Source organism: Akkermansia muciniphila ATCC BAA-835 (assembly GCF_000020225.1).
In the GTDB taxonomy this organism is placed as follows: domain Bacteria; phylum Verrucomicrobiota; class Verrucomicrobiia; order Verrucomicrobiales; family Akkermansiaceae; genus Akkermansia; species Akkermansia muciniphila.
In genome coordinates this window covers 459,254-687,516 of the sequence record NC_010655.1, presented here as the reverse complement: position 1 = coordinate 687,516, position 228,263 = coordinate 459,254, and the positions used below count along the sequence as shown (strand labels likewise).

The 228,263-nt window shown below is 56.1% G+C and carries 201 protein-coding genes and 1 tRNA gene (2 of these 202 running past the window's edge); 95 read left to right on the top strand and 107 right to left on the bottom strand.

Going from position 1 to position 228,263, the window contains the following annotated elements:
* Window positions 1-2,628: the end of an autotransporter domain-containing protein gene (locus AMUC_RS03195; protein ID WP_012419636.1), read on the top strand. 4,281 nt of this gene lie to the left of the window's left edge; only the last 2,628 of its 6,909 coding nucleotides appear in the window; its start codon lies beyond the left edge, outside the window; it ends in the stop codon at window positions 2,626-2,628.
* Window positions 2,629-2,767: 139 nt separating this feature from the next.
* Here AMUC_RS03195 and AMUC_RS03190 read toward each other — a convergent pair whose 3' ends face one another.
* Window positions 2,768-3,337, bottom strand: a complete 570-nt coding sequence (locus tag AMUC_RS03190) for a YdeI/OmpD-associated family protein (protein WP_012419635.1) — start codon at window positions 3,335-3,337, stop codon at window positions 2,768-2,770.
* Window positions 3,338-3,572: 235 nt separating this feature from the next.
* On the opposite strand from AMUC_RS03190, the gene AMUC_RS03185 reads away from it, so the two are divergent.
* Window positions 3,573-4,307: a L,D-transpeptidase family protein gene (locus tag AMUC_RS03185; RefSeq protein WP_012419634.1), complete on the top strand. Its 735-nt coding sequence runs from the start codon at window positions 3,573-3,575 to the stop codon at window positions 4,305-4,307.
* Between the two features lie 94 nt (window positions 4,308-4,401).
* On the opposite strand, the gene AMUC_RS03180 is transcribed toward AMUC_RS03185, so the two are convergent.
* Window positions 4,402-5,283, bottom strand: a complete 882-nt coding sequence (locus AMUC_RS03180; RefSeq protein WP_012419633.1) for a diaminopimelate dehydrogenase — start codon at window positions 5,281-5,283, stop codon at window positions 4,402-4,404.
* A gap of 201 nt (window positions 5,284-5,484) precedes the next feature.
* Here AMUC_RS03180 and AMUC_RS12320 point away from each other — a divergent pair, with 201 nt between their 5' ends.
* On the top strand, window positions 5,485-5,628 hold the full coding sequence (locus tag AMUC_RS12320) for a hypothetical protein (RefSeq protein ID WP_012419632.1): 144 nt from the start codon (window positions 5,485-5,487) through the stop codon (window positions 5,626-5,628).
* Window positions 5,629-5,897: 269 nt separating this feature from the next.
* On the opposite strand, the gene AMUC_RS12315 is transcribed toward AMUC_RS12320, so the two are convergent.
* From AMUC_RS12315 to AMUC_RS03140, 7 genes are all read right to left on the bottom strand, one after another.
* Entirely contained in the window at window positions 5,898-6,044 is a 147-nt protein-coding gene (locus AMUC_RS12315) for a hypothetical protein (protein ID WP_012419631.1), read from the bottom strand.
* Window positions 6,045-6,582: 538 nt separating this feature from the next.
* Window positions 6,583-8,085, bottom strand: coding sequence for a flotillin family protein (locus AMUC_RS03170; protein WP_012419630.1), 1,503 nt, complete (start codon window positions 8,083-8,085; stop codon window positions 6,583-6,585).
* A gap of 33 nt (window positions 8,086-8,118) precedes the next feature.
* Window positions 8,119-8,652 carry a hypothetical protein gene (locus AMUC_RS03165; RefSeq protein WP_012419629.1) on the bottom strand — a complete coding sequence of 178 codons (534 nt, stop codon included), beginning with the start codon at window positions 8,650-8,652 and terminating at the stop codon, window positions 8,119-8,121.
* A 126-nt stretch (window positions 8,653-8,778) separates the two neighbouring features.
* Window positions 8,779-13,209 carry a M16 family metallopeptidase gene (locus AMUC_RS03160; protein ID WP_162610392.1) on the bottom strand — a complete coding sequence of 1,477 codons (4,431 nt, stop codon included), beginning with the start codon at window positions 13,207-13,209 and terminating at the stop codon, window positions 8,779-8,781.
* 107 nt (window positions 13,210-13,316) lie between these two features.
* Complete coding sequence (gene lpxK, locus AMUC_RS03155) at window positions 13,317-14,522, bottom strand: tetraacyldisaccharide 4'-kinase (RefSeq protein WP_012419627.1); 1,206 nt, start codon at window positions 14,520-14,522, stop codon at window positions 13,317-13,319.
* A 31-nt stretch (window positions 14,523-14,553) separates the two neighbouring features.
* On the bottom strand, window positions 14,554-15,387 hold the full coding sequence (locus tag AMUC_RS12500) for a zinc ribbon domain-containing protein (protein WP_042447652.1): 834 nt from the start codon (window positions 15,385-15,387) through the stop codon (window positions 14,554-14,556).
* Between the two features lie 461 nt (window positions 15,388-15,848).
* Window positions 15,849-16,907 carry a ribonuclease D gene (locus AMUC_RS03140; RefSeq protein ID WP_012419625.1) on the bottom strand — a complete coding sequence of 353 codons (1,059 nt, stop codon included), beginning with the start codon at window positions 16,905-16,907 and terminating at the stop codon, window positions 15,849-15,851.
* 71 nt (window positions 16,908-16,978) lie between these two features.
* On the opposite strand from AMUC_RS03140, the gene AMUC_RS03135 reads away from it, so the two are divergent.
* Window positions 16,979-17,362, top strand: a complete 384-nt coding sequence (locus tag AMUC_RS03135; RefSeq protein WP_233420566.1) for a hypothetical protein — start codon at window positions 16,979-16,981, stop codon at window positions 17,360-17,362.
* A gap of 12 nt (window positions 17,363-17,374) precedes the next feature.
* On the opposite strand, the gene mazG is transcribed toward AMUC_RS03135, so the two are convergent.
* Window positions 17,375-18,184 (bottom strand): nucleoside triphosphate pyrophosphohydrolase, encoded by an 810-nt coding sequence (gene mazG, locus AMUC_RS03130; RefSeq protein WP_012419623.1) that lies wholly within the window; start codon window positions 18,182-18,184, stop codon window positions 17,375-17,377.
* A gap of 85 nt (window positions 18,185-18,269) precedes the next feature.
* Between mazG and AMUC_RS03125 the strand changes: the two genes are divergently transcribed.
* The 4 genes from AMUC_RS03125 (at window position 18,270) to AMUC_RS03110 (ending at window position 19,985) form a co-directional block, all read left to right on the top strand.
* Complete coding sequence (locus tag AMUC_RS03125) at window positions 18,270-18,572, top strand: hypothetical protein (RefSeq protein WP_012419622.1); 303 nt, start codon at window positions 18,270-18,272, stop codon at window positions 18,570-18,572.
* Between the two features lie 31 nt (window positions 18,573-18,603).
* Window positions 18,604-19,353, top strand: a complete 750-nt coding sequence (locus AMUC_RS03120) for a ComFC family protein (RefSeq protein WP_012419621.1) — start codon at window positions 18,604-18,606, stop codon at window positions 19,351-19,353.
* Between the two features lie 48 nt (window positions 19,354-19,401).
* Window positions 19,402-19,824: an acyl-CoA thioesterase gene (locus AMUC_RS03115; RefSeq protein WP_123038939.1), complete on the top strand. Its 423-nt coding sequence runs from the start codon at window positions 19,402-19,404 to the stop codon at window positions 19,822-19,824.
* 85 nt (window positions 19,825-19,909) lie between these two features.
* Window positions 19,910-19,985: transfer RNA gene (locus tag AMUC_RS03110), tRNA-Lys, on the top strand.
* Between the two features lie 242 nt (window positions 19,986-20,227).
* Here the strand turns inward: AMUC_RS03110 and AMUC_RS03105 are convergent.
* From AMUC_RS03105 to AMUC_RS03065, 9 genes are all read right to left on the bottom strand, one after another.
* A complete protein-coding gene (locus AMUC_RS03105; protein ID WP_012419619.1) occupies window positions 20,228-21,118 on the bottom strand; it encodes a hypothetical protein in 891 nt (296 codons plus the stop codon).
* A gap of 581 nt (window positions 21,119-21,699) precedes the next feature.
* Entirely contained in the window at window positions 21,700-23,328 is a 1,629-nt protein-coding gene (locus AMUC_RS11815) for an arylsulfatase (RefSeq protein ID WP_012419617.1), read from the bottom strand.
* 159 nt (window positions 23,329-23,487) lie between these two features.
* Window positions 23,488-24,099 (bottom strand): hypothetical protein, encoded by a 612-nt coding sequence (locus AMUC_RS03090; protein ID WP_012419616.1) that lies wholly within the window; start codon window positions 24,097-24,099, stop codon window positions 23,488-23,490.
* 130 nt (window positions 24,100-24,229) lie between these two features.
* Window positions 24,230-24,913 carry a type II secretion system protein gene (locus tag AMUC_RS03085; protein WP_012419615.1) on the bottom strand — a complete coding sequence of 228 codons (684 nt, stop codon included), beginning with the start codon at window positions 24,911-24,913 and terminating at the stop codon, window positions 24,230-24,232.
* A 147-nt stretch (window positions 24,914-25,060) separates the two neighbouring features.
* On the bottom strand, window positions 25,061-25,825 hold the full coding sequence (tpiA, locus tag AMUC_RS03080; RefSeq protein ID WP_012419614.1) for a triose-phosphate isomerase: 765 nt from the start codon (window positions 25,823-25,825) through the stop codon (window positions 25,061-25,063).
* A 52-nt stretch (window positions 25,826-25,877) separates the two neighbouring features.
* Window positions 25,878-27,116 carry an RsmB/NOP family class I SAM-dependent RNA methyltransferase gene (locus AMUC_RS11810; RefSeq protein WP_012419613.1) on the bottom strand — a complete coding sequence of 413 codons (1,239 nt, stop codon included), beginning with the start codon at window positions 27,114-27,116 and terminating at the stop codon, window positions 25,878-25,880.
* Between the two features lie 86 nt (window positions 27,117-27,202).
* Window positions 27,203-27,583: a sulfatase/phosphatase domain-containing protein gene (locus tag AMUC_RS11805; RefSeq protein WP_325058579.1), complete on the bottom strand. Its 381-nt coding sequence runs from the start codon at window positions 27,581-27,583 to the stop codon at window positions 27,203-27,205.
* Window positions 27,584-27,606: 23 nt separating this feature from the next.
* On the bottom strand, window positions 27,607-28,659 hold the full coding sequence (locus tag AMUC_RS03070) for a sulfatase-like hydrolase/transferase (protein WP_052294429.1): 1,053 nt from the start codon (window positions 28,657-28,659) through the stop codon (window positions 27,607-27,609).
* 101 nt (window positions 28,660-28,760) lie between these two features.
* Complete coding sequence (locus tag AMUC_RS03065) at window positions 28,761-30,053, bottom strand: argininosuccinate synthase (protein WP_012419612.1); 1,293 nt, start codon at window positions 30,051-30,053, stop codon at window positions 28,761-28,763.
* 935 nt (window positions 30,054-30,988) lie between these two features.
* Between AMUC_RS03065 and rpsN the strand changes: the two genes are divergently transcribed.
* The 5 genes from rpsN to AMUC_RS03030 all read left to right on the top strand — a co-directional run bounded on the left by rpsN (window position 30,989) and on the right by AMUC_RS03030 (window position 34,090).
* The gene (gene rpsN, locus AMUC_RS03050) at window positions 30,989-31,258 is read left to right on the top strand and encodes a 30S ribosomal protein S14 (RefSeq protein WP_012419610.1); all 270 of its coding nucleotides are present in this window, start codon (window positions 30,989-30,991) and stop codon (window positions 31,256-31,258) included.
* 72 nt (window positions 31,259-31,330) lie between these two features.
* On the top strand, window positions 31,331-31,591 hold the full coding sequence (locus AMUC_RS03045; protein ID WP_012419609.1) for an FmdB family zinc ribbon protein: 261 nt from the start codon (window positions 31,331-31,333) through the stop codon (window positions 31,589-31,591).
* Window positions 31,592-31,649: 58 nt separating this feature from the next.
* A complete protein-coding gene (locus tag AMUC_RS03040; protein WP_031930337.1) occupies window positions 31,650-33,062 on the top strand; it encodes a hemolysin family protein in 1,413 nt (470 codons plus the stop codon).
* 28 nt (window positions 33,063-33,090) lie between these two features.
* Window positions 33,091-33,711: a ribonuclease HII gene (locus tag AMUC_RS03035; RefSeq protein WP_042448689.1), complete on the top strand. Its 621-nt coding sequence runs from the start codon at window positions 33,091-33,093 to the stop codon at window positions 33,709-33,711.
* Window positions 33,712-33,733: 22 nt separating this feature from the next.
* Window positions 33,734-34,090: a YraN family protein gene (locus tag AMUC_RS03030; RefSeq protein ID WP_012419606.1), complete on the top strand. Its 357-nt coding sequence runs from the start codon at window positions 33,734-33,736 to the stop codon at window positions 34,088-34,090.
* 152 nt (window positions 34,091-34,242) lie between these two features.
* Here the strand turns inward: AMUC_RS03030 and AMUC_RS03025 are convergent, their stop codons facing one another.
* Together AMUC_RS03025 and AMUC_RS03020 are read right to left on the bottom strand one after the other, a co-directional pair.
* The gene (locus AMUC_RS03025; RefSeq protein WP_012419605.1) at window positions 34,243-35,028 is read right to left on the bottom strand and encodes a beta/alpha barrel domain-containing protein; all 786 of its coding nucleotides are present in this window, start codon (window positions 35,026-35,028) and stop codon (window positions 34,243-34,245) included.
* 3 nt (window positions 35,029-35,031) lie between these two features.
* A complete protein-coding gene (locus tag AMUC_RS03020) occupies window positions 35,032-36,006 on the bottom strand; it encodes a uracil-DNA glycosylase (protein ID WP_012419604.1) in 975 nt (324 codons plus the stop codon).
* A gap of 902 nt (window positions 36,007-36,908) precedes the next feature.
* Here AMUC_RS03020 and AMUC_RS11800 point away from each other — a divergent pair.
* The 8 genes from AMUC_RS11800 to mul1B all read left to right on the top strand — a co-directional run bounded on the left by AMUC_RS11800 (window position 36,909) and on the right by mul1B (window position 45,697).
* Window positions 36,909-37,580, top strand: coding sequence for a 3D domain-containing protein (locus AMUC_RS11800; protein ID WP_012419603.1), 672 nt, complete (start codon window positions 36,909-36,911; stop codon window positions 37,578-37,580).
* Window positions 37,581-37,667: 87 nt separating this feature from the next.
* Entirely contained in the window at window positions 37,668-38,306 is a 639-nt protein-coding gene (locus AMUC_RS03000; protein WP_012419602.1) for an endonuclease III domain-containing protein, read from the top strand.
* A gap of 92 nt (window positions 38,307-38,398) precedes the next feature.
* A complete protein-coding gene (locus AMUC_RS02995; RefSeq protein WP_012419601.1) occupies window positions 38,399-39,190 on the top strand; it encodes a MotA/TolQ/ExbB proton channel family protein in 792 nt (263 codons plus the stop codon).
* A gap of 78 nt (window positions 39,191-39,268) precedes the next feature.
* Window positions 39,269-39,775 carry an ExbD/TolR family protein gene (locus tag AMUC_RS02990; protein WP_012419600.1) on the top strand — a complete coding sequence of 169 codons (507 nt, stop codon included), beginning with the start codon at window positions 39,269-39,271 and terminating at the stop codon, window positions 39,773-39,775.
* 11 nt (window positions 39,776-39,786) lie between these two features.
* Complete coding sequence (locus AMUC_RS02985) at window positions 39,787-40,245, top strand: ExbD/TolR family protein (RefSeq protein WP_012419599.1); 459 nt, start codon at window positions 39,787-39,789, stop codon at window positions 40,243-40,245.
* A gap of 178 nt (window positions 40,246-40,423) precedes the next feature.
* Window positions 40,424-41,044, top strand: coding sequence for a hypothetical protein (locus tag AMUC_RS12495; RefSeq protein WP_012419598.1), 621 nt, complete (start codon window positions 40,424-40,426; stop codon window positions 41,042-41,044).
* A 349-nt stretch (window positions 41,045-41,393) separates the two neighbouring features.
* On the top strand, window positions 41,394-44,627 hold the full coding sequence (gene mul1A, locus AMUC_RS02975; protein WP_012419597.1) for a mucin utilization putative transporter subunit Mul1A: 3,234 nt from the start codon (window positions 41,394-41,396) through the stop codon (window positions 44,625-44,627).
* Between the two features lie 26 nt (window positions 44,628-44,653).
* The gene (gene mul1B, locus AMUC_RS02970; protein ID WP_143245906.1) at window positions 44,654-45,697 is read left to right on the top strand and encodes a mucin utilization putative transporter subunit Mul1B; all 1,044 of its coding nucleotides are present in this window, start codon (window positions 44,654-44,656) and stop codon (window positions 45,695-45,697) included.
* Between the two features lie 473 nt (window positions 45,698-46,170).
* On the opposite strand, the gene AMUC_RS02965 is transcribed toward mul1B, so the two are convergent.
* The 3 genes from AMUC_RS02965 to AMUC_RS02955 form a co-directional block, all read right to left on the bottom strand.
* The gene (locus AMUC_RS02965) at window positions 46,171-47,292 is read right to left on the bottom strand and encodes a hypothetical protein (protein ID WP_012419595.1); all 1,122 of its coding nucleotides are present in this window, start codon (window positions 47,290-47,292) and stop codon (window positions 46,171-46,173) included.
* Window positions 47,293-47,356: 64 nt separating this feature from the next.
* Window positions 47,357-48,952, bottom strand: coding sequence for an Rne/Rng family ribonuclease (locus AMUC_RS02960; protein WP_022198556.1), 1,596 nt, complete (start codon window positions 48,950-48,952; stop codon window positions 47,357-47,359).
* Between the two features lie 196 nt (window positions 48,953-49,148).
* Complete coding sequence (locus tag AMUC_RS02955; protein ID WP_012419593.1) at window positions 49,149-50,180, bottom strand: rod shape-determining protein; 1,032 nt, start codon at window positions 50,178-50,180, stop codon at window positions 49,149-49,151.
* 270 nt (window positions 50,181-50,450) lie between these two features.
* Between AMUC_RS02955 and AMUC_RS02950 the strand changes: the two genes are divergently transcribed.
* Window positions 50,451-53,192 (top strand): glycoside hydrolase family 2 protein, encoded by a 2,742-nt coding sequence (locus AMUC_RS02950; protein ID WP_012419592.1) that lies wholly within the window; start codon window positions 50,451-50,453, stop codon window positions 53,190-53,192.
* Between the two features lie 13 nt (window positions 53,193-53,205).
* A complete protein-coding gene (locus tag AMUC_RS02945; RefSeq protein WP_012419591.1) occupies window positions 53,206-53,679 on the top strand; it encodes a MauE/DoxX family redox-associated membrane protein in 474 nt (157 codons plus the stop codon).
* Between the two features lie 292 nt (window positions 53,680-53,971).
* On the opposite strand, the gene AMUC_RS02940 is transcribed toward AMUC_RS02945, so the two are convergent.
* The 6 genes from AMUC_RS02940 to purC form a co-directional block, all read right to left on the bottom strand.
* On the bottom strand, window positions 53,972-55,051 hold the full coding sequence (locus AMUC_RS02940) for a M42 family metallopeptidase (RefSeq protein ID WP_012419590.1): 1,080 nt from the start codon (window positions 55,049-55,051) through the stop codon (window positions 53,972-53,974).
* Window positions 55,052-55,178: 127 nt separating this feature from the next.
* Window positions 55,179-55,958, bottom strand: coding sequence for a hypothetical protein (locus AMUC_RS02935; protein ID WP_012419589.1), 780 nt, complete (start codon window positions 55,956-55,958; stop codon window positions 55,179-55,181).
* A gap of 40 nt (window positions 55,959-55,998) precedes the next feature.
* Window positions 55,999-56,706, bottom strand: a complete 708-nt coding sequence (locus tag AMUC_RS02930) for a phosphoribosylformylglycinamidine synthase subunit PurQ (protein ID WP_012419588.1) — start codon at window positions 56,704-56,706, stop codon at window positions 55,999-56,001.
* Between the two features lie 48 nt (window positions 56,707-56,754).
* Window positions 56,755-59,157, bottom strand: a complete 2,403-nt coding sequence (gene purL, locus AMUC_RS02925) for a phosphoribosylformylglycinamidine synthase subunit PurL (protein ID WP_012419587.1) — start codon at window positions 59,155-59,157, stop codon at window positions 56,755-56,757.
* Between the two features lie 21 nt (window positions 59,158-59,178).
* Window positions 59,179-59,634: a hypothetical protein gene (locus AMUC_RS02920; protein ID WP_143245905.1), complete on the bottom strand. Its 456-nt coding sequence runs from the start codon at window positions 59,632-59,634 to the stop codon at window positions 59,179-59,181.
* A 65-nt stretch (window positions 59,635-59,699) separates the two neighbouring features.
* The gene (gene purC / locus AMUC_RS02915) at window positions 59,700-60,410 is read right to left on the bottom strand and encodes a phosphoribosylaminoimidazolesuccinocarboxamide synthase (protein ID WP_012419585.1); all 711 of its coding nucleotides are present in this window, start codon (window positions 60,408-60,410) and stop codon (window positions 59,700-59,702) included.
* A gap of 243 nt (window positions 60,411-60,653) precedes the next feature.
* Here purC and AMUC_RS02910 point away from each other — a divergent pair, with 243 nt between their 5' ends.
* Window positions 60,654-62,501 (top strand): GreA/GreB family elongation factor, encoded by a 1,848-nt coding sequence (locus AMUC_RS02910; protein ID WP_012419584.1) that lies wholly within the window; start codon window positions 60,654-60,656, stop codon window positions 62,499-62,501.
* Between the two features lie 491 nt (window positions 62,502-62,992).
* Here the strand turns inward: AMUC_RS02910 and tkt are convergent, their stop codons facing one another.
* Window positions 62,993-64,996 carry a transketolase gene (tkt, locus tag AMUC_RS02905; RefSeq protein WP_042447629.1) on the bottom strand — a complete coding sequence of 668 codons (2,004 nt, stop codon included), beginning with the start codon at window positions 64,994-64,996 and terminating at the stop codon, window positions 62,993-62,995.
* 439 nt (window positions 64,997-65,435) lie between these two features.
* Here tkt and proB point away from each other — a divergent pair, with 439 nt between their 5' ends.
* Both proB and AMUC_RS02890 read left to right on the top strand, forming a co-directional pair.
* The gene (proB, locus tag AMUC_RS02895) at window positions 65,436-66,221 is read left to right on the top strand and encodes a glutamate 5-kinase (RefSeq protein WP_012419582.1); all 786 of its coding nucleotides are present in this window, start codon (window positions 65,436-65,438) and stop codon (window positions 66,219-66,221) included.
* Window positions 66,205-67,488 carry a glutamate-5-semialdehyde dehydrogenase gene (locus AMUC_RS02890; protein ID WP_233420565.1) on the top strand — a complete coding sequence of 428 codons (1,284 nt, stop codon included), beginning with the start codon at window positions 66,205-66,207 and terminating at the stop codon, window positions 67,486-67,488. Before proB ends, AMUC_RS02890 begins: the two co-directional genes overlap by 17 nt.
* A gap of 209 nt (window positions 67,489-67,697) precedes the next feature.
* Here the strand turns inward: AMUC_RS02890 and cysE are convergent, their stop codons facing one another.
* From cysE to AMUC_RS02850, 8 genes are all read right to left on the bottom strand, one after another.
* Window positions 67,698-68,525, bottom strand: coding sequence for a serine O-acetyltransferase (cysE, locus tag AMUC_RS02885; RefSeq protein WP_042447624.1), 828 nt, complete (start codon window positions 68,523-68,525; stop codon window positions 67,698-67,700).
* Window positions 68,526-68,636: 111 nt separating this feature from the next.
* Window positions 68,637-69,101, bottom strand: a complete 465-nt coding sequence (locus AMUC_RS02880; RefSeq protein WP_012419579.1) for a DoxX family protein — start codon at window positions 69,099-69,101, stop codon at window positions 68,637-68,639.
* A 125-nt stretch (window positions 69,102-69,226) separates the two neighbouring features.
* On the bottom strand, window positions 69,227-70,405 hold the full coding sequence (locus tag AMUC_RS02875; RefSeq protein WP_012419578.1) for a prenyltransferase/squalene oxidase repeat-containing protein: 1,179 nt from the start codon (window positions 70,403-70,405) through the stop codon (window positions 69,227-69,229).
* A gap of 6 nt (window positions 70,406-70,411) precedes the next feature.
* Window positions 70,412-71,197: a YdjY domain-containing protein gene (locus tag AMUC_RS02870; RefSeq protein ID WP_012419577.1), complete on the bottom strand. Its 786-nt coding sequence runs from the start codon at window positions 71,195-71,197 to the stop codon at window positions 70,412-70,414.
* Between the two features lie 114 nt (window positions 71,198-71,311).
* A complete protein-coding gene (locus AMUC_RS02865) occupies window positions 71,312-72,283 on the bottom strand; it encodes a KpsF/GutQ family sugar-phosphate isomerase (RefSeq protein WP_012419576.1) in 972 nt (323 codons plus the stop codon).
* 36 nt (window positions 72,284-72,319) lie between these two features.
* On the bottom strand, window positions 72,320-73,099 hold the full coding sequence (locus tag AMUC_RS02860; protein ID WP_012419575.1) for a HesA/MoeB/ThiF family protein: 780 nt from the start codon (window positions 73,097-73,099) through the stop codon (window positions 72,320-72,322).
* 14 nt (window positions 73,100-73,113) lie between these two features.
* Entirely contained in the window at window positions 73,114-73,662 is a 549-nt protein-coding gene (locus tag AMUC_RS02855) for an HdeD family acid-resistance protein (RefSeq protein ID WP_012419574.1), read from the bottom strand.
* A 48-nt stretch (window positions 73,663-73,710) separates the two neighbouring features.
* Window positions 73,711-74,643 carry a hypothetical protein gene (locus AMUC_RS02850; protein ID WP_012419573.1) on the bottom strand — a complete coding sequence of 311 codons (933 nt, stop codon included), beginning with the start codon at window positions 74,641-74,643 and terminating at the stop codon, window positions 73,711-73,713.
* Window positions 74,644-74,708: 65 nt separating this feature from the next.
* Here AMUC_RS02850 and AMUC_RS02845 point away from each other — a divergent pair, with 65 nt between their 5' ends.
* Window positions 74,709-75,584, top strand: a complete 876-nt coding sequence (locus tag AMUC_RS02845; RefSeq protein ID WP_012419572.1) for an alpha/beta hydrolase — start codon at window positions 74,709-74,711, stop codon at window positions 75,582-75,584.
* A 58-nt stretch (window positions 75,585-75,642) separates the two neighbouring features.
* Here the strand turns inward: AMUC_RS02845 and AMUC_RS02840 are convergent, their stop codons facing one another.
* From AMUC_RS02840 to AMUC_RS12305, 3 genes are all read right to left on the bottom strand, one after another.
* Window positions 75,643-76,503, bottom strand: a complete 861-nt coding sequence (locus AMUC_RS02840) for a hypothetical protein (protein ID WP_143245903.1) — start codon at window positions 76,501-76,503, stop codon at window positions 75,643-75,645.
* Window positions 76,504-76,602: 99 nt separating this feature from the next.
* Window positions 76,603-78,630, bottom strand: a complete 2,028-nt coding sequence (locus tag AMUC_RS02835; protein WP_012419570.1) for a Sip1-related alpha-galactosidase — start codon at window positions 78,628-78,630, stop codon at window positions 76,603-76,605.
* 247 nt (window positions 78,631-78,877) lie between these two features.
* Window positions 78,878-79,990, bottom strand: coding sequence for a hypothetical protein (locus AMUC_RS12305; protein WP_012419569.1), 1,113 nt, complete (start codon window positions 79,988-79,990; stop codon window positions 78,878-78,880).
* 130 nt (window positions 79,991-80,120) lie between these two features.
* On the opposite strand from AMUC_RS12305, the gene AMUC_RS12490 reads away from it, so the two are divergent.
* From AMUC_RS12490 to AMUC_RS02765, 12 genes are all read left to right on the top strand, one after another.
* A complete protein-coding gene (locus AMUC_RS12490) occupies window positions 80,121-80,750 on the top strand; it encodes a L,D-transpeptidase (RefSeq protein WP_012419568.1) in 630 nt (209 codons plus the stop codon).
* Window positions 80,751-80,809: 59 nt separating this feature from the next.
* Entirely contained in the window at window positions 80,810-83,278 is a 2,469-nt protein-coding gene (locus AMUC_RS02815) for a penicillin-binding transpeptidase domain-containing protein (protein WP_012419567.1), read from the top strand.
* Window positions 83,279-83,570: 292 nt separating this feature from the next.
* The gene (locus AMUC_RS02810; protein WP_012419566.1) at window positions 83,571-85,772 is read left to right on the top strand and encodes a hypothetical protein; all 2,202 of its coding nucleotides are present in this window, start codon (window positions 83,571-83,573) and stop codon (window positions 85,770-85,772) included.
* A gap of 265 nt (window positions 85,773-86,037) precedes the next feature.
* Window positions 86,038-86,976 carry a F0F1 ATP synthase subunit A gene (locus tag AMUC_RS02805; protein WP_012419565.1) on the top strand — a complete coding sequence of 313 codons (939 nt, stop codon included), beginning with the start codon at window positions 86,038-86,040 and terminating at the stop codon, window positions 86,974-86,976.
* A gap of 82 nt (window positions 86,977-87,058) precedes the next feature.
* Window positions 87,059-87,280, top strand: a complete 222-nt coding sequence (locus tag AMUC_RS02800) for an ATPase (protein WP_031930305.1) — start codon at window positions 87,059-87,061, stop codon at window positions 87,278-87,280.
* A 102-nt stretch (window positions 87,281-87,382) separates the two neighbouring features.
* Window positions 87,383-87,910: a F0F1 ATP synthase subunit B gene (locus AMUC_RS02795; protein WP_012419563.1), complete on the top strand. Its 528-nt coding sequence runs from the start codon at window positions 87,383-87,385 to the stop codon at window positions 87,908-87,910.
* A gap of 7 nt (window positions 87,911-87,917) precedes the next feature.
* Window positions 87,918-88,325, top strand: coding sequence for a F0F1 ATP synthase subunit delta (locus AMUC_RS02790; RefSeq protein WP_012419562.1), 408 nt, complete (start codon window positions 87,918-87,920; stop codon window positions 88,323-88,325).
* A gap of 16 nt (window positions 88,326-88,341) precedes the next feature.
* Complete coding sequence (gene atpA / locus AMUC_RS02785) at window positions 88,342-89,874, top strand: F0F1 ATP synthase subunit alpha (protein WP_012419561.1); 1,533 nt, start codon at window positions 88,342-88,344, stop codon at window positions 89,872-89,874.
* 21 nt (window positions 89,875-89,895) lie between these two features.
* On the top strand, window positions 89,896-90,768 hold the full coding sequence (gene atpG, locus AMUC_RS02780) for an ATP synthase F1 subunit gamma (protein ID WP_012419560.1): 873 nt from the start codon (window positions 89,896-89,898) through the stop codon (window positions 90,766-90,768).
* Between the two features lie 77 nt (window positions 90,769-90,845).
* Window positions 90,846-92,264 carry a F0F1 ATP synthase subunit beta gene (atpD, locus tag AMUC_RS02775; protein ID WP_031930301.1) on the top strand — a complete coding sequence of 473 codons (1,419 nt, stop codon included), beginning with the start codon at window positions 90,846-90,848 and terminating at the stop codon, window positions 92,262-92,264.
* Window positions 92,265-92,287: 23 nt separating this feature from the next.
* On the top strand, window positions 92,288-92,710 hold the full coding sequence (gene atpC / locus AMUC_RS02770) for an ATP synthase F1 subunit epsilon (protein WP_012419558.1): 423 nt from the start codon (window positions 92,288-92,290) through the stop codon (window positions 92,708-92,710).
* A complete protein-coding gene (locus AMUC_RS02765; RefSeq protein ID WP_012419557.1) occupies window positions 92,707-93,270 on the top strand; it encodes a DUF5069 domain-containing protein in 564 nt (187 codons plus the stop codon). Before atpC ends, AMUC_RS02765 begins: the two co-directional genes overlap by 4 nt.
* 82 nt (window positions 93,271-93,352) lie before the next feature.
* On the opposite strand, the gene AMUC_RS11790 is transcribed toward AMUC_RS02765, so the two are convergent.
* A complete protein-coding gene (locus AMUC_RS11790; protein ID WP_051729282.1) occupies window positions 93,353-94,051 on the bottom strand; it encodes a SprT-like domain-containing protein in 699 nt (232 codons plus the stop codon).
* On the opposite strand from AMUC_RS11790, the gene AMUC_RS02755 reads away from it, so the two are divergent.
* From AMUC_RS02755 to AMUC_RS02725, 7 genes are all read left to right on the top strand, one after another.
* A complete protein-coding gene (locus AMUC_RS02755; RefSeq protein WP_012419555.1) occupies window positions 94,042-95,163 on the top strand; it encodes an acyltransferase family protein in 1,122 nt (373 codons plus the stop codon). The genes AMUC_RS11790 and AMUC_RS02755 overlap by 10 nt on opposite strands.
* 121 nt (window positions 95,164-95,284) lie before the next feature.
* Window positions 95,285-96,424 (top strand): dTDP-4-amino-4,6-dideoxygalactose transaminase, encoded by a 1,140-nt coding sequence (rffA, locus tag AMUC_RS02750; protein WP_012419554.1) that lies wholly within the window; start codon window positions 95,285-95,287, stop codon window positions 96,422-96,424.
* Window positions 96,421-96,921 (top strand): GNAT family N-acetyltransferase, encoded by a 501-nt coding sequence (locus AMUC_RS02745; protein WP_012419553.1) that lies wholly within the window; start codon window positions 96,421-96,423, stop codon window positions 96,919-96,921. The genes rffA and AMUC_RS02745 overlap by 4 nt, the downstream gene beginning before the upstream one ends.
* Entirely contained in the window at window positions 96,918-97,856 is a 939-nt protein-coding gene (locus AMUC_RS02740; protein WP_012419552.1) for a glycosyltransferase family 2 protein, read from the top strand. Before AMUC_RS02745 ends, AMUC_RS02740 begins: the two co-directional genes overlap by 4 nt.
* A 26-nt stretch (window positions 97,857-97,882) precedes the next feature.
* Window positions 97,883-98,221, top strand: coding sequence for a hypothetical protein (locus AMUC_RS02735; RefSeq protein ID WP_012419551.1), 339 nt, complete (start codon window positions 97,883-97,885; stop codon window positions 98,219-98,221).
* The gene (locus AMUC_RS02730) at window positions 98,214-98,558 is read left to right on the top strand and encodes a DMT family transporter (protein WP_012419550.1); all 345 of its coding nucleotides are present in this window, start codon (window positions 98,214-98,216) and stop codon (window positions 98,556-98,558) included. The genes AMUC_RS02735 and AMUC_RS02730 overlap by 8 nt, the downstream gene beginning before the upstream one ends.
* A 128-nt stretch (window positions 98,559-98,686) precedes the next feature.
* Entirely contained in the window at window positions 98,687-100,483 is a 1,797-nt protein-coding gene (locus tag AMUC_RS02725) for a hypothetical protein (RefSeq protein ID WP_012419549.1), read from the top strand.
* 67 nt (window positions 100,484-100,550) lie between these two features.
* Here AMUC_RS02725 and AMUC_RS02720 read toward each other — a convergent pair whose 3' ends face one another.
* The 5 genes from AMUC_RS02720 to AMUC_RS02700 form a co-directional block, all read right to left on the bottom strand.
* Complete coding sequence (locus AMUC_RS02720) at window positions 100,551-101,624, bottom strand: hypothetical protein (protein WP_042447611.1); 1,074 nt, start codon at window positions 101,622-101,624, stop codon at window positions 100,551-100,553.
* A gap of 87 nt (window positions 101,625-101,711) precedes the next feature.
* Window positions 101,712-102,287: a YdeI/OmpD-associated family protein gene (locus AMUC_RS02715; RefSeq protein WP_012419547.1), complete on the bottom strand. Its 576-nt coding sequence runs from the start codon at window positions 102,285-102,287 to the stop codon at window positions 101,712-101,714.
* Window positions 102,288-102,700: 413 nt separating this feature from the next.
* A complete protein-coding gene (gene bioA / locus AMUC_RS02710) occupies window positions 102,701-104,050 on the bottom strand; it encodes an adenosylmethionine--8-amino-7-oxononanoate transaminase (RefSeq protein ID WP_012419546.1) in 1,350 nt (449 codons plus the stop codon).
* 28 nt (window positions 104,051-104,078) lie between these two features.
* A complete protein-coding gene (gene bioB / locus AMUC_RS02705) occupies window positions 104,079-105,044 on the bottom strand; it encodes a biotin synthase BioB (RefSeq protein ID WP_012419545.1) in 966 nt (321 codons plus the stop codon).
* Window positions 105,045-105,128: 84 nt separating this feature from the next.
* Window positions 105,129-106,631: an arylsulfatase gene (locus tag AMUC_RS02700; protein WP_012419544.1), complete on the bottom strand. Its 1,503-nt coding sequence runs from the start codon at window positions 106,629-106,631 to the stop codon at window positions 105,129-105,131.
* An 824-nt stretch (window positions 106,632-107,455) separates the two neighbouring features.
* Here AMUC_RS02700 and AMUC_RS02690 point away from each other — a divergent pair.
* Window positions 107,456-109,714, top strand: a complete 2,259-nt coding sequence (locus tag AMUC_RS02690; protein ID WP_012419543.1) for a YfhO family protein — start codon at window positions 107,456-107,458, stop codon at window positions 109,712-109,714.
* A 41-nt stretch (window positions 109,715-109,755) separates the two neighbouring features.
* Here AMUC_RS02690 and AMUC_RS02685 read toward each other — a convergent pair whose 3' ends face one another.
* The 6 genes from AMUC_RS02685 to rplU all read right to left on the bottom strand — a co-directional run bounded on the left by AMUC_RS02685 (window position 109,756) and on the right by rplU (window position 114,458).
* Window positions 109,756-111,009: a SufB/SufD family protein gene (locus tag AMUC_RS02685; protein ID WP_012419542.1), complete on the bottom strand. Its 1,254-nt coding sequence runs from the start codon at window positions 111,007-111,009 to the stop codon at window positions 109,756-109,758.
* A gap of 11 nt (window positions 111,010-111,020) precedes the next feature.
* The gene (sufB, locus tag AMUC_RS02680; RefSeq protein WP_012419541.1) at window positions 111,021-112,457 is read right to left on the bottom strand and encodes a Fe-S cluster assembly protein SufB; all 1,437 of its coding nucleotides are present in this window, start codon (window positions 112,455-112,457) and stop codon (window positions 111,021-111,023) included.
* Between the two features lie 23 nt (window positions 112,458-112,480).
* Window positions 112,481-113,239 (bottom strand): Fe-S cluster assembly ATPase SufC, encoded by a 759-nt coding sequence (gene sufC / locus AMUC_RS02675; RefSeq protein WP_012419540.1) that lies wholly within the window; start codon window positions 113,237-113,239, stop codon window positions 112,481-112,483.
* Window positions 113,240-113,254: 15 nt separating this feature from the next.
* Window positions 113,255-113,695, bottom strand: coding sequence for a Fur family transcriptional regulator (locus tag AMUC_RS02670; protein WP_012419539.1), 441 nt, complete (start codon window positions 113,693-113,695; stop codon window positions 113,255-113,257).
* A 155-nt stretch (window positions 113,696-113,850) separates the two neighbouring features.
* Complete coding sequence (gene rpmA, locus AMUC_RS02665) at window positions 113,851-114,114, bottom strand: 50S ribosomal protein L27 (protein WP_012419538.1); 264 nt, start codon at window positions 114,112-114,114, stop codon at window positions 113,851-113,853.
* Between the two features lie 26 nt (window positions 114,115-114,140).
* Complete coding sequence (rplU, locus tag AMUC_RS02660; protein WP_012419537.1) at window positions 114,141-114,458, bottom strand: 50S ribosomal protein L21; 318 nt, start codon at window positions 114,456-114,458, stop codon at window positions 114,141-114,143.
* An 88-nt stretch (window positions 114,459-114,546) separates the two neighbouring features.
* Between rplU and tsaE the strand changes: the two genes are divergently transcribed.
* The gene (tsaE, locus tag AMUC_RS02655) at window positions 114,547-114,996 is read left to right on the top strand and encodes a tRNA (adenosine(37)-N6)-threonylcarbamoyltransferase complex ATPase subunit type 1 TsaE (protein ID WP_012419536.1); all 450 of its coding nucleotides are present in this window, start codon (window positions 114,547-114,549) and stop codon (window positions 114,994-114,996) included.
* 8 nt (window positions 114,997-115,004) lie between these two features.
* On the opposite strand, the gene AMUC_RS02650 is transcribed toward tsaE, so the two are convergent.
* On the bottom strand, window positions 115,005-115,823 hold the full coding sequence (locus AMUC_RS02650; protein ID WP_012419535.1) for an alpha/beta hydrolase: 819 nt from the start codon (window positions 115,821-115,823) through the stop codon (window positions 115,005-115,007).
* Complete coding sequence (locus AMUC_RS02645) at window positions 115,820-116,287, bottom strand: hypothetical protein (protein WP_012419534.1); 468 nt, start codon at window positions 116,285-116,287, stop codon at window positions 115,820-115,822. The genes AMUC_RS02650 and AMUC_RS02645 overlap by 4 nt, the downstream gene beginning before the upstream one ends.
* 162 nt (window positions 116,288-116,449) lie before the next feature.
* On the opposite strand from AMUC_RS02645, the gene AMUC_RS02640 reads away from it, so the two are divergent.
* From AMUC_RS02640 to AMUC_RS02625, 3 genes are all read left to right on the top strand, one after another.
* Window positions 116,450-118,696, top strand: coding sequence for an NPCBM/NEW2 domain-containing protein (locus AMUC_RS02640; RefSeq protein ID WP_157738230.1), 2,247 nt, complete (start codon window positions 116,450-116,452; stop codon window positions 118,694-118,696).
* A gap of 204 nt (window positions 118,697-118,900) precedes the next feature.
* Window positions 118,901-120,361, top strand: coding sequence for a hypothetical protein (locus tag AMUC_RS02630; RefSeq protein WP_012419532.1), 1,461 nt, complete (start codon window positions 118,901-118,903; stop codon window positions 120,359-120,361).
* A 51-nt stretch (window positions 120,362-120,412) separates the two neighbouring features.
* Window positions 120,413-121,339: a polyphosphate kinase 2 family protein gene (locus AMUC_RS02625; RefSeq protein ID WP_012419531.1), complete on the top strand. Its 927-nt coding sequence runs from the start codon at window positions 120,413-120,415 to the stop codon at window positions 121,337-121,339.
* Between the two features lie 104 nt (window positions 121,340-121,443).
* On the opposite strand, the gene AMUC_RS02620 is transcribed toward AMUC_RS02625, so the two are convergent.
* Window positions 121,444-121,887 carry a hypothetical protein gene (locus AMUC_RS02620; protein WP_128252097.1) on the bottom strand — a complete coding sequence of 148 codons (444 nt, stop codon included), beginning with the start codon at window positions 121,885-121,887 and terminating at the stop codon, window positions 121,444-121,446.
* Window positions 121,888-121,960: 73 nt separating this feature from the next.
* Here AMUC_RS02620 and AMUC_RS02615 point away from each other — a divergent pair, with 73 nt between their 5' ends.
* Genes AMUC_RS02615 through AMUC_RS02605 form a run of 3 tightly spaced genes read left to right on the top strand, consistent with a single transcriptional unit; the run spans window position 121,961 to window position 124,622 of the window.
* Window positions 121,961-122,722, top strand: coding sequence for a hypothetical protein (locus AMUC_RS02615; protein WP_042447604.1), 762 nt, complete (start codon window positions 121,961-121,963; stop codon window positions 122,720-122,722).
* A 36-nt stretch (window positions 122,723-122,758) separates the two neighbouring features.
* Window positions 122,759-123,334 carry an RsmD family RNA methyltransferase gene (locus AMUC_RS02610; RefSeq protein ID WP_012419528.1) on the top strand — a complete coding sequence of 192 codons (576 nt, stop codon included), beginning with the start codon at window positions 122,759-122,761 and terminating at the stop codon, window positions 123,332-123,334.
* A gap of 1 nt (window position 123,335) precedes the next feature.
* Window positions 123,336-124,622, top strand: a complete 1,287-nt coding sequence (locus tag AMUC_RS02605; RefSeq protein ID WP_012419527.1) for a 3-deoxy-D-manno-octulosonic acid transferase — start codon at window positions 123,336-123,338, stop codon at window positions 124,620-124,622.
* Here AMUC_RS02605 and AMUC_RS02600 read toward each other — a convergent pair.
* The 3 genes from AMUC_RS02600 to AMUC_RS02590 form a co-directional block, all read right to left on the bottom strand.
* Complete coding sequence (locus AMUC_RS02600) at window positions 124,606-125,577, bottom strand: retropepsin-like aspartic protease (protein WP_012419526.1); 972 nt, start codon at window positions 125,575-125,577, stop codon at window positions 124,606-124,608. The two genes, AMUC_RS02605 and AMUC_RS02600, sit on opposite strands and share 17 nt — an antisense overlap.
* Before the next feature lie 53 nt (window positions 125,578-125,630).
* On the bottom strand, window positions 125,631-126,752 hold the full coding sequence (gene rsgA / locus AMUC_RS02595; RefSeq protein ID WP_012419525.1) for a ribosome small subunit-dependent GTPase A: 1,122 nt from the start codon (window positions 126,750-126,752) through the stop codon (window positions 125,631-125,633).
* 81 nt (window positions 126,753-126,833) lie between these two features.
* On the bottom strand, window positions 126,834-127,508 hold the full coding sequence (locus AMUC_RS02590; RefSeq protein ID WP_123038940.1) for a phosphopantothenoylcysteine decarboxylase domain-containing protein: 675 nt from the start codon (window positions 127,506-127,508) through the stop codon (window positions 126,834-126,836).
* 70 nt (window positions 127,509-127,578) lie between these two features.
* Here AMUC_RS02590 and AMUC_RS02585 point away from each other — a divergent pair, with 70 nt between their 5' ends.
* Together AMUC_RS02585 and AMUC_RS02580 are read left to right on the top strand one after the other, a co-directional pair.
* Window positions 127,579-128,769, top strand: coding sequence for a cysteine desulfurase family protein (locus AMUC_RS02585; RefSeq protein WP_052294426.1), 1,191 nt, complete (start codon window positions 127,579-127,581; stop codon window positions 128,767-128,769).
* A 223-nt stretch (window positions 128,770-128,992) separates the two neighbouring features.
* Window positions 128,993-129,436, top strand: a complete 444-nt coding sequence (locus tag AMUC_RS02580; protein WP_012419522.1) for a GNAT family N-acetyltransferase — start codon at window positions 128,993-128,995, stop codon at window positions 129,434-129,436.
* Between the two features lie 59 nt (window positions 129,437-129,495).
* Here the strand turns inward: AMUC_RS02580 and AMUC_RS02575 are convergent, their stop codons facing one another.
* The 16 genes from AMUC_RS02575 to AMUC_RS02500 all read right to left on the bottom strand — a co-directional run bounded on the left by AMUC_RS02575 (window position 129,496) and on the right by AMUC_RS02500 (window position 146,489).
* Window positions 129,496-130,245, bottom strand: a complete 750-nt coding sequence (locus AMUC_RS02575) for a DeoR/GlpR family DNA-binding transcription regulator (RefSeq protein WP_012419521.1) — start codon at window positions 130,243-130,245, stop codon at window positions 129,496-129,498.
* 215 nt (window positions 130,246-130,460) lie between these two features.
* Window positions 130,461-131,804, bottom strand: coding sequence for a PPK2 family polyphosphate kinase (locus tag AMUC_RS12295; protein ID WP_012419520.1), 1,344 nt, complete (start codon window positions 131,802-131,804; stop codon window positions 130,461-130,463).
* Between the two features lie 18 nt (window positions 131,805-131,822).
* Complete coding sequence (locus AMUC_RS02565) at window positions 131,823-134,477, bottom strand: tetratricopeptide repeat protein (RefSeq protein ID WP_012419519.1); 2,655 nt, start codon at window positions 134,475-134,477, stop codon at window positions 131,823-131,825.
* A 7-nt stretch (window positions 134,478-134,484) separates the two neighbouring features.
* On the bottom strand, window positions 134,485-135,474 hold the full coding sequence (locus AMUC_RS02560) for a M23 family metallopeptidase (protein WP_157738228.1): 990 nt from the start codon (window positions 135,472-135,474) through the stop codon (window positions 134,485-134,487).
* 75 nt (window positions 135,475-135,549) lie between these two features.
* On the bottom strand, window positions 135,550-136,125 hold the full coding sequence (locus AMUC_RS02555; RefSeq protein ID WP_042447602.1) for a hypothetical protein: 576 nt from the start codon (window positions 136,123-136,125) through the stop codon (window positions 135,550-135,552).
* 73 nt (window positions 136,126-136,198) lie between these two features.
* The gene (locus AMUC_RS02550) at window positions 136,199-136,738 is read right to left on the bottom strand and encodes a flavoprotein (RefSeq protein ID WP_012419516.1); all 540 of its coding nucleotides are present in this window, start codon (window positions 136,736-136,738) and stop codon (window positions 136,199-136,201) included.
* 13 nt (window positions 136,739-136,751) lie between these two features.
* Window positions 136,752-137,120: a hypothetical protein gene (locus AMUC_RS02545; protein ID WP_012419515.1), complete on the bottom strand. Its 369-nt coding sequence runs from the start codon at window positions 137,118-137,120 to the stop codon at window positions 136,752-136,754.
* Between the two features lie 111 nt (window positions 137,121-137,231).
* On the bottom strand, window positions 137,232-138,107 hold the full coding sequence (locus AMUC_RS02540; protein ID WP_012419514.1) for a PDZ domain-containing protein: 876 nt from the start codon (window positions 138,105-138,107) through the stop codon (window positions 137,232-137,234).
* A gap of 6 nt (window positions 138,108-138,113) precedes the next feature.
* Entirely contained in the window at window positions 138,114-138,635 is a 522-nt protein-coding gene (locus AMUC_RS02535) for a hypothetical protein (protein WP_012419513.1), read from the bottom strand.
* Between the two features lie 107 nt (window positions 138,636-138,742).
* Window positions 138,743-139,342: an RNA polymerase sigma factor gene (locus tag AMUC_RS02530; RefSeq protein WP_012419512.1), complete on the bottom strand. Its 600-nt coding sequence runs from the start codon at window positions 139,340-139,342 to the stop codon at window positions 138,743-138,745.
* A 33-nt stretch (window positions 139,343-139,375) separates the two neighbouring features.
* A complete protein-coding gene (locus AMUC_RS02525; protein ID WP_012419511.1) occupies window positions 139,376-141,295 on the bottom strand; it encodes an amidophosphoribosyltransferase in 1,920 nt (639 codons plus the stop codon).
* A gap of 63 nt (window positions 141,296-141,358) precedes the next feature.
* Complete coding sequence (gene purM, locus AMUC_RS02520) at window positions 141,359-142,360, bottom strand: phosphoribosylformylglycinamidine cyclo-ligase (RefSeq protein WP_012419510.1); 1,002 nt, start codon at window positions 142,358-142,360, stop codon at window positions 141,359-141,361.
* Window positions 142,361-142,463: 103 nt separating this feature from the next.
* Window positions 142,464-142,925 (bottom strand): DoxX family protein, encoded by a 462-nt coding sequence (locus AMUC_RS02515; RefSeq protein ID WP_012419509.1) that lies wholly within the window; start codon window positions 142,923-142,925, stop codon window positions 142,464-142,466.
* 239 nt (window positions 142,926-143,164) lie between these two features.
* Window positions 143,165-144,142, bottom strand: coding sequence for a GDSL-type esterase/lipase family protein (locus AMUC_RS02510; protein ID WP_012419508.1), 978 nt, complete (start codon window positions 144,140-144,142; stop codon window positions 143,165-143,167).
* Window positions 144,143-144,163: 21 nt separating this feature from the next.
* Window positions 144,164-145,702, bottom strand: a complete 1,539-nt coding sequence (locus tag AMUC_RS02505; protein ID WP_012419507.1) for a sialate O-acetylesterase — start codon at window positions 145,700-145,702, stop codon at window positions 144,164-144,166.
* Between the two features lie 10 nt (window positions 145,703-145,712).
* Window positions 145,713-146,489 (bottom strand): VC0807 family protein, encoded by a 777-nt coding sequence (locus AMUC_RS02500; protein ID WP_143245901.1) that lies wholly within the window; start codon window positions 146,487-146,489, stop codon window positions 145,713-145,715.
* Window positions 146,490-146,708: 219 nt separating this feature from the next.
* Here AMUC_RS02500 and AMUC_RS02495 point away from each other — a divergent pair, with 219 nt between their 5' ends.
* The 3 genes from AMUC_RS02495 to AMUC_RS11785 all read left to right on the top strand — a co-directional run bounded on the left by AMUC_RS02495 (window position 146,709) and on the right by AMUC_RS11785 (window position 151,742).
* Entirely contained in the window at window positions 146,709-148,523 is a 1,815-nt protein-coding gene (locus tag AMUC_RS02495) for a DEAD/DEAH box helicase (protein ID WP_012419505.1), read from the top strand.
* Between the two features lie 418 nt (window positions 148,524-148,941).
* Window positions 148,942-151,101: a sulfatase-like hydrolase/transferase gene (locus AMUC_RS02485; protein WP_012419504.1), complete on the top strand. Its 2,160-nt coding sequence runs from the start codon at window positions 148,942-148,944 to the stop codon at window positions 151,099-151,101.
* 8 nt (window positions 151,102-151,109) lie between these two features.
* Window positions 151,110-151,742, top strand: coding sequence for a DUF805 domain-containing protein (locus AMUC_RS11785; protein WP_012419503.1), 633 nt, complete (start codon window positions 151,110-151,112; stop codon window positions 151,740-151,742).
* A gap of 31 nt (window positions 151,743-151,773) precedes the next feature.
* Here AMUC_RS11785 and AMUC_RS02475 read toward each other — a convergent pair whose 3' ends face one another.
* Window positions 151,774-152,739: an acyltransferase family protein gene (locus tag AMUC_RS02475; protein ID WP_157738226.1), complete on the bottom strand. Its 966-nt coding sequence runs from the start codon at window positions 152,737-152,739 to the stop codon at window positions 151,774-151,776.
* Between AMUC_RS02475 and AMUC_RS12485 the strand changes: the two genes are divergently transcribed.
* Window positions 152,725-153,006 carry a hypothetical protein gene (locus AMUC_RS12485; RefSeq protein ID WP_157738224.1) on the top strand — a complete coding sequence of 94 codons (282 nt, stop codon included), beginning with the start codon at window positions 152,725-152,727 and terminating at the stop codon, window positions 153,004-153,006. The genes AMUC_RS02475 and AMUC_RS12485 overlap by 15 nt on opposite strands.
* An 88-nt stretch (window positions 153,007-153,094) precedes the next feature.
* Here AMUC_RS12485 and gcvP read toward each other — a convergent pair whose 3' ends face one another.
* From gcvP to AMUC_RS02435, 8 genes are all read right to left on the bottom strand, one after another.
* Complete coding sequence (gene gcvP, locus AMUC_RS02470) at window positions 153,095-155,941, bottom strand: aminomethyl-transferring glycine dehydrogenase (protein ID WP_012419501.1); 2,847 nt, start codon at window positions 155,939-155,941, stop codon at window positions 153,095-153,097.
* A gap of 95 nt (window positions 155,942-156,036) precedes the next feature.
* Complete coding sequence (gcvH, locus tag AMUC_RS02465; RefSeq protein WP_012419500.1) at window positions 156,037-156,417, bottom strand: glycine cleavage system protein GcvH; 381 nt, start codon at window positions 156,415-156,417, stop codon at window positions 156,037-156,039.
* A 70-nt stretch (window positions 156,418-156,487) separates the two neighbouring features.
* Window positions 156,488-157,573, bottom strand: coding sequence for a glycine cleavage system aminomethyltransferase GcvT (gene gcvT, locus AMUC_RS02460; RefSeq protein WP_012419499.1), 1,086 nt, complete (start codon window positions 157,571-157,573; stop codon window positions 156,488-156,490).
* A 75-nt stretch (window positions 157,574-157,648) separates the two neighbouring features.
* The gene (gene ychF, locus AMUC_RS02455; protein ID WP_012419498.1) at window positions 157,649-158,770 is read right to left on the bottom strand and encodes a redox-regulated ATPase YchF; all 1,122 of its coding nucleotides are present in this window, start codon (window positions 158,768-158,770) and stop codon (window positions 157,649-157,651) included.
* A 58-nt stretch (window positions 158,771-158,828) separates the two neighbouring features.
* Window positions 158,829-159,752, bottom strand: coding sequence for a D-alanyl-D-alanine carboxypeptidase family protein (locus tag AMUC_RS02450; protein WP_012419497.1), 924 nt, complete (start codon window positions 159,750-159,752; stop codon window positions 158,829-158,831).
* Between the two features lie 560 nt (window positions 159,753-160,312).
* Entirely contained in the window at window positions 160,313-161,440 is a 1,128-nt protein-coding gene (gene dprA / locus AMUC_RS02445; protein ID WP_012419496.1) for a DNA-processing protein DprA, read from the bottom strand.
* Window positions 161,437-162,549 (bottom strand): glycosyltransferase family 4 protein, encoded by a 1,113-nt coding sequence (locus AMUC_RS02440; RefSeq protein ID WP_012419495.1) that lies wholly within the window; start codon window positions 162,547-162,549, stop codon window positions 161,437-161,439. Before AMUC_RS02440 ends, dprA begins: the two co-directional genes overlap by 4 nt.
* Window positions 162,546-163,469, bottom strand: a complete 924-nt coding sequence (locus AMUC_RS02435) for a mitochondrial fission ELM1 family protein (protein WP_012419494.1) — start codon at window positions 163,467-163,469, stop codon at window positions 162,546-162,548. Before AMUC_RS02435 ends, AMUC_RS02440 begins: the two co-directional genes overlap by 4 nt.
* 147 nt (window positions 163,470-163,616) lie before the next feature.
* Here AMUC_RS02435 and queG point away from each other — a divergent pair, with 147 nt between their 5' ends.
* From queG to AMUC_RS02395, 8 genes are all read left to right on the top strand, one after another.
* On the top strand, window positions 163,617-164,633 hold the full coding sequence (queG, locus tag AMUC_RS02430; protein ID WP_204223447.1) for a tRNA epoxyqueuosine(34) reductase QueG: 1,017 nt from the start codon (window positions 163,617-163,619) through the stop codon (window positions 164,631-164,633).
* A gap of 118 nt (window positions 164,634-164,751) precedes the next feature.
* Entirely contained in the window at window positions 164,752-165,129 is a 378-nt protein-coding gene (rpsM, locus tag AMUC_RS02425; RefSeq protein ID WP_012419492.1) for a 30S ribosomal protein S13, read from the top strand.
* Between the two features lie 33 nt (window positions 165,130-165,162).
* Window positions 165,163-165,714 (top strand): 30S ribosomal protein S11, encoded by a 552-nt coding sequence (rpsK, locus tag AMUC_RS02420; RefSeq protein ID WP_012419491.1) that lies wholly within the window; start codon window positions 165,163-165,165, stop codon window positions 165,712-165,714.
* A gap of 35 nt (window positions 165,715-165,749) precedes the next feature.
* The gene (rpsD, locus tag AMUC_RS02415) at window positions 165,750-166,361 is read left to right on the top strand and encodes a 30S ribosomal protein S4 (RefSeq protein ID WP_012419490.1); all 612 of its coding nucleotides are present in this window, start codon (window positions 165,750-165,752) and stop codon (window positions 166,359-166,361) included.
* A 130-nt stretch (window positions 166,362-166,491) separates the two neighbouring features.
* Window positions 166,492-167,259 (top strand): HAD family hydrolase, encoded by a 768-nt coding sequence (locus AMUC_RS02410; RefSeq protein WP_012419489.1) that lies wholly within the window; start codon window positions 166,492-166,494, stop codon window positions 167,257-167,259.
* Between the two features lie 125 nt (window positions 167,260-167,384).
* Window positions 167,385-168,269 carry a hypothetical protein gene (locus AMUC_RS02405; protein WP_012419488.1) on the top strand — a complete coding sequence of 295 codons (885 nt, stop codon included), beginning with the start codon at window positions 167,385-167,387 and terminating at the stop codon, window positions 168,267-168,269.
* Window positions 168,270-168,411: 142 nt separating this feature from the next.
* Window positions 168,412-169,332: a hypothetical protein gene (locus AMUC_RS02400; RefSeq protein WP_012419487.1), complete on the top strand. Its 921-nt coding sequence runs from the start codon at window positions 168,412-168,414 to the stop codon at window positions 169,330-169,332.
* Between the two features lie 122 nt (window positions 169,333-169,454).
* The gene (locus AMUC_RS02395; protein WP_012419486.1) at window positions 169,455-170,282 is read left to right on the top strand and encodes a hypothetical protein; all 828 of its coding nucleotides are present in this window, start codon (window positions 169,455-169,457) and stop codon (window positions 170,280-170,282) included.
* Here the strand turns inward: AMUC_RS02395 and AMUC_RS02390 are convergent.
* Both AMUC_RS02390 and pyk read right to left on the bottom strand, forming a co-directional pair.
* The gene (locus tag AMUC_RS02390) at window positions 170,270-170,785 is read right to left on the bottom strand and encodes a GNAT family N-acetyltransferase (RefSeq protein WP_012419485.1); all 516 of its coding nucleotides are present in this window, start codon (window positions 170,783-170,785) and stop codon (window positions 170,270-170,272) included. The genes AMUC_RS02395 and AMUC_RS02390 overlap by 13 nt on opposite strands.
* A complete protein-coding gene (gene pyk, locus AMUC_RS02385) occupies window positions 170,785-172,206 on the bottom strand; it encodes a pyruvate kinase (RefSeq protein ID WP_012419484.1) in 1,422 nt (473 codons plus the stop codon). Before pyk ends, AMUC_RS02390 begins: the two co-directional genes overlap by 1 nt.
* A 112-nt stretch (window positions 172,207-172,318) precedes the next feature.
* Here pyk and AMUC_RS02380 point away from each other — a divergent pair, with 112 nt between their 5' ends.
* Window positions 172,319-173,563, top strand: coding sequence for a competence/damage-inducible protein A (locus AMUC_RS02380; protein ID WP_012419483.1), 1,245 nt, complete (start codon window positions 172,319-172,321; stop codon window positions 173,561-173,563).
* Here the strand turns inward: AMUC_RS02380 and AMUC_RS02375 are convergent.
* The 9 genes from AMUC_RS02375 to AMUC_RS02335 form a co-directional block, all read right to left on the bottom strand.
* Window positions 173,553-174,173 (bottom strand): methyltransferase family protein, encoded by a 621-nt coding sequence (locus tag AMUC_RS02375; protein ID WP_012419482.1) that lies wholly within the window; start codon window positions 174,171-174,173, stop codon window positions 173,553-173,555. The genes AMUC_RS02380 and AMUC_RS02375 overlap by 11 nt on opposite strands.
* A 152-nt stretch (window positions 174,174-174,325) precedes the next feature.
* Window positions 174,326-175,153, bottom strand: a complete 828-nt coding sequence (locus AMUC_RS02370; RefSeq protein WP_012419481.1) for a PEP-CTERM sorting domain-containing protein — start codon at window positions 175,151-175,153, stop codon at window positions 174,326-174,328.
* A gap of 392 nt (window positions 175,154-175,545) precedes the next feature.
* Window positions 175,546-177,000: a replicative DNA helicase gene (gene dnaB / locus AMUC_RS02365; protein WP_012419480.1), complete on the bottom strand. Its 1,455-nt coding sequence runs from the start codon at window positions 176,998-177,000 to the stop codon at window positions 175,546-175,548.
* Window positions 177,001-177,100: 100 nt separating this feature from the next.
* Window positions 177,101-178,180: a dual-specificity RNA methyltransferase RlmN gene (rlmN, locus tag AMUC_RS02360; protein WP_012419479.1), complete on the bottom strand. Its 1,080-nt coding sequence runs from the start codon at window positions 178,178-178,180 to the stop codon at window positions 177,101-177,103.
* A gap of 18 nt (window positions 178,181-178,198) precedes the next feature.
* Window positions 178,199-179,047, bottom strand: a complete 849-nt coding sequence (gene ftsY / locus AMUC_RS02355) for a signal recognition particle-docking protein FtsY (protein WP_012419478.1) — start codon at window positions 179,045-179,047, stop codon at window positions 178,199-178,201.
* A 14-nt stretch (window positions 179,048-179,061) separates the two neighbouring features.
* A complete protein-coding gene (nusB, locus tag AMUC_RS11780; protein ID WP_167525134.1) occupies window positions 179,062-180,039 on the bottom strand; it encodes a transcription antitermination factor NusB in 978 nt (325 codons plus the stop codon).
* Window positions 179,975-180,463, bottom strand: a complete 489-nt coding sequence (gene ribH, locus AMUC_RS02345; protein WP_012419476.1) for a 6,7-dimethyl-8-ribityllumazine synthase — start codon at window positions 180,461-180,463, stop codon at window positions 179,975-179,977. The genes nusB and ribH overlap by 65 nt, the downstream gene beginning before the upstream one ends.
* Window positions 180,464-180,482: 19 nt before the next feature.
* The gene (locus AMUC_RS02340; protein ID WP_012419475.1) at window positions 180,483-181,685 is read right to left on the bottom strand and encodes a bifunctional 3,4-dihydroxy-2-butanone-4-phosphate synthase/GTP cyclohydrolase II; all 1,203 of its coding nucleotides are present in this window, start codon (window positions 181,683-181,685) and stop codon (window positions 180,483-180,485) included.
* A 19-nt stretch (window positions 181,686-181,704) separates the two neighbouring features.
* On the bottom strand, window positions 181,705-183,384 hold the full coding sequence (locus AMUC_RS02335) for a glutamine--tRNA ligase/YqeY domain fusion protein (RefSeq protein WP_012419474.1): 1,680 nt from the start codon (window positions 183,382-183,384) through the stop codon (window positions 181,705-181,707).
* Window positions 183,385-183,903: 519 nt separating this feature from the next.
* Here AMUC_RS02335 and AMUC_RS02330 point away from each other — a divergent pair.
* Window positions 183,904-185,421, top strand: a complete 1,518-nt coding sequence (locus AMUC_RS02330) for a HEAT repeat domain-containing protein (protein ID WP_012419473.1) — start codon at window positions 183,904-183,906, stop codon at window positions 185,419-185,421.
* A 334-nt stretch (window positions 185,422-185,755) separates the two neighbouring features.
* A complete protein-coding gene (locus tag AMUC_RS02320; protein ID WP_012419472.1) occupies window positions 185,756-187,717 on the top strand; it encodes an MFS transporter in 1,962 nt (653 codons plus the stop codon).
* A gap of 218 nt (window positions 187,718-187,935) precedes the next feature.
* On the opposite strand, the gene AMUC_RS02310 is transcribed toward AMUC_RS02320, so the two are convergent.
* The 3 genes from AMUC_RS02310 to rpsU all read right to left on the bottom strand — a co-directional run bounded on the left by AMUC_RS02310 (window position 187,936) and on the right by rpsU (window position 190,663).
* Window positions 187,936-188,994 (bottom strand): ankyrin repeat domain-containing protein, encoded by a 1,059-nt coding sequence (locus tag AMUC_RS02310; protein ID WP_012419471.1) that lies wholly within the window; start codon window positions 188,992-188,994, stop codon window positions 187,936-187,938.
* A gap of 52 nt (window positions 188,995-189,046) precedes the next feature.
* A complete protein-coding gene (gene hemL / locus AMUC_RS02305; protein ID WP_012419470.1) occupies window positions 189,047-190,327 on the bottom strand; it encodes a glutamate-1-semialdehyde 2,1-aminomutase in 1,281 nt (426 codons plus the stop codon).
* 84 nt (window positions 190,328-190,411) lie between these two features.
* The gene (gene rpsU / locus AMUC_RS02300) at window positions 190,412-190,663 is read right to left on the bottom strand and encodes a 30S ribosomal protein S21 (protein ID WP_012419469.1); all 252 of its coding nucleotides are present in this window, start codon (window positions 190,661-190,663) and stop codon (window positions 190,412-190,414) included.
* A 228-nt stretch (window positions 190,664-190,891) separates the two neighbouring features.
* On the opposite strand from rpsU, the gene AMUC_RS02290 reads away from it, so the two are divergent.
* The 4 genes from AMUC_RS02290 to AMUC_RS13005 all read left to right on the top strand — a co-directional run bounded on the left by AMUC_RS02290 (window position 190,892) and on the right by AMUC_RS13005 (window position 193,678).
* Window positions 190,892-192,382, top strand: coding sequence for a PfkB family carbohydrate kinase (locus AMUC_RS02290; protein WP_012419468.1), 1,491 nt, complete (start codon window positions 190,892-190,894; stop codon window positions 192,380-192,382).
* Window positions 192,379-192,948 (top strand): D-sedoheptulose 7-phosphate isomerase, encoded by a 570-nt coding sequence (gene gmhA / locus AMUC_RS02285; RefSeq protein WP_012419467.1) that lies wholly within the window; start codon window positions 192,379-192,381, stop codon window positions 192,946-192,948. The genes AMUC_RS02290 and gmhA overlap by 4 nt, the downstream gene beginning before the upstream one ends.
* A complete protein-coding gene (locus AMUC_RS02280) occupies window positions 192,938-193,444 on the top strand; it encodes a D-glycero-alpha-D-manno-heptose-1,7-bisphosphate 7-phosphatase (protein ID WP_012419466.1) in 507 nt (168 codons plus the stop codon). The genes gmhA and AMUC_RS02280 overlap by 11 nt, the downstream gene beginning before the upstream one ends.
* A gap of 102 nt (window positions 193,445-193,546) precedes the next feature.
* Entirely contained in the window at window positions 193,547-193,678 is a 132-nt protein-coding gene (locus AMUC_RS13005; RefSeq protein ID WP_012419465.1) for a hypothetical protein, read from the top strand.
* Window positions 193,679-193,961: 283 nt separating this feature from the next.
* Here the strand turns inward: AMUC_RS13005 and AMUC_RS02270 are convergent, their stop codons facing one another.
* Window positions 193,962-195,404: a hypothetical protein gene (locus AMUC_RS02270; RefSeq protein ID WP_012419464.1), complete on the bottom strand. Its 1,443-nt coding sequence runs from the start codon at window positions 195,402-195,404 to the stop codon at window positions 193,962-193,964.
* A 697-nt stretch (window positions 195,405-196,101) separates the two neighbouring features.
* Complete coding sequence (locus AMUC_RS02265) at window positions 196,102-196,761, bottom strand: hypothetical protein (protein ID WP_012419463.1); 660 nt, start codon at window positions 196,759-196,761, stop codon at window positions 196,102-196,104.
* A 228-nt stretch (window positions 196,762-196,989) separates the two neighbouring features.
* Between AMUC_RS02265 and AMUC_RS02260 the strand changes: the two genes are divergently transcribed.
* From AMUC_RS02260 to AMUC_RS02250, 3 genes are read left to right on the top strand one after another with little or no spacing between them, the layout of a single operon-like run.
* Window positions 196,990-198,036, top strand: coding sequence for an ABC transporter substrate-binding protein (locus AMUC_RS02260; RefSeq protein ID WP_012419462.1), 1,047 nt, complete (start codon window positions 196,990-196,992; stop codon window positions 198,034-198,036).
* Entirely contained in the window at window positions 198,033-198,821 is a 789-nt protein-coding gene (locus AMUC_RS02255) for an ABC transporter ATP-binding protein (RefSeq protein WP_012419461.1), read from the top strand. Before AMUC_RS02260 ends, AMUC_RS02255 begins: the two co-directional genes overlap by 4 nt.
* Window positions 198,818-199,609, top strand: a complete 792-nt coding sequence (locus tag AMUC_RS02250; protein ID WP_012419460.1) for an ABC transporter permease — start codon at window positions 198,818-198,820, stop codon at window positions 199,607-199,609. Before AMUC_RS02255 ends, AMUC_RS02250 begins: the two co-directional genes overlap by 4 nt.
* A 60-nt stretch (window positions 199,610-199,669) precedes the next feature.
* Here the strand turns inward: AMUC_RS02250 and lpxD are convergent, their stop codons facing one another.
* Window positions 199,670-200,707, bottom strand: a complete 1,038-nt coding sequence (gene lpxD / locus AMUC_RS02245; protein ID WP_012419459.1) for a UDP-3-O-(3-hydroxymyristoyl)glucosamine N-acyltransferase — start codon at window positions 200,705-200,707, stop codon at window positions 199,670-199,672.
* A gap of 39 nt (window positions 200,708-200,746) precedes the next feature.
* Window positions 200,747-201,343, bottom strand: a complete 597-nt coding sequence (locus AMUC_RS02240; protein WP_022198432.1) for an OmpH/Skp family outer membrane protein — start codon at window positions 201,341-201,343, stop codon at window positions 200,747-200,749.
* Window positions 201,344-201,492: 149 nt separating this feature from the next.
* On the opposite strand from AMUC_RS02240, the gene panC reads away from it, so the two are divergent.
* Both panC and AMUC_RS02230 read left to right on the top strand, forming a co-directional pair.
* Window positions 201,493-202,338: a pantoate--beta-alanine ligase gene (panC, locus tag AMUC_RS02235; RefSeq protein ID WP_012419457.1), complete on the top strand. Its 846-nt coding sequence runs from the start codon at window positions 201,493-201,495 to the stop codon at window positions 202,336-202,338.
* 29 nt (window positions 202,339-202,367) lie between these two features.
* Entirely contained in the window at window positions 202,368-203,021 is a 654-nt protein-coding gene (locus tag AMUC_RS02230; protein ID WP_012419456.1) for an ABC transporter ATP-binding protein, read from the top strand.
* Between the two features lie 418 nt (window positions 203,022-203,439).
* On the opposite strand, the gene AMUC_RS02220 is transcribed toward AMUC_RS02230, so the two are convergent.
* Window positions 203,440-204,036: a hypothetical protein gene (locus AMUC_RS02220; RefSeq protein ID WP_012419455.1), complete on the bottom strand. Its 597-nt coding sequence runs from the start codon at window positions 204,034-204,036 to the stop codon at window positions 203,440-203,442.
* 206 nt (window positions 204,037-204,242) lie between these two features.
* Between AMUC_RS02220 and cdaA the strand changes: the two genes are divergently transcribed.
* From cdaA to AMUC_RS02205, 4 genes are all read left to right on the top strand, one after another.
* Window positions 204,243-205,034 carry a diadenylate cyclase CdaA gene (cdaA, locus tag AMUC_RS02215; protein ID WP_042447583.1) on the top strand — a complete coding sequence of 264 codons (792 nt, stop codon included), beginning with the start codon at window positions 204,243-204,245 and terminating at the stop codon, window positions 205,032-205,034.
* A complete protein-coding gene (locus tag AMUC_RS12480) occupies window positions 205,012-205,164 on the top strand; it encodes a hypothetical protein (RefSeq protein ID WP_012419453.1) in 153 nt (50 codons plus the stop codon). Before cdaA ends, AMUC_RS12480 begins: the two co-directional genes overlap by 23 nt.
* A gap of 12 nt (window positions 205,165-205,176) precedes the next feature.
* Entirely contained in the window at window positions 205,177-205,818 is a 642-nt protein-coding gene (gene bioD, locus AMUC_RS02210) for a dethiobiotin synthase (RefSeq protein WP_012419452.1), read from the top strand.
* Between the two features lie 194 nt (window positions 205,819-206,012).
* On the top strand, window positions 206,013-208,181 hold the full coding sequence (locus AMUC_RS02205; RefSeq protein ID WP_012419451.1) for a family 20 glycosylhydrolase: 2,169 nt from the start codon (window positions 206,013-206,015) through the stop codon (window positions 208,179-208,181).
* 12 nt (window positions 208,182-208,193) lie between these two features.
* On the opposite strand, the gene AMUC_RS02200 is transcribed toward AMUC_RS02205, so the two are convergent.
* The gene (locus AMUC_RS02200) at window positions 208,194-209,573 is read right to left on the bottom strand and encodes an alkaline phosphatase family protein (RefSeq protein WP_042448657.1); all 1,380 of its coding nucleotides are present in this window, start codon (window positions 209,571-209,573) and stop codon (window positions 208,194-208,196) included.
* Between the two features lie 53 nt (window positions 209,574-209,626).
* On the opposite strand from AMUC_RS02200, the gene rph reads away from it, so the two are divergent.
* Both rph and AMUC_RS02190 read left to right on the top strand, forming a co-directional pair.
* The gene (gene rph, locus AMUC_RS02195; protein WP_012419449.1) at window positions 209,627-210,439 is read left to right on the top strand and encodes a ribonuclease PH; all 813 of its coding nucleotides are present in this window, start codon (window positions 209,627-209,629) and stop codon (window positions 210,437-210,439) included.
* A 192-nt stretch (window positions 210,440-210,631) separates the two neighbouring features.
* Window positions 210,632-211,390 carry a type II secretion system protein gene (locus AMUC_RS02190; protein WP_012419448.1) on the top strand — a complete coding sequence of 253 codons (759 nt, stop codon included), beginning with the start codon at window positions 210,632-210,634 and terminating at the stop codon, window positions 211,388-211,390.
* Window positions 211,391-211,978: 588 nt separating this feature from the next.
* Here the strand turns inward: AMUC_RS02190 and AMUC_RS02180 are convergent.
* Window positions 211,979-214,057 (bottom strand): alpha-L-fucosidase, encoded by a 2,079-nt coding sequence (locus AMUC_RS02180; RefSeq protein ID WP_165476995.1) that lies wholly within the window; start codon window positions 214,055-214,057, stop codon window positions 211,979-211,981.
* A gap of 188 nt (window positions 214,058-214,245) precedes the next feature.
* Between AMUC_RS02180 and AMUC_RS02175 the strand changes: the two genes are divergently transcribed.
* Both AMUC_RS02175 and nadD read left to right on the top strand, forming a co-directional pair.
* On the top strand, window positions 214,246-214,923 hold the full coding sequence (locus AMUC_RS02175) for a M23 family metallopeptidase (RefSeq protein WP_012419445.1): 678 nt from the start codon (window positions 214,246-214,248) through the stop codon (window positions 214,921-214,923).
* 10 nt (window positions 214,924-214,933) lie between these two features.
* Window positions 214,934-215,515, top strand: a complete 582-nt coding sequence (gene nadD / locus AMUC_RS02170; protein ID WP_012419444.1) for a nicotinate (nicotinamide) nucleotide adenylyltransferase — start codon at window positions 214,934-214,936, stop codon at window positions 215,513-215,515.
* Between the two features lie 14 nt (window positions 215,516-215,529).
* Here nadD and truA read toward each other — a convergent pair whose 3' ends face one another.
* Window positions 215,530-216,327, bottom strand: a complete 798-nt coding sequence (gene truA, locus AMUC_RS02165; protein ID WP_012419443.1) for a tRNA pseudouridine(38-40) synthase TruA — start codon at window positions 216,325-216,327, stop codon at window positions 215,530-215,532.
* Between the two features lie 114 nt (window positions 216,328-216,441).
* Between truA and AMUC_RS02160 the strand changes: the two genes are divergently transcribed.
* From AMUC_RS02160 to AMUC_RS02130, 7 genes are all read left to right on the top strand, one after another.
* Complete coding sequence (locus AMUC_RS02160; protein WP_128804712.1) at window positions 216,442-217,740, top strand: hypothetical protein; 1,299 nt, start codon at window positions 216,442-216,444, stop codon at window positions 217,738-217,740.
* Window positions 217,740-222,923, top strand: coding sequence for a hypothetical protein (locus tag AMUC_RS02155; RefSeq protein ID WP_012419441.1), 5,184 nt, complete (start codon window positions 217,740-217,742; stop codon window positions 222,921-222,923). The genes AMUC_RS02160 and AMUC_RS02155 overlap by 1 nt, the downstream gene beginning before the upstream one ends.
* Entirely contained in the window at window positions 222,910-224,541 is a 1,632-nt protein-coding gene (locus AMUC_RS02150) for a hypothetical protein (protein ID WP_012419440.1), read from the top strand. Before AMUC_RS02155 ends, AMUC_RS02150 begins: the two co-directional genes overlap by 14 nt.
* Before the next feature lie 116 nt (window positions 224,542-224,657).
* On the top strand, window positions 224,658-225,521 hold the full coding sequence (locus AMUC_RS11775; protein ID WP_157738220.1) for a L,D-transpeptidase family protein: 864 nt from the start codon (window positions 224,658-224,660) through the stop codon (window positions 225,519-225,521).
* Window positions 225,499-226,140 (top strand): sugar O-acetyltransferase, encoded by a 642-nt coding sequence (locus tag AMUC_RS02140; protein ID WP_012419438.1) that lies wholly within the window; start codon window positions 225,499-225,501, stop codon window positions 226,138-226,140. Before AMUC_RS11775 ends, AMUC_RS02140 begins: the two co-directional genes overlap by 23 nt.
* A 101-nt stretch (window positions 226,141-226,241) precedes the next feature.
* Complete coding sequence (rpsO, locus tag AMUC_RS02135) at window positions 226,242-226,496, top strand: 30S ribosomal protein S15 (RefSeq protein ID WP_012419437.1); 255 nt, start codon at window positions 226,242-226,244, stop codon at window positions 226,494-226,496.
* Between the two features lie 882 nt (window positions 226,497-227,378).
* Window positions 227,379-228,263, top strand: partial view of a polyribonucleotide nucleotidyltransferase gene (locus AMUC_RS02130; protein WP_012419436.1) — the 5' end (the start) only. It continues 1,260 nt past the right edge of the window; only the first 885 of its 2,145 coding nucleotides appear in the window; it begins with the start codon at window positions 227,379-227,381; the stop codon falls past the right edge of the window.

Sequence of the window (228,263 nt, the reverse complement as noted above, 5' to 3'; positions counted from 1 at the left end):
GCACAGGATCTTGAAACGCTTAAGAGCCACATGACGGCTAACCCGCTTTTTGCTGCGCTGGGCTTCGGCATCGTGGGCGTCAACGGAGGCAGCATCGTCCTCTCCGGTGATACGGACCTGGTTTACGTGTCTTCCGTGGATGGTACGGGCAGCGCGGACAATCCGGTCACGGACCAGTCTCTCAATTTCTACCAGGCCGTCATTGTGGACCAGGACCTTTATGTCCAGTCGGACGGCTCCATGGTGATCAAAAACCTGACCGCACCGGGAACTGGCCCGGGCCAGACGGGCACGGGCAACCTGATTGTCACCAATACGGCGGAGGATAAGGGAAGCATCGAACTTCAAAACAACCTCTTCCATGAAGGCATGGGAGTGGATACCTCTTTTGCCGGGGACATCAGCGGCCTGAACGGTGCTGCGGCCAACACGGACCTCGTCAAAACGGGAGCGAACAAACTCACCCTGTCCGGGAATGTGACGCTGGCCGGGGATATCATTGCGGAAGAAGGAACGCTTCAGCTTAACGGCACGGCTGACGTGGAAGCTCTGCATCTTAATTCCGCGGATGCGGACTCCCCTGCGGTGATTGGAGTAGGAGGCCGCGCGACGGCCCGGACGCTGGCAGGCGGCGACAACGGCGGAAAGCTGGATATCGCTTCTTCCGGAACATTGACGCTGACAGGCGCTACCGACGGCCTTTCCCATACGGAAATTGCCGGAACCGGTACGCTGGCTATTGCGGAAGGCGCCTCTTTGGGGCTGGCTGCGGACAGTACGCTTTCCGGCGTGGTGCTGGATCTGGGCGGTTCCCTGAGCCTGGAGGCAGACGGCTCTGCCGGCGGACTGAACGGCTCCGGTTCCTTGGAACTGAATGGGCAGACTCTGCAAATTCAGGCGGCTTCCGGCCAGACGCATACATATGAAGGAACGCTGGGAGAAGGAACGCTGGATGTTTCCGGAGCGGGAACGCAGGTTTTGCGCAGCTCCGGCGCGGATACCGGTCTGACAATCAGCGGAGGGAATCTGGTTCTCCAGGGCAAGGCGGATGTGGACGGAGCCCGTCTCAGTTACGGCAATCTGGTCAACAGCGGCAACCTGACCATCCAGGCCAGCGACAACTCCCTGACGGCGGTCAATACCACTCTGAGCGTAGAGAACGCTTCCTTCAGCAGCGGATCCGCCACCACCTTCACCTTGAATACTGATGCCGACATGACCGCCAGCTTCATTGAGGTCTCCGGCGACGTTGTCATTGAAGATGGCGCCTCTTTCCATGTCACCTCAATCCCGGATGTCAATATCACCTGGAAATCGGGCAATCCGATGGAACTTACGCTGATGGAACTCACCGGCAACGGAACGATTGACCTGGGAGAAAATACGCTGACGGTCGGAGGCCTTTTCCTCACCTATTACAAGAATGCCCATCTGGTGCAGGAAGGAGATAAGGTGGTTCTGAAAGCGGAAGAACAGACGGACAATATCTATGCCGGCGTAGCGGACACGGCCAATTCCATGGCGGGCGCCAATCTGCTTTGGGATGCTGCCAGGCATGGTTCCATAGACCAGGCCGTCACGGATTTCCTGGGCGCCCTCAATAACGATATGCTCAATAATCCTTCCGCCGCCAGGCGTTCCCTGGCAGCAATGGCTGGGAGCACGGTCAACGCGCTTGGGACGGCGCAGAGGGACGCCCTGCGCGACCAGATGGGCTGGATCAGGAACCGGACCACCCTCATGGGCGTCAACCCGGCCTACGTCAACGACGACCTCCCCCGCTTCCACATGTGGATGGAAGGCACGGGCTCCTACGCCAAACTGGACACCCGCGGGGATGAAAGCGGCTACCAGCTCACCACCTGGGGAGGTACGGTAGGCGTGGACGCGGACCTCAGCGACCGCCTCACAGTGGGAGCGGCCTTCACGGCCAGCTACGGCGACCTGACGGCCGGCGCGGCGGACAGCGCCGACGGGCACCTGGACAGCTACTACGCCAGCCTCTTCGGCCGCTACCAGGACAGGCGCTGGGCGCACACGCTCATCCTGACGGGAGGGTGGAACGACGCGAAACTCAACCGTACGGTCAACTACGGGGAAGGAAGCTACGGGACGCAGGGAAGCACCAGCGGGTGGGGCTTTGGAGCGATGTATGAACTCACCTACGACGTATACCTCAACGAAAACCGCAGCAGCGTGCTGCAGCCGCTGTTCAACGCCTCGGTGGTGACGACGCGGATGGACGGCTATGAGGAAACGGGTGCGGGCAACGCGGGCCTGAACGTCGGCAGGCAGGACTGGACGACGGGGACGCTGGCGCTGGGCGGCCGGTGGATGGGCCTGGTGGGCAGCAACATCTTCGGACGAGAAGCGCTGGCGGAAATCCGAGTAAACGCGGCGCAGGACCTGGGAGACCGGAGAGGGGAAACGAACGTCTCTCTGCTGGGCAACCCCGGCTTCGCGCAAAGCGTGAGGGGGGCGAAAGTGGGAACGACGGCGCTGCAGCTGGGAGCCGGACTGAGCGTGCCGGTGGGAACGAAGGGAACCATCTACGTGAACGGGAACGCGGACATCCGTGACGGGTCCAGCGCGCTGAACGGAAGCATCGGCTACCGCCACGACTTCTAACAAGAAAGAAAACACAAGGAGAGGCCCCCCACCCCCGAAAGGCCTTCCTCCTGACCCTCCAGAGCCGTTCCGGAACAACTCCAGAGCGGCCTGGTAACGTCAGGGCTCGTCCGGCAGGGAAATGGCGGGAGCTTGGCGTCTACTTTTCCAGCAGCCGTCCTCCGTCGTGCCATTCTCCGTACATCCTGTTTTCACGGGTATTCTCCAGAAATTTTTCCAGGCGCTTGCGGAACAGTTCCGGCTGGTTTTTTTTAATTTGAATGGTATCCAGGCGCACATGGCGGTATAGCCGGGGAAACGCCAGAAAATTGGCGTAAATAAGCGGATCCTGTTGAAGGAGCTGTAAAATATATGGGTCAATACGGAACGCTTCCGGATTCATTTCCGGCAGACATTTTTCGCCGTGGGGCGTCATTAGTCCCAGCCTGGCCAGGCGGCGGACGCGTTCCTTGTTCAGTTCGGACCATTTACTCTTTCTGGATCGGGGAGTGAGACGCTGGGCCAGGAAACCGGAGGCCGTCTTCTTGCGGGTGCTGTCAATCCATCCGAAGCACAGGGCTTCCTCCACGGCATCCAGGTAAAGGAGGGCATGTGGGGAAGGTTTCCTCGTTGTGAGAACCCAGCAGCAGGAGGAAGTGAGGTGGTTGTTTTCCAGCCATATTCTTAATTCCTTCCGTGTAGTGATGGGAAGAAGGTTGCTTATTTCCATGGCGTTTATAGGTCGGTCTTCCGCTGATGTTCTGAGGGCCGATAATACTTCTCCGGAGCCTGCATTTCCAGCACAGACATGGCTTCTAACCGGGGACAGCTTCGGGAAGGGCGCCTTTCTCAGGAACCGCTTTTCTTTCCGTCTTCTTTTTCCGCCGTTTTTTCCTTTTCCTTCTTCGGAGAGAAACGGCCGGTTTTCTGCTTGTCAAAACAAAAGCCGCCATTATAGATGATTTATGAAGAAGAATGTAGTCTTGTCCTTGCTGGGGCTGGTTCTGCTGGTTTCCGCCGTAGCGGTTTTCAATATGGCATGTGCAGAAAAATCCTCCAACCGTGCGGATATCGCGCGGAAACGGGTAACGCCCGTGCTGAATTCCTTTCTGGAGCCGTGCGGCGCCAGGGTGGGAAGTCCTGTGTTTTTACGGGCCGTAAAGGAAGACTCCGTCCTGGAACTGTGGGTGAAACCGGACAAATCGGAATGCTACATGCTTGCCAAGCGCTATCCGATTGCCGCATGGTCCGGAAAACTGGGCCCCAAGGAGAAGGAAGGGGACAGGCAAACACCGGAAGGTTTTTATGAAGTGGAACCGTCCGGGCTTAATCCCCGGAGCAATTACCATTTGTCTTTCAACATCGGGTATCCGAATGCCTATGACCGTTCCCTGAACCGGACGGGAAGCTTCATCATGGTGCATGGACGGGATGTTTCCATCGGCTGTCTGGCGATGACCGATTCCGGAATTGAGGAGATTTATACCATGGTGGAACAAGCTCTGGTTCATGGGCAAAAAAACGTTCCCGTGCAGATTTATCCCTTCGTGCCCACTCCGGCGCGTTTGTCAGAGGAAAAGGATTCTCCCCACGCCGCCTTTTGGGCGGACATGGCCCGAGCGTGGGACTGGACGGAACGGACCCGTACTCCGGCCCGGGTGAAGGCCGTCAATGGCAGGCTGGTCGTTGTGGAGCAATAAAAATCCTCCGGTCCTCAACCGGAGGATAAAGGAAGGCCCGCGGAACAGGGGCGGCAGGAGCGCCCCTGGTACCGTGTGTCCGGAATGCTCCGGGTTAGACCAGCTGGGCAATCAATTCTTCGCGGTCGCCCGGCAGAAAATCCATCGGGGCAATTTCCGGCAGCGTATAGCAGCCTGCGGCCAGTTTCATGCTGGCGCGGGCGGAAGCCACCATGACCTGGGCGGTCAGGGCCGGATTGTTGATGCGCATTTCAAACGTGAACATCTGGTTCTGCGTGGAGCCGGAAACGCCCTTGCGTTCCATCAGCACGCCGTGGCCCATGTCTTTCAGCACGTCGATGTCGGGCACCTGCAGCACGCGGGTGTCGTCATGGCTGAAATAGGAATCTGATTTAATGGCGAATTCCACGTCGGAGAATTTGGCTCCTTCTTTCAGCACCACATAAACCATGCGGCGGTGTACGCCGGAACCCGTGGGGATGGTGAGGGAAAGAGCGTCCGCCACTCCTTCCTTGGAACGCGCCACGACGCTGTGGCCCATGCTCATGCCGGGGCCGAAGTTGGTGTACGTGATGCCTTTGGGAGCCATGGCCAGCATCAGGGTACGGATGACGGAGTCCGTTCCGGGATCCCAGCCGGCGGAAATGATGGAGACGGCGTCATGCTTGATTGCCTGGGCTCCCAGGGAACGGCGCAGGGCCACGATGTCCCCGTGAATATCGAAGCTGTCAACTGTGTTGATGCCGCGGGCGAGCAGGGGCAGAGCCGTTTCTTCCACGCTGCGGGTGGGGGTGCAGAGCAGGGCCGCGTCCACATGGCCCAGTTCCTCCACGTCGCTTACGGTCTTGATGCCGTGTACAGCTTCGCTGCCGGGGCGGCGCACGATACCTGCCAGTTCCATATCGGGAGCGGCGCGCAAGGCGTCCACAGCGTATTTCCCGATGTTGCCGTATCCTACGATGGCTACTTTAATCATCTTGGTAGTAAATAGTAATGGTTCCTAATGGGGCGGAATGTCCACCCGGCATTTTTTTCCTTTGGCGCATGTTTTTTAAGTGTTTTGGGAACGCATGGCAAGAACGGAGAATGACAGGGGGCTTCGTGGCATGATTGCCGGTTCTTTGAACGGGGGGCGGAGGAATAGAGTCTGATTACTCGGAACTCTTCCAATAAAACGATGAAAAGCAAATTGATTATTCTGAGTATCGCCACCCTTCTGGGGTGCGTTTCCTGCAATACGATAGGCGGGGTGGGCAAGGATGTGGAAGCGGTCGGCAGCGACATTAATTCCGCCGCCCGTTCCACCAGCCGGGCCATGTAAAAAGGTCATGTAGAGACCTTGGACGAAAGCCGCTTCATCCACCCGGATGAAGCGGCTTTCTGGTAAAAAATGTGCTGCCGCCCGCATGTCCTGATTTACAGATGGCCGCAAAGGTTTGGCGTGTTCCATGCAGGATGGAGCCGGACCTTGCCAATTCGTTGGGAATCCCATGGGGATGACTGCCATTCAGGGCAGAATGGCAGGAAGCAAAGTACTGCCTCTTTTCCATTAAAAGAGGACTCGAAGCAGCGTCCGGCGCTTCCCGGGCCTTACTGCATGGACTTGCTGGTGGCCTGGGAGGCGCTGTCAATCTTGCTTCCCATGGCTTCTACGTCTTTTCCTATTCCGCTGATCGTATTGCAGGAGGAGAGAGCGAGGGCTGCGGCGAGCGTCAAAAGGGCGGATTTGATATTCATTAGTCGAAGAGAGGTTGAAAGCCGTATCCTAACCTGCTTCCGGTTTCTTGTCAATGAACCTGCAAGCAGTAATTTGTTATAGCTTTTTGTTATATTATGCCATAGAATAATTGTATTATCGAATAATAACGCTATTTGCCATAAGAAGTCTGCATTTCATTACAGATTGAAAAATATCATGAAAACATCAGTTGCAGGATAATAAATCAACATGGCGTTTACCGCCCTCCTGGGGAGGGCATGCTTGTCTTGCCGCTTTCGATATTACCGGGAATAAAGCAGAAAGCGCCGATATTTTTCTGTTCATCCGGGCAGGTGGAAGGACACAGTACTTGCCGGCCTTTGCCTATTAGCCTTGAAGGCAGGCATTCTGCTTTTCCCTTTATGGTTCAAGAGCCGTTTCCCTGTTGACGGGGAACGGATTTTGCCATTGCAGCATGCGCCCTGCGTCAATATGGACAATGCTGTCCAGATCTGCCCTGTCTATCCGGGGGGGGGGGGGGAGGCGGTTGCCGTCAGGAAGGCGGGGATGAAGGGGCTAACTCGGGTTGACGGCGGTTGCGGTATCTGCCGCCGGGGCATCGGCTGCGGGAGCAGGGGAGGAAGCTGCGGTTTTCCCTTCCATGGGTTTGCCCAGAAAAGCGGGCAATTCCAGCCCTACGCTTTTGCCGAGTTCATGAAGGGGCAGCGTATCCTTTACCAGATTCTGGACGAATCCTCCCACAGAGGAGTTCCCTCCATTGCCCATGACGACTACCTTGTCGAATTTCAACCCCTTAATGGCGCCGGACTGGAGCTCCACAATCTTGGTAAGCTGTTCCGTCACCAGCAGGTTGGAAGCGGCCTCGGAAGAACCTGCCGCCTGGACGATCTGCTGAAAACCGCGGGCCTTGCCTTCCAGCACGGCTTCAATCGCGGCCGCTTCACCGCGTCCCACCATTTCCATGCCTTCCCCTTCCGCCTTTTTCTTCAGGAGGGTAGCCTGGGCTTCGCCTTCCGCCAGTTGGCGGATGGCTTCCGCTTCCGCCCTGCGCTGGATGAGCAGAGCCTGCGCCTTGCCTTCCTGTTCCAGTTTGAGTACTTCCGCCGTGGCCTGGGCCTGCACTTCGCGCTGGCTCTTTTCAATGCGGGCCGTTACCAGGATGTTGGCTTCCTGCGTGGCGCGTTCGCGTTCCGCGCGCTTCAATTCCGCTTCTTTTTCCGCCTGGTAGGCTTCTTCCAGGGTTTTAGCCTCCTGCACCTTCTGGGCCACTTCCGCCAGCTTTTTGGCCTCCGCCTGCTTCACTTGCAGCTTGGCGGCGGATTCCGCAATTTTAATCTGGGCTTCGTTCTGGCCCTCAATGGCGATGGCGCGGGCGTTCGCCACCTGGATGGTCTGGTCCTTTTCCGCTTCCGCTTTGCCGATTTCCCCGCGGCGCGTTTCTTCCGCCACCTTGATGGTGGCGTCATTGATGGCGCGCGCAGCGGCTTCCTTGCCCAGGGCGTTGATGTAGCCGGAAGCGTCCTGGATGTCCGTGATATTGGCGTTGATGAGATGGAGGCCCACTTTGTGCAGTTCCACGTCCACGCCTTCCGTGATGCCCTTGATGAGTTTTTCGCGGTCGGAATTGATTTCCTCAATGGTCATGGAGGCAATCACCACGCGCATCTGCCCCATGATGATTTCCGCGGCCAGGTTGCGGATTTCCTCCCGGGAGCGGCCCAGCAGGCGCGCAGCGGCGTTCTGCATGATTTCAGGGAGGGTGGAGATGCCCACGATGAAGGAGGAGGGCACATCCACGCGTATGTTCTGGGAGGAAAGGGCGCCCTGGAGGGGCACGTCAATATTGATAGGGTTCAGATCCAGGTAGCTATAGGACTGGAGAACCGGAAGCACGAAGGTGGAGCCGCCGTGGTAACATTTGGCCGGCTGGCCTGTGCCTACTTTCCCGAAGACGATGAGGATTTTGTCCGGAGGGCACATGCGGTAGCGGCTGAACAGCCAGGAAGCGGTCAGAATGATGAAGAGAACCAGAATGGCGATGGGGATGATTTTGTCCATAGTCGGCTTGGGGTATGATGATTGGGGTGTTTGTTAATGAAGAGGTTTGACGGTGACGATTCCCGCAGTGACGGCTACCACTTCCACCGGGGTTCCGGAGGGCAGGGGATGTTCCCCTTCCTGGACGGCAGGGAGGTACAGCAGCTGGCTGGGATGGGCGATTGTAACTTGTCCGCCGCGTTGGAGGTTTCCGGGAATGCTGATGTAAACGGAGCCGGTCATTCCCTTGAGGGTTTCATAATTCAGGGTGCCGTCTGATTTAAGGCTCATAATGAAACGCATGGAGATGCCGATAATCAGGAACATCAGCACGCCGGTGAAAAAAGCCGCCGCCAGGGAGGCGGCCATCCCCCAGTCCAGACCCTGGGCGAGCACGCCGCCCCAGCCGAAGCCCAGAAAAAAGCCGATGCCGGATTTGATGGACAGCAACCCTACGTCCGCTCCGCCGGAATCCGCATCAAAGTCCAGATCATGTTCCCCCAGCCCGAACAGGGACAGGAGAAACAGGAGCGCTCCCACGCCCGTCGCTACTACGGCGATGATAAAGAAAATGGAGTAATCAGTCATAGGGTGGATTGATTACCGGGAGTATCCATGTTTGGAGGCTGCTTGTCTATGGAAAAAGAGCGGCGGCCGGATATCCGGCCGCCGACGGAAGGGGAAAAATCCCTGCAACTTGTTTTTCTTCCACGCTTATTCCATTTCCACGACGGCTTTTTCTCCCTTTTTGAGTTCCAGTTCCCGGAGCAGCAGGAAGTCGTTGGTCAGCAGGCCTGCCTTTTCAATGGGAGTGGCGGTTCCGCCAATGGTGACGGTGGCCTTGCCGGCGTTGATCCGATTGGGGAACCAGACTCCCAGGCGACCTTTGGCGTCTTTGTTGGCTGTGACGGTGAACCCTTTGGAGGCATCTGCCGGGTCATTCCAGTCGATATGCCACGGGGACGGAGCCCGGGATTCGTCCAGGCGCGCCGTCCAGGCGGGGTCTCCGTAAAAGGCCACGGTATCCCGATCGTGGATAAGCCCCAGCTGGTCCTTGCCCATGCCGTATCCGGCGGAGTTCATGCCCCTGGCAAAGTCCGGATCATCCTTGATTCCATTGATATCCGCGGAGTTGAAATAGACGTCCATGAGCTTGGGGAAGTGGGTCATAGTCTCGTCCAGAATGAACTGGTTGTTCAAATACCAGGCTTCCGCCAGGCTGGAGGCGTCATGATTGCTGAACAGAAGGCCCAGCGTCCCCCAGCCGCCCTTGCCATACCAGGAAGGGACGGTGTAGCCTACCAGCTGGTTGAAGCCGTAGCGGCTCAGGGCGGTGACAGCCATGGAATTTTTCGTCTTCTTGGCATCTCCGATCAAGCAGTTCCCAGCCGCGACCCAGACAGCCGGAACCGGCCTGGTTTCAATCACCGGCGCTTTAATTCTCTTAAGGAAGGAGAGAAGGTCGTCTTCCTTTCCGTTGAAGAGCACGCCGTGCAAAAAAGTGGTGAATTCCCTGAATTGTTTTTTGTCCAGAGCGTAGAACCGGTTGTTGCCGGAAACGATGAGTCCCTTGCCGAAAGGCATTTCCAGATTAAACTGGGTTGCGTGGGAGGCCGTTACGAAGAGCTGCGGGGAATAACGTTTCCAGTATTCCATAAGCTTGGGCGTTACGCCCAGCGTGGTTTCATCCCCCTTGTCCTGTTCTTTCAGGCCTTTCGTGTAGAAAGCCGGCGTTACCTTGCCCTTGGAGCCATGCTGTTCCAGGTATTGGAAGGGCTGCCAGTCCGTGATGCTCATGCTGTCTTTGAATCGGGAGGAATCCACGTTGGTAGTTCCCATGGCACGGCTGATGACGAGAGGCTTCGTTTCAGAGGCTATTCTCATGGCGGCCTGCGGGGTGTACCCCGTGACAATGCCCCAGATACAGTCCCCGTAAGGGTCGTCGTCCAGCCGGCGGCTCAGGCGGTGCAGGTCATTCACCAGCACCCGGTCTATTTCCTCCGGGCGTGCGACGACGGCCATGAAACGTGGAGCCATTTTTTTGAGCGTGTCCAGCTTGGAGAATACGGAATCTTTCACGGTGACGATGGAGCCTCCGTGTTTTTCAGCCAGTTTGTCCGCCACGGCCTTCCAGGCCGGCATTGAAGCTGTTTCTTCGGAAATGATGATGGCATATCCATTTTTGCCGGAGTCTTTTTTTACAGTCTTCACGACGGTGGCGCGAACGCAAAAAGCCGCCGGGGAGACGGCGGCCTGGGGAGAGTCGGCTTTGTCCGCCTGCTTTTCAGCAGGCGGAGTTTCCGCAGCCGGGTGATCCGGCAGAATGTTCAGGTTGAGATGCTCTCCCTTGCCGAAGATCTCTTTGGCAAGTTTGTTGACCTCTTCCACGGTGATGGCTTTTACGTCCGGAATGCTTTCCCTCTGCTGGTTCAGCCGTTCCGGCTTGGCCTGGGAGTCTTTCAGCAGGGATGTCCAGTAACCGTTGTCGCGCTGGGCGCGGTCCATGGAGTTAAGAATGGGATTGCGGGCACGGTCCAGTTCCTCCTGGGTGATATTTCCCTTGCCGAGGTCGTCCGCAATTCTGGCGATGGCGCTGCGCACGGCCTCCTTATTGCGCATGACGCCGGAACTCATCGTGATGATATAGCCGTCGTCCGGATAGGTTTCACTGATATTGAGGCCGGTGGAAGGGGAGTAGGTTTCCCCCATGTCTTCGCGCAGGCCCTTGAATACGCGGTCATAGAAGACGGCCTTGAGCATGTTCAGCCTGCGGGCCAGCTTTTTATTTTCTCCGCCGGGCGTTTTCCAGAAAAGGCAGACCATCGTTTTATCAATGGAGGAGTCATAGGTCAGGTCCTTGGAGAAATTGAAGTCCGCCATGGCCGGATGGCGAAGCGTTTCATCCAGCGTTGCCGGAGCTTCCGCACGTTTGGGAACCGCTCCTACGGTGCGTTCCAGCAGGGGGATGATGTCTTCCGTCCTGAAGTCTCCCGTAACGGTCACTTCCATGTAGTTGTTTTTCAACGGGGCATCCACCCAGTCCCGCACGTCCTTGACCTGGTAGGAGGTAAGCTGTTCCTGGGTGGGGAAGGTGAACCGGGGATTGTTCTTGTAAAGGATGGCAGGAACCTGCTTCTTCATGGCTCCCTGCACTTCATGGTCCATCTTGTTATAAATCATGGGAATGGCCCGCCGGAGCAGGGTAACGCCGTCCTGTCGGTAACCGGGGTGCATCAGGTAGGCCGTCTGGAGCTGGAGTTGCGTTTCCAGGTCTTCCCTGTTGGTGTTTCCGGAAAGCAGGAAGAAGCGGTCCGTCATGGAGAAGCCTACCCCTACCTTCTTGCCTGCCATGATGGCGGCCAGTTCGTCATTGGAGTGGTCTTTCAAACCGCCGCCGTTCATGACGGCATTCGCAAAAAGTTCCAGCCCGGAGGCTTTTTCCGGCCTGCTCAGTTCCCCGCCGTCCACGGCAAAGGTGATGTTGATGGAGTCCTTGTCAAATTCCGTGGGCTTCAGGTTGACGCGCATGCCGTTGGACAGGGTGAGCTGGGTGACTCCCAGGTCGGTGGTTTCCGTACGGGCCGTCACCTTGCCGGGATCTCCGAACTTATAGGAAAAATCCTTGCGGCTGTCCGCCTGGTAGGGCTGTACTTTAGCGGTTTGGGATTCCCGGTACGCTTTCATGATTTCGGCGCTTCCCTGGGGGTTTTCCTTATTGGAAGTGACGATCACGCGGGGAAAGGCTCCGGTCCAGGCTTCCTTCAGGGCTGCCTGGCATTGTTCGGGCGTCAGGTTTTCCACGACTTCCCTGGAGATGGCCCAGTCTTCCTGCGGCGTGGTGAAGACCTTGTCCCGTGCGGCGCTCTGGGCGATGGCGGAAGCCAGGTCTTCCGACTTGGCGGTGGCCCAGGACTTGATGGCGTTTTCCGCGGCGGCGGTAATGTTGCTGCGGGCCTCCGCCAGTTCTTCCTTGTTGAAGCCGAATTCGATGGCCCGGCGCAGTTCCTGTTCAATGGCGGCCAGAGCCGGTTTCCAATTCTTGTAGTCCGCCTGGGTCTGAATGGAATCCACTTCCGCCGCTTCCACTATGTCCATGCGGCCTCCTTCCGCGGAGATAAAGGGGCAGTCCGCATTCTTCGCCATCTTTTCCAGCCGGCGGTTCAGCATGGCGTAAGCCACGTTCAGGGGGATATCTTTGTTGCGGTTGGCGACGGTATCCGGCTTTTTCACATAGGGCCGGGCGATGTTGATGCTGGCTTCCGTGCTGGTGGCCTCTTTGTTGGTAATCCAGTGGGCGGTGGTTTCCGTAGCCGTTTTAAGCGTGCCCCGGTCCGTCTGGAAGGAATAGTTGTCCTTCTTCATGGAGCCAAAATACTTTTCCACCCAGGCTTTTCCCTGTTCCGGTGTGATGTCCCCGGCGATGACGAGCTGCATTTGGCTGGGAACGTAGTGGGTCCGATAATAATTGATAAATTTTTCCCGCGGCGCGGTGCGGATTACTTCCAGCGTGCCGATGGGATAGCGGTCGGGAATGCGGGTGCCGTCCAGCATGATGGAGAAGACTTCCTTCATGACCCGGTAACCGGCGGAGTCGCGCACCTTGTATTCGCTGGTGATGATGCCGCGTTCCGCGTCAATGGCGCTTTCTTCCAGCAGGGCTCCGTCCGCAAAATCCCGCATGATGGTGAAAGCCAGGTCCACGGTGGATTCCTTCATGCTGGGCACGTCCATCATGTACACGGTTTCGTCAAAGGCGGTGTACGCATTTGCGTCCCCTCCCAGGCCCAGGCCTTCTTTCTGCATGGCGGGAACCATTTCCCCGCGCTTGAAATGGGTGCTTCCGTTGAAAACCATGTGTTCCAGAAAGTGGGAAACGCCCTGGATGTCATCCGTTTCATTCAGGGAACCCGTGTTGACGCGCAGGCGGATACTGAACCGGCCCTTGGGTTCCGCGTTCGGGCGGATGAAGTAGGTCAGGCCGTTGGCGAGCTTCCCCTGGATAAGCTGGGGGTCCTGCTTGGGAATGCCTGCCGCCGTTTGCATTGAGGCAGCCTGAATCTTGTTTCCTGCTGCAGTTCCGGCCGGTGAATAGGACGGAAATAGGCACGCAGCAGCCAGAATGGAGGTGATGGTAAATGCCTTCATGGGAAAATACTGCCTTTTTGTTTCACACGATTTTCCGGGCAAGTCAAGCGGCCTTCTCTGCATAAAAGAGGTGAATTTCCGGAAAACCTCAGGAAACGTGAACCATGTCAAAGGGATGAAGAAGGCATCCATTCATCCCGTGGGCGCGGTTCTGAAATTCCGCAGATGCGGTCTACACAACGTTCCCATGCCTCCCGGCCCTGGTAAATTTCCACCTCAATGCGCAGGAAATAGATAGGGACCTCCGGTTTTTCCTCCGGTTTTTCCAGCCGCACGGCATCCTTCTCCGTAGTTACGATCATGTCCATGGCCCGGTCTGCGCAGCGGTCGTAAAATTCCTGCAATTCCGTTTGTTCAAACCAGTGGTGGTCCGGAAACCTGCGGCAGATTTCCACGTGGGCGCCCAGGGAGCGCAGGGAGTTTTCAAAACTTTCCGGACGTGCGATGCCGCTGAGGCACGCCACCCATTTCCCCCGGAGGGCCTCCAGAGGAAGGCGTTCCCCCGTGAACACATTTTCCAGATACCGGGGGCCGTGGTCGCTCACGATGATGTCCGCCACGGGATTGTACTTCCTGATGGCGGAGATCAGCTCATCCTGTGGCTTTCCGCCGCATTTGGTCAGAATGATGTAACTGGCGCGCGCCAGACTGCTCCTGGGTTCCCGCAGGGTGCCGCGCGGGAGCATGGCTCCGGTGCCAAAGGGCGCGCCGCAATCCACCAGCACGATATCCAGTTCATGCGCCAGTTTCAAATATTGCATGCCGTCGTCCAGCAACAGGGTGTCGCACCCCAGGTGCTCAATGGCGAAGATGCCGGACTTGATGCGGTTTTTATCCACCAGCACCGCCACGCCGTCCAGATTTTTGGCGAGCATGAAAGGTTCATCTCCGGAATGCAGGGGGCCCAGGTAGCGCGTTTTCCCGTCGCTGGCGATTTTGGGAAGATTCTCCGGCAGCCTGCCGTCCTTGTCCCTCCATTCCTGAGGTTTATCCAGCTCTGCGCTCTTGTAGCCGCGTGTCAGGATGGCTACTTTGCGCCCGCGCCGGGTAAGGGTGCGGGCCAGCAGTTCCACCACCGGGGTTTTTCCGGTTCCTCCCACGGTGATGTTGCCCACGCTGACCACCAGCATTCCCAGCCTGGCCTGCCTGGCGATGCTGGAATGAAACAGATACAGCCGTGCCAGAACCACCAGCCTGAACAGCCAGGAGGCGCCGCGCAGGATCATGCGCATCATGGCAGCGCGGAATCCCTTGGCACGGCCGAAGATGACTTCCGTCCCCCACTCTTCAAATTCTTCCGATCTGGATTTCATGGCAAGCCCGGCGGCGTTCCTGGAAACTCCTTCAGTGGAGGATGCGGTGGCAGCTGTCGCAGTAAACGGTCTCGTGGCCGCCCAGCACTTTCATGCGGGCGTTGTCCGTGATAACCATGTGGCAGCCGCCGCAATGGCCTTTTTCATCCATTGGCACAATGACCGGAACCCCCTTGCTTCTGGTCATCCGTTCATATTCCCCCAGGGAATTTTCCGGAACGGCGGCGGCCAGATCCGCGCGTTCCGCATTCAAGCGGTTAAGGAGCTCCTTGTCCGTCTCTGCCGTCCGGTCAAAGCGCGCGAGCGTTTCCTCCAGTTCACGCTGGGCGTCCCGTGCACGGCGGATTTTCTGCTCCATGTCCGTTTTTGCTGTTTCCAGGCGCTCCATCAATTCCAGCTCTGAGGTTTCCAGAGAGTCAATAGCGGCTTCCGTTTTTTCCACCTCCTGGATGCACATCTGGTATTCCTCGTTTTTCCGGGTGTTGGACTGAAGGGTTTTCATTTTGCCGATGTAGGCGCGTTTGGTTTCAACGGCGGCCTCCACGTCCCGTATGCTTTTTTCAATGCCTGCCACTTCCTGTTTGGCGGCCAGGGCCTTCTGCTTGATGGCCTCCATCTGCTTCAGCAGGCGCGTTCTCTGTTCCGGCAGGGAAGCCAGCTCCTTCCGGAGTTTGGAGATCCGCACATCCTTTTCCTGAAGGATCAGCAACTGGTCTAAATCGGCATGATTCATCGCCTGCCACCCTAGCATGCCCTGCCGGGGGGGAAAAGATTTTTTCTTGGCTCCGGGGCGGCGGTTCTGCCGCCTGTTGACGGTGCGGGGAAGCCTGAGAAATATTTTTCTGTTCTCTGCTAAGTATTTCAAGCAGGGCTTTCTGTTGTGCCGGCGTGCTTCCCTTCGAGGTCTGGGGCATGGAAAATTCCGCGTACTGCCGCGACAGCCGGTCTTTTTTCTCCTGGTTCCGCCAGGAAAGGAAGGCGCATATGGCAAGGGCGCAGACGCAGAAGATTGCCAGGACCATGTATGAATGGCGGTTGGAGGGCATGGAGGAAGGGAACTGCCCTGCATTATAGAAAAAACTGTCTTCCGCTCAATGTAAATAGACAGGCAGGGGAAGACGGCGTTTGCGGGGGAAGATTTCTGTTCCTGTCTGCCCTGAGCGGAGAACGCTTCCAGAAAGCCGGGAATGTTCAGGGAGAAAGCTTGTGTTGGCCGTCCGGGATGAATGGGCGATGATGCTGGGTGAATGGGGAAAGAGGGGGACAACGGACTTTCCGGGCCTTGGTGCTTCCGTCCGGATGTTTTTCCTTTGCAGAAAGGACCGTTTAAAAACCCAGGGCTTCCTTCTGCCAGTTCAACAGGGTGGAAACGCCTTTTTCCCTGTCTTCCGCAATAGCTTCCAGAGAGGCCCGGGTAATCAGGAAGGAGCCTTCCATGCCCAGTTCTTCAGCTTTTTCATCCCTGAGTTTGCACAGGCGGGCCAGATTGTCCTCAAATTGGTCGGAATGTTGCCGGCGCTGAATGCGGGGCCGGCATGGGTAGTCTTCTTCATCCAGCAGGTAGAATTTCTGGAGCGCATTCATGAACCGGCTGCGCCTGTGGGCATGAAAACGGGGCGGGGGCGCCACGGTGCGCTGTTCCTGGAGAGCCACGCTCCACTGGATGAGGTCAGCATTGGAGCAAACCATGAACGCGGGTTTGTCCCACGTTTTGGCTTCCGCATCACGCCAGGTCCACATTTCCCGGAGGGCGGCCAGCCCCTTCCTGTTCAATTTGCCGCAGCCCTGGATGCGCCAGGGGTCCTGATGGCCTGCCAGATGGCGTTCCCGGGCGCGTTCCATGGAATGTCTGCAAATTTCTTCAAACCAGCCCATGCGTCCTTTTTTCCGGAGGGCGGCCGTCAGTTTGTCCGCCATGTCCAGCATGTAATTTACGTCGTTCAGGGCGTAAGTGACCATGGTTGGGGAAAGGGGGCGCCGCGCCCAGTCCGCCTTTTGGGAAGATTTGCTCAGGGTGATGCCGTGGAAGTGTTCCACCAGGGCTGCCAGCCCGAACTGGCGGAAGCCCAGCAGGCGCGCCGCCGTCTGCGTATCCCAGATCATGGCGGGCAGCGTTTCCCAGGCGTTTTGAAAGAGGCTCATATCGTAGTCCGCTCCGTGCATCCAGACTTCCGTTTCTTTCAGCCAGTTGTAGAAAGGCCCCATATCTTCGATAGAGAGAGGGTCAATCAGGCAGGAACCCGTTTCGTCCGCATATTGGATCAGGCAGATTTTTTCCTGATAGCGGTGCAGGCTGTCTGCCTCCAGATCCAGGACTACCCGTCCCGCGGGCTGTGCGGCGGCGCGTTTGCGCCATTCCAGTAATTCCTCTTTCTCGCTAATCATCTTATTGCAACGGAGCGGGATTGAACCATGTATCCGGACGCCGGGCAACTGGAAATGCAAAAAAAGTGCTGATGGGGCAATCATGTATTGCCTATTTCCCGGAAATAGGGCACGAAGGAAGGCGTATGGACGAGGAAGCCACAGCAACCGGACGCAACCACGGAGAACAGCCTTTGGATGAACTGATGAAGCGCTGGCATCTGACCAATCACGACCTGGTGGAAATTTCTCCGGAGCAGCTTACCCACAAGCAGGTCCAAAAAGCCCGGCAGGGGCGCCAGCTTACCCTGAAAATGATGCAGAAGGTATGCCGTGCCTTGAATGTAGCCATCTGGGAACGGCTCACCCCCATGCAGAAAGAGCAGTACTTCGAATACATGCACAAGCATGTGTTCAGCTATGCCAAGGGATATGATCCGGCCTGGAAAGACCCGAACATGGACATGATGGCCTGACCCCGGATTCCGTTACCGGGCGGATTTTGCCTGCTGCCAGCGTGCCTCCATGGCCTCCGCAGAAGCTTCTTCCAGGGAAAGACCGTCTTTGGCAAGCAGCCGTTCCATTTCGTTGAAACGCCGCTCAAATTTTCTGTTTGCTCCGGCCATGGCCGTTTCCGGGTCGATTCCTTTTTTCCTGCACAGGTTGACTACGGAAAACAGAAGATCCCCCAATTCTTCCGCGACGCGGGGGTCTTCCTCCGGTGCGGAAAGAATTTCCCCGCATTCCGCGGTTTCTTCCTTCACCTTGTCAAGGGCGCCTTGGGCGTCCGCCCAGTCAAATCCTACTTTGGCGGCTTTTTTCTGGAGCTTCCATGCTTGGAGCATGGGCGGCAGCCCCTTGCCTGTTCCATGCAGGTATGGGGTTGTTTCCGCCCCCTTTTCCCGGCGTTTGATCTTGTCCCACTGAGCTAATACGGCATCCGTCGTGTCCGCCTTGGACTGGGCAAATACGTGGGGATGGCGGCGGACGAGTTTTTCGCTTACTTCCGCAGCCACGTCATTGAAATCGAAACGCCCTGCTTCCTGGGCAATCTCCGCATGAAAAACCACTTGAAGCAAAACATCGCCCAATTCTTCCCTCAGCTGCGTCCAGTCATTCCGCTGAATGGTGTCCACGACTTCATAGGCTTCCTCGATCATATTGGAAATCAGGGAATGGTGGGTTTGCTCCGCGTCCCAGGGGCAGCCGTGGGGCGCGCGCAGACGTTTCATGATGGCGATGAGGCGCTGCATTTGAAGGGCAGGCTCGCGGCATTCGATCATTTCAGTGTCGTTCATGACGGAGCCATACTAATCGCGCAAGGGCGGATGACTAGAAAAAATTCCTCTTTACCCGAAACGCTTCTTCCTTACACTCGCCTCCATGGAAGTTCACACGTGGAAAGAACGCACGGAAGAGGGAACCCTGGTGTACAGGGCATGCCACCATGCCGGCAAATGGAAGCTGGAGTGCGCCCCCAAGGTGGGCCGTGCGGAACGTGACGATGTGGAATGGGAACACGTGGAATTAACGCGGGCGCACTGGGTGACCCTGCGTGATGTGCTGTGGCGTAAATACCAGCGCAAGCGGTGCCCGTGGCGTTTCATTGAAACCATAGACAAGCTTCTGGAAGAGATGCCGGAAGAGGAGGGCGCCGATTCCCCCGATGGGAAGTGCGAACGATAGGAGCCTCTTTCAACTTTCTGCCGTGCGGGGAATGCTGAGGTCGGTTGTCAGGGAATGGCTTTCCTGGGTGTATCCTTTTGTCTGCGAGTTATGCGGCCGCGGCGGCCTGGATGGCTGCCATGTTTGCCCGGACTGCCGCGGAAGTTTCGTGCCTGTCGAGCCTCCCTTCTGTGCCGTCTGCGGGGAACCGGCGGAGGGTTCCTTCATCCCGTCCGGATTATGCCGTCGCTGCGCGGTAGCTCTCCCCTCTTTTGAGGAAGCCCGTGCCGTGTATGTGAATACGGGATCATTGCGGGATCTTCTGCTGGCTTTCAAATATGGGGGAGCCGTTCATCTGGCCGGCTCCTTCGCGCAGATGATGGCAGAGGCAGTGCGTGGAAATCCTCACTGGTTCGGCGGGAAAAAACGCCTGATCGTTCCCGTGCCCATGCACCGCGGCAAACAGGCTCGAAGGGGGTACAACCAGGCGCAGGAACTGGCGGTTCTGCTGGGAGAGGAACTGGGCTGGCCGTATGCCGGCGTGCTGAAACGCCTGCCGGATACGCTTCCCCAGGCCAGCTTGTCGCGGGAGCAGCGGCTCAGACATGCCCGTAAAATTTATGCGGCGGATGAAAAAAGGATGAAACGCAGCCCCGTCAGGGGCAGGGATGTGCTGCTGGTGGATGATGTTTTTACGACCGGAGCCACGGCAGACTCCTGCGCCCGTCTGCTCCTCCGCTCCGGGGCTGCTTCCGTCTGCGTGCTGACGCTGGCGCGGACGCATCATGCATGGCGCGGCTGAACCGGAATTTTCTTTCAGCCCGCCTGTTTCCTTTTTACAATGGCAGGCATGAATCCGGAGCTGATGTTTCATACGGAAGATGAAGTCATGTTTTATGATACGGACTGCGGCGGGGTGGTTCATAACCTGGCCTATTTGCGCATGATTGAGACCTGCCGTACCAAACTTGGAGCTAAATTGGGAATGGATTACAAAACCATGAGCGATTTGCAGCAGTTTGCCGTAGTGGTGCGCCATGAGATTGACTATGTGCGTCCGGCCGTTCTGGGAGACACCATTTTGACGACGGGATGGCTTCAATCCGTGGACCGGGCCCGCTTCTGGTGCGATTTTGAAATGAGGCGCGCTTCCAATAATGATCTTCTGGTCAGGGCTCATCAGCAGCTAGCCCTGGTCCAGATGCCGCAGGGGCGTCCTGTGCGTATTCCTGCCGAATGGCGTGCGAGATGGCTGGAATGCATGGAATCCTGATCTTTTTTTGTCCATCTTCCATTTTACGCTTGCCATGAAAGGGGGTGTGGTGTTTACTGCTTGCGCCCTTCCAGCAAGGGTAAGTGCTTGGGTAGCTCAGTTGGTAGAGCAGTAGACTTTTAATCTATTGGTCCCGGGTTCGAGTCCCGGTCCAAGTACCATTCCTTTTTTGAAACCCTGTGGACTCAATAGTTTACAGGGTTTTCTCTTTCTTGTTTCAGATGCAGAAAATGGCCCAAGTGCTATCTGTTTCACTTACAGGTTAATAGCATTATATGGCGGTAACCGTTCTGGTTAAAAAGATGGAAGTAGTTGATTGTAAATAGGCTGGAATATATATATCCCAGGAAATTTTTAAGGGATATGGCGTTGGGCGTAGCAGGCTATTCTGTCCGTACTGCCGTCATGGGAATCCATCCCGGACGGCGCGTTCTATTTCATGAAACAACAGGAAATGGTCCTTTAAATGGTACAACCATGATTTAACGTCGGCCAATTCATGGGCTTCCAGCATGGTGACGGGCGAAATGAACGGATTTTTTTTAACGGCGATTTCGATAAGCCCGATGATTTCATTTCTCTTGCTCAGGACGGGAATGGCCAGATACTGCATGTATTTTTCCTCCGGAGGCTGGTTGCGCTTCCGGAAAAAGCTGCGCTGCACTTCTTCCGGGCTGGAAAGAACCAGGGGGCTGAGGTGGCGTTCCGCGAATAATTGTTCATCCAGCATGGCGGGTGTTTTCGTTACGGGCCGCGGAGGCTGTGCCAGCAGGGAAGGGGTGTCGTTATTGTGTTCTCCCTGTGCGTAGCCTATAACGTGCAGCAAGGTTTGGTCTTTCCTCCGCTCTGCCTGAATATAAAGCACTTCAAAGACAAGGGAGTTTTTATATTCAGCCAGCGCAGCGGCAATGGTGGAGCACAGGAACAGGCAGGCTCCGTTGAAGCTTTCCGTCGTCCCCCTTGAACCGTCCGTTTTTGCCTCCCGGCAACTTTCTCCATTCAGTTTATTGGCGAAGTTTTCGTATTCTCCGCTCAGGGCGGCGTAAGTTTTTTTGTAAAGAGCCGCACTGCGGTTTTTCAGGGCGCAGGCATGTTCCCTGGTTTCCCGGTTTCTGTTGAGCAGTCTCTGGCATTCCACATGCCATACAATGAAAGCGGCGCCCAGGATGATCAAAAGGACTATTTTCCCCGTATTGGCTCCTTCCATGGGAGTTCCCCCGATGATGGAGATCACGACAACCAGAATAGGCTGGAACAGATTTGCTTTTTTGAGGAAAGAGGGCTCTTTGAACATAAAAAGACGCTGTGCAAGTTTTGTTAAAGGTGTGTTATGAATTGATTATCAAAAATATTCCATATCTGATGTGACGGCTGTGCAGAACGAAGGTAAGGTACAGAAAGGTTTTTTCTTATGGCATTTTAAATTAAGTTTATTTACAATCAATGAGTTTTTTGCTAATTTAGAAGTATTCTAATACGGTATTTCTTTGAATGATAAGGATTCTTTTATTCCAATAATTGTTAGGAAAAAAGAAGAGTTTTCCTTTTGGGAAATGATTTGGTAAACAGCGGTGTTTTGCCTGGTTTTAACCTTATAAAGGAATTATTTTTGATTACAGGGCAAAAAATAGGGCATAGGAAAAATCCGAATGAAGAAGCGGATTTTTATGTAATTCCCCTTCATGGGAAAGGATGGCAAGGAGTGTGAAAATAATGAATGGTTCCCGGAATGCCCGGGAGACAGGAATGTTGCCGCGGACGGGAATAACTGTTATTCCCTGCTTTTTCTTTCCCGGTGAATCACATGCCGTTTTCCGTTACTTGAGGAAACGGAAATCAGAATTTTCTTCCGGAAGGGGATTCCCATAGAAACGTTTAGGGCGCGTATGCCCGTTTTTCTGCCGGGCTGTGTCGTTCGGCATGGTTTTCCGCCGCCCATTTCCTGTACTGTGCGGACAATTGTTCTACAAGCGTCTGGTGCCTGGATGCCAGATTGTTCTGTTCCGTCCTGTCCCTGATGTCGTACACCTGCCAGGGGCCGCGGTTGGGGGCCACCAGCTTGAATTGACTTGTCAGGGCCGCCCGGTTCCTCTGATGTTCCCAGAAGATAGTGCGGGGAGGGCAGGTATTGGGAATGAAGTCCCACACCTTGGACGGAGGAAGTTCCGGAGGATTATTCCAGTAGGTGTTGAGCGGCTTGCCGTCCATATGGGCCGGAATTGGGAGAGCGGCCCACGCAAGGCAGGTTGGGGCGATGTCCTGAAGCAGGAAAGGCGAGTGGTAGCGCGATCCCGGACGTATTTTGGAAGGGTAGCGAATGATGAAGGGGGCGGACAGCCCTCCGTCAAAGGTTTCTATTTTATACTGGCGGTAAGGGGTATTGGACACAGCCGCCCACATGGGGCCGTATCCGTCCCTGCATCCGACTTCTCCCAGCGGGCCTGTGGGGAGGGTAGTCTTCTTGTTTTTATTGTTCTGGGGCATTTCCGCTGTTGCGCCATTGTCTGATAAAAACATGACGATGGTATTGTCACTGAGGCGGTGACGTTCTAGGGACGCGAGAATGCGGCCTATGCCGCGGTCCATGATAACGATTTGGGCGGCGTAGGTGGCCATGCATTCGGCAATATAATCCTTCCGCTTTGCGGAAGTTTTTTCATAGCCTTCTGGATTGAATTTGCCGGCCATGCCCAGTTTGGCGGCAGGAGGGACGATTCCCAGCAGCTTTTGTTTTTCCAGTCTTTTGGAAGCAATGGCATGGGGGGATTTGCCGTTGTAGAACGGGAGCATTTTTTCTATTTCCCTCCGGGGGGCCTGGAGGGGTGTATGCGGAGCCGTATAAGCCACGTAAAGGAAGAAGGGCTGCCTGCTTTTGGCGGCATCGCCAATATAGGCCAGAGCCGTTTTGGTGATATCGTCCGTCATGTAGAAATCCTCCGGCAGATCCTCCGGACGGAGCAGTTTCCCGTTTTCACCGAAGGGGCTGTCCGGCATGGGCCTGTAGTAATCTGCCGCTCCACCCAGCAAACCGCGGGAACGGTCGAAGCCGCGGTCCCATGGGTAGGATCCCCGAACTTTTCCAAGATGCCATTTCCCGGAAAGATAGGTACGGTATCCCGCTTTTTTCAGAAGTTCCGGCAGGGTGGGGATACCCGGGTTCAGGCGTCCGCGGTAGCCGGGGCGCCCGCTGTCGTCATCCAGGAGCCCTACGTCCACCTTGTGAGGTTCGCAGCCGGTCATGATGGAGGCCCGGGAGGGTGAACAGCGGGAAGCGGTGTAGAGCCGGGTTGCCAGCATCCCCTGTCTGGCCAGGGTATCCAGGGCTGGAGTGGGTATTTCCGAACCGTAGCAGCCCGGGTCGGACCATCCCATGTCATCAGCCAGGATAAGGACGATATTAGGCCTGTCCGCCAGTGAAGGGACAAGGGTAAGCAACCAGAAGGCTATGCTGGACATGATGGAGGAACGCAGGGTAGAGCACATGAAAGGAATATGGAATATCATATATAATAAGCGGAACCGCTATTGATTCTTGCAGCAGGAGGAAAAAACAGGCCGTTCCGGAAAGATCCGTCCTGCGTATGCCTGTTTTTGCCGGAGGCCTTCTCCTGCGGCTGAATGTCTTTTCTGCGTGATGAAGCAGTGCCGGAAGAGGCGGCCTCCCTACCACCATAGGATGGCGCAAAGCAGAATGGCGGCTCCATAGGCCATTCCTCCCAGGCAAAGAGGCGTCCACCAAGCAGGTTTGGAGCATATTTTATTGACCATGTCGCGGTACAGGTAGGGCTTGCCTATCCAGAGAATCGAAAGGAAAATGACGATGTAACACCAGATGGGAATAAGGAGCCTGGTCACTGGCTCCTGAAGGAAGGCGGCACTGAGCAGGGGAGCTGCCACCATCAGGCCGAAGATGCCTAGCGCCCGTGGAAAGAGCAGGTTTTTCACCTGCGTGACCATCAGCACCAGAAAGACGGGGCATGCCAGCTGGAGCAGCCAGCGGATACCTTCAAATTCCGCCAGCCCCACCCGAAAGCGGCTCAGCACGCCCAATCCTTCGGGAGCCACCAGCAGAAAGAACCAGAACAGGCCGCCGGCCAGCAGAATCTGAGCCAGCAGGTGGTTGCGCGGAGACGCCAGCAGAAAAGCCTGCACCTGCTGCCTTTTTACCAGCGCATACAGGTGGACCAGCAACAGAACGGTTCCCAGGATATACCCCGCCACAGACAGTGGTATCATTCCATCGTACGGATGCAGGAAGGGAGCATGCTGGTTCATCTGGACGCTAACCTTAATGATTATCTCGGTTTCGTAAAGGCGAATCAGTGGGAGTAGGAAGAAAATTCCACTGGATTGCCGGCAATGGTCCGGCAGCTTCCCGCCCGCGCCGGGCGGAGAAACAAGGGGTTCAGGAACCTTGGGTGACTTTGTTAAGCGTAGGGTCCTCAACGGGGGATATTTTCCCGTCCGCATAAAGCACCATGATTCCTCCCTGGTGGCGTTCAAGGGCCGGGACTACGATTTCCTCAAAATCCTGTTCCGTGATGACGCTGCGCCCGTCAATCGGGATGCCGTCGCTGATCCAGGGTTTGCCCCGCAGGGCCTGGCCGCGCGCCACATTCATAGGACGCCCCTTCCGGTTGTCCAGCCAGCTGGTGTAGGAAATGGTGTCCGGCCCGGCGGGAAGGTTGGCATCCTCCGCTCCGAGGATTTCCGGACGCTTGTCGTTTTTGCAGCGGAACGTGTCCGGGAGCATGTTGGGTTCCTTGGCGTTCCGGGCGATCAGGTCGGGTTGTTCCGCATTAACGATGGGCGCCAGGGCGTCCCACCAGTTCCGGCATTCCCTGGCACTCAGGAGGCTGTCTTTCATGCCGCTGGAGGGCAGTTTTCCGCCGTTCTGGCCTGCGAATTCCTTGCCCCAGTCGCTAATGCGGCGCAGGTTGTCCGTACAGCGCGTTCTGGCTGCCGTTTCCGTGGCATGGGAATAAATGCTGTAGGAGACGCCTGCCAGCAAGGCAATGATGGCGATGACTACGAGAACTTCAATGAGCGTGAAACCTTTGCTGCGTGGGGTAAGTAAGCGGGTTTTCATGATTTCCCGCCATTATGCACGATTTAGGCTGCTTGAAAAGGCAGAAACTGCGCTCTTGGGTGAAAAGAGCGAGGCCGGTGCTCCGGAGATGAAAAAGGCCGGTCCCGTGAAGGACCGGCCTGTAGAAGGGGTGGCGCCGGATTCCGCTTATTTGGCGGAAGTTACCAGAGCAGCGAAGGATTCCGGCTTCAGGGAAGCGCCGCCAACCAGAGCCCCGTCAATGTCCGGCTGGGCCATGAGTTCCTCCACGTTTTCCGGTTTTACGGAGCCGCCGTACTGGATGCGCACCTTGGCGGCGGCGTCTGCTCCGAAGACGTCGGAAATAACCTTGCGGATAAAGGAATGGGCTTCTTGGGCTTCCTTGGAAGTTGCGGTCAGGCCGGTGCCAATGGCCCAGACGGGTTCATAGGCGATGACCAGGTTGGATACCTCCTCCGGGGTGAGATCCTTGAGGCCGCCCTTGAGCTGGATTTCCAGCACGGGTTCCAAAATGCCCCCCAGGCGTTCGTCCTTCGTTTCTCCGATGCAGAAAATGGGGGTGATGCCTGCGGCGATGGCCTTCTTGATTTTGGAGTTGATAATGGCATCCGTTTCTCCGAAATATTGGCGGCGTTCGCTGTGGCCGAGCACCACATACTTGAGGTTCAGTTCATTCAGCATGCTGGTGGAGATTTCACCGGTATAAGCTCCGTTGTCGTACTGGGAGACGTTCTGGGCTCCGGCGGCGATGCAGGAGCAACCGCCCAGAGCGTTCTGCACGGAGGGAATGGTGGTGAAGGGAGGGATGATGACCACGTCACACGCGACGTCTTTCCCCTTAATGAGGTTTTTGAAGCTTTCGATGAACTGGGTGCCTTCGGCGGGGCCGATGTTCATCTTCCAGTTGGCGGCAATGATGGGTTTGCGGGACATAATGGAATGATATTAATCAGGAACACGCATTGTTGACAAATTGAAGCTGAGGTCAAGCACAGATCAAAAGGGCCGCATACGCGCCGTCCGATTTTTCCTCGTGGGGAAGGATAAGTTTTTCTTCTTTCAGCGTCCATTCCGGATGGTTCTGCAAAAAGTCCCTGATCAGCAGTCCGTCTTCCTCCGCGTCAATGGAACAGGTGGAATAAACCAGTCTGCCGCCCGGTTTGACGGCGCGGGAGGCATTTTCCAGGATGGTCTTCTGGAGTGCGGTCAGGCGACGGATTTCCTCCGGAGTCAGGCGCCAGCGCACGTCCACGCGGCGTTGGATGACTCCGGTGTTGGAACAGGGAACGTCCAGAAGCACGGCGTCAAAGCGGCCCTTCCATTCCGTGCGGCAGGGAAGGGACCAGTCCGCCTGCGCCGTCCTGACGAAGGAAGAACCCTGCCTGTCCAGGTTTTCCTTCAGGGTGGGCAGCCGGTGTTCGTGGAGATCCGTGGCGGTCAGGTGGGCTTTGCCTCCGGTAGCGGCGATGATGGCGGCGGATTTGCCGCCGGGGGCGGCGCAGGCGTCCAGAATTTCCTCTCCGGGCTGTGGGGCCAGCAAATCAATGGAATAACGGGTGGAAGGATCCGCTACGTAAAGGGAGCCTGTTTTAATTTCCTCCAGCGGCAGAAGGCCTTCCACGGAGAACCAGCCGGGCGCGCGGTCCAGCGGGGCGAGGGAGGCCGGAATATTTTTCATGGGCATCAGAGGATTGGCGCGCACATACAGGCGCGGCGTGGTATTGTTCCAGCGGAGCAGGTCGCGGGCCATTTGCGGCCCCATTTGTTCCGTCCATCTCCGTACCAGCCACGCGGGGGTGGAATAATGAATGGAAAGCGGAAGTTTTTCCCGTTCCTCCAGAATGGTTTTCTCCCGCCGCAAAGCGTTGCGCAGGATAGCGTTTACCAGTCCTCTCAGGCGTACGGACGCGAGATTCACGGTTTCATACACAGCGGCGTGGTCCGCCATGCCCAGCAGAAAAAGCTGGCTCAACCCCAGTTGGAGAATAAGACGCGCTTCCACGTCCAGCCTGCCTTTCCGGAGGGTTCCGATGACGTGGTCCAGCCAGGTCTGGTTGCGCAATACGCTGAAGACCAAAGCCTGCACCAGGTGCCTGTCTGCCGATGGAAGCGCGGTTCGTGAACATTCCCGGTCCACGAGGGTTTCCGCGAAGGAGCGGCCTGCATGCCAGCTCCTCAGGCAATTTAGTGCTGTCTGGCGGGGGGAGGGGGGATTGTTCTTCACCGGGGAACTCTACATGCGGAACGTTCAGGTTTCAACCTGCAAAAACGCCCGGCGGAAAAAGGAGGATGCCGGGCCAGCTCCGGATTTCACCTGTCTTTTCTGGGGCTGCCCACTTCCTTCCTGTAAATGGCCCGGAGTTTTTCCAGCTGGTCTTTCCTTGTTTCCGCAAGATTATGTCTTTCTTCAGGGTCCTTGCCTATTTGAAAGAGGAACGGTTTATTTTGTTTTTGCGTAAGCTTCCAGCCGTCCCCCGTGATGACGGTGTGATCCACGACCACATAATCGCGCTGCCTGGCGGAGTTGCCGGACAGTATATCTATATAGGAAACGGCATCTTTACCTTCCGGCATGCGGACCCCCGCAAGATCGGCGAAAGAGGCCATATGGTCGTAATTGGCCACCAGGCTGTGGCAGACCTTCCCATAGGGCAGTGTGCCGGGCCAGGAAATGATGAGGGGAACGCGGATGCCTCCTTCATGGCTGGTCCATTTCAGTCCGGCCCGCGGCCGCGGCCTTTATCTGTACGGTAGTAAAGTTCATGCCCGTTGTCGGAACTGAAAATGATAATGGTGCGCTTGTCCAGGCCCAGCTTGCGCACCTGGTCCACGATGGCTCCGACCTGCCTGTCCAGCTTGTCCACCATGGAAGCGTATTCTTCTGCCGCTCCGGAGCATTCCCTGTTGGTTCCGCTGGCATTGCCATAGGCCTGACGGATGGAGGGGGAGCCCGCGTACGTGTTTTCTTCCGGAGGAATATCTACCGGGCCGTGGGGAAGGTTGGTGGAAAAAAAGATGAACATGGGCTTGTTCCGGTTTTCCTCCATGAAACGAAGGGTTTCCGCCAGCATCACGTCCGGAGCGTAGGTGACTTTACCTTCCCTGTTGCCTCTTCGTTTTTCTGTGGCTCCCGGACTGTAGTCTTCCGGGGTTTTGCCTCCGTCGGCGTGGGTGTTGCCTTTCAGGGGGAGGCGTTCGCCGTCTTTCCAGAGGAAGGAGGGATAAAAGCCATGGGCCCTTTGATGGTCCATGTACCCTACATAGCGGTCCCAGCCGTGTCTTTTCAATTCTCCGTGCCAGGTGGTGAATCCCCATTCCAGCTTGCCGAACTGTCCCGTGACGTATCCGGCCTTTTTCAGCAATTCCGGGAGGAACACTTCTCCCTCGGCGGCCTTGATGCGTGCTGCCCGTGCCGCTTTCTCTTCCAGTTGCTCATTGGACCAGCCTTTCCGTTCCGCCGTGATGACCAGGGCTCCCGCCGTCTGGGTGTAGGAATGGGAGTGGCTGTCGTGCACGCCCATAAGCAGGGAAGCGCGCGCCGGGCAGCAATATTGGCTGCTGTAGCACCGGGTGAACATGATGCCCTGGCTGGCCAGGCGGTCGATATTGGGTGTTTTCACGATTTCCTGGCCATAGCAGCCCAGCATGCCCATGCCCAGGTCATCTGCGTAAATAAAAATGATATTGGGTTTGAAGGCCGCGGCGGATGCCAAAAACGGAGAGAGCGAAAATGCAGCCGCCAGAAATGCGTGTGAAAGAAATCCCATAACGGTCACTACGCAGGAAAGGAAAAGGTTATTGCAAAGAAAAAACCGTCCGGAATACCTTTTCCGGACGGTTTGATAAAGAGTGGTACCGTTACGGGCGCTTAATTGCCGTAGGGTTTGTTGACGCGGCTGAATTGCTTCAGGCGCAATCCGTTGAGGTGGATGAACCCTTCCGCGTCGTTCTGGTTGTACAGTTCCTCGTGGCCGCCTTCCATCGTGGCGATTTCTTCGGAATACAGGGACTGCGGGGAACGGCGTCCGGCGTACATGACGTTGCCCTTGTAAAGCTTCAGGCGTACTTCCCCGTTGACGGTTTCCTGGGATTTGGTTACCAGGGCCTGGATGGCCTCGCGTTCCGGTGCAAACCAGAAGCCGTTGTAAACCAGCGTAGCGTATTCCGGGATGAGGGAGTCGCGCACCTTTTGCACTTCCCGATCAATTGTAATTGTTTCAATATCGCGGTGGGCCGCCAGCAGGATGGTGCCGCCGGGAGTTTCATAAATGCCGCGGCTCTTCATGCCCACAAAGCGGTTTTCTACGATATCCACGCGGCCGATGCCATGCTTGCCGCCCAGGGCGTTCAGCACGTACATGACGCCCAGGGGGCTGAGCAGGGTATACCCGTCGCGTTCTCCTTTCGGGTTGACGCCCAGTTCTTTCAGCAGAACGTCGAGACCATCGTACTGGATGCCGATGACATTGCCCTTTTCATACAGGAGCTGGATGTATTCGGCCTGGTCCGGAGCATCTTCCGGGGAAACGGAAAGCTTGTACATTTCACGGTCGGCGGGGGTGGTGCCGTCGTACCAGGTATCTTCCAGCATCCCGGCTTCAAAGGAAATGTGAAGCAGGTTGCGGTCCATGGAATAAGGCTTTTTCAGAGACTGCCGGATCGGGATGCCGTGGGATTCCGCGTAGGCGATCATTTCCGTGCGGCCCGGGAACTGCTGGCGGAATTCGGGATCGCGCCACGGGGCGATGACCTTGATGTTCGGAGCCAGGGCATTGACGGCCAGTTCAAAGCGGACCTGGTCGTTCCCCTTGCCGGTGGCGCCGTGGGCGATGGCGTCCGCGCCTTCCCGGATGGCCAGATCCACCATGTCTTTGGAAATGCAGGGGCGGGCGATGGAGGTTCCCAGCAGGTAGCGGCCTTCGTAAAGGGCGTTGGCCTGTATCATCGGGAAGATGTAGTTGGTGGCGAAGTCTTCCTTAAGGTCGCCGATGAAGCACTTGGAGGCGCCCGTCGCCAGGGCTTTGGCTTCCAGTCCGTCCAGTTCTTCCGCTTGTCCTACGTCTGCGCAGTAGGCGATGATTTCGGCATTATATTTTTCCTTGAGCCACTTCAGAAGAACGGAGGTGTCAAGGCCGCCAGAGTATGCAACTACGATTTTCATGTACGTCAATGATTAGTGTGCGGCGGCATGATGCCCCATTCCCCCCCCGGAGGAAAGGACAAAATCATGTTTCGCCGCGGGCTTTTTCCCGGAGCCGCCGGAGACTGCTTTGATGAAACGGTTCCAAGCGGAGATGAACCGGCCTTACCGGGGAAAGCAACGCTCATTTCTTCCACAGCTTTTTCCGGAATTTACTCGGGATTTTTACCGGAACCCATTGGAAAACGGCACTCCGTACAAAATGCTGAAAATGTCGGCCCTTTCCGGTTTCCGTTCATGAATCCGGCAATCTTCGGCCATCATCCGGAACAGGAGTGAAACAGCCGCTTTCCTATATAAAGATAGCCATATCTTGCGTTCTTTTTGCATACTCTCACGGAAATTCCCAGCTGAAGCCTGTCCGGTGAACGGTTCCGCCGCCAGTCTGCGTAAATGGTGCAGTTCCCGGTCCTGTCCTCCCTGATGATGAATTTGATTGCGCAATGGATCTGAAACAGGCGGTGCGTGTAGGCAGAACTCCCCATGTCTTTTTTCTTCAATATTTACTGCAGGGACGGAGATAAGGGCCGTTTTTTACGACGGAGCTTCCCTGCCCGATCGCCGTTTTCATGCCGGAATATTTCTAGAAAAATTTTCAGAAAATGTCCTCCGAGCCCTGGGAGCGGGGTATTTTGCATGAACTTCTTTCAAATATGTTTCCTGGGGTGTTGGAGATAATGGTTAGGAAGAGTTAAATAAATTAGCTTCTTCCATCCTGTTGCGAATGTTCCGGATGCCTCCTCACGCGATATGTTTGTGAAAGAAACAGGTATTCAATTCCATGCGCAAAGACCGCCGGAAAGGTCGGATGACATTGAAAACGGCTTGAATTTGATAAAATCGAAAAAAAGCGCTTGATTTTTCATCCCCGTCCCTCTACTTATTCCGCCGAACTTATGGCTAAGAAGAGCTGGATCGCAAGAGACAAGAAAAAGGCTGAAACCGTCAAGCGCTATGCAGAACTGCGTGCGCAATTGAAGGCTGAGAAGGATTATATCGGTTTAACCATGCTGCCCCGCAATGCAAGCCCGACCCGTACGGTCAACCGCTGCCTTGTTTCCGGCCGCCGCCGTGCATTTATCCGCCGTTTCAAGCTTTCCCGTATTTCCTTCCGTGAACTGGCCAATGCCGGCATGATTCCCGGTGTGACCAAGTCCAGCTGGTAAGGACAGGAAAAGGTTGCAGCCTTATAAAGATTTTGACGCTAGGCTGATTTTTATTTAGCCTAGCGTTTTGCTATGCCCATATACGAGTATATTTCTGAAAACCCTGACGACCCCGGACAGTCCTGTCCGGTGTGCCGCCGCGGTTTTGAGTTGAGGCGTCCCGTGGACCGTGCTCCGCTTGAAAAATGCCTTGTGTGCAAGCATCCCGTGCGTAAGGTCATCAGCCGCATTAATGTGCCGGAGGTGACCAAGCCTCTTTCCGTTTCAGACGCCAAGGCTGCCGGATTCACCGTGCTGGAGCGCCGGGACAAGGGCGTTTATGAAAAACTGTGATGACAAAGTGCCGGGCAATATCTCTGCCTTCTTCTCCGAATATATTATTTGAATCAGAATGAATGATCCGGATCCTCTGAGTATTCTTGCGGCCTTCGGGGCCGCTGAAGCGCCCGGTGCAGGCCCGGCGCTGGGTGGGATGATGCTGGCAGTTGCCGGCTTTATCCTTTTTTTGTTGTTGAATGCGTTTTTTGCGGCAGGCGAGTTCGCCTTGATGAAGGTTCGTGAAAGCCAGCTGCACGCCGGGGAAGGTGTTCCGGCCCGAACTCGGAAAAAACTGGCCCGGGCGCGGAAGGCTGCCAAGCATCCTGATCTTTATTTGGCCGCCTGCCAGGCGGGCATTACGCTTTCTTCCCTGGCGTTGGGATTCCTGGGAACGTTTTTTGTATCGGAACTGACAGCTCCCTTTCTGGTTTCCCTGGGATTGGGAGGCATGGTTTCCGTTTACGGAATCGCTCTGGCCGTTACATTTATTTTCTTTGCCTGCTGCCAGGTGGTATTTGGGGAGTTTATCCCCAAGGCTATGGCGATGCGCCAGCCGGACAAGGCCGCCCTGGCGACGGTTCCCCTGCTGTATTTCTTTTATACGGTGTTCAGATATACGGGTATTCTTGGCCTGACGGGCGGAATGGCGCGGTTTGTGCTGAAATACCTGCTGGGCATAGACCCCCGTTCCACGGCGTGCACGGTGCACAGCACGGATGAATTGATGTATCTGGTGGAAGAAAGCGAACGTTCCCGCGAGCTGACGAAGCAGGAGGCTGAAATTTCCAAAAATGCCCTTGAACTGAACGATATGTGCGTCAAGGACGTAATGACCCCGCGCTCTGAAGTGGATGTGATGGATTTGACGGCTCCCTTTGAGGAAAACTGGGAGCTTGCCCGGAAATCCCGCCACACCCGGTTTCCGCTGGTGGAGGGAGACCACCTGGATGAAGTGAAAGGCTGGGTGCATGTCAAAGATCTGCTCAAACTGGTAGGACGGGAAAATCCGGATCTGAGGAGCGTGCGGCGTGAATTGCGCGTGGTGCCGGATACGATGCCCCTGGACAGCCTTCTCACGTTCTTTCTGAAAGAACATGCCCACTTTGCCCTGGTAGTGGATGAATTCGGTGATTCTATCGGCCTGGTATTCCTGGATGATGTGCTGGAACAGATTGTGGGGGATGACATTCAGGACGAGTTTGACCAGGAGGAAATGCGGGAGTTTGTGAAAACCGGCAAGGATACATATGCCGTCAATGGGGCTATTACCCTGTTTGACCTGGCAGATTACCTGCCTGAAATGGATTTGGATTGTCCGGGCGTTACTACGCTGGGCGGTTACGTAATCAGCCGGATGGGTTATATTCCGGAAGAAGGGGAGGAATTGCGGATTGGCCGCTACCGGGCTGTGGTGACGGGGTCTGACGGCAGGAGAATCACGCAGATTCTGCTGGCCCGCCTTCCGGAGGAACAGGAGGAGGAATAGCGCCATGAAGGAAAAACCGCATCCGGATATGAGTTTTGAGATGGAGGCCCGGGCCTCCGGTTTTCTTTGCGTGGCTGGAGTGGATGAGGCCGGGCGCGGGCCGTTGGCCGGTCCCGTGGTAGCCGGCGCCGTTATTTTGCCTGTTCTGGCGGAGGAGTTAACCGGTTTGAACGATTCCAAGCAGTTGACCGCAGCAAAAAGGGAACGCCTGTTTCTGGCTCTTTTGGAGTGTGAACAGGCGGTGTGTTCCGTAGGAGTGGCTTCCGTGGAAGAAATAGACCGGTTCAACATTTTGAGGGCCACTCATCTGGCGATGGCGCGTGCGGTGGAAGGTCTGGCCCTGCGTGCAGATTTCTGCCTGGTGGATGGATTGCCTGTCAAGGGGCTTCCTGTGCCGCACCGCGCCATTGTAAAGGGGGACGGCAGGAGCCTTTCCATAGCCGCCGCCAGCGTTCTAGCCAAGGTGACGAGGGACCGCATGATGATGGAAGCGGACGCTTCCTACCCGCAGTATGGTTTTGCAAAACACAAGGGATATGGCACAAAAGCCCACATGGAAGCTCTGCGGCGGCATGGGCCCTGTCCGCTCCATCGCCGCTCGTTTGCGCCGGTTTCACAAATGGAACTGTCCATCCCTGAGCAGGGGTAAGCGGGATACGGCATGGCTGGGAATGTACGGGGAACTGGCTGCGGCCTCCTTCCTGCGTGCGGAAGGGTGCGTTATCCTGAGGAGAAACTGGCGTCCCGTCAGAGGCGGAGAGCTGGACATTGTGTGCCGGGAAGGGGAGTGCCTGGTTTTTGTGGAGGTGAAAACCCGTACGGGGAATGGTTATGGAGGTGCCCGCCGCGCTGTGAATGCCCGTAAAAGGGCGCTGATACGCCGGGGAGCGGCGGAATGGCTTCGCCTGCTTCCGGAACCGGTGAATTCCCGTTACGATGTTGTGGAAGTCCTGTACAGGGAAGGGATGCCTCCGGAATTCAGACATATCCGCGGAGCATTCGGGGCGAAGGATTTGCCCGCTTCATGAAAAGACGGCAGGGAAAGGCGGGAAGGAAACGCGGCGGATACGGAGCTCAGGTCGCGAAGCCCTGCCGCAGTGGACGGGACAATCTCTTCAGCCCCGCATTTCCCCATGCGGATGCAGATGTTTTTCTATGATAATATAGAGGGAGTGGAAACTCAGTCCGTCCGGAGAGCCAGAATGGCCTCCATGAAATCCTGGGGAATATCCATGCGGGCAAGTTCGTCTTGGAGAAGGACGCCATTGGCTCCTGCGTCCAGCATGCGGCGCGCGTCTTCCACGGTGCGGATGCCCCCTGCGGACAGGACAGTGACGGAGGCGGGTATTTCTTCAATGAGTTTCTCCGTGACTGCAGGATTGGCCTGGAGAGTGTGCGGGTCTGCATTGTTGATGCAGATGAATTCCGCTTCCAGATCCATGACGGTTTCAAGCTCCTTCAGGGTATGGACCTCCATCATCACGTCCAATCCCAGCCCGGAAGCCATGCGGTACAGCTCCGACAAATCCTTTGCCGGCAGGGCGGCCGCCACCAGATTGACGGCATCCGCCCCCGAGACGATGGCCTGGCAGATCATGGCGGGATGAATGAACACGTCGCGCGCCATGACGGGAATGGAACTGATTCTGGAAACAGTGGAAACCATGTCCCATGACCCGCCGTATACTTCCGGTTCCACAGCGATGGAAATGCCCTGCGCTCCGCCCTGGAGGAACATGCCGTACATGTGCCGGATATCCTGGGCTGCTTCCCGGAGGCGGAGGGCGGGATGTACCCTGGATATCTCCGGAATTACGGAGAGGCGGGTTTCCCCAAGGTCCGCCGCGGTGCGGAATCCCGCGTAGTCGTTCCGCTGGATGGCGGAGGCCCGTAATTTTCCTTCCAGGGGAAGAAGTTTTTTCAAATCGGCGCGTTTGCGCTCCAGAATACTGTTTAAATAATCCATATATTACTTTTTGGGCAGGAAATAGGAACGTTGTTTTTCGGAGATGGGCAGGCCTGCCTGTTCCATGACACACAGCATATCCTCCCAAACCTTTCGCTTTTCTGAAATATCTTCCGTGCGGAGAAGATAACTGGGATTGTAAGTAACGCGCACGGGCGTGTTGAAAGCTGTGTGGAAGGTGCCTCTCAGGGCGGAAAGAGGCGTCTCTCCTGACTGGAGGATGCCGCGGGCGGAGATTGCTCCCAGGGCCACCACTACTTTCGGGCGCACCAGCATAATTTCCTCCCGGAGAATGGGCAGGGAAATTTCTATCTCCCGGTCTGTAGGCGGGCGGTTATTGGTAAGCTGCCGGGGGAGGGCCGGACGGTATTTGACCAGATGGGTCAGATAAATATCGGAACGGGAAAGCCCCATGGCTTTCAGCATGGCGTCCAGCTTTTGTCCGGAAGGCCCGGCCAGGGGAACCCCCTGTTTTTCTTCATACAGGCCGGGGGCGTCCGTTACCATCATGATGTCCGCCCTGGGATTGCCGGAGGAAAACACGGGCGTTTCCCTCAAGGAATCCATGTTCCGGAGCGGCGGCCAGTTAACGACCAGCTCCCGCAGGGAGGACAGTTTTTCTTCCTCCGTTTCACCTTCCAGATCAAAGGAAATATGGCGGGGTACCGGAGCATCCTCCTCCGTTCTGTGCGGCTGTACTCCGTTGAGGATATCCCGGAGTTCATTGCCGAAGGATGCTTCATCCACGGAATCTGGAGGCGTCTGCTCCGGGGTGGGCTGTTTCGGCCGTGTTTCATTTGCGGCAGGCTTGGCGTAAACGGAAGCGGGGAGGGGGCTTCCGGATATCCGGCGCGCGTCCATGACCCATTTTCTCAGGACCATTCTGGCTTCCTCCGTGACGGTGGTTTTCTCCACGCCCCGGGATAGCAGGGCGCGCAGATAATCCAGCGTGAGGTGTTGGGGAAGGCCGGCGGACATGTTCGTTCCGGAGTGTAATCTATTTCCGGATGGATGCAACAGCCCATTCGGTATGTGCCTGTCTGCCGGGTGAAACGCCGGGGACTCTTATGGAAGGCCGCCCGGAAGGGAATGGGAAAGAAGAAAATTCCATAAGAGCTCCCTTCCCGCGGCAGATGCCGCTAAACGGAGGGGAAAGTTTTTTCTCCGGCTGGATATGCTTTTCTGGTATGAGCGTTATCCAGAATTTGGAAGACAGCGGCAAGGGTGGGGAGCCCTTTTTTTCAACCGGGCCTGCGCATCTTTTCCCATAGCGCATTTCTGCGGCGGGAACATTACCCGGCAGAATCCGGACTTTTCCGGTTTCCCCTTATAAGGGTATGTTCTCACCAACCTCTTCCTGAGCCCTTCATTCTGCCGCATGGAAGGGCTGTGAAAATGCGGATATGGCAAGGAGTCGATTAGGATTCGCGTGAAACCTTGAACGGCAGAGGGAAATCCGTTCAACGGGAGACGCGTTTTTCTTGCTCATGACGCCTTTGCGGAGTACAACCCCTGGAACTTTTTCAGGGAATATTTTTTGAGGGATTGTGCGTTTTTTTGTGTGTAAATTATTTATTATAAATGAAATATGATAAAAATAAAAAAGCGTGTTGTGATGTGATAGAAAAAAGTATTTCGGAAAGTATATTATTTGTCATGATATGACAAAAATGCGGCATGTTTTATATATTGTTTATTTTTAGTAATTTATCTTAATAGGTTTTCCTTGTTTGGGAGGGGGTGGGCGGAAAAAAAGGGTTGCCAAGGCAGGGATTATTTCGTACCCAAGAGCCGCCGTTGCCGATTTTCCGGCTTCCGCACATGGCCTGAAGGTTTTGCCGGAGTGACTGCCATGTGTATGGCGCCTAACCTCGTACCGCATGAATTTAAGAATAATTGCCACCCTGTCTTGTGCCGTCGCGGCCATGTTTGTCAGCAGCTGTTCGACAAACGGCGCTGTAACCGGCATGGGGAAATCCAGTAGTGACGCTCTTGTTTTGGCCCGTGTAGGTGAAACTGCCCAGGGATTCGTCCAGCCCCTGGCACCCAGTCGTTCGGCAGCGCCTTCTTCCAAACTTCCCAAGTTGGGGCGCGACAAGCACAAGATGCCGTTTTATCATCCCGCCCAGCGCACCCGCGTAGTGCGCACCACGGCTTATACCCATTCCGAACGAGACCATTTGGCCTATGGCCCCCGGAATGCCGTCGGTACGGCGCTGAAATACACGTCTTCCGTCCGCAGCGCCGCTGCAGACTGGTCCGTTTATCCCTTGGGGACTACTTTCCGCATCAAGGGCCAGCCCTACCTTTACGTTGTTGATGATTACGGAAGCGCCCTGGTCGGAACCGGAACCATTGATATTTACCAGCCCAACAAAAAGCTGATGAAGGAATGGGGCCGCCGTTATGTGGAACTGACTATCGTCCGCTGGGGAGATCCCGCCAACAGTCTGGAGGTGCTCGGTAGCCGTCGCGGCTACAGGCACTGCCGCGCCATGTATGCGGCCCTGCAGCACCGCGTTTCCAAGGGGTTTTACGCCAAGGCCGACTGACCCATGTTTTCCATCCCGGCGCCGCCATCGCTGCATGGCGGCGCTTTTTTATTTTCCGCCGTGCGGGCGGAGTGGTAATCTGGCGGCATGAATACGGAAAAACGGGCTTCCATTGTCCAGGAGGAACTCATGTCCCTGTACGGGGCTCCTCCCATTCCCCTGGTGCACCGCGACGCTTACACGCTGCTGGTGGCGGTTCTCTTGTCTGCCCAGTGTACGGACAAGCGGGTGAATCTGGTGACCCCTGCTCTGTTTGCCCTGGCCTCCACCCCGGAGGAAATGGCCCGGCAGGATGTGGAAGCGGTCCGGGAAATTGTGAGGCCCTGCGGCCTCTCGGAAAGGAAGGCATCCGCCATCGTGAACCTCAGCCGCATCCTGGTGGAAAAATATGAGGGAAAGGTTCCTTGCGACTTTGCTGCTCTGGAGTCTCTTCCGGGGGTGGGGCATAAAACGGCTTCCGTCGTCATGGTTCAGGCCTTTGGCGTTCCCGCCTTTCCGGTGGATACCCACATTTTCCGCCTTTCACGGCTGTGGGGGCTGAGCACGGGAAAAACGGTGGAAGCCGTGGAACGCGATTTGAAAAGCCTTTTCCCTGAAAAATTGTGGGGAGATCTTCATCTGCGTATTGTCTTGTACGGTCGTGAATATTGCCCTGCGCGGGGATGCGGGGGGCGCTGCCCCATCTGCAGCCGGCTGGCCCGGGAGAGCGGCTGCGCAGGCGTCTGAATTTTTTACAGGGTCTAAAATGATGCTTGCAAGTCTGAATTTGCATGCTTTAATACACCAGTATCTTTTCGAACAACCATATAACTTAAATTATGAAGAACCTTTTTAGACTGGGTTTCCGTTTCGTTGCATTTGCTTCCGTCCTGATGGCTGCGTTTTCTACATCCGCTTTCGCTCAGGAAGCCGCCGAAGCCGTTGCCCCGCAGGAACAGACCATGCTTGACAAATGGATCATCGCCGGTGGTTGGACCATGATTCCGATTATGCTGGTGGAAGCTTTCATCATTTTCCTGGTGATTTACAACATGGTAGCCCTGAAAAAGGAAAAATTCTGCCCGGAAGATCTCAAGGTCACTCTGTTGCAGCTGATGGCCGAATGCCGCATCCGGTCCGCCATTGAAGTTGCGGCCGGCAGTCCCACCTATTTGGGCCGTCTGGTTGCCTACGCCCTGCCGAATGTGGACGCTACCCGTCCGGAAGACCTCGGCAAAGATGCTATTGAAGACGCCGTGGCCGACTTTACGGCCAATGAAAGCCGTTCCGTGTTCAAATGGATCAACATGCTGGCCCTTTGCGCGCAGATTTCTCCCATGCTCGGCCTGTTCGGGACGGTGCAGGGGATGGTGGGCGCGTTCGGGACGCTGGCTACCGCCGGCCAGGCGGACCCCACCCAGCTGGCCGGTGACATTTCCGTGGCTCTTCTGACAACGTTCTGGGGATTGATCAACGCCATTATCGCCACTCCGTTCTTCTTCTTCCAGAAGGGCATTGCCAACGCCCAGATTGCCGAATGTGTGGGCACTGTGCAGGAAATGGTGAACACCTCCATCAACGTGGTGAATGCCGAAGCCCAGCTTGCCCGCATCCCCGAAGGCCTGGCCTGATTGCCGGAACAGGCGGTCCGGCCCGGAAGCGTCCGCTCAGTCGGAACCGGGCCGGAGAACCTCAACAAAATGTAGCTTATGGGTAAGAAAAAAGCTAATGTAGCGCCTGAAGAAGAAAATGGGGAAATGGATATGTCCCCCATGATCGACATGGTTTTCCTCCTGTTGATTTTCTTCGTGGTGAACGCTACGGCCATTACCGTTAAAAAGGATAAGAACATTCAGATGCCCACGGCCAGCAGCTCCGGTGAAGTGAAATCCGCCAACGGCTGCATTGTGGTGAATGTTTATGGGGAAGGTGCGGGTAAGCGGCCGCCCGGCGTAGATCCCAGCGTTCTCTGGTCCTCCGACGTAGGCACTCCGCTCAATTCCTTTGATGAACTCAAGGAATACATCAAAAACCTTGCGGAACGCTTCAAGGACAAGCAGGATTTTGAAACGCGTCTCTATCTGCGCGGTGACCAGCAGGCTCTGTTCAAAGGCTCCCGGGAAGTAATCCGCGCGGCTGCGGAATGCGGCGTAGTCAAAGTGATCTTTGCCGTACTGCCTGCCAAGAATTCCTCTCCTGCAACCAAGGCTGAATAACATTACGCGCTATGGCAAGACATAAAAAACTGGAAACGGTTGAGGATGAAGATCCCAAGCTGGATATTTCCTCTCTCATCGACGTATGTTTCCTTCTGCTGATTTACTTCATTGTAGCGACCTCTCTGATTCAGGAACGCAAATTGGATATGTCCATGCCAGGGCAGTCCGTGAGCGAAAATGCCTCCCAGATTGAACCGGCACTGATCCGCATTATCAAGGACGGCACCATTTACTGGGGCAAGGACAACAGCCTGATGATCGACAATGACATGAACAACCACAACCTGGCGACGCTCGTCCAGCAGCTGGAAGCCAAAAAACAGGAGGCCAGCGCTGTAGGCACCAAGCCGGTAGTGCAGTTGTGGGTAGAAGGGGATGTCCCCCACCAGCGCGTTATTGACGTCATGAACGCGTTGACGGAGGCCGGGATTACAACGGTGGCTCTGACCGACCTTAAGGACGACTAAAAGTAAATTACCTTTATTTTTTTCATTGACTCTCAGCTTCCGCTCTCAAAAGGAGCGGAAGCTTTTTTTGTTATTGACGGGAGAAACGGAGGCCCGCATACGGCAGCATTTTACGGCAAGGGGGGGAGCCCCGTAGAGAAATCCGGAGTCGGACCATGCCCTTTTTGTTGTACGGTAAATGTTCTGGTGGGGATATGCAGTTTTGGCCGGAACAATACTCCTTTCTTGGCCCGGTGCTGAATCCGTTTTTCCCTTTTGTGGGACCGCAGGTGGCAGGCGGATAGCCGTGAATTCTGTCCGGGAACGAAACTTCAGGAGAAGTGTTGCCGTCTTTTTCCAGTATTGCATTCCGTGTGTGGCTGGGAGGAGGAGAGGCAGTCAGGAGAGTATTGGAAGGGCCGGCTTCAGAAAACCTGTTCATTCACGGGAGGGATGGAAAGAGTATATTGAAAGGAGGATGCAGCAGAGCAGGGAGAAAGGCGGCTCGAAGCCTTTATCTTATTTGTACAGTAACAGGAAAATCCTTGTTGATGATTCCCGGGAAGTGATATTGTTATGGGGGAGTACGGGGAGGAGTGTGTTTCTTCCCGTACCTCCCGTGGGGAGGAATAGCTGTTTTTTCATGATATTTCCTTTCAACTCGCGGATGGGATTTCATGTTGAAAAAAGAGAACTGAGAGGGGAGGGGATGGATGTTGCCGGGGAGAAGGCCGGCATGGCTGCGGATGCCGGAAAAATGGAATTCCGGTTGAACGGACGATCTGTTTGCGCCATGTTAAATGTGCCTCTGGCATCCTGACAGACGGGATCCGAGGCTCCTTAAGGGTATGATGGAATAGTAGGCCGTGTTCCACCGAAAAACTTTTGAAAGCGGAAAGAGTGCATTCCTTTGGCCGCAGAGTGTGTAGCGGGGTATTGAAAAAGCAGTATTTTTCCGGCTGGGCGGCGCAGACCTGTTCCAACTCCGGATAGACGGGGGATGTAAGAACTTTCTTGCAAGGATGACTAAAAAGGTAAAACTTTCTTCTTTAGAGTTTGACGCATCCTGTTAAAATGACGCAATCCATTACAGATAGGTGTATTCCGTGTATTTGCACAGATATTGCACCTGTTTTATTATCTCTTCTGTTTCAACGAATTTTAAACACATGATCAAATCAAACTATACTACTGCACTGGCTGCAGGCCTGGTTTCCGTGCTGAGTATCGGGGCGGTTCTTCCATCCGGCGCCCAGCATGGCCCGCGCGATTACCAGCGCACGGCCCTGACGGCCATTAAGGAAGGGAAGTGGCAGGAAGCCCTGGATGCCGTGGATCGCTGCATCCGCGTTTATGAACCCCGTATCAAGATGCTGGGGCTGGATGACGGCTTCGGCTGGTTCTATTACCAGAAGGGCGTCTGTCTGGCCCAGCTGAAAAATTACAAGGAGGCTGTGGAAGCGTTCAAGGCTTGTTACACCAAGTTTCCGAGCGCTAAAAACCAGCTCGTGAAAATGGCCCTGTTCCGGGAAGGGGAAAACTACTGCCGTCTTGGGGATTTTGCCAAGGGTGCGGAGCTGCTGGAAAAATTCCTGAAAGAATACCGCAGCGATCCTGTCGCCAGAAACGTCAATGCTGGCGAAGTGCAGGGGCTTCTGGCCCAATGCTATTTCAAGATGTCTCCGCCTGCTTTTGAAAAAGGGATGGAAAACCTTACCTCTTGCGTCACGTCACGCTACAAGGGCCGCCGCATTACGGATGCCGTTATTACCAATGGCTTTCTGGCGATGGTGGATGCCGCCATTAAGACCGGCAAATGCAGTGAGACGGTGAAGTTTGTGGAAAACTACCCTTCCGTGATGAATATCAGTCCCACGCGTGTGGCTTTGTACACCCCGCGGCTGGTGAGCTACGTTGCGGAAGTGCTGGAGAAATCCCGTTCCCTGCTTCAGGATGGAAAGCAGAAAGAGTCTGAAGATTATGCTTCCCTGGCGATGGTGCTGATGGGTCTTCTTCCCGATCAGTCCGGAGTAATGGCGGATGCCAATTATTCCCTGGATCGTCTGGGCCGTGCCAACGGGGCCGTGCCTGGCGTGACGGATTTTTCCCATACGCTGGACAGAGCGAAGGTGACGGCCCTGATCGACCAGTTCAACAAGATGAAGGAGGAAGGAAAGGTCATGGACGCCTTCACGTTCAGCTTTATGGGCAACCAGGCCCTGGTGCATGGTTCCCAAAGGGTTGCCCGCGCCGCCTACCAGCTTATCAATGAATCCTACCCGGATGCTCCGGGCAGGGAGGATAACCTGTATTATCTGGCGATGACCACCTGGCAGCTGGGAGAAGCGGACAAGGGAGGCGAGCTTGTGGCGCAGCACCTGAAGGAATTCCCCAATTCCAAGTATGCCCCCATGCTTAATACGCTGTCTTTGGAAGGGCTTCTGAAGGAAAAAAAATTCGATCTCTGCGTTCAGCAGGCGGACAAGGTCATGGAGTTGCATAAGGATGACCCCACCCATAAGTTCTATGAACTGGCCCTGTACTGCAAAGGAGCCTCCCTGTTCAACCTGGGGGCTGCCGACGCCTCCCGTTATAAGGAAGCGGTGCCGGTGCTGGAACGCTTCGTGAAGGAATACCGTGACAGCACTTATCTGAAAACGGCCATGTACCTTCTTGGTGAAACCTACACGAACCTGGGCAATACGGATGAAGCCATCCGGTCCTTTACCAATTACATTGCCCGTTTCCCGGACAAGGGGGAGGCCAATATGGCCGCCGTATTGTATGACCGGGCCTTCAACTACCTGAACCGCAAGAACCCCGGAGACGAAGAGCTTGCCGCGAAAGATGCGAAGGAAATTGTGGACAATTTCAAGGACCACCGCCTGTTCCCGTATGCCAACAATTTGCTGGCTAATCTGTGTGCCGGCAGCAAGGAGCATGAGCAGGAAGCGGAAGGCTATTTCCTGGCCGCTCTGGAGTCCGCCAAGAAGCTGGGCGACAAGCGTCCCGCTGCGGAAGCCGTGTACAACCTGTTTATTAACGCTACCAAGAAGCCTCTTCCGGTAGAACCGAAGGAAGCCGTGGAAACGGCCAGGACGGCGCGCCGGGACGAGGTCAAGAAATGGTATGACGAGTACTGGAAAGACAGCGACCAGCCCGGCAGCCGCTACAGCCTCCAGCTGGCTGCCGCCGCCATGGACTTCTTTAAGGATGACAAGGAGATGTTTGACCCGGCATCCGTCAAGATGCAGGAAATTATTGTGAGGGAAGGCAAGAAGGACGATCCCAAGATGACCGTTCTTCTGGAAGAGGCCGTCAATTCCTATACCAAGACGTACATGGCCGGCAATCAGGCCCTGGGCCGCAATCTGGATGCCAATGCCATGCGCAACCACTTCTACCGGTTCCCCGGCGTGGACAATGATAAAGACAAGACGCTGAGCGCCATGCTTCGCATGGCCGTTATTGCCCAGACTCAGGAACGGTATGAAAAGGCTCCTGTGGAGACGGACGAACAGCGTGCCGAGAAAGCCGCCCTGGAAGGTCTGGTCAAGCAGCTCTTCGTGGAGCTGAAGCGCGACTTCAAGCCTTCCGATCTGCCCCCGTACACGCTTGTGAAGCTTGGCATGCACCTGGCCGGCACTTCCCAGCCTGAAGAAAGCATCTCCTACTTTGATGAAATCCTGGACCCGTCGGAACCTGACCCGGTGCGTAAGAAGGCCCGCATCAACGGCATGTCCAAGTACCGCAAGAATGCGGTCTTCGGGAAAGCCGTAGCTCTGGGGCGCAGCAAGGATAACGCCAAGGTGGACACCGCCATCAAGATGATGAGGGATGAACTGAGCAAGGAAGAATCCAGCTCCAACCCGGACCGCAAGGCCATGGAAGACGCCCAGTACAATCTGGTCAAGTTCACTTCCGCCCGCCAGGACTGGCCGGCCGTCATTGCCGCTGCCGACAAGTACCGCGAAAACAAGACCTATAAGAAGAATCTGCCGGAAGTCCTCTATCTGCAGGGTGAAGCCTACCTGAAGCAGAATGAGCTGGACAAGGCGTTGATTAACTTCATGAACATCACGGGTACGTACAAGGGGCTCGTGAAGTGGTCCGCCCCCGCCGTGCTGGCGCAGATGGATACGCTGTGGAAGAGGAATACGATGTCCCAGGGTGCGGGCAAGCAGCCTTCCGACAGGTACGTTGCCTGGAAGGCCGGCAGCCAGTACGTGCAGTTGCTGGATACTCCCGCCAACCGCAAGAAGATGACGGCGGAGGACAGTGCCCTGGTCAATGAGGTGAAGGATAAGACGGCCAAGTTCGGTTCCGATCCTGCCGTCAGCCAGGAACGGGCGGACATTGCCGCCTATGAAGCAGCCGTACGCGCCGCCAAGGGCCAGAAATAATAACAAGAGGTTTAGTAATCAATCATATGAAAGCACTTTCAGTAATAATGGTATTGGCCGGACTGTCCTCCCTGGTTCCGTCCATGGCCCAGAATGCCCAGAATCCCCAGCGCCTGCGCGCCAGAGTTGCCGCACCGACCATCAAGAATGGCCGTCCGACGGATATCTACATTCTTTCCTCCAATGGACCCACGGTCCAGTTTGTGGAGAGCAGGGAATCCCAGGAAGTCCTTCAGCAGATGGCCAGCGCCTTCAAGACGCTGTATATTTTTGAAACGGACGACTTTGTGGATGCCAAGGTGGCTATGGAAAACCGGAAGTACCAGGAAGCCCGCAACAAATTCCACGCTCTGGTGAATAAGTATGCCTCAACGCTTTCCATCAAGGACAGCCTGTCCGCCCGGGCGGCCGTCTATGAACTGGAGTGCGCCATGCGCATGATGGATTGGGCTGGAGTCAAAGGGTTGGCGGCCAAGTTTCCCGTCAGAGGGGCCAATTTGTCCCCTTCCGCCCAGAATGACCTGGAGGTGGCAAAAATCATGGCCTTGATTCCAGATAAGGACTGGAACGGCGTGAAAAGCCGTGCCGGTTCTTTCCTGGCAACCAAAAAGAATGCCACCCGCCTCCAGCAGGCGCGGATGAAATATGCCCTGGGTGCGGCCGCCATGGTGGCCCAGGATTGGAACAAGGCGCTGGATTATTTTGCGGAAGCCCTGGTTTTGTTGCATGGTTCCGATGAAGAACTGGCGTCTGCCTGCGTGGCCCGCTCCCTGGATGCCTACCTGCGCATGCCGGATGTTGTCAAATTCTTTGAGAATCCCGTCGTCTCATCTGCCGTGGAATCCAGGAAGAATAATCCCGAAGCTGTGATTCCGGATTCACGGCTGAAGTCCCGTCCCGTTCCTGTCAAGGAAGCGGCTGCCCTGTACCGTTTGCATGAACTGATGTTCCCGGACAGGAAGCTGCCGGCCAAGTATGACGGTTTTGCGGTTTCCTACAAGCATCCGGCCGCTGTTGCTCCCGCCAAGGCTCCTGACCAGGCTCCCGCACAGCCGCAGAATAAGCAGTAATAAAGCTTCGCGGCAGGTTGTTCGCCGGCCGATATTTCTTTAATAAGGGCCGTCTCCCCATAAGGGGGGAGACGGCCCTTGTGTTGAGTTTTTCTTGTTTCTGCAGGCAGAAGCCTCTCCCGGTGTATCCCGGAAAGGAAACAGCGCCGGAGCAAAGGAGAAAATGAATAGCTCATCAGGTTGAGGCGTGCGTCTCCCTGAAGGCTTGAAACGGATTTCTTCAGTCCCGTTTCCTGAATTGACAGGAAAATATATCAAAGATCCTGGAACGTCCGGGAAAACGGTATTAAGCCGCTGTAGGCCGGGAATAGGGAACTAAGCGGTGCTGCAGGACGGAGGGAGGGGAAACAGCCGGCATCTCAGTTGCGGCATTAAAAATGCTTGTGCCTTCGTGACGGCATTCGCGGGAGTTCGGAGGGAAAAGCTGTTCTACCCCAGGGGAAGACCACCGGAGGCGGGCGTGGAGAAGGGAGTTACTGCAGAACGGGAGCTTTTTTTACTTCTTCCATCCATTTCCTATACAGTTCCGGAGAAATCTCGGAAGGCTTGATTTCCGAACGTTCACCCCAGAAAACAGCCGTGTGGAGGATGGGAATGCCGGAAGCCTCCAGATGGCGGTCAATCGCCGCTTTGTGCTCCAGAACGGCATCTTTTTCCAATCCGTGTACCACACCCATGATTTGCGCTCCTCCAAAAACATCTCCGCCTGTTCTCCAATAACAATGGGTCATGCAGATGTGGCGCCCGCATTCCGCTCCAGCCCGGATTTCCATGCCGGAGGGAACCGTCCAATGGAACAGTCCGTTGTATTTGGTAACGGGGCCGTCGTCCGTTTTGGCTCTCACATGTTCCAGAAAAGTGGCGAAACGGCCGATGACATGCTTCCGGTCCAGTTCTTCCGCCGTACGGCAGTATTCTTCCGTTTCCAATCCTGCCCGTGCGGCCCGGAGGGACCAGGGATCTTCCACCATTTCCTCAGGCCTGAGCTGTTCCTTGACGGAGAGGAGCACCTTCCATTCCAGTTCTGAAAGAGATACGGTTTTCGTTTCCTGCATGGGAGCCGGTTCCGGAGTTTTTTCTCCGGGCCTGAGTCCCCTGCGGCGCATGTGCCCCACCCCCAGCGCAAAGACGCCGCGTGCCGGCAGCAGAACATAACCGTCTGCGCCGATATGGCGTTTCAGGATGCCGCAGTGTTCCTCCGGCGTACCGCACCCCACGGGCACCTTGACCGTGGTCCAGAGCCTGTAGTTGGCGCCGGGGTTGGCCGCATCCGTATTGCGGAGCACCACATGGCCCGTAAAAGGGTCCAGCTCCTTCATCCAGTCAAAAGCGGCATCCAGTTTTTCCTCCGGCAGGGACCAGGCCACCAGGGCTCCCTGGGCCAGCTTAGTCGCCAGCAGCGTCTGGCGCACGCGACGCACTACTCCGGCCTCCATCATGGCTTTCAGCCGCTGGATAACCACCGGAACAGGATGTCCGCATTGTTCGGAAATGGCGTGGAAGGGCAGGCGGCGGAACCCTTTGATGCGGTCTTCCGCCACCAGCAGAATGTCCGTGTTGACGGGGTCGTTGGGGGAAGTGGGAATGTTGTTCATGGCGGCGTAAAAAAGGCCGGGCGAGGGTATCGCCCGGCCCGGAAAGCCGGATTTGATTTTCAGGCTATTGCCCGGACTGGTAGAGGGGTTTGTTGTCGTATCGGGCGTCGTAAATGGCGAAGGATTCGCGGTGCTGGTTGTGGTCGCCCCGGAAAATCAGCCTTCCGCTGTGCTGGCGTTCCAGTTCCATGAGCAGGCTGGCGTCTTCATTCTTGAAGCGGGAGAGCACTTCCGAGTTGACGACGATGACCATGTCTCCGATGGTATCCCGGTATTTCTGGATGCAGGCGTAAATTTGCCGCTGAATTTCCACGCTCATGGTCATCACGGATTTGACGCGGCCCCTGCCTCCGCAGTACGGGCACGGATCATGAACGGATTCCCTGAGGCTCTCGTTGAGCCGCTGGCGCGTCATTTCCATCAGGCCGATGGGGGTGATCTGCAGTACCTGGGTTTTTGCCTTGTCCCGTTTCAGGCGGTCCTTCATGGCCTTATAAACGGCCTGCTGGTCCTTCCTGTGGCGCATGTCGATAAAGTCCACCACCACCAGACCGCCGATGTTGCGCAGGCGAAGCTGGCGGGCGATTTCATAGGCGGCTTCCAGATTGGTATCCAGAATGGTCTTGTCCAGATCCTTGGTGCCCTTGTTGCGTCCGGTGTTGACGTCAATGGCGATCAGCGCCTCCGTTTCGTCAATCACCAGGTAGCCTCCGCAGGGCAGGAGCACCTGGCGCTGGAAAGCTTCATTGATTTGTTTTTCAATTCCCAGTTCTTCAAAGATAGGCGTGCGCACGGGGAAGTGCTGGATGTGGCGCTTGGCGCGGCGCGAGATTTTTCCGGCAATGGCGCGCATGTGTTCCGTGGTTTCCGCGTTGTCGCAGATGATGTTGTCTACGGTGTCCGTAAGGAAATCCCGTGCCGTGCGTTCAATCAGGTCCGGCTCCTTGTACACGCAGACGGGGGCCGGATTGGCCTCCTTCTTTTCTTCCACGCTGTACCATTGTTCCAGCAGCATGGCGAGGTCGCGGACAAAGTGGCGGTAGCGCTGGCCCTGGGCCACCGTGCGCATGATGATGCCCATTCCGTCCGGAACATTCAGTTTCTGCATGATCTGGCGCAGGCGCAGGCGCTCTTTGGGGTCTTCAATTTTACGGGAGATGCCGAACTGGTCCGTAAAAGGCATCAGGACCAGGTAGCGTCCCGCCAGGGATACGTTCGTTGTGACACGGGGACCCTTGGTGCCGATCGGTCCTTTGGTGACCTGCACCATGATTTCAGAGCCGATGGGATAGATGTCCGGGATGTCTTTGGACGTGATTTTGCGCTGCTGTTTTTTCGGACGGCCTTCGCGTTCGATTTCTTCCAGGCTGGAGTCCAGTGCGGCGGGAAGCGCGTCCCAGAAGTGCAGAAAGGCGTTTTTTTCCTGCCCGATGTCCACGAACATGGCTTTGAGGCCCGGTTCGATGTTCTTGACACGGCCTTTGAAAATGCCGCCTACGATGTTGTCTTCGCCTTCGCGCTCGATGGTGTATTCTTCCAATACGCCGTTTTCCAGAAGGGCTACGCGGCGTTCGAGCTTTTCGGCATTGATGATGATAGTGGAGCCTTCCATGGGATCGCAGGATCCGAAGCCGAAGGCCCGTTTGATTTTTTTAAGCATTTTTGTAAACACGGGGTGAGAATAAGCTAGGGTGTGCTATTGCCCGTAATGTTTCCGGTGGGCCGTCTCCCGTCAGGAGCGGCTGGAGTTGAAGCTGTAGGGATGGCCGGAAAGGAATCATGCAGGCAGTTGCGTTGATGTGATGCGGCAGTACGGCAGACGCAAGGCCGGAGCGCTTGCTCCGGAGATTCCGTTTTTAGTCTTCCGCATCAGTAACATTAGTGAAGAAGTCCAGTTCCTGGAGGGCTTTCCCGGTACCTTCCGCAACAGCGCTCAGAGGGTCTTCCGCAATGTGGATGGGCAGTCCCGTCTGTTCATGCAGGAGCTGATCCAGACCGCGCAGCAGAGCGCCTCCTCCAGCCAGAACAATCCCCCGGTCCACAAGGTCGGCGGCCAGTTCAGGGGGGCAGCGTTCCAAAGTCGTCCGCACGGCGTCAACAATCGTGTTGAGCTGTTCCGTGAGCGCTTCACGCACTTCTTCCGATCGAATCGTCACTGTCTTGGGCAGGCCCGCGACCAGGTCGCGGCCCTTGACCTCGATAGAGAGTTCCTGAGGCAGGGGATAGGCGGAGCCGATACGGATTTTGATGTCTTCGGCAGTACGTTCCCCGACCATGAGATTGTAGGTTCTCCTCATGTAGGAGATGATGGCGTCGTCCAGTTCATCCCCGGCGCAGCGGACGGAACGGCTGTAAACGATGCCGGAAAGGGAAATAAGCGCCACTTCCGTCGTGCCGCCGCCGATGTCCACAATCATGTTGCCCGCAGCTTCCTGAACCGGAAGGCCTACACCGATGGCGGCGGCCATGGGTTCTTCAATCAGATGCACGCGGCGGGCTCCGGCCGCTTCCGCGGATTCCTTGACGGCCCTGCGTTCCACTTCCGTAATGCCGGAGGGGATGGCGATGAGCACGCGCGGCTTAATCAGGTAGTACCTGGCCGTGGCTTTTTTGATGAAGTAGCGGAGCATTTCCTCCGTGATGTAGAAATCGGCGATGACGCCGTCCTTCAACGGCCGGATGGCCGTGACGGAGCCGGGGGTGCGGCCCAGCATGCGCTTGGCTTCGTCTCCCACGGCCAGAACCTTGTCCCCCTTGACGGCGACAACCGAAGGCTCGCGCAGAACGATGCCCTGGTCCTTGACGTTGACCAGGGTGTTGGCGGTGCCCAGGTCAATGCCAATGTCATAGGAGAAAAGTTTGACAATTTTCTGAAAGAAAGATGACATAAAAAACTAGTGGATAAAGGCATAGCCCTGAGACAGCCGGTGGAGGAACGCCTCGCTTTTTCCTTTTCACGGGACTGAAAACCTGGCACTCGGACCGGGGCTGCGGGATAATCCCGTACAGGGCGAGTCGACTATGAAAAAACATGCCTTCCAGGTCAAGCGGAAGATGCCGGATGACATATGTATTTGCATTATACGCAAGGATGTATTATATGAATGAAAGATGGCGCCGGGGGATCTCCGTATATTAATTTTGCATTCCCCTATTCCATGATGAAAGTCACTACCATTCTCATAACGGCGGCATGTCTGGCCGGCTCTTTTTCCCTTTATGCCGATGCGGTTTCCGATCAGGAGGAGGCCGCTTCATCTACGGGAGCCTATTCCGTGGCAGGGGCTCTTCGCCTGCCGGAAAACGTAACGAAAAGGGACGTTTACGGCATGAATGTGGGCTGGAAACTGTTTAAGGGAGAGAAGGAGCCGGAGGAAGCGGCCAGCCCGGATGTTGACGATTCCTCCTGGGAGTCCGTCAACCTCCCCAACGGCATTGAGCTTCTTCCGGAAGAGGCCAGCGGCTGTTCCAACTACCAGGGGCCGGTATGGTACCGGAAAACATTTATTCCTCCCTCCCGGCTGGAGGGGAGGAGAAACACCCTGTATTTTGAGGGCATCATGGGAAAGAGCGAGGTCTGGGTGAATGGGGAGAAGGCCGCGGAGCATTTCGGCGGATATCTTCCCGTGATTGTTAATCTGGACAAGTGGCTGAAACCGGGACAAAAGAATGTCATCGCCGTGAAGGCGGACAATTCCAACGACGCTTCCTATCCCCCCGGCAAACCCCAGGAGGGCCTGGATTTTTCCTATTTTGGCGGTATTTACCGGGATGTGTACCTCATTTCCACCGGACCCGTGTATATCACGGACCCGAACGAGGCCGGAACTGTGGCCGGGGGGGGAGTTTTTTTCCGGACGGAATTTCTTGATCCCCGTACCCGCAAGGGCAAGGTGGGGGTGAAGGTTCAGGTGGCCAACCAGACAGACAAGGAACGGAAGGTGCGTGTGCAGGCGGTGATGACGGACCCCAAGGGGGTGGATCCTGCCGGGGAGACGGTTCCGCTGACTATTCCTCCACATTCCACGGGTGAAGTGGATATTCCTCTTGTGCTTTCCAACGTGAAACCGTGGTCTCCGGACAATCCCGATTTGTACACGTTGAGCGTGGAAGTATGGGACGCTGCTGGAGGGGACCATTCCAAAAATCCGGCCCATTTGCTGGACAACCGTTCCATAAGGGTGGGTGTCCGGACGGTGGAAATTACGGAAAAGGGGCTGGTGCTCAATGGATCCCTGTTTCCTGAAAAGCTGATTGGCGGCAACAGGCACCAGGATTTTGCCCGGCTTGGGAATGCAGTGCCCAACAACCTGCAATGGCAGGATGCCGTGAAGTTGAGGAAGGCAGGCATGCGCGTGATCCGGAGCGCCCATTATCCGCAGGATCCGGCTTTCATGGACGCCTGCGACCGTCTGGGCCTTTTCGTCATCGTCGCCACGCCGGGCTGGCAGTTCTGGGGCAGCGGCCCTTTTGCGGATCGGGTGTATGACGATATCCGCCAGATGGTGCGCCGGGACAGGAACCATCCCTCCGTGATGATGTGGGAACCTATTTTGAATGAAACTCATTACCCGGCGGATTTCGCCAAAAAGGCCCGCGACCTGGTGCATGAGGAATATCCGTACAAGGGATGCTACACCGCTTGCGACGCGGTGGCTCAGGGCAGCCAGCATTATGAAGTTCTGTATGCCCACCCGGTTACGGGGGACAAACACTGGTCCATCAAGGAACGGAAGAACAGCAAACCGTATTTTACCCGTGAATTCGGTGATAACGTGGATACCTGGTCCGCCCACAACTCCACCTCCCGTGTAGCCCGTCACTGGGGTGAAGCTCCCATGATGGTGCAGGCCCTTCACTACCTCAAGACCTCGTTCCCATATACGACGTACGATACGCTGAACGCCGCTCCGGCCTATCATTTCGGCGGCTGCCTGTGGCATCCTTTCGACCATCAGCGCGGTTACCATCCGGATCCCTTCTACGGCGGTATTCTGGATGCTTTCAGGCAGCCCAAAACCTCCTATTACGCATTTATGTCCCAGCGTCCCCAGAAGACGCGCAACGGGTTGGGTTCCGGCCCTGTGGTGCACATCGCCAATGAATGCACTCCCTTTTCTCCGGAAGACGTGACGGTGTTTTCCAATTGTGATTCCGTTCGCCTGAGTGTCAACGGAGGGCCCCCGGTGGAAAAGAGGGTGGCGTCCTGTCCCGGAGGCCTCAAGCGCGTGCCCGTCGTGTTCCCTAAAGCCTGGGATTTCATGGAAAACAAGAAGCTTGCCCGAGCAGGCAAGGAGGGAGCGGTGAAACTGGTGGCGGAAGGCCTGATAGGCGGCAAGGTGGTGACCAGGCATGAAGTCCGCCCGGCCCGGAGGGCGGAGAAAATCCGGTTGACTCTGGACCGGGAAGATGGAGTGGATTTGTACGCCAACGGTTCCGATGTGTTTGCCGTGGTGGCGGAGGTTACGGATGGCCGCGGAACAGTGAAGCGCCTGAATGATGAGGAGATTGTCTTTTCCGTGGAAGGCCCCGCCGAGCTGCTGACGGATTCCCCGGACGGCACGCTGACCCAGTCCGTTAAATGGGGTTCCGCTCCGGCCCTGGTGCGCCTGGGGGCAACACCCGGCACGGTGACGGTGAGAGCCTCCGTGAAGCATCCCGGTTCTCAAAAGCCCGTTTCCGGCGTCATAAGGTTTGACACGAAGGCTCCCGGGTTGAAAATGCTCTTTACGGAAGACGCCGCAGGCAGCGCGAAGAAGGTTGCCGGTACGCCGTCTTCCTCCGAGGCTCCTGCCTCCGAACGGGAGAAATCCCTTCAGATGGAGCTGGAAAAAGTGCGCCATGAACTGAACAGGTTGCGCAATGAAAAAGTGAGCGCCCAGCAAACCCACTTCGAATAATCGGAATACGCCAATGATGCTAAAGGAAAAAATCGTCCGTTTCTGTTTGCTCCTGCTCCGGCTGGGGATGGGGGGCTTCTTCCTTTTTGTCGCGGCGCGCAAGCTGCTTCATCTGGACCAGCTTCAGGAGACGATCGACCGTTTCGCCATTTTCCCGGAGGCCTGGGGGCATCCTCTGGCCTGCCTGGGAGTGTCGTGCGAGATTGCGGTTGGCCTGGGGCTTCTGTTCCGCAGAACCTGCGCCGGGGCCGCGCTGCTGGGCAGTGCGCTTACGTTCACGTTCGTGGCGTTGTTCGTCCAGGGCTGGGCCAGGGGGCTTTCCCTTTCCTGCAACTGCATCGGTGTGGAGAGGGTGGTAACCAGCTATCCCTTTGAAGTGGCTTGGAGACTGGTCCTCTTTTTCCTCATGCTGATTCTCCTGTGGGATTCCTGCCGGAAGGGAAAAACGTACTTTAATGTGACCCGGCTGGATTTCAGTGAAATGTGACCGGGAGAAAGAGTTCCGGCCGGTTTCCGGCCTGTAATGGTTTCCGGGAAAATATTCCGGAAAAGGAAGCCAGGGGCCGGAAAACAGGAAGCACCGCCGGGAAGCGGAGAATGACCGTATGAGGACGCAGGATGCCTGCAGGGAGTAATTCCATCCCTGCCTCAAAGGGGAGATGCGGCCTGAATGCTGCCGCATGGGGGCGTGCCGGGGGAAATTGACGCCTTTGCGCGCCTTCCCCCGGCAGGACGGTTCATGTCCTCATTTTGTCAGCAATGCTGCCGTCCGTGCCGTATTACAGCTTGTGCCCGAAAGAGTCTCCCGGCATCAGGGATTTGACCAATTCCAGCAGCAGCTTGATTGTATTTTCCACATCTGTCAGAGAGGCCGTTTCCACCGGGGAGTGCATATAGCGCAGGGGGACGGACACCAGCGCGGAGGCTACGCCGTCGCGGGAGATGTAGATACTGTCCGTATCCGTTCCGGTGCGGCGTCCGGCGGCTTCATGCTGGAGGGGTATTTTGTTCTTGTCCGCCACGATTTCCAGACGGGCCACCAGATTGGGATGGTTGGCCGTGCCGTGGATGACCGCAGGGCCGCCGCCAAGCCTGATATCGCCAAATTTGCCCTTGTCCAGTCCGGGCGAGTCCGTGGCATGAGTCACGTCTATGCAGATAGCCGCATCCGGGCGCAGGCGGTGGGTAATCATTCCCGCGCCAATGCAGCCCACTTCTTCCTGCACGGCATTGACGAGCACCACGTTCCAGGAGACGGGCTTTTTCAGCTTGCACAGCTTGCGGGCTATTTCCGACAGGATGAAGCCGCTCAGCCGGTTGTCCAGAGCCCGGCATACCAGCTTGTTTTCATTCATCAGCATGGGGCCGTCGCAGTAAACGCCCACATGGCCCACGCGCAAACCGAGTTCCGCTACTTCCTTGTCGGAGGAGGCGCCTACATCAACGTAAATTTCCCAGATTTTGGGTTCCTTCTCTCCGGGTTCCCGCAAGTGGATGGCCGTGTTTCCGGTCACCCCCATCACTTCTCCCTGGGAACCCAGGAAGCGCACGCGGCGCCCCCGTGCGATGGCCGTATCCGTGCCGCCTACGCGTTCCACATACAGGAAGCCGTCCTTGGTGATATGGCGGATCATGAAGCCGATTTCATCCGCGTGGGCTTCAATCATCAATGTGGGGGCTTCTTCCGCGTCCGCGTGGAAGACGGCCCAGGTATTGCCGTAAGTGTCGCACTGGACGTCTTCCGTATATTTGCGCAGTTCGTCCGCCCAGATGCGCTGGGCATCTATTTCAAAGCCGGAAGGGCTGGGGGTTTCCAGAAGTTCCGTTAAGAATTCAAGGCTGTCGTCGCTAATCTTCATGGCTTTTGTATAGCACCGTTCCGGAATGCGCTCAACAGGAAAGCACGGCTCCTGCGGGGGAGCTTTTTTGAAGGTGGGGGATAAAAAGCCCCGACTGCACAGGGCGCAGACGGGGGCTGACCGGGGGCTAGGACTGTTTGTCCGGAGAGAGCCCCGCCAGGACGTCCTGCTTGTCCATGATATAACCGGTGTCCGGATCGTGGTACTGCGTGGAGTAAACGGATGTTCTGGCGCTCCCGTACGGGTCCGTTTCCTTCGCGACGGGGAGGCGGTTGACCAGGGAAGGGAAGCACTGCTCCACCAGTTCAAAGGCCGTGACGGGTTCCGGCACCAGATTCACGGAAAAGATGCCGCACTCCCATGCTTTTTCCACATCCCTGACCAGGCGGTGCATGGGATAAAGCTGGTGGCGTTCCAGCAGGGCTACGTCCAGCTCTTCCGTCCCTTCCGGAACTGCTGCCAGCAGATCCGCCACACTCATGCCTGCTCCCGTTCCGGTGACTTCCGGAAGGTAAACGTTCAGCACGCGGCCGAACCGGAGGTTGATGAAGTCTTTCAGCTCTACCAGAGCCGCCAGCCATTCGTCCTCCGTTTCTCGGAGCAAGGGAGAAAGTTCATTTCCCGTTTCCGGCTGGGTGTCAATGCTGGTGATGTAGGTCACCCGTTCCGCCTTCACCTCATGCAGGAGATCAATCAGGGTTTTAACCTGAGCCAGAAAGGGAGCCGTATTCCCCCGAATGGCCGTGCCCCCTTCCCGGAGGGAGGGACAGATAATGACGGCCTGCCCGAATTCCTTGCCGCGCAGCAGGGACAGGTTGGTTTCATCAATCAGGTAGTCAAAGTACCGTTTTGAGGACCAGAAAACGCCGAGGGCGCAAGAAGAACCGATGAGGGCCGTATCTGTCATGGAATGAATGCGGGGGGAGCGGTTAATGGGAAATGGACCTTTATTTCAGGGCGTCAAAGGCGGATTTGAAGAGGAAGTACCCCCAGCCCCAGTCTTCGTTGCCGGCCCAGTCCTTGTCATAGTGGTGGCGGGGCAGCAGAAAGCGTTCCGGATGGGGCATCAGACCCATGGCGCGCCCGGTGGAATCCTGGAGGCCGGCGATACTGCATTCGCAGCCGTCGCGGTTGTCTACGTACTGGAGAGCCACATTCCCGGAAGCCAGGTATTTTTCCGCATCTCCGGGACGGGTGACCAGGCGCCCTTCCGCATGGGCGGAGGGCAGTTCGAATTCATCCGGCAGGCCTTGAAGGAAGGGAGAGTTCCTGGCTACTTTCACCAGTTTAGCCCAGACGCATTCAAAGCGTTCCTTTTTGTTGTCAATCAGGCTGGAGTCGGGAAGAATGCCCAGCTTGGTGAGAATCTGGAACCCGTTGCAGATGCCCAGGAGCATGCCTCCTCCGGCATGGTGCCGCTGCAGGGCATCTCCCAGGAAGCGTTCCGTTTCCAACTGGGCCAGGCGGCCGCTGGTGACGTAGTCTCCGTAGCTGAAGCCGCCGCCCAGGACGACAAGCTGGGATTTTGCGACGTGTTCCGGCGTAGCCGTGGCGATGGGCTGGATCTGGGTGGAGAACCCTGCCGCGCGCAGGGCGCGTTCCGTTTCCACATCGCAGTTGGTGCCGGGGTATTTCAGTAAAAGTGCGTGAGGCATATTGGTAGAAATAAATCGATGGTTTGATAAGATGCCGGTTTCAGGAGGTCAATAATAGGGGGTAAGTCCGTCCTTCCAGAGTTTTTTGAGGTTGGCTATGTCGCAATCCAGCACCTTTTCTCCGCCGCAGCAGGTGGCCGTGAGACGCTTTTCCTCCGTAACACCGCCGATGCAGGCGCAGGGGAAGCCGTCCATAGCCGTTTCAAAATCCGCGGCGAATTCCGGATCCACCTCCACAAGGATGCGGCCCGTGCTTTCACTGAACAGAGGCACTGCGGGGGATTTCCAGCCGTTGACGGTCGGTACTTTCGTGAGATCCAGCCGAACGCCTCCCTTGCCGGAAAAGGCCATTTCCGCCGCCGTGACGGCCAGGCCGCCTTCGGAAACGTCATGGGCGGAGAGCACCAGACCGGAAGTCAGGGCGCCGTAGTAGGCTTTGTACAGTTCCATGTTCGCGGCGCAGTCCGTCTGGGGAACCTTGCCGTCTTCCACCCCGTGGGTGCGGGCGAAGACGGAACCGCCCATTTCATCTTCCGTATGGCCGATGAGGTACAGCAGGCTGTTGCTCCGCCTCAGGGAAGAACCGATGACGTGGTCCGGGTTTTCCACCACACCAAAGCCGGAGCAGAGGAAGGTGACGGGCACGTTGATAGGGCCGTCTTCCGTTTCAAAATAGTTGTAGAAGGAGTCCTTGCCGGAAATGAAGGGGGCATTGTACGCGTCCGCCGCCTTGGCGATGGCTTTCACGCATTCCACCAGGCGGCCGAGTTCCGCCGGATCTTCCGGATTACCCATGCAGAAGTTGTCCAGCAGGCCGATTTTGTCCGGGTTGGAGCCAACCAGGATGAGCTGGCGCACACATTCATCCACGGTGCCGGTACCCATGGCGTAGGGATCCGTTTTGCCCCATTCCGGAAGAATGGCGCAAGCCATGGCCATGCATTTGTCCGAGCCGTCGATATCCACCACGGAGCCGTCCTGCGGAGCGTCCGCCTGGGCGCCCGCCAGAGGCTTCAGGATGGTGTTGCCCTGCACCTCGTGGTCATACTCGCGGATGATGGGTTCCCGGGAAACGATGGCGAAATCCCCCATCACGGTTTCCAGGGATTTATTCAGATCCTTGTCCGGGAGGGGCTGGCCCGTGAGCGCCTTGCCGGGAGTGAATACGGATTCCAGCTTCTTGATGGGGGCGTCATGCAGCTTGGAGTTGTCCAGGCAGCAGACGAGTTCCCCCTTGTGCCAGACCTTCAGGATTCCCGTATCGTCGGAATGGCCTAGGACGGTCAGTTCCGTCTGGAAGGTGTCTGCCAGCTTCCGGAGTTCCGGAAGGTCTTTTTCCTCCACGGCCATAACCATGCGTTCCTGGGATTCCGACAGGAAGATTTCCCAGGAGATGAGGCCCGGTTCCTTGAGAGGGGCGTTGTCCAGGAAAATTTCACCGCCCGTGACGGAGAGCATTTCCCCGGCGGCGGAAGAGAAGCCGCCGGCGCCGCAGTCCGTAATAAAGACGATGAGGCCGCGTTCGCGCGCTTCCAGAATGAAGTCCAGCGTTTTCTTCTCTTCAATCGGGTTACCGATTTGCACGGCGGTGAAGTCTTCCTCATGGGAGGCTTCATCCAGAGCGGCGGAAGAGAACGTGGCTCCCTTGAGGCCGTCCCGTCCCGTGCGCCCGCCGATGACGATGACCTTGAGGCCGGGACGCATTTCCTTCAGGATGTCGCCGCGCGGAATCACGCCGGCGGTGCCGCAGAAGACGAGGGGGTTGTAAATGTACGTGGGGTCAAACTGGATGGCGCCGTTGACGGTGGGAATGCCCATGCGGTTGCCGTAGTCGCGCACGCCGCGCACCACGCCGCGCATGATGCCCAGGGGGTGGATGACGTCCGGGGCGGTGATGTCTGCCGGATTCGTGTCCGGAGCGCCGAAGCAGAAGACATCCAGGGAGGCGATGGGCTTGGCACCCTTGCCTGCGCCCAGGATGTCGCGGATAACGCCGCCCAGCCCGGTGTTGGCCCCCGCGTACGGTTCAATGGCGGAGGGGTGGTTGTGCGTTTCCGCCTTCAGGCAGACGGCCAGGTTGTCGTCCAGGGCGATGAAGCCGGCATTGTCGTCAAACGCGCTGAGCACGAAGCCCGGTTTGCGTTCCATGATCTTTTCGGAAGGCTTCTTGATGTAGGTCTTGAACAGGCTGTTCACCGTCTCCGGTGCGCCGCCGTTGACGCTGTGGCTGATGGAGGCGGAGAAGATGCGGTGTTTGCAGTGTTCCGACCACGTCTGGGCGATTACTTCCAGTTCCACGTCAGTGGGGTCGCGGTCGATTTCCCGGAAAATCTGCTGGACGACTTCCATGTCTTCACGGGACAGGGAAAGCTTCTGTTTCTTGCTGAGCTCAAGCAGTTCGTCGCTGCTCAGGTTCCTCACGGGAACGGTTCGGTAGGTTTTGGCGGACATGTGGATGGGAAAGGAAAAGGGTTAGGCGATGGTCCAGTTGTGAATGGCGGGGTTGCAGACGTCCTTGGCAAAGCGCGCCGCCAGGGTTTCCTTGTCTCCCTGGCCGAAGACGTACACGCGCTGGGTGATTTTCAGGCCGTCCATAGTAAAGCCCATATTCCGGCGCCCGCGGTAGTTTTGCAGGATGGCTTCTTTTTCCAGATCCAGGGCGCCGGCTTTCATGCCGTAGTCAATCGTGAACAGGGCGCCTTTCAGGATGGGAGCGTTCTGTTCCGTGCATTCCTGGGAAATGGGGTCCACCAGCACACTCAGGAGGTATTCGCGGGCTTTTTGTTCGTCCCCGGTGATTTCTACGGTGTAAACGCGGCTGCGGCGGAAAGTGAGGCCGGCGTTCAGGGGGGTATAGAGCAGGGCGTCCGCATTGGCGGCGGCCTGGAACCGGCTGATAACTTCAAAGTGGAGGGTCATATCGCTCAAGAGTGTGGTAAAATGAAAAATGGGGGCCGGCGGAAGACCGGCTCCCATGGGAAGGGGGAAGAGGCTCAAGCCTTGTTCTGGAGCCGGGAAAGGACTTCTTCGTAGGCTTCCATCACGTTGCCGAGGTCCTGGCGGAAGCGGTCCTTGTCCATCTTCTCGCCGGTTTTGATGTCCCACAGGCGGCAGGTATCCGGGGAAATTTCATCTGCCAGCACGATTTGGGAGGGATCTTCCGCCAAGCGGCCGAACTCGATTTTGAAGTCCACCAGCGTAAGGCCGACCTGTTTGAAAAAGTCAATCAGCACGTCATTCACGATGCGGGCCTGATTCTTCAGGAAGACGCATTCCTCTTCCGTAGCGGCGTTCATTTCCCGGGCGTAGTCATCATTAATGAAGGGGTCGCCCAGGCTGTCGTCCTTGTAGGAAAATTCCACGATCGGCTTCTTGAAGGGGGTGCCTTCCTTGACGCCCATGCGGCGGCTGAAGGAGCCGGCGGCGATGTTGCGCACGATCACTTCCAGAGGAAGGATGGAAACCTTTTTTACGTCAATGTTGATGTCGTCCACGTCCGCAACCAGGTGGGTTTTCACGCCCTTGCTTTCCAGCATGCGGTAGATGACCAGGGTGATGGCCTTATTCATCCTGCCCTTGTTTTCAAACTGGGCCTTCTTGGCTCCGTTTCCGGCAGTGGCGTCGTCCTTGTATTCCATGCGGAGGACGTTGGGATTGTCAGTCGTATAAAGGCGTTTGGCCTTCCCTTCGTAAATAGGTTCCATGATACGTGTTGCGCAGGGGTTGAATGCGTGCGGAGATGTTACGCCAGACGCTCCGCACGGTCAAGCCGCAACTGGATGAAGGAGGGGAGGGAAAAAGAAGCGAAACCCGAATGCGAAGTCGGAGCATGACGCGGACGGACGCTGTCTCCGTGGCGGCTTTGGAAAGCCGTTCGGGATGCCTCCGGACGGAAGAGGGAAATTAGTCTTGATACCGGTAGGGGGGGGCGTATCATGTGCTTTAGTATGCACGCCGACTTGGAGAAATTATTGTCTCTGGGGAAAATTACCCCCTCTCTCGCCGAAAAACTTGATCGCATCGCACCTGGCCGTTACTGCTTCCATGCTTCCTGGGGCGCCGGAAAAGTCATTTCCTGGAATCTCCCCGCCAAAAAGCTGGTCATTGATTTTGAGGAAAATCCGGAACACGAAGTTGCCCTGGAATTCGCTCCCAGAATTTTGGAGTTCATCAGTGACGACCATTTCCTGGCCAAGCGGTATGAAGATACCGAATCCCTGATCAACCTGTCCGTGGATGACCCGGTGGAACTGGTGCGCGTTACCTTGCAGGGCTACGGTAATTCCCTTACTCCGGAGAAGCTGGAAGCCGCGCTGAAAGGCACCGTAATTGCGGCGGACAAGTGGAAAAACTGGTGGGACAAGGTGCGCGCCATGCTCCGTTCCAATGTCCAGTTCATGATGCCCACCCGCAAGGGCGAACGCATCACGCTTCGCGCGAATATCCTTTCCCGCGCGCAGGCGGCCCTGGAAGATTACAATAAGGCCGCCGACCTGAAAGCCAAGGTGCGTGTGCTGGACGGCATCAAAATGGAAGCGGTCATGGCAGAGCCGGATGCCGTCAATGCCCTGATTCGTGCCGTGGATGCTGATGTGCGCAACGGCGGCAGCCTGGCTCTCCAGCAGGTGCTGGAGCTGGCCGTGCTCAGGGATGACCTGATTGCCTCCCTTAAAAATACGGAGGCGGCCAAGGAAGCTTATCCCCTTCGTTCCATCGTGGAAGCCAATATCGGCGATGTGGGCCGCTTCGCGGAAGTGCTCAATTCCATGCCTGCCGTGCGGCAGAAGCGCGTGTATGCCACGCTGCCCGCCATCTTTGGGGAGGATTGGCCGCAGAAGGCGCTGGAGCTTTTTGATGCAGGCGGCGCCCGCGCCGTGGGGGAAATCGCCAAATTCCTGATAGAAGAAGGGCAGGACAAGGTACTGGTCAAGCATTTGAAGCATGAATTGCTGCGCCAGACCCTTCCGGCGGAGTCCCTCATCTGGATATGCCGCCAGCGGCATGACGCTTCCAAGCCTCTTTTTGGCCTCCCTGTGGGCATTGCGATGCTTTCCCTGATTGAACAGGACCACATGGACGGCGGCCCCAACCGCATGCTGCGCCTGAAGAACCTGTTCATGGAGGATAAGAGCATCATCCAGGAAATGATCAAGGGGCAGGATGTGGCGGAAGTCCGCCAGTTTGCCAAGATGCTGTACAACACCTCCGCTTTCTCCGAACAGGACCGCGGCGCGCTGATGGCCCGCATCATCAGCGTATTCCCGGACCTGCACGCCATTGTGCTGGACGCCCTGGTGGACAACTCCGACAAACCGGAACCGATTTTCGTTTCCTGGGAAAGCCTGGAGGCCCGCAAGAAGGAGCTGGAAGAACTGGTAAACGTGAAAATTCCGGAAAACCTGCATAACAAGAAGATTTCCCGTGCGGAGGGGGATCTCCGCGAAAACGGCGGCTACCAGGATGCCAAGGAAGTGGAGAAGGTGCTCAACCGCCGCCGGGCGGAACTGGAACATGCGCTGGCCCTGGCCCGCGGCACGGACTTTGCCGTGACGGATACCTCCCGCGCCGCCATGGGAACGAAGGTGACTCTTCAGCCGTTGAATGGCGGGGAGCCCGTGGTGTACACCATTCTGGGCGCGTGGGACACAAATCCGGAAAAGCATATCGTCTCCTATCTTTCCCAGGTCGGCAAGGAGCTGACGGGCAAAAGCGTAGGGGACCAGGTGAAGATTGTCCCGATGGACGGCGACAAAAAAAAGGTGTATACTATTACGAAGATTGAAGCCGCTTTCTAAAGGAGCCGCTTCCCTTGTCGCCAAGGTCTTTAAAACCGCCCCTTTTTTCGGAAAGGGGCGGTTTTTCATTGTTGATGGGCCGGACCCTCGTTATTTTGCGGGTTTAGGGTGCATCGCATCGTCGATAGAGGCGGCGCTTGATCATGGCCGCCCCGCATATTTATCGGCGCCATGAAGGAAACCTGAAATTATCCGTTCCGGCAGCTGAGATGAAAACGGGCTGCTTGCAACCGGGGCTTTTGCGGCCTGAGTCCCATCCGGGTCCGGTTCGGACAATGGAGCTGATGTGCGGAGGTCTTGTATTTAGAGAAATCCGGACGGGAAACGAACGGAATTTTCACAGGAAAGGATATAGTTCCTGCGTTACGGATACTGGTGTTTCGTGAAAACGGCCTTGCCTTTTTCCTGGCAACCGGGGAGGCATGAAAAAGGGGCTGTCCCGGCGGATGCGGAACAGCCCCTGAAAGGAGATGAGGGGAAATATTCCCTGTTTATTTGGCCAGAACCTTGTGGACGGCGGCAACGACGTTGTCCACATTCATGCCGAGTTCTTCCAGCACCTGTGTTCCGGGAGCGGAGAAGCCGAAACGGTTGATGCCCACGGCTTCCCCCTGGCAGCCCAGATATTTCCACCAGAGGTCCGTGACTCCGGCTTCTACGGAAACTCTCCTCATGCAGGAGGAGGGAAGCACGCTTTCCCGGTATTCGGCAGGCTGCGCGTCAAAGCGGCAGAAGCTTGGCATGGAGACGACCCGGATTCCTTCCCCTGTTTTTTCCGCCGCTTTCAGAGCCAGTTCCAGTTCGGAACCGCTGGCAAGAATAATGGCTTTCAAGGCTCCCTGTTCTTTCCGGGCGATGTAGGCGCCTTTCAGCACGCCTTCCCGGCGCGTTTCAACGGGGATTCCGTTCAGCGTAGCCACTTTCTGACGGGTCAGGATGAGGGCGGTAGGGCCGTCGGCACGCTGCATGGCGGCCATCCAGGCTCCTGCGGTTTCTTCCGGGTCCGCCGGGCGGATGACATCCAGGTTCGGAATGACACGGAGGCCGGAAATTGTTTCCACCGGCTGGTGGGTGGGGCCGTCTTCTCCCACGGCTACGGAGTCATGCGTCAGAATATAGGTGACGGGGAGTCCGCTGAGGGCGGCTACACGGATGGAGGCGCGCATGTAGTCTACGAAGACGCAGAAAGTGGCGGCGCTTACGCGGAACAGGCCGTCGTAGGCAATGCCGTTGCAGATGGCGGCCATGGCGTGTTCGCGGATGCCGAACCAGAAGTTGCGCCCTTCCGGGGTTTCCGCAGAGAAGTCTCCTGCGCCGGAAAGGTAGTTTTTATTGGAGCTGTAAAGGTCTGCGCTGGTGGTCAGGAAGCAGGGATTCGCTTTAGCGATGGCGTTGATGGCAACGGCTCCGGCCGAACGGGTAGCATCGCCATAGTCCTGCGGGAAGGGCGGTATTGCCTTGTCCGAGTCTGCCGGATTGACGCCGCAGGAGCAGGCGTTGATGCCTGCGTCCAGTTCCTCTGCCAGTTCCGGATAAGCCCGGCGCCATTGTTCATACATGGCGTTCCAGGCATTGAAATCTTTTTCCCGTTGGGCTTTCAGGTTTGCGAAAGCGGTACGGACGTCTTCGGAGACGTAATAGCGTTCTCCGGCGGGAATTCCCCAGTTGGCGTGCGCTTCTTCCTGAAGCTTGGCTCCGCCTTCCCCATGGCCTTTTGTGGTGCCTTCAATGCCGGGAATGCCCTTGCCGATGACCGTTTTGGCAATGATGAGCTGGGGTTTCCCGTTTTTGGCGTTTTTGGCGGCTTCAACCGCTGACTCAATGGCCCTGATATCGTGCCCGTCAATCTGGCGCACATCCCAGCCCAGGGCTTCGTATACGGCGCGCGGATCTGTGAGCTGGGTGCGTTCCGCGGGAGCGTCCAGCGTGATGTCGTTGGAATCGTAAATGAGAATAAGGTTATCCAGCTTGAGCACGGCGGCCAGGGCGAGGGATTCCCGGGCGACGCCTTCCTGCAGGCAGCCGTCTCCCGTGAGGCAGAAGACGTGCTGGGTGAAGATATCCATGCCGGGCCTGTTGAACCGGGCAGCCGCGCGCCTGGCGGAGAGGGCGAAGCCTACGGCGTTCGCAATGCCCTGGCCCAACGGTCCCGTGGTGCATTCTACACCCTCCGTATCCCGGAATTCCGGGTGGCCGGGCGTGATGGAACCTTTGCGGCGGAAATTCTTGATATCTTCAATGCCGATGTTGAATCCTGACAGGTGGAGCCAGCCGTAAAGAAACATGGAGCCGTGTCCGGCGGAAAGAATGAAGCGGTCACGGTTGAGCCAGCGGGGCTGCGAAGGGCAGATGTTGAGCAAATCGCCGAACAGGACGGCCCCGATTTCGGCGCACCCCAGCGGCAGGCCCAGGTGGCCGGATGCGCAGTCGTGAACGGCATCCATGGCGAGTCCCCGCGCCTGGTTGGCGGCTTTTTGGAGAAGGTCAAGATTCATGCCCGGGCAATATGAGCGGATCAGCTTCATATTGGAAGCCTAAAATGCGTCTCCGGCACCAGTTCCGGACCGGGGAAAAGCATTGAAGATGGAAGCGCCGCGCATGCCGTTCCCGGTTTTGCGGCACGCTCACCGGCATGCATGGAGCTTTAGGGAATAAAGCCGGGGGGAAACATGTCGCACGGCCTGCTCCAGTCCTTTTCCCCGGTGTTGTCCTCCCCTGGTTTTCATGGCTGTCCAGATATTGGCCGGGATGGCGGATTTTATCCGCGCCGGAGCCGGTCGGGCGGAGGGAATTATCTTTTTTATCCTTATGGAGTAAGAAGGGGGAATTCCTTCCATTTTTTACGGCCGGCGCTTTCACGGGGTAGCGCGGAAAGGACGCGTTTTCTGCTTTCTGTGGAAAAAGGGATTGTTGTATCATGAACGGCGGAGATACATGAAAATCGTAATTAAAGTAGGTACGGGCGTGTTAACCCGTGAGAATGGGACATTGGACGGTTCTTCCATTGTGCATTTGGTGAGCGTCCTGGCGGGACTCATGCAGCAGGGCCACCAGGTGGTTCTGGTCAGCTCCGGCGCTGTAGGGGCCGGCGTGTCCGTCCTGGGGCTTCCGTCCTATCCTCAGGAACTGTCCTTGAAACAGGCGTGCGCGGCCGTGGGGCAGACGCGGCTGATGCAGGCATATGAAAATCTTTTCAACCACTTTAACGTGGATGTGGCCCAGCTCCTGCTGACGGCGGAGGATTTGAAACTCCGCCGCCGCAACGTGCAGGCCACGGTGTTGCGCCTATTTGAGCACGGAGGCATTATCCCGATTATCAATGAGAATGATACCGTATCCGTGGAGGAGCTGAAGTTTGGGGACAACGATATCCTGTCCGTGCATATGGCCCGCCTGGTGGAGGCCGACGCTCTGTTTATCCTGACGAGCGTGGACGGCCTGTATCCCCCCGGAGGAAGGCGGGAGGCCATCATTTCCCGGGTGGAGGATGTGGATGCCGTACTGGCATTCGCTGAGGAGGACCGGGGCCGCTTTTCCATGGGAGGCATGGGCGCCAAATTGCAGGCCATACGGGAAGCCGTGAATGCGGGAACGGGCGTTTACATGCTGCATGGCCGCCATCCGGAACGCATTGCGCTGCTGCTGGAGGGAAGGGAGGAAGGAGCCGGAACGTATTTTGTGCCGAAAGGAGGAAGTCATGAAGATGGAAAATCCTCTTGAACCGGCGGGGCGGGCCGCTCTGGCGGCTTCACGGGAGATGCTTGCCCTGGAGCCGGAAGAGAAGGCTCAGGCCCTGCGGCTGATGGCCGCAGGAGTGCGGAACGCCGCAGAGAAAATTATCCGGGAGAATGTCCTTGATATGGAAGAGGCCCGGAAGAGTGGCCGGAATTCCGCGTTTCTGGACAGGCTTCTGCTGACGCCGGACCGGGTAGAACACATGGCCTGCGGCATAGAGCAGGTAGCAGCCCTTCCCGACCCCGTGGGAGAGTGCATCCGGGAATGGACACGCCCCAACGGCCTGCGTATCCGCCAGGTGCGCGTTCCCCTGGGGGTCATTGGCTTTATTTATGAGAGCCGAGGGACCGTCACCTGCGATGCCGCCGCCTTGTGCCTGAAGTCCGGGAATGCCGTCATTCTGCGCGGCGGGAGCGAGTCCCTGCGGACCAACCGGGTGTTGGCGGAGACTCTTCGCAGCGCGCTGGAGAAATCCGCTGTTCCCGCGGATGCCGTGCGGCTTCTGGATTCCGGCAGCCGGGATGAGGTGCGGCAGTTGTGCGAGCTGGATTCCTGCTTGAATGTAATTATTCCCAGGGGAGGGAAAGGGTTGATCCGCGCCGTGACGGAGTTCTCCAAAGTTCCCGTGTTGAAACATCTGGACGGCATTTGCCATGTGTATGTGGATGCGGCGGCGGATTTAGAGATGGCCGTGAACGTGCTGGACGATGCCAAAACGCAGAGGCCCGGCGTTTGCAACGCGGCGGAAACCCTGCTGGTGGATGCTGCCGCGGCAGAGCGGTTTTTGCCTATGGCGGCGGAACGCATGCGCATGCGTGGCGTGGAATGCCGCGTGTGTGAACGGAGCCGCCCGTTTTTTGGTCAGGAGGCCGTTCCGGCGGAAGAAAGGGATTGGTCCACGGAATATGAAGACCTCATTTTGTCCGTCAAGGTGGTGGACGGCGTCCGGGATGCAGTGGAACACATTAACCGCTACGGGTCCCACCACAGTGATTCCATCATTACGGAGGATAAACGGGCACGCGATTATTTTATGAACCGGGTGGACAGCGCCTGCGTTTACCATAATTGCTCCACGCGGTTCAGCGACGGGGAGGAATTCGGCTTTGGGGCGGAGATAGGCATCGGCACGGACAAGTTTCATGCCCGGGGTCCCATGGCTCTGCGCGAACTGACTTCCTACAAGTATGTTATTGAAGGAAACGGGCAGCTGAAGGAGCCGTCCCGGATTCCGGGGGAAAGCCGTGCCTGAACAGGCGCGGCCCGTCAGATTGGCCAATCAGGATTCGGGTTTGCTTCAAGTATTGAAAATCAGCATTTTATAAATACAGGCGAGTTGGGGTTGAAACTATTGTATCAAGTCCGGTCTTTTTAAGGCTTGCCTTTTCCGCTGATTTTGGCGGAGCTGCGGATTCAACCTGTTTTCTGCCGTAAGTGATGGCTTCCCAATCTGTTGCCGGTTCAGTCGCAAAGGCACTGGTTCATGTCCAGCGCGGGATTGTCCGGAATGGAATCGTTGACGATAACGGCGGGTACGCCCGCTACCGTGGTATGGGGGGGGACATTTTCCAGAACGACGGAGCTGGCTGCGATTTTGGCGCAGGCGCCAATGGTGACGCGCCCCAGTATTTTAGCCCCCGCGCCGATAAGAACTCCGGATTCCACGATGGGATGGCGGTCCCCTTCTTCCTTGCCCGTGCCGCCCAGCGTGACTTCATGCAGGATGGAGACGTTGTCCCGGATGATGGCGGTTTCCCCTACCACGAAACTGGTGGCGTGGTCCAGCAGGATGCCGCAGCCGATGGTGGCCGCCGGATGGATGTCCACCGCAAATACTTCACTGGCCAAGCTCTGGAACTGAAGGGCCATGATTGTCCGGTCATGCTGCCACAGCCAGTGGGAGATGCGGTACGTGGTGATGGCGTGGAATCCCTTGTAAAAAAGCAGGGGTTCCAGCGGCGTACGGCAGGCGGGATCCCGGTCCACGATGGCAATCAGGTCCTGGGCGATTTGGCTGAGGATGTTCTGGTCTTCCGTCAATGCTTCCCGGATAAGGGGCTCAATCAGCTCCCGCGGCATGTCACGGCGGGAGAGCTTGCGGGCCAGCCGCGCCGAGATGGAAGTGGCCAGGGAATTGCGGGACAGGCAGACGTCATCCAGAATACCGCGCATGGCGGGTTCTTCCGCCGCTGCGCTGCGGGCGCATTCCTCCACCCATTCCCATACTCCGTTAATGACGCATTCGCAGTTGGTGCACTGCCGGAGTTTTAAGCGTTTATGGCTGGTCATGGCGGAAAGGGTTAACGAGGCAAAAGAAAGCCTTTCCATAAATACCAGAATACGGCGGGTTTGAGAATCGGAAAGTATGTTCTATGCCCTTCCGTGTGCTGTCTGCCGCCGTCAACCGAAGATGACATGCACGATGTTCATGCACCAGGCGTCCACGGACCAAGGGCCGGGGCCTGTCAGGAACAGGGCGAAAGCGGAGCCCGCATAAAGCAGGTGGAATTCTACGCCTTCCCCGGCTTTTTTGCCGGACCAGTTGGAAAAGTAGCCGTTTTTGACGTGTTTGGTTATGGCTACGGCCATGAGGATGATAACGCTGAGAGCCGCTATTCTGGTGAATACGCCCAGTATCAGGCAGATAGGGGCGAAAAATTCCGTCAGCATGGCCACCTTGGCCAGAAAGGGGGGAATGCCCATTTTTTCCGTGAAGGCCCGGTAGGTGCCCTCCCAGCCCGCGCCCCCGAACCAGCCCAGCACTTTCTGGGTCCCGTGTGGCCACAGGATAAAAGCCAGCGTCAGCCGGAGAACCAGCAGGCCCCATGCCGCTGCAATAATGGTAATGGAATCAATGGTGTCCATGAATTTGAAGTGATTGAAGAAAAGACCCTTCTATTTCATGGGGCGTTCATTTCCGGGTACGGAAAAGGCCGGAAAAGGAGGTCATTGCCTCCCCTTCCGGCCCGGGAAATCAGCATGGCAGTCCGTTACCGGGGAATGGAGTGGTAGAGCTGTTCCAGCGCCAGCACGCAGTAGGAGGTCACCAGGACGGGGTCCGCCTCCCACCAGCGGTTGTTGGTGTTCACCCAGGAACCGTCGCTCTTCTGGATGGAAATGAGCTTGTTGGCCAGTTCATCCCGCCAGTCCACCTTGCGGCCGTTTTCCAGCGTCAGGGTATCTATTCCCATGGCGCTGAGCGCCTTGGACATAGCCTGATAGTAGTAGTAAAGCCCCTGGACGCCCATGCCGGGGTTTTCGTCCAGGCTGTAGCTGTTTTCCAGCCACTTGAGGGCCAGCTTGACGCGGGGGTCGTTTTTATCCACATTGGCGTAAATAAGGGACTGCATGCCCGCATACGTCATGCTGCCGTAAGCTTTGGGGGGCTCCGCTTTGTCAAAGGCGGCGCTTTTTTTGTCCCTGGCGCTGGAGACGCCGGGACGGTACACGAAGCCGCCGAGCTGGGATTTGTCATTGGAAACCCAGGGTTCCTTGTTTACGGCAGGGTTTTGCTGGCAACGGTTGATGAATTCCGTGGCGGCGTTCCAGTCCAGATCCGGCTGTTCACCGTACTTGCCGTCTTTGGCGAGTTTCTGGGAGTAGTAAATGGCTTCCAGCGCCAGGGAGGTATTGGAGAGGTCTGCAATGGGAGGAGCCTGCTTGTCTCCATAGCCGATGCCGCCGTTATAAGGGTTGTCCGGGGCAAAGTGGTTCTGCTGCTTGATGAGGTAGGCGCGGCCCTTGAGAATGGCGGGGGCATATTCCTCCTTGTTGGCGGCCAGCAGGGCCATCATGCACACGGCAGTATTGTAGGAGGACATGCCGCGGTTGAAAATGGAGCCGTCTTCCTTCTGGGATTTCAGGATGAAGTCATACCCCTTCCGGATGTATTCCGGGACGGGTTTCCCCTGGTTGGCGGGGTCCCGCATGTAGGCGGTGACCGCCAGGGCTGTCAGGGCAGGGTAGGACGGCTGGGCCCAGTAACCTTCCGGATTTTGTTTGCTTTTCAGGTATTCGTTCCCTTTTTCAATGGCACGCAGAATTTCCTGGCTAATGGAGGCGTATTTGGCGGCTGCCGCTTCTCCGGGAATGGCCGTCAGGGTGGTCTGCCCGAAGGAGGCTGTGCCCAGTGCGGCGGCCAGCGTTAGTGAAAGTACGGATTTGAACATAGGATGCTATTGCTTGGGTTGAACCGGTTTCTGGGAAATGGTGACAGTGACGTTTGTGCCCAGAGGCAGGTTTTTTTGGGGGTTGACGATCCAGCCTGTATCGTTGACGCCGTCATGGAAGTCTCCGATGTAATTGATGGGGGAGGTGCGGCTGGCGAAGATGGAGATTACTTCTCCGCTCAGGCTGGCCTGGTAGGCGCCTTCGTAAAAGAAGGAATTGGTGTAAAGCCAGTCGCTGGGATTCAGTCCCTTCCGCGTTTGTGAATTCACGACGATGTCGGAAAAATCGCTCTTCTGTTCCCTGCCGTTTTCCGTATAGGTCATGACAATCTGCACGTAGGAGTCTGCGTAGTCCTCCGGCTTGGGTTCCGTGAAGGGAAGCCATTCAAAATTTTCATCCCGCACCGGGAAGAATTTTTCAAAGCGGTGGAATTTGAGCAGCGTCATTCCCAGGCTGATGTGCAGGGGATCCGCCTCCGTCACCAACAGGGATTCATGCAGCTTGCCGTTGGGCATGCAGCAGACGTATTCCAGAATTCCTTCCTTCATGTTGACTTGAGCCTGAAAACTGACGGTGCGCTCCTTATGGTTGACAATCACATTGCCGATTTTGATGCGGTGCTCATCCAGGGGTTCAAATTTGGGAACCGTTTTCCCGTCCGGAAGAGGGACTTCCCGCGTGGCTTCCTCGGCAGCGGGGGCATTGGTATCTTCCTCCGGGCCGGAGATGTCCTGTGCGCAGGAAAAGCCCCAGGTGCAGGCAAGCAGGGCGATGGTAAATTTCAGGAACATGTTTATGAAAACAAGATTGTGGAAACGGAAGCTTCTGTTCAATGAAAAAGGCATCCGTGATTGATTTGTTACTTTTGAATCACGGATGCCTGGAAAGAATGGGAAAGGGAGGGTTTAAACCAGTTTCAGCCTGGCAAGGTCCTGGAGGTCAATGATGCCCACGGGGGCCATTTCCGCGTTGAGCACCACCAGATCGTCAATGTGGCGGTTGCTCACGGCTTTCGCCGCTTCAGCGGCCAGGTCGTCTTCCATGACATAAATGGGATTGCGGGTCATGAACCCGCTGACGGGCTGTTCTCCGATGAGAGGGTTCGCCCCGTATGCCCGGACAAAGTCTCCGTGGGTGAAGATGCCGGCCAGCTTGCGGTCCTCCGTCAGCAGGACGCAGGCACCGGCGTGGGCTGTGGTCATCGCCTTCAGGCAGTCGTTCACGGAGGCGGTTTCCGGAAGCATGGCCATTTCTTCTCCACGGCGCATGATATCGCTCACCCGGGTGAGCAGGGCACGCCCCAGCGAACCGCCGGGGTGGCGTTTGGCGAAGTCCCGCGCGGTGAAGTGGCGCGCTTCCACCAGGGCCATGGCGAGGGCGTCTCCCATGACCAGCATGGCCGTGGTGCTGGAAGTAGGGGCCAGGTTCAGCGGGCAGGCTTCCCGGGAAACGCCTGTGTCCAGAACGATATCCGAGTATTTGGCCAGGGATGAGCCCGTGTTGCCCGTCATGGAAATGATGGGCAGTTCAAAACGCTTGATGAAGGGGAGCAGGGTCAGCAGCTCCGAAGTTTCTCCGGAGAAAGACATGGCAATGCAGACGTCCCCGTCCTGGACGATGCCCAGATCCCCGTGCAGGGCGTTCAGGGAATCCAGCAAAACGGTGGGCGTTCCCGTAGAGTTCAGGGTAGCGACGATCTTGGCCCCGATGTTGCCGGATTTGCCTACGCCTACAATGACGATCTTGTTGCCGCGGTCCAGAGCCTGGGACATGAGGTCCACAGCCTTGTTGAAATTGTCGTCCAGCCGGGACAGGACGCCGCGCAGCTCTTCAATCTCCATTTCAAAAACGGATTTGGCGCGTGTTAAATGATTCATACCTGCCGGAAATGATGCCAGATGCCGCCGTCGCCGTCAATTTTTCATTGCGGCTCCGCACCCCTCGTTAGTCCGGCATCTGCACGCGGGATTAGGCGCCAGAGGGATGGTGGTGAAGCGCATGCGCCGCGTGTCCGCAGAGAGCATGGCGCCCACCAGCGGAGAGGGAATGCCCGCAAGATATTTCAGGGCTTCCATGGCCTGGATGCAGCCGATGATGCCCGCATGCGCACCCAGAATGCCTGCGGCGGAGGCGGTGTCTTTTTCCTGCATGGGCGTATCTGCCGGGAAGAGGCAGCGGTAACAGGCGGTTCCCTGATGGGGGGCGAAAACGGCCACCTGCCCGATAAAGCCCTTCACGGCGCCGTACACCAGCGGAATGCGCAGGGTGCAGGCGGCATCCGCCATGGCGAAGCGTGCCGCGTAATTGTCTGAAGCGTCCAGAACCAGGTCGCACCCTTCCAGCAGGGAAACGGCATTTTCCGGCGTAAGGCGCCTGTGGACCGTGTTGATGCGTACGGAGGGGTTCAGGGCGTACAGGCGTCTGGCGGCGCTGGCGGTTTTAGCCGTTCCCGCCGCATCCGTGGCATGCAGGATTTGCCGCTGGAGGTTGGAAAGACACACCTCGTCCGGGTCAATCAGGGTCAGGCGCCCCACGCCTGCGGCAGCAAGATAAAGGGCCGCCGGGGAGCCAAGCCCCCCGAGGCCCGTCAGGGCGACATGCGCCCGTTTGAGTTTGTATTGGCCCTGTTCTCCCAGTTCCGGAAGGGAAAGATGCCTGGCGTACCGTTCGGTTTCTTCCTGGGTGAGGGTCATTGTTGTCACTGGGATTAACGGCGGGCGGAATTGCCGCTGAATGCATACAGGAGCAGCGTCCACCCGGAGAAGATCAGTTCCACTGCGATCAGAGTACCTACGAACCAGGCCGTGGATTCAGGCCAGCCGAAGATGACCATGAGGCCCAGGATCAGCGTGATGATCACGTTGAACAGCCGCCACCCGCTGGCAGGCAGGGAACGGGTTTGAAGCCAGATGGCTCCCTGAAATACGGCGGCAATAACCAGGCCCCACCCGATGATGAGCGTGGTGATAGCCAGGGAAATATTGGGGTCCCGGAACAGAAACCAGCCGGCGATGCCGTACAGGATGGCCGTCACCAGGTTCCACCCACGGGAGGAAGGGACGGTGAAGACCTGGATCAGCCGGACGACGGCCAGAACCATCAGCATGATGCCGATTACCCAAATGAAGCTGGCTCCGACGATCCAGGGAGAGGCCAGGGCGATGAAGCCAAGAAATAGCTCGATGACGCCAAGGATTCCCATCCACCATGAGTTGCCGGATACCGCGGAGCTGCTGACTTGAGGTTGAGTTGTCATATGGCGGTATGACCGGGCCCGCAACGGAAACGTTGAAGAATGACGATTTTATTTGCCGGCGGCTGCCTTCGGGGAAGAATTCTTCGGTTCCATGGTCTTCAGCAATTCCGGAGTGACGTTAATCAGCACAGGGCCGCTTTTGGGTTGCGCCTGGGGGGGGACGAAGTAGGAAAAAGCCCTGGCGGGCAGGTGGCCCGGGATTTCCGGCATGATGTACACTTCCACGAGTACGGCGCCTTTTTTGCCGTTCGGGCTGTCGGAAAAGTTCAGTGTGAGTGAGTTGGTCCCGTCCCTCAGTCCTCCGGAAATGACTTCCGCCAGGCGGGTGTTGTCAAATTCATGCAGGGAAATATTGTTTACGTTCGCCTGGACGGTGCGGCCGGGACAGTCCACCAGAATTTTTGCGATGTATTTGGGCGGCGGGCAGACAGGCGGCACGGCGGGAATTTTCCCAAGGGGCTGGAACCCGTCCTGCTCCATCAGCACGGAGGCGTCTCCGCGTTTGAGGCGTTCTTTGACGGCGGGCAGGCGGGTGAGGTTGAAAAAGCGCGCCTGGTCATATTTCCATTTGCCGTTTTCATGAGTGAACAGCAGCACCAGGGCGTTCGAATCCGTGGGTTCCTGGCCCAGCCCCAGATCCACCTTGCCGTAGTAGGTGGCTGCGGCCGTGGGGCCGTTTACGACGGAACCTACGTACATCAGCGGAGCGAGCGCAGGAGGTGCCATGGGCTGCCGGAACAGGGAAGCGGGAAAGGGGCGTTTTTCCGAGACGGCCAGATTGCGCACTTTCACCTGGCGGTAGGCGGAGGTTGTGGATCTCCAGCCGTCATAATTGCCGCGCAGCAGATGCAGACGCCATGTATTATAAGCCACGTCCAGGTCGTCTCTCAGTTTGGCGTCTCCGGGGCGGGGGGCTGCGGAAGCGGGAGAAAGAAGGGCTGCGGCGCAGCAGGCCAGGGAGAAAATGGAACGGAAAGTCATTACACGATTATTTAGACATCAAACTTGCGCGGAGTGCAACACAATTGCATCATGAAGCCGTTCTTATGGAATTGTTCACGGAAGCCGATCATTTGGCGGAAGCCCGGTACAGGAAACTGTTGCGGGAACAGCCCGGCTTTGTGTGGAGGCGGTTTTCAGACGGAGAGGAGCTGATGGCGTATGTCTTTTTTCCCCCCGGCCACCGGGCGGAAGCCGCCGCTCCTTCCGTGCTCTTTTTCCACGGCGGCATGTGGGTGGGCAAGAGCCTGGGGGATTTTGTGCCGTGGGCGCTCCATCTTGCCCAGCAGGGTATTGCAGGCATTATACCCATGTTCCGCACACGCGGCGATTATGAAGTGGAGCCGATGGACATTCTGGAAGAGGGCAGGGAAGCCTGGGCCTGGCTGCATGGGAACGCCGCTCTGCTGGGGCTGGACCCGGCCCGCATTACTGTGGCGGGAAGTGATGCCGGAGGGCTGATGGCTCTGCATGTGGCCCTTCCGGATCATCCCGCCCGCTGGTCCCTGTTCCGCAAAAAGGCTCCCCTTCCTCCCGGCCCCGCCGCCGTGGCCCTGTTCCGAGGCGTGTGCGACCTGACGGCGCAATCCGCTTTTAAGCTGGGCGGCATGATGCCTCCGGACCAGAGGGATGCCGTCAACCCCCTGCGGCGCGTGCAGAGGGGGCTGCCTCCCCTGTTTGCGAGTCATGGAGGAAGGGACAGGCTTCTGCCGTGGCGCAACAGCGAGAGGCTGGCGGAGCTGTGGAGAAAAAAGAAGAACCGTTCCCGATTTGAACTTCTGGACGTGGCGGACCACACATTTTACCATTTCAATGTGAATGCCGCCTATTTTGAACAACTGCTCAATAGCTGGAGCGCGTTTATGGTGGAGCAGGGAATTTGGGAATATAACGAAGGAATGGACACCGGGCTGCTGGGGTGACCTTGGCCTGATATCCGGGAAGGTTCCCGGAAGGCGTTGCATGCAAAAAGGCTGTTTCCTATCTGCCTCCCAGCATGTTTTCCCGGATTTCCCGCATGTCCCGGCGGAAGGCGTCCTGCGTCTGCGGCGTAGGCGGCTGGATATCCCATTCCTTCATTTTCCGTCGCACCTTGAGAAAGAGTTCCTGCTCGTCGGCGCCGTATTTTTTACAGACGGCAGAGAGAGTCAGTTCCAGTCCCGTGAAGCGGCCTTTGAGAAAGAAAGGCAGGTCGTGCTGCCAGGCGCGCCGGAAGTCTTCCGGGCATCCTTCTGTTCTGATGGAGGCGAACAGTTCCCTGACCTGGCTTTCCCGGATGCCCGCAGTATCCATGCAGATGGCGGTTTCCATGTACGCCAGCGTGAATTCCAGCATAACCCGTTCAATGGACTGTCTGGCCCGGGCCAGCTGGCCCGGGGTGAGGCCCATGATCTGGGCGCGCAGGGCGGCCAGGGCTTCCAGGATAGCCTTGGGGTCTCCGCATGTGCGCGGATCCATGCGTGGAATTTGTTCATCTTCGTCGTAAAGGGGAATGGGCGGATGCACCCGAGGGTTGATTTTGAACAGTTTGCCCTGGAGCCTTTCCCTGAGGTCTTTCAGCCTGACGCCGTACTTGCGCAGGACGGGAGCCGCGTAATTGCGGCCCGGCCTGGCCGTTTGCCGCAGCCATGCTTCCTGAAAGTCCGCGGGGCATTGCTGAAGGCCCGCCGCCAGCATGGCATTCCGGAAATCCTCCGCCTTGGGCGTTTTATTGGCATAGGCGTGGGTCCATTCCATTTCCAGCATCCAGATGGCGGTAAGCCCCAGGAATTGTTCAATTGCCTGCCTTGGGGCCTCGGGCTTCGGCGCGGGAATGGCAGTCGGAGCTGCGTCGGAAGCCATGGAATGCCGGCAGAGCGGAAGCAACAGAGAGAAAGCAAGGAGGGGATGAAGCGGGTTCATGGGAGACGAAGTAGGAAAAATGAGAGGAAATGTCCGGAGTTATTCCGCTGTTACAGTGATGTCCAGGGGGTGGTCGGAGACGGGAAATTGCAATTCATAAAACCCGTTCCCCAGATTCCTGACGGGGGTGTTTCCCGCTTTGACCGGGCCTTTTCCCCGCCAGATGACGACAGGCCCGGATTCCTTCACGCGGAAGCGGAGGCCGTTCTCCCTGTACCCCGGAGCGGAAACCAGGGCGCAGGGAGAGAGAAATTTGTCCCTCCTTCCGATGACGGCCCAACCTTGGACGATAGGGGCCATGATGAACAGGCGGTCCTTGAATCCCGTCAGCTCTACATCCAGATCCGGCTGTGCCGGAGTCAGCGCGCGGCCTCCCTCTGCGGAATAGGCGGCGATGCCCTCCGCCGGGAGAGAGGCGTAGGCTTCCGCCGCATTGCCATTCAGCAGAGCCGCCGCGTTTTTATAATCCTCCAGGGAAATTTTCCCCCGTACCGGTTCCGCCGGGGAAGGATGTTTGAGGTTGTACACCACCACGGCGGCGCTTTGACCGGGTAAAGGGGCGATTACCCGGTACAGGCGGTTCTCGTTCAGAGCATCCGGAAAGACGGAATCAGGCAGGGGCACGGCGGGAGCCAGCGGGCGCAGCAGAAGACCGTCCGACCAGACGAGAGGCATGATGTTTTCCGGATTAAGTTTGTCTGCCGGGTCTGAAAGATAGACAGGGCCGCCTGAGACGGCTTTGGATACGGCCATGAGGCGGGCGCAGGCGGGATCCGTGGAATGGAACATGTCATGGTCCGGCCACACGGTCTGTCCCAGCCAGAGGGTATTGGCGTAGGACTGGAGGATGTGGGATTTGGCCATGGCTTCATCTCCCAGCTTGTAGTCGATGCTGCACCGGGTGACCGCGCTGTAACGCGTGTTCTGAATGTTGACGGTACCCTGCGCCATGCAGTTGACCAGGCTGAGCCCTGTTTTCAGGCAGGCCTGTTCCAGGGCTTCCGAGCACTTGGTATTGTGGCGGACCGGGTTGTCCAGCCCGTCCGCATGCTTCAGGTATTCCGCCTGCACATCAATTTTCACGAAGTCGAATCCGGTGTCTTTGACGGATTGCAGGAAGGGGGTATAAAACGCTCCGGCTCCTCCGGAGCCGTCACCGGGGAGGATTTTCCCTTTGGCGGTACGGACCAGACCGCGGGCAGTCTCGTCATCCAGACGGTGCCTGGGGTGGATGCCGTTCCAGAGGCCGTAATAGCAGTGCCACAGGCCCATCCATTTCAATTTGGGGCTTTTGTGTTTCATCAGGGGCTGCCAGCCCCGGGGGAATTGATCCTGCCGGGGCTGGAAACTGACCAGCTGAAGCCTTTCCTGGGTCTGGAATCCGTCGTCCACCAGCATCCACCGGACGGGGACGGGGGATGCCTCCAGTTTTCTGGCCGTTTCTTCAAGCAGCTTGGAGGAAATATTCTTTTTATACTGTTCCCAGCTGCACCAGCCGAGGTACTTGAACGGTTCCGGATAAATTTTCTTTTCCCGGGGCAAGGTTCTGCCCTTGATGAAAGGGAGGGAAAGGGCCTTGTCCCATACGGCGGAACAGGCGCGGTAAATATCTTTGTCCGTGGCGGTGACGGCCAGGACGGCCTGCGGTTTGGCGGGGGAAGTTCCCAGCGAACCGGCTTCCACAAGGAATGTTCCGTCCCTTTCAAGTTTCAGCCACGCGAGGGAATCAGGGGCGGCGACGGGGAGCACGGCCATGAAATTGCCGTCTTTGAGGTGGAACAGGGCGAACATGGCATGGTCCCCCGGTTTGGCGGTGCTGGGATTCGGCTTGCTGTCCAGCAGGTTGCCGGGGGCCGTCCTTCCGAACCAGGGCAGAACCCGGTTGCCGTCTCCGGGCCAGCGGCCGCGGTCCGCTGAAAACCAGCAAAAGGCCTGGTAGGGAGGAAGCGGAAGCCGGCACGCCTTTTCGCCCGGTACAGGTAAAATGGCGGTTGTCCGGGGCTGGGCGGCGCCAGTCCATATGTTCAGGGCCGCCAGAACAAGGGCTGGGAACATGAATGCTTTCATGGAATGATCATGGGGTTAGGAAATGGGGCAGGGGAACCGGAAGACAATCATGGAAGGAACGTGCTTGGCCTCTTTCCGGAAAGGGTGGCAGAGCTTTTCCCTGAAACGAGCAAAAAATGATGTTTCCGCTTTATTTCTCCTTTTAGGGCTTTGGGGGAAAGAGATAATGTTGGCTGGCCGTTTCACAGGGGAGTATCCGTTTTTTCGGGGAGCACCGGCAACCATGGCCGGGGTATCCGCCGCCTGGTCATTTGACCGCTTTTTTGATGAAAGGCAGTCGCCGCCTGTCAAGGAAGAGCAAGGCCAGCCATTGCAGCAGCAGAAGGGACACGGCAAGGAAGACGGGCTGGAACGGGGGGAAGAGGTCTGCCATGCCGCTGAAGATGCGACGGTTAAGTTCATGCACATTGAGCAGGGAGTGGATGAGGTAGGCGGCCAGGGCGTTTATGCCGATAACGCGGAGGGGAAATGCCCATTGGGCCCATTTCCCTTCGTTCCACACATCAACGGCCAGATGAAACAGGGAAAGAAACGTCAGGGAAATGCCGGCGGCGGCCAGGACGAAGGTCCCTGTCCACATGCTTTTAATGATGGGGTAGGTGCCGTCCAGCATCCTGGCGGTGCAGAAAAGGAGAAGGCCCGCTCCTGCCATTGCCGTGCAGAGGCGCACGGGGGGGAGCCGGCTTTCTTTCAAAAACTTTCCCGCTATCCATCCTCCCATGCACAGGGCGGAGGCGGAAACGACGCAGAGCGGGCCTTCCGGGTCAAAAACTCCCCCATGCAGACGGCCGGGGAGCCAGTGCCTGTCCACCCATGAGTTGACGGAGCCGTCCGGCGTAAAATTGCCGCAGGTGAACTGAAGCAGGGTAATGAGGACCAGGATGAATCCCGCTGCTGAGGCAACCGCCCCCGTCCGGCGGCACAGCAGGATGCAGGTTCCTGCAATAGCGCAGGAAAAACCGATCAGTCCCAGAACGGAGGCGTAACGCATGCTTTCCGTCCAGGTAAGCGTTCCGTTGACCAGAAGGCCCAGAAAAGCCAGGCCGAAAGCCCGTTTCCAGAGATGGAAGAGTCCGGGGGCGATGGAGGTGCCGGTGTATTTCGCCAGGGAGAAGGACATGGAGGCGCCCGATATGAATACAAAGACGGGAAATACCAGATCGTACAGGTGTAATCCTTCCCAACGGGCATGGGTCATCTGGCGCGCGGCTTCTTGCAGGAAGCCGTTTTCCGGATTTCTGGAGGCCAGAAGCAGAATCAGGGCGTCCAGCCCTAGGATAATGAGCATGTCCAGCCCGCGCAGGGCGTCCAGGGAGTGCAGGCGGGGAGAACGGGTGGGAACGGAAGAAGCGGCATTCATGACGGCAGAGAGAAAGAACGGAAACAGATACGGGCATAAACGGGCGTCTTTATCAGGATTACTCCAAACATGCCGGAACGGAGGGGAATCGTGCTTGATTTCCACGGGGGAAGAGGGTAAAGCAGGCCGCATGCCGCACGCCGCTCTCCCGTTTCTTCTTTTCCTGTGTGTTTCCCTGCTGCTGGCTGCCTGTTCCTCCACGCCCAGGACGCCTCATGGAAAGCCGTTGATGAAGGACGGCAGATATGCTTCTTCCTATGAAGCTTTTGTTGCGGATCCCCAGTACCGCTTCACGCGCGATATCTGGTATCATGACGAGCGTATCCGCCAGGCGGGGACGCGGAACAGCAAAATCGTCATTCATCTGAAGGATCAGCGCGGCGTGTTGTTGGTTGATGGCAAGCCGGCTATGAACTTTCCCGTTTGCACGGGCAAATCCGCCCATAAAACGCCGCGCGGCAAGTTTTCCATCATCCAAAAAGATGCGGATTACCGTTCCCGGTCTTACGGCAGCGTGTTTGATGCAAGCGGTTTGTGCGTGAATTCGGATGCTACCTCTTCTTCCCGCGTGCCTCCCGGCGGTAAATTCATCGGCGCCAAAATGCCTCTTTGGATGCGCATTCACGGCGGGATAGGGCTGCATGTGGGCACCGTGTTCCGGGACGCCAATTCCCACGGGTGCATCCGGGTTCCGGTGGAGGCATGCCGCATTCTGTTTGACAAATGCGGCCTGGGAACAACCGTCATCGTTCAGGAATAAGCGTGAGCGTGAATAATCGTTGATTCCTTGCGGTATATTTGCCACAATCCTGCAAGCTGATGAAAATAAAGGTTCTGATACGTTCCCTGGTATTGTTGGCCGGTTTGGCCGCGTGGACGGCGGATACAGCCTGGGGCCAGGCTTCCACGCGCCGCCCGTCTTCCCGGGGGGGAGCGGTCGCTGGCCGGGCTGCGGTGGAACAGCGCGGAGAGGATGACGCCGTGGAAACGGTTGACCTGGGGGACAAAAAGAAGGATTCCGACACGGCTTCCGGCGAACAGGAAGGCGTGGCCGCCGCTCCGGAGATGCCCAGGGAAACGGAAAAGGAGCAGAATGGCTTGGATTCCCTGTCCCTGATTCCTTCCCTTGGCGGAGGTCGGCTGGACGCTGCGCGGGAAGCGCACACCAGCACGCGGCCTTCCGCCAGGACCATGGCTCTGCTGATTCCCGCTCCGCGCGGCCCCATCCTGGACCGCAACGGGGAACCGCTGGCCGTGACTTCCGTAGCCTACCAGCTGGCTTTGCGGTTTGAAATTTTTGAAAACCCCGACCGTTCCCGCGTGGTGGAATTCGGGCGCAACTGTTTGGAACAGGCCAAAAAAATTGCCGGAAAGGCGTGGTCTTTTTCCGACGAACAGCTCTGGAAACATTATGAGCACCGCCGCTGGCTGCCTCTTCCGCTCACGAACGTCATTCGTGCGGAGGAAGCGGAAAAGCTGAAGGATAAGGTGAAAAGTGTGCGCGGCCTCCAGCTGCTGCCCATTTACATCCGTTCCTATCCGGAGAAGGAAATCGCCGGCCATATCATCGGCTATGTGGGGTCCAAGGGAAAACTGCCAACCGGCCCCATCAACCACATGGATCCGCTTTGGGAGCAGGTGGAAGGCCGTGCGGGGCTGGAAAAGGAATTCAACAAAAATCTGACCGGAACGCCCGGCGTATGGCGCTTGATGTTTGACGAAGACGGCAATAAAATTCTGGATGAACTGCAAATACGCCCCAAGCCCGGCGGGGCTGTCGTCACCACCCTCAACCTGAAATGGCAGAAGGATGCGGAACGCATCCTTTCCCGCGGCAAGAGGCGCGGCGCCATGGTGGTGCTGGACTGCGTGACGGGTGAAGTTCTGGTGATGGCGTCCACGCCGTCCTATGACCCGAACATGTTCATTCCAAACATATCCCAGAAAGATTACGATGCTTTGCGCAATGATCCTGCCGGTCCTCTGGGCGCCCGTGCTTTCCAGGGCCGTTATCCCCCCGCTTCCACATTTAAAGTCCTGACGGTAGCCAGTGCCTTGAGGAACAACAAAATCACGGAAAATACGCTCGTTTACTGCCCGGCTTCCGTGACGATCGGCAACCACGTGTTCAAAAACTGGAGCAAGACTCCCCTGGGGGATATCAACTGTGTCCGCGCCCTGGCGATGTCCAATAATCCGTTCATGTACCAGATGGGCCTGAAGCTGGGTGCGGAAGCCCTGATGGATACGGCCCGCGCCTTCGGCCTGGGGGAACGGACCGGCCTGCCCATTCCGGACGATCCCGGCCTGGTGCCGACCAGTGATTATATGATCCGCAATTACAAGCGCGATTTCATGTCCGGGGATGCCGCCAATTTGTCCATCGGCCAGGGGACGTTGCTGGTTACGCCCCTCCAGGTGGCGCACATGATGTCCGGCGTGGCAAACGGGTATCTGCCCAGGCTCCAGCTCATCAAGCAGATTCAGGACGGCAACGCCAATGTCGTTTACGCGCCCAAGCCCCAGGAAGTTCAACGTCCTCTGCCTGCCTATGAGCGTGCTCTGTCCAGCGTGCGCAAGGGGATGAGGGAAGTGGTTGAAGCCGGTACGGGGGGGCGTGCACGCCTGTCTTATGCCAGTATCGCCGGCAAATCCGGAACGGCCCAATGGGGGCCGGAACGGGAAGACAAGCGTCTGGCGTGGTTCGCCGGTTTCATGCCCTGCGACAATCCGCGCTTTGCCTATGTGGTGCTGTATGAAGGCCGCGCCCACGAACGGCTGGGCGGGGGGGCTGCCGCCGCTCCCATCGTAAAGGAATTTTTCGAAACGGAGAAAAAAGACATCAAGGCTATTATTGACCCGCCCAAAGATGACATCCCGGTGGCGGAACCGGTGGAGGAGACCCCGGAAACGGCCGCGGCCGCTCTTCGGGAACGGAGCGGAGCGCCTGCCGTCGTGCCGGACAACCTGCCGCCCGGCTTGTATGATCCGGAAGGGATGGAGCCGATCAAGGCTGATGAAATCCCTGCCGATCTGGATGACTCTTCCGATGCTGAAATCAAGGCAACTCCGGTGGGCGGCTCCTCAAGGCCTGCCGGGCCGTCGGCGCCTCCGTTGTCGGAGGAGCCTTCTGCGGCCCCCCTCACGCCGCGCCGGGGTGATTCCGATTACATCCCCGGACTGCCCCAGCAGATTCCCCGCCATCTTAACCGTTCCACCTCCGTAAACACTCCTGCGCCGCAGTCTCCCCTGCCGGAGGATGATATTCCCATGGCGGAACCTCTTTAATCCGGTTCTTAGAGAAAGCCGGAGAGTTTTTGCGGTTTCCGGAACGGCTTTTTCCCGGACAATATTGGCGGGGGAAAAAGGAAAATCTGGCGGATACGGGGATAGCTGGCGGCGCTTAAAAGGTTTTTCACGCAGCAACGTCATGCACGCCCTGAGTGCGTTAATGTTTTGCATTGTGCTTGCGTCGTGCGGGGAAACGCCTGTATAATGGGAAAGATGCGCCGATAGGGGCTGTTGCCGCAAGGAAGCAGCGCGCTTGCCGGATGGCATCATGACCCCATGTTTAAAGATAATGAAAAAGCATTATTTCTACTCCATACCCTGTTTTGTGCTGACCTGCGCTCTTGCCGCCTGCTCTGACGATCATCAATCATCTTCCGCCAAGGCCGGGCAGGATGCAGCCGGCTTGACTCCCGCCGCCTCTCTTGATCCTTTGGCTTCCGTGGCTCCCGACCTGGTGGCGAAGCGTGCCGAACGGCTCGGAATAGCCGCTCTCTTTCCCAAGGAAATGGGGATGATGGCGGGTGTTTACGATATTCCCGGCATCATGAAGAGCGTTCAGAATTTGAACATGGTGAAAACCTGGAGTTCCTGCTCCTCCGGGGAGGAGGCCGATGAATCCATAGCCATTCCGGGAGAAGACGCTTCCGAACCCGTGCAGCGGAAATGTTCTTTCAGCAGCCCTGTCATTGACGCGATGATCGGCTTGGGTCCCGAATGGGCTCCGTGGCTGGATAGCGCGCAGTCCTCTTTTACCAAGATGGGCCTGAACCAGATGAAGGAAATTTTGTCCGTTTACAAGCTTTTCCAGGGGGTAAAGGATGGAAATGAGGATGCCGATGGTGCGGGGGCGGAGGTCATGGGCGGCCAGGGGGCCGAGATGATTGTGCAGTGGGCTGAGCTGATGGATTTACGCCCTTCCCAGGCTGCGACGGCGCCTGTGATGATTGCCGCCAAACTGACGCCGGAAGCCCAGGCCCAGGCCAAAGCTTTCCTGAAGGACGCCAATCTCCAGGAGGATATGGAGCTGCATGGAATGGTTTCCCTGTATGAAAAGACCTACAATGGCCTGGCCTGCAAGGTAGCGGAAGTGGACTGCAAAAAAGTGCGTGCGAAGCTGGAAGAAATGCTGGATGAGGCGAAAGACCGGATGGAGATTTCCCGGGAAAATATGGACCGTCTTAAGGCGGCGCTCGTTCGTCTGGATGAATCCAGGCTGTATGTGGCCGTCTCTTTTGTGGATGATACCCTGGTAGGCTTTATAACCACCAATCCTGAAAAACAGGTCCGTATCGCCTCTTCACCCCAGGAATCCATGCTGTCCCGTCCTGATTTCTCCATGGCGGATGCACGGTTCCAGTATCCGGCTTATGGGCTGCTGTTCGCAGACAAAGCTTCCGTCAAAGGGGTTATTAACATGGATTTGGCCTATTACAAGGGCATGCTCACCGGGTTGAAGGATGTGATGCAGACGATAGGCGCCGATTGGAAAATTGCCGATCTGGCTCCTTCCATGACGGCGCTGGATTCCATCAAGGCCAGCATGCTTGGCATGTATGAAAAGCTGGCCCGGAATGCTACGGCCGTTTCCTACTTCTCGTGGCAGGATCAGGGGGTGCATGTGGAAGCATGCACATATCCGCTGGAATTCTACAAGTTGGACGCTCCTTCCGCCATGAGTGCCGTGCGTCCTGGCGCGTCCACGGTGCTGTATTCCTCCTGCACGGTCAATCCGCAGATGATGGATATGGGTTGTTCCCTGTGCGGTAATATTGCCCAGATTGTATGGGACTACGGCAATGCCTATATTTCCAATCCGAAGCATGATGTGAGCGATCAGGTGCGCATGGCCGCCCCTATGATCCAGATGGCCAGGCCTACCATTGAGGAGCTCTGGAAGGCTTATAAAACTGCTCTTTCCGGCCTTACGGGTTCAGGCGTGTTCATTATGGACATGCAGGGCGCTCCCAGTCCCATGCTCAAGAATGTGCCGGCGCCGCGTTTCTCCGCTGCATATGAAGTGAAAAACCGCGCCGCCCTGGGAGAAGCCTGGCAGAAAGTGGCTAATGCCGCCAAAACCGTCGTCACTCTGGCCAGCCAGGGTAAAATGGCGGAGTTGCCCGCTCCCCAGTCTTCTGTGGACGGGGATATCACTACCTACGATTACCAGTGTCCTTTGGGCGCCGATCTGAACCCGGTGGTAAGCATTTCCGATACCCGCTGGGCGGTCAGTATGCCGAAGGCCTTCGGTATGGAAGTCCTCAGGGAATCCGTGAAATCTCCGGTACAGGGAGCCCCTCTCGAATTTCAGCTTAACCTGGTTCCGGTCCGTGACGCCCTGAAGAGCGCGGCGGAAAGCAGCAGGGAGCTTCGGAATGCTGTGGAAACCCTCGATGTAATCACTTCCGATGTTACGGGAATTCATGCCACGGGGCGCAAGGCCGCGGACGGCAGAGACGTGTACCACATCCATATTATTTCCGCCGCCAAGTAACGGCCCTTCAGTTCTGCCTGCAGGCTTCCGGGATGGATTCCCGGAAGCTTTTTTGTTGATGGAGAAAAGATTTTGTTGATGTTGTAACGGGCATCCAGGTTTCTTTCAAGATTATGTACAAATGTATATAATTTGTGTGCGTGCCGAGTTTTGGGCTTGCCAAAATAAAGAGGAGAGTCCACAATCAAAACCGTCAAATAAAGGGAATGGATTCCTTTTTCCAGTATTTACAGGAGTTGGCACGAGTAATGGTAAAAGACAGACAATGAGCAGATTTTTCCAGTTCCTGTGGTTGGCGGCATTGACCGTGTCCGGCGTTATGGGCGGCAGCGCCTGTGCGGCGGAGGAAGGAGCGGAGCACGGATTGGAACAGGCCGCTCCCCATTTGTTTTCCATACCTCTGCCCGGAGGCATTGAGCTCCCGGTGTCCAACTCGATGCTGATGCTTTTTCTGGCGGTTCTTTTGATAGGGGTGGTCGTATGGTCCGCCACCCGCTCCATGCGCATCCTGCCTTCCCGTTTACAGAATGCGGTGGAATACTTTTTTGAAACTCTGTACAACTTTGTCCAGTCCCTTCTGGGTCCGCGCCTGACGCGCAAGTACTTCTGGTACTTCGGAACTATTTTCACCATTATTCTGGTCAGCAATTACATGGGGCTTCTTCCCGGGGTGGGAACCATCACCTATCATGGGGTGCCGCTGTTCCGCGGCGCGAATGCGGACATGAACGTGACGATGTTCCTGGGTATTTTTTATGCGCTGATGTGGCTTTACTGGTCTATCCGGGAGCAGGGGCTGAAAGGCTTCTTTATTCACCTGTTCGGCCCCAAGGGGAGACTGCCGGGGTTCATGGGATTCGTGCTGGTGTTCATCTTCATTTTTGTGGGACTGGTGGATGTCCTGAGCATCACGATTCGCCCCATTGCGCTGGCCGCTCGTCTTTACGGCAATATTTACGCCGGGGAAACGATTATTGACACCATGGCCCATATGTTCGGGCCCGTACTCAGCTCCCTGTGCGTACTGCCGTTTCTGGCGATCGAACTGCTGGTGGGGTTCATCCAGGCCCTGGTTTTCCTGCTTCTGACGGCGATTTTCCTGAAACTTCAGGTGGGGGACGATAACGCCCACGGCCATGCTTCCAAAAATGAGGAGAAGGAACTTCCCGTGCCGGACCGCCTGCCGCCTGGAAAAACCTCATAAACCGTACCGCCAGCTTTCCGTTCCGGACCATGGGCAACCTGTGGGGGAACGTTCAACAAAAAACATAAACCATACCAATAACATGATTGATCCTATCGCAATGACCTCCCTGGCCGAACTGTCCGGCAACGTAGGTTTCGGCCTCGTCACCATCGGCGCCGGCCTCGGCATTGGCCTCATTGGCGCGAAAGCCGCGGAAGCCACCGGACGCAACCCCGGAGCTTCCTCCCCCATTATGGTGATTGCCATCACGCTGGCGGCCCTGATTGAAGGCGTGGCCCTGATCTCCATCTTTGTGAAATAAAACGGAAGTTTCGCCCCCGGAGGGAGCTTCTCCGCTCCGGGGCGGTGCGCCCGTTCCCTGCCGGTTTCGGAAAATTTCCGGCATGTTCAAACCGCTCATCTTATGCTGAATCTCATAGCTGACCAAGCCTGGAATCCTTTTGCTCCCTTTGGGGTAACGAGTTGGGAACCTTTTGTTGCCAACCTGATCGCTTTCATTCTGATGGTGGTGATCCTGCGTTATCTGGCGTTCAAACCCATCCAGAATGTTCTGGAAAAAAGGCGCCAGCGTATTGAAGAAGGAGAGGAAATGCGTGAGGAAAGTGAGCGGCAGCTGGCTTCCGTAAAGGAACAGACGCATGAAATGCTGGTGGAAGCAGGGGAAAAGGGACAGGAGAAAATAGACGCCGCCAAGGCTGCCGCCGCCCGCCTGTTGGAAGAACAGGAAGCGGAAGCCTCCCGGAAGGCTGAGGAAATCATAAAAAAGGCCCGCCAGCTTGCGGAACTGGAACAGCAGAAAGAGCGTGAAGCGTTAAAAGAACAATTTGGCCAGCTGGTGGCCCTGGCGGCGGCCCAGGTTACCGGAAAAATGCTGACGGAAGAAGACCAGCGGAGAATCAACCGGGAAGCGATCGACAGCCTAGATTCCTGAAATATTTATGAAGATCGGAAAGGACACGCAAAATGCCGCCCGCAGGCTGTTCCGGCTCTGTATGGACGGGAATGCCGTGGCGGAGGACCGCGTGCGTCTGATCGCCCGGAAAATTGCGGAACGCAAGCCCCGCAATTATGCCGCTCTGCTGAAGGCTTTTTCCGGCATGGTGGGATATGCGGTGAAAAGCCGTACAGCCACTATTCAAAGCGCCGTGCCCCTCACGGAAGAGGAGCGTTCCCTGATTCAGGCCAAACTGGAGGCCAGATATGGCGGCGTCCTCTACTACCGCTGGGAGGTGGAACCGTCTCTGCTGGCGGGTGTCCGCATCCAGGTAGGGGACGACGTGAAGGACGGTTCCGTGCGTTCCAGAATCGACCGTCTGGCTGCGATGGCCCGCACCCTTTCCAATTAACCAACGAATTTTTCCCATGAGCAACATACTTCAAGAACTCGAAGCAGAAATAAAAAAAGCCACGGCTTCCGTCAGTCAGGAAAACGTGGGCGTCATTCGTTCCGTGGGGGACGGCGTCGCCAAGATCGAAGGGCTGAGCGGCGTCATGCTCAATGAAATGATAGAGTTCCCCGGCGGGGTGATGGGGCTGGCGATGAACCTAGAAGAACATGAGGTTGGCGCCGTGATTCTGGGGGATGATTCCAAGTTGAAGGAAGGGGATCTGGTCAAGTGTTCCGGACGCCTTCTTTCCGTGCCCGTGGGCCGCTCCCTGCTGGGCCGGGTGGTGAACACGCTGGGAGAACCTATTGACGGCAAAGGGCCGATTGAGGCGGAAGCGTATTACCCGGTGGAAAAAATCGCCTCCGGCATCATCTCCCGCCAATCCGTTTCCGTGCCCGTCCAGACCGGCATCCTTCCCATTGACGCCATGATTCCCATTGGCCGCGGCCAGCGCGAACTCATCATCGGGGACCGTGCCACCGGGAAGACCGCCATTGCCATGGATACCATGATTGCCCAGGCGGAACAGAACCGTCTGGCGGAGGAAGGCAAGCTTCCTGATCACCAGCCTCTCTACAATATTTACGTGGCTATCGGCCAGAAGCGCGCCAACATCAGCCGCCTGGTGGCGAAACTGGAGGAAACGGGAGCCATGAAATATTCCATCGTCGTGGCGGCTTCCGCCTCCGATCCTGCCGCCATGCTGTACCTGGCGCCCTACGCCGGCTGTGCGATGGGGGAATACTTTATGGACAAGGGGGAAGACGCCCTTATCGTTTATGACGACCTTTCCAAGCATGCCGTGGCCTACCGCCAGATTTCCCTGATTCTGCGCCGCCCCTCCGGCCGCGAGGCGTACCCGGGGGACGTATTCTACCTGCACAGCCGCCTGCTGGAACGCGCCGCGCGCATCAACAAGGAACACGGCGGCGGTTCCCTGACGGCTCTTCCCATTATTGAAACGCAGGCAGGCGACGTTTCCGCCTACATTCCCACGAACGTCATTTCCATCACGGACGGCCAGATATTCCTGGAAACGGACCTGTTTTACCAGGGGGTGCGCCCAGCCATCAACGTGGGTATTTCCGTCTCCCGTGTGGGTTCCTCCGCCCAGACGAAAATTATCAAGAAGCTGGCCGGCTCCATTAAGCTGGATCTGGCCCAATTTACGGAATTGCAGGCGTTCGCCCAGTTCGGGTCTGATCTGGACCCCAGCACGAAGGCCAAGCTGGCCCGCGGCCAGCGCATCGTGGAGCTCTTTAAGCAGAACCAGTATGAGCCCAAATCCCTGGGTCTGGAGGCCGCTGACTTGTATGCCATGCAAAAAGGGTACTTTGACGACGTTCCGGTGGACAGGATCAAGGAATGCCAGAATGCGTGGGAAGCGGTGATGCAGGATCAGCATCCGGATCTGCTGGAAAGCATTCTGAAGAAAAAAGACCTGACGCCGGAAATAGACGCAGGGCTTAAAGCCGCTATCGAATCCTTCAAGCTCAGCTGGAACTAACGATTACGGGAGTACTGACACATGGGCAATCTGAGAGACATCAGACGCCGGATCAAGTCCGTCAAAAACACGTCCCAGATCACCAGGGCGATGCAGATGGTGGCTTCCGCCAAAATGCGCCGCGCTCAGGACCAGGCCGTCAAGGGACGCCCCTATATCCGCGCCCTGGCGGAAGTGCTCTACCATCTCCAGGATGAAATTGACACCAGCAACAGCCCTCTGATGCAAACCCACGGCGGCGCGGATCTGGTGCTGCTGGTGAATACGGATCGCGGCCTTTGCGGCGGGCTGAACGCCAACCTGATCAAAATGGTCCGGGAACAGGCCCCGGAAAACGCCCATTACATCACCATCGGCCGCAAGCTGAATGCTGCGCTCGCCAAATTGAATGAACGGTTGGAGGCCACCTGGAGCCTGACGGATCCCCTGTCCCTGCTGGAACTAAAGCCGGTATTTGATTTCATCGTGCAAAAGTTCAAGGCGGAGGAATATGGGCGCGTTTTCGTGGCTTTCTCCGGTTTTGTGAACACAATGGTCCAGAAGCCTGTCTTTCGCCAGCTTCTTCCCATTGAGCCGGAACCCCTGATGAACATGGCGAAAGCCGGAGGCTCTTCCCTGGACGGAGCAGATGCCCATAAGCAATTCCTGCTGGAACCCAGCCCCGCTGCTCTGCTGGATACCATCCTGCCTCTTTACGTTTTCCACGGACTGGTTCAGATTGTGCTGGAGGCCCGGGCATCCGAACACTCCGCCCGCATGGTCGCCATGAAGGGAGCCACGGAAAACGCCAAAAACATCATCGGCGGCCTCACCCTGGACTACAACAAGGCGCGCCAGACGCAAATCACCAACGAACTTCTGGAAATTACCACGGCTATGCGCGCTATGGAATAACATGGTTCCGCTTTCTTTACCCGCTTTTCAAACAGAACATTCTTTCCTCTCCATTTCAACACCAAGTTTTTCCCATGATGAATAACACAGGCATTCTCGTTCAGATCATCGGCGCTGTGGTCGATGCGGACTTCTCCCAGGCAGAAACGCTCCCCGCCCTGCTCAATGCGCTGGAAGTGGACTATGAAGTTGACGGCAAGCGCAAGACCCTGGTTCTGGAAGTCCAGCAGCACATCGGAGACGGCTGGGTCCGCGCCGTGGCCATGAGTTCTACGGACGGTCTGCGGCGGGGGATGCCGGTGCGCGACACGGGGCGCCCTATTGAAGTTCCTGTGGGACAGTGCGTGCTGGGACGTATTTTCAATGTGCTGGGGGAAGCTGTGGACGAGCGCGGCGGACTCTCCTGCGCCGGTATGAAGAGCATCCACCGCGGCGCTCCGCCGTTGGACGAACAATCCACCAGCACGGAAGTGCTGGAAACGGGCATCAAGGTAATTGACCTTATCTGCCCCTTCCTGAAAGGCGGCAAAATCGGTGCCTTTGGGGGTGCGGGGGTAGGCAAGACCGTGCTCATCATGGAGTTGATCAACAACATTGCCAAGGCGCGCAGCGGCCTCTCCGTTTTTGCCGGGGTGGGGGAACGCACCCGTGAGGGGAACGACCTGTACAATGAGATGATAGAATCCGGAGTCATCAACCTGGAGAAACCGGAAGAATCCAAGGTGGCGCTGGTGTACGGACAGATGAATGAACCCCCCGGCGCCCGTCTGCGCGTAGCCCTGTCCGCCCTGACGATGGCGGAATACTTCCGTGACGAGGAGCATAAGGACGTGCTGCTGTTCATTGACAATATTTTCCGTTTCTCCCAGGCGGGGTCGGAAGTGTCCGCCCTGCTGGGCCGCACGCCGTCCGCCGTGGGTTACCAGCCGAACCTGGCGGAGGAAATGGCGGATCTTCAGGAACGCATCACCTCCACCAAGCACGGCTCCATCACCTCCATGCAGGCCGTGTATGTTCCTGCGGACGACTTGACGGACCCGGCCCCGGCCACAACCTTCGCCCACCTGGACTCCACGGTGGTGCTGGAACGCTCTCTGGCGGCCCAGGGGCTCTTCCCGGCGGTGGAACCGCTGTCTTCCACTTCCAAGGCCCTGGCCCCGGAAATTGTGGGGAATGAGCATTATGAAGTGGCGCGTGGCGTGCAGATGGTGCTGCAGCGCTACAAGGACCTTCAGGATATGATTGCCATTCTGGGCATGGACGAACTTTCGGAAGAAGACAAGCTCATCGTGAGCCGCGCCCGCAAGATTCAGCGCTTCCTGACCCAGCCGTTCCATGTGGCGGAAGTCTTTTCCAGCATTCCCGGTGCCTATGTTCCCGTGGCGGAAACCGTCCGGGGCTTCAAGGAAATCCTGGAAGGCAAGCTGGACATGGTTCCGGAGGACGCCTTCTTCATGCGCGGCGGCATTGATGACGTCCTCAAGGAAGCCAAATAACCCTTTTCCCGCCGTCCCGAACCATGAGCATGGAGTTCAAAGTCATTACCCCGGATGAAGTGGCGGTTGCCGCTACTGTAGAATACGTTTATCTGCCCGGCAGTCTCGGGGAGATGGGCGTGCTGGAACACCATACGGCCCTGATTACCTCCCTGGAACCAGGGGAACTCCGCTACAAGCCCATGGACGGCCCGGAGGAAAGCATGGTGGTGGGCACCGGCTTTGTGCAGGTCAATGACGACCATGTTCTCATGGTAACCGACCTCGCGCTTAATTCCTCCCAGATTGATGAAGGCAGCGTGGAACGGGCCATTCAGGAAGCGCAGGAGGTGCTCAAGACGCGTTCGGAAATGTCCCGCGAGGAACAGGCCCGCTTTGAAGCCAATCTGACCAAGCAGATCATGATGCTTAACTTCAAGCGCAAACATAAATCGCCGGGCCGATGATGGAAGAAGATTGGAACGATACGTTTTACGACCTTTTCCGCGAAGCGGTGGGGCGCTACCATGAAGGCCACAGGAATGTGGACGGTTTCTTTACGGACCAGGAAATTATCTTTCTGTCTTCCATCGGCTGCCGCACTCGGGAATTGTTTGATTTTGTAGAAACCTATGCCCGTACGGGAGAACCTTCCCCCACCACGGTTCTGCTGATGGCTGCGGCGCGCCGGGACTTCTTCCTGACCGTCCAGCACGGGCAGTTTTACCAGGGGAAACCTGTGATCGGGTATGATTTGCCGGGGTTCGGCGACGAACTCTGCGGTCTCCCCTACCTTCCGCGCCTGATTGCCAAGGCGCGGGCCAAGCTCGTCGGTTCCATGGGGGATGACATCATTTACTGCTGTGAGAATGACCGCCGTTTCTTCCGGGATCACGGAAATATTCATCCCGCCGACTTCCTGCGGGTGGTCTGGGCAGCCGGAGACAGCGACCCGAAGGTGTACGATTACGTACGCCAGCGCACCTTGAGTGTTTCCTCTGCTGTTCCGGATAATGAGCAGACGTAAAAAATGGAAATGCCCGGAATGGGATGATCGTTGATGCTGGAGAATAGCCGGAAACGGCTCGTTTTTTCAGCTTTTGTGGAGATTATTCTTCATAAGGCGCCAGTTCCAGCTGGCCCAGCGTATCGGGGCGGCCTTTCAGGGCCATGCGCTTGAGGTATTTGGCGAAAGAGGGGCGGCGGTGGTATTTGCCGACGATTTCTCCCGTCGTTTTCAGACGCAGGAGATATTTGTACGTGGTGACGCGGATGGCGTCCGGTTTGGCGGAGGCACACGGGACAGCCCCTATTTCTCTGCAAATTTGTTTCCATCGCGGTCCGTGGGTGCGTTCTCCGTGGCGGGTCCACGCCAGGGCGTGGGCGATCTCATGCAGAATCGTGTCACGGATTTCATGAGGGGTCTCCAGGTTGGCGCGGACGAAGTGAATGGAAATCGTAATGCTTTTTTCCAGCAGACGGCACACTCCCAGCCTTCTTTTGGCCCGGTCCCAGCCGAATTGCCAGTCTGCCAGACCAAGTTCATCCATTTTCATGCGAGCGTAAGTTTCAATATTCCGGAAGCTGTCGCGTTCGCCGGATTGGTCGTTCCCCATGGTCATGTTGCAGGGGCAGCATAGCATGAAATGCGGGGCAGGGAATATGGAGAAAGGCATCATGACGGAGTTGCCGTGAAGGACAGGTTTTTCCGGAAACAGCCGTTTTTCTTTGCGGAGCCTTAGAAAAAGAAAGTCTTTGGAAAGGTTGGCGGACGTGGTGCCGTAGTTGGAATGTTGCCATGAGTTCACTTTCCGATACCAGGCCGCAGAGAATTGCGGCCATTGACGCCCTGCGGGGATTTGACATGTTTTTCCTGACCGGGGGCCTGGCTCTGGTTGTGGCCGGCATCAATCTTTTTTACGACCGGAGCCCCGAGTGGCTGGTGAAGCACAGCACGCACGTGGCTTGGGAGGGATTCGCCGCCTGGGATCTGGTGATGCCCCTCTTTTTGTTCATTGTGGGAACGGCCATGCCGTTTTCCTTTTCCAAACGCATCGGTTCGGAACCTCTGTGGAAGATTTACCTGAAGGTTGCCAGGCGGGTAGTGGTGCTTTTTTTGCTGGGCATGGTGGTGCAGGGCAATCTGCTGAGTTTTGAACCGTCCAGGATGTCCCTGTACTGCAATACGCTCCAGGCCATCGCCTCCGGCTACCTGATTGCGGCCATTTGCCTTCTTCATCTGTCCATCCGGTGGCAGGTAGCGGCAACGGGGGGGCTGCTGGCTGTGTACTGGCTGGTCATGAAGTTTGTTTCCTTTTCTGACCCCGCGGTGGGTTCCTGTGCGGCAGGAATGCTTGAACCGGGGAGGAATCTGGCCCTGCTGCTGGATAAATACCTGATGGGAAACTGGCAGGATGGAACGAATTATGCGTGGATTCTGGCGCAGTTCGGTTTTGGCGCCATGACCATGCTCGGTCTGCTGGGCGGCCAGATTCTGAAGCGGGTGCAGGGGCACGGGAAAAAGCTGGCGTGGCTGTTATGTGCGGGCGCGGGCTGCCTGGCGCTGGGATATGCCTGGAGCCTGGATTTTCCGATGATCAAGCGTTTGTTCACCAGTTCCATGGTATTGTGGGCGGCGGGATGGTGCTATTTTCTGCTGTTCCTGTTCTATCTGCTGACGGATGTGCTGAAATTGAACTGGTTGACATTCTTTTTCTCCGTAATAGGGAGCAATGCCATTTTCGTGTACATGTGGGTATCTCTGTGCCCCCCTACGGGCAATTTCTCCCGGGTATTGTTTGCCGGGTTTAGCGAGTGCTTCGGGGATGCGGACAGGTTTGTCTTTTACCTGTGCAATTACGCCCTGATTTGGGGCGTGTTGTATTACATGTACAAAAACCGGACCTTCATCAAGGTCTAGGCTTGTTTTCAGCCCTTCGTTCATAGTAGGGTCTCCCCGTGCGGAAGGCGGGGAACGCCTTCCGCACGGGATCGGCATGCCCGCGCCGGGCGTCCGTCATGGGCCGGTCTTTTCTGAAGCCATGGAGATTCCTTTCAACCAACCTCACCAGCACGGTCCCGAATTGGATTATATCCGGGACGCCATCCAGCGCGCCCATTTATGCGGAGACGGCTATTACACGAAAAAATGCCATGAACTGCTTGCGGAACGCACCGGCGCCGGAAAGGTTCTGCTGGTTCATTCCGGAACCGCCGCGCTGGAGATGGCGGCCCTGTTGATCGACTGCCGCCCGGGCGACGAGATTATCATGCCTTCCTATACGTTCGTCTCCACGGCGAACGCGTTTGTGCTGCGCGGCGGCGTTCCTGTATTCGTGGATATCAGGCCGGATACGCAGAATATTGACGAGACGCTGATAGAAGCGGCCATCACGGACCGCACCCGCGCCATTTGCGTGGTTCATTACGCGGGCGTGGCTTGTGAAATGGATGCAATCATGGAAATTGCCGAGAGGCATCGCCTGTATGTGATTGAAGACGCTGCCCAGGGCGTCGGCTCCTGCTACAGAGGGCGTCGGCTCGGCTCCATCGGCCATTTGGGCTGTTACAGTTTCCACGAGACCAAGAATGTCATTTCCGGAGAGGGAGGAGCCCTGCTGGTGAATGACCCCTCCCTGATGGAACGCGCGGAGATTATCCGGGAAAAAGGGACCAACCGTGCCAGGTTTTTCCGCGGGCAGGTGGACAAATACACCTGGGTGGACGTAGGTTCCTCCTATCTGCCCGGAGAGATGATCGCCGCTTATTTGTATGCCCAGCTGGAACACGGGCAGGAGATCAACGGGGAAAGGCTGAAGTGGTGGGATATGTACCACCGCGCGCTGGCTCCATTGGAAGAACAGGGGGTGTTGCGGCGTCCGTGCATTCCGGAGCATTGCACGCATAACGCCCACATGTATTACGTGTTGCTCCGTTCCATGGAGGAGCGCACGCGCTTGATCAACAAGCTGGCGGAGCACGGGATTAAAGCGGTGTTCCACTACATTCCCCTCCATTCCTCCCCTGCCGGGATGAGATTCGGGCGTTCTGCCGGGGCCATGCCTCATACGGACCGTACCAGCGATACGTTGCTGAGGCTTCCTTTGTATTACGATTTGGGGGAAGAAGGTTGCCGGGAGGTGTTGCGGGCCGGCTTCGGGCTGGAGGGAGTTGAATCATGATGAAAATTTGCCTGGTCAACGTGTCTGATGTGGATGAGGCCATGCGCAGCCGCCTGCGCGTGTGGCGCAATTCCGAAAAGATCACCCCGTTTTTTTTGTTGGACCAGGTAACGGAGGAGCAGCATCGGGCGTGGCTGGAAAGGAACGTCCGCGGGGAGGATGCCCGCGCCTGCGTGATTTATGCGGACCAGGTTCCGCTGGGTCTGGTTTACCTGCCCTGGTTTGACCGGAATACGCGTTGCGGAGAGATAGGCATTTATCTTTACGACAGGGCATTCAGGGAACTGCGCCCGGCTTCCGCCGCATATGCCGGGATGATGGAGCTGGCCGCAGGGGAGCTGGGTCTGGAACGGTTATATGCCCGGATTCTGGAGGACAATGCGGCTTCCGTGCGTTTTCATGAGCGCATGGGTTTTGCCCGTGTTCCGGAAAAGGACGAGGTGTGCGAGAAAAGCGGGGAAAGGAAGCGCGTTCTCATGTATGTAAAAGCGTTATGACTGATCCACAGGTTCAATTGTCCATTGTGGCTACCGTGTATTGTACGGGCGGTTATCTGGCGGAGTTCTGTTCCCGCAGTTTCGCCGCTGCGCTTGAGGCGGGTTATGACCCCTCCTGCACGGAGGTGGTGCTGGTGAATGACGGCTGCCCAAGGGACGGTCTGGAACAGGCGTTGAAGGAGCGGGAGAAGGACGGCCGGGTGCGCGTGGTGGACTTATCCCGCAACTTCGGCCATCATCTGGCCATGTACGTGGCCTGCGAAGAAGCCCGGGGAGAGCGCGTATTCTTGATTGACAGTGATTTGGAGGAATCTCCCGAGTGGCTGGTTAATTTTTCCCGTGAGATGGATTCTACCGGGGCGGATGTGGTGTACGGGGTGCAGGAGAAGAGGAAGGGCGGCTTGTTTGAAGCCGTTTCCGGAGAATTGTTCTACACATTGTTTAATTTGCTTTCCGATCAGCAGATTACCAGGAATATGGTTACGGCGCGGCTGATGAGCGCGCGTTTTCTGCGGGAGATGCTGAAATTCCAGGACCGGGAGCCTTTTTTCTTTGGGCTGTGCGTTTCCGCCGGTTTCCGGCAGGTGCCGTGCAGGGTGAAGAAAGCATCCTCTTCTCCAACGACCTACACTTTCCGCAAAAAAATGGCGCTGGCGGTGAATTCCGTGGTTTCCTACAGCGCCAGGCCGTTGGTGTATATTTCATACTTTGGCCTGGCGGTCACCCTAGTAGCCATGCTGTATGTCGCCTGGGTGGTTGTGCGCCAGCTTCTGTATAATGTAGCCCCTCCCGGCTGGGCCTCTTCCGTGGCCTCCATCTGGCTGGTCGGAGGCTTGATTCTGATGAGCCTGGGCGTTATCGGCATTTACATTTCCAAGATTTATAAGGAAACCAAGCACAGGCCCGCCGTGGTGGTAGCGCGCCGGTATGAGTGAATTGTTCCCGTCTCTTTTTTTCTTTCATGATCAACTATCTGATTCTGCACCTGCTGTTTATCGTTTACGCGCTGAATACCGTGCTGGGGCGCATGGCTGCCCCCTACGGCTGGACGGACTGGCGCCGGTTTGCCCTGCTGGCCGGCGTGCTGTTCCTGTTGGGCATTTATGCGGCGGGATGGCAGGTCATGCTGAAAAAATTCAACCTGGGTGTGGCTTATGCCAACCGTTCCGCCGTTGTCATCTGGGGTATCCTGCTGGCATGGCTTTGCCTGGGGGAGGCTCTTTCCTGGACGCTGGCGGCGGGAGCGGCGCTGGTCATCGGGGGTATTATTTTGGTTTCCACGGAGGAGGCGCATGAGTGAGGAATTTTATATTGGGCTGAACCTGTTTTCCGTTTTTCTTGCTTCCTGCACACAGGTGGTTTTGAAAAAGTCCGCCATGAATGACCGGCTGACCGGCCTTGCCTATTTCGTGAATCCGGCCACGATGGCGGCATATTCCGTTTTTTTGGGCTGCTGCCTGCTGACGTTTTACTGCCTGTCCCACCTGCCGATGATTACGGTGAATATGCTGGAATGCTCCGCATATGTATATATCCTTTTGTTTGACCGGATTTTTTTCGGAAAACCGATCACCATGCGCAAAGTGGGCGGCAACGCGATGATTATCGCGGGCATTATCGTCTGCCTGAACCGTTAAGGAAGAGGTTGCAGCCTTTTAGCCCCTCCGGTTTGTTCATCCGGATCGGCTCTTGACTTTCATTTTCCCCGTTCCTAGTATGCGTCCCCGGACAGGGAAAACAGTCTGTAAAGTCAGGAAATTTGCTTATGTTGAAACAGATTTGGAGATGGGTATCGCTTTTTCCTCTGCTCCATCCCGTATGGTTCAACCTGTTGCTTCTGGTTCTGGCCTGGAGCCTTGTGGGCGTGGCGTACCAGTCCAATGACGATCTGGTGATTGCGTCCGTGCTTGACGGATGGGGGGATCCCTCTTATGCGGATGCCCATGTCATTTTCGTCAATCCCCTGTTGACCGGGCTTCTGTTGAAAGCTGCGCCTGTCCTTGGCGGGGTGTCCGTCTGGCCTGTGTTTCTGGCGCTTGCCACGTTGTCCAGCGGCGCGGCCATTTTCACGATGCTGACGGCGCATGCCCGCAAGGCGCGCAGATATGATTTCAATACGCTGGTTCTGCTGCTGGTGTGGCTTCTGATCATGCCGGGCTTTTACGCCGCTCTGCAATTCAGCCATGCCGCCTTTCTGACGGGATTTACAGGTGTGCTGGCGTGTTTGAAGTACGGCTCTTCCTGGAGGGGGTGGTGCGCGGGAGTATTCCTGTGCGTGCTGGGCAGCATGGTCCGGCTGGATGCCGCCCTGGTGTGCGATGCTTTCTGGGGGGCCATCCTGCTGGCAGGCAGCCTGGAAGGGCTCAGGCCGTCCAGGGAAAAGCTGTTTGCCCTCAGTCGTCTCTGGCTGGCTCTGGCCTGTGTGCTCATTGCGTCCTTCAGCCTGAATGAATATAATAAATACGCCCACCGGAATGTGCTGGAGGGATGTGACGTGGCGGCATGGAACCAGGCCCGCGCCCTTCTCTCGGACACGTGTCCCATCAGGCAGGAGAGCGCCTACCAGTGTGAAAAGTACGGCGTGTTCTCCAACGATATCAGGATGGTCCGGATGTTTACCAATTGCGATATGGATGTATTCAATACGGATTATCTGGAAAGGCTTCTGTTGGCGCGGGACGGAGGTGAATTCTGGCCCAGGGCGTGGGCCCGTGGAGAGAAAGCCTTGCATCTGTTTTCATGGGATTCCGTTATGGATCTTCTCCCCTGCTGGATTTTGTTCGGTCTGGCATGCCGCGTTTCTTTCCGGCGCGGGGATTCTCCGGCCCTGGTGTGCTGCGTAGGCTCCCTGCTGGTGCTGATTCTGCTGTATATGGCCAGCATAGACCGCCTGTATTTCCGCGTAGTTTATCCAACGTTCCTGATTGCAGGGCTGTGTCTGCTGTGGTCGGATAAATATCGTCCCATCCGCATCACCTGGACGGGGAAGGGAGCTCTTGCGGGCGGCGTGCCCATGTTCTGCGCGTTCTCCGTTTCTTTGTCCCAGGCGTGCGCCGCCGTGTGGGAGGCTAATCTGGAATCTTTTTCCCCGGATGCCGGGCGCCTGTTATGCGAGCGGGTGGACCGGGAGCCCGATTCCCTGTTTTGCGTCCAGATGTCCGGCGGCACTATTGACGATCTGGCCCCGGGGCAGTCTGTTTTCCGCAAGGCCTGGAGCTGTTCCCGGAAGAACGTTGTCACGCTGGGCGGCTGGAATTTTCCGTTGAAACCCGTACAGCGGAAACTGAAGGAGATGGGGTGGGAGGGGCAGTCCTCCCTGAACCTGTGCAGGGATAATGTGTACATTGTCTGTCTCACTCCGCAAGGTGACGTTTCCGATATGGACAGCAAGTTCATGGGGATGCTCAGCCGCCATATCTGGGAGCAGCACGGCGTTCGCACAGCCTGGCATCTGGATGAGAATATCCAGGGCGTGCGCGTTTACCGCCTGCGCAAGACATGGTTCCAACCCGGGAGGAAGGAAGCTGCCTCCGTCAGGGAAATGCGGCTCTCCGCAATGTAAAATCCCCCGGTGCGCGTTACGCAACGGGGGATGAGAAAGGAGGGAGGCTGGGGCTTGGCGACGATTGTTAAAAGCGAGGACCGCCCGGCATGCGTTTGTTCATGCGCTCTTCGCGGAGTTTCGCCTGTTCCGCCGGGGTAAGAAGCAGGAATTCCAGGTCGCGGATGGCACGCTGCTTTTCAGAAGGGTCCTTGATGCCGGAAATCAGGCTTTTCATCTTTTCAAGTGCCGCTACCTGGTCGCCGAGTTCAAAGCAGGCCTTTTCCCGTTCCCACTGTCTTTTAACCAGGAAATCGGCTTTTTCTGCTTCCGCTGTTTTTTTATCGCTGGCGGAGTTGTTTTGCAGCAGAGTCGCTTCCAGGCCGATGCGTTTGTTCCAGAGTTTCCGGAAGTTTTCCACATCCTTTTTCTCCTTGTAGGGAGCCAGCAGTACGCGGTCGAAGATGGTATTGAGATCCATCAGGTTGTCCGGCAGGGTTTCCGAACGGTAGTCTCCAATGTTCAGGTAGGTGCGGATGACTTCGCTGGCTCCGCTTACCATGGGAAGCTGTTCGCCTACATCCTTGGCGTTGGCGGCCACTTCATCCAGCATGGACAGGACGCTGGAGGAAACGTTAAGGTCGCGTTCGTTTTTTTCCGCGTCCGCTTTTCTCAGGCAAAGCAGCATCCATTTGCACTGGATTTGAAGGGCTTTTTTAAAGCCGGGAGCTACGTTGTTTCCCGTATTCTGCTTGCGCCAGTTGGAAAAGGCGGTGCTGGGGCTGTCAGGCTTGCTGCTGTTGCCTCCCCTCCCTCCGGAACCCGGCATGCGCATCATGCGGAAGCCGCCCCCGCCTCCCCGGTTCAGCATGCGGGACATCATGCTGGTGGGGTTCAGAAACCGGTCCTTCATGGCATCCACGTAAAGTTTCATGGCGGCGTTTTCCGTGCTGATGGCCGCGGTAAGGGCGGCCACGGCCTTCTGGATACGGGAAGAGCTGGTGTTCAGGTAGCCGGCTTTGACTTCCTTAAGCCATTCGGAAGCTTCCTTTCTTGCGGAATCGGTAAGCATTTCCTGAGCCTGGCAGAAGCCGGATCCCAGGAGGAGAAGCACCAGCGCGGAAAGCGCCGGACGTTTGCGGAGCGGGGTGAGGCGTATCATGGTGGTATGAGATTGCAAGGTATCTTTACAAACCCCGGTCCTGAAGAAAAGTTGCATCTTTTGTCTTAAAAAACGTGGTTGCCGGAGCTAATAGTCTAATAATCGCCCATTATCATTCCATTCGCCGTACATTATTCCTTTTTTTGTATTCTCAAGCAACTTTTGTAATCTTCTTTGAAAAAGTTGTGGTTGTTTCTTTTTTATCTGTATAGTATCTATGCGTACCCTCTGATAAAGAGGTGGAAATTTAAGAAAATTTTCCCACACTTCGTTATCAGTTTGTAATGCTTTTAGAATTTCTTTATCTATGATAAAACCTGCTGATGACATATCGGGTAAAGCAGAACGTCCGGCTTCCGTCATTTTTCCTAATTTTTCCATCCTGCGGCAGCGTTCCTTATTTAGTTCAGACCATAAGCTAACTGTTCTGCGGGGAGCCAGTTTTTGTGCAGTGATACCATTATCGAGTTTTTTTGTTGTACTATCAATCCAGCCGAAACACATAGCTTCTTCTACTGCGTCAATATACCAAAATGTGTTATTCCCTTTTGGTTTACCACGTTTTACAACAACCCAGCATTCTTTTTCAGTCTTATGATTCTGTTCAAGCCATTGCCTTAACTCATCACGATTTTTAGCTTTCAACAAATTGACTGGTTCCATAAGCATTGCTCCTTTATTGTCAAATTCATTGCGGAAATATTGTATTTGCAGCTCCTGTTGATACCATGCTTCAAAATTCAAAAGTGCTTACAACGGGATCACCCGCATACATAACGCCGAGCACATGAGGAAAAAGCGGGCGAATGTGACGCGATAGGGGAGAAAAAAACTTGATTTATGCGGGCTTCCCGGGCGGGGAAATAAGACAATAAGGTTTTATACCTTTACCCCCCAAAAAAAAATGCCGTTCTATTGCGTAACATTTTGGTATCTGCACTCATAAAAAAACGGGGCGCGGTGGCTGTATTGTAGCTGCCGCATCCCGGCTTTTGTCAAATTATAATTGCACTATATTGGTGGTTCACAATCTTCTTCAAGAAAAAACAGTTCGTCTTGTTGTGCCGGATGAACATTTATCCCAGCACTTTGCGGATGCAGGAAGCGCAGATGGATACGGCTTCCTCCATTTCCTCCGGAGAAATGACGAGGGGGGGATTGAAATACAGGACGTCGCCCAGGGGGCGAAGCAGAAGTCCCTGTTTAAGGGCTTCCCTGTAAATCCGGTACCCCAGCCTCTGCTCGGACGGAAAGCTTTTTTTGGTTTCCCTGTTCTCCACCAGTTCAATGGCGTTCACCAGGCCCAGGCTGCGTATTTCCCCCACGTGGGGATGATCCCCCAGGGCCTCCACGATCATCTGGCGGAAAAGAGGGGCTTTTTCCTGCGCCCGGGGAATAATGTGTTCCTCGTCCAGGACCTTCAGCACGGCGAGAGCTGTGGAGCACCCCAGCGGATTGCCGGAATAGGTATGGCTGTGCATGAATGCTTTTCCTTCCCTGTAGTCCGCATAAAAGGCATCGTAAATTTTCTGCGTGGTGATGGTGATGGACATGGGCATATAGCCGCCCGTGAGCCCTTTGGAGACGCACATGATGTCCGGGGAAACGCCGGCCTGGTCGCAGGCGAACATGCTCCCCGTGCGGCCAAAACCGGTGGCGATTTCATCTGCAATGAGGTGCACGTTGTAGGCGTCGCACAGGGAACGCAGTTTCGCCAGATAAGCGGGAGGATACATCCGCATGCCTGCGGAGCCCTGGAGCAGGGGTTCCACCAGCAGGGCGGCGCATTCGTCCCCATGGCGCGCAAAGGCCTCCTGTGCCGCGTCAATGCATTCCGCCTGGCAGCAGCCGCGTTTGTTCCCCTTGGGGCAGCGGTAGCAATCCGGAGCGGGAATGCGCACGATGTCCAGCAGAAGAGGTTTGTAGAGTTCCGAATAAAGGTCCAGGCCTCCTGCGGAGAGGGCTCCCAGGGTTTCTCCGTGGTAGGCGTCGCTCAGGGACATGAAACGTACTTTCTGACGGTTTCCGGTCTGGTAGTGGTATTGGAAACTCATTTTCATGGCGGATTCGATGGATGCCGAACCGTTATCCGAGAAATTGAATTTGCAGAGCCCCCGCGGAATTTTCTTCATCAGTTCTTCACACAGAGTGATAGCCGGCCTGTGTGAGAAGTTGGCGAAGATGACATGCTCCAGGGAATCAAGCTGTTCCTTGATGGCACGGTTGATTTTGGGGTGGGAATGGCCCAGCAGGTTGCACCACCAGGAGCTGACCACATCCAGATAGCGTTTCCCGTCCACATCATACAGGTTGACGCCTTTTCCGTGGTCGACCACGATAGGAGGCAGCGTTTCGTAATCCTTCATCTGGGAACAGGGATGCCAGATGTATTCCAGATCTTTTTTTGACCAGTCGGAGTGATTCATGGCAAAGGGCGCGAAAATGGGACGGACCTTATTTCATGCGGACTTCATATCCCAGTTCCGCCAGCATGGCCAGGTCTTCCCGGATGGTGACGCCGGCGGTGGTAAGCATATCTCCGGAGATGGCGGCATTCGCTCCGGACATGAAGATTTTCCTGCCGTGGTCCTTCATGGTATTCCTGCCGGCGGCGATGCGGACGAAGCCGTCCGGCATGATGAACCGCACCAGGGCCACGATACGCAGCTGTTCTTCTTCTCCCAGGGGGGTCATGTCCGCGTACGGCGTTCCGGGGATGGGGGTCAGAAAGTTGACGGGCATGGATTTGATGCCCAGCGCCGCGATGTCCATGTACATGTCTATCCGGTCTTCCATAGTCTCTCCAAGCCCCATAATGCCGCCGCTGCAAACTTCCAGCCCGGCTTCCAGAGCCCATTTGATGGTTTGCAGTTTGTCGTCGTACGTATGGGTGGTGCAGACATTAGGGAAATTGCGGCGGGAAGTTTCCAGATTATTGTGGTAGCGTGAAACGCCTGCGGCTTTCAATTGCTCGCAGTGTTTCTTGGAAATAAGGCCGTGGGAGGCGCAGAGGGAGATGCCGCAATGTTCGGCGATGTGCCGGTAACTGGCGCAGAGCCGGTCCACGTCTTCATCCGTCAGCCTCTTGCCGGAGGTGACGATGGAGTAGCGCAGAATGCCACGTGCGTCATTGTACCTGGCCCCCGCCAGGAGGGCTTCATCACTTAAAAGGGGATATTCCTCCACTGCCGTGGAGTAATGGGCGGACTGGGCGCAGTATTTGCAGTTTTCCGAACATTTGCCGCTGCGGCCGTTGATGATGGTGCAGAGGTCGAAGACATTCCCGCAAAAATGTTCCCGGATGGCGTTGGCCGCCTGGCACAATTCTTCCAGCGGTTCCCGGCTGAGGGCTATCAATTCTTCTCTGGAGCAGGAACCGCCTCCGAGCACCCTGGAAAGGAGGGATGATGTCAAACTCATGCGTGAAAGACTAACCCCGGCTCCGTTCACGTCAAGGTCAGAATGGCGAAGGAGGCGGATCGTGGAACCTTCTTTCCCGTTCTCTTATTCGGCTACCTGTTCCGGGGCCTTGTAACGCAGGGCCTGGAAGCCGGGCGCGGGTTGATATTCCCTGTCCAGAATGGCGATGGCTCTGTTGATAAGGTCACGGTTTTCTGCGGCGATATTATTTTTCTCTGCGGGGTCTTTCACGATATCGTACACTTCCCAGTTGTCCGGTTTTTTACCGGGAAACAGGTTGCGGCGGATGACTTTCTTGGAGTCGAAACGCACGGCTACCTGGCCGCCGTAGCCTCCCCCTGCCCAGACCAGGGGCTTCCTGTCATGCAGAGCGGATTTTTTGCCCAGAAGGACAGGGGAGAGGTCCGTTCCCAGCGGAGAACCTGCATCCGCTCCTGTCAGAGCGCACAGTGTAGGCATCACGTCCGCATGGAAGGCCGGCTGGGTGATGGTTTTTCCCGGGGCTATTTTCCCAGGCCAGCGGATAATGCCGGGGACACGTATACCGCCTTCATAAAGCTGCCCTTTCAAACCTTTGAGATCGGCTACGGAGTTGAAGAACCGGTGGTCCACCCCCCCTGCATCATGCGTGGTGCCGTTGTCGCTGGTAAAAATGACGATGGTATTTTTGTCCAGGCCACAGGCTTTCAGCGTGTCCAGCAGGCGTCCTACGTTGTGGTCCATCTGGGAAATCATGCCTGCATAGGCGGCCCGGGGGCGGGGATGGGGCAGATAGCCCCGGTTGCCGCGGTAGGGGGATTTGTCCCATTCGCGGGGATAGCGGTCAATCCATTCCTGAAGAGGCTGCATGGCCACATGGGGTTCCAGCGGGGCGTAATACAGGAAAAACGGTTGTTTGCCATGGGCCTTTTCCTTCACAAATTCCAGCATTTTATCCGCAATAAGATCGGAACTGTGTTGTTCCGCGCGGTAGGTGTCCGCCAGAACTTCCCCTTTGGGCTGGGAACCGTGTCCGATAGTGGCGGCTGTCAGGGAAGTGTTGAGAACTTCCTTCTTTCCGTCATTCCAGAGGTATGGAGGATAGTAGGTGTGGCAGGCTTTCTGGTCCGTGTAGCCATAGAACCTGTCCACGCCGTGTTTGTCCGGCGCTCCGGTGGAACCGAAATCCCCAATACCCCATTTACCGAACACCGCTGTGGCGTAACCGGCTTTTTTCATGGCTTCCGGTAGAGTGTAGGTTTCCGTTCTGATGGGCCAGTCTCCTTTGAGGTCGCGCCAGTTTTCGCCCGCGTCCACGCGTTTCAAATCCTGTACGTCGCAGTTGCCCGTATGCTTGCCCGTCATCAGCACATTGCGGGAAGGGGAACAAACCGGAGCTCCGGAATAGAAATAAACCCATCGCTGTCCTTCGGAGGCCAGCTTGTCAATGTTCGGGGTTTTAATTTTTTTCTGGCCGTAGCAGCCCACTTCCGCCCAGCCAAGGTCATCCGCATTGATGAGAACCACATTGGGCCGTGCCGCTTCCGCCACGGACAGCATCAGCAGGGAAAAGGCGGTAGAGAGAGTGATATTGTAAAATGTGACCATACGGTAATAATAACGGAGAAACACTCTTCCTTGTTTCAAAAAATAGTTTCGTTTTCCTTACCGGATGCCGGATGAGATGCTCACAGGGTGAGCCTTTCGGATTCCTTTTATTTCGGATTATTTATTTATTCGCGCCGTTCCTGTTTGTCCGGTTCCTTTTTATTTATATTTTTATATGGAATGATGAATCATAAATATTTGTGGCAGCAATTTGCTTGTCGGACAGGTCATAAACCGGCTGCAAGGCTATTTCATATCATTCCGGCCAGATTTTTTGATGCTTTTCTTAAGATGCTTAACTGGGAATTCAGGATGAAAATAATTCTGGGTGAAGCATTTTTCAATGAAATAGTGCTTTCTTGAGAAGGTGGGCGGATTTACAATCCGGAGTCAAGCTGTAACTCTAAGAGAAAAGAACTTGCAACATCGTTTCTTTACGTATCAGGGCCTCTTACGTAGCACAGAAATTTGCCTGGGCCCACCCTGGTGACGGGAATACGGGAAATTGCTACGATATCCGGGCCTGAAGTAGAATTTTGGCAAACCCTCTTTTATAGAGTTCGTTGCATGTTGAAGCGGAGTCACGTTTCAATAACCGTATAAAGAGCGGCACTTTCCCTGAGAACAAGAGTTTTTTTCTTTTACTGTCCGTAACGGATTGTAAATCCGCTAGAAAAAGGCGTTCCGATTCATTGGTTTAATTTCAGGGCTGAAGGAGAACGATGGATGCCGGTTTTAACAATTCTGTGGAGAAATTCATTCGTTAATTTACAGGAATTTTCTTTGGGGATGCATGAGGAGCCAATGTCAGATTTTTATTATAAATGAATTGTAAAAAAAATAGAAAAATTCCCTTGTGGTGGGGGATAATAATTTGGGCAGTACTTGTACTGCTTTTTTTTGCTCCTGCCGTGTTTGGAGGAAAGGTTTTAGCCCCGGTGGATTGTGTGGAATGCCTGTTCAAACCATTCGCAACTCAGCCAATGGAGGAAGTCCATAACCAATATAACGTAGATGGGGCTTCTCAATATTTACCTTATAGCTGGGCGATGCAGCAGTCCTGGCAAAGTGATGGGTATATGGGATGGAACCCTTATACTCACAATGGGACTTCACTGCCGGAAAATACCATGTTAAGCCCGGGGGATTGGCATCATTGGTTATTTGGTTTTCTTCCTTTCTGGACGGCATGGGATGCGGGAATCTTGCTGCAGTTTTTTATCGCAGGGCTGGGGATGATCATTCTACTGAAATCCAGGGGAATTCCTATTCCGTACGTATTGCTGGGAGCTGTGAGTTTCAGTTTTTATTCCCAGTTTATTATGTGGATATATGACCGGTGGCTTGGTGGAATAATCTGGGCGCCGTTGATTGTCTGGTCCCTGTTGGAAGGGAGAAGGAAAAACAAATGGGTGCATCTTCCCTCTATTCTCTTTATTGTTCTCGGATTCAGAGGAGGCCATTTGCAAGCGTGTCTCTTTGTTTTTCTTTTGGTGCTGTGCGTGTTTCTTGCGGATTGGTGGAAACGGGCAGACCGCTGGTCCTGGAAAGTTTTTCTGAAATCATCATCTTTTTATTTGATCTCCGGATTTTTGGCGGCGTTGCTTTCCTTGGATGTTTTTGTGGACACCCTGCCGCGCATGGAAGGCTGTAAAAGCTTGCCGTTTGTCTGGGGGCTGGAAAATATTCCTTTTCTGGCCACATCTGTGATGCCGACGCTCTTCGGCATTCCTCAGACAATCAGTATTTCCAAAGTGATTGGCGCTGATTTATTCGATATCAAATTTGGTGGAGGAGTTGTTTTTGTGCTGGCTGTTCTGGCATTGTTTAACCGCCGGGCACCGTTGACCGCCAAGTTTTGTTTTCTTGTCAGTTTAATTGTTTCATGCACACCTCTTTCCACTTTCCTCTATTCACGTTCCACGGTTGTGATGGCTTTTGGAATGAGCTGGCTTGCCGGATGGCAGTTATTTGACCTTAGGCGGCATCCGGTTCTTCCTATCTGGCGCAGACTTGCATGGTGGGGAATTGGAATTTTGTGTATATGGCTTGCCGTATCGGTGGCAGTTCAGTGTTTCCATGAACCATTGCTGTTAAAATTGCATAGCTTTATTGACGGAAACATAACGACTTCTCAGCAAAAATACCGTCATTCCTGGTATTTGCTCAGAAGCGAGCGTCTCCTGGACCAGCTGATGATTTGGGATTGGCGCAATGCCTTATTGATTTTACTGGTCAGCGTAGGGGGCTGGGCCTGTTCCCGCCTGAATATATCCAGCCGTTATCCGAAGTGGTGGGCAGGACTTGTGGTATTATGTACCTTTGGGGAACAAATAGTGTTTTCTTCTTCATGGATTGCCTATTCCGACAAACCGGAAAGCGGCTATCTTTATAAAGAACCGGAATGGATGTCCGAGTTTCGCGGACATGTGGGGGATGGTGCCGTTGTTATCGTCAATCCTCATAATGACTTGGATTTTTTATGTACTAATCATTTATCCACATATGGAATAAGGCTGGCCTCAGGTTATGAAACGGTGCAGCCCAGATATCTGAGACCTTTGTCGGATGGACATTATTATCCGAAAGATTATGCCATGGCCGGCATTTCTCATTTGTTGTGTGATGCCAAAGCCGGAAGGCCGTCTTTTGACGGGTGGAATCTGGTTCAGGAAACGGAAGATTTCTTCTTGCTGGAAAATCCCTTGTACCGTGGACGCTATTTTGTCCGAACCCAGGGGGAAGAGAATCATTTTTCTCCTGTTGTTCCGGATTGGAGAACGAATAATAAGATCCATGTCACCGTGCCGCCAGGAACAAAGGAATTGTCTGTTCTTGAGAGCTATTCCAGGGGATGGAGCGCCCGCACCGGGAAGGGGGAAGAGCTTCCTTTATCCAGTACTGAGCGCTATTCTATTCTTGTTTCTGTTCCGGATTCGGAACAGCAGACGGAAATCCTCCTGCAGTACCATACGCCTTACCGTGAATGGTATTACAGCATGATGGGGGGAACTGCTCTGTTTCTGCTTGTGGCGGCTCTCTTGCAGCGGCGCGTTAATATCAGGACGGAAAAGGAGGGATAGGGGACCGTCTCTCCGTCTTTTTGGGTTTCATGAAATAGCGGTCAGGGCAGGATGATGCTTTCTACCGCGGTACGTATGGTTTCATCGCCGAATTGGTCCAAGACATGTTTCAGAAAGCCCTGGGCAATCATTCTGCGCGCCGTCTGTTCCGGAATGCCCCGTGAAAGCAGGTAGAAAATTTCTTCCGGGGAAATGGAGGAAGTGGCGGAACCGTGCGAACACTGCACTCTGTCCGCCAGGATTTCCAGGCCGGGAATGGAGTTGGCTTCCGCTCTGGGGCTGAGAATGAGATTGCGGTTGCTTTGATAGGCGCTGGTGTCATGCGCGCCTTCCGCCACCAGGATCATGCCGCTGAAAATGCTGCTGGCTTCATCGTCAAGCACATTGGCATAAAGCAGGTTGCTGGAGGCTCCGCGGTAAAGGTGCTTCTGGCAGGTCCTCTGGTCCAGCTCCTTGTTTTCCTTCAGATGGTTGGCGGAAAGCAGGCGGACTCCTGCGCCGTCTCCGTTCAGGATGCAGACCGTCTCCTGTCTGGCCCAGGCTGCGCCGGGATGGCTGACGAGATGTTCCATTTCCGCGGAATCATCCGCCATAATATGGGAAAGCTCCACGGCACGGGAACGGCTGTTAAGTTCCTGAACCAGCGCGTATTTGACAGATGACGCGGAGGAAAGGTGGTATTGCTGGAGCGCTCCGCAGAATTGGCGGCCATGGTCTGCGCTAAGGTGGCGTTCCAGAATGTGCAGGCGGCTTCCGGTTTCCGCAATGAGCAGCGTAGAGGGAAAAACGGCCACGTTATCTCCGGAAATGAAGTGGAGTATTTCCAGAGGGAGAGAGATTTCCCTGTCCGCCATAATAACCAGCCCGTTGTGCTGGAGAGCCATAGTCAATGCCGACAGTTTTTCGGAACCGAGCGTTTCCGTCTCTGTTTCCAAATATTTCCGGGCGGTGTCCGGGCATTGGAGCACAAAGTCTTCCATATCCATGACGGAAAGCCCTTCCGGAAGCTCTTCCGGAAGGGATACGGGGAGCCCGTTGGCGTAAACAATGCGGAGGGCCTCCGGCATGGAGGCATGTTCCCTGATGATGGGGGCCAAGGCTTCCGGCGCCACAGGAAGGGCTGCTTCAACATGTTCCAGGGATTCGTTGCCGGGGGTGCCGAAACGCCAGGATTCCATGCGGCGGGAAGGTTCCGGAAGCCGTTCCGCCTGTTCCAGGGCATGGCGGCGCCGGGCTTCAAACCATGCGGGAAGAAAGCCTGCGGAAAATTGTTCTTCGTTAAGCAAGTGGTTCATTATTTCCCTCCTTATCCGATGCTGTCTTCCATTTCCAGATCAATGAGCCTGCGCAGCTCCACAGAGTATTCCATGGGGAATTCCTGAACGAGGTCGTTAATGAATCCATTGACGGCCAGAGACATCGCCGCAGCTTTCGGGATGCCCCGCTGCTGCATGTAAAAAAGCATTTCTTCAGAGACCTGGGAGACGGATGCCTCATGCTGCACCGTGCCTCCATCCCCTTTTACCGTGATGGCAGGGTAGGTGTCCGTACGGCTGTTGGCTGCCAGAAGTAGGGCGTCGCATTCCGTGTTGTTCCTGCACCCCTTAAGCCCTTTGCCCATGATTACCTGGCCCCGGTAGCTGGCGCGCCCTTCGCCGATGCTGATGGATTTGGAAACGATGTTGGACGTAGTGTCGTCCGCCGCATGGATCATTTTGGCCCCCGTATCTTGATGCTGGCCCGTGTTTGCCAGAGCGATGGAGATGACTTCCCCCCGCGCGCGCCTGCCTTTGAGCACCACAGCCGGGTATTTCATGGTGAGGCCGGAACCAATGTTGCAGTCTATCCAGCGGATTTCCGCATCTTCCATGGCAAGACCGCGCTTGGTGACCATGTTGAAGACATTGGAGGACCAGTTTTGCACGGTGACGTACTGAATTTTCGCGCCCTTGAGCGCGACCAGTTCCACAACGGCGGAGTGGAGGGTGGAAGTTTCAAACTGGGGTGCCGTGCATCCTTCCATGTACATGAGTTCCGCACCTTCATCCGCAATGATGAGAGTTCGTTCGAACTGCCCGAAATTTTCCGAGTTGATTCGGAAATACGCCTGGAGAGGATGTTTGAGTTTAACCCCTTTGGGTACGTAAATGAAGGAACCTCCGGAAAATACTGCGCTGTTCAGAGCGGAAAATTTGTTGTCTCCCGTGGGAATGACTTTTCCAAACCAGGGGCGGAAGACATCTTCATGGTGTTTCAGGCCTTCCGTGGAGTTGACGAAGATGACGCCCTGGCTGCGGAGTTCCTCCTTCATGTTGGAGTAGGCGGATTCGGAGTCGTACTGGGCTTCCACGCCCGCCAGAAACTGGCGTTCCTGTTCCGGAACGCCCAGGCGTTCGAAGGTGCGCTTTACATCCTCCGGCACGTCGTCCCAGCTTCGTTTGGGCCGTTCTCCGTCGGAGAGGTAGTAGCGGATTTGGGAGAAGTCTATTTTTTTAATATCCGGAGAAGCCCAGTGGGTGGGCATGGGCTTGCTTTCAAAAACGGCAAGCGCGTTTTTGCGGAACTGGCGCACCCATTCCGGGTCGTCCTTGACGTCGCAGATGTAGTCAATAGTGGCCTCCGTCAGGCCGTATCCGGCATCAAATTTATGGCGTTCCGGGAAGGAGAAGTTTCCCTTGCTCCGGTCGAAGTCAAACAGGTTCTGTGTGTTCCCGTTCTCTGACATGTCAGGTGTATCGCTCATGATTGATTGCCGGATTGGCGGCGTTATGCCTTTTCCGCTGTTTCCGTTTCTTTCAGGAACTCGTATCCCCTGCTTTCCAGTTCGTCCACCAGTTCTCCGCCTCCGGTCCGGACAATCCGCCCGTCAGCCAGTACATGGACCACATCCGGCCTGATGTAGTCCAGCAGGCGTTTGTAGTGGGTGATGACCAGGAAGCTCCGGAAAGGGGAACGCATGGAGTTGACTCCTTCCGAGACAATGCGGAGGGCATCTATGTCCAGGCCGGAATCCGTTTCGTCCAGAATGGCATAGAGGGGATCCAGGAGAAGCATTTGCAGCACTTCATTGCGCTTTTTCTCTCCCCCGGAGAAACCTTCGTTAACGGCGCGTGACGTGAATTTGCGGGCCATGCCGAGCTGGTCCATTTTTGCATAGAGCGTTTTGTAGAAGGTGACCGCATCCAGTTCCTCCCCATGGGGCATGCGGGCCTGCATGGCCGCACGAAGGAAGTTGGCGTTGGAAACGCCGGGAACTTCCATGGGGTACTGGAATGCCAGGAAGAGTCCCGCCCTGCTGCGTTCGTCAATGCTCATGTCCAGCAGGTTCTGTCCGTCCAGCCAGGCTTCTCCCTCCGTTACCTCATAGTCCGGATGTCCGCAAAGAACTTTGGATAAAGTACTTTTCCCGGAGCCGTTGGGCCCCATGATTGCATGCACCTCTCCCTTGGGAATTTCCAGATTGATGCCTTTAAGTATTTCCGTGCCTTGCACGTTGGCGTGCAAATTTTTAATGACCAGACTCATGATGATGAAAGAGAGTTAGCCCTGCGGCGTGGTGATGGAACCCCTCAGGGTGATTTGGGCTTCTTCCACGCACACGTCGTCGGGCAAGTTGATGAATTCCTTCAGTTCCACGCCTTCCTTGATGGTGATGTCGTAAATGCGTCCGGTCCGGGTGTCCTGGAAGTGTCCGTGCTCAACGAGATTGGGACAGAAACGGGAAGAACTGCGTTCAAAGTTGACCTGATTGACCAGGCCGTGGTTCACCAGCGCCTCCAGGCAGTTATAAACGGTGGCCAGGGAGATGCTGGGGAGTTTTTTGCGTACCCGCTGGTAAACTTCATTGGCTGTTGGATGATCCCTTTGTTCCAGAAGAACCTGATAAACTTCCTGCCTTTGCTTGGTAAGCCTCAACCCGGAAATGACCGGCAGGGTAGAGGCAGTGCGGACGGCCTGCTTGGAATCTGTTTTGGGATTCATATCTTATTTTTCATGCTCTGCGTGGATAGTGGGGGAGGGGCTATTGTTTTGCAAGAACAATTCCTGTTATTTATTGGAGCGCGGAGAAGGACAGAAAAAGGGGCGGTCATCCCTGTGGATGGCCGCCCCTGCAGGGAGATAGAGTAATCCGTATTTTAGTTGGCGGCTTCAGATCCTTCCGGAGCCACATTGACGCGGCGGCCTTCGCGGTCAAAGAACACGCGGCCGTCCACCAGGGAGAAGATGGTGTAGTCACGACCCATGCCTACGCCCTTGCCGGGGTGCCACTTGGTGCCGCGCTGGCGGATGATGATGTTGCCCGCGATCACTTCCTGTCCGCCGAATTTTTTAACGCCGAGGCGCTTGCTGCGGGAGTCGCGACCGTTCTTGACAGAACCTTGACCTTTCTTGTGAGCCATAAGATAATAAAAATTAAGGGTTGAAATTAGGCGTTGATAGCAGTGATTTCCAGCTTCGTCATGGCGCGGCGGGAACCTTTTTTCTTGTGGAAGCCCTTGCGGCGCTTAAATTTGAAAGCGATGATCTTTTTGCCGCGGAACTGGCTGACCACCTTGGCGGAGACCGTAGCTCCTTCCACCATGGGGGTGCCGACGGTCACTTTTCCGTCATTTTCCACCATAAGCACCTGATCGAAGCTTGCTTCGGCCCCCTCTTCGAGGGTATTGATGCATTCAACGTCGATCACGTCGCCCGTCTGGACGCGGTACTGCTTGCCACCTGTTTTGAAAATTGCGTATGCCATTGCTATCACTGTTAAGGTTCGCCCGCAGATGCGGGAGCCGCAATAAACCATATGACTTTATTTTAGACAAGCAAAATTTCATGAAAAAATGAGCGAATGGCATAAAATTTTTAGAAACGGCCCCGTTTTGACTCATTCCCCGGAGGAAATGAGGGAGCTGGGGAGGCAAATAGGTAAAATTTTAATGCCCGGCGAAATTCTGGGCGTGGTGGGTGAGCTGGGGGCCGGAAAGACGCACCTGACCCAGGGCATTATGGAGGGGCTGGGGAGTTCCGAGGCGGCTGCCAGCCCGACATTTTCCCTGGTGCATGAGCATGCTGACGGACGCCTGCCGGCATGCCATTTTGATTTTTACCGGCTGAAGGATGAGTCCGAGCTGACCGGCATAGGGTGGGAAGAGTATCTGGACGGAGAGACTGTGCTCATTGTCGAATGGGCCAACCTGTTTCCGGAAGCGCTGCCGGAAGAAACCTCATGGCTGCTGCTGGAACATGAAGGAAGCTGCCTGCGCCGCGTATCTCTGGCTCCTGCGGAATAAAACGGAGATCAGTACCCGATGCTTTGAGAAAACGCTTTATCAAAGCCGGGGCTGAGCCAGATGGTATTATGCATGGCTCCGGGGAATTCCTGGTAACTGACCGGTACGGAGAAACAGTCCCGGAGCCGTTTGGCGTGGTGCGGAGGAATGACTTCATCCGCTCCCGCAGCCAGGATGCTGACAGGGCAGGCGACTTTGGGCGCGGCCAGGTCTGACCGGAAGTGGTCCGGAAGGAGAAGCCTGACGGGCAGGTATGGGAAGAGACCGCGGGCAGTTTCCAGAAGGCTGTCAAAAGGGACCAGCAGCACCAGTTTTTTCACGTGTCTGACGGAGGCTACCTGGGTAGCGACTCCGGAACCGAGGCTTTGCCCGACCAGGATGACGTCGTCCGGCGTTCTTCCGGTTTCCTTCAGCACGGAGTCAAGGATAGCCAGGGAGTCTCCCATGATATCCTGTTCCGTAGGAGAGCCGGTGCTGAGCCCGTACCCGCGGTAATTGACCAGGAGTTTGGCATGGGGAAAACGGTCCAGGTAGGGAAGCATCATGGAAATATCCATGGCGTTCCCTCCGTAATATACTAGGAGGGGCTGCCCCTTTTTTTCAATAAGCCATCCGCTGAGTTTGGCCCCATTATGGTGGAAGGTGCGCCGATGCGGTTCCCAGGCGGCACGTTTTTCCAGATACGCGGTTTTGTCCTTGGGTTGGGGCGGCAGGTACACTAGGGAACGGACGGAACACTGGACGCATGCCAGAGCCAGAACCCCGGCAAGCAGAAGTGCGCACGGGATTTTCCATGTTCCCGTTTTCAGTATCCTCAGAAGATTCATGGGACGTTTTTTTCCGTGGTCATGGCTCCGGTTGTCCCGGAACGGAGCAGGGCTGTGCCCCGTTCCTGGCAGCTCCAGCCATTCAGGAAGGCCGTTTTTTCGTTCGCGTCCGGGCGGCGTACGTCATTCAGAAGTATTTCCCTGGAGGCCGTTTTGAAATGCAGCTCCGTGGAAGCCGCTCCCTGGTTGTATGTTACTGTAGCCGTTTCCGGAACCCCTCCTGCGATTTCCAAAGTTCCTCTGCCGTCCCCCAGCGAATGGTAAAAAAGAGTCATGCCGGAATGGGGATGCCGGATTTCCCGTTCGGAAACGGGTTCGCTTTCCCCTTCCAGGACAATCGCCGTTCTGCTGCCGTTGGGGAACCATTCCGCCTGGACGTTATCCGTTTCAAGCGTGGCGCCTCCGCGCCCGCAGGCGGAAAGAGCCGGCAGGATGCCGGGCAGTAGGAAGAATGCTGATCGCATGGAGACAGTGTCCCTGAATTCGGTATGGAAGGCAATCTCTCTTTTTCTCTGATGGAAGCTTCTGGACGATCCATATTTTTTCTGATAGAAGGAATACGGGAACAGAGTATAAAAAATATGTTCAGCCGGATGTTTTCATGGAGTTTTGTAGTTGCAGCGTGTTTGGCGGGATTATTCCCGGCACAGTCCCAGGGCGAGGAAAAAGCTGCCCAATCCGGAACCATAGCCGTAAAAGTTCCTGCCTCCAGCCTGCTGATGACTCGCCAGGAGACGGGGGAAACCCGGTTGGACCGGTCTTTCAGTAATGCGGGGTTGAGCATAGGCGGCAAAAAATATGCCACGGGAATCGGTACGCACGCTACGTCCATGATTCCCCTGCCCGTTCCGGAAAACCCGAAAGTTTTGAGGCTGGAAGGTGCATGCGGAATTGATGACGGTGCGGATGGAGACGGAAGCGTGGAATTCCGCGTGATGAGCGGGTCCGAGGTTTTATGGAGTTCCGGCGTGATGAGGAGGGGGATGGCCGCGAAGAAGTTTTCCATTCCGGTGGCGGAAAACGGCATACGGCATCTTTACCTGATGGCCGACCGGGTGGACAATAATTCTTACGACCATGCGGACTGGGTAGATCTGGCCTGGAAGACGACAGGAAGTGGGCAGGGGATGAAGGGAGCTGTGGTGAATGCCTCTGAATTCGGCATGGTTCCCGGCGTCAGAAAAGATCAGGGGCCGGCGCTGCGGGCTGCCGTTTCCGCTCTCCGGAGGCAGGGCGGGGGCGTTTTGAACATCCCCAGAGGCATTTACCATTTTTATCCGGAGGGGGCTTTGAACATGAGTTTCCATATTTCCAACCATGACCAGCCGCTGATTCATCCGGTGTGTGTGCCTCTGGCCGATTTGCGGAATGTCCGCGTGGAGGGCAATGGTTCCCTGTTTCTTTTTCACGGCAAGGTGGTTCCCCTCCTGGTGATGGACAGCGAAAATGTCAGCATCAACCGTTTATCCGTGGATTACGAACGGTCCTGGTGCACGGAGGCGCGCGTCGTGAAGACGGATGACCGGTTCACGGAAGTGGAAATAGACAAAAAGGCCTACCCTTACGAAATCCGGAACAACAGGTTCGTTTTCCAGGGGAAAGGCTGGGAAGAAGGAATGGGAAGCTGCATGGCCTTTGAGAAAGGGACGGGACATATTATCGCCAATACATCGGACATCGGCTGGAACGGGCATGTGGAGCCGCTGGGCGGGAGCCGTCTCCGTCTGTCCTGGAACCTCAGGCAGAAGGGAATCAAGCCGGGGGATACGCTGGTTCTTCGGAATTATAACCGCCCCCATCCGGGATGCGTGGTGTACCGGGCTCGGAAAACATCACTGAATGACGTATCTCTGCACCAGAGCTCAGGCATGGCCCTGCTGGTCCAGCGATCGGAGGACTTTCATATGAAAGGCGGCGGAGTCATGGTCAGGAAAGGCACAGGGCGCGTACACACCGCCGGAGCGGACGCAACCCATTTTTCCAATACCCGGGGCGGAATCGTGGTGGAGAAAGCCCTGTTCGAAGGGATGATGGATGATGCCATCAATGTTCATTCCACCTGCCTGGGCGTGATGGAAGTAGTGGACAGCCATACCCTGAAGTGCAAATACATGCATCGGCAGGCGGTGGGGTTTGAGGTGTTTCTTCCCGGTGAAAAAATCCGTTTCATCAACGGTCCTACGCTGGAACCCGGCGGAACGGCCACTGTGAAGACGGCAGTGAAAAAGAATTCCGCGGAGATGGTGATTACGGTGGAAGAGCCGCTCCCCTCCTCCGTCAGGGCCGGGGATGCCGTGGAGAATGCGGATTTTTACCCTTCCGTGGTTTTCCGCAACAATATCGTCCGCAACAACCGTGCCAGAGGATCTCTTTTTACAACGCCGGAGAGAGTGCTGGTGGAGGGCAATTTGTTTGACCATTCCTCCGGCTCCGCCATTCTATTGGCAGGGGATGCCCAGGGGTGGTATGAAAGCGGCGCCTGCCATGAAGTGGTGATCCGCAAAAATACATTCATTAACAACCTGACCTCGCGTTACCAGTTTACGAATGCCATCATTTCCATTTACCCGGAAGTCAAGCAGCTGGACAGGCAGAGGGATTACTATCATCGCAATGTGCTGATAGAAAATAATGTTTTCAAGACGTTCGATGTGCCGCTGCTGTTCGCCATTTCCACGGACAACCTCAAGTTCATCAATAATAAGGTCATTTACAATGACGAGTTTAAGGGATGGGGGCAGAAACCTTTCCAATTCAGAAGATGCGCCAATATTCTGATTAAAGATAACAAGGTGCTGCCTCCCCGCACATGGACCCTTGAGGACTGCAAGCTGGAAAATACCCCATCAGATCAGGTCCGCTTTGGTGGATAAGTTTTTTATTTTACGCAATATCCGTATAAACAACATTTTTTTGCGGATTGCATATCCGGTGGCAACATATTTTTCTAAGATAAAAACATCAATAACTTTTCAAAGTTGCAGAGATAAGAAGAAAAAACAAATCTATTTTCATATTTATCTATTGATATTCATATGGATATGTGATTTCTTCCTGTAAAAAAGCAGGCGGCGGATATGCAATCCGCTATGTTGCCTTGCACTATGTGCAGGGGACAAAAGAGGGCGGCGGAAGGCAATGACGGGGGCATCAAATATTGGTGGATTTTACCTTTTTTGTCTTTCTTTTTTTCCCTGAATAACCAAAGTTTTTGGATTGATGAATGTTGTACTGCATTGTGCGCCATGCAGCAGGGAATGGAGGGATGTTGGAAGAAGATTTGTGAAATTGGCGGTAGCGATGCTCAAATGGCCTTTTATTACTACCTTTTATTTTTGTGGCATCATCTGACGGGTGCGGAGTCTGAATGGATGCTGAGGTTATTTAATATATTCTGGGTATTTTTATCATCCTGGTTTTTCAGAAAGGAACCAAAGGCGCTGGTGATTCTTTTGATTTCACCGTTTTTTGTTTATTATTCTAACGAGTTGCGGCCCTATATGTTGCAGATAGCGGCCTCTTGCGCTGTCTCCATGTTGTTTTGGCAGGTTAGCCGGGGAGAACCGGTAAAATTCCATGTTTTTTTTGGTTCTCTGTTTTTTTTATGTCTTACAAGCCTGACAGGGGTTGTATGGGCGCTCGGTTTTGCCGCGGCATTCATGGTCATGGCATTCCGGCAGTTTGGAGGGCGGAGGTTTCGGCGAGCCCTGCTCTGGTGGATTTTTCCATTTTCCGGGTTGGGAGCATATTATCTTTACACTCTTTTCTTGGGCGCCCGTGCGGTTTCCATATCTTCCTCCTGGATAGTCAATGCATGCGCTTCCATGTACGAGTTATCGGGATTGGCCGGCATGGGGCCTTCCCGTCTAGAATTGAGGATGTGCATGACTCCTGATGCTTTATGGAATATGAACGGATTGGGGGCAGGGATGATCTCCGGCGCCATTCTTCTGGCCGGTTCTGCCTGCGGCATCATTTTGTGGAATAAGCGGGCTGAGAGGCCCTTGGTTCCTGCTTTGCTGGTGTTGATATTGCTTCCAGGGGCCGTATTCCTTTATGGAACGGAAATGATGGATTTCCGTTTTTCCGGACGGCATTGCGCGCCGTTATTGCCTGTATTGTGTCTGGCCTGGTCCCTGGTGGCGTCATGGGATTGGTCGTTCCCCAGGATTGCCCAAACTATCCTGTTCCTATTAATGATGATTGTTTGGGCGGTGAGCGATATTCGTATTCGTTGCAATGATTTGTATGGCCGTGAAGATTTCCGCTCTGCGGTATCTTATTGCAAATTATTGCAGAGCAGTCATGTTGACATTTTACTTTTATGCAATGGGGCCGGAAAGGAGTTTTATGGATGGATTCCCGGCCCGTTAAAGGACAAATGGTCTGATTATAAGGTGATCGTAGTTTCCCGGCCATCCGATTATGCTGCTTTTCTCCAGCCCATAGAGTCTTCCGGCAAGTATGAACGTTCCGAATTATGCCGGGGGTTTGTCATCTATCGGCGGGGTGGAATCTCCCAACGAGAGGGGTATTGATGTTTTTGCTGTTGTTTCAACATTTTGAGAAGAGACAGTGTCATTATAGAAATGATGGATATTTCTTCCCGCCTGGTCAAAAGATGCAGGAAATTTATTGAACCGTACCGGGTGACGGACGGCAGGGGATTCAAGTTGTCCCGCTATGATCCCGGCGATCTCGGCAAGCTGGGCAAAGACAGCAAGAAAGAGGCTGTGGATAAGCTGGAAAAGGGCATCGAATTGCTGGAGCAGCTTCAGGAAGTATTGTATGCCAGCGAGTCTCATGCGCTGCTGGTGGTGCTGCAGGCGATGGACAGCGCGGGAAAGGATGGCATTGTGAAGCATGTGATGGGAGGCGTCAATCCGCAAGGGTGCGTAGTCAGCAGCTTCAAGCAGCCTTCCACGCTGGAACGGAGCCATGATTTCCTGTGGCGGTGCGTAGCACGCCTCCCCAGGCGGGGGATGATTGGCATTTTCAACCGTTCCTATTATGAAGAAGTCCTTAGCGTGCGCGTGCATCCGGAGTTTCTGGCCGGGGAGGGATTTAATCCCTCCCATGCCAAGAGTGCTTTCTGGGAGGAGAGGTTCAGGTCCATCAATAACCTGGAACGCCACCTGCTCGCCAACAGGACGAGCATTGTGAAAATATTCCTCAACCTTTCCCCAGAGGAACAGAGAAAGCGCCTTTTGGCACGGCTGGATACTCCGGACAAAAATTGGAAGTTTTCTGAAGGGGATATTCACGAACGCGAATTCTGGGACCAGTACCAGAAAGCGTATGAGGAGATGATACGCCATACTTCTTCCCGGGAGGCTCCATGGTATGTGGTGCCGGCGGACAACAAATGGTATTCCCGGCTTGTCTGCATGTGCGCCATTGTGGAGGCCCTGGCGGAGATGAGGCTGGAATATCCGAAGGTTTCCGGGGAATTGAAGGAGTTCTTTCCCAAATTCCGGGAGGAACTGGAACGCCCCCTGTCCAGGGGCGGGGATTAGAGCGGCATTCGGAAACGCGGAGAGAAAAACGGCGCATCAGCGGGAGATTGCCCTACTTCTGCTGCGCCGGCGCATTCCGTGCCATAGGGCAGGCTCCGTTTCCGTCAGCGCCTGCGTTCCCAGGATTGCACCTTGCCGTTGATGAAAAGCACGTATCCGGTGTTTACCGGCACATAGGTGACATCATTGTAATAAGGATAATAGGGACGGTAGAAGCCCGGCCCCCAGTAGGGACCGCCCCAGTATGGGCCGGCCCAGAAAGAGGGGGGAGGGGTGTAAACCGGCTGGAGGGAGGAATAAATCCAGCGGGTGGCGGATTTCCCGTTAAGGTTGCCTTCCGCTACGGCGGAGGGGTCCCCCCAGGCCAGGAAAACGGCCGGCGGAGACATCCCTTCAGCAATTTGTCCGGATTCCACCAGTGTTTTCTGGCTGGGCGGGAGGGAATTGAAAAGGGCCGGGTTTTTTTGGATGCGCGATGCCGGGGTGGACACGCAGGAAGCAAGGCTCAGAGCGGCGGACAGGGTAGTGAAAAGTAACTTCCAACTCATGATGTACATACGGATAACACTCACTTTGACTCTTGCCAAGGGTCTTTTGTTGAGTAAAATATACGAACACGTTATGAAAGCGCTCCGTAATCTGGCTTTAACACTGATAGTCCCTGTTCTGGTTTCCTCCCTGTCCGCAGCGGAAAAGCCGGAAATAGTTGGCGAATATCTCCCGGTCGGTAAAATGGCGGAAGCCGCCGCCGTCAGCGTTGTGCTTGATGAAAGCCTGCAGCCGTTCATGGAAAAGATAGACGGCGTTTTCGCCTCCCTGCCCGACAAGGACAAGAAGGAGCTTGTCAGCCAGATTGTCCCCGGCCAGCCCGTTCCTTATGATGAGCGCCTGGGCTGGACCAAGGACGAATATGCCAAGTACCTGGAGTGCTGGAAGCTGAAGCAGGTGCAGGAAGTGGCCCCTGTGGCCCTGGGTATTTTCGCCTCGGGGGAACGGAATATCTGGGATTTGGCTGCTGTGGCGCAGCAGGGGCCGTTGCCGATGAGCACGCTGAAATATGATTCCAGTACCAAATCCTGGATTTCTCCCAACGGAACCCTGACCCTGAAAGGGGACGTGTCCTATGACGAGCTAAATGTATACGGCGCGTGGAGCGGCAAGGAATGGACAATGGAAAAGAAAACCATTCTTTCCACCCTGACGGAGACTATCATTGCGGGCAAGACCAAGGACGGCAAGTATGCCTATTTCGTTTACAACATGTCTGAAAAGAACCCGGACAACGTTGCCATTGCCAACCAGTCCATCGTTCTGCGTGTTCCCGTCACCCGCATCGCGGGTGACCCTTTGCTGGAAAAGGCTAAGGCCAAGGCTCGCCAGTAGGGATATGATGTTCCTTTCATTTCCGGTAAGACAACAATGCGTATCATCAGCGGAAAGGCCGGCGGCATAACCCTGTCTGTTCCCAAGGGGGAAGTTCGTCCCACGACAGACCGGGTCAGGGAAGCCGTTTTTTCCATCCTGAACCCGCTGATGGACCGGGCCGACGTGCTGGATTTATTTGCCGGGTCCGGCGCCTTCGGCCTGGAGGCCCTCAGCCGTGGGGCGAGAGACGCCCGCATGGTGGATTTTTCCCGTCTCTCCTGCGCGGCGGCCAGGGCTAATCTCGTCAAGACGGGCTTGGAAGGCGGAACTGTCATCCAGGGAGATGCCGTCCAGTTCGTGAGAAGGGAACTGCTGGCCGGCAGGAAGTACGATATTATTTTTGCAGATCCTCCTTATTGCAAGGGGCCGGCGGACCGCGACTTTATTGTTGAACTGGCGGAGGCCGGAGTTGCCGGACTTTTGAAGGGCGGTGGCGTGTTTATTGCGGAAGTGCAGGAGGGCTGGGGTACCGGAAGGGAAGGCGCCGCGGAAATTGACGGCCTGAATCTGGTGGATACCCGCCGGTACGGGAAAAATATGCTGCTGTTCTACCAATTGCCTGAGAAGTAAGATGAAAGCCTTCCTGTTTTCCTTCTGTTACAATATCCTGTATACCGTCGGGTGGCTGGTAACGCTGCCTTCCTATCTGCTTAAGCAGAAGAGGAGAGGCGGATTCGGCACGGGGCTTCTGGAGCGTTTCGGGCTGTACCGGGTCTCCTATAACCGGGAGCCGAAAGGGGTGTTGTATGTGCATGCCGTGAGCGTGGGTGAAGTGGTGCTGGCTCTCAAGTTTCTCCGGGCGTGGCTCCGGGAACGCGGAGGTTCCGCCGTGCTGGCTACCAGTACGGCTACGGGGCATGCTACGGCAGTGAGTGCGCAGATTCCCGGCGTGCGCGTGATTTATGCCCCCTTTGACCTTCTGGGGCTGCCGGGGAGGTGTTTTGACCGTTTTGAACCGGAGGCCATTGTCCTGGTGGAGGCCGAGTTGTGGCCGAATTTTGCCCGTGCAGCCAAGGTGCGCGGCATACCCATGGCGATGATTAATGCCCGTATGTCCGCCAGGTCCGAGAGCCGCTACCGCGCATTTAAATGGATTTCAAAGTATTATTTTTCCTTCCTTGACGCAATGGGCGTACAGGACAAGGGGGATGTCCGGAGGTTTGAATCCGTGGGCGTGCGTTCCTCCATCATCCACGTGACGGGAAGCATCAAATTTGACCAGCAAATGGCGGAGCGCAGGGAGGCTAATGCGGAGTTTGCCTCCATTTTGGACAAACTGAAACGCGGCAAGCCTGTAGTGCTGGCCGCCAGCACGCATGACGGGGAGGAAGTTCTGATCGCAGAAGCGGCGCGCAAGGCGGGAGGCTTCCCCCTGATCGTGCCCAGGCATGCGGAACGCCGCCATGCCGTGGTGCGGGAACTGGAGGCCCAGGGCTGGCAGTGCGTGCTGCGGACTGATGGCGAGATTCCGGAAACCCTGAAGGATCATGTTTGTTACATCGCGGATACGACGGGGGAATTGAGGGACTGGACCGCGCTGGCGGATGTAGCCGTGATCGGAAAAAGCTTTTTGGCGGACGGTGGACAGAATCCGGCTGAAGCCGTCGCCTGTGGCGTGCCCGTGCTGACGGGGCCCCATATGGAAAATTTCGATGCACTGGTCCAGCTGCTTGAAGGAGTGGACGGAATTGCCAGGTGTGATGAAAACCGCCTGGCGGACGTGCTCAAGGAGATGCTGGACAACCCCCTGCTGGCTCATGCCCAGTCTTCCCGCGCCCAGGTGGCGTTGAAGGCCCATTTCGGCGCTACGGCCCGGACCATTCGCATGATCTGCATCATGCTCAAGATTCCTGTTTGATATCGGGGGCTTTTTGCCCCTGGGGCTCCGGCCTGGAATGGGGAGGAAGGGCGAAGACTTCCCCCTGCGGAGCATCAATGATGATGTCAAAATGCTGGAAAGTATCCACGCCGATCTGGTATCGGCCCCCTGTTCCCGTTACGGCGAAGGAAAGGCCGTCCATTTGGAAGTCCGGTCCCATGCGGAGCGTGGAGGGGATACCCAGTTTCATGACAGTGCAGTCCCCATTGTGTCCGTTAATGTCGGTTGCCTTGGTGGTGAGCTGATTGCCGTTCGGATCTGCGGGCCACTGTTCCAGCGGGGCCATGGAAAGAGAAGAGCCGGAGTCAAGAGCCAGCGGGAAAGTATCTCCCCCCCCCCGGGAACAGCGGATGTAAAAAATTCCGGAAGGATCACGTTCCACATCCAGCGGTTTCCTGTGTTGGGGGAAGCGGGAGCGTTCCAGAAACTGCAGGGAAGCATTCCTGACGGACAGCAGGAACGGAGAGAACCCCAGGTAGTTGATGCCCAGGATGCCGTCTATCTTCACCTGCATGTCCTTTTGCAGGGGAGTAAGATCCAGGGCAAGGCCGAAGAAGTTTTTGATATGAAGCCCTCCCATGGAGAAGGACCGCATGGCAAATAGCCGGGGGACGGCATGGACGTTGGAACCAGGGGCTATTTGAACGTCTTCAAGCGGCAGGCCGGGAAAATTCTTTTTGATGAATTTGATATCAAATGTGGTGTGGGAAGCCGCCGTGTCCACAATAAGATTGCATGGGACTCCATTGACAGTGCATTGCGCTACAAGAAGCTTGCTGTGAGCATCCCTCTCCAGCTTTACGGGCTTCAGGTCAGTAATGGACACGACGGGACCGCCTTGAGCAGGAAGCGGCTGTTCTTCTGCAGATAAGGGAATCGCCCCCAATGCCAGAAGAGCCAGGAAAGTTCGGATGAGGCCGCGTGAAAATAGCATTCTTCACCATTAGGTGTGTTTTTGCAGTTTGACAAGCCAATTTTGACGGCGAATCAGTCATGGCTGCGGTGGTTGGGTTTGTGACGGCGTTCCAGTTCCACGCGGTCTTCATAGTTCCGGGCCTGCACTTTCCGGTCTCTTTTTCCGGCCCGTTCCACGTTCATTTGCCTTTTTTTCTGACGTTTGGCAAGCCGGGCGATTTCATTTTCCAAATTCAGGAAGTTTAAGTACCGCTCCTTGTCCAGCTTCCCCTCGTCCACGGCTTTCCTGATGGCGCAGCCGGAATCTTTACCGTGGCTGCAATCCGCAAATTTGCATTCATGGGCCAGCTCCGTCAAATCCGCAAAGCTTTCACGGAGGGTATGTTCATCAGTCCACATCTGGATTTCCCGTATGCCGGGATTGTCAATCAGCAAACCTCCATGCTTGAGGAGCACCAGTTCCCGCGCCACTGTCGTATGGCGCCCTTTGCCGGTTACTTCATTGACTTCTCCCGTCCAGAGCCATTCATCCCCCAGCAGGGTATTGACCAGGGTGGATTTCCCAACGCCTGAGGAACCGACGATGCAGATGGTTTTTCCCTTGGATAGGCATTTGCGGAATTCCGTGATTCCCCTGTTGTGCAGGGCGCTGATGCTGATTATGGCGCATTCCGGAGAGAGCTCCCGCAGAATCTGCATGGCGTTTTCCACTTCCTCCCTGGAAAAAAGATCCGTTTTGTTAAGCAGGATGAGAGGAGATGCTCCGCTGCGGCGGATGAGTGTAAAGTAGCGCTCCATGCGCCTGGGGTTGAAATCCGTTCCCGGTTCCGTCACTACGGCCACAATATCCACATTGGTTCCCAATACCTGTTCCGCGCTGCTTTTCCCTGGAGCTTTGCGGGAAAAACAGGTCTGGCGCGGGAGAATGGTGCGTATGACGGCTTCGTCTCCCGCTTCTCCCGGATCAATCGCCACCCAGTCTCCAACAGCGGGCAGTTCCGCATCCGTGGCCGCATCATGCCAGAGTTTGCCGCTGACGACGGCGTCCACATCTTCCCCGCCGTCCAGAAGGGCAGTGAAGTTGATTTTCGTTTCCCGGATGAGACGCCCCGGCATCCAGCCTGGTTTGGCAACGGCGTCGAAAGCGCGTTGAAAATGGTCGTTCCAGCCTAAATCCTGAAGAGTGACGGGCATGAAAAGTGAAAATGTGGTTCTGGGAAAGGTGGCCGGCATTTACATGCCAGCATTGGATCGTGGGGCAAACTCCCTGCCGCTTCAAGCGTGGAACGGGTCTGCCGTGCGCCATGACGGAGCTTTTCCCTGTGCGAGACGGGAAGCGCGCTCAATGATTTGAAGGGCAATTTGTGCTTTAGGCGCTTTTTCCAGGAACTCCGTCCGGTCCGGGTAAACGAGCAGCACTTCATTTTCAGAGGAGTTAAAACCAATGTCACTGCGGGAAACGTCGTTGGCCACAATCATATCGCACCGCTTGCGTTCCAGTTTGCCGCGCGCGTAATTTTCCACGTCATGGGTTTCCGCCGCAAAGCCTACCAGAATGCCGCTGAAGCCGAATTCCGCACGCATGGAGCCCAAAATGTCCGCAGTACGTTCCAGCTCCAAAATCATGCGTTCCCCCGTTTTCTTGATTTTGCGGTCCGGAACGGAGACGGGTCGATAATCCGCTACGGCGGCGCTGAGGATGGCGGCGTCGGCGTAGGGAGCCTGGTTTTTGACAGCATCATACATTTCCTGTGCACATTCAACCGGCAGGAAGTCCACGCCGTGCGGAATGTCCAGGGAAGTGGGGCCGGAGATGAGAAGGACGCTGTGGCCTTCGTGAACAGCCGCTTCCGCCAGGCAATACCCCATTTTCCCGGAGGAGTGGTTGGTGAGGTATCTGACGGGGTCAATAGCTTCCCTGGTGGGGCCTGCCGTGATAAGAAAACGCATGAGAGGCATTATGCGGAATCACGGGTAAAAGTGAAGAGTGATCTTGTGCAGCTGCGCATTATGTTCCGGCTTGACTCCTTCCCGCGATTGGGGGAGTTATGAAGGCGTGATTTATTGGGATAATAACGCCACAACACCGCTGGCTCCGGAGGTTTACGAGGCCATGGAGCCGTTTTTAAAGGAACGGTTTTTCAACCCGTCCGCCGGTTATGGCTGTGCCAGGCATGTGCGTGAGGCGGTGGAGGAGGCCCGTGCGGCCGTTGCCGCTCTGTTGGGCGCATTTCCTTCGGAAATTGTATTTACTTCCGGCGGAACGGAAGCGTCCAATATGGCTTTCCGCCAGATGGCCGGGGGACAGGAGGGGGGGATAGGCGTTTTGTCCACGGACCATGACGCCTCCTTGAAGACGGCCCTGGCCCTGGGCTACGGCTGTGTCTGCCCCGTGGACAGGGAAGGGAGAGCGATTCCGGAAAAATGGGAGTCGATGTGCGCAGGGGGCGTATCCGGCGTTTCTTTTGCCTGGGCCAATAATGAGACAGGCGCATTGCAGGATGCGCCGGTTTTGTGTTCCTCCGCCAGGAAGCATGGAGTTCCCGTGCATTTGGATATAGTGCAGTGCGCCGGAAAAATTCCCGTGGATTTGCATGGAATGGAAGTGGATTATGCTTCCGTATCCGCACACAAATTCCATGGCCCCAAGGGGATTGGATGTCTGTACAGGAGAGCGGGGGCTCCTTTTTCCCCTTTGTTGTTCGGCGGGGGGCAGGAGTACGGCTTGAGGTCCGGCACGGAGAATGTTCCGGGAATCATTGGTTTTGGTGCGGCGGCGCGGGCGGCATTGAGGCACTTGGAGGAGGACGCCGGACGGCTGTCCCGGATGCGGGATTCTTTTGAGTCTCTCCTGCGGACACAGGTGGGCGGCGTGACGGTGCATTCCGGCGGAACGGAACGTATTCCCAATACTTCTAATCTGGCGTTTGACGGATGTACGGCGGAAGCGCTGATGCTGTTGCTGGAACCTGCTGGTCTGCTGTGTTCGGCAGGGTCTGCCTGCCATACGCTGCAGCCGATGCCTTCCCACGTGCTGACGGCCATGGGATTATCTGATGAGGCGGTACGTTCCTCCCTGCGTTTTTCCCTGTCTTTCATGACGACGCAGGAAGAGGTGGAGCAGGCTGCAGCCCTGGTGGGCTCCGCTGTTCGGAAGGTGCGCTGTGTCCAGTCTTCGCGTACCGGCCCGGTGCTTGTGTACAGGCCGTAGTTGAAGGGTGGAAAGGCTGGTAGCTCTTTCAGATGGCCTTTTGTGTTCCATGATCCGGGGGACAGTGATGTGGTGAGGGGGAAAGGGTGGAAAAAAGCTGTCCGTCATGGCCTTTCCTTTCATTTTTACCGGAAGGCGGGACTTTCTTTCTTGAGTTCCATGCCTCCTCCATGCTAGCTTGTATAAACTACAGGAAGGGTTGCCGCATACCTGTTATTGATGTATGAAGATAGAACATTACCAGAATAGGGATGAAACGGAGGTTTTGAATATTTGGCTGAAAGCGTCCGAACAAGCCCACTCTTTTGCGGGAGTGGGGTTCTGGTGCGGTTTGGTGGAAGATATGAGGCAGGTGTACCTGCCCAGGGCGCGTACATGGGTGTGCAGGGACGGTGGCCGTGTTGTCGGGTTTGCCTGCCTGGTGGGGGAGGGGGAACTGGCCGCTCTGTTTGTGGCGCCGGAACGCCAGTGTGAAGGGATAGGTACAGCGTTGCTGGACTGGGTGAAGGAACACAGCAAGGGAATGCTGACGGTTGGGGTCTATGAAGAGAATGCCCGCGCCCGCGCATTCTATCGGCGCGGAGGGTTTGAAGAAATCGGCTCCAGGGAAGATGAGCTGACGGGAAGCCGGGAGTACCGGATGGAATGGAAAAGAGAGAGGATATGATCGTTATAAAAAAGGCGGAAGTTCCGATGAACTTCCGCCCCCTGTAAAGCAGGCCGGCGTTAGGCGAGTTCCACCTTGACGCCGCTCTTTTCAATCTGGTCGGCCATTTCCGGAGAAAGGGCCTCATCAGTGATGAGCATGGAAACCTGGGAGGGCGCAACGGTATAGAATGCCGGGTTGTTCGCTACGCTGGTGGAGGGCATGGCGATGATTACCTTGGCATCCGCGGGGATGACGCTCTTGATGAATTCGGATTGCAACATGTTCTTGTATCCGGCACCATGCTTGGGGGAGTAGCAGTCTGGCGTCAGCACGACCATGTCAATGCTCAGGGATCCGGCGGCCTTGGCGGCGTCCTGCCCTACATAGACCAGGGCTTCGCGGTCGAAGTGTCCGCCCGTGCAATAGAAGCTCAGGTTCGGAATGCCTTCAAGCCGGGTCAGCAACGTGGGGTTGTTGGAAACCACATGCGTATCTTTGGAATTGATGTGGTTGCATATTTGGTAGCCCATGGTGCTGCTGTCAATGAACATAACCACGGAAGCGGGAATATTCTGAACGGTTTTTTTTGCAATCCTGATAGACACATCATCTTGAGTGACAATGTCTTCATGGAGGGATTTGTGAGTAAGCGCCAGTGCGCCGCCGTGGACGCGCTTGAGGAAGCCGCGTTTTTCAAGGTTAATCAAATCATTGCGGACCGTTTCATCCGTGACCTTCATCTGTTTGGCCAGAGCAATGGTCCTTGCAGCTCCATGTTCAGCCAGCGTTTTCAGAATGAACTCTTTGCGTTGGGATGCTAAATACATTTGATTTTGTTTTTCTATGTAGAATGTTTACACGTTCTAGGTGTTAAGTTGTTTTCTAACAATTTTTCACTAGAACAGTCAAGCGTTAGAAATTCTAAGTTTTGATTGTTATTGTGAATAATGCAGATTTTGTAATAATGGGACAACTGAATACCGAGAAATGTACAAAAATAATTTTATGATGCACAAATTAGTTATCGTTATGACAGATTTTGTCAATCTGGAATGATGATGGAGGCTGGATCAAAGTTGGGAGTGGGGAGCGAAAGCTGGAGATGGCGCAGTTTTTCTACCATCAGGCGGGCGACAACCAGATTTCTGTACCATTTCCGGTCTGCCGGGATAATGTACCAGGGAGCTTCCGGAGTAGATGTTTTTTCAATGAGATCCTGGTAGGCTGTCTGGAATTCATCCCAACGATTTCGGTCATCCAGGTCATCCATGCAGAATTTCCAAAGTTTATCCGGGTCCTGAAGTCTGGATTCCAGCCGTTTTTTCTGTTCCGCCTTGGAGATATTCAGGAATAGCTTGATGATGACGGTGCCTTCTTCCGCAAGCATGGCTTCAAAGTCGAGGACGTGCTTGTAGCGGCGTTTCCAGACTGGGTCCGGGAAGATTTTTTTCACGCGGACGGCAATGATATCTTCGTAATGGGAACGGTTGAAGATGGCGATCTGCCCTTTGGCGGGGACCTCCTTGTGAACGCGCCACAGGAAATCGTGGTCCAGTTCCTCAGTAGTGGGTTTTTTGAAGGGGACTACGTGCAGCCCCTGCGGATCCACCCGGGAGAAGACATGCTTGACGCAGCCGTCCTTGCCTCCTGCATCCATGGCCTGAAGAATAACCAGAATTTTGTGCTTGTGCTGAGCAAAAAGTTTTTTTTGCAGTTCCTGCAGTTCTTCCCTCAGTTTGTCGAATTCAATCAGGGATTCTTCCTTGGTTCCGGAGAAGAGAGATTTGTCATCCGGAGAATAATCCTTTAAACGCAGTTTTTTGCCCGGAGGCACCAGGTAACGGTTCATCGTACGCGAAGTTAGTGTTGAAGATGAGGGTGAGGAGGGGGAAGATGTTTTCACAGCGGCGTGTTTGGAAGGAAAGCCGGGCCCGAAGAATTGCTGAAGGGCGTTTTTGATGACTTTCCTTTTGAATTTGGGGAACATTTCCAGTTTGAGATTCTGGAGGGGAATCCATTTCGTTTTTGAAAATTCGGGGCTGCGGTGCAAATCCGTTTTAGGGCGCCTGGTTTTGCAGCGCACAAGAAAGTAGGTTTGTTCCTGGCCTATCCAGCGCGTAACTTTACGGTTGCCGGAAGGGTATTTGTAACGCAGGCCGGACAGGCGGCTGACAATGGTGTATTCCGTGGGGCGCAGGCCCACTTCCTCCCATACCTCCCGCGCAAGAGTCTGTTCAATGCTTTCGTGTTTAATGACGCCTCCCTGCGGAAAGTGCCAGTACGGGTTGCGGCCGCTGTCCTTGCCCAGCAATACGCAGCCTTCAGCGTCCATGATGATGGCTGCTGCGTTGAGTCTCCAGTTTTTTGCTGTGGGGGGGGTATCCATGACAGGAGGAAAGGCTTCTTAATCCGCGGTTTGATCCGGTGTCGCCGTCTTTCCGTTTTCCGGCGCAGAGGCTTCCGGTTCATCCTGCCAAATGAAATGTTCCAGCTGGATGCGGCGCGCGTAAGCCGCTGCTTCCCTGGCTCTGGGGCCGGAAGTCTGCGCCAGTTTTTTTGCCAGCGCCAGGGCTCCGTCCCAGTCCTGAAGCTGGCCCAGCAGGCGGATGGAGGCGAAGCCGGCGTTGTAGAACCAGTGCCAGTCCCTGCGTTTGTTGGCGGAACTTCCGCTGGGCGTATGGGCCAGAATGGAGGCATAGTCATCCAGCGCTTTTTTTTGTTCGTTCATTCGTTCATAGAACTGGGCCCGCTGGGTCAGAGCCTTGAATTTCCAGGCCAGTCCCAGGTTGGGCGTGTCCAGGATTTCCGTACAGAGGTTGATGGCCTTGCGAAGAGTGTCCGAATGGGTATCTTCCTTAGCTACCCATGCATCCGCCTGGATGGAGAGGGCCAGCAGGCGCATGTAGCGCGGCAATGGGGAGGAAAGCAGGTTCTCCAGGGCGACGATGCATTGGTCCGCTTTCCCCATGCGCAGCAGAACGGAGGCTTCTTCTATTCTGGCAGGCTGGGCAAAGGGGGTGTCCCCCGTGCCTAGGGTTTTGAAGATGTTCAGGGCGGCGTTCAGCGTGCTGCCGGTATTGCTTTGCTGGGCGGCTTTTCCTGCCAGAAAGAGGGCTGCCGCCTGAAGAGGGCTGTCAGGGTATTTGGAGGGAAAGGGCTGGAGGACAAGCTGCGCTTCATGGAAGTCTCCGTTTTTGTACAGAAGCTCTCCCAGTTTGAGGTAAAGCATGTCCGCCTGTTTGCCTTCCGAATCCAGGGCAATGGCTCGTCGGCAGGACTGAATGGCGTTGGGCCATTCCTGCCGGCTTTCCGCCTCCAGAATATTCAGCCGCGCCAGCTGCATGGTCTGTTCCGGAGACAACTGCTCTTTTTCCAACAGGGGAAGGATAGCCTGCACGGTTTCCAGGTCCGGAGGGTTGAGATTCAGGGCTACTTCCACCTGGTCCAGCCGCGCCTGGGTTTTCAGGGCCGGAGTTTCCGCCAGAGTTATGAAATTTGCCAGCAATTCAGCAGCCTGAGGGGCCATCCTTTTAGCGGCGTAATGGGCCTGTTCAAAGAGGATGCTCTCCCGGAGCCGGGAAGAGCCTGAGGCTTCCTTGATGAGAGCGGCAGCTCCGGAGGCGTCATTGGCGTTCAGGGCGGCCAGGTTTTCATTGAACAGGGCGTTTTCCGCCGTTGTTTCCGAAGCGCGGCGGGCCGCTTCCCGGAAAAATTTCTGCGCCAGGGAGTAGTCTTTTTTGAGGAAAGCCAGGGCTCCCTGTTGAAAGACGAGGTCAGGGGATGAACCGGGATATTTGGAAATAAGACGTTCCGCATCCTGCAGACGGTTTTTATCCAGCAAAACAGTAATGGTATTCAGAGAAAGAATTTGAACGGGAAGGCTCTGGGGATATTTGGAGAGCCCCTCTTCCGCCATTTTGACGGCGCCTGACAGGTCATCTTTTTCCAGAAGAAGGATTCCCATGGCATACATGGCTGCCGGCTGGCGGGATGCATCCCTGGCTTTTACCCAGCCGTTGAGTTTTTCCAGAGCCTGGGGATTGGTTCGAAAGATGTCTTCCTCCAGCAGAATGTTGAAGGCGTCCATCAGCAAGGCGGATTCCGCTTTGCCGCCAATGAACGCCAACAGGCGTTCCTCCGCCGTTCCGGCGGTGTGCGGAGCTTCCTCTTCCTGAGGCAGGGACCGCGTTTCCTCTTCCGCCTGTTCCGGATTGCTTTTTTCCCGATCTATTTCCGCCTTGGCGAGAGCCAGGCGGCCCAGATCACGGATTTTTTCCGGATAGGATTTGTTGTCCATAACGGCGGAGAAGGTTTTGATGGCCTGGTCCAGATTTCCCTGTTTGCCGGCCAGCTTGCCTTCTATGAGCTCGGCGTATGAACGTATGAGCCGGTTGCTGTCCGTCCCGTCTTCCGTTTTGAGTTGTTCAAGAATGGCGGCGGCGTTCTGGTAACATTCCTGATTCACCAGTACATCCGCCAGAAGAAGGCGCGCGGGGCGGGAGACGGCGGGGGATTCCGCCTGCCCCAGCCTGCTGAGGGTTTCCAGTAAAAGCTGTCGGTCCTGAAGCTGGCGCGCAAGCTGGGCTTTCAATTGAAGCCCGTAGAGGGAAAGCGGATCCGTTTCCGGGATAGCGGTAAGTTTTTCCAGGGCTTTGGTAAAGGAGCCTTTATTGAAGAGGCCTACCGCCGTCCAGTAGGATTTCATGGGAGAGTCCGGCAGCTGCTCCCAGGCATTCAGTCCTTCTTCCGTTTTTTTGGCGCGGATCAGGGCTTCTGCCAGAAAGGGGCGGATTATGGCTTTTTGTGATTCCGTAAGGTTTTGGGAAGACAGGCATTCCTGGAAGTGTTTGCTGGCTTCCAGGGGAAGGCGGTTTTCCAGGGCTTTCAGTCCCTGCTGGTATTTTTTGTTTTTCAGGAGGTCCTGCCTGTCCTGCGGAAAGGTGTCTCCCGCAGAGGGGGCGGCAGCTGCAGGGGAAGCGCCGCCCAGGGAAAGCAGGACAGCCGCGCAGGATGTGAGAACGGCATGGGGAAAACGGAATCTGGAAAAGGTTTGCATCATCGTAGGATTATGATTCAGGCCCCATGAAGATGAGCCGGATGTAGCGTTTGCCGGCGGCGGTAAGCTTAGGGTCCTTGCTGGAGCCGGAAACGCGGTTGCAGGTCCTGTACAGTTGGGAGAAAGGATGCGGAACGGCCCGGATGACGACGGGTTCCGTGCACGGTTGGCTGGAAGGAGTCACGGAAACGGGAACTCCTTCTCCCGTGAAACTGATTTCCCAGGATTTGGGGTCGGAGGGCCCCGGCTTCAGGAGGAAGGGGTAGCGTTTGACAAGGCTGGGCAGTTCGCCGGAAGAGGGAGCCCGCACGACGTATTGGACCGGCAGGGAGGAGATATGGCGAGAGAGGGAAAATTCCGCCCCGTCCTTGCATTGCAGGAGGACGGGTGCCGGGTCAAAGCCGGCCAAATTGAGTCCGTTATAGGAACCGTGGCGGTTGGGAGTGCCCAGTTTCAGACTGGAATACCAGTTTTCAAAGTCATCTTGTAGCTTGAGGCAGAGTTCCAGATGCACATGAGCACGCGTTTTGTTCAAACCCACCCCGGAGTATCCCAGCTTTCCAATAACGTTTCCGGTTCCTACCCGGTCGCCTTTCCTGCAGGAGACGGAGGCCAGATGGGCATACAGGCTGTAAAGCGGGCCGTCCTTCAGCTGGTGCTCAATGACCACATAGCGGCCGTAATTGCTATGGGTTGGGTTGGCGGAGGCATGGACTACCGTGCCTCCGGCTACGGGGTGCACGTCGTCCAGCGGCGTGCCGGAAGCATCCCTCCTGAGAGGTTTAATGTCGATACCCTCATGAAATTTGACGGCCACGGGGCCTGCCTGGGTTCTGACGAGGGTCCGGGTAAAGCCGTAGGCTCCAGCTTCCCACGGCTGGGATTTCTTCCCTTCAAAATTGCGGTCTACATACATGTAAAAGTCCTGCGGGCGGTTGTCCAGCAGGGCTGTATTTTCCGTGGGGAAGCGCACTACAATATCCGCCATCAGTAATGGCATGCCCCAAAGAAACAGGAGGATGCCGGTCAGGAGAGGAAAGGATTTGCCGTGCATGCTGATACGAGGGGTGCTGGCTCAGATCCGCCCCCGGCGGGTGCTGATCACGGTACGGTCTTTGTGTTCTTCAGGGTCTTTGGCCTCCTTCTTTTCCTGAGCAGGGTCCTTGCTGGGAAGAAGAGGCCTGGTAACGGCGGCCAGTTTGTTGATGGGTTCTTCTCTCTTGGGATCCGCCGGGGGAATAAATTCCGCCATGGCGGCAAGATCCGCCGGGGAGAACCCTCCCATGACTGCCAGTTTTCCTGAGGTGACAGGTTTGCTGTAAAGGCGCAGGGGCTGCATGGCATGGCCGTTGACGATGGGCAGTATTTGCCTGCCCAGGTTGGAGGCGGTTATTCCTTCCACCCGGCTGCCCAGGCCTTTCCGGACGTTGACGACGATGCCGTAGGTGTTGTCCGGCGCAGGGAAGGAATAATAGGATTCAATGTCCTTATGGGAAATAAAGGGGGCCTTGCTATAGTAATGACCGTCCCTTTCAAAGGCGAATTTTTTGCTGTCCGTCGCTCCCGTCTCCATATGAAAGCTGATGGGATATTTATCCGGACCGCAGGAGCAGAGCATGAGGGAACTGAAGAGGAACAGGAGCATTTTCATATGCGTCCATGATAGAAGATTTAGTTCTCCGGGGGCAAACCAATAAACAGGCATGGAGCGATTTTTGCCGTCCTTACGGCAGAAGGGAGAGTGTTTTTTGAATAATCTTGTCCACCGGCATGAGTTTTCCCGCGCCTTCCGCTCCGCAGGCCAGAATTCCGGATTCACTGGGGCCGAGGATGTAATGATCCTTCCTTTGCTTCAGAACGGCCGCGTTTTGCTGCGTGGCCGCATGTTCCCACATGTGGACGTTCATAGCTGGGCAAATAAGCACCGGAGACTGGCAAGCCAGGTAGAGGGAACTGAGCATGTCCGGAGCGAAGCCATGGGCAAAATTGGCCATGGTGTTTGCCGTGGCTGGGGCTACAAGCAGAAGATCCGCCCGTTGGGCCAGTTGGATGTGTGGGGGAACCCAGTCCGTCTTTTCATCCTCAAAGGAGGAAAAGACGGGGTTGCGGGAAATCGTGTGCAGGGTGAGGGGAGTGACGAATTCAAGGGCCTTGGCTGTGCAGACGCAGTGCACTTCATGACCGTATTTGACCAGGGCGGAAGCGATATCCGCCGCTTTGTATGCGGCAATGGAGCCGGTGACGCCCAGAATGATGCAGGCCATGAATGGGAAAAGGTCAGGCTTTGGAGGCGTTTTTGCCTTCGTCGATAAGTTTCCAGAAGTGCTTGGACTGGCTCAGGATTTCATCTTCCCCGGCAGTCGGGGAAATATTGGTGCGAAACAGGAAATCGTTCAGGCTGTTGGCGTGCAGGACGCGGTGGACGATCACTTTGCCTTCGATAACTTCAAAGTAAATGCGGTAATCTTTGGCGACGTAGCGATAAAGAATTTTACCATCCTTTTCCATCTTGCCGAAACGGGCGTCATCCAGGGTCTGGAGGGTGGATTCTGAGACTTGGAAGTCTCCGAGCAGATCCAGCTGTTCCAAGGTGGGGATGCTGGATACTTCCGCAGCGCTGATTTTATTGAAGACGATTTGAAGCACGCCCTTTTTTAAGTGCGCCGGCGGGCGAGTTCAAGCCTGAAAGAAGGTTCTGGGCGATTTTGAGCGGGAGCCGTCCGGGGCCCCGGCATTTACTTGGAGCCCGGATTTGGATTAACGGGGATCCTGCGTGGGGAGGATTCCCTTGCTTGTTACCACCTGGGTGCCGCGGATGACTTCGATAGACAGAGGTTTGTCTCCTGTTAGGTAATAAGTGGCGTCCAGCATGTCTCCGTAGTTGCGGATGGGCGTGTCGTTGATGTTGATGAGGATGTCCCCGGTCTGAATTCCTCCCCGTGCAAGAGGACCTCCGTTGATAAGGCCCTCAATGACGGGGGTTGAGGAGTTGATGTCCAGCAGGCAACCCAGGCGCACTCTTTTGGCTTCCGGATGGGTTGCCAGGAAGGAGATGGCACGGGCGGGCAGCAGGTGGCAGGTTCCTTTGCGGGAAACGCCCAGAACAATGCCGACCAGACGGTTTTCAGAGTCGTAGCATGGTTGGCCGATGGGGGGGACTGCCAGCTTGGGGAACTGGGCGCGGATGAGCCTCAGGGGGAAACTGGTGTCCCCGATGGAATGTTCCATGCCCACGTAAATTCCCTGCGTGGTCTCATTTTTGCTGCTGGCAAAGGACAGTTTGTCGCCGCGTTTAAGAATGCCGGGAGGGGTCAGGTCTGCCTGCCCGTCGTATATATGGGCTGGATCCACCTTAAAGATTGTCAGGCCTGTGAGCTTTTCCTGGGCCCAAACCTGAAGGGGAGGGGTACTCTTGTCCCCGAGGTGGTAGGTCACGCCTCCGTTTTTTAAAACCCGGTAGGGAATCAAGGAGGCCAGCATGTCTTTACCGATTTGCGCCGCCATGGTCGCATACGGCGCCCCTTCCGCCTGGGGGAGGATGGCTTCTACCTTAAAAGGGACAGGCACGGCCGTTGCCTGGCAAATCAGGCCTGCAACGGCTATGCCCGTCAATATCGGAGCCAAGTCCATCATGGATTGTTACATCTCAATGAGAACGCGGGATACCGGTTTTTTATCGGCATGGGAATCAGGTTTCAGCTGGTTGTCTTTGGCCGATGTTTCATATGAAGAGTCTCCCGTGGTGAATTCAGGTTTTTCCGTGGGAGCAACTTCGGTTGAGGTTCGTTCAATAGTTTCCTTACTTACGGGAACGGCTTTTTTCGTCAGGAGTATTTCTTCCTTATCCTTGGTGGAGGATACGTAAGATTCAGAAGGTTCATCCATGTTTCCGGATGCGATAATAACGCCTACCGCAGCCAATGTCACGATGGACATGGAAGCATAGACCCACTGCCAACCACGAAAGTTCTGCAGATAATTGTCCAGGCGTTCGAGCAGCAATTTCCAAGCAGAGTGGGCAGCCTGATCGGTTTCCTTTCTGAGATGAAAATTGCGGAGGAAATCTTCCTCGAAGGTGTCATGGTAACAGGCTTCCTTGCGGAAAGATGCCAGCATGGCCACCAGAGTTTCCTCTTTATGATCTGTGGATTGTTTATCCATCGTCGTTGATGTTAAGTATAATAGAAGTTAGGATGTGTCAGTCCCGAATTTGGGACTATGCGTTTGACATGGCGGCGGGAATTGACGTTCAATATTTTTTTTCCTGATTAACTTAGATATTCCGCCAGCAGCCCCTGGAGTTCCTTGTGGGCATAGTGCAGACGTGATCTGAGCGTTCCTTCAGAGATACCGAGAAGGGCGGATATTTCCGTATGGTTGAGCCCTTTTACGTCATGAAGAACAACGACTTCCCTGTGTTTAGTGGAAAGTTTCTTCAATGCTTCGTTGATTTTGAGCTGCAATTCATTCAAATGGGTACGGCGTTCCGGGTCCGCCCCGTCCGTTTCATCCGCCATGTTCATGTCCTTTTCCGTATGGTCGCCGTACTCGTCGTCGTCCAGACTGTAGGTCATTCTGCGGTTGCGTTTTTTCAGGAAGTTTCTGGCGTGGTTGACGGCAATGGAGTGCAGCCATGTGTAAAAGGCGCTTTGTCCATTGAAGTAGCGCAAGGCCCGGTAGGCTTTGGAGAACGCTTCCTGGGCGATGTCATAGGCATCGTCGTAGTTGTCCGTCATCTGGTACAGGGTAGCATGGAGTTTGCGGCTGTGGCGAATGACAAGTTCGTCAAAAGCCCGCGAATCTCCTTCCCGTGCCCTGGCGACCAGTTCGGTGTCTTCCAAGGTCGTGTATGAAATGGGTCCCGACATGTTGTCGACAGAATACCCAAAAAAAGGGAGCCGCTACAAGGGCAAATCGTATGCACGGCCCCCTTTACCCTCAAACCAGCGCATGTATGCCACATTAACTGTAGTGTATCCGCCCGGAGTTGGGTAATCTCCGGTGAAATACCAGTCGCCGCAGGGGCCTTCTATGGATTCATGGAGGTTTTCGATGGTCTGGAAAATGACTTCCACGGGGCACGGAGCGTCATGCGGAGTGACCAGACGGGTGATTTCCCTGGAGATTTCAGCCTCCGTCAACCCTTCGTAAATAGCCTTCACACAATTGCGCCGTTCTTCCTTGGGTTTGGCCAGTTCTTCCCTGCATGCCTTGTATACTTCTTCCAGCAGACGGACCTGTCCGTGCTGCTTGATCAGGGAGACGGCCGCCTGGAAGGCGATGAAGTTGCCCAGTTCGGACATGTCAATGCCATAGCAGTCCGGATACCGGATTTGCGGGGCAGTGGATGCAATGACGATTTTCCGAGGATTGGTTCGGCCCAGGATGCGAAGGATGGACCTTCTCAAGGTGGTGCCGCGGACAATGGAGTCGTCAAGGGCGACGAGCACGTCTTCCGGCCCTACGGCGCCGTAAGTAAGGTCATATACATGGGAGACCAGTTGCGCACGGCTTTTTTCCTGCGTGATGAAAGTGCGCATTTTGATATCCTTGTGGGCGATTTTTTCACCGCGCGGCCAGCGTTTCAGGATAGCGCTGTCCAGCATGTTTTCATCCAGGGTGCCGTTTCTCAGGGCTTCCAGAAGCTGGGCATGCACGCGCTTGCGGCGGTAGACGCGCAGGCCTTCCAGTAGGCCGTAGTAGGCGGTTTCCGCCGTGTTGGGAATGTAGGTGATAGCGGATTTGTCAAAACGGTCTTCCAGAGAATCCACGATTTGGGGGGTCAATGCCGCACCGAGCGCTTTGCGTTCCCGGTAAACGATAGGATCGTTTCCGCGGGAGAAGTAAATTTTTTCAAAGGAGCAGGGAGCCGGTTTCAGAGGTGTGGTAAATTCCGTAATGGCATGTGTGCCGTCTGCCTTGATAGAGAGCATGTTGGCCGGCGGAAGTTCTTGAACCTGTTCGCTTTCCACTTCAAAAACGGTCATCAGCGGAACGCGTTCGGAGGCCACGGCAATGAATTCATCCGTAATCAGGTAGTGGCATGGGCGGATGCCGTGCGGATCCCGCAGGCAGAAGTAGTCTCCGTTACCGATGGCTCCCATGATGGCATATCCGCCGTCCCATTGCTTGGCGGAGTTATGGATAATTTCCTGAATGTTGAGCCGGGAGGAAATGGCATGGGGTATTTCCGGGCCGGGCATGCCGCTGTCCCGCAAGGCGCGGTAGAGGTCCGTGTGGGCTTCATCCAGGTGATACCCTATTTCTTCAAGGACAGTCTGCGTGTCCGTTCCGAAGACGGGGTGCTGGCCGCGTTCAATCATGCGCTGGTTCAATTCCGGCGTATTGGTCATGTTGAAGTTGCCCAGAACCATCAGGGTACGGGTCGGCCAGTTGGTGCGGCGCAGGTAGGGGTGGCAGGACCCTTCGTCAAAGAGGCCGGAGGTGCCGTAGCGGAGATGCCCCATCAGGATTTCCCCGCCGTAGTCGAAGTTGTTTTTGATATCTGCCGCATCCTTCAGATTGACCTGGCCGCGGCGAACTTTTTTATTGAGCTTCTTGATTTGCCCGTTGAAGATGCTCGTGAGGGCGTCTTTGCTGGCGTCCCGGGTGCGGAACAGGTAAGGCTGCCCCAAGGGCATGTTCAGCTTGACGCAGCCTATGCCCGCGCCGTCCTGGCCGCGGTTGTACTGCTTTTCCATCAGGATGAGCAGTTTGTTGAACGCCCAGAGGGTGGAGCCGTATTTATCCTGAAAATAAGAGAGAGGCTTAAGCAGACGAATGGCGGCTACGCCGCACTCGTGTTTAAGAAAATCGCTCATGGGATGATGATGAAAAGATTGTCCTGTAAGTGTGGTGTATCCGCTGCAAGGAGATGGTGTTTTTTATTCGCCCTGTACCTTGACATGAATGCCGCGGCCTTCTCTCAGCGTGCCAATGACCGTGCCGCCCGGACCTGCCTTCAATGCGGCTTCCGCGTCTTCAGGCCTCACGATGGCTACCCAGCCAATGCCCATGTTAAAAGTGTTGAAGCGGTCCTGAGGATCCACATGCTTCAGGATTTTCTGGGCGGCGGTGTTGTCCCAATAGGGAATGGAGAGGTCTGCGCCGTAGTCGCCCAGGAAGCGTTCCAGGTTTTCCGGGAGGCCTCCCCCCGTGATGTGGGCGTATGCTTTCGGGGTGACGTTGAAGCGGCGCATATCTTCCACTACGTCATGATACAAACGGGTGGGCTGAAGGAGGGAGCGGAGTTCTTCTTCATCAACTACATCCGGATTTTCTTCCAGAATGCGGCGGATGAGGCTCCAGCCGTTGGCATGGAAGCTGTCGGATTTGTAGCCGATGAATACGTCTCCGGGCTGGACGGTTTTCGGATCAATCAGTTTGCTTTTTTCACAGCAGCCGATGCAGAAGCCGGAGAGTTCCACGATGGATTCCGGCACCACGCCGGGCATTTCCGCCGTTTCTCCGCCGGCCAGGATGCAGTTGCAGGATTCCAGGTAGTCGCACATGCCGGCCACCAGGCGGGTGATACGGGAGCGTTCCCGTTCCAGATTGGAGATGCCCAGATAATCCAGGAAAAGGAGAGGGTCGCCGCCCGTAGTAAGAATGTCGTTGACGTTCATGGCCACCAGGTCTTTGCCGGCGGTTTCCACCATGTCCAGTTCAAAAAGAATTTCCGTCTTGGTGCCTACGCCGTCGCACCCGGTGACGATGACCGGTTCCTTGTAGGAGCTCAAATCATAGGCGGCGGCGAAAAGGCCAAAGGCCTGGTGCAGAGATCTCTGCTTTTGCGTTCTTTTAACGTGAGAGCTGATGTCGGATACAAAAGCGGCTGCTTCCTTGGTATCGACCCCCGATTGCTTGTAGGTTAGTTTGCCGGACATTGAACGGATGGACTGGGTGTGCCAGCATCCTAGAGGAAGGCTCCTTCCGCGGCGAGTGAAAAAAGAAGTATTTTTGCCATAGGACGCGCGGGAGGAACTGTTTTCATTCCACTTCTATCTTGCAGTCGCGCCAGAGCCACCAGGCATCCAGGGAGAATTTGCCCGGTCCCGTATAGAAGAGGGTTAGATAGATCAGCAGGTAGATGGCCGCTAGTTCCTGTGCTCCCCAGCCGGAGAGGCCAAGGACAAGAAAGAGCGCCACACACATGTTAATAACCAGGATAAGGGAGGCCAGGCGGGTCAGGAACCCAAGCAAAATGAGGATGGAGCAACCGAATTCCGCACCTACGCACAGCAGCAGGGACAGAAAATTGCCGATTCCCAGAGGATCCTGGAAGGCCGACCAGTTTCCGCTGATGAGCATGCCCAGTTTGGGAATGCCATGCACAAGCATCATGACTGCTACTCCCAGGCGCAGCAGCAGAACGCCGAAATCCATACTGGTGTTGGTGGCCAAGGGGCCAAGCAGGCGGCATGCGGATGGTTTGCTTTTATTCTGTTCCATGCACGGTAGACCGTTTTGGATGCAGAAATGCTCAATTAAAATAGGATGAAAAGGAGCATCCGGGATAGCGGGGAAGCTGTCCCAGACGCAGGCATTCCGTTTGCGGGGAATCCGGATGTCCCGCAGAGTTCCGCAGCTTGCCGCCTGCCTCGGTGCGTAAGGGCGCGAATAGAGTGCGCCGGGTATTTGGGAACATACGGAACTGCTGCATGTTCCCAATGAAACTGTTCCAGTGGTTTTTAATATTTTTTTGCGGGAATGAGGCGGAAAGCTGCGGGGGATTTGGCGGATTTGATTTGCAGGGGCCTGGTCGGGTCTTTTTGGGTCTCCGGGCCAATGGCGATGATAAGCCTGTCCTTGGGATGGATGACGGTGGAGTTTTCAAAAATGAGCGTATTGGAGCCGTCCGTCAATTTCCATCCGTCCAGAAGAATGCCGGAATTACCGGGGTTGTTGATGATCACGTTGCCGGTACCCGGTTCCAGCCTGGGGACGGGCTGCTTAATCTTGAGGCTTTTTGCCAGCTTGGCGAAGGTGATTTCCGCAATACGCCGTGCGCCCTGTTCCGTAGGATGCAGCCCGTCAACATACCATTCCGGATGGTCGGAGAGCGGGTGCAGCGCATCAAAGAGACTGACTTTGTACTTGCGCGCTACGGCGGCAATCAATTTTTCCGCTTCCGGGCGGTTGGCGGCGGAGCCGTTGTCCGAGCCTGCATATTTGCGTACGTCCGGATAGCAGTTGCCGGGGAATGCCTTTTTGTTGAGCGGGCCGCGGTAGTCCGGCCCCAGCAGGCCCCAGGCAAAGAACCGTGCTTTGGGATTGGCGTTTTTCCATGCCTGGAGCAGCGCTTCATAGCCTTTGGAGAACAGTTCGGGGTTCCACCATCGGCCTGTGTCGTTGATGCCAAGGTTGCAAATATAAATATCCGCCTTGAAGTCCAGGGCTTGCTTGTGTTCCCTGGTGCTGCCGTACCAGCGTCCTGCTTGGCCCGGATAGTCGCCCGCCGTTTTTCCGGGATTGCCGAATCCTCTGACGTCAAAGTCCGGGCCCATTAGCGTGGCGAGCACTTGCGGATACCGGGCTTCTCCGGGTTTAAGGCCGGAGCCGAAGGTGATGCTGTCCCCTACGCAGGCCACTTTGGCGGGAGAAGCTTGTGCCGCAATGCCCAGTGAGAGCGTGGCTGCCAGGGAAGCAAGGAAAAGATGAAGGTTCATGGAATGATGGCGTGGTAAGAGTTATTTTTTCAGAACGGGTGTGTCCGTCCGGAAGGGACGGGCGGGGAGTTGGTTGCCGTTGACCAGGTTGGGGGTCACGAAACGGTTCCAGCAATACCGGGCGTTTTTGGGGGATTTTACTTCCGGGGAGGAGAGGCGGATAACGGCTGTGCCGCCTTTCCTGTTTGTGATTTCCGCCGTGGCGGGATGGTAAATTCCGTCCGTCCCGGCAATTTCAAACTGGGCCGGTTTCTTGCCGTCCGTGGTGGTCAGTCCGGCAGCTTGTTCCATCTGGACCAGGATGCTGGAACCGGAGGTCTTGAAGGCCTTGAAGGCAGGGCCTTCACAGGGGACCTTTTTACCGTAAACCTTGTTCAGGGCAGTATTTCCTGCACGTTCCCCAACAGGGCGCTTGAACGGAGGATGAACGTCGGCATTGGTGGAGCCAAGATCAATGGTGTTGACGCTGTAAACCTGCGGGACGGTTTTGGCCACTGTGTCCTGCATTTCGCGGAATTCCGGCCATCCGGCACGGATTTTTGACGGATCGTTAATGCGGGGGAGCTGGATCATGACGAAGGGCATTTCCGGGTTACGGAAAGCTTTTCTCCAGGAGGAGATCATAGTTTTCAGCAACATGCCGTTTTGGGCGTTGTCAATGATCTCCGCATCGGATTCGCCCTGATACCAGATCACGCCTGTGATGGGGAGTGGTGTTGTCCAGGCAATGCCGGATTCGTAAAGGAACGCCGGCTTGTAGGGATGGTCCGGAGATCCCTGATTCAGACGCGGAGAGATATTTTTTCTGGCCCGTCCCCTTACCCAGTCGGAGATAAGGGGGGAGTCCAGCCAGTGGTTGCCGCGCAGGGTGCGGAAACTGTTGTTTGCATTAATGACCTGCCGGGGGAGCCACGCTGCGATTTCCGAGCCCCCCAGGGAGGAGTGGATGATGCCTACCGGAATGCCCAGCCCTTCGCGGAGTTTTTTCCCGAAATAGTAGCCCACGGCAGTCATGGGGCCTGAAGTGGAGGGTGAGCTGGCGGCCCATTGCCCTTTATAGAAGTTGTCCGTGGTGACGGCGTCAAAATCTTTCCCGGAGTAGGGGGCGTTGTTGGTGTGGGCTTGCGGAATATTGTTGAGCAGGCGGAGCTGGTCATCTCCGGAAGCCGCTATGTCTTCTTTGGCCGTCGTGGTCTGGTTCAGGCGGAACAGCATGTTGGATTGGCCGGAAGCCAGCCACACTTCTCCCACGAGCACATCTTCCAATTTGGCGGAGTCTCCGTTTTGCACGGCCGCCAGCGTCTGGCCTGTGCCGCAGGGAGGCATGGGAGGCAGCGTGACGCTCCATTTTCCTTTGGAATCGGTTTTTGTTTTCAGTGCAGTGTTTCCAAAAGTGACGGTTATTTCCCTGTTGGGGGCGGCCGTGCCGGAAACGGGAATGTTTTTCCCGTGGGGAAGTACCATATGGGAACCGAAAATCCGGTCGAACCGGGGGGCGTCCGCCCACGCTGCGTTAAGGGCGATGGCGGCAGCCAGGATGCATGAAGTATGGAGGCGCATGGTTTGAGGATTATTTGAGAAGGAGTTCGTTCCGTGAGAGCCCGGTCAGCCTGCCGAGCTGTTTAATCAGGCGGGTCATGATGAAGACAAGAGCTGCCAGAATGGGGATCCCGATGATCAGGAAGCCCCACCAGGTGATGCTGCCGATAGCGGCATTGTAGGCCACTTGCTGTTCCGCTTCCGGCTGGCGTATGACGGAGGACATGAAAGAGAGGCTCAGGAAGAAATTGCCGACGGAGGATGCGACCAATGTGCCCGCCAGAATCCATGACGAGTTTGCCAGCAGGCTCTGGTAAGCCTGTTCCTCGCCGTTGGCGGCCACCGTTTGTTCTATCCTGCGCACGTCGAATAACTCCGTCGTGTAGATGAACATGTTGAGGAGGGGGGTGCCGGTGGAGCGGGAGACGACGACGGCCGCCGCCAGGATGAGGGGGATCAGGGCTTCTTTTCCGGCGAACAGCCAGGGTGTGGCGCTGTGGATGCGCCCTTCCGGCCCGATGACGAAGATGCTGATGACGCCCGTCAGCAGCACGCCGGCCATGCCTACGCCGGACATCAGGTCAAATTTCCTGGAGACGGCCAGGGAACGGATGCCATAGACGAGTGGGAGGGAAAGGGCGATGACGAGAGACCATACCGGGCCGATATGCCAGAAACTTTCTCCCTCCGGACGTTCCAGGGGATTGGCGGGGCCTGCGCTGCAGTAGTCCAGAATCAGTACCGGGAGGAGGATGTTGATGAAAATTCCCAGCAGGGAGGACTGTGATTTGTTTGGCGTTTTATCCATGAATTCGGAGGGAAATATTTGTATCATACGCGAATGCGCCCCTGCAAGTTGCAACCCCGTGTGTGACAGTAAAGACCAGAAGCGGGGAGAGCCGTTTTTTTATTCGCAGGCGGCTTTGCGGAAATCGTGGCATCTACGGTATCTTCCGTTCTTTTGGCTGGACACGGGAGGGAATAATGTTCAGCTTCTCCCGTGACTCTGACAGATCATTTTTCCCCCATGACTCAAACATCTTCTTTTTCGGCTCTTGGTATTTCACCGGAGATTCTGGAGGCTATCGAAGTGCTCGGCTTCGATACCCCTTCCTCCATTCAGGAGCAGGCGATTCCCGCCGCGATCGGAGGGGCCGATATTGTGGGGTTGTCCCATACGGGCTCCGGGAAGACGCTTGCCTTTGCCATTCCGGCCCTGGAGTGCATTGATCCTGAGGAACGCTGCGTTCAGGTGCTGGCCCTCTGTCCTACTCGGGAACTGGCCGTTCAGATTTGCCGGGAGGTGGACAAGCTGGCTTTGTTCATGGACGGTGTTTCCGCCGTCCCCATTTACGGAGGCTCTTCTTTCCGCCCGCAACTGGACGCCCTGAGGCGCGGGGTACAGTTTGTGGTGGGAACGCCCGGACGCGTCATGGACCTGATGGAGTCCGGGGCGCTAAGGCTGGACGGTCTCCGCATGTTGATTCTGGATGAAGCGGACGAGATGCTGGATATGGGGTTTCTGGAAGATATCGAACGTATCGCGGACGCTATGCCGGAAGGGAAGCAGACCCTGTTTTTCTCCGCTACCATGTCTCCGGAAATCAGCCGCCTGGTGAGCAGGTTCATGAAGGAGCCCGTCCAGATTTCCATTGAACGGCCTACGCTGACGGTGCCTACCATTGAACAGGTTTATTACGAGGTGGTGTTTTCCTCCCGGATTGAGGTGCTCAGCCGGCTGCTTGACACCGGAAAGATTAAAATGGGGCTGGTGTTCGCCAATACCAAAAAGGTGGTGGATGACGTGGTGGACGGTCTGACGGCCCGCGGTTATCCGGTGGATCGCCTTCATGGGGATATGCCCCAGATGATGAGGGAGCGCGTGATGGATTCCTTCCGCAAGGGGAGCCTGCGCCTTCTGGTGGCGACGGATATTGCCGCTCGCGGCCTGGATGTGGACGATGTGGATGCCGTGGTGAATTTTGAATTGCCGCGTGATCCGGAGGATTACGTGCACCGCATCGGCCGCACGGCACGCGCCGGCCGCAAGGGGAAGGCCATCACTTTTGTGGGGCGCCGTGATTTTTCCCTGATGAGCCGCATTGAACGTTTCATCGGCGTTAAGTTGACTCCGGAACCTGTGTTGACTGCCGTTCAGGTGGACCAGCTCCGGACAGAGTCCCTGGTGGATGATATCCTGGAACGTCTCAAGCCGGATGCCGTGCTGCCGGAGGAATTGAAGGAAGTGGAGGCTGCGCCGGAGGCCATGGCTGCGGCCCTGTTTGACTTGCTCCGGGAACGTACGCACCGGGAAGTGCAGCCCATTCCGGAAGACAAGCCCGCCCGCAGGGCGCGGCGTATGCCGCAGACCGGGGAGGAGGCGGAGAGCCCGCAGAAGGGTGATTCCTGGCAGCATAAGGGGGATACGGTTACGCTGTTTATGAATGGAGGCCGGATGATTGGCTTGCGGCCCAAAGACATAGCCGGGTTATTTTACAATACGGTGGAAATGGAAAAGGGAGCCGTGGGCGATATCCGGATTTTCCCCAAGCATTCCCTGATAGAAGTGGACGCTTCCGTGGCGCCCCTGCTTCTGGAGGCCCTGGCGACGGCTACCGTCTGCGGCTATGAAGTTAATGTCCGTGAAGACAAGGGGGCTCCGGAATATTCCGGAACTCCGCGCTCTTCCCGCCGCAATGGAGGATTCCGCAACAGTTACCGCGGAGAGCGGGACCGCAGTGACCGGAGCGGATTCAGGGGAAACCGCGGGGGCTTCCGCAGTGACCGCGGCGAACGCTGGGGCGAACGTTCCCGCAGGGACGACAGGAAGAAGCGTTTCTGATGCCTTCGCTATTCCGGACAGGGTTATTAACGCTGTTCCGGAATTGGCGCGGACATTTTGGAACGTTCCGGTTTATGATTGCTGTTTCCGCCGGTTTCTGTATTTTCTGCCCGGCGGGGGGACTGCCGTTTTATTCAGGATAAAGCATGGCCGGGCGGGGCTGGTGACCGGGGCGCCGGGAATGCAGGAGGAATTTTCTCCCATTCCTGGCTTCAGCCAGAAAATCCGCTCATTGGTGCAGTATGGCGGGTTGTAGTTGTTCCGGCTGTGAAGGCTGGGTCCCTGATGTTTTTTGCCGATAATACTGGCGATTCAATCCTCTGTGCCCTTTCCTCGTAATTTTCTTGAGGGATGAGAAAATTCATGTAAGATGACGCCTTATTTTAACGTCTTTTTTATAGTCTATTTTCTTTGAATCATGAAGCTGGTATCTTTACTATCCGTTCTTCTGACTTCCCTGGTTCCGTGCATGGGCGCTTCCGGGCAGGCAGCGAAGCCGGCTGCCCGGTCTGTCAAAACTTCAAAACCCAATGTTATTTTCATTCTGGTGGACGACATGGGCTGGGGTGATCTGGATTCCAACTGGAGCCAGCAGAAGCTGAATGGCCGGACGGTGGAGAGAAAGAACGAGTTCAAGACTCCTGCCCTGTCCGCTCTGGCCCGGGAGGGGATTCAGCTGCGCCGTCATTATTCCGCCGCTCCGGTTTGCGCTCCGGCGCGCGCCTCCCTGCTGCTGGGGGTGCACCAGGGGAATTCCCGCGTGGTGAGAAACAACCGTTTCGACCAGCCTATTGAAGATTCCCATACGCTGGGTACCGTGATGCGTGATGCCGGGTATGATACTGCCGCCATTGGCAAATGGGGTGTAGGCGGCGGAGGCCAGAGCCATGTGCCCATGACCGCCGGCCCCCATCAGCGGGGATTCAATTATTTTTATGGTATCCTGGACCATTTGGCAGGGCATTTCCATTATCCTTCCGAATCCCGTGACGTTTTCGAGTACAACGGTTACGCTTCCAATCCCGAGTGGAAAAATATCAAGGACCAGGTGCCCCAGACGGCTTATTCCACGGATTTATTTGCCGCCTGCGCCAAGCAGTGGATTGTGGACCAGCGCAAGTCCGCCCGCAAGACCGGAAAGCCGTTTTTCCTGTACCTGGCTTTTCCGGCGCCCCACGGCAATCTGGTGGTTCCGGGGGTCCCCTATCCTTCCGGCGGCGGGTTGAAAGGAGGCCTGCAATGGGTAAAGAAGGAAGGCACAGAATCCGTGAATACGGCTTTTGACGCCAGGGCGGAAAAGAATAAGGATACCTATATTCATCCGGACAATTCCCGTTTCCCGAATGATGTGGCCAAACGTCATTCCACCATGATCCGCCGCGTGGACGACGCCGTAGCTGATTTGATCCGTCTGCTGAAAGATTTGAAGATTGACGATAATACGATGATCGTCTTCACGTCCGACAATGGCCCCCACAATGAGGGCGGTTCCGACTCCAGGCACTGGCACGGAGCGCAAAATCCGCAGTTTTTCAAGAGTTATGGCATGATGGACGGCATTAAGCGCGATTGCTGGGAAGGTGGCATGCGCGTGCCTACGCTGGTACGCTGGCCCGCCCGTATTCCCAAAGGGCAGGTCAGCCTGCATCTTGGACAGTTCCATGACTGGCTGGCTACGCTGGCGGATGTCGCCGGGGTGCCGGTTCCTGCCCGCAGTGACGGCGTTTCCCTGCTGCCGACGCTGACCGGTCATGCGGACCAGCAGAAGCCCGGCATTGTTTATGCCGAATATAATTTCGCCGGCAAAACGCCGGAGTATAAGGATTTCCTGGGCGAACACAAGGGAGCGCAGCGAGGCCAGCAGCAGATTGTCTTTGTGGATGGATTGAAGGGCCTGCGCATGGGGGTGAAGGATGCGGACAAGGATTTCATGATTTTTGATACTTTGAATGATCCGCAGGAAAGCAAAGATCTCGCATCCTCCAAGCCGGAACTTCAGGCCCGCATGAAAGCCGCCGCTTTGTCCAATCGCCGGGCTTCCCTTCCTTCCAAAACAGTGTTTGATTCTGCGCTGGTGCCTGCCGTGGATGTGAAGGGAACCGTTTCTCCCGGGTTGCAATGGGCCTTGTATGAGGGGGATTTTCCCTGGGTACCGGATTTTCGCCAGTGGAAGAAGCCTGCTTCCGCCCATGGCGTGACGCCTTCCCCATCCGTGAAAATGAACGGTCCGGCCAAGCGCGGTGTGGAGCTGACGGGATATGTGAAGATTCCTGAGGACGGAGCATATACGTTTTATCTGACCACGGATGAAAATAAGGGCAGCAAGGCTTTTGTCCGTCTGCACGGCATGGAACTGATTGACGCGGACAAAACTTATGAGCCGGGGGCCGAGGTCTCCTCCGATTTGGGGGACCGGAAGAATCCCGTTTATTTGAAAGCCGGACTTCATCCCATCCGCATCGGCTATGTGGGGAACTCCGGTACTGCCTCCAAACTGGTTTTGAAGTGGGAAGGCCCCGGTTTGTCCAAGCAGGAGATTCCCGCCTCCGCCTTCAGTCACGGGAAGGAATCCAGGTAAGCGTCCCTATGAGCGATCTGTACGAGTACCAGGCAATTGACGGTTCTTCCAAAGGCCCGGTTGACCTGGTGCTCTTGTTGCGGGCCCGTAACCTCGGCCGCCTGTCCAACCGGACTTTGGTCCGGAAGGTTCCCGGCGGAGACTGGAGGCCTCTGGCCTCTTTTATCCCCTCCATGACTGTCATGGATGATGATGGGGAGCCCTCCGTTCTGCCGGACCCCGGACCGGAGCCTGGAGGAACCGACTCCGGCTGGAGCAGGAAGAAGTACTGGATGCGCGTCATCAAGGCATGGTGCCGTTTTGAGGGCCGTGCCGGGAAAGGGGAGCTGCACGAGGTTTTTTCCGGAGTGGGGGTTGCGTGGTTGGCCGTGGCGGGAGCCCCCTCTTTTGTAAAATGCGGTTTTTTCCCGTCCCTGGTTCCGTGGGTTGACCTGGTTTCCCCTCTGCTGTACGTGGTGCTTGCCGTGCTGTCTATTCCGCTGGCGGCTACCATGGTCCGGCGTCTGCATGATGTCGGGAGGAGCGGCTTTTTCCTGGTTTTTCTGGCCGTTCCCTTCATAGGGTGGCTGCTGTTGTGGTATTTATCCCATGGGGAAAGCCGGATTGGAGAGAATAAGTACGGAGATCCCCCTTGGAATTAAGAGGGGTTGGAATCCGGACCTTGTAAAGTTGCTACAAAGTTTTTGACTGCGTTTGCGGATTTGAGGGAATCATCCGGTTAAAAAGTTTTTGCATGGCCATGGCCAGCAGAAGGGAGGAGACCAGCGTCACGATGAATACTACGCTGATGCTTTGGGTTCCATAGAGGTCCCAGCTGAAGTGGTAGCCGAAAATGAATCTGTGATTCAGCCACATAAGTGCGGAATAAGTTCCCAGCAGCGTCAAGAGCGGTGTGAGGCGGAGTTTCCGGGTTATCCAAGGCAGACACCAGAGGGTGAAGAGAAAGATAACCGTCAGGGTTTTGGCTTTTGAAAAACTGAAGAGATGGATGGATAGTATTTCAAGAGCCAGCAACAGGATTGCTCCCAAGCTGTGGGAAATTGAAAGAGCAGAGAGGCGTGAAGCCAGAAAGGCGCACATGTAGCCGAGAATGAAGCAGGGCAGGAAAGGAGGGAAGGATGAGGCGATTCCCGGCAGGCTGGGAATGTGGGCCGCACTTTGAAATAAAAGGGACACTCCCAGCAGAGCTGCCATGGACGGGACAGGCGCAATGTGATGCGTGATCCACGCACAGATTGGATAAAGGGCCATGGTGGCTGCCGCGAAAAGAGCCATGTACCACCAGTCGGGATAACAGGGCCTCAATCCTGTTACGACAAGCAGGCCATTTTTCCAACCCATGTCGGCAACGGATGGCAAAATGGGCAAGGGGAATGCCCAGGAAACCAGAATAGCCAGAAGGAGGCATAAGAAATAAATTTTCCAGAATTTAAAGTAATGGGAAAAGCCTGTTTTAATGAGGGAACCGAAGGTTGGGGATGAATTTGTTTTCCATCCCATAGCGTACCCCGTGATGAAAATAAAAATGGGCACGCAAATTTTAAAGATGGGAGCGGCTTTGGTAAGCTGGGGAGCAATCCATGCCGTATCCACACCTGCGGGCAGAGCGTATAAGCCGAAGACATGATGAAAGATCATGAAGAGAATTCCATACCCTTTGAGGATAGCGGAATCTTCCCTGGAAAAAGAAAGATGCTGTTGAAGGCCAGGAACAGTAAGGGCAGAGAAAAAGCTCATCTGAGACGTAGCTCAACGGATTTCCAATCCGAAAGAGCAAACATATCCAGAAAACAATTAAGCCCAAAAGCAATATGGGTTGAAAAAGAAAAAAGGAACATTTCTCCCACCCCGCTTTTCCTCCCCTTTCATTTTGATGACCCATTTGTTCTCAAAATAGAGTGTTGACTTCGGATTGGAAATCCGATTCTTGAACATAAGAAAAAGGCTGCTCCAAATGAATGGAACAGCCTTTTTGAAAGGAAGGATGAGATTTTTATAACTCTACGGCCTTGGAGAATTCCTCCACCGTGTCGCAGGTGCAGACCAGATTGCGGTCTCCGTACACATTATCCACCCGGCCTACATACGGCCAGAATTTGTGAATAAGGAGACCGGAGACCGGATAAGCCGCTTCACTGCGGGAGTAGGGGTGCCGCCATTCGTCGGCGGAGACCATTTCTGCGGTATGGGGCGAGTTTTTCAGGACGTTGTCTTCCTTGTCTGCCGTACCGTTGATAATGGCCGTGATTTCCGCATGAATGCGTTCCATGGCTTCAATGAAGCGGTCCAGTTCTTTTTTGGGTTCCGATTCCGTCGGCTCCACCATCAGGGTGCCCGGAACGGGGAAGGACATGGTGGGGCCGTGGAAGCCGTAGTCCATGAGCCTTTTGGCAATGTCATCCACCGTGAGGCCGGCGTCATGAGTGAGCTGGCGCGGATCCAGAATGCATTCATGCGCCACCAGCCCCTTGTTGCCGGAGTAGAGAACCGGGAAGAGATGTCCGAGTTTCTTGGCAATGTAGTTGGCGTTAAGGATGGCCATTTCCGTGGCTTCCCTGAGGCCGTCCGGCCCCATCATGGAGAGGTACATCCAGCAGATGGCGGCTATGGAGGCGCTTCCCCACGCCGCAGACGCTACGGCCCCTTCTTCATGGCCCAGCGTGAGGTGCCCGGGCAGGAAGGGTACGAGGTGTTCCGCTACGCCGATGGGCCCGATGCCGGGACCGCCGCCGCCGTGCGGCATGGCAAAGGTTTTATGCAGGTTCAGGTGGCAGACGTCCGCGCCAATGCAGCCGGGGCAAGTCAGACCTACCTGGGCATTCATGTTGGCGCCGTCCATGTACACCTGGCCGCCATTGGCATGGACGATGTCGCAGAGTTCCTTGATTGTCTGTTCATATACCCCGTGCGTGGAGGGGTACGTGACCATGATGCAGGAGAGATTGTCCTTATGGGCTTCCGCCTGGGATTTCAGGTCTGCCATGTCGATGTTGCCTCTTTCGTCGCATTTGACGGGCACCACCTTGAGGCCGGCCATGGCGGAGGATGCGGGATTTGTTCCGTGGGCGGAGGTGGGAATGAGGCAGACATTGCGGTGGCCTTCTCCGGCGTGCTTCTGGTAGCGGCGGATGGCCAGTAGCCCGGCATATTCCCCTGCGGCGCCGGCGTTGGGCTGGAGGGATACGGCGGCAAAGCCGGTGATTTTCGCCAGACGGTCAGACAGGATGGAGAGCATTTCCCGGATGCCTTCCGACTGGTCCGCCGGAACAAAGGGATGCAGGGAGTTGGCTTCCGGCCACGTGATGGGAATCATTTCAGAGGCGGCGTTCAGCTTCATCGTGCAGGAGCCCAGAGGGATCATGGCTTCATTTAGAGCCAGGTCCCGGGATTCCAGGCGGCGGATGTAGCGCATCATTTCCGTTTCGGAATGGTAGGAGTTGAAAGCCTTTTCCGTGCAGAAAGGCGTCTGGCGCGTGTGGACGGGATCCCAGGCAGGAGCGTCGCAATCGCAGGCGGCGGATGTTTCCGCACCAGCAAGGGCGGAGGCCAGTGCCGCTATATCCGCACAGGTTGCGGTTTCATCCAGAGAGATGGCTGCGTGGTCGGCATCCACCCTGCGGATGTTATACCCGGCTTCCAGGGCTTTTTGCACCATGGCGTCCGCTTGTCCGGGAACGGACAGCAGCAGGGTGTCAAAGAAGTTTTTGTTTTCAATGGCGATGCCGGCTTCCGTGAGCGCCTTGTACAGGCTTTTGGTTTTCAAGTGGATTTCCGTGCCGATGCGTTTGAGGCCTTCCTGGCCGTGGTATACGGCGTAAAAGGCGGCAAGCACGGCCAGGAGCACCTGGGCGGTGCAGATGTTGGAGGTCGCCTTGTCGCGGCGAATATGCTGTTCCCTCGTTTGCAGGGCCAGGCGGTAGGCCGGGCGGCCCAGGGTATCTATGGACATGCCGATAAGGCGGCCGGGCATGCGGCGTTTGAGAGCGTCCGTGCAGGACATGTAGGCGGCATGGGGGCCGCCGAAGCCCATTGGGATGCCGAAGTGCTGCGTGTTGCCGATGCAGATATCGGCTCCGAAGGCGCCGGGTTCCCGGATGACGGTAAGGGCCATGAGATCCGCCGCCACGACGCAGAGCGCGCCCGTGGCATGCACGCGGGAAAAGAAGTCCGTGTAGTCGCAGATGCGGCCGAGCGTGTCCGGATATTGGACAAGCACTCCGGCCAGATCCGCACCGATGGATGCGGGGTCAAAGGAGGAGCAATCTCCCACGATGATGTTAACGCCCTGGAAGGCGGCGCGGGTACGGATGACGCTGATGGTCTGGGGGTGGCAGGTGTCCGCCACAAAGAAGGTGTTTGCTTTGGGGCGCGCGTTCCGGCACATGGTGACGGCTTCTGCTGCTGCGGTGCCTTCATCCAGCAGGGAGGCGTTCGCTACCGGCAGTCCTGTCAGGGAAGAGACCATGGTCTGGAAATTCATGAGCATTTCCAGCCGTCCCTGGGCGATTTCCGGTTGATAAGGGGTGTAGGCCGTGTACCAGCCGGGGTTCTCCAGTACATTGCGGAGGATGACGGAGGGAGTGATGGTGCCGTAATAGCCCTGGCCAATGAAGGTTTTCAGGAGCTTGTTTTTCCGCAGAATGGAACGGAGTTCCTCCAGGGCTTCCGTTTCCGATTTGGCTGCGGGCAGGTCCAGCGGGGCCTTCATGCGGATATCTGCGGGGACGATGTCCGCAATGAGTTCGTCAAGCGTCCGGTAGCCGAGGCTGTCAAGCATTTCCCGGCGTTCTTCCCCCTGGGGGCCGATGTGCCGGCTGGCAAAATCTGAGTGGGTATTCATGTGGTATCTCTGGCTGGTAATAGCGTCCGGCCGCGGAACGGGCCAAACAAAATGCCCCGGGATGGAATCACCGGGGCGGGGGAGGGAAGAATGGTTCAGGAGCAGTATTCCTCGTAATCCGTGGCGTTCATCATATCTTCCGTTTCCGTGGGAACGTCCAGGCGGATTTTGTACAGCCAGCCTGCGCCGTAGGGGTCGGAGTTAATGAGGGACGGATCATTGGAAAGCTCTTCGTTCACTTCCAGGATTTCTCCTGAAACGGGGGTGTACACGTCGCTGGCGGCTTTGACAGATTCCACGACAGCGACAGGGTCGCCGGCTGCGACGGTGGCGCCTACTTCGGGAAGGTCTACAAAGACGACATCGGAGAGTTCGGCCTGGGCATGGTCGGAAATGCCGATGGTGCCGATGTCCCCGTCAATTTCAATCCATTCGTGATCTTTGGAATACAGCAGATTTTCTGGTACGTCGTGCATAAGATGTAATTGTTTGAAGTGAGAGTGTAGTAAAATGAGGTGTTTGTCAGTTTATTTTTGCGCCGTAGTGTCAGCCTTTTTTATAAAAGGGTTTTTTTACGACCACGGCTGGGAATTTCCTTCCCCTTACGTCAATTTCCAGCTCCGTGCCGACCTTGGCATAGGCGGCAGGCAGGTAGGCCAGGGCAATGCCCTTCATCAGCGAAGGAGAGAGCACGCCGCTGGTAAGTTCTCCGATGGCTTCTCCGCCGGGGACGTGCACGGCATAGTGGGCGCGGGGAGGAGCTCCCTTGCCGGTGTATTCAATAGCGGCCAGCCGACGGCTGAGGCCGTTGGCTTTTTGTTCCCGGAGAATATCGGAACCGATGAAGTCCGTATCCAGCGCGCAGAAGAATCCGAGCCCGGCTTCCAGAGGCGTTTTGTCCGGAGAGAGGTCGGAGCCGTTCAGAGGATAGCACATTTCCAGACGCAGGCTGTCGCGGGCGCCCAGGCCGCAGGGTTTGGCTCCTGCTCCAAGAAAGGCTTCAAACCATTTGACGCCTTCCTTAGCCGGGCAGAAGAATTCAAAACCATCTTCCCCGGTATAGCCGGTGCGGCAGATAATGAGATCCGTCCCTTCCGCCGTGATGCGGGAGATTCCATTGCGGGGGGGAAGTTCCACGCCGGGGATGACGCGGGAGAATACTTCTCCGCATTCGGGACCTTGAACAGCCAGCCCCACGTATTCGTCGGAGTGGTTTTCCAGAGTTACGCCTGCAGGTTGATGGGCGGAAAGCCATGCGAAGTCTTCATCAATCTTGGAGGCGTTCACCACTACGAAGAAGGTTTCCGGTTCCATCCGGTACAGGATGAGGTCGTCAATGACTCCGGCCCTGTCATTGAGCATGACGGAGTATTGCCCCTGCCCTACATTCAGTTTGTTGATGTCATTGGTCAGCATGGAGTTCAGCCATGCTGCAGCGGAACCGCCGGCTACCGTGAACTGCCCCATGTGGGAGATGTCAAAAATGCCGCAGGTTTCGCGCACTGCTTTGTGTTCGTCCAGAATGCCGGTGTACTGCACCGGCATATTCCAGCCGGCGAAAGGAACCATTCTGGCTCCCAGTTCAACGTGTTTAGTTGCCAGGGGGGTGGATTTGACGTCTGTATCAGTCATGAGGCGATGTGAAGGTTATGAGCAATCTGCCCCTTATATCAGTAAAAGTCAATGGAATTCCGGTAACGCTTCCGTCTAGACATTGAAGCGGAATTCGATGACGTCCCCGTCTTTGACGACATATTCTTTTCCTTCGATGCGCAGCTTGCCGTGTTCCCTCGCTCCGGCCTTGCCGCCGCAGGAAACCAGGTCGTCGTAGTGCACTACCTCCGCGGCGATAAAACCGCGTTCAAAGTCCGTGTGGATGACGCCGGCCGCCTGGGGTGCTTTTGCCCCGGCCGGAATGGTCCAGGCCCGCGTTTCCTTGATTCCCGTGGTGAGGTAGGTGCGCAGGCCCAGAAGGTGGTACACGGCGCGGATAAGGTCGGAAACGCCGGAGTCCTTCACACCCAGGGATTCCAGGAATTCGCGGGATTCTTCCTCCGAGACGTCGATGAGTTCCTCTTCAATCCGGGCGGAGATGACAATGGCTTCCGCGTTATGGTGTTCCGCTACGTATTTTTTCACCTGGGAGACGTAGGGATGGGCGTCCGGGTTGGAGATGGCGTCCGCCAGTTCGTCTTCATTGACATTGCAGGCGAAAATGCTTTTTTTATCCGAAAGCAGCTGGAAAGAATGGAGCAGCTTGCGTTCGTCGTCGTCCAGCTGCGGTTCAAGGGTGAGGGCGGGATTGCCTTCGTTCAGGTGGGGCAGGAGTTTGGTGATGAGGGCCACTTCGGCCTTGGCTTCCTTGTCGCCGCTGCGTGCCTTGCGTTCGCGGGAAGAGAGTCTCTTTTCCATGGTGGCGATATCCGCCAGAATGAGTTCCGAGTTGATGATGTCAATGTCGCGCAGAGGATCCACGGAACCGAGTTCATGGATAATATCATCATTGTCAAAGCAGCGGACTACCTGCACGATGGCGTCCACTTCACGGATGTTCGCCAGAAACTGGTTGCCCAGGCCGGCTCCTTCCGAGGCTCCCTTGACCAGACCGGCAATATCCACGAATTCAATAAGCGTGGGGATGATTTTTTCAGAACCGGACATGTCGGAAAGAACCTGCAGGCGGGGATCCGGGACTGTTACCATACCCACGTTCGGGTCAATGGTGCAGAAGGGATAGTTGGCCGCCTGGGCCTTGCGCGTCCGGGTGACCGCATTGAATAGAGTGGATTTGCCGACGTTGGGGAGACCTACAATACCTGCCTGTAACATAGGCAGGACTGATAGCGGGTCACGCCGTGAAAGTCAAATACCAATTGCCGACGGGCATTTATGCGGCGGATCCCAAAGCCCATCTGATCAGGTTTTCCGATTCCGTCCAGATACGGGACGGATGGCAGCCGAGGACGACGACGATGACATGGCGCCCGTTGACGCCGGCTGAGGAAACCAGGCAGCGTCCGGCGGCGTTCGTGTATCCGGTTTTCATTCCGGTAACCCAGGGGTTCTGGGTGAGCAGCTTGTTGGTGTTTCTCAGCAGAAGCGTTCTGCCGTTGGCGCGGGTAAAGGCATATTGGCGTTTGCAGATAATATTGCGCAGTTCCGGGTTGCGGTACACATAATAGGCGCAGCGGGCCATGTCAATGGCAGTGGAATATTGATCCGCCGGGAGGCCGTTGGGATTGGCGAAGCGTGAGTTGTACATGCCCATCTGCCGGGCTTTGGCATTCATCAACTGGGCGAAACGGGGAACGGAACCCGCCGTATCGCGGGCCAGAGCCAGGGCTACGTCGTTGAAACTGCGGATCATCATGGCATTGAGCAGTTCGCGGCGTGAATAGACTTCCCCCGCCCGGAATCCCAGTTTGGTGGGGTCCGCCTTGGTATCGGAAGGCTGGATGACCACTTTTTTGTCCAGGCTGCCGTGTTCCATCACGACCATGGCCGTCACGAGTTTCTGCGTGCTGGCTACCTGGCGGTGCTGGAGGCCGTTGTGGGAAAAGAGCACTTTGCCGGTAAGGGCGTCCATGACGCAGGCGCTGGCGCAGCGGGGCGTGCGCGGGGCGCTTGAGGGGATGGCTACGGGACGTGTGGGGAAATTGGCCGGTCGGGGGAGGGCATGGGAAACCAGCTGGGAGAGTTGTGGGGGAACGGGCGTTGCAAGGGGGATGTAGTCACTTGAATCCCCGTACGATTGGCAGCTTGTGGAGCTCAGGCAAAGGGAGAATCCTGCAAGAAGGGCGAATAAACGCATGTCTTGTTGCTACAGTAAGAAGTTTCGTTCATCAAGCCCAAACTCCGCATTTGAAAAAGAGCCGGACGAAAAAGGCCGCGGATCGGACAATCCGCGGCCTTTTTTCTCTATTAACTACCTATGGAACCAAAAACCACCCTGAACGGATTTTGAATTGCTTTTCCCATCCGTCGGACAGATCTTGTGAAGGATGAGACTCCAGGCAGGAGTGATGCGTTCAAAATATGTTCGTCAACAGTTCTTTTTAAGAGGTGTTGCCGTATGCGCCCGAGCCTGCATCCAGTAAATATGGCAGAGATTTTTTTCGAACATATTTTGTTTTTCGCGGGCATGTAAATTTGCCGCAGGCATTTAAAATGCCGGGGATGTCCTGCCGATATATTTAATTTTTGGAATAGAATTATTGAAGGAAAGGGTTTGGCGACTATTTTGAGACGTTTTTTTTGCATCCGGATGGAAAGGTTTTTATACGGGAGATGGACGGCGCTCCCTTCCGGTTCCATGGTCAGGGAGAGGAGCCCCGGACCTGGCGTTTTCCCCGGCGGAAAAGCGGAATCTGCCTAAAGTTCCCTGCCGTTAATGGAGAAATACCCTCCGGCGTCCGGAGTAATTTGCCCTGCAATTTGCATTTTGGCCAAAAGCGGGGTGATGGTATGCGCCGCTTTTCCCAGAGAGGTGCAGAGGGTGTCAATAGTATTGAAACCCAGTCTGATGGCGTGGAGAATCTCCTTTTCTTCCAAAGTGGGAAGCGGTGGGGTTGAGGCTCCGGCAGGGGAGCATGGCGAGAAGAGAGGCAGTCCCTGTTCCGGAACGGCCCAGTTCATGTCCTGCAGAATATCGGAGGCTCCGGTAGCTAGGATGGCTCCGTCCCGGATGAGGGCATGGCATCCGTCGGAAGAATGCCGGTCAACCGGTCCGGGAATGCAAAAAACGTCTCGACCCTGTTCGGCCGCCGTTCGGGCCGTGATCAGGGCCCCGCTGCGTCCGGACGCCTCCACCACCAGCGTAGCGCGGCTCCAGCCGCTCACGATGCGGTTGCGCATGGGAAAAGTGGTGCGGGAGGGGGGCAGGTCCATCGGGAACTCGGAGACTACCGCTCCATGCCCGTCCGCAATGCGCTGCGCCAAGTTTCTGTTTTCCCGAGGATACAGTTTGTTGAGACCTGCCCCGATAACGGCGATGGTGCGCCCCTCCGCGTCCATGGCCCCGGTATGGGCTTCCGTGTCCACGCCGCGCGCCAGTCCGGAAATGACAGTTATTCCGGCTTCCGCCAGGTCATGGGAGATGTTTCTGGCGCAAAGCCTGCCGTAATGGGTGGCCATCCGTGAGCCGACGACGGCAATGGAGCGTTCGGCATCCGTTCCGGTCCAGTTTCCCCAGGAGTAGAGGACAATGGGCGGGTCTGGGAGAGCACGCAGGGAGGATGGGTAGGAGTCGTCAAAAACCGTGGTTACCGCGGCCCCCGCGTTATCCGCCAGTTCCAGTTCCCTGTACGGGTTGACGGTGCTCCGCCAAGAGGAAATGCGGCAAGCCAGCTGCGCCCCCACGCCGGGAATTTCCATCAACAGGGAGGAAGGGGATTCCAGAATCAGTTCCGGAGAGGCGAATACCTGCAGGAGACGCATGATTCTGACAGGGCCCAGGCCCGGTATCAGGTTCAGGGCTATGGCTGCTTCCCGGGGTGTCATGAATAAGGTGTCAGTTCCTGGTAAACGTCCAGATGGGCTTGAATCATATCCTGCATATTGTAAGGGGAAGGAATTTGCCGGGGCAGGGGGGGGGGCTGGGTATGCCAGCGGGCCAGCAGGTTCGCCATGGCGGCGGTATCTCCTACGGCGACGTTCCCTTCAGGAAGGAAGGCGTCCAGCTGTTCCTTGACTCCGCCGTGGGCGTATCCGGCTACGGGTTTGCCCAGGGCGAGCGCCTCCAGGGTTGATTTGCCGAAGGCTTCCGGGCTTTTGGTCAGGGAGAGGGTGACGGAACATGTGGAAAGGATTTCCCTCAGATCCTGGCGATGGCCTGTCCAGGTGAAGGACTGGGAGACGCCGGAACGTTCTATTGCCCGCAGGACCTCGTTTTTATATTCTTCTTTTCCCTTCTTTGCTTCTCCTACAATGACGGCGTGGGCCGGGATTCCCTGTTCCAGAAGCTGCCTGACGACCGGAATCAGATCCAGATGCCCTTTCAAGCGCGTGATGCGGCCCGGCAGGCACAGGGTGAATTTCCCCTTCAGTTCAGGATAGGACATGAACCAGCCCGTGAGCCATTCCCGGGAGGGGGAGTAGGCCGGGTGATATTGGTCCGGGGAAATAGCATTGGGTATGATTCTGATATGGTCCGGAGGGGTGGACGGATAATGGTCAAGGATGTAGTCCCTGATGCAGTTGGAGACGGCGATCACCCGCTCTCCTCGGCTCATGATGGCGGAGTACCGGTTGACGGAGTAGAAGCCGTGAACGCTGGTGACGAGGCCGGGGCGGTCTTCCGGCGGGAGCTTTTTCCATGCCAGGTAGCCTGCCCACGCAGGAACGCGGGAATGGAGATGCAGGATATCCGGCCTGACGGCCTGAAGCAGGGCGCGGAGGGCCCCGATGCGGAAGAGAGTGGAGATGCTTTTTTTGCCTATCGGCATCAGGATGTGGCGGGAGCCTTCCTTTTCCAGACGGGGCACCAGGCGTCCGCCTCCGGAAACGACGATATTTTCCACGCCCCGGGAAGAAAGGCCGCTGCCCAGTTCCATAACGACTTGTTCCACGCCTCCGGATTCCATGGAGGGGACGAGATGTACTATTTTCATAAGGCGCGGAGCTGAGGGAAAAATCTGGAGAGGATGTAGTCTGCTGCACGGTCCGCTTCCAGAAGCGGGGAACCGGGAGCCGTCAGGCGGAAGTTCTGTTTTTTCCAGTCACTGTATCCAGTAACCATGCCTTCCTTTTCCAGTGTCTCCAGGCCGGACAGGATGCGGGATTTGCGGCTGCCGTGTCGGCGCGGTACGGAAAGGATGCCTACAGGCGCGCCGGAGCCAAGAGCCTCATATACCATGGAGACGCTGTCCTGGCTGACCCAGGCGGCGGAGGCGTGCGCCAGATGCCGGGCTACCCACCCCGGCCGGGTTTCCTCCACGGGAACGACGGTTAGTTCCGGAACGGCCGTCCGGATTTTTTCCGCAAAGCCGTCCGGCGTCCGGCGCGAGGTGGTTAGAACAAGGTGTCCGGGGGTGTGGATGCTGATGGACGCGAGCTGGTTGAGCATGCTTTCGTCATCCCAGTCAAAATCTTTGCTGGGCCCTCCTATGAGAATCAGTGTGGTATCCTTTGGTACGGAGGGATCCGGTCTCATGGGGTGGAGAGCTCCCTGGGTGGGGAAGATATCCGTATCCGTGTAATCGCGGCCGGAATCCAGGTCATGGCGGGGAATAAGGCAGAGGTCGAAAAAGGAGCAGGGAAGCGTAGGCTTCATGCAGAGGACGGCCCGGGTTTTGAAATGGTGCCGCGCGCAGATGAGCGGGATATGCGTTGCATGTCCGGCGGAAATGAACAGATCCGGCCGTGGAATGTCGCTGCCTGTGACGACCTTCCGGATTTTCCCCAAAAGGGAAAGCCCCTGCAGGTCTACCGTTTCCACGGTTCCCCCCGCTTTGGAGATCAGAGCCTGCGCCAGCCCCAGGGACTGGTTGAGGTGGCCCTGTTTCCCATCGCTCAGAATCCGGATGTTCATATATGCGGCATTATGAAGCGGCGGCGGGGTGCAGGCAATCCAATTTCCACCGGACAGAAGAAAATTCTTGGTGGGAGGCATGCTCTTGTTCATGATTCCGGCGTGCTGACTCCGGATTCCTCTGTTATTAAAGATTCCTTGTGCGCCGTGTCCCGGCAGCTTGGTTTTTCCGGCTGCCGGGTGGCCCGTGCGGAAAAAAGCCCGCATGCGGAAAAATTGTTTCAATGGCTGGAGCGCGGATGGCACGCCGGGATGGAGTGGATGGCGCTTTCCCCGGAGCGGCGCACGGATCCTGCGGAAGTGCTTCCCGGATGCCGTTCCGTCATTTGCCTGTCCTATGATTATGACAGCCCCGGTAGGCGCCCGGAGGGGGAGGGTAGCATTTGCCTTTACGCCCATGGAAAGGATTACCACGGAATTCTGGAGGAAAAACTGGCGGATTTGCAGGAGCTGCTTTCCATTTACGGCGGGAAGCAGAGGGGGTATGTGGACTCCGGCCCTGTTATGGAACGGGACCATGCGGAGGCCTGCGGCCTGGGCTGGCGCGGGAAAAGCGGTTTGATCGTGCGCAGGAAAGGGGGCTCCCGCTTTTTTATCGCTACCCTGCTGACTACGCTGGAACTGGAACCGGACGCTCCGGTTTCAAACGGATGCGGCAGTTGCCGCCGTTGTGCGGCCCTGTGTCCGACGGGCGCAATTATGGAAAACGGTCAGGTTGATGCCGGACGCTGCCTTTCCTACTGGACGATTGAACACCGGGGGGCTATTCCGGAAGAAATCCGTCCCCTGATAGGCACGCGCCTGTACGGGTGCGATACCTGCGTGACGGTCTGTCCCTGGAATGGTAAGCCTTTGCCGGACGTTGACGAACGGTTCCGCATGTCCCGTCTGCTGGCTTCCATTCCCCTGCGTGGTCTTCTTTCCCTGGATGCCGGCGGTTTTGCGGCCCTGTTCCGGAATTCCCCGTTGAAAAGGCTCAAGAGGGAAGGGCTGCTGCGTAACGGCTGCGTTGTGCTGGGGAATGCGGGGACTCCGGATGACATTGATTTTCTGAAGGCGCTTTACGGGGAGTCTCCTCTGGTGGAGGAACACGCTTCCTGGGCTGTGGAGCGCATCCTCCGCCGCCACGGGCGGCATGCATCTTCAAGCGGTGCAAGAGATTAAAAATAGAAAAAATGATGTTTTGGTCTTGTCAAAACCTCAATTTATGGTATCCATCTTGCCCCAAGCAATAGCTCTGCGCGAGGCAGAGAAAAATAACAGCTAGCAAATCCAATCCATTATGGCACGCCTTTTCGGTACAGAAATACCCAACGAGAAGCGCATCGAGGCTTCCCTTCCGTATATTTACGGAATTGGTCGCTCGACTTCTAAGAGAATCCTGGAACAAGCAGGCATCAATCCCGACATCCGCACGGGACAGCTTACCGACGAACAGCTCACGAAGATTGTTCAAGTAATCACCACCGACGGCATTTTGATTGAAGGTGACCTTCGTCGTGAAAAGCAATCCATTCTCAAGCGTTTGACCTCCATCAACTGCTATCGTGGTCAGCGCCACCGCCGCGGCCTTCCGGTACGCGGTCAGCGTACCCGCACGAATGCCCGCACCCGTAAAGGCAAGAAGAAGACCGTTGGCGCGCAGGCCAAGAAGAAGTAATCCGCCAACCTGAATTTTTAATATAGCTTTACTATGGCTAGCGAAGAAATCACCAACGAAACCGCCGAACAGCCTGTGGAAGCGGCAGCTTCCGCTCCCGTCGCTGAAACTCCGGCCGCCGCTGTTTCCGCTCCTGAAGAAATCAAGAAGCCCGAACCCCGCAAGGATATCTTTGCGGAACTTGGTCTGGGCGGCGATGATGACAAGCCCAAAATCCTGAAGGCCAAGGGCAGCAAAAACGTTTCCACGGGCGTGGTTCACGTTTCCTCCACGTTCAATAACACCGTCGTAACTGTGACTGACCAGCGCGGCAATGTCATCGGCTGGTCCTCCGCCGGCAAGATGGGCTTTAAGGGTTCCCGCAAGAGCACGGCCTATGCCGGGCAGGTGGTGTGCCAGGACGCCTGCCGCCAGGCCATGGGTCACGGCTTGCGTGAAGTGGAAGTGCGCGTAAAGGGGCCCGGTTCCGGTCGTGAATCCGCCGTACGTGCCGTGCAGACGATCGGTATTGAAATCACCTCCATCAAGGACGTGACCCCCATCCCCCACAACGGCTGCCGTCCTCCGAAGGCCCGCCGCGTCTAATTGAGAATCTTTTACCTATATAGATCTAATATATCATGGCTCGTTATACCGGTCCCCGCGATAAAGTGTCCCGCCGTTTTGGCGTTGCCCTTTTCGGTTCCACCAAGGCTCTTGAAAAGCGCCCCTTCCCTCCCGGCCAGCATGGCATGCGCGCCGGCCGCAAGAAGAAATCCGACTATGGCGTGATGCTTGCTGAAAAACAGAAACTGCGTTTCCAGTACGGTGTGCTTGAAGGTCAGTTCCGCAAGTATTATGCAGAAGCCGCCCGCCGCCGCGGCATTACCGGCGATATTCTGCTTCAGCTCCTTGAGCTTCGTCTGGACAATGTTGTGTACCGCCTCGGCTTCAGCAATACCCGTGCCGGCGCCCGTCAGCTTGTTTCCCACGGTCACATCACCGTGAACGGCAAGAAGACGAATATCGCGTCCTACTCCTGCCGTCCGGGCGATGTCATTGCCGTAGGCGGCAAGGCTTCTTCCCAGCAGCTGGTTACCCGTTTCCTTGACCTGACTCAGGCTACTGTGGTTCCTGACTGGCTGGAATGCGACCGTGACAAGCTCACGGGCAAGATTGCCCGCGTGCCTTCCAAGGAAGAGATTGCTCCCATCGTCAACGAGCAGCTCATCGTGGAATTTTACTCCCGTTAATCTTATTTCCTTCTGGATTTGCTTCAAAACCCCGGTTGCCTTTCGGCGGCCGGGGTTTTGGGCATTCAGGAGGAGGGGCATGGAAGAGTTGGGTGTTGAGAGTTAAGGGAAGCGGGTATAGGATGAAAGCATGACGGACGATTGGAAAAAAAGAGGCGCAGCGCTGTTTGATATGGACGGCACGCTCCTTCCCTGGGATACGCAATATATTTTTTCCTGTTTTGTGGTGAGGCGCCATCCTTGGAGACGCTTGCTGATTTTTCTTTTCCTGGCCTGTATTCCGCTCTATATTTTGAGAATATGGGATGAGAACCGGATGAAGAGGGCTTATCTCATGTATTTGTGGGGGCTTCCCGCTGAAACGGTGCGGGAATATGGACGGAAGTTTGCCGAGATGGCGCAGGAATGGATTTATCCGGAGCTGAAGGAGCGGCTGGCAGGGTATCGGAAGAAGGGTTATTTGTGTCTCATGGTTTCCGCTTCTCCATCATTTTACGTGAAGCCCCTGGGCGAACTGCTGGGATTTGACGAAGTTCTGGGAACGGATGTGCTTCTGGAGGAACGCATGCCGGCAATGCCGGAACTGCCGAACGGTAATAATAAGGGGGCGGTGAAGGTGGAGCGTCTGCGGGAGCGGAATGTACTGCCGGAACATGGTGTTCTGGAAAACGCCGTTGCCTACAGCGACAGTGCCGCGGATCTGCCCATGCTGCTTTCCTGCAGGCGGAGGGTTCTGGTGAATCCTTCTCCTGCCCTGAAAGAAGACAGGCTTCTGGATGGTGCGGAGTGTCTGTATCCGGCCAGGCCTTGGAAGGGAAGGTTTGGCAAGATATGGAGAATTGGATTTTTTGTCATGGGGTTGGTGGATGTAAATAATGTGAAATCAATGACTTGCTGATTTATCAAGAGAAAATTCTTTACTTTTGTGACGAAAATGTTTCACTTTTCTTAACAAGGGGGGAAAAAGCATTTTTCTTTCCATGTTAGCAAATCAACAATTAATACCCTAACCAAGTAATAGTCATGCAAACCAAGAACATCATCAGTGTTGCGGCAGTTGTGGCATCCTTTGCCGGAGCTGCTCTTGCGGGTACTCCCGTCAAGATTGTTGCTCCGACTCCGGTTCCCGCTCCTGTGGCGACTTCCAGCCCGCTGTCCGGCGATATTTACGCCGGCTACGCTTCCAATTACACCTGCCGCGGCATTGTGGCTTCCCACGCGTTGGCGGAAGGGGATAGCGTCATCCCCGCCGGTGTCAATCTGAATTACAAGCTGTGCGATGCCAACTCCATCGTGGCTTCCGCTTCTTATACGACCTTGACTTCAGGCCACCATCTCATGGGGGACAGGGATACTTCCTTCCACAATGAGACCAATTTCAACCTTGGCTGGCAGAATAAGGACGGTTTGCTGAAGAACCTGTCCACGACGCTTGGCTGGAACCTGATTCACGGCGGTTTGCTGGGCAGCTTTGCCAAGTATGACCATGCTCATTCCGTCACGCAGGAATTTTACCTGAATCTGAATTACGATCTGACTCAGAACTGGTTTGCCGGCGTAACCACGAGCTATGCCTTCCAGGGCATGACCGGCTGGTGGTTCCAACCTTATGTTGGCTACAAGGCCGCCCTCTGCCCCGTCACGGACATTGTCGTGACGGCCGGGATGTCTGCCACGTCCAGCTATTTTGGCGCTGCGTTCGAGCAGGCCAATGGCGCTCAGGCCTGGTGGGTGAAAGCTGAACTTCCGGTGAAGCTGGGAGTGAAGAATCTGTCCCTTGTTCCCTTCGTCAGCTTCAACTGGGCCGGCTGTGGCGCATTGAAGGTCAATAAGGGCCTGGATAAGGGAGACAAGCCTTACAAGAACTTCGGCGTAGTGGCTGGAGCCAGCCTTGTCTATTCTTTCTAAGCCATCCGGCCTGCGATTGAATTATATTTTCAGGTGCGGCGGAGAAATCCGCCGCGCTTTTTTTAATTGATGGCGGCGCATTGTTTTTTATGAACTCCGTTTTTTGCAATGCGCCGATATCCAAATTTTCATTTGAAGCGTGATGATGCAATTCAGAAATATCATTGGTGTTGCGGGGGGTGCCGTTTTTCTTGCCGCTTCCGCTTTTGCGGGAATTTCCGTTAAAACTGTTTCTCCTGTTCCCGTGGAACAGGACTGTCCTTTGTCCGGGGAAGTTGATGCCGGGTATGCTTCCAATTACACCTGCCGCGGCATTGTGGCTTCTCATTCACTGACGGAAGGAGATGGAATTATTCCTGCCAGTGTGGATTTGAATTATAAGCTGGATGATTGTAATTCCGTTGTTGGGGCGGCATCTTGTACGTTCCTGATTTCAGGACACCACATGGCAGGGGAAAGAGATTTCTCTTTTCATAACGAGACTGATTTTCTTTTTGGATGGAAGAACCGGGACGGTTTACTGAAGAACCTGTCCACGACGCTTGGCTGGAACCTGATTCACGGCGGCCTGCTTGGGAATTTTGCCAGGTATGATTATAACGCCACCTGGATGAGTGATGAAGATGTGTATAGAAGGAATACCCATTCCGTCATTCAGGAATTTTATCTGACGCTGGATTACGGTTTGCCCGGAAACTGGTTTGCCGGCGTAGCCATGAGCTATGCCTTCCAGGGCATGACCGGCTGGTGGTTCCGGCCGCATGTGGGGTATCAGGCTGCTATCTGCTCCGACGCCGATTTTGTATTGAGCGCCGGGATGTCTGCCACTTCCTCTTATTTTGACAATAAATCCCTTTTTATGTCCAACGGTTCCCAGGCATGGTGGCTGAAGGCTGAACTTCCGGTGAAGCTGGGTGCCAAGAACCTGTCTCTCGTTCCCTTCGTCAGCTTCAACTGGGCCGGAGAGGGCGCCTTGAAGGCCAACCGAGGTTCGGACAGGGGCGACAAGCCTTATAAGAATTTCGGAGTAGTGGCCGGGGCTGGTCTCGTTTATTTTTTCTGAAGTTGGCAGCGGGCAGGCCTGAATGATGTTTCCTGAAGCAGAGCAGGAAACAGCGGCGTTTTTGCTTGTTGCCAAGAGGAGTTTTTTTATCCAGAATACTTTCCGTACGGCATTCCGATGTTATGAATTTCTTTTTTTCTTTTCTCCTTGGAGCGGGCATGGCCTCCGTCGCTTTCATGGCCGTTTCTTCGGCGGAATCACGCATTCCGGAGGTTCCTTCCGCTCCTGCTTTAAGACCGGTCAGCGGCAGTATCAAAGCCGGGTATTCCACTAATTACGAGTTCAGGGGGCTGATTCCCACGGGCTGTAATCCCACGGCTCCTTTGCGGCTGGATTGGAGAAGCGATTTGAATGACCGGTATTCCCTGATTCTGGCTCTGAAGGAGGAGATCTTTCTGGGGCATCCGGCGGTTGATATAGAGAATGAGACGATGGTGGATCTTGGTCTTCAGCGGAAGTTCGGAAAAGCTACGTATGCGGCATTATCCTTTCGTGCGAATGACGGCGGATTGGCGGGGTTTGCTTCCGAACGTTTGTTCGGCAATGGGGGGACAACGTATGAAGCGGCACTGATTATGCGCCATGATGTGGGATTCCTCCCCGGTTTTTATGCGCAGGGAAGTGCCGCCTATTCCTTTTACGGAATCACGGGCTGGTGGTTTGACATGTGCACGGGATCGGATTTCCGGATGACGGAAAACCTTTATATGGGGTTTAAATTCGGTGCCGTGTTGAGTTCTTCCTATTGGCCTTCCAGCAGCAATGGCTGGCAGTCCCTCTATTTCAGGGTGACGGCGAATTACCGTCTGTTCGGGAATGTTTTTATAGAGCCTTTTGTTGGCCTGCACTGGCTCGGCAAGGGTTCCCACGGGGTGAACCGCGTGTATGGAAGAACGCTGGTAAAGGGCAATAGCTGGGTGACGGGAGTCAGCGTGGTTTATGCTTTCTGAGCAGCATGATGCGCTCCTTCTTTCCGAAGGGAGAGGTCCGCACGCATGCGGATCATGTCAATACATTGCACGCCGTTGTCCCAGACGGGTTCCGGATAGTTGTCCGTGAAGTGGTTGTTGATAACGCCATAGACCTGGAATCCGCAGCTTTCATATAGGGCCATTGGCCCCGGAGACGCATCGGACGTTCCCACTTCCGCATACCGGCCCCCTTTGTTTCTGATGATGTTCAGGGCATGCCGTACCAGGGCTGTTCCGCAACGCTGCCTTCTATATTCAGGAGCTACGGAGCAATTCATGATTTCCCATGTATGTTTCCCCGTCTGACGGATAACAATGACTCCGGCGGCAGTCCCGCAGTTTTTTGCGACGTAAAGTTCGCCGTGGGCCAGGTGACCCGCTATCCGGCGTTCGTCCGGATCCGCATCCAGCAGGAGTTCCCTGAGGGGGGCGGACGGGGGCCACACGGCCGTCTCCCGCTCTATAGGAAAGGTGCAGGCCATTATTCCACGCGCATGAAGATAATGGAATCCGCCAGCAGTTCCCCTTGCAGGCTGTCCCCCTGGATGACGACAGGCTGGCCGGAGGAGATCAGCCCTTTTTCCTTCAGCAGGTCCAGGGCGGTGGAAATCATGCGGGCCGGGTCTTTCAGGAAGGGAGATTCAAAGGCGGTTACGTCACGCGCCAGGGCGAGTTGCCTGACAACGACAGGGTCATTGCTGAAGGCGAAGATGGCAGCCCGTTCCGGCCTGAGGACGGCTGCCTGCGTGGCGGCCAGGCCGCGGCGGGTAAAGACGATCAGACAGGCGTTTTCCACGGAGTCCGCCAGGGAGATGGCTGCCTTGGTGGCTTTCTGGCGGTCTCCGTTCAGGATGGCGGATGCCGCGAAGTTGAGATTGCCGGAGCACTCCATGCGGTGGGCGATGGAATCCAGCACTTCCACACAGCGTACGGGGTAATGGCCCACGGAGGTTTCTCCGGAAAGCATGACGGCATCCACTTGTTCAAAGATGGCGTTGGAAACATCCGTGACTTCCGCACGGGTAGGGGTGGGCTGGGTTATCATGGATTCCAGCATATGCGTTGCTACGATGCAGCGGCGTCCCAGCCTGTGGCAATGGCGGACGATGCGGCGCTGGATGATGGGCAGTTCTTCAATGCTGACTTCAATGCCCAGGTCCCCGCGCGCGACCATGATGACGTCTGCGGCCAGGATGATATCGTCAATGTGTCGGACAGCCTGCTGGTCTTCAATTTTTGCGACGATCTGGGCCTTGCCTCCCAAGTTGTCGATGTGTTCCCGGAGCTGGGCAATGTGGGCGGCATCCCGGACGAAGGACATGGCTACGTAGTCCGTTTCGCATTCTACGGCCACGGCCAGGTCCGCCAGATCCTTTTCCGTCAGGGCCGGGAGCCGCAGCGCTACGCCGGGAAGGTTGATGTGGCGGCGGGAGCCGAATACGCCTTCCGTGAGCACGTCGCAGATGAGCCTGTCCGGGCGTACTTCCGCAATGCGCATGAGGATGCCGCCGTTATCCACCACCATGGTATGGCCCGCCTGAACATCCTGCAGAAGGCCGTCATAGTTTACCGTGGTGGAAAAAGGAAGTTCCGGCTTGGCCGTGCCCAGGCGGATTTCTACCGTGTCTCCCTTTTTCAAATGGTAGGGTTCGGCCAGGTCTCCCGTACGGATGGAGGGACCCTGGAGGTCAAATAGGATGGCCACGTTCGCTTCCAGCTCCGCTGCTTTCCGGCGGATGCGGAAGACGACTTCCCGGACCCAGTCGTGTTTGGAATGGCTCATATTGAGCCGGAAGACGTTGGCTCCGGCTTCAATAAGCTGTCCCAGCATGTCGGAAGTGTCTGTTGCTGGTCCAATAGTGCAGATGATTTTGGTGGCCCGGGGCCGGGAAGGTGTGTTCATGGTCTTTGTCAGTGCCCCTAATGTATCTTACGGGGAGTTTAAATGAAGTTTTTTATGATACATGGCAGGATTGTTGCATGTCACGGGGTGCTTGAGGGAGCATACTGGCTGCATGAAACAGATCAGGGTTGAATTGATCAACACCGGGACGGAAATTTTGCTGGGGAGTATTGTGAATACAAATGCCGCATGGCTGGGCAACAGATTATTTGAGGCCGGGTTCCGTGTGGGGAGGGTAACCGTCGTGCCCGACGGTTACGCTATTAACGAGGCCATGAGGGAGAGCGCCCGGCGCGCAGATATCGTGATTGTAAGCGGGGGACTGGGGCCGACGAGTGATGATGTGACCCGGGAAGCCCTGTGCGACGTGTGCGGCGTGGACATGCACCGTGACGAGCATGTGGCTGAGTGGCTGAAGAGTTATTTTGAACGGAGGGGGATTCCCATTGCGGAGTGTAATTTCAAGCAGGCCATGGTTCCGGATGGCGCCGCGGTGCTGGAGAATTCCAATGGGACGGCGCCCGGACTGGTGATGCCTGCCAGCGGTTCCCTTCCCATGTTCATCCTGCTGCCGGGGCCGCCGGCGGAGTTGAAGCCGATGGTGGAACATTCCGTGATGCCGCTTCTGGAAGATTTGGCGGATGAGGATATTCCTCATTTGCGCGTGTTCCGCCTGGTAGGGATAGGGGAGAGCGATCTCCAGGAGCTGGTGGATGGTTCCCTGCACCAGGTGGAGGGGCTGGAGGTGGCGTATTGCGCGCGCGTCGGGGAAGTGGACGTGCGCCTGGTGGGCAGTGAGGTGGCCCTGAAACAGGGAGAAGCCCGTTTGCGCATTCTGGCCGGGGCGTATGTGCTCGCTCCTGCCGGGGCATCCCTGGAGAAAGCGGTTGTGTGCCATTTGGCGCAGCAGGATCTGAAGGCGGCGACGGCGGAGAGCTGCACCGGCGGCCTGATTGCCAAGAGGATTACGGATGTTCCGGGGGCCTCCGGGGTTTTTGAATTCGGATGGGTTACTTATGCCGACCGGGCAAAGACGGAGATGCTGGGCGTTCCGGAGAATGTTCTGAAGCGTTACGGAGCAGTCAGCGAACCCGTGGTTAAAGCGATGGCGGAAGGAGCTCTGGAACGCTCCGGAGCCGATGTTGCTGTTGCCGTCAGCGGTATTGCGGGGCCCGGAGGCGGTACGCCGGAAAAGCCTGTGGGGACCGTATGGCTTGCCTGGGCTTTCCGGGGGGGGGAGACGCGGACGGAGATGATGCTTTATCCGCGGGACCGCTCATCTTTCCGTAAGATGGTTTCCCAACGGGCGCTTGCGGGGCTTCTGGATGCCAGGAGAAAAGAGCCTGTTACGGAATGAGGAACCATACGGGGAGCATTCCGGCTTCATGAAGTCCGCTGATGAATTCAAAGATGCCGATGAACCAGATGAACCACAGCGCATCCACAATGTTGTGCGTGAACGTGGCGGGATTGACGGAGTAGGCGGCCGGCGGCGGTTTGAGCCGTGAGAGGGAGGGAATGAAGGTGGGAACGTTCCTGCAATAGTTCCGGTAGGCGTCTCCGAAAAGGGTGAGGAGCCTTTCCTGTTCCTTTCTGATGACGGACGGGTAGTAGATTCCGAACGCCAGCGCCGTAAGCAGGGGGATGGTGAAGGTCTCCGTAGCGCAGGATACGCCTATGCCGCCAACGAAGCTGAAGAAATAGAGCGGGTTGCGGCACATGGAGTATGGCCCGTCAGTAACCAGGACGTTGTTTTTATAACCTGCAATGTAGAGGGAGCACCAGATGCGCCCGAAGGCGCCTATGCCGGCCATGAAGCAGGCCAGGAGCATGAGGCTTTCTTCAATGAGAGGAGACGTTTCCCAGCGGGATTCCCCGAAGAGCAGGGAACAGCCGATAGCCAGACCGAAAATCAGGGAGATGAGGGTGCGGAAACGTTCGTTGAGTGATTTTGCGTGGGCTTGCATGACGTCGAACGGGAGATAATGAAAAAATGCTACGGATTCCCGGCAATGGCATGAAGATGTTTTCCGTGACGTTTTCGTCACTCGCCTGGAAAACAAAACAGCCTGTACGCATGGGCATACAGGCTGTCGAGGAAAGGACCGGGGATAAAAGGTCAGGCGCGCCTGCGGCGCAGCATCAGGGAAGCCAGCCCCAGCAGGCTGAGGGTGGCCGTAGCAGGTTCCGGCACAGCTCCCGCCACAACGTACTGCACTTTGACATTCCCGTCTTCCGTGTAGAGATAGTACTGGCCCTGGTAGTCCGCGGCGTTCCCTTCCATGATGCCGGATGCCTTGGTCAGCGCTCCGCCGTCTTCAGCGGTGAAGTCTCCCAGGGAAATGGAACCGCCATTGAAGCCGGATGAGGTAATCAGCGTACGGGTAACAAATTGGAATTCTCCAGCAGCCAGATCCGTGGATATGGTGGCCAGCATCCCGGAAACGGAGAAGCTGGATGCTCCCCAGATTTGCTGATTAACGTTCATGATCCCGTTTATTCCGAAAACAAGCCGGGCTCCATTGCCGCCTCCATCAATGCCGCAAACGCCAAGGTTGAAGGTGCCGTCCAGGATGATGTCACTGCTTTTAAAGTCCACTTGTGAGAGGGAAAGAGCGGAACCTGCTCCAATGGTGACATTTCCCGTCCAGCGGGTTCCCCCCACCGTAACATTGCTGTTGCCTGTGACAGTAATGCTGCCGCCATCGGATGTGTCCACCATGGAGCCGCTGAGGGTGATGGTTCCGGTGTTATTAAAAATTACATCCGGTCCCTGGTTGTTGCCGCGGGCGGGTACACCGTTGCTCCAGTTGTCTGCATTGCCCAGTTCATAGGTGTTGCCTTCCGTAGGGCCGGCATTGCCGGTCCATTCCGTGACCATGCTGGCGGCATTAGCGGAGATGCATGATCCGCAGAGGATTGCAGCAATAAATAAGTTTTTTTTCATATTAAAAACAGAAATAATTTGATCAATAAGGCCAGAAGAAATGCTGACGTTGCCGCGATGCTACCGGTTTAACAATCCGGGGTCAAGATTTGATTCTAAGAGAAAATAACTTGCGTAGACGTTTCCTTTCATATCAGAGGACGTTTTCATGAAATCAAGCCCGACTGGCATCATCGGTTTCCAATGAAAACTCAACAGACCTTTGCGGTATTTAAATTTGCAATAAAATTTTGAGAATTCCCTTTTCTGGAAATAGTTACATGTAGAAAGAACGTATCATTTCAATGATCGTAGAAACTTGTAACTTTGCCCGAATTAAACAGAATTATCTTCGGTTTCAGCCTGTAACGGATTGTTAATCCGCAGAGAACAGGCACAGACAGCGAGAGGTTTTATTCGCTTTCCTGGTCGTGTTCATCTGCCTCACGTGTGGAGAAGCGCATGAGTTCCGCTTCAAAGTGGAGCGGAACGTCCCCCGTGGGGCCGTTGCGGTTTTTGGCCAGATGCAGATTGGCCCGTCCGGCCATTTGCTGGCGTTTTTCCTCATCTTCCGCATAGTAGGCGGAGCGGTAGAGCAGGCCGATCATGTCTGCGTCCTGTTCGATGGAGCCGGATTCACGAAGGTCGGAGATGCGGGGGACGCCCAGGCTGGCTCCCGTGCGGCTTTCCGGGCCGCGGTTGAGCTGGGCCAGAACGATGACGGGCACTTTGAGTTCCTTGGCCAGGGCTTTCAGGCCGGCGGATATTTCCGCCACTTCCCGTTCACGACTGTTGGCCGCCTGTTTGGAGTGGGAGCGCATGAGCTGGAGATAGTCCACACCAATGGCGGCCAGACCTCCCTGATCCCTCATGACACGGCGCGCTTTGGCCCGGAGTTCGTTGATGGAGATGGCTGCGGTATCGTCAATGACAAGCTGGGAAGCTCCCACTTCCTTGACCGCTTGCTTGAAATGCTTCATTTCAAGCTGGGTGAGGTTGCCTCTCTTGATGATTTCCCGGCTGCGGACTCCGGAGCGGGCAAAAAGAAGGCGTTCCACAATTTGGACTGCGGGCATTTCACAGGAAAAGAGCAGAGTAGGCTTTTTTTCGTTAAGCGCGATGTGCTCAATGATGTTGAGCAGAAAGGAGGTTTTACCCATGGAGGGGCGGGCGGCGATGATGAACATGTCCCCCGGTTTAAGCCCGTTGCTTTTTTTGTCCAGTTCCTCAAATCCCGTGGTCAGTCCCTGGATTTGGCCTTTGCTTGCGATGAATTTTTCAAAATTGGTGACGGCTTGTTTAAGGATGCTGGCCAGGCTTTGTTCATCCTTGGCGCTGTTATAGCGTTCCCGTATCTGGAAAATATGGGTTTCCACAGAATCCAGCAGTTCCGCTACGTCGTCCGGATTGTCAAAGGCCTGCGTGGTGGACTGGTTGGCTATGTCAATGATGGAGCGAAGGATGAATTTGTCCTTCAGGACATTGAGGTAATGCTCAAAATAGGCTCCGGTAGTGGTAAAGGTGTATATTTCCGCCAGGCCCGCGCTTCCGCCCACGGCTTCCAGCTGGTGCATGTCTTCCAAAGCTTGGGTGATGGAAACGATGTCAATGGGTTCGTTTTTGTTATAGCGGGCCTGGAAAAGGCGCCAGAGCAGCTTGTGCGCGGGGAGGTAGAAGTAGTCCTCCGTCATGCCGATGGTCACGCACTGCCCCACGTAAGTGGCCGGGTCCATGGCCATGAGGGCCAGCACTCCTTTTTCCGGGCCGGGAGCCTGCGGAATGTCTCTGAGGTCCAGGGACGGGGTTTTGCGGGGTGCCCTGGTCAGTTCCAGCGGGGGAACGGCAGTGGTGGTTGTCGTGGTTTCCATGGTGAGGCGGCTGGATGGGTGGCATCCGGCCGGAAAGGATAGCACAACGGAGGGCGCCGGGCAATAGGCAACGTTGTAAATTCGGAAAAGCTCCGTTCCGTCAACGGGACGTCTTTCCGCTCTTTTCCTGTTCCTTTCTCAGCCTCAACTGGCCGCAGGCGGCGTTGATGTCATGGCCTTTTTCATACCGCATGGTAACGGGGATGCGCGCCTTGTGAACTGCATCCCGGAAGGAACGGCAGCGTTCTTCCGAAGGGCGTTTCCACGGGAGCCCCTCCACGGTGTTGTACGGGATGAGATTGACTTTGGCGTGCAGGCGTTTGGCGATCCGGACGAGATGGGACGCGTCTTTTGGAGAATCGTTGATGTCCCTGATGAGAATGTATTCCAGCGTGGGCATCTGGTTTCTTCCCCTGTTCCATTCCTCAAGGGCCGGAATGAGCTGGGAGAGCGGCCATTTTTTGTTGACCGGCATGATTTGGTCGCGAACTTCGTCCGTAGCTCCGTGCAGAGAAACGGCCAGACGGATTTGCCTGGGATAGGCCGCCAGTTTTTTCAGGCCGGGAACGAATCCCGACGTGGAGATGGTGATGTGGCGCGCCCCTATTTCCAGACCGCGGTGGGAAGTGATGATTTCCAGGGCATCCGCCAGGTTGTCAAAATTGGAGAGGGGTTCCCCCATGCCCATGAAGACGATGTTATTGACCCGTTTTCCCGCAATGGCTTCCGCGGAGAGAATCTGCCCGATGATTTCCCCCGTGGTGAGGTGGCGTTTAAGGCCCAGCAGCCCGGAAGCGCAGAATTTGCAGCCGAAGGCGCAGCCTACCTGGGAAGAAACGCAAAGGGTGACGCGCTCCGATTTTTCTCCATTTTCCGCTGCTGCGGCAGGGATGATGACGGATTCTACCAGACTGCCGTCTTCCATTTTGGTGAGGAATTTTCGTGTGGTGTCCGCAGAACCGTGGATTTCCACGATTTCCGGCGTGTGGAAACGGAAATTTTCCGCCAGCAGATTTTTGAGCGCGGGAGGGAGGTTGCTCATCGCGTCAAAGGTGGTGACGCGCTTGCGCCACACCCAGTCCAGAACCTGCTGGGTGCGGAATTTAGTGTGCCCGTGTTCCGTCAGGAAGGCGAGCAGCTTTTCCTCCGTCTGGGCAGTGATGAGGGGAAGAGGTGGCATGGATTTGAGGAGGTCCCGTTACAGCAGGGAATCCACGTAGCGGTCCCGGTTGAAGGGTTCAAAGTCTTCGGCTCCTTCCCCGGTTCCCAGAAAGGAGGGGGAAATGTGCATTTCATCCATGATGGCTACGGCCACGCCTCCCTTTCCGGAACCGTCCATTTTGGTGATAATGACGGAATCCAAGGGCGTCGCTTTATGAAATTCCCTGGCTTGTGCCAGGGCGTTAGCGCCTGTGGTGGCATCCACCACCAGCAGGGTGCTGTGGGGGGCGGATGCATCCTGCTTGGCGAGAGTCCGGCGAATTTTGGAGAGTTCCTCCATGAGGTTGTGGCGCGTATGGAGGCGCCCCGCGGTATCGCAAATGAGGTATTGGAAGCCTTCCCTGATGGCCTGCGTATGGGCCTCATAGCAGACGGAGGCCGGATCCTGGCTGGGGGCTCCCTTGCAGATGGGGATGTTCAGCTTGTCCGCCCAGCTTTGAAGCTGTTCCACGGCGGCCGCGCGAAAAGTGTCCGCCGCAGCGAGGAGGACGCGGGAGCCCTGTTTTTGCAGCAAATGGGCCAATTTGGCCGCAGAAGTGGTTTTCCCGGTGCCGTTGACGCCCACGACCAGAATGACCAGCGGTTTGCCTTCCGGAGGGGCGGGCAGGGACGGAGCGGTGGAAGGAAAGGCCCGGCGAAGCACTTCACGGGTGGATTCCACCAGATTTTCCGCATCCAGGCCTTTGCTTTCCTTCAACTGGTCCGCAATACCCATAGCGCGCCTGATGCCGATGTCCGCGGCTACCAGCTCAGCTTCCAGTTCTTCCCAGTCTATCCGGGAGCTTCGGGAAAATTTGGTGAATAGTTTTTTAAAGAATCCTGCCATGGTGCGAAGCGGAGTTATGCCGGGCGTCCCGTTTTTGAGATTCCGGCCAGGACGCCGTTGATGAAGCGGGGGGATTCCGCAGAGGAGAAGCGTTCCGACAGGCGGATGGCCTCCGAGATGACGATGGGGGCCGGGAGGTCTTTGCGATGGAGGAGTTCATAGGCCCCCAGGCGCAGAATGGCGCGGTCAATGGCGCTGACACGTTCAGGGGAGTAGTTTTCCAGGGTGGAGTCGATGGCGGCGTCCAGCCCGTCCCGGCGGCGCAGGATGTCTTCTCCCAGGGTTTTGGCTTCCCGGTAGAGTTCCTCCGCATCCCTCCCTGCCTCCACCACTTTTTTTATTTCCGCCAGGGAGGGGCGGTCGTCCGGGTGAATGAGGCAGTTGATGCGGTCATTGATTTCCTGGAGTTTGCTGCAGGAGGAAATGAGGGAGGGCCAGATTGCGTTATAGGCAGGGAAGTCCTTGAGCGTGTCCAGCAGGCGGCGGCGCATCTGCATCAGTGCGGTATTGAGTCCCTGAGCGGCGTCGCAGGCGGCGGAAAGAGACCCCCTGTCATTGGAGGGATCCTCGTGCAGGGCTTTTTTCAGCCGGAGCAGGGAGGCGTTGAATTCTCCTTCCTTGGCCAGCAGGTCCTGAAGCTGGTCACGGACGGGCAGGGTAAGGGGGTCTTGCTGAAGTTTGTCCGCCGTTTCCCGCGCACGGGTGATGAAGAGGCGCAGCTTGTCCGGATAGTCCCGTGTAAGATGGCCGGAGACGGCCTTGGCCTTGAGTTTGCAGTAGTCGCCCCGGAAAGGTTCCATCAGGATGTCCCAGATTCCCTCCCGTTCCGTTTCCGGCGTCTGAGAGGCGGCGTAAAGGTATTGGAGGGCGGCTTGTCTGATTTGGTTGCGTGAGAGCATGGCGATAGAGAGGAGAGAGTAATAGGTATTATTGCCGGAGCAGGGAGTTGAGGAAGAGTTCCGCCATGCGGGCAGCGGTGCGGGCCGCTTCACGGCCGCGGTTGAGCTGAGAGGCGATACAGCGGGCGAAGGCCTGCTTTTCATCATTCAGCAGCAGAACTTCATGAATGACGGGGGTGGTGAATTCCAGGGCGAGCTGCATCAGGGCCTGGGTAATGGTGGAGCCGATAAGGTCCGCGTGGTCTGTGCTGCCGCGCAGGATGACCCCCAGAGCCACCACGGCATCAGGACGTTTTTCCGGAGAGCGGGAGAGAACGGATTTAATGGCCACCGGAATTTCAAAGGCTCCCGGCACGCGGATGATTTCCAGGCGGACCGAGGGAAGCACGGTTTTCAGTTCTTCCGAGCAGTTTTCTACCAGGGCCTGGGTGTATTGTTCGTTGTATTCCGAGGCGACGATGCAGATTTTGGCGCGCGTGCCCGTGGCGCGCTGGCGGCGGGGAAGTTCCGTGGACATGAAGGGATGGAGTGGAATGTTACAGGATGTGGCCCAGCTTGCATTTTTTGGTAGCCAGGTATTTGCTGTTTTGTTCGTTGGGTGGGATGATGAGAGGAACCTGTTCCGTGATTTTTATGCCAAAGCCCTCCAGCCCCACGATTTTCCGCGGGTTGTTGGTAAGCAGGCGCAACTGGTTTGCTCCCAGGTCATGCAGGATTTGCGCTCCGATGCCATAGTCGCGCAGGTCGTCCGGATAGCCGAGCCTGAGGTTGGCTTCCACGGTATCCAGACCCTGTTCCTGAAGTTTGTAGGCCTTGAGTTTTGCCGCCAGTCCGATGCCGCGGCCCTCCTGCCGCAGGTAGAGCAGGACGCCTCCTTCCTGGGCGATGCGGCGCATGGCGGCGTGCAGCTGGCTGCCGCAGTCACAGCGGCGGGAGCCGAAGACATCTCCCGTCAGGCATTCGCTATGCACGCGCACCAGCGTGGGCTTGTCCGGGGAGATTTCCCCGTGAACCAGGGCCAGATGAAGAGCTCCGTCCAGCTGGGATTCATAAAGGCGGCAGGTAAAGTCTCCGTAGTCTGTGGGCATGTTGACGGTTTCCACCAGCCGGATTTGCTTTTCCTTGTCCCGGCGGTATTCAATAAGCTGGGCTACGGTGCAGGCTTTCAGGCCATGTTTTTTCTGGAATCCCCCCAGATCCCCGATGCGGGCCATGGTGCCGTCTTCCTTCATGATTTCACAGCAAACGCCGGCGGGCTGAAGGCCTGCCATGCGCACGAGGTCAATGGTGGCTTCCGTATGGCCGGCGCGGCGCAACACTCCGCCGGGAACGGCGCGGAGAGGGAATGTATGACCCGGCTGAACAAAGTCGTTGACGGTGGCTTTGGGGTCCGCCAGCGTGCGAATGGTGAGGGAGCGTTCCGCGGCGCTGATGCCCGTAGTGATGTCATGGGCCGCATCCACGGAGACGGTGAACGCTGTGGACATGTTTTCCCGGTTGACGGAGGTCATGAGCGGGAGTTGGAGGGCGTCCGCCCGTTCCGGTGAAAGAGGTGCGCAGACGAGGCCCCTGGCGTGGGTAACCATGAAGTTGATGGCTTCCGGCGTAGCGAATTCGGCGGCAATGATCAGGTCTGCCTCATTTTCACGCCCAGGGTCGTCCGTAACGATGATCATCCGTCCCTGCCGTATTTCTTCCACGGCTTCTTCAACGGTGCAGAATTGAAGTTGATTGTCCATAAAAGGGGATGAAGAGAGGTTATTTTTGTTTTTTTGCCCAGGAGTCCTTGAGAGCCACCGTGCGGTTGAAAACAGGACGACGGCCCGGTACATGGTCCCTGCGGTCCGCCACAAAGTAGCCGAGACGTTCGAACTGGCAACGGAATTCTGGTTCCGCTCCGGCCAGGGAGGGTTCCAGCTTGGCGTTTGTGATGACGGCCAGCGAAGAGGGATTCATGACGGACAGGAACCCTTCTTCAGCAGCGTCCGGGTTTTCTTCCGTAAAAAGGCGGTCATAGATGCGGATTTCTCCGTCCACCGCGTATTTGGCGCTTACCCAGTGAATGGCGGCGCGGCACTGGATTCCTTCCGGAGGGTTGGAGCCGATGGTGCCGGGAATGTGTTCGCAGAAGATTTCCGTGATAGTTCCCTCCGCATCCTGCTTGTAGTCCGTGCAGGTGATGCAGTAGCCCCCCCGGAGGCGTACGGTGCGGCCGGGGGCCAGACGGAAGTATTTTTTAGGAGGGTCCAGCATGAAGTCGTCCCGTTCAATCCAGACTTCCCTTGTGATGGGGAGGCGGCGGACGCCCTCTTCCGGTTTTTCCGGATTGTTCAGCACTTCAGCCATTTCTTCCGCGTTTTCCGGCAGGGTGGTGATAGTGACCTTGAGGGGATTGAGCACGGCCATGCGGCGCGGCGCGTTGGCATTCAGGTCTTCCCTTACGCTGTATTCCAGCAGGGCCACATCCGTGAAGCCGTTGAATTTAGTGATGCCTATGGTGTGGCAGAAGTTGCGGATGGCGGCAGGAGTGTAGCCCCGGCGGCGCATGCCGGAGACGGTGGGCATCCGTGGATCGTCCCAGCCGGAGACGTGTCCCTCCTGCACCAGTTGCAGCAGCTTGCGCTTGCTCATGACGGTGTAGGTAAGGTTCAGGCGGGCGAATTCCGTCTGGCGCGGGCGTGCCGGGACGGGGCAGTTTTCAATGACCCAGTCATAGAGGGGGCGGTGGTTTTCAAATTCCAGCGTGCAGAGGGAATGGGTGATGTGTTCGTAGGCATCTTCCAGCGGGTGGGCGAAGTCATACATGGGGTAAATGCACCAGGAACTGCCCGTGTTGTGGTGTTCCGCGAACATGATGCGGTACAGCACGGGGTCCCGCATGTTCATGTTGCTGGAGGCCATGTCTATCCTGGCCCGCAGGATGGCTCTGCCTTCCGGGATTTCCCCGTTTTTCATGGCCTGGAAGCGTGCCAGGTTTTCTTCCACGGAGCGGTTGCGGTAGGGTGATTCCTGTCCGGGCACGTTCACGTTGCCGCGCTGGGCGCGTATTTCCTCCACCGTCTGTTCGTCTACGTAGGCCAATCCCTTGCGGATGAGGGAAACGGCGCATTCGTAAAAGAAGTCGAACATGTTGCTGGCAAAGAAAAGGTTGTCGCCCCAGTCAAAGCCCAGCCAGCGGATGTCTTCCTGAATGCTGTCCACATATTCCTGGTCTTCCTTGCTGGGGTTGGTGTCGTCAAAACGCAGGTGGCAGCGCGCACCCGGAAATTCCTGGGCGATGCCGAAGTTGAGGCAGATTGATTTGGCATGTCCGATATGAAGATACCCATTGGGTTCCGGGGGAAAGCGTGTTACCGGGGCCTGATGCTTGCCGGAGGCAAGGTCATCAGAAATCATATCGCGGATGAAATCTCGGCGTTCGGCAGGCTGCAATGACATGGCGGAAATTCTACTACCAAATTTCCTCTTCTGCAAGCGTGTTCACTCGGAATGACGTGAGGCGGGAGGAGGAGCATGGAGAGCGTTTTTATCTTTTTTCAATGGCCCGTGTTGTAAAATTCAAATAATTTATATCAAGGTGCGTTTGGAAATGTGAGACCCTGATAAGGGAGACTAAACAATCTCCAGCTTTCCGCCAGGGAAAGATGGGAATTTTCCCTTTACCTTGTTTTCCGAAGTTTGCGGAATGGTTTTCAATTAAATGTTATTTTCAATGAGAGCGGTTTGAGCGAGTTTTAACATTCGGAAAAAATCAGAGAGTCGGAATGAAAAGGGGAAATGATGGAAATAAGAGCCGATGGAAGTTTCTTGCCAATTTTCGCGGGGTACATGGTAAGAGGAAAGTTGGGAAGACAGGTATTGCAAAAGAATGAAAAACGTGCATATTGGAGCCCGGTGAATCTGAATTGTCCACAGTGCAAACGACATATCAATGTGCCTTCTTCCGCGGAGGGCTCTATGGTGAATTGCAGCAAATGCGGGCATGAGTTTCTTTGCGACAGGGAAAAACTGATTCCTAAGAAACCTTTTGCCAAAGCAAAGAAAGCCGTTTCCGTCCATTCCCCCAAAGACAGAAGGGAAGCCATTCAGAGCGCCCTGGTGGAAACGGGGCTGATCCAATTGGTGTGCCTTTGCGCGTCCCTGGCTGTTGCCGCCGGCTGCGTCTGGATTTTTTACAATGCTTCTTCCGAGATGGATGGGACCTTTTTCCTTTCCATGCTGCAGCAGCCCCAGCAGAAGGCGTTTGCCCTGTTTTTTGCCTGTCTTGCCGGAGGCTTGATGGCCTGTGCCGGACGCAGGCACAAGATTGTTTTCATTTTGCTGGGTTTGCTGGTTGCAGGGGGGATTGCTTCCCTGCCTTTCGTGTATCCGGTCAAGGTGAATCCCTCCCTGCTCGGGGGGCATGAAGAGGGGAGTGTCAGGGAAGAAGATGTCTCCGGCTTTACCAGCATGGGGCTGGAGCAGCTGCCCTCCAAGAACGCTTCTGTCCAGAATTATGGGGCCGGTGATTTGAAACCTCTGTTTTCCGCTATTGACCGCAAGGAATCCCAGGGGGTTCTGGGCGTATGGGTGGTTGGGGTGAATGCAGCCAACCGGGATATGGTAAAGGCGTATTTGAAGAGGATGACCCAGTCCGAGGACGAACCTATTTTTTATGACCGCAAGGGAACGGGCGGCGGGCTGTTCGTTATTACTCCCACTCCCATTACGTTTAAGGAATTTGTAGAGGTTGCGGGCAAGATGGGGAAGGTGTCCCTGCAGGATAAGGAGCGTTTTTTTGTGGAAGTGATTCTGAACCGGGACAGGTTTGAAGCGCGGCCCGCTTCCGCCGCGTTGCAGGATGAGCGCCACCAGTATTTCGTGCTGGCCAATTTGAAGGAGCTGTCCTGTCTGGACATCCGCCGCGTTATTGCCGCCGCAAAACGTTTGTCGGCTGTAAATCCGGATAAGATGCGGGGTGAGGTTTCTTCCAGGCTGGTGGAGCTTCTCCGGGAACCGTGGGGGCGTGATGCGGAATATGTGACCGCGTTGGCTTCGGCCCTTGTGGTATGGGCAGAACCGGATCATGAGGAGGCTCAGCGCGTGGTTGATTACGTGGCTACGGAGCTGAAGAAGGCGGATTGCGAAATCCCGGCGTCTCTGATCAGGTTTTTACTGCATGGTTCGGAAAAGAGAAGTTTGGCGTTGCTTCTGGAGGAATGGAAAAAGGATCCCCAGAAGTGGGAGGACGAATGCAAGGCTGCCGGCCCAACGGGAGAAGCTGATATCATCCGTTCGCTGAATGAGTCGGACGATTTTGTGTTGAAACGTTCCGCCGCCCGAATTCTTGGGGAAATCGGTTCGGAAGCTTCCCTGTCCGCGCTTAAGGCTTTCACTCATGACGCCGATAACGAATTGCGCCTGTGCGCGGAGTTGTCTGTGAACCTGATTGAAAAGCGGCTTGGGATAGATTCTTCCGCCAAAGGAGGCCGGTAAGGGCGGCTTCCGTTTCCGTGATGGCGCATCGCGCTGTTTTTCTGGCTTCAATACGGAAGGGGAGTTTTTTTCCCGGACGGTTTACGGGGATTGTTACGGTAATTGAAGTGCGGCTCCGGAATTTTCCCATGGCTGTTTTTCGGAACCGGGGGATGCATGAGGGCTTTTCTGCAGAGGTGTCCAAATGATTTCCTGTTCCCGGACAGTTTGTTACTTGTTTCTTTTGCGATATTTTCATCATTTGAACGCATTTCCGGGGAGGAAATTTGTTTTTGCCCGGGAAGCGTCTTTTTTTGGTTGCGGAGAAGAGCCAATTTACTAGAATGCAACGACCATGACAGACCAAGAAAACATGAAAGCCGCCGTTCCGGATGCGGCCAGGCGATATATGCGCTATCTCCTCATCATGGCCGGTTTGGGCGGCCTGCTCTACGGTGTGGACGTTGGCGTGATTGCTGCCGCGCTTCCCTACATTGAGCAGACGGCCGGTTTTAATCCCTCCCAGCTTTCCCAGGTGGTGGCCGCCGTGCTGTTCGGCAGCGTTCTTTCTTCTCTGTTTGCGGGCTATCTGGCCGACAAGATGGGACGCAAGGCGTTGATTACCGTGGCCGCAGCCTTGTTCACGGCGAGCATCCCCGTGATCTGCCTGTCCCAGGAAGTATTCGGCATTATGTTGCTGGGCCGTATTCTTCAGGGCGCCAGCGCCGGTATTGTGGGCGTGGTCGTTCCGCTGTATCTGGCCGAGTGCCTGAGCGCCGAGTCCCGCGGCAAGGGAACGGGAATGTTCCAGTTCCTGCTGACGGTGGGCCTGGTGTTTGCCGCCGTCGTCGGTTTGCTTGCCGCCAGTTATGTGGGCGGCGTCGAGAATTCCGGCGCGAGCGAAGAATCGCTGACTTCCGCCAAGGTTCTGGCCTGGCAGGCTATTTTCTGGGTTTGCGCCATTCCCGGCCTGTTCCTGTTTTTCGGTTCCTTCCGTTTGAGCGAATCTCCCCGCTACCTGTTCCGCCGCGGCCGCAAGGATGAAGCCATGGCTGTGCTGGTGCGCAGTTACGGGGATGCCCGCGCCAAGGAAGTGTTTGATGAAATGGTCCATATTGAAGAGGAAGAGAAGCAGAAGGCGGAGGAACTCAAAAAGCAGAGTTCTTCCGGCGAGTCCCTTCTTCAGCGCAAGTATATCTATCCCTTTGTTCTGGCGGTGCTCGTTCTGGCGTTTACGCAGGCTACGGGCATTAATTCCGTGCTGAATTATTCCGTGAAGGTATTCCAGCAGGCAGGCTTGGAAGGCACCACCGCCAACTGGGCAGACTTTACCATCAAGGTCGTGAACTGCTTGATGACTATTGTCGCCATGGTGCTGGTGGACCGCAAGGGCCGCAAGTTCCTGCTTAAAATCGGAACGGCCGGCATCGTGGTCGGCCTTCTTGGCACCGGGTTCCTGTTCAATAATGTGGAAAAAGCCCGCAAGGATGTGACTGCGGATGTGGCTGCCCTGCTGGCCGCCCAGAGCCCTTCCGTCCAGAAGGAGTTTGAACAGGGCAAGGATGTGGGTTCCATCCGAACGCTTCAATTGGAACGCACTCCGGATTCCCCCTTCATCAGGAATCTTCTTGCCAAGAACGGCATGGCCGACAAGGATATCAACAGGATGCAGCTCATCATCACCTATGACCAGCCGGAAGCCAATCCCGCCTGGTACCAGTTCCTGATGGGGTCTTCCACCCAGCTTTCCGTCGTAGAGTTTTCCGAACTGACCAAGGATACCAAGGATATCAAGAAGGAAGAGGACAGGGCTTCCCTGGCCGTGATCAAGGCCGTTCCGGATTCCACCAATAAAATGGTGGTGAACGGCAAGGACGGCTATGCCATGAAGCCCGTTTCCATTCTGAAGGCGGAATTGGGCGAAAAGCCGGATACCTCCATGGGCTGGGGCGTGACTGCGTTCTTCATTATCTTCATTGCTTTTTATGCCACCGGCCCCGGCGTATGCGTCTGGCTGGCACTGTCCGAGCTGATGCCAGCCCGCATCCGCTCCAACGGTATGGCGATTGCTCTGTTGATCAACCAGCTGGTTTCTACGGTTATCGCCGGTTCCTTCCTCCCGTGGGTGGGCAGCTGCGGTTATTCCGGCGTGTTCTTTACGCTGGGCGGCATTACGGTGCTGTATTTCATTACGGTGACCTTCTTCCTGCCTGAAACCAAGGGACGTTCCCTGGAGGAAATTGAAGGTTACTTCACAACAGGCAAGATGCCGGAAGATCCCAAGATGATCGGCGAAGGCATAGAAGCGGAGGAATAATTCTTTCTTCCTGTGGTTTTCAAGGCCGCTTCCCCTGAATTGGGGAAGCGGCTTTTTTATAACAGGAAACAGGGTGGGCTGCCTGCATGGCTTCGGAAGCACGGCTGTTCCGGGGAGAGGGTTCCGGCCGCCTGTTCCCGGGCCGTGACGGTATCCGCTTTTCTTTCCCGCACCAGTGGGAGAAGGAGGGCTGCAAAGCCTGCGATGGCGTCCGCTATTTAGCGGGTTTCCCCTTTTTTCTGCTTGGACTGCCAGTGCTTGATGGCTTCCGCAATGGGGGGATACCCGTTTTTCATATGGAAGTCATAGGCTGTCTGGCCGTCATCGTTGCGGAGAGAGGGATTGGCGCCGTGATTCATGAGGCAAACGGCTATTTCCGGAGAGTTGCAGGCCATCAGCGGAGTCAGGCCATCCACGTCCGGCTGGTTGGGATCCGCTCCCGCGTTGATGAGAAGTTCAATGAGAGGAATGAGGCGTTCCGCCGGTTTTTCCTTGGTGCAGACCAGGTGGAGGGGTGATTGCTTGCTTTCAAAAAAGCGTTCGTTAACATCGCAGCCGGCTTTGATGAGCCGTTCGTAAATGGCGGGGGACAGACTGAGGAAGCCGACTCCGCGCGCCTGAGCGTTCATTCTGCGCTTGAGATCCGGGGAGCCGGCGTCCAGGAGCGCCAGCGCTATTTTTTCCTGACCCGGATCGGAGTCATTGAGGGCGGCGGAATACATGAACGGGGTGACGCCCCAAGGCCCCGGCTGATCCGGCTCGGCGCCGTGTTTGAGCAGGGCGTGCACCAGCGGCAGCCTTTCTTCCGCGGTGGAATTCATATAAAGGCCTGAGAGGCACGCCCAGGTAAGGGGGGTGTCTCCCGGCTCTTTTGTGCCGTCATGCATGAAAATGGATTGAGCATTGACGGGAGCGCCCGCTTCTACCATCCGGACGGCCAGCCGGTTTAATCCCAGGGCAATGCAGAGGTGCAGAGGCGTGGTACGGTCCGGCGTCTGGAGCAGGAGGTTGCCGGTTTGGCGGAATTGCTCCAGCATCTGATGGCATTGAAGAATGGAGTGGAATTCCTCCTGCACTTCTCCGGGAAACATGATTTCCAGCGGCCATGAGTCATGCAGGAAACGGAGGGTAAGGCCCAGCAGCTTTTCGTTTGCCGTCTTGATTTCCTGTTGTTCCGCTTCCGTGAGCTGGATTGTCTTTTCCTCCGCATGCGCCCAGGGAGCGGCCATAACGACTGCTGAGGACAGAAGCAGCATGGTTCCTGTCATTTGTCTCATGAAGTCCTTATAGGGGAAGGGCCGTGAGCTGTCACTTCAAATCAGGGGCATGTCAACCCAGCCTGGAGAGACTGATGCGGACAGCTTCCACCGTGCGGTCAATGTCTTCTTCCGTATGGGCTGTAGAGATAAAGCCCGTTTCGTACGGGGAAGGCGCGAAGTAGACGCCTTGTTCCAGCATGTTCCAGAAGAAGGATTTGAAGAGTTTTTTGGAAGCTTTTTGCGCGGATTCCAGATTATAGACTTCCTCTTCCGTGAAGAAGAGGCAGAACATGGAGCCCGCACGGTGGAAGGTGTAATTTCTGCCGTGTTTTTTGAGGGCTTCGCGGATGCCTTCTTCCATGCGTGCTCCGAGCTGTTCCAGGCGTTCATAGGCGTTCCCTTTCAGGAGTTCCCGGAGCTGGGCCAATCCCGCCGCCATGGCAACGGGATTGCCGGACAGGGTTCCCGCCTGATACACGGGGCCAAGCGGAGAAAGGCAGTCCATGATTTCCGAACGGCCGCCAAAAGCTCCCACGGGGAGGCCTCCGCCGATGACTTTGCCCATGCAGGTAAGGTCTGGAGTGATGCCGTAAAGCTGCTGCACGCCTCCGGGAGCGACCCGGAAGCCCGTCATGACTTCATCAAAGATGAGAAGGGTGTCGTGGCGGAGCGTTATTTCCCGCAGGAAGTGAAGGAAGTCGTTTTGCGGAAAGTAGAGCCCGGCATTGGCAGGAAAGGGTTCCAGGATGACGGCGGCAATGTCGCTTCCATGGAGTTCAAAGGCTTTTTTTACTGCTTCCCGGTCATTGTAGGGCACGGTGAGGGTGAGCTGCGTCATTTCCCTGGGCACGCCCGCGCTGTCCGGTTCTCCGAAGGTGAGCGCTCCGGAACCCGCCGCCACCAGAAGGGAGTCTACATGGCCGTGGTAGCAGCCGATGAATTTAATGATTTTACGGCGTCCGGTATAGCCTCGAGCCAGCCTGATGGCGGACATGGTTGCTTCCGTTCCGGAGTTGACCATGCGCACTTTTTCCACGGAGGGAACCATGTCCGTGATCATTTCCGCCATATCCACTTCCGCCGGCGCAGGAATTCCATAGCCCAGCCCCCTGTCCACGGCGGCATGTACTGCGTCCAGAACGGGTTGCGGAGCGTGGCCCAGAATGGCCGGGCCCCATGTGCCTATGTAGTCAATAAGCTGGCGCCCGTCCGCATCCGTGATGTAGGCTCCTTTGGCGGATTGAACAAAGAAGGGGTCCCCGTCCACATTGCGGAAGGCCCTGACGGGGGAGTTGACTCCGCCGGGGATAACGGAGCGCGCGCGGGAGAAGAGCTGGGCTGACTGATTCATGTGCAGAGGGAAGCAAAAAGGGCAATCCTTGAGAAAGGGTTGCCCTCATGGAAATTGGGTTCTTATTCCCGAACCAATACTGTTTTAAGCTTCAGGAGCGGAAGCGGGTGTTTCAGCAGTTTCGGAAGCGGTTTCTTCGCTCTTGTTGCTGTAACGCCATTTTACCTTGTTGCGCTTGCTGGCGGAACGGGCCTTGCGGCGGCGTTCGTCCATCGGGGTTTCAAAGGCGCGGCGGCGGCGCATTTCATCCAGAATGCCTTCAACATCCAGTTTTGTTTTGAGGCGCTTGAGAGCGCGGTCGATAGGTTCACCTTTTCTTACGGTAACTTCACGCATGATTTGTTTTCCTTTTTCTATTCGTCCGGGAACGGGAGACAATAGGTAGTGCTTTCCTGCTTACAGGTCAAGATTTTTATCATGACTGACCTATTTTTTGCCGCTGAATGAGTGTTCTGCCGTCCGGAACGGCGGGAAGCGGCCGCGTTGCCCCGTTTTCCGGTTCCGGAGCGCGGTTCAACTGTCCTTGCCTTATAACAGGGGGCGTGGTAGAAAGAGACGTCTCCCATGAACCGGCTGCATACATTGATTGACGGATTTTCCCGGGTGCGGATTCTCTGCATCGGGGACGTGATGCTGGATAAGTTCCTGTATGGGAGCGTCAGCCGTATTTCGCCGGAGGCTCCGGTTCCCATCATGAAGATGGACCGGGAGACGCGCATGCTGGGAGGCGCGGGCAATGTCGTGTCCAATCTGTGCGCGCTGGGATGCCGCACCACTTTTATCAGCGTGGTCGGGGATGATGGCCATGGGCGGCAGGTAAGGCGTTTTCTGGAAGAGACGCACTGCGTTCCGGAGCTGGTGGAGTGCGAGGGGTATGAGACGACCGTGAAGATCCGTTTTGTGGCGGGCAAGCACCATTTGCTGAGAGCGGATCAGGAACAGCCGCTGAGGATGGAGCCGGAGCTGGCTTCCCGTTTTTTGGAACGAGTGGATGCCTGTTTGCCGGAGGCGGATCTTGTCCTTTTGTCCGATTACGGGAAAGGCCTGTTTGAGGGACGAACCGCCCCGGATGTGATTGCCCGGTGCCGTGCGGCGCGCAAGCCCGTTATTGTGGACCCGAAGGGAGCGGATTATTCCCGCTATAGGGGGGCCACGCTGGTGAAACCCAATATGAAGGAGTTCCAGGAGGCTACCGGCGTGGCGCTCAATCCTGCCATGGACGGGTGGGAACAGGATGCCGTGGCGGGGGCGCAGAGGCTGTTTTCCGAATTCGGCATTGAGAATCTGATTGTCACTTTGAGCGAACACGGCATGATTTTCATTCCTTCCTCCAGCCCTTCCGATTTTGTCTGCATTCCTACGGAGGCCCGGGATGTTTTTGACGTGTCCGGTGCGGGTGATACCTCCCTCGCCAGTCTGGGCGCGGCGCTGGCCGCCGGAGCCGCAGTGCCGGATGCTCTGGTCGTGTCCAATGTGGCCGCCGGCATCGTAGTGGGCAAGTTCGGAACGGCCAGCGTGACCGGAACGGAATTGAAGGAGGCGTTGAAGGAGAAGGATATCCAGACGCCCTCCTGGCGTCACCGCGACAATATCCTGACGCCGGAGGCCGCGGCGGAGCTGGCGGAACGTTTCCGCCGTGAGAAGAAGGTGGTTGGATTTACAAACGGTTGTTTTGATTTGCTCCACCTGGGGCATCTGCATTCCTTTATGAAGGCGCGTGAAGCGTGTGACGTGCTTTTCGTAGGGTTGAATACGGACGCCTCCATCAAGCGGCTGAAGGGCGAGGACAGGCCGATTAATAATGAGGAGATGCGTTCCCTGCTGCTGGCATCCCTGGATTTTGTCGATTATGTAGTGCCGTTTGATGAAGATACGGCTCTGCCGCTGATTGAGAAGCTGCGTCCGGACGTGATTGCCAAAGAAGGGTATCCCCTGGAATTCTGGCCGGAAGGACAGTTCGTGAAATCTTATGGAGGGCAGGCTCTTGAACTGCCCCGCCTGGAGGGCTTTTCCTCCACCAATATCATCAACCGCATGAAAAGCAGCCCGGAATGAGCGAATACATCAGGAACCAGATTTTAGGGATAGCGGACAATTTCAAAGCCCTGGCTTCCATGGCCGGGGATATTGAGCAGGTTGCCCGCATTTGTACGGATACCCTTAAGGCCGGGAATAAGATCATGTTCTGCGGCAACGGAGGCTCCGCTGCGGATTCCCAGCACCTGGCCGCCGAATTGGTGGGGCGTTACAAGCTGAACCGCCCCGCCATGAATGCGCTGGCCCTGACGGTGGATACTTCCATCCTGACCGCCGTGGGCAATGATTACGGTTATGAGACGGTGTTTTCCAGGCAGCTGGAGGGAGTGGGCCGTCCCGGAGATCTGCTGGTGGGGCTTTCCACGAGTGGCAACAGCCGGAACATCGTTTTGGCGATGGAGCTGGCGCGCCGGATGGGCGTCCGGACGGTGGCCTTGACAGGCCGCGGAGGCGGAGAGATGAAAGAAGTTGCGGAGTTTTGCATTGCCGTTCCTTCCGATGCCACGAACAACATTCAGGAGATGCACATTGCAGTGGGGCATCTGGTTTGCGAACTGGTTGAACGGGAGATATATGGCGGGTAAGGCTTTGTTTCTGGACAGGGACGGCGTGGTTAATGTGGATGGCGGGTATGTGCACCGCATAGAGGACTTCCGGCTGGTTCCCGGAATTCTGAATCTTTGCCGCCAGGCTAAAGAGAAGGGGTATCTGGTGCTGGTGGCGACCAACCAGTCCGGCATAGGACGCGGCATGTTTTCTGAAGATGACTTTGAGCGGTTGACGGAATATATGAGAGGGGTGTTCCGTTCGTCCGGTGCGGAGATTGCAGGTGTGTTTCACTGTCCCAGCGCGGATGACGGACATCCCGACCGGAAACCGAATCCCGGCCTGTTTTTGAAGGCTGCCGCCGCGCATGGGCTGGATATGAAAGCCTGCGTGTCCGTAGGTGACCGGGAGCGGGACATCCGGGCGGCTCTTGCCGCCGGAGTAGGCCGCAATTTCCTGTTTTCTGCGGAAGATGTCCCCACCCTCGCCACGGCCCGTGTGGAGACGTTGGAGGAAGTGGCGGCAAGGCTGTGAGTTTGGGAATGGCTGTTCAGGATTGGCCTGGCAGCCCTCCCCTTGTTCCGACTGCCGGGTTGGGATGATGAGTGTTCCTGTGCCAAAACTTTAGAGACAGCCATGCCCGAGCGGCTGGAAAAAGGAGAGAGGGCTGTCCGCATTACCTATCAGGGTGGAGACGGCTCCAGCTTTGAGAAGGCCGTCGTGATTGTCGGGGCGAAAAGTTCGATGGACGGCGTCCCTGCCGAATAGAAATGGTTCAAAAAGAAGTACGGAGATTACGAAGTACTCATACAGGGACTCGTCAAGAAAGGAGGCAAATATTATGACCTGGTTACGGTCAGGACGCAAGAAGCTGTCCGTCTATTTCGATATTTCCGGATTTTTCAATCGTGGGAAATAGGGGAGGTCGTTCTTTTGCTGCCCTTGATGACATGCCTTCCCTTGGCTGTCCTCCTGTGGGCAAACAGATCTGCTTTCATTCAATGGCTCTCCCTGATTGTAAATTTTTTCCCGTACATCGCACCCCTACAGTTTATTTGCCGGGATTTTGAGCTTGGGCCGCATTTTGATCCGACACTTTCAGGGCATAATTTTTTTTGATATACGAATCCAATGCCCTGGTATCGGCTATACATTTAGGCATTTCTTTAGTCATTCTATCTGCATTTAAACACAGTCTCTTATTGTATAGGAGGACGGTATTTACTTTGTCTTCTAAAATTTGTCTGAATTCTGGGGAGCCGTTCAGATAAGCTTCATGTCTGGTCCCTCCGTGCGGCAAATTTTCATTCAGCAAATATTTTATTCTTTTAGAAAGCGACCAACATCTGATGTGAAGATTCATCGCTTGTCGTTCTCTAATATGGTCAAGTATCGCATTAAGCGCTTTAAAGTCCTTTGAAAGGTCTTCAGGGAAAGGTATCCCAGTGAATCCAGGTAAGCAACTTGATCCCGAAGAATAGTAAATTTCCCCGAAGCAACCGCCGCAGATATGATAGTGGGAAGAAGAGAAATTTCCAGCAAAAGATTTTATAAGGTCATATACTGAAATCGGATACCCCAAAATATCATAGAAAGAGGTTTCTAATTCAGAACGCTCTTTTATCCAATGAGAAAACTTGCGCCTTACTCCTTTATTTCTTTCTCGAGGAGTTGTTGTCTCCAACTTCTTCACATGTCGCTTCCACGAGGCCATTATTTCCTTGTTTTTTTTCCTCTGTTGTCGAGCATTGGCGCATAGGACTTTTGGGAGTGAGCTTTTATCTATATACTCCGTTCCACCAATAAGTCTGTAATGATTATAAAGATAAGCAGCCAGGTGGCCTTTTTTTAATTTATCAGTATCAATTTTTGCGTATCCAATCCCATAAATGCTATGGTAAATAGTATTTAATGCCTTGTCCAGCGTTTGAATATATTTCTTTTCTTGTTCCGATAATTTATCTAGTTCAGACTTTGAGGTGTAAAAATAGCAGTCATGATGGTATTTGATAAAATCAGGGACATCATAGGTTGGTAAAATGTAATCATTATTTATAAAATAGTGGACACAAACGGAATAATACCCACGGTTCGCAGGATCAAAGACAATCGATTTATAAGGAAATTTTCTGTAACGATCTTTGATGGTAATGTCGGTTTCCGCGATATCCTCACAACGGGCAAATGGAATGTAAATCCCACCCGTGGACTCATAAATTCCAGAAATATCCATGTTTAATTTAATTTCAGGTAAGATAGAAGTAAAATGAGGACTGGATTTAAATATTTTCCACAATTTTTTTTGTTCGGCGGTCAATAGCTTTTCCTGTTCCGCGAAAGTTCTTTTCATCTGGAGGTTCGCCCGACTGGCCGTCAAAGTTGCAATCGTCGCTTCTTTATAAGTGGGAGCACCCGATGAATCTTCTGCCGACAATACAAAAGTGCCGGTCAGCAACGCAGGAATCCCTACTTTTCTGATAGTTTTAAAATTCATCAAGTCCAACCTCCTGTCTAAGGTGTTCTGATTCTGGCGGATTCCCTATCCGCTATAGCGCTGAAACCGAAGAAAATTCTGTTTGACTCAGGAAAGTTACACATCTTTACGGTCATGTAATGATAAACTTTTGCCGCATGTAACTGTTTCATGGGAATAGAGTTAGTAAAATTTGACCGCAGGTTGCAATACCATAAAAATTTCAAAATTTTCATTAAAATCAGAAAGCGCCTGCAGATTTTAATTCCATGAAAATCCTCTTTGATATTCAAGGGAATGCCAACGCAAGTTATTAGCCCTTAAAATCAAAACTTGACTTCGGATAGGGAATCCGTCAGGAAAATGAAAAATGGTTGTAAGATTTTGAGTACCATTGTTTTTTAAGATTGTAAAACGGAGGTTCAGACACGTTTTTTGCCGGTCGGCGCGGTGGATTGTTTCCGCGGTGAGGTTCGGCCGCCTGTAGAGTTTGTCTACCAGTTCAGACGGATTTTTTCCGGAACCGGGTCAAAGGCCAGGGGAGGGATGATGAATGAACTGACTCAGGAGCGTGTTCCCGGAAAAACGAATCCGAGGAATCGGCGCGGCGCCTTCCCGGATGTTCCACCGGCTGGATCCGTAGCGGCGGAGTGATGGAGGAAAGGCTGACAGAGGCGGGAATGGCCGCTCCCCGGGGAGAACGGCCGATTTTGTCCCGTTAGCGGTCATTTTGCCGGGAGGCTCTTTTTTCCGCCAGGTGCATGCAGCCGAGGACGAGGGCGATGATGACCAGAGGCCCTAGGATGTCCGCATACCCCACCATGCCCGTGTTCACGGGGGCCACGCAAAGCAGGAACCACCAGGCCAGGGCCAGCAGGCGAAGCAGGGGCGGGGTTCCGCTGCCGGAGAGGAAGACATAGATGACGAGAGCCCAGAATTGGGGAAAACGGGGCAGCGTGACCAGCCATTCCCGGTGGTCCCCTCCGGGCCAGACAAGCGTACCGTAGGGGCCGGCTGCGGGAAGGTCTCCCCACATGGCGCCTGAGGGAAGCGCCATGTTCATCAGCAGGTTCAGGAACAGGCCCGCATATACGGTTATCATCAAGGCCCTCCATTGGGCGCCTGTTCGCACCGCCAGGAACAGGAAGGCCGGCACCAGCAGGAAGGGAGTCAGTTCCAGGGCTCCCATCCAGAGAGGGAGATTTGTTCCTATTTCTGCAAGGCGGTCCGCGCCTTGTGGAATGGCGGAAAGAACGGCCCAGTACAGGAGCATCAGAAAGATGCAACGGTACCTGGCGCCCCGGCTTACCGGGCGTTCTTCATCCGGAGGAAGGCCCAGCCATGCTCCGGATGAGGGCTGGTCGGGGGAGGATTGCATGGCGGGTTGGGAATGGTGCTTTTGTAACGGGAACGTGCAGGTTTGTCAATAAAGCCCGGTTCAGATCCGGAACCGGGATTGTTTTTCAACAAAACGGGCATTTTTGCTGTCCACATTGTGACAAAGTTGTTGCCTTTGGCTTCTTGCCTCCGGCGGCTTCTTCTGCTAGTCGGTGCCTGAAAGGCCGCGGAAAAACGGCTGTGCCTCAGTATCCCATTCTTTTTGCTTATGACCCGTTCCAGATTCCTGATGATTTTACCGGCCCTGTTTTTATGCCTGCTGGCTGTTTCCTGCGGAAAGAAGGAGAAGGAAGATCCCAATGTCGTGGAGTTGAACTTCGGTCATTTTCCCAACGTGACACATGTGCAGGGCCTGGTGGCGCATCATTTTTCCCGGCAGGGGAAGGGGTGGTTTGAAGAACGGCTGAAGGAGGCTACCGGAAAGGATGTCAGGATCAACTGGTACGTGTACAATGCGGGCCCCAGCGCCATGGAAGCCGTGTTCGCCCGGTCCATTGAACTGGCTTATGTGGGGCCCAGCCCGGCCATCAATGCGTTTGTGCGTTCCCGCGGGGAGGATATCAGGATGATTGCCGGAGCTGTGGAAGGAGGCGCCGCCCTGGTGGTTCCGAAGGATTCCTTGCTGAAGGAGCCTGCGGATTTCCGCGGCAAGGTGATTGCTACTCCCCAACTGGGGAATACGCAGGATGTTTCCGCCCGCGCCTGGTTTTCCCGCGGCGGCCTGCATGTGACGCAGCGCGGCGGGGACGTGACGATTCTGCCGACTCCCAACCCCGAACAGCTCAGCCTGTTCCGGCAGGGCAAGCTGGACGGCGTGTGGACGGTGGAACCCTGGGTGAGCCGCCTGGTGCTGACGGCGGGAGGCAGGGTGCTGGTGGACGAGAAGGAGTCCATCGCGACCGTACTGGTATGCGGAGCGGAGTTTCTCAGGGAAAAGCCGGAGGTGGCGAAAGCCCTGGTGCAGGCGCATGAGGAACTGAACGAATGGATAAGGCTGCATCCGGATGAGGCCCAGTTAATCGTGGTCAGGGAGCTGGAGGAGCTGACGCATTCCAGAATAGACCCGGCATTGATTGCGGAGGCCTGGAAAAGCATTGTCATCAAGGACAGGATTTCCATTCCCAAGCTCCGGCAGTTTGTGCAGGACGCCCATCAGGCCGGATTTATGAAAGAGGTTCCGGATATAGGCGGCCTGGTGGTGCCGGAGGCGGCGGAGGAACAGTTGACCATGGCGAAGGAGGCGGGCGGAAGATGATTGCGGGTGCAGAACATTGCGGCCCCGGAGGCTGCAAGCTCCGTATTGCCGGCGTGAGCAAGGTGTTTGACGGGAGGCGCGGAAAGGTGGTGGCTCTGGAGGGCATTAATTTGAATATCAGAGGAGGCGAGTTCGTGTGCCTGGTGGGGGCCAGCGGCTGCGGGAAGACTTCCCTGCTGAATATCATTGCAGGGCTGGAGTTTCCTTCTTCCGGGGTGGTGGAGCTGGACGGGGAGCCTGTGACGGGACCCGGACGGGACCGCACTGTGATGTTCCAGGAGTCCGCCCTGTTTCCGTGGCTGGATGTGATGGGGAACGTGATGTTCGGCTTGAATCTGGTGCCCGGACTGACTCGGGGAGACCGGCTTGCCATGGCGGAGAAGAATCTGGAACTGGTGGGGCTGAAAGAGTGTGCCCATGCTCATATTCATGAACTTTCCGGCGGAATGAAGCAGCGCGTGGCGCTTGCCCGCGCCCTGGCTACCAGCCCCCGCATTTTGCTGATGGACGAGCCTTTTGCCGCCCTGGACGCCATGACCCGCGAACAGCTTTATCAGGATATTCAGGAGATTCATTTACGCTGCGGCATGACGATTGTTTTCGTTACGCATAATATGCGCGAGGCCGTGTGCCTGGGGGATCGCGTGGTGTTGCTCACTCCGCATCCGGGGCGCGTCTGTGAGGAATATTTCGTGGATTTCCCTCATCCCAGGGATATCAACAGCAGTGATTTGGCGGCATTGTCCTCCCGCATTACCCGTGATTTGAAAGGAGCCACAGCATGAACAGGAACAAATGGTCCAAGTGGGGGGCGCACGCCTGTTCGCTCGTGTTTTTCATTTTCGTGGTCTGGGCATGGCAGTATTTGAGCGACCTGAGGGTCTGGAAGCCTTATTTGTTTCCCTCTCCGCTGGAAGTATGGGAGTATCTGCGCTCTTCATTTCAGGACGGGTCTCTGGAGGAGGCTTCATGGATTACCATGAAAAGGCTGGTGCTGGGGTATGGAATCGGCCTGGTGACGGGGATTCCCTTGGGCATGCTGTGCTCCCGTTTCCAGCTTATACAGAATACTCTGGGGCTGGTTTCCCTGGGGTTCCAGGCTCTGCCCAGCGTGTGCTGGGTTCCGTTGGCAACCCTGTGGTTCGGCCAGACGGAAGGGGCTATGCTGTTCGTGGTGATTATGGGGACGCTGTGGTCCGTAATCCTGGCTACGGCCAACGGCATGCGGAACGTGCCGCCCATTTATGCCCGTGCGGCGCGCACCATGGGAGCAGGACCCATTTATTGCCTGATTCATGTGACGCTTCCCGCTTCCGCCCCGTTTGTGGTGAGCGGAATGAAGCAGGGATGGGCTTTTGCCTGGCGCTCCCTGATGGCTGCGGAAATTTTTGTTCCCATCCTGACCGGGTTCGGATTGGGCCAGCTGCTGCATTTCGGCCGCGAACTGAACGCGATGAACCAGGTCGTAGGCATCATGTTCGTGATTGTGGTGATTGGGCTACTGTCCGACAAGATTCTGTTTTCTCCTCTGGAACGGTTTCTGCACCGCCGCTGGGGGACAGGACAGGCCTGAAGCGGCGGGAAACAGAAACACGGAGAGGGGCTGCAGAGCGTTCCGGCGATATGGTGCCCGTTATTTGCCGGAAGAATCCAGCTCCTTTTTGAGCGCGCGGACTTCCTTAATCAGTGCTGGAAGTTTTTTGAGGGCGGCGTATTGGCGGGTAGCGTCCTTGTAGGGGAAAGCCGGCATGCCCCAGTAAGTAGAGTTTTCCGGAATGTCCGAGAGGACTCCCGTTTTAGCGCCCAGCGTGGATTTGGAACCGATGTTGAGGTGTCCTGAGATGCCGACCTGGGCGGCGATGGTGGCATAATCCCCCACTTTGGTGCTGCCGGCTATGCCGGATTGGGCGACGATGATGCAATGCCTGCCGACAACGACGTTATGGCCGAGCTGGATCAGGTTGTCTATTTTGGTGCCTTCCCCCACAATGGTGCGCCCGAATCTGGCGCGGTCAATAGTGGTGTTGGCCCCTACGTCCACGTCATCCCCCAGTTCCACAATGCCTACCTGGTCAATGCCCACGTAGCGTCCATTGTCTCCCATCAGGAAGCCGAATCCGTCGGAACCGATGACGGCTCCGGGCTGGATGGTCACCCTGTTGCCGAGTTTGCAGCGTTCCCTGATGGTAACATGGGCATGCAGGCGGCAGTTTTCCCCCATGGTGACGCCGTCTCCGATATCGCAGCCGTTGCCAATGTCCGTCCCGTCTCCGATTATGCAGTGGGCCCCGATGCAGGTATAGGCTCCTACATGGATTTTGTCCGGGTTGAAGCTGGCCGTGGGGTCGATGATGGCTGTGGGATGAATGCCGGGGGTGAACCGGTAGGCGGAAGCCATGAAATATTTCACCAGGGCGTTGAATGCCATGGAGGGGTTGTCCACTTCCACGAAGGCTGCGTGTTCTGGATACGCAGGCAGGCCCGGCGGCACCAGCACGATTCCGGCAGAGGTGTGCAGGAAGTCCTGGAAGTATTTTTCATTGCCAAGGAAGGAGGCTTCTTCACGGGATGCGTCAAGAAGGGAAGCGACCCCGAATACGGTCAGTTCGGGGTCGCCGGAAAGGATTTTTCCCCCGGTGAGGGCGGCCACGGCTTCAAGTGTAAGCTTCATGGGTATATGATTCCGCCTTCCCGGGGGTAATGTCAAGGGTTAGTTGGCCGGGGCCGCGGGAGCGGCGGGGACGGCCGGAGCCTTTTTCTTGGAGGGGTCAAACCCTTCAGGGGCGTCCTTGTTGAGTTCTTTCATCACTGTGGGAGTAATGTCCATGCCGGGCTTCGTGTAGACGAATACCTGGTTGGACCGAAGGGCCTGGGCGCTTTTGTCCAGAACGAGGTCATAGTTGCCCTTGGTGGCGATGCCTTCCGTGATTTTTGTGATTTCTCCCATGATTTTGGCGGAACGCACTTTCATTTGTTCCTGAAGGGATTTAAGCTGGCGTTCCACAAATCCGCGGCGTTCCTGTTCCAGCGCAATGACTTCCTGACGCTTGATCTGGGCCTTTTGCTCCAGTTCCTTTTTGTCCTTTTCATTCAGCATGGGATCCTGAAGCCTTTTGACCATGTCATTGAAGTCCGCTTCCATCTTTTTGATGGTTTCCGCGCGGGTGTTGTTGGTTTCCTGCACCGTCTGGGCAGCCTTGTCTACTTCCGCCTGGGCTTCATGGGTCTTGTAGTAGTCGGCGAAGAGTTTCTGCACATCCACCGTCGCTACCTTAAGTTCAGCGTTGGCCGTGGCGCTTAATGCCATTGCTGCTGATACACCTAATGCTGTTTTGAAGAATCTCATAATTTTTAGCGTCTTCTGACTTTACCAGTTTACATGTGGAATGGCATGCGTCAACCTTCTAGCAATATTTCAGGATTGAACTTTTGTCATCAAGGGGCCACTTTAGGCGCATGCAAACATTTTCCACCAAGGCCCAGTTGAGGGCTGCCCTCCTCAAGCACCACCGCAAACATGACCATGTGGTTCTCGTCCCCACAATGGGGGCCCTTCACGCCGGACACCGCGCTTTGCTGGAACAGGCGCGCAAGTTGGCCGGGGAGGATGGCGTGGTGGTTGCCAGTATTTTCGTCAATCCTATCCAGTTTAACAATTCCTCCGACCTTCAGACTTATCCCCGGACTCCTGAAAAGGATTTGGAGGTGTGCGAAGGTGCAGGCGTGGATTATGTGTTTTCCCCTGCTCCTGAAGAAATGTATTCCGGAGAACGCAGCATTGCCGTGGAAGAAAGCTTTTTGTCCGCAACATTGTGCGGTGCGTCCCGCCCGGGGCATTTTTCCGGTGTCTGCACGGTGCTTGCTAAACTGTTCAACCTGGTACAGCCCACGGACGCCATTTTCGGAAAGAAGGATTACCAGCAGCTTGCCATTATCCGCCGCATGGTGCGCGACCTGGATTTTCCGGTGCGCATTCACGGGGCGGAGATTGTAAGGCATGGCAACGGTCTGGCCTATTCCTCCCGGAACGCCCGCCTGACGCCGGAGCAGAAGGAGCAGGCCGTGGTAATACGGCAGGCTATGCTTCAGGCCCGGGACGAGTTCCAGGCCGGGGCGGACGCCTCCAAGGTGAAGGAGCATGCCGCCGCCATGATTGAGGGTGTGCCCGGCACGCGCATCGATTATCTGGAGATTGTGGATGCGGAGACCATGCAGCCGGTGGCGGAGAACCGGAAGCCGGCCCTGATGGCCGCCGCCGTCTATTTCGGCGACGTGCGTCTTATAGACAACATAGAACTTTAATACGGCAAGGATTTTCTTATACTGCGCCCGTGATTACCGCCTCCAACCTCCACCGCAGCTATTCCATCGGCAAGAAGTCCATTGAGATCCTGCATGGGGTGGATTTGCACATTGCCGCCGGAGAGAAGGTGTTCCTGTGCGGGCCCAGCGGGGCCGGAAAGACCACGCTGATGTACACGCTGGCCGGATTGGAAACGCCGCAAGAGGGAAAGGTCACGATTGACGGCACGGATATTTACGCCTTGTCCGCCACGGCCCGGTCCGTGTTCCGGAACCGGAGCATGGGGTTTATTTTCCAGAATTATCTGTTGATGCCGGAATTGACGGCGCTGGAAAACGCCTGTCTGGCTTCCTCCATCGGCAGGAGGCCGCGCGTGGAATATGTGAGGGAACTGATGGAGCGCGTGGGTTTGTCCCACCGCCTGAACCACCTGCCCAGCGAACTGAGCGGCGGGGAACAGCAGCGCGTGGCAATCGCCCGTGCCCTGGCGAACGACGCCCCCATTATTTTTGCGGATGAACCTACCGGGAACCTGGACCGGAAGAACGGCGCGGAGGTGCTGGACCTTTTGTTCGGCCTGGCGGACGAGTCCCGCAAAACGCTGGTGATTGTGACGCATGACGAACATCTGGCACGGAGAGGGGACCGCATTATTACGATTATGGACGGGCAGGCCGTCTGAGGCTGCCGGGCGTAGGGGCCGCCTGCGTTTTATTTGATGCCCGCCGTCAGATGCAGGACGGCCTGGTGCCGCTCTGGGGCATCTGCCCCATGCGGCGGTAATCCAGCGTTTCCGGAAGGTTTCCTGTTGATGGCAGTTCGGTTTCCGGAAAAGGAAGGTGTCCGTTATCATGACGGCGGCCAGGTTTTTGGCCCGGAAATTGAGGTGATGAGAAAAGTTGATGCACCAACTTTTGATGTCCGCAGGATTGAGACAGATGGAAGGCAGGAAGGGCCGCCTATGTTTCTGAATTGCCCGAGCCCGCCTGCGGCTGTCCCTTTTGCCGACGATGGGGGTGAAGTTCCCTGTGCCCGGATACAGGGAACCCATGCCGTGCGGGAGGCTCACCGGTGAGTCGGTTGCGGACGGTGCTCATGCATTATTCCTTATAGTCTTCATCGGAATCACCCTTGCATAGAAATGCGAATTCCGGGGAACTTCCCGCTGTGTCCAGCAGTGAGCTCCATGTGAGATTGGGATAATCAATGAGATCATGTGCATAAGCCAGCATATTGTCCGGCGCCTGGCCATATCCACGTCCTACTTCACAGACGCATAAGATGAGAATGAGGTGTATGACTGGCGAGACAGGAGCGTCTTCCGGTATTCCCTCATTGAAATATTTGATCAATGCATTTGCGGATTCCTGACTGTCACTATCCAATTCTTGAAAGAGTTTTTTATAGGATTGGGGCCTTCCTTTTTTTATTACCGGGTCATATTTTTGCCAGCCTCTTCCTAATTTTACATCCAGTTCTCCTTTAAGTTTTTCAAATATTTGCGTGACTTCGGCAGGATCATGATCCTGAAGCCTTACCCAGGCGAGCCAGATTTTCCCTACTTCTTTTAATTGTTCGATTGCTATCATCTGGTGATTATTTTTTGTTTGGTTTTTCAGTGTATCCGCCGCAAGTTCATGCCGTAAATCCAGAGAGAATTTCAGTTTTCTGAAGCCTTGCTTTATGCGGATTAACATTGTTTATTTAATCCAATTTTTATTTATTGTTATTATTTATTTTCCAAAGAACTGCTCTTCTTTTTAAGAACTTCTATCTGTCTCCGGAACGTACAGAGATGTCTTCAAATTCGGGAACTGAGATGAACGGTAAATTCCCGGAGCCTGCCGGCAACGCGAGAGGATCGGTATTGCATTCGGCCGGGTTGTTGTGTAGCCTGTTGGGCATGTGGGACTGGATTGTGATCAAGGATGCGCTCCGGGCGGTTGTTGAAATTTTCATCCTGTGGGTGTTCCTGTACCAGATTTACCGTGCTTTCCACGCAACGCGCGGCGCGCGCATCATGGTGGGGCTGTTCGCCTGCTTTCTGGCCCTGGTGGTGCTGGCCTTTTTCTTTCAGCTGAATGTTATTTCGTGGATACTGACGCGCATTTTCGCCCCCGGCCTGGCGCTGGCTCTGGTGGTGATTTTCCAGCCGGAGCTGCGCGTGGGGCTGGCAAAGCTGGGAAGCCACCCGTTTTTTTCTTCCTTCGCCAAGCTTCAGCGGGTGGATTTCCTGGATAATTTCTGCAAGGCGGTAAGCAAGCTTTCCAACCAGCGGTTCGGCGCCCTGTTCGCTTTTGAGAGGAGCATCAGCATGAAGCCTATTGAGGATTCCGGCGTGAAGCTGGACGCCATTTTTTCTCCGGAACTGGCCCTGACGATTTTCCATACCAAGACGGCTCTCCACGATGGGGGCGTGGTGATTTCCGGCGACCGCATTTCTGCGGCTGCCTGCGTGTTCCCTGTTTCCCAGAAGGAAATGAGCGACCGTACCTTGGGGCTGCGCCACCGCGCGGGCGTGGGCATGTCCGAGGAGAGCGACTGCGTGGTGGTGGTGGTGTCCGAGGAGACGGGGGCTATCGCGTTGGCCGTAGGCGGGAAGCTGGAACGCAACCTGACTCCGGAACAGTTGAAGGGACGCCTTGAAGAGCTGCTGAATATTTCTTCTTCCAATGAAAAAACTGCTATTGCTTAATTGGCCTGCCAAGTTGTTCTGTCTGGTGTTGGCCGTGATTATCTGGTCTTTCATCAATCACTGGGTGACCACGAATGACGGCGTGCCTTCCCGCGGGCAGCTTGAGGAGATTAGAAGATCCCATCCCTGAATATTTACCGTTATGAGGAATTTCATTGTTACCGGTACCGATACGGAAGTCGGTAAAACTTATGTGAGCTGCCTGATCGTCAAATCTCTAAGAGAAGCGGGCATCAATGCCGCCGGGTTCAAACCCGTGGCCTGCGGAGACAGGCAGGATGCCCGCCTTTTGCGCGAAGCCGGGCCGAAGGATCTGACGCTGGATGAACTGAATCCCGTTTTTTTGAGGAATGCCACGTGTCCTTATGTGGCCGCACGGCTGGAGAATACGAAAGTGGATGAAAAGGTTATCCTGCGGGCTTATGACGCTTTGTCCGCCGCACATGAGTGCGTGGTGGTGGAAGGGGTGGGAGGATGGGAAGTCCCGATTGGCCCCGGAAGGAATTTCAGCGATATGGCTGCGGATTTCAAGCTGCCTGTTCTTCTGGTGATCGGCAACAAGCTGGGAGCCATCAACCATGCCCTGTTAACGCTGAATGCAATCAAGGAACGCGGCCTGGAATGCCTGGGCATCGTGTTCAATAATGTGAAAGATGAATGGGATACTGCCTGCGTGACGAACAGGAGCATGGTGGAGGAGTTTTCCGATGCGCCCATTCTCGGCGAATTGATTCACGGGCAGGATTACATGGACATGGACGTCCTGCTGGAACGTTTGCACTGACTGGAGGAGTCTGTCTGGCGAATGAACGGGACGATAGCGAAGACGCCCGTTCGTTATTGCCGGATTTGCGGAGGGAAACAGCGATATGGAGGAATAAGCATGTCGGTGTTGGAGAGGATGGGAAAAGCATTTGGTTTCCCAGTTGAGAAAGCCCTGTTTTGACAGGAGCGGAGATGGAATGCCGTAGTTAAGGAATGCTTTTGTTCAGAGTGTTCAGCATTCCCGTACGGTTTTTTATTGCCTTGCTGATTTATTTTTCATGGGGGCCGCTGGCCGGAGGGGTGGTTACCGCGCCTGTGCCGGAGTTTTCTTCCCCCGCGCTTATTCCATATCCTTCCAAAGTCGTCAGGGGCGCGGGCGAGGCAGGTTTCAGGAGCGTTCATGTGAAGGTTGGTTCGGATGTTCCTGGCAGGGATGATTTGATGAAGGAGATCAAGGACATATTCAGGACTTCCGGCATTCAGGGTTCCCTGAATAGTGGGGGGGCTGCTGAAGGTGCCATGACATGGGAATTGTTTCCGGACGCCAGGATGAAAGGAGAGGGGTATGACCTGTCCGTCGGATTGGGAAAAGCAACCGTCAGGGCAGGAAGTTTTGGCGGTTTTTTTAACGCTCTTCAAACGCTGCGGCAACTGGTTTTCAATAGAGAAGGGGAATTTGCCATGCCTGTTGTGCGTATTAGTGACAAACCCGCTTTCGTCCTGCGGGGAATTATGCTGGATGTGGGGCGTTATTACATGTCTCCTGCCTTGATCAAGGAGGTGATGCGCCGTCTTTCCCGCTATAAGATTAATACGCTGCATCTTCATTTGACGGATGATCCCGCATGGAGGCTGGAAGTGAAGAAGTATCCGGCCCTGACGGATGGGGCTTTTCATTGGAAGTCCCGGCTCCCGGGGCGGTTTTATACACAGGCTCAATTGAAGGATCTGACGGATTATTGCGCCCGGTTGAATATCCAGGTGATTCCGGAGATTGACATGCCGGGACACAGCCAGCCTTTTGCCAGGGCCATGAAGACCGGCATGCAGACGGAGAAGGGTGTTTCCATATTGAAGGATGTCGTGGACGAGGCCGTTTCCCTGTTTCCCGGGAGGTTTTTCCACATGGGATCCGACGAGGCGCACATTTCCATGAAGGATTTTATCCCACGTATGGCGGAGCATATCCGCGGGAAGGGCAAGGAGGTGGTCGTGTGGTCTCCGGGCGGCCCGCACGATAAGGATTCCGTATTGATGTGCTGGGGAGAGAACGAGGCCGGCGCCAGGATGGATAAGAATATGAAGCGCATCGACAGCAATGGTTTTTACATTGACTGGGCGGATTCCCAGTCCGGCGTGTACCAGGTGTTTTTCCAGCAGCCCTGCGAGGTGCCTCAAGGGGATGATAAGGCGTTGGGGGCCATCATGCCCGTGTGGTGCGACGGAAACCTGAGCAGTGAGAGGCGGGTGCTGGAACAGTATCCGTTTTATCCTTGTGCATTGACGTTTGCAGAGCGTGTCTGGCGCGGAAGCGCTACCAAGAGGAGGGATTATATGGCCCAGCTTCCCCCCAGGGGAACGGACGGCTGGAAGGAATTCCGGGAGTTTGAACAGCGTTTGGCTTTCCATCGTGATCATTTTTTCCAAGGCGTTCCTTTTGCCTATGTGAAACAGGCGGACGTTGCCTGGAGCCTGGTGGGGCCATTCGACCACCGGGGGAAGAATGATACCTCTTTTGAACCGGAAAGAAGAATAGCCCCTTCCTACAGGGACGGGGACAGGATACTGGCCTGGAAGAAGACTCCTGTTTACGGCGCCGCCGTACATGTCAGGCATCTTTTTGCGATGTTCAACATGCACCGGAACCAGTACCGGACGGACCACTGGCCCACGCTGATGTCAAGGGAGGTTGGAAAGGAGGATGGAACCTGCTATGCTCTGACTTTCATCCGCAGCCCCAGGGAGCAGGAGGTGTGGCTGATGTTTGGCCTGAACGGCATGTGGGGGCATTCAGGCGGGTACCGCAGCGCACGCGCCCCTGAACAGGGAAGCTGGGATTTTTCCGGCGGGGACGTATGGTTGAACGGAAGGCGCGTGAACCCTCCCAGGTGGCCTTTCAAGAGCCTGCCCTGGACGGGGTGGGGAAAGGGGCGCATTGAAGAAGCTCCTCTGACCTGGGAAGGGTATTTTTTCCGCCCTCCTGTAAAGATCAAGCTCCGCAAGGGGTTGAACCGTGTATTGATCCGCAGCGTGTTCGGGCACTGGAAGGGAGACGACGGCCAGAGAAGCTGGTTTTTCTGCTGCATTCCCGTCCTGTGGGACGGCATTCATTACCGGGAGGTTCCCGGCCTGGAATATGACCCCCGTCCGGATGCCCGCTGAGGGGAACCGCTATTATTCTTTTTCAAAGACGGAGAGGATGGCTTGATGGACATCCTCAGCAGCATGGATTTCCGGCAGGAAGGCCGGGCCGATGAATACGGGCTGCTGGTTTGCAGGCACCCGGTCTCTGCCATGGGAGCCTTTCACCTGGTCGCCATTGAGGGGGATAACTTTCATCAGGGCGCGGAACCCCAGCTTTTTTTTCAGCAGAAAGGCGGCGGCATGGAACATGGGGAGGGTAAGGCCCGGATCAAAGAACATTTCCGCGGGGTCATAGCCGGGTTTGCGGTGGATGTCCACGCAGCGGGCGAAGTCCGGCGCCTTGGTGTCATCCAGCCAGTAATAGTAGGTGAACCATGCATCCGGGGCTGCGACGGCGGTGAATTCCGGCAGGCGTTCCAGAGCCGCGGAAGAAAGGCCGGAGAAGTCCGTTTCCCTGATTTCTTCCACTCCGGGTGTGGCGGAGAGCAGTGCTTTCACTTCTTCTTTTACGGAAGGATCATTGATGTAGATATGGGCAGTCTGGTGATCCGCCACGGCAAAGGCGCGGGAGGCGCCGCAGTCCAGCATTTCCGTACCCATTTCCGGTTTGACGGTAATCCAGCCCCGTTCCCGGAAGAGGCGGTTGAGGGCAATGCTGCGGGATACGTCGGAAATACCGTATTCACTGAGGACGACGGGGGTGACGCCTTCCCGTTCCAGAAAGTCGATCAAGTCGCAGAGAAGACCGTCCATAGCCTCTGCCGCGTGGGCAGCCTGGGTCGAGGACGGTCCGAATTTCTGAAGGTCATAGTCCAGATAGGGCAGATAGATGAGGCTGAGGTCAGGGCGATGTTTCCGTTCCACCCACCGGGCGGAGTCTGCTATCCATTGGGAGGACTGAATCCCTGCCATGGGGCCCCAGAAGGTGGGGAAGGGGAATTCTCCCAGATCCTTTTTAATGGTTTCCCGGAGTTCCATGGGTTGGGTGTAAATGTCGAAGATCTTGCGGCCGTCTGCCGGGTACATGGGGCGCGGCGTGATGGTCCAGTCCGCCGTGGAATACATGTTGTACCACCAGAAAAGTTTGGCGCAGGTGAAGCCGGAACCGTACCGTTCCCTCAGTTTCTCCCAGAGGCGCGGGCCCTGCACCAGCTTGTTGGACTGCTTCCAGAATTGGATTTCACACATATTCCGGTTGTACCATCCGTTGCCGGGAATGGCGTGCTCCCGCGGGGAAAGCCCTGTCACGTAGGTGCTCTGGGCAGAGCAGGTGAGGGCCGGAAAGGCCGGGGGGAAGGAGGAAACGCTCCGCCCCTCCGCCCAGGCGGAGAGCCGCGGCATGTGTTCCATCATCTGGCGGGAAAGGGCCACCACGTCAATGACGGCCACACGGGTGCGAGGGTGTTTCATGGGAGGGATATTAGCGGTTTGGAACGGGAATTCCATCTTTCCATTTGAAAAAGATGACGGCATCCGTCATGATTCCCCGCATGGAACGTCAGGATAAACGACTTGTGGACCAGTTGCGTCCGATCAGCTTTGAAACGGGTATCGCCCCGAATGCCACGGCTTCCGTGCTGGTGACTTTCGGACGCACCAAGGTGATTTGCGCCGTTACGATTGAGGAGGATGTACCCCGCTGGATGAAGGTTCAGCGTGTGGAGGGAGGATGGCTGACGGCGGAGTATTCCATGCTTCCCTATTCCACGCTTGACCGTAAACGCCGGGATATTACGGCGGGGAAACTGGACGGACGTTCCAGCGAGATCCAGCGTCTGATCGGCCGTTCCCTGAGGGCGGCCGTGGATCTGGGCAAGATCGGCCAGCGCACGATTTGGGTGGATTGCGACGTTTTACAGGCTGATGGCGGTACCCGCACCGCTTCCATTACCGGGGCTTCCGTAGCTCTGGCCATTGCCGTGAACAAGCTTGTCGCGGAAGGAAAGCTGGCGGAGTCTCCCATGAAGAGGCTGGTTTCCGCCGTATCCGTGGGAATACTGGAGGGAGAGGCTCTGCTGGATCTCTGCTATGTGGAGGATAAGGATGCGGAAGTGGATATGAATCTGGTGATGACCGACCAGGGAGAGTTTGTGGAGGTGCAGGGGTCCGGTGAAGAGGCCGTGTTCACGGCGGATCAGATGAACCGGATGCTGGAATTAGGCCGCAAGGGGCTGGAAGAGATCGCGGAACTCCAGCGGCAGGTGATTGCCGAGGAGGACAGGCCGTCCGCCGGAGCTTTGGAAGGGTTGAGTTCCTTTTTCGGCAGCGGCAGGTAGGATTTTTCCCCATGGCCCGGTATTTTCCGGGCCTTTTGCAGGGGGGCTGCGGCAGAGTTTTCACTCCTTGCAGGACCAAGATTTTTATGAGAATATGCTTGTCCTGACTGGGAAATCGCGTTAATAGTAGAAACGAACATAGATAACCACGTACGGTTTTCTTAAACTGTAAACATTCCATCATATCCAACAATGAAAGTATCTTTTGCAACACACCAGTTACGCAGGGGGTTTACCCTGATTGAACTCTTGGTTGTCATTGCCATTATCGCCCTGCTGGCTTCCGTGGCCTATGGTCCTATCCTGAACCAGATCAACAAAGGCGACCAGATGCAGGCCCTGACCAACATGAAGAACGTGGGCGTAGCGATGAACGAGTTCAAATCCAACAGCAAACTGGGCAATTTCCCCGATGACATCACTGCCGACCGCGTTGTTGCCCAGCATAATTATATGAGCGGCCTGGGCGCACTTCAGGGCGATACTTCCAATGACTATTTCCGTCAGCTTCTGGGCAATGAGTCTGTTTCCGAAAGCAACTTTTACGCCAAAGTTCAGACTCCTTCCGGCGGTTCCACCGTTACTCCCAACGGTGAAATTTACGACGGTCAGGCCCTGACCCCCGGTGAAGTGGGTATTTCCTACGTCATGCGCAAGGGTGACAATAACAAGAAAGTGGGTATTGGAAGTTCCGTGGGGGAATATCCCCTGATGGTCACTTCCGTGCTTCCTGGTGAAGACGGCAGCACCGTTGTGGCTGGCAATGCCGTGCGTTTTGACCCGGAAAGCTTCCGCGGCAAGGTTCTGATTTTCACGACTGCCCAGAGTGCCAAGACCCTGGAACTGGACGACAACGACAACCTTCAGGATACCTTCATTCCCAAGAGAAGGGGCAAGGACATCAGCGACCAGTTCCTGATCCTCACGCCTGATTTCAGCGGCCAGGAGTAAATTCGCCGCCGGCATGATTTGCACAGGGCGCATCCAAAAGGATGCGCCCTTTTTCATACCTGATTTTTGAAAAGGAAAGCTTCTGTTTTGCGGAAATCCCTCGCTGAGTTGACCGGGTCTTCCCGTTGTTTGCTTAAAATAGATTTTACGATGTAAGGAAAAGCGCCAGGTTTTCCGACGGCAGGGAGAAGATTGTTCGTACAAACAGGAAATGGAACAGAAGCCTTCCGGAGATGATATCGTGGCTGATTTCAGTCGGTAGGCGTTTTTCCCGGGGTTCTGCCGTTGGCATGGGTTGCAGGGCTTTTTCCGATTTCAATATGTTCCGCATACCGGCGGTGGCTGAAAAAGGCAGCCATGCAGGAGCCGTCCCTTTGGACTTTTGGCCGTTGCGGCGATATACGGGACATTCCCAGCCTATTGAAGCGCTGCAGGGGGAGTTGGACGGAATTCTGGCCTGTCCTTTCCCGTTTTCCTTGATGCCGGTTTGTCTGCCGGAGCCTGTTTTGCAAATGGGTTCGTGCCGCAAAAAAGGCATTCCGGCCGTAAAAAACCGGAATGCCCTGGTGAGAAAAGTCAGGGAAGTTTTTATTTGCCTGCGGGAGTGCCGAAAACGTTTATTTCCGCAGCGGAAGCGCTGTTGCCGTCCAGAGAACTGGTGCCGATGAAGCGGAAGTAACGCACAGGTCCGTTCATGTTTTTGAGATTAACGGATTGCTCAATGGGGTTAGCGCGCAGGTTGGAGAATTCCCCTTCCGCCACTTTCGTCCAGTTTTTCCCATCCGCGCTTACTTCAAATTGGTATTTATCCGTCATGCCGGAGGTTTTTCCATCCTGTCTGGGCAGGTAGGAGAAGCTGGAAACCTGGTACGGTTTTCCCATATCCACCACAAAGGATTGAGGCGCTTCCGCCTTGGCAAGCCATGAGGTTTCCGGATTGTCGTCTATGGCCGCCGCCGCATTCCCGGATGTGGCGGTTTTCACTTTCCATCCGGTTTTGCTGATGCCGAATTTGGCCTGGCTGACAGGGCCCAATTTACCATTGGAGAATTGGCAGCGAGCCTTGACAATGCCGCTTTCCGTAAATTTAGCACCCTGGCTGTAAACGGGAGATCCTGCTTTGGGTTCGCTGCCGTCCGTCGTGTACAGGATTTTATTTTTGCCGTCCGCAATGATGACGAGGTTGTCTCCGCGGCGGAAGATGGAGGGCCGCACGGCGCCCGCAGGCTGGCGGAAGAGGGAGAATTCCGAGATGCAGGGAGTGGCCTGGCTGCCCGTGATGCGCAGGCGCAGTTTCTGGGTAGTGATGGGGCGGTTCAGGCGGCGCATGACCTGGTTGCCGATGGTTTTCCCTTCATTGTCGATACAAACCCATTTGCCATTGACGAAAGCGTCAATATTGAAGGAGTCCACGCGTTGTCCCAGACGTGTTTGTTCGCGCAGCCGGATGACGTCGAAAGTGGCGGGTTTGGGCAGCGTAATAACGGCGGTGGGGGTCAGGTTGTCATCTTCCACGGCCCAGTAAGTTTCAATGTTGCCGTCCGTCATGTTGGAGGGCGAGAATTTTTTGTCGTTGCCGCGCGTCTGGCTGGCTGTGACGGTTGCTCCCAACGCGTAGTCCCTGGCATATAGCTTGTCGCGCAGTTCTTTGAATTCCAGCAGGGATTTGACATCCGCAGGATCCAGTCTGCCCGTTTTGTCCGCCGCCACGTTCAGAATGAGGTTGGCCCCGCGGCCTACGGAATCAAACCATACCTGCATAAGTTCTTCAGGGGATTTGACGCGGGATGCCTGTCCCTGGTGCCAGAACCAGCCGGCATGGTTGATGGTGGTGTCTCCTTCCGCAGGCACCCAGCGTTCTCCGCCGCGTTTTCCGGTGCCTCCGCCCCCGCCGTTCAGCCCTACAGTGCTCCAATGGGGATAATTGACGTGGCCTTTTTCGGAGCCTCCCCAGCGGGCGTCTCCGTAGTGGCCCGCTCCCCAGATGATGCAGCTGGGCTGGATTTTGCGGATCATTTCCACGATTTTTTCAAAGTTGTAGTATTTTTCCGCGTCACCGATATTGCGCTTTTCCCTGGCTCCTCCGTAATAGCCATCTCCTCCGTTGGCTCCGTCAAACCAGATTTCAAAGACAGGCCCGTAATTGGTCAGCAGTTCCCGGATTTGTTTATAGTAAACGTCCAGGTAGCCATCCTTGCCGTAATCCGCGTTGTTGCGGTCCCAGGGGCTGAGGTAGGTGCCGAATTTGATGCCGTGCTTTTTGCAGGCAAGGGCGAATTCCCGGACTACATCTCCTTTTCCGTTTTTCCAAGGGCTCTTGGTGATGTTGTGGTCCGTGGATTTGGTGGGCCAGGCGCAGAAGCCGTCATGATGTTTGGCCGTGTAAATCATTCCTTTCATTCCGCCTTTTTTAAAGGTGGAGACGATATCGGAGGCATTGAAATCCGTGGGGTTGAAAATTTTCGGGTCTTCATCGCCGTAACCCCACTCCCGTCCCGTGAACGTATTCAGGCCAAAGTGGATGAAGCCGTAGAATTCCATGCGCTGCCAGTTGATTTGGGCGGGTGTTGGAATCGCGCCGTATGGTTTGGGTGGTGCTGCGGTCCAGCCGGGCAGCATGGAGGAAGAGAGAACCGTTCCGAGGAAGAGTGTGGTTAGTTTGTTCATGCGGAAAAAAGTGTGTTGAAAAATACGAAAATCGCTCCTCCCTTCTTTCATACGGAGGCTTTGCTGTCAAGTTGAAAGGAAGTGGGAAACATGGGGGAGCGTGTTAGTGAATTCTAACTCCGACATGCGGGGAATTCCGCTTGATACGGAGTAGGGAGCCGTTTAGCATACAAAGGACTTTCGTTCCCATGTCCTATTTCCGTTTTTTACTGCTGGCGCTGGTTTTTCTGACCGGTTCCGCGTTGATCAGCGAGAGCGCTCCCGTTTACATGGCCCGGCGGGACAGCAAGTTTGCGCTTGTTCCTCTTTGTGACGGTTTTGATTTTCCGGTAGGAAAGCCTGACGGCAACGGCTATTACCGGTCCCGCGGTCTGCGTCTGAAAAGCCCCCGTCACATGGGTGAGGATTGGAACGGCAATAAAGGAGGCAATTCCGATTTGGGCGATCCCGTTTATTCCGTAGGCCACGGGGTGGTAACTTATGCGGCGGACGCCCGGGGCGCGTGGGGAAAGGTGGTGATTGTGCGCCATGCTTTCCGCGAACCCAAGTCCGGAAAGGTTCTTTGCTGCCAGACGCTTTATTCCCATTTGAACGATATTAACGTTGTTTTGGGGCAGTTGGTGCTGCGCGGCACCCAGGTGGGCACTATCGGCACGAACCGCGGCATGTATCCGGCCCATCTTCATGTGGAGCTGCATTACAATCCGGATGTGAATTGCGGCCATCAGGGGATTCCCAAGACGGAGCGCAATTACGGCCGCCTGACGGATTTTATTACCCGCTTCCGCCGCCTGCCTCTGGAGAAAAGGATGGTGCGCGTTCCCATCGGCGGGTTTCTGCCTTACAAGGGAACGGAAGGACTCTGACTTCTGGTGGATGACGGTGAAGCTGTGTATTTTCGGCGGTTCGTTTGATCCCGTGCATGAGGGGCACGTTTGCATGGCCGAGCATGCTCGGAAATATTGCGGAATGGACCGCGTGCTGTTTATGCCGTGTTCCCTGTCTCCGCTGAAGGAGCAGGCCCCCTCCGTGACGGATGACCAGCGCTGCCGGATGATTGAGCTGGCTGTTCAAGGGCTGGATTGGGCCATGCTTGACCGGACGGATTTGGAACTTCCGCCTCCTTCGTGGTCGTGGAGGGTGGCTGAGAGGACGGCGGAGCGTTATCCCGGTGCAGAATTGTTCTGGCTGATGGGCAAGGATCAGTGGGATTCTCTGGAACAGTGGGGACGCTGGGAATATTTGTCCAGCCTGGTGACGTTCATTGTTTACCGCCGCGGCGGGGTTCCATCACCCAGGAAAGGGGTGCGCGCCCTTTTCATAGAAGGGGATGAACCCGCTTCTTCCACCCGCATACGGCATGATTTGCGTTCGGGCGTATGTCCGGTTCCCCATCTGAACCGGAAAGTGGAGGCGCTGATCAGGAGGGAAGGGCTGTACGGTACGGCACGCGTCTAGAAGGACGGCTGTTTTCAGTTTATTTTCTTTTTGTCTCCGAACGTTTCTTCCGGGTAATGGACCCTCATCAGCGTGAGTCCGTCCGGCGGGGCGCAAAACGGGCTTTTGTCATCCGGGAGCGGAGCGTTGATGAGGCGAGCCAGTTCTTCCAGCGTTATTTTTCCACGTGCGGCTTCATGGGCGGCTCCCGTCATGAGGCGCACCATTTTGTAGAGGAAGCCCGTTCCGGTAAAGGTGATGAAGACATGTTCCCCTGTCTGTGCCACTTGTGTCTGCGTGATGGTTCGGCGGAAGTAACCCTCCGGAATAGGGCGCGGTTCATTGCCGCGCAGGGCGGCAAAAGCAGTGAAGTCATGCGTTCCCCGGAATAGGTGTACCGCCTGTTCCAGAATATCCACGCTCCATGCCAGCGGGCGGTGCCAGGCCAGCCCGGCGTCAAAAGGGTTGAGGATGGGTGCGCGTGAAATGCAGTAACGGTAGGTTTTTCCCGTGGCGCTGAACCGGGCATGGAAACCGGGAGGAACGTATTCCGCATGGGTAATCCGGATGGTTCGGGGAAGGCGCGTGTTGAGCGCGGCAGGCCATTTGTCCGCAGGAATGCGGTGGGTATCCGGAGCGTCTGCATGAAAAACCTGGCCCAGAGCATGAACGCCGGCGTCTGTCCTGCCGGAACCGTGGATACGGCAGGTGGTTCCAAAGAGTCCGGAAAAGGCTCGTTCCAGCACGTCCTGGACGGTACGGCCTCCCGGCTGGCTTTGCCAGCCCAGATAAGGGCGTCCGTCATATGCGGCGGTGAAACGAATGCGGGTCATAGGGGTGATTGTGTTGGAACGGCCCGGTTTTGGCAAGCGGCAAGTGCCGGACGGTGACGGTTTGGAATGGATGCCGTGCGTTCCATCCGCTCTTTAGCTTGGAAGCCGTTAAAGATGGCTATACGAATACAGGATTTTGGAATGTTGCATGTGGCTCCGGATTTGTCCGGCGTGATTCCGTTGAATGCTTTTGAAGCACAGGCCGCCAGTGTGCGGGATCTGGCGGCGGGCGTGATGGATGTGTCCGGAGTGGCGGGAACCGCGCTGAAGGAAATGCAGGAGGTGAGGGATGCCGGCCAATGGGCGCAGGCCCGTGACGGGATGTATCGTTTTGAACAGGACGTGATGCGGGAGCTGGAAGCCGGAGGGGATTCGGAACACCTTCAGGAGAGATGGAAGAAGGCGCTGTCAGAACGGCTTCCTTCCTATCTGCCTGCCCGTATGTCCGGCCCGGTTAGGGAGCGCGTGGCCATGGCGAGAGAGAATCTGGAGACTGCCGGGAGCATTTATTTGCAGAAGATGTCCCATCTGGGGCAGTTGGAGGAGGCGCGCCGGTATTGGGCCGGGGGGGTGGAGTCTGCCGTGGAGCAGGGAGAGGCCGCTCTGGCCGAACGCAGGATTAAGGAGGGCAGCGGAATATTTGTAACGGGAGAGGAGGCTTCCCGCATGGCGGAAGAAGCGCATTCCCGCGCAGCGCTGAACCGGGCGGTGGAGGAGGTCCGCCGTGATCCGGCGGCCGCTGTAAGCATCGTTTCCCGGCAGGAGAAGATGCCGGAAACTCCGGAGGAAAAGAAGGTGGCGGAAGAGGCTGCGGCAGCGTATGGGGAGTTGAAGCGGCGTTATGCGGATGCTCTGGCGGCCACCGTGTCCGGCGGCGGGTTGCTGCGGGATGACGGATTGGCGAATGCTGAAAAGCATGGCTTGATCAGTTCCGAGCAGCTAAGGCGTTATACGGCTTCCCGTGACCGGAGGCAGACGGCGGAATTTTCCGGTATCAGCATTCCGGAGGACGATATGCTGTTGTGCCGCATGACCTCGCTGATTGATGAGGATTGCGGAGGGGAGGAAGATGCTGACGCCCTGATAGAAGTGGCCACTTCAGGTTTGCCTGCCGTTCAGGTGGAAAGGCTTCTCCGGCGACGCGAGGTGATGTTGGGCATACCCCGCGAATTGCGCCGCGCTGCTTCCCGTCGCCTGTCCGCCATGTTCCGGAATGGCGCATGGGGGCCGCCTGAGGATGCCCGTGCGGCAGAGGAATGGAAGCGTGTCCAGACGGAATTGGCAGAGGCGGTGAAGAGGGCCCCGGAGCAGCCGGCTGCGGAGATGGAAAAGGTTTTTGAGAAAGAGAAACGCCTCCAGGATGCCGGCTGGGTGGGGTTTTCAGATATGAATAACGGAAAAGAAGGAAAGTGATGATGGAAGATAATGGAACCAGGGAACAGACAGGGGCGCTCCCGCTGGAAGGGAGTTTTCCGGAAGCGGTTCCCGGAACTGTGGGGGAAAGCCATATTCGGAAAGGGAACGCAGTGTTTTCCGTACCTTCCGGCACGGAAAAATTCCCGGAACGGGAGTCGGAAAGGGAAGAATATTGGAATAGCGTATTGACGGGGGATGTGATGACCATTCCGCGGGAAGTGAGGCTGAAAGCGGAGGCGATGTATCCGGAAGGGACGGCGGACCGGGAAAGAATTGCCGCGTGCGTCATGCAGTCCTGGGTGGCGGATTCTGGCGCGATTCCCCGTGAACGCATCCGGAGGGACTGGAAGAGTATCCGGGAACAGGTGGCGCGGCAGTATGGAGCGTCCGGCAAGTCTGATGACGAATTGTTCGTGGCAGTTTCCATGCACAATCAGGTACGCCTTTCCCGGAGGGATGCTTTGTTTGAATTATACCAGGAAGAGTATGAACGTGCTCTGTCCGGTGGCGGAACGGTTCCTGACGAACGGGGAAGGGAAGCCATTTCCGCATGGCCGGAAGATTTGCAGGCTGTGGCGCGACAATTGAAAGGCAGGGCCGTATCCGATGCTCTGGATGACAGGAACCGTCTGGCGGATGCCGCCGGGATCATCCGCAAGGGATTGGAGGGGCTGGTAGCCAGTGAGGAGCCGGTGAAGGAAGGTTTTCCCGCCATGCAGCTGAACCGGAAAGCCGTTGCCGGAGTTCCGGACGTCATACGCGCCGTGGATTGCCTGGCTTCCCTGGGGGATGGAGACCGTCAGAAGGTGTTCCGCATGATGGCTCCCTATTTGCGTTCCCGTCCCGCCTTTCGGGATGCCCTGGGGGGGGCGCTTAAACGCGGTGCGGCAGAGGTTGCGGAGAATGCGGCCCAGCTGGCCGTAAACGGCGCAGCATGGCTCCTGCCGGAGGGACGGGAAAAGGAGGCGCTGGACAATTATTCCCGGAGTTTTGAAGAACTGAGGAATTTTGCCAGGATGGAGTTTGCCCCGCTGCGTGGGGGAAAGGATTCCCCCTGGTTCCGGGAGATGCTGGTGGACATGGCCCAGCAGGGAGCGTCCACGGCTTTGGCGTTTTGCGGCCCTGCCGGGCTTGGCATGTTGATGGCGGGGGAGACGGGGCGCCATATGGCGGAGGCCCGGAGCATGAACCCGGACGGCGTGTTTGATGCCCAGATGGGGGGAGCTGTCGTCTCCGGCGGGGTGAATACCTTGCTTTCCTTCGGAATGACGAAACTGGGCCAGAAGATGTTGGGGCAGGGAATGCGGGCGTTCCGGGCCATGAGGCCCGCATCAGGGAATCCTGGTGCGTTTTTTCCCGGAATGGGAGCCGTTGCGGCGGATGCCGTGAAGATGGAGGCGGAAAATAAATTGATGGAGTTGACGCCCATGGTCGTTCAGGAAGGCGTGGGAGCTCTTACGAATAAGGCGTCCGGTGTGGACTGGGAGGGATGGAAGGCCAGACAGGCTTCCGCGGATGACCAGTTGAGGGAGGCCGTCATGATGATGCCTTTCCTGCTGATAGGCGCGGGAAAGGTCGCTCTGAACCATTTCCGCCATGCCGGAATGCTGCTTGGAGACGGTTCCCCTCTGAAAGTATTCGGAATTCCGGATGAAACGGTTTCCAGGATTTTGCAGGATAAGGATGTAAACCGTGCCGGGGAATTGTTGCAGAAGTCCCTGCGTAATTCTCCGCTGTGGGGGTCTTTGTACATTTCCAGGAAGGCTTTGGAGTGGTCTCGCGCCCTGGATGAAGCCGGAGAGCCTTTTTTGAAGACGGAACAGGATGTGAGAGATTTTTTGGATTTGCCTTCTCCTGTACGTACAAAGCCTTGGAAGATGCGGGATTTCCCCGAATCGGAAGCGGTGTTGAAAAAGCTTTTTCCTCATCCGGATTATGTTACGGCCAGAACCAAGTGGCTGTTGCGTGCTGGTCTGCCCCGCGTGGGTGAAGCCGCCGCAGCGGACGGGCAGCTTGTTTATGCGGCGGAACCGGCTCCCGGTGTGGAGATGAAGCGAACGCAGGGCCGGCCTTCCGTAGAGGAGGCTCTTTCTTCCTGGTATGAGACTCTGGGCCGTATGGAAGAGGAAGATTTGGGTCTGGTCCGGAACAGGAACGGACGGGAAATCCCATGGCGTTTAAGGAATGCGGAGGAATATGATATTCATGCGGATGCTTTGCGCCGAGCGTTTGTGGCGGACAGGCTGAAGAAGCGCTCCTATCGGCCGTACAGGATGTTGCTGCTGGCTTATCCGGAAGAGGAGGGGCGCCGTGCGGGTTTTTCCGGCAGGGACTGGGACGCCGTTACGGAGGATATGGATCTGCGGACACGAGCCAATGTTTATGAAGGAGTGATGGAACGGGTACACGGCGTGCCGCATGAAGAGGCGTCCGGGCATGTGGCTTTTCGTTTATGGAAGTCGTTTTGCCGGGATGAAGGCGCCTGCGGCAGGGCGCGCCGGTGGCTGGAGGAAGGGAGTGCGTTGCTGAATGCTCCGGATTTGTTGTCTGAATCTTTTAATCCGGACGGCCTTCCCTCCGCCCTGGCCAGGATGAGCGGCATGATGGCTTCTCTTGGCGGAGAGGAACGCCATGGGGTAAGCCCTGAGCTGCGGGAGATGAACCGCATGGTATGGGGAACCCAGGCGGATGTGAACAGCCTGTACCACGTACTTCCCAACATGAAGGAATTTGACGTGCATGTGGGGCGCGGCTATACGCCCGTGGAGAGTTACGGGCGGTTGCTGGCCCGGTTTCTGGAGGTGGCGCCGGAGAACGTGGCCCGTTATGCCTCTGTGCTGGATGCTCCGCGGCTGCATGCCGGTCCGGAACAGGTTTCGCCGCGTATTTATCCGGGGACGCAGAAAGCGGTGGAGAGCCTTCTCCTGCTGACCCCGCGCTTGTTCCAGTCCTCACCCGGAGGGGAAGGTGCGGAAAGGCTGTGGAGAGTAAAGTATCCCAACGGAAGGTGGTCGGACTGGCATCCTTCTCGGGAGGCGGCGGAAGCGGACCTGATGGCCAATGTTTCCATGATGTTTTCTGCCGCCTGCTCGGCTAAGAGGGATTTGATCCGTAGCTGGGAATGGCATGCCCGCAACGGGCGGCCGGAATGGGATACCAATTATCTGAGGCTGACCACCGGGTTGGAAAACGTGCAGGGGGGGCGACTCCCGTGCCTGTATGACAGCCTGACGGCCATGGCGGTGGCGGATATGCTGAAAGCTGGTTACGGCGTGCGCGGAGCGGTGGGGTCCGGGGATCGTCTGGAGGTGACGGGCCGGGGGCGCCTTGCCGCTGAAACGCTGATGAGCCGTGATGCCCTGTTGGAGCGCATGAATATTCACGAAAAGTATGTGGGTTCCGTACAGAGGCTGGGCGTGGATGCGGATAATTTGCCCGTTTCCTCAGCCAAGGGGTTGGTAATGCACCGGCTGAGGCTTCACAATACGGCCAATCCCCTGGCTTTGATCGAAGACAAGGCGGAAGTCGTATGGGACCGGCTGATGCGCACGGATCAGCTTTCCCCGGAAGGCGCTTGGGAGATGTTGAAACATTTGGAACGTGTGCCGCGCCGCAGGAAGCTTCCAGGGGAAACGGAACTGATTGAAGAGTTGTCCCAGCTGTCCAAGGAGTATTTTTTTGCCCATCTGGATCATGACACCGTACCGGAAACGGTGGCTTCCTGGGCGCGTTACGGGGCCGCAATGCCTGACAGGGTTCCGGAACCTCTTGAGGAATTGGTGCGCCGGGCCGGATTGCTGAAGAAAACGCTGAGGGAGGATGCGGACACTGCCGAGTTTATGGGAATGCTCCGAGAGACGGTTGGTATGAATGAACGCATACGGGCGGAGCGCGCCTGGGATCCGGCCGGAGGGGAGGTCCGCCTCCCCATGGTGGAGCGGTACTCTCACAGCCTGATGTCCGGACGGCTGTTGTTTACCGTTCCGGATCACGTGAAAGAGGGACTGGTGCGTTCCCTGTCCGCGCTGGACGGATACGCGGGCGGTTCCGTACGCAGGATGGAGCGGCTGGCGGAAAGCCGCATGAGGGAACTGTCCCGGGCGCTTCAGGAGTTCCCCCAGCTGAATTCCTGGCGTCCGGATCCGGAACATCCCGGCCTGTACCTGCATTTGGTGAAAAAGCCGTTCCGGACCGGATTGGGACCTCTGCGCGCGAAGGATGTTTCCCTGGAGGCTTTGGGAGAACATCTTCCGGAACCCATTCTGGAAGCGCCCCTGTATGTGGAAGAAGATTTTTCCGTCAGGCGTGGCGTTCCCGCCCCTGCCGCCTGGCGTAGCCGTCCGGATGTGGTCCGGGCTGTGGAGACGCTGGATGCGGTGAGGCGGGATTTTGCAGGCCGACCGGAAGCTACGGAATCCGGGGTTAGTTGGAAAGGGAAGATTTACCGGATTGATTCCGGAGCGGCTCCCGGGGGGGTGACGTCTGCCTGGAACCGGGAACTCCCGTTGGATGAGGCCATTTCCCTGATTGGTGTTCTGGACCGCAGGCAGGAGGAACTGAGAGGCGGCATGCTTCCCTTTCTTCCTGAGCCGGAGGAAGCGCGCGCGATGTATGCCAACTGCGTGATTTACCGTGACCCGGACGACCCGGGGCATACCGTGCGCCTGATGCCGGGCATTCCGGAAAGTCCCGTACGGCAGGCACGCGCGCCCTACGTGGTACATGCATGGAACGGCGTTTATCTGGACAGCCGGGGAGCGCCTGCGGTGTCCGAACGGGATTCCTATATTCCGCTGGAGTGTTTTACGGGAGCCGGAGAGGAACCTTCCCCGGAAGATTCACGGGCGAGCCGTACCCGGTTCCTGGGCCGGATTTTGGAAACGCTGGGGGATGCGGATGCTCAGGAACGATGGTGGTGGAACAGAAGACAGGCTGTGGGATGCTTCATGGAGGATGTAATCAGGATGTATGAAGAACTGGGCGTGCGTGAGAGTTATTTGAAAGGAAAACTTGATCTGCTTGATCCCGTGATGGTGCAGGCACTCCGGTTCGTTTCCCACGTGCTGAACGATCCACTGGCATACCGCCTTCCCCTGGACAAGGGGACGGAGGCCCAGAAGGGGATGACCAGGGAAGGAGCCCTGTTGAAAGAATTAATAGAGGAGTATGGAAAATTCTAATCATTTGACGGAATCATGGAGCCTGCCGTGGCAGTCCGTCCTGTCCAGCCAGCTTTGGAGGCTGGAACACCTGTACTGGATAGAAAATAAAGCCGGTCAGCTCCAGCGTTTTTCCCTGAACAGGGCGCAGCGGCGGCTGCATGAGCGGCTGTGGTACAGGAATGACATCCTGAAGGCGCGCCAGTTGGGCATTTCTACGTATGTGGCCATGCTGATGCTGGATATGAGCCTGTTCCGGTCCAATTTCCATTGCGGAATCATTGATAAAAGCCTGCCGGACGCCCAGCAGAAACTGGCCAAGCTGCATTTTGCCTGGGACCATCTGGATTACGTGCCGCCCAACCCCTCTGCGATGGATGTGGCCCTGGCCCGGCTGGGAGAGAGAATCAAGAGCCTGTCCGGCGTGGAAAAAAAGGGGGAATGGCAACCCCGTACGTTGGCGCGCAGCCGCCTGGCTTTCTCCAATGGGAGCGATGTGCGGGTGGGGACTAATCTGCGAGGGGGAACCATGCAGTTTCTCCATGTTTCCGAGCTGGCGTATGTTTCCGTGCATGCTCCGTGGAGAGCCAGGGAAATCCGTACGGGGGCAATCAATACAGTTCCCCCCGGAGGTTTTATTCTGAAGGAAAGCACTCATGAGGGCGGACGGTACGGAGTGAATTATGAACTGACGCGCCAGGCCATGGAAAACATGGGCAAAAGCGAGCTTTCCCCCTTGGATTTCAGATTCTTTTTTTTCAGCTGGTTTGACCAGGATGAGTACACTTTGCCGGGGCGCGGCAGATGGAGCAGGGAACTGGATGAGTATTTCCTTTCTCTGGAACGGGAGACCGGAGTGGTTCTGGATGCGGGGCAGAAGAGATGGTATGCCCGGATGGCCCGGGTGATGGGCGCCTCCATGAAGCAGGAGTATCCGGGAACGCCGCAGGAGGCTTTTGCTACAGGGGAAGAAGGCAGTATTTACGGCAGCCGTATCATGGCCCTGCGGGAGCGGGGGCAGGTAGGGGTGGAGTTTGAGGCTGATCCGGACGCTCCCACTTTCACGGCATGGGATCTGGGGCTGAGTGACCATACGGCCATTTGGCTTGTGCAGATCATGGGAGACAGTTTCCACTGGCTGGACCATTATGCCGCCAGCCAGCAGCCCCTGGCCCATTACGTTGAAAAAATGAAGGACTGGGAGAAAAATCATGGTGTTGCGGTAACATTCCATCTTTTGCCTCATGATGCTGCACGGAGGGATGCGCACGGCATTTCCTATGTGGAGAATATGGGGAGGCTGGGATTGGTGAATGTGCGCGTCGTCCCCAGAACCACGGATGTCTGGCGTGGCATTAATACGCTGAGGGAATTGCTGGAGCGCAGTTTTTTCCATGCCCGCACCCAGGAAAAGGCGCGAGGCTTCTGTGGGGAAGAGGAGCCGGGAGGCGTGGAGCATCTGGAGTTGTACAGGTCCAGGCCTCCCGGCGTAGGCGGAGCCATTGCGGAAAGCCCCGTGCATGACGGGCATTCCCATACGGCGGATGCCGCACGAACCTTTGCGGAGGCTTGGTCCCATGGCCTGCTCCACGGAACCGGGAACGGCCGGGAGCGCGGCAGGCGCGCCCGGATGTGGTAACAGAGGGCAGGAGTAAAGGAAAAGAGATTTTTTTGATTGATAGTTGACAGTTTTGTCAAAAAGCGGTTCTTTTTTCCGGCCTCCAGCTGTCTAACGCAGTGATGCGACTTATTGAGATGAAATTATCCCTTTTCCATCCGTTGGTTTCCTGCCTGTGTGTTCCGTTTTTGTTTTCGTCCTGCGGTACCACGGGAAGGGAGCTTTCCCCTGTCCCCTCTTCCCATATTCCGGTAGAAGAAATGACGGGGTATTTTGAAGAAACGGGAACTATTCCGGGGCACCTGCTCAAGTGGGAAGATGATCCGTCGCTGCCCGGAAAGCTGCTGGTCGTAGTGGATAAGAAAAAGCAGATGATGTATATCTACCGGGGGACGCACCGCATTGCGTATGCCCCCATCAGTTCCGGAAGAAGTTCCGGCATGACGCCCTCCGGCTACTTCCTCATTGCTTCCAAGGAGGAAGACCATCATTCCTATTACGGTGCGTTTATTAACGCTGACGGAGAATTGCGGGATGGGGATATACGAAGGGATTCCCCCCGTCCCGGCGAGAGGTTTGAACCTGCCAAGATGCCCTATTTCATGAGAGTGAACGGGGCTGTAGGAATTCATGAAGGGTACTTGCCCGGTCATCCATCCTCCCATGGATGTATCCGTGTTCCCCACTTGATTGCGAAAAATCTCTTTGAAATAGCTCCCGTAGGAACCCGTGTGGTTGTCAGGGATGGAAACTGGAATATTCACGAGCTTCAACAAAAGCCGTCCGGAATGTTCCGGACGGTGCACAAGCCTGCTGCCCCGGTGGCTGGCGCAAATTCAGCTTCCTCTGGAAAGAAGGAACTTGTAAAATCGGAAACGTCCGTAAAAAAAGATGCCGCCGCCATGCCGTCTGTTGGAGAACAGAAAAACGGGCAGCTGCCTTTTTCTGAGGCGGACGCTGTGACCCCCTCTTCATCCAATGGCCTCGAAGGACTGGAATAACATGCTGTCCGGGCGTTTATATCATGCCCAGGATTCTGAATTGGCTGCCGCCCGGCTCAGGGCGCGCCGGCTTGTTTTCCGTTATAACCAGTCCGCTCCGGAAAATGAAAGCCTGCGCCGGGAATTGGCCCGGGAGCTTTTCGGCCAAATGGGAGAGGGGTGTTATCTGGAACCTCCGCTGCGTTGTGATTACGGCTCCAATATACGGCTGGGGGACCGCGTGTATGTCAATTTCAACCTCGTGGTGCTGGACTGCGCTGCCGTTACCATTGGCAATGACGTGCTGATAGGTCCCAACGTGGGCATTTATACTGCCGGGCATCCCGTAGACCCGGGGCTGAGACGGCAGGGGCTGGAATTTGCTCTGCCCATTACCATTGAGGATGGAGTATGGATAGGCGGTCATGCGGTGATTGCCCCGGGCGTGCGTATTGGGAGAAATTCCGTGATAGGCGCGGGCAGCGTGGTGACGAAGGACATCCCCGCCAATGTAGTGGCCGTGGGTAATCCCTGCCGTGTGGTTCGCCCCGTGACGGAAAAGGACCGCGAAGTCTGGGACACCGGGGAAAATGGAGAGGGGCCGCTTTCCCAGGGACCGAAGGCAAATTCCCCGGGATGACGAAATTTGAATTGCTTTTGGGGCTGGATGATGCATAGTTGGCGCCCTCACAGTGTCGATTAGCCGCTGCCACGAGCTAAATACATTCAAGGAAAACACTTATGAGTAACGAAATCAATTTGCAGGAATTCAAGATGCATGAAAAGGATTCCGGTAGTTCCAGCTACCAGATTGCCCGCCTGACCCAGCGCATCGCCCACCTGACCGAACACCTGAGCACGAATAAACATGATGTTTCTTCCCGCCGCGGGTTGTTGAAGATGGTGGCTCTGCGCCGCAAGCTTCTTGATTACGTCAAGCGTGAAGATATGGCCCAGTACCAGAGTCTGATCCAGCGTCTTGGCCTTCGCCGCTAAAAGGCGGAGCATATTCCCGTTTGATTCGGCCGTTGCGGTTTTCCGCAGCGGCCGTTGTTTTTATGGGAGGGGCTGGCATGGTAGCGTTGTCATGGAAGGGGGGCATGGCGGGTGACTGTGGATTTGTGTTTTGGTCAGGAGAGTTTGAAAGGCCTGTCTTTTTGTGAAAGAAGATATTCTGGAGTGTGGAGATTGTTTTTGTTGGCATGACTGCCCCTTTATTCCTGCGTAAATGTTTGCTGGGGACGGAAAGTCCGGTATTGCGGGTATGATGCAGCCGCGCAAAGAATAGGAAAATATGGATGAAAAAGCAGTGGGCGGCTGTTATGGGAGTCAGGCAGGAATACTCAGCCCGCCCTTAAATTCTGCATTTCCGCTCCTGTGAAGAAGGGAAGGCGGACATTTCCGGATATTTTGCTTGGAGTAATGCATTTCAATCAGGAATGCGAAGAATATTGAATGGATGAAGGTGAGATGGGAAAAATACCTTTTCTCCCCATGCGGGTGAATATTTAAAGCCCTGGAAGGAAATGGACTGCTATGGTTATCAAACTATTTGCTTGCATTATCCTTGACAGGGATTATGCTCTCATTCGACGTTCGGGGATTCGTTTCCCGAAACGTTTCTGTCGGGCATGCCTTGAGAAATTTTCGGATTTTCACAGGCTGTCAAGCCGGTAAGACTGGGCCGGAGCGTTTGATCCATCTGGGATGCGCGTCCTGCCGCGTGGACAGTATTCCCCCCTCTGTTTCTGGGAAAGGACTGTCGCGGATAACATCTTCCTGAGGCACTGCCCGTACCTGACGCCATTCAGGCTTCCCGCCCGGAGCCGGCCTGGATGGGCTGATGAGGCTGCGGGTGATTGAAAGACAAAAAATATAATGAGCATACATTCAGTTGAATGCAACGTTGGTACGAATCCTATCACGATTGAAACCGGCAAGATGGCCCGTTTGGCGGACGGTGCTGTTGTTGTCCGCAGCGGCGATACCGTCGTTCTTGTGACCGTGGTAAGCGCCACCAAAGTCAAGGAAGGGCAAACCTTCTTCCCCCTGTCCGTGGAGTACAAGGAAAAGGCCGCTGCGGCGGGTATGTTCCCCGGCGGCTATTTCAAACGCGAAGGGCGTCCCACGGAAAAGGAAATCCTGACATGCCGCATGACGGACCGCCCCCTGCGCCCGATGTTCCCCAAGGGCTACTTCTACGATACGCAGGTAATTACGCTTCTGCTCTCCGCCGATGGTGAAAACGAACCGGACATCCTGAGCATTAACGGCGCTTCCGCCGCCTGTGTCGTTTCCGATCTTCCCTTTGCCGAACCCGTAGGGGCTGTGCGTGTGGGCCGTATTGACGGACAGTTTGTTATCAATCCGACCAACTCCCAGCGTGAACATAGTCAGCTGGATCTGGTATTTGCCGGCACGAAGGATCAGGTCATCATGATTGAAGGTTCCGCTAATGAACTGCCGGAAGAAGATTTTATCGCCGCTTTGCGTGTCGCCCAGGAGAACGTGAAGGTCATTTGCGAAAAGCAGGAAGAGCTCCGCGCCGTTTGCGGTAAGGAGAAGCGCGCTTATGAACTTTGCCTTGCCAAGCCGGAATTGCTGGAAATCGGCTATGAAATTGCCGGCGATCGTATTGAGGAAGCCATTTACGCCCCTTCCAAGGTGGAGCGTCAGAAAAAAGTGGGGGCCCTGCGTGACGAAGTGGAGGCCGCCATCAAGGAACGCCATCCGGAAGCTACTGACTTTGATGTGGAACAGGTT

Excerpts from the sequence above, each read along its gene's own strand:
- AMUC_RS03190 (WP_012419635.1), bottom strand. The coding sequence starts at position 3,337 with ATGGAAATAAGCAACCTTCTTCCCATCACTACACGGAAGGAATTAAGA.
- AMUC_RS03185 (WP_012419634.1), top strand. The coding sequence starts at position 3,573 with ATGAAGAAGAATGTAGTCTTGTCCTTGCTGGGGCTGGTTCTGCTGGTT.
- AMUC_RS03180 (WP_012419633.1), bottom strand. The coding sequence starts at position 5,283 with ATGATTAAAGTAGCCATCGTAGGATACGGCAACATCGGGAAATACGCT.
- AMUC_RS12320 (WP_012419632.1), top strand. The coding sequence starts at position 5,485 with ATGAAAAGCAAATTGATTATTCTGAGTATCGCCACCCTTCTGGGGTGC.
- AMUC_RS12315 (WP_012419631.1), bottom strand. The coding sequence starts at position 6,044 with ATGAATATCAAATCCGCCCTTTTGACGCTCGCCGCAGCCCTCGCTCTC.
- AMUC_RS03170 (WP_012419630.1), bottom strand. The coding sequence starts at position 8,085 with ATGGACAAAATCATCCCCATCGCCATTCTGGTTCTCTTCATCATTCTG.
- AMUC_RS03165 (WP_012419629.1), bottom strand. The coding sequence starts at position 8,652 with ATGACTGATTACTCCATTTTCTTTATCATCGCCGTAGTAGCGACGGGC.
- AMUC_RS03160 (WP_162610392.1), bottom strand. The coding sequence starts at position 13,209 with ATGAAGGCATTTACCATCACCTCCATTCTGGCTGCTGCGTGCCTATTT.
- lpxK (WP_012419627.1), bottom strand. The coding sequence starts at position 14,522 with ATGAAATCCAGATCGGAAGAATTTGAAGAGTGGGGGACGGAAGTCATC.
- AMUC_RS03140 (WP_012419625.1), bottom strand. The coding sequence starts at position 16,907 with ATGATTAGCGAGAAAGAGGAATTACTGGAATGGCGCAAACGCGCCGCC.
- AMUC_RS03135 (WP_233420566.1), top strand. The coding sequence starts at position 16,979 with ATGGGGCAATCATGTATTGCCTATTTCCCGGAAATAGGGCACGAAGGA.
- mazG (WP_012419623.1), bottom strand. The coding sequence starts at position 18,184 with ATGAACGACACTGAAATGATCGAATGCCGCGAGCCTGCCCTTCAAATG.
- AMUC_RS03125 (WP_012419622.1), top strand. The coding sequence starts at position 18,270 with ATGGAAGTTCACACGTGGAAAGAACGCACGGAAGAGGGAACCCTGGTG.
- AMUC_RS03120 (WP_012419621.1), top strand. The coding sequence starts at position 18,604 with ATGCTGAGGTCGGTTGTCAGGGAATGGCTTTCCTGGGTGTATCCTTTT.
- AMUC_RS03115 (WP_123038939.1), top strand. The coding sequence starts at position 19,402 with ATGAATCCGGAGCTGATGTTTCATACGGAAGATGAAGTCATGTTTTAT.
- AMUC_RS03105 (WP_012419619.1), bottom strand. The coding sequence starts at position 21,118 with ATGTTCAAAGAGCCCTCTTTCCTCAAAAAAGCAAATCTGTTCCAGCCT.
- AMUC_RS11815 (WP_012419617.1), bottom strand. The coding sequence starts at position 23,328 with ATGATATTCCATATTCCTTTCATGTGCTCTACCCTGCGTTCCTCCATC.
- AMUC_RS03090 (WP_012419616.1), bottom strand. The coding sequence starts at position 24,099 with ATGAACCAGCATGCTCCCTTCCTGCATCCGTACGATGGAATGATACCA.
- AMUC_RS03085 (WP_012419615.1), bottom strand. The coding sequence starts at position 24,913 with ATGAAAACCCGCTTACTTACCCCACGCAGCAAAGGTTTCACGCTCATT.
- tpiA (WP_012419614.1), bottom strand. The coding sequence starts at position 25,825 with ATGTCCCGCAAACCCATCATTGCCGCCAACTGGAAGATGAACATCGGC.
- AMUC_RS03070 (WP_052294429.1), bottom strand. The coding sequence starts at position 28,659 with ATGGGATTTCTTTCACACGCATTTCTGGCGGCTGCATTTTCGCTCTCT.
- AMUC_RS03065 (WP_012419612.1), bottom strand. The coding sequence starts at position 30,053 with ATGAAAATCGTAGTTGCATACTCTGGCGGCCTTGACACCTCCGTTCTT.
- rpsN (WP_012419610.1), top strand. The coding sequence starts at position 30,989 with ATGGCTAAGAAGAGCTGGATCGCAAGAGACAAGAAAAAGGCTGAAACC.
- AMUC_RS03045 (WP_012419609.1), top strand. The coding sequence starts at position 31,331 with ATGCCCATATACGAGTATATTTCTGAAAACCCTGACGACCCCGGACAG.
- AMUC_RS03040 (WP_031930337.1), top strand. The coding sequence starts at position 31,650 with ATGAATGATCCGGATCCTCTGAGTATTCTTGCGGCCTTCGGGGCCGCT.
- AMUC_RS03035 (WP_042448689.1), top strand. The coding sequence starts at position 33,091 with ATGAGTTTTGAGATGGAGGCCCGGGCCTCCGGTTTTCTTTGCGTGGCT.
- AMUC_RS03030 (WP_012419606.1), top strand. The coding sequence starts at position 33,734 with ATGTACGGGGAACTGGCTGCGGCCTCCTTCCTGCGTGCGGAAGGGTGC.
- AMUC_RS03025 (WP_012419605.1), bottom strand. The coding sequence starts at position 35,028 with ATGGATTATTTAAACAGTATTCTGGAGCGCAAACGCGCCGATTTGAAA.
- AMUC_RS03020 (WP_012419604.1), bottom strand. The coding sequence starts at position 36,006 with ATGTCCGCCGGCCTTCCCCAACACCTCACGCTGGATTATCTGCGCGCC.
- AMUC_RS11800 (WP_012419603.1), top strand. The coding sequence starts at position 36,909 with ATGAATTTAAGAATAATTGCCACCCTGTCTTGTGCCGTCGCGGCCATG.
- AMUC_RS03000 (WP_012419602.1), top strand. The coding sequence starts at position 37,668 with ATGAATACGGAAAAACGGGCTTCCATTGTCCAGGAGGAACTCATGTCC.
- AMUC_RS02995 (WP_012419601.1), top strand. The coding sequence starts at position 38,399 with ATGAAGAACCTTTTTAGACTGGGTTTCCGTTTCGTTGCATTTGCTTCC.
- AMUC_RS02990 (WP_012419600.1), top strand. The coding sequence starts at position 39,269 with ATGGGTAAGAAAAAAGCTAATGTAGCGCCTGAAGAAGAAAATGGGGAA.
- AMUC_RS02985 (WP_012419599.1), top strand. The coding sequence starts at position 39,787 with ATGGCAAGACATAAAAAACTGGAAACGGTTGAGGATGAAGATCCCAAG.
- AMUC_RS12495 (WP_012419598.1), top strand. The coding sequence starts at position 40,424 with ATGTTCTGGTGGGGATATGCAGTTTTGGCCGGAACAATACTCCTTTCT.
- mul1A (WP_012419597.1), top strand. The coding sequence starts at position 41,394 with ATGATCAAATCAAACTATACTACTGCACTGGCTGCAGGCCTGGTTTCC.
- mul1B (WP_143245906.1), top strand. The coding sequence starts at position 44,654 with ATGAAAGCACTTTCAGTAATAATGGTATTGGCCGGACTGTCCTCCCTG.
- AMUC_RS02965 (WP_012419595.1), bottom strand. The coding sequence starts at position 47,292 with ATGAACAACATTCCCACTTCCCCCAACGACCCCGTCAACACGGACATT.
- AMUC_RS02960 (WP_022198556.1), bottom strand. The coding sequence starts at position 48,952 with ATGCTTAAAAAAATCAAACGGGCCTTCGGCTTCGGATCCTGCGATCCC.
- AMUC_RS02955 (WP_012419593.1), bottom strand. The coding sequence starts at position 50,180 with ATGTCATCTTTCTTTCAGAAAATTGTCAAACTTTTCTCCTATGACATT.
- AMUC_RS02950 (WP_012419592.1), top strand. The coding sequence starts at position 50,451 with ATGATGAAAGTCACTACCATTCTCATAACGGCGGCATGTCTGGCCGGC.
- AMUC_RS02945 (WP_012419591.1), top strand. The coding sequence starts at position 53,206 with ATGATGCTAAAGGAAAAAATCGTCCGTTTCTGTTTGCTCCTGCTCCGG.
- AMUC_RS02940 (WP_012419590.1), bottom strand. The coding sequence starts at position 55,051 with ATGAAGATTAGCGACGACAGCCTTGAATTCTTAACGGAACTTCTGGAA.
- AMUC_RS02935 (WP_012419589.1), bottom strand. The coding sequence starts at position 55,958 with ATGACAGATACGGCCCTCATCGGTTCTTCTTGCGCCCTCGGCGTTTTC.
- AMUC_RS02930 (WP_012419588.1), bottom strand. The coding sequence starts at position 56,706 with ATGCCTCACGCACTTTTACTGAAATACCCCGGCACCAACTGCGATGTG.
- purL (WP_012419587.1), bottom strand. The coding sequence starts at position 59,157 with ATGTCCGCCAAAACCTACCGAACCGTTCCCGTGAGGAACCTGAGCAGC.
- purC (WP_012419585.1), bottom strand. The coding sequence starts at position 60,410 with ATGGAACCTATTTACGAAGGGAAGGCCAAACGCCTTTATACGACTGAC.
- AMUC_RS02910 (WP_012419584.1), top strand. The coding sequence starts at position 60,654 with ATGCACGCCGACTTGGAGAAATTATTGTCTCTGGGGAAAATTACCCCC.
- tkt (WP_042447629.1), bottom strand. The coding sequence starts at position 64,996 with ATGAATCTTGACCTTCTCCAAAAAGCCGCCAACCAGGCGCGGGGACTC.
- proB (WP_012419582.1), top strand. The coding sequence starts at position 65,436 with ATGAAAATCGTAATTAAAGTAGGTACGGGCGTGTTAACCCGTGAGAAT.
- AMUC_RS02890 (WP_233420565.1), top strand. The coding sequence starts at position 66,205 with ATGGAAAATCCTCTTGAACCGGCGGGGCGGGCCGCTCTGGCGGCTTCA.
- cysE (WP_042447624.1), bottom strand. The coding sequence starts at position 68,525 with ATGACCAGCCATAAACGCTTAAAACTCCGGCAGTGCACCAACTGCGAA.
- AMUC_RS02880 (WP_012419579.1), bottom strand. The coding sequence starts at position 69,101 with ATGGACACCATTGATTCCATTACCATTATTGCAGCGGCATGGGGCCTG.
- AMUC_RS02875 (WP_012419578.1), bottom strand. The coding sequence starts at position 70,405 with ATGTTCAAATCCGTACTTTCACTAACGCTGGCCGCCGCACTGGGCACA.
- AMUC_RS02870 (WP_012419577.1), bottom strand. The coding sequence starts at position 71,197 with ATGTTCCTGAAATTTACCATCGCCCTGCTTGCCTGCACCTGGGGCTTT.
- AMUC_RS02865 (WP_012419576.1), bottom strand. The coding sequence starts at position 72,283 with ATGAATCATTTAACACGCGCCAAATCCGTTTTTGAAATGGAGATTGAA.
- AMUC_RS02860 (WP_012419575.1), bottom strand. The coding sequence starts at position 73,099 with ATGACCCTCACCCAGGAAGAAACCGAACGGTACGCCAGGCATCTTTCC.
- AMUC_RS02855 (WP_012419574.1), bottom strand. The coding sequence starts at position 73,662 with ATGACAACTCAACCTCAAGTCAGCAGCTCCGCGGTATCCGGCAACTCA.
- AMUC_RS02850 (WP_012419573.1), bottom strand. The coding sequence starts at position 74,643 with ATGACTTTCCGTTCCATTTTCTCCCTGGCCTGCTGCGCCGCAGCCCTT.
- AMUC_RS02845 (WP_012419572.1), top strand. The coding sequence starts at position 74,709 with ATGGAATTGTTCACGGAAGCCGATCATTTGGCGGAAGCCCGGTACAGG.
- AMUC_RS02840 (WP_143245903.1), bottom strand. The coding sequence starts at position 76,503 with ATGGCTTCCGACGCAGCTCCGACTGCCATTCCCGCGCCGAAGCCCGAG.
- AMUC_RS02835 (WP_012419570.1), bottom strand. The coding sequence starts at position 78,630 with ATGAAAGCATTCATGTTCCCAGCCCTTGTTCTGGCGGCCCTGAACATA.
- AMUC_RS12305 (WP_012419569.1), bottom strand. The coding sequence starts at position 79,990 with ATGAATGCCGCTTCTTCCGTTCCCACCCGTTCTCCCCGCCTGCACTCC.
- AMUC_RS12490 (WP_012419568.1), top strand. The coding sequence starts at position 80,121 with ATGCCGCACGCCGCTCTCCCGTTTCTTCTTTTCCTGTGTGTTTCCCTG.
- AMUC_RS02815 (WP_012419567.1), top strand. The coding sequence starts at position 80,810 with ATGAAAATAAAGGTTCTGATACGTTCCCTGGTATTGTTGGCCGGTTTG.
- AMUC_RS02810 (WP_012419566.1), top strand. The coding sequence starts at position 83,571 with ATGAAAAAGCATTATTTCTACTCCATACCCTGTTTTGTGCTGACCTGC.
- AMUC_RS02805 (WP_012419565.1), top strand. The coding sequence starts at position 86,038 with ATGAGCAGATTTTTCCAGTTCCTGTGGTTGGCGGCATTGACCGTGTCC.
- AMUC_RS02800 (WP_031930305.1), top strand. The coding sequence starts at position 87,059 with ATGATTGATCCTATCGCAATGACCTCCCTGGCCGAACTGTCCGGCAAC.
- AMUC_RS02795 (WP_012419563.1), top strand. The coding sequence starts at position 87,383 with ATGCTGAATCTCATAGCTGACCAAGCCTGGAATCCTTTTGCTCCCTTT.
- AMUC_RS02790 (WP_012419562.1), top strand. The coding sequence starts at position 87,918 with ATGAAGATCGGAAAGGACACGCAAAATGCCGCCCGCAGGCTGTTCCGG.
- atpA (WP_012419561.1), top strand. The coding sequence starts at position 88,342 with ATGAGCAACATACTTCAAGAACTCGAAGCAGAAATAAAAAAAGCCACG.
- atpG (WP_012419560.1), top strand. The coding sequence starts at position 89,896 with ATGGGCAATCTGAGAGACATCAGACGCCGGATCAAGTCCGTCAAAAAC.
- atpD (WP_031930301.1), top strand. The coding sequence starts at position 90,846 with ATGAATAACACAGGCATTCTCGTTCAGATCATCGGCGCTGTGGTCGAT.
- atpC (WP_012419558.1), top strand. The coding sequence starts at position 92,288 with ATGAGCATGGAGTTCAAAGTCATTACCCCGGATGAAGTGGCGGTTGCC.
- AMUC_RS02765 (WP_012419557.1), top strand. The coding sequence starts at position 92,707 with ATGATGGAAGAAGATTGGAACGATACGTTTTACGACCTTTTCCGCGAA.
- AMUC_RS02755 (WP_012419555.1), top strand. The coding sequence starts at position 94,042 with ATGAGTTCACTTTCCGATACCAGGCCGCAGAGAATTGCGGCCATTGAC.
- rffA (WP_012419554.1), top strand. The coding sequence starts at position 95,285 with ATGGAGATTCCTTTCAACCAACCTCACCAGCACGGTCCCGAATTGGAT.
- AMUC_RS02745 (WP_012419553.1), top strand. The coding sequence starts at position 96,421 with ATGATGAAAATTTGCCTGGTCAACGTGTCTGATGTGGATGAGGCCATG.
- AMUC_RS02740 (WP_012419552.1), top strand. The coding sequence starts at position 96,918 with ATGACTGATCCACAGGTTCAATTGTCCATTGTGGCTACCGTGTATTGT.
- AMUC_RS02735 (WP_012419551.1), top strand. The coding sequence starts at position 97,883 with ATGATCAACTATCTGATTCTGCACCTGCTGTTTATCGTTTACGCGCTG.
- AMUC_RS02730 (WP_012419550.1), top strand. The coding sequence starts at position 98,214 with ATGAGTGAGGAATTTTATATTGGGCTGAACCTGTTTTCCGTTTTTCTT.
- AMUC_RS02725 (WP_012419549.1), top strand. The coding sequence starts at position 98,687 with ATGTTGAAACAGATTTGGAGATGGGTATCGCTTTTTCCTCTGCTCCAT.
- AMUC_RS02720 (WP_042447611.1), bottom strand. The coding sequence starts at position 101,624 with ATGATACGCCTCACCCCGCTCCGCAAACGTCCGGCGCTTTCCGCGCTG.
- AMUC_RS02715 (WP_012419547.1), bottom strand. The coding sequence starts at position 102,287 with ATGGAACCAGTCAATTTGTTGAAAGCTAAAAATCGTGATGAGTTAAGG.
- bioA (WP_012419546.1), bottom strand. The coding sequence starts at position 104,050 with ATGAATCACTCCGACTGGTCAAAAAAAGATCTGGAATACATCTGGCAT.
- bioB (WP_012419545.1), bottom strand. The coding sequence starts at position 105,044 with ATGAGTTTGACATCATCCCTCCTTTCCAGGGTGCTCGGAGGCGGTTCC.
- AMUC_RS02700 (WP_012419544.1), bottom strand. The coding sequence starts at position 106,631 with ATGGTCACATTTTACAATATCACTCTCTCTACCGCCTTTTCCCTGCTG.
- AMUC_RS02690 (WP_012419543.1), top strand. The coding sequence starts at position 107,456 with ATGAATTGTAAAAAAAATAGAAAAATTCCCTTGTGGTGGGGGATAATA.
- AMUC_RS02685 (WP_012419542.1), bottom strand. The coding sequence starts at position 111,009 with ATGAACCACTTGCTTAACGAAGAACAATTTTCCGCAGGCTTTCTTCCC.
- sufB (WP_012419541.1), bottom strand. The coding sequence starts at position 112,457 with ATGAGCGATACACCTGACATGTCAGAGAACGGGAACACACAGAACCTG.
- sufC (WP_012419540.1), bottom strand. The coding sequence starts at position 113,239 with ATGAGTCTGGTCATTAAAAATTTGCACGCCAACGTGCAAGGCACGGAA.
- AMUC_RS02670 (WP_012419539.1), bottom strand. The coding sequence starts at position 113,695 with ATGAATCCCAAAACAGATTCCAAGCAGGCCGTCCGCACTGCCTCTACC.
- rpmA (WP_012419538.1), bottom strand. The coding sequence starts at position 114,114 with ATGGCTCACAAGAAAGGTCAAGGTTCTGTCAAGAACGGTCGCGACTCC.
- rplU (WP_012419537.1), bottom strand. The coding sequence starts at position 114,458 with ATGGCATACGCAATTTTCAAAACAGGTGGCAAGCAGTACCGCGTCCAG.
- tsaE (WP_012419536.1), top strand. The coding sequence starts at position 114,547 with ATGAGCGAATGGCATAAAATTTTTAGAAACGGCCCCGTTTTGACTCAT.
- AMUC_RS02650 (WP_012419535.1), bottom strand. The coding sequence starts at position 115,823 with ATGAATCTTCTGAGGATACTGAAAACGGGAACATGGAAAATCCCGTGC.
- AMUC_RS02645 (WP_012419534.1), bottom strand. The coding sequence starts at position 116,287 with ATGCGATCAGCATTCTTCCTACTGCCCGGCATCCTGCCGGCTCTTTCC.
- AMUC_RS02630 (WP_012419532.1), top strand. The coding sequence starts at position 118,901 with ATGCAATCCGCTATGTTGCCTTGCACTATGTGCAGGGGACAAAAGAGG.
- AMUC_RS02625 (WP_012419531.1), top strand. The coding sequence starts at position 120,413 with ATGATGGATATTTCTTCCCGCCTGGTCAAAAGATGCAGGAAATTTATT.
- AMUC_RS02620 (WP_128252097.1), bottom strand. The coding sequence starts at position 121,887 with ATGAGTTGGAAGTTACTTTTCACTACCCTGTCCGCCGCTCTGAGCCTT.
- AMUC_RS02615 (WP_042447604.1), top strand. The coding sequence starts at position 121,961 with ATGAAAGCGCTCCGTAATCTGGCTTTAACACTGATAGTCCCTGTTCTG.
- AMUC_RS02610 (WP_012419528.1), top strand. The coding sequence starts at position 122,759 with ATGCGTATCATCAGCGGAAAGGCCGGCGGCATAACCCTGTCTGTTCCC.
- AMUC_RS02605 (WP_012419527.1), top strand. The coding sequence starts at position 123,336 with ATGAAAGCCTTCCTGTTTTCCTTCTGTTACAATATCCTGTATACCGTC.
- AMUC_RS02600 (WP_012419526.1), bottom strand. The coding sequence starts at position 125,577 with ATGCTATTTTCACGCGGCCTCATCCGAACTTTCCTGGCTCTTCTGGCA.
- rsgA (WP_012419525.1), bottom strand. The coding sequence starts at position 126,752 with ATGCCCGTCACTCTTCAGGATTTAGGCTGGAACGACCATTTTCAACGC.
- AMUC_RS02590 (WP_123038940.1), bottom strand. The coding sequence starts at position 127,508 with ATGCGTTTTCTTATCACGGCAGGCCCCACCAGGGAAGCTATTGACCCC.
- AMUC_RS02580 (WP_012419522.1), top strand. The coding sequence starts at position 128,993 with ATGAAGATAGAACATTACCAGAATAGGGATGAAACGGAGGTTTTGAAT.
- AMUC_RS02575 (WP_012419521.1), bottom strand. The coding sequence starts at position 130,245 with ATGTATTTAGCATCCCAACGCAAAGAGTTCATTCTGAAAACGCTGGCT.
- AMUC_RS12295 (WP_012419520.1), bottom strand. The coding sequence starts at position 131,804 with ATGGATACCCCCCCCACAGCAAAAAACTGGAGACTCAACGCAGCAGCC.
- AMUC_RS02565 (WP_012419519.1), bottom strand. The coding sequence starts at position 134,477 with ATGATGCAAACCTTTTCCAGATTCCGTTTTCCCCATGCCGTTCTCACA.
- AMUC_RS02560 (WP_157738228.1), bottom strand. The coding sequence starts at position 135,474 with ATGCCATTACTGATGGCGGATATTGTAGTGCGCTTCCCCACGGAAAAT.
- AMUC_RS02555 (WP_042447602.1), bottom strand. The coding sequence starts at position 136,125 with ATGAAAATGCTCCTGTTCCTCTTCAGTTCCCTCATGCTCTGCTCCTGC.
- AMUC_RS02550 (WP_012419516.1), bottom strand. The coding sequence starts at position 136,738 with ATGGCCTGCATCATTCTGGGCGTCACCGGCTCCATTGCCGCATACAAA.
- AMUC_RS02540 (WP_012419514.1), bottom strand. The coding sequence starts at position 138,107 with ATGATGGACTTGGCTCCGATATTGACGGGCATAGCCGTTGCAGGCCTG.
- AMUC_RS02535 (WP_012419513.1), bottom strand. The coding sequence starts at position 138,635 with ATGGATAAACAATCCACAGATCATAAAGAGGAAACTCTGGTGGCCATG.
- AMUC_RS02530 (WP_012419512.1), bottom strand. The coding sequence starts at position 139,342 with ATGTCGGGACCCATTTCATACACGACCTTGGAAGACACCGAACTGGTC.
- AMUC_RS02525 (WP_012419511.1), bottom strand. The coding sequence starts at position 141,295 with ATGAGCGATTTTCTTAAACACGAGTGCGGCGTAGCCGCCATTCGTCTG.
- purM (WP_012419510.1), bottom strand. The coding sequence starts at position 142,360 with ATGTCCGGCAAACTAACCTACAAGCAATCGGGGGTCGATACCAAGGAA.
- AMUC_RS02515 (WP_012419509.1), bottom strand. The coding sequence starts at position 142,925 with ATGGAACAGAATAAAAGCAAACCATCCGCATGCCGCCTGCTTGGCCCC.
- AMUC_RS02510 (WP_012419508.1), bottom strand. The coding sequence starts at position 144,142 with ATGAACCTTCATCTTTTCCTTGCTTCCCTGGCAGCCACGCTCTCACTG.
- AMUC_RS02505 (WP_012419507.1), bottom strand. The coding sequence starts at position 145,702 with ATGCGCCTCCATACTTCATGCATCCTGGCTGCCGCCATCGCCCTTAAC.
- AMUC_RS02500 (WP_143245901.1), bottom strand. The coding sequence starts at position 146,489 with ATGGATAAAACGCCAAACAAATCACAGTCCTCCCTGCTGGGAATTTTC.
- AMUC_RS02495 (WP_012419505.1), top strand. The coding sequence starts at position 146,709 with ATGACTCAAACATCTTCTTTTTCGGCTCTTGGTATTTCACCGGAGATT.
- AMUC_RS02485 (WP_012419504.1), top strand. The coding sequence starts at position 148,942 with ATGAAGCTGGTATCTTTACTATCCGTTCTTCTGACTTCCCTGGTTCCG.
- AMUC_RS11785 (WP_012419503.1), top strand. The coding sequence starts at position 151,110 with ATGAGCGATCTGTACGAGTACCAGGCAATTGACGGTTCTTCCAAAGGC.
- AMUC_RS12485 (WP_157738224.1), top strand. The coding sequence starts at position 152,725 with ATGATGAAAGATCATGAAGAGAATTCCATACCCTTTGAGGATAGCGGA.
- AMUC_RS02475 (WP_157738226.1), bottom strand. The coding sequence starts at position 152,739 with ATGATCTTTCATCATGTCTTCGGCTTATACGCTCTGCCCGCAGGTGTG.
- gcvP (WP_012419501.1), bottom strand. The coding sequence starts at position 155,941 with ATGAATACCCACTCAGATTTTGCCAGCCGGCACATCGGCCCCCAGGGG.
- gcvH (WP_012419500.1), bottom strand. The coding sequence starts at position 156,417 with ATGCACGACGTACCAGAAAATCTGCTGTATTCCAAAGATCACGAATGG.
- gcvT (WP_012419499.1), bottom strand. The coding sequence starts at position 157,573 with ATGACTGATACAGACGTCAAATCCACCCCCCTGGCAACTAAACACGTT.
- ychF (WP_012419498.1), bottom strand. The coding sequence starts at position 158,770 with ATGTTACAGGCAGGTATTGTAGGTCTCCCCAACGTCGGCAAATCCACT.
- AMUC_RS02450 (WP_012419497.1), bottom strand. The coding sequence starts at position 159,752 with ATGCGTTTATTCGCCCTTCTTGCAGGATTCTCCCTTTGCCTGAGCTCC.
- dprA (WP_012419496.1), bottom strand. The coding sequence starts at position 161,440 with ATGACACCCCGGGAAGCAGCCATAGCCCTGAACCTGATACCGGGCCTG.
- AMUC_RS02440 (WP_012419495.1), bottom strand. The coding sequence starts at position 162,549 with ATGAAAATAGTACATCTCGTCCCCTCCATGGAATCCGGAGGCGTGGAA.
- AMUC_RS02435 (WP_012419494.1), bottom strand. The coding sequence starts at position 163,469 with ATGAACATCCGGATTCTGAGCGATGGGAAACAGGGCCACCTCAACCAG.
- rpsM (WP_012419492.1), top strand. The coding sequence starts at position 164,752 with ATGGCACGCCTTTTCGGTACAGAAATACCCAACGAGAAGCGCATCGAG.
- rpsK (WP_012419491.1), top strand. The coding sequence starts at position 165,163 with ATGGCTAGCGAAGAAATCACCAACGAAACCGCCGAACAGCCTGTGGAA.
- rpsD (WP_012419490.1), top strand. The coding sequence starts at position 165,750 with ATGGCTCGTTATACCGGTCCCCGCGATAAAGTGTCCCGCCGTTTTGGC.
- AMUC_RS02410 (WP_012419489.1), top strand. The coding sequence starts at position 166,492 with ATGACGGACGATTGGAAAAAAAGAGGCGCAGCGCTGTTTGATATGGAC.
- AMUC_RS02405 (WP_012419488.1), top strand. The coding sequence starts at position 167,385 with ATGCAAACCAAGAACATCATCAGTGTTGCGGCAGTTGTGGCATCCTTT.
- AMUC_RS02400 (WP_012419487.1), top strand. The coding sequence starts at position 168,412 with ATGATGCAATTCAGAAATATCATTGGTGTTGCGGGGGGTGCCGTTTTT.
- AMUC_RS02395 (WP_012419486.1), top strand. The coding sequence starts at position 169,455 with ATGAATTTCTTTTTTTCTTTTCTCCTTGGAGCGGGCATGGCCTCCGTC.
- AMUC_RS02390 (WP_012419485.1), bottom strand. The coding sequence starts at position 170,785 with ATGGCCTGCACCTTTCCTATAGAGCGGGAGACGGCCGTGTGGCCCCCG.
- pyk (WP_012419484.1), bottom strand. The coding sequence starts at position 172,206 with ATGAACACACCTTCCCGGCCCCGGGCCACCAAAATCATCTGCACTATT.
- AMUC_RS02380 (WP_012419483.1), top strand. The coding sequence starts at position 172,319 with ATGAAACAGATCAGGGTTGAATTGATCAACACCGGGACGGAAATTTTG.
- AMUC_RS02375 (WP_012419482.1), bottom strand. The coding sequence starts at position 174,173 with ATGCAAGCCCACGCAAAATCACTCAACGAACGTTTCCGCACCCTCATC.
- AMUC_RS02370 (WP_012419481.1), bottom strand. The coding sequence starts at position 175,153 with ATGAAAAAAAACTTATTTATTGCTGCAATCCTCTGCGGATCATGCATC.
- dnaB (WP_012419480.1), bottom strand. The coding sequence starts at position 177,000 with ATGGAAACCACGACAACCACCACTGCCGTTCCCCCGCTGGAACTGACC.
- rlmN (WP_012419479.1), bottom strand. The coding sequence starts at position 178,180 with ATGCCACCTCTTCCCCTCATCACTGCCCAGACGGAGGAAAAGCTGCTC.
- ftsY (WP_012419478.1), bottom strand. The coding sequence starts at position 179,047 with ATGGCAGGATTCTTTAAAAAACTATTCACCAAATTTTCCCGAAGCTCC.
- ribH (WP_012419476.1), bottom strand. The coding sequence starts at position 180,463 with ATGTCCACGGAACTTCCCCGCCGCCAGCGCGCCACGGGCACGCGCGCC.
- AMUC_RS02340 (WP_012419475.1), bottom strand. The coding sequence starts at position 181,685 with ATGGACAATCAACTTCAATTCTGCACCGTTGAAGAAGCCGTGGAAGAA.
- AMUC_RS02335 (WP_012419474.1), bottom strand. The coding sequence starts at position 183,384 with ATGTCATTGCAGCCTGCCGAACGCCGAGATTTCATCCGCGATATGATT.
- AMUC_RS02330 (WP_012419473.1), top strand. The coding sequence starts at position 183,904 with ATGGTGAATTGCAGCAAATGCGGGCATGAGTTTCTTTGCGACAGGGAA.
- AMUC_RS02320 (WP_012419472.1), top strand. The coding sequence starts at position 185,756 with ATGACAGACCAAGAAAACATGAAAGCCGCCGTTCCGGATGCGGCCAGG.
- AMUC_RS02310 (WP_012419471.1), bottom strand. The coding sequence starts at position 188,994 with ATGAGACAAATGACAGGAACCATGCTGCTTCTGTCCTCAGCAGTCGTT.
- hemL (WP_012419470.1), bottom strand. The coding sequence starts at position 190,327 with ATGAATCAGTCAGCCCAGCTCTTCTCCCGCGCGCGCTCCGTTATCCCC.
- rpsU (WP_012419469.1), bottom strand. The coding sequence starts at position 190,663 with ATGCGTGAAGTTACCGTAAGAAAAGGTGAACCTATCGACCGCGCTCTC.
- AMUC_RS02290 (WP_012419468.1), top strand. The coding sequence starts at position 190,892 with ATGAACCGGCTGCATACATTGATTGACGGATTTTCCCGGGTGCGGATT.
- gmhA (WP_012419467.1), top strand. The coding sequence starts at position 192,379 with ATGAGCGAATACATCAGGAACCAGATTTTAGGGATAGCGGACAATTTC.
- AMUC_RS02280 (WP_012419466.1), top strand. The coding sequence starts at position 192,938 with ATGGCGGGTAAGGCTTTGTTTCTGGACAGGGACGGCGTGGTTAATGTG.
- AMUC_RS13005 (WP_012419465.1), top strand. The coding sequence starts at position 193,547 with ATGCCCGAGCGGCTGGAAAAAGGAGAGAGGGCTGTCCGCATTACCTAT.
- AMUC_RS02270 (WP_012419464.1), bottom strand. The coding sequence starts at position 195,404 with ATGAATTTTAAAACTATCAGAAAAGTAGGGATTCCTGCGTTGCTGACC.
- AMUC_RS02265 (WP_012419463.1), bottom strand. The coding sequence starts at position 196,761 with ATGCAATCCTCCCCCGACCAGCCCTCATCCGGAGCATGGCTGGGCCTT.
- AMUC_RS02260 (WP_012419462.1), top strand. The coding sequence starts at position 196,990 with ATGACCCGTTCCAGATTCCTGATGATTTTACCGGCCCTGTTTTTATGC.
- AMUC_RS02255 (WP_012419461.1), top strand. The coding sequence starts at position 198,033 with ATGATTGCGGGTGCAGAACATTGCGGCCCCGGAGGCTGCAAGCTCCGT.
- AMUC_RS02250 (WP_012419460.1), top strand. The coding sequence starts at position 198,818 with ATGAACAGGAACAAATGGTCCAAGTGGGGGGCGCACGCCTGTTCGCTC.
- lpxD (WP_012419459.1), bottom strand. The coding sequence starts at position 200,707 with ATGAAGCTTACACTTGAAGCCGTGGCCGCCCTCACCGGGGGAAAAATC.
- AMUC_RS02240 (WP_022198432.1), bottom strand. The coding sequence starts at position 201,343 with ATGGCATTAAGCGCCACGGCCAACGCTGAACTTAAGGTAGCGACGGTG.
- panC (WP_012419457.1), top strand. The coding sequence starts at position 201,493 with ATGCAAACATTTTCCACCAAGGCCCAGTTGAGGGCTGCCCTCCTCAAG.
- AMUC_RS02220 (WP_012419455.1), bottom strand. The coding sequence starts at position 204,036 with ATGTTAATCCGCATAAAGCAAGGCTTCAGAAAACTGAAATTCTCTCTG.
- cdaA (WP_042447583.1), top strand. The coding sequence starts at position 204,243 with ATGTGGGACTGGATTGTGATCAAGGATGCGCTCCGGGCGGTTGTTGAA.
- AMUC_RS12480 (WP_012419453.1), top strand. The coding sequence starts at position 205,012 with ATGAAAAAACTGCTATTGCTTAATTGGCCTGCCAAGTTGTTCTGTCTG.
- bioD (WP_012419452.1), top strand. The coding sequence starts at position 205,177 with ATGAGGAATTTCATTGTTACCGGTACCGATACGGAAGTCGGTAAAACT.
- AMUC_RS02205 (WP_012419451.1), top strand. The coding sequence starts at position 206,013 with ATGCTTTTGTTCAGAGTGTTCAGCATTCCCGTACGGTTTTTTATTGCC.
- AMUC_RS02200 (WP_042448657.1), bottom strand. The coding sequence starts at position 209,573 with ATGAAACACCCTCGCACCCGTGTGGCCGTCATTGACGTGGTGGCCCTT.
- rph (WP_012419449.1), top strand. The coding sequence starts at position 209,627 with ATGACGGCATCCGTCATGATTCCCCGCATGGAACGTCAGGATAAACGA.
- AMUC_RS02190 (WP_012419448.1), top strand. The coding sequence starts at position 210,632 with ATGAAAGTATCTTTTGCAACACACCAGTTACGCAGGGGGTTTACCCTG.
- AMUC_RS02180 (WP_165476995.1), bottom strand. The coding sequence starts at position 214,057 with ATGAACAAACTAACCACACTCTTCCTCGGAACGGTTCTCTCTTCCTCC.
- AMUC_RS02175 (WP_012419445.1), top strand. The coding sequence starts at position 214,246 with ATGTCCTATTTCCGTTTTTTACTGCTGGCGCTGGTTTTTCTGACCGGT.
- nadD (WP_012419444.1), top strand. The coding sequence starts at position 214,934 with ATGACGGTGAAGCTGTGTATTTTCGGCGGTTCGTTTGATCCCGTGCAT.
- truA (WP_012419443.1), bottom strand. The coding sequence starts at position 216,327 with ATGACCCGCATTCGTTTCACCGCCGCATATGACGGACGCCCTTATCTG.
- AMUC_RS02160 (WP_128804712.1), top strand. The coding sequence starts at position 216,442 with ATGGCTATACGAATACAGGATTTTGGAATGTTGCATGTGGCTCCGGAT.
- AMUC_RS02155 (WP_012419441.1), top strand. The coding sequence starts at position 217,740 with ATGATGGAAGATAATGGAACCAGGGAACAGACAGGGGCGCTCCCGCTG.
- AMUC_RS02150 (WP_012419440.1), top strand. The coding sequence starts at position 222,910 with ATGGAAAATTCTAATCATTTGACGGAATCATGGAGCCTGCCGTGGCAG.
- AMUC_RS11775 (WP_157738220.1), top strand. The coding sequence starts at position 224,658 with ATGAAATTATCCCTTTTCCATCCGTTGGTTTCCTGCCTGTGTGTTCCG.
- AMUC_RS02140 (WP_012419438.1), top strand. The coding sequence starts at position 225,499 with ATGGCCTCGAAGGACTGGAATAACATGCTGTCCGGGCGTTTATATCAT.
- rpsO (WP_012419437.1), top strand. The coding sequence starts at position 226,242 with ATGAGTAACGAAATCAATTTGCAGGAATTCAAGATGCATGAAAAGGAT.